Source organism: Acinetobacter sp. Ac_5812 (assembly GCF_013072695.1).
GTDB lineage: Bacteria > Pseudomonadota > Gammaproteobacteria > Pseudomonadales > Moraxellaceae > Acinetobacter.
This window is the reverse complement of sequence record NZ_LXUK01000027.1, coordinates 226701-457386: the sequence shown is the minus strand read 5'-3', so window position 1 is coordinate 457386 and position 230686 is coordinate 226701. Positions and strand designations below refer to the sequence as shown.

General features: G+C 41.8%; 201 protein-coding genes, 2 tRNA genes, 2 other RNA genes and 1 pseudogene (2 of these 206 only partly in view). 143 read left to right on the top strand and 63 right to left on the bottom strand.

The genetic code is table 11. The annotated features are described in order from the left end of the window. From A7P55_RS22380 to A7P55_RS22235, 30 genes are all read left to right on the top strand, one after another. Positions 1 to 1265: the 3' portion of a phage minor head protein gene (locus A7P55_RS22380; protein ID WP_171553870.1), read on the top strand. The gene continues 4 nt to the left of window position 1, outside the view; the window shows 1265 of its 1269 coding nt (coding positions 5-1269); its start codon lies beyond the left edge, outside the window; it ends in the stop codon at positions 1263 to 1265. A gap of 57 nt (positions 1266 to 1322) precedes the next feature. Continuing rightward, positions 1323 to 2282: a hypothetical protein gene (locus tag A7P55_RS22375; protein WP_354667328.1), complete on the top strand. Its 960-nt coding sequence runs from the start codon at positions 1323 to 1325 to the stop codon at positions 2280 to 2282. Between the two features lie 11 nt (positions 2283 to 2293). After that, complete coding sequence (locus A7P55_RS22370) at positions 2294 to 2677, top strand: hypothetical protein (protein ID WP_171553869.1); 384 nt, start codon at positions 2294 to 2296, stop codon at positions 2675 to 2677. 3 nt (positions 2678 to 2680) lie between these two features. Further along, complete coding sequence (locus tag A7P55_RS22365; protein WP_171553868.1) at positions 2681 to 3754, top strand: major capsid protein; 1074 nt, start codon at positions 2681 to 2683, stop codon at positions 3752 to 3754. A 10-nt stretch (positions 3755 to 3764) separates the two neighbouring features. Next, complete coding sequence (locus tag A7P55_RS22360) at positions 3765 to 4121, top strand: hypothetical protein (RefSeq protein ID WP_171553867.1); 357 nt, start codon at positions 3765 to 3767, stop codon at positions 4119 to 4121. A gap of 8 nt (positions 4122 to 4129) precedes the next feature. Next, on the top strand, positions 4130 to 4567 hold the full coding sequence (locus tag A7P55_RS22355) for a DUF1320 domain-containing protein (protein ID WP_171553866.1): 438 nt from the start codon (positions 4130 to 4132) through the stop codon (positions 4565 to 4567). A 7-nt stretch (positions 4568 to 4574) separates the two neighbouring features. Beyond that, entirely contained in the window at positions 4575 to 5075 is a 501-nt protein-coding gene (locus A7P55_RS22350; protein ID WP_171553865.1) for a phage virion morphogenesis protein, read from the top strand. Continuing rightward, the gene (locus tag A7P55_RS22345) at positions 5068 to 5508 is read left to right on the top strand and encodes a hypothetical protein (protein WP_171553864.1); all 441 of its coding nucleotides are present in this window, start codon (positions 5068 to 5070) and stop codon (positions 5506 to 5508) included. The genes A7P55_RS22350 and A7P55_RS22345 overlap by 8 nt, the downstream gene beginning before the upstream one ends. A 7-nt stretch (positions 5509 to 5515) precedes the next feature. Further along, on the top strand, positions 5516 to 5701 hold the full coding sequence (locus A7P55_RS22340) for a hypothetical protein (RefSeq protein WP_171553863.1): 186 nt from the start codon (positions 5516 to 5518) through the stop codon (positions 5699 to 5701). After that, positions 5694 to 6446: a hypothetical protein gene (locus A7P55_RS22335; RefSeq protein ID WP_171553862.1), complete on the top strand. Its 753-nt coding sequence runs from the start codon at positions 5694 to 5696 to the stop codon at positions 6444 to 6446. The genes A7P55_RS22340 and A7P55_RS22335 overlap by 8 nt, the downstream gene beginning before the upstream one ends. Before the next feature lie 70 nt (positions 6447 to 6516). Beyond that, entirely contained in the window at positions 6517 to 7086 is a 570-nt protein-coding gene (locus A7P55_RS22330) for a hypothetical protein (protein ID WP_171553861.1), read from the top strand. A 77-nt stretch (positions 7087 to 7163) separates the two neighbouring features. Further along, positions 7164 to 7439 (top strand): hypothetical protein, encoded by a 276-nt coding sequence (locus A7P55_RS22325; RefSeq protein ID WP_171553860.1) that lies wholly within the window; start codon positions 7164 to 7166, stop codon positions 7437 to 7439. 124 nt (positions 7440 to 7563) lie between these two features. Next, positions 7564 to 8328 carry a DUF4882 family protein gene (locus tag A7P55_RS22320; RefSeq protein WP_216078134.1) on the top strand — a complete coding sequence of 255 codons (765 nt, stop codon included), beginning with the start codon at positions 7564 to 7566 and terminating at the stop codon, positions 8326 to 8328. 90 nt (positions 8329 to 8418) lie between these two features. Next, positions 8419 to 8700, top strand: a complete 282-nt coding sequence (locus A7P55_RS22315) for a hypothetical protein (protein WP_171553859.1) — start codon at positions 8419 to 8421, stop codon at positions 8698 to 8700. Between the two features lie 158 nt (positions 8701 to 8858). Continuing rightward, on the top strand, positions 8859 to 9671 hold the full coding sequence (locus A7P55_RS22310) for a hypothetical protein (protein WP_171553858.1): 813 nt from the start codon (positions 8859 to 8861) through the stop codon (positions 9669 to 9671). A gap of 11 nt (positions 9672 to 9682) precedes the next feature. Continuing rightward, positions 9683 to 10000: a hypothetical protein gene (locus A7P55_RS22305; RefSeq protein ID WP_171553857.1), complete on the top strand. Its 318-nt coding sequence runs from the start codon at positions 9683 to 9685 to the stop codon at positions 9998 to 10000. 96 nt (positions 10001 to 10096) lie between these two features. After that, the gene (locus tag A7P55_RS22300) at positions 10097 to 13090 is read left to right on the top strand and encodes a tape measure protein (protein WP_171553856.1); all 2994 of its coding nucleotides are present in this window, start codon (positions 10097 to 10099) and stop codon (positions 13088 to 13090) included. Further along, complete coding sequence (locus A7P55_RS22295) at positions 13090 to 13506, top strand: hypothetical protein (protein WP_171553855.1); 417 nt, start codon at positions 13090 to 13092, stop codon at positions 13504 to 13506. Before A7P55_RS22300 ends, A7P55_RS22295 begins: the two co-directional genes overlap by 1 nt. Beyond that, on the top strand, positions 13496 to 15457 hold the full coding sequence (locus A7P55_RS22290; protein ID WP_171553854.1) for a hypothetical protein: 1962 nt from the start codon (positions 13496 to 13498) through the stop codon (positions 15455 to 15457). The genes A7P55_RS22295 and A7P55_RS22290 overlap by 11 nt, the downstream gene beginning before the upstream one ends. A 2-nt stretch (positions 15458 to 15459) precedes the next feature. Then, positions 15460 to 17073 (top strand): hypothetical protein, encoded by a 1614-nt coding sequence (locus A7P55_RS22285; protein ID WP_171553853.1) that lies wholly within the window; start codon positions 15460 to 15462, stop codon positions 17071 to 17073. 54 nt (positions 17074 to 17127) lie between these two features. Next, positions 17128 to 18342 (top strand): hypothetical protein, encoded by a 1215-nt coding sequence (locus A7P55_RS22280; protein WP_171553852.1) that lies wholly within the window; start codon positions 17128 to 17130, stop codon positions 18340 to 18342. After that, positions 18332 to 18703, top strand: coding sequence for a carboxypeptidase regulatory-like domain-containing protein (locus A7P55_RS22275; RefSeq protein ID WP_171553851.1), 372 nt, complete (start codon positions 18332 to 18334; stop codon positions 18701 to 18703). The genes A7P55_RS22280 and A7P55_RS22275 overlap by 11 nt, the downstream gene beginning before the upstream one ends. Continuing rightward, positions 18703 to 19098, top strand: coding sequence for a hypothetical protein (locus A7P55_RS22270; RefSeq protein WP_171553850.1), 396 nt, complete (start codon positions 18703 to 18705; stop codon positions 19096 to 19098). Before A7P55_RS22275 ends, A7P55_RS22270 begins: the two co-directional genes overlap by 1 nt. Before the next feature lie 13 nt (positions 19099 to 19111). Next, positions 19112 to 21136 carry a hypothetical protein gene (locus tag A7P55_RS22265; RefSeq protein ID WP_171553849.1) on the top strand — a complete coding sequence of 675 codons (2025 nt, stop codon included), beginning with the start codon at positions 19112 to 19114 and terminating at the stop codon, positions 21134 to 21136. Beyond that, entirely contained in the window at positions 21129 to 21359 is a 231-nt protein-coding gene (locus A7P55_RS22260) for a hypothetical protein (RefSeq protein ID WP_171553848.1), read from the top strand. The genes A7P55_RS22265 and A7P55_RS22260 overlap by 8 nt, the downstream gene beginning before the upstream one ends. A 57-nt stretch (positions 21360 to 21416) precedes the next feature. After that, positions 21417 to 21701, top strand: a complete 285-nt coding sequence (locus A7P55_RS22255) for a holin (protein ID WP_171553847.1) — start codon at positions 21417 to 21419, stop codon at positions 21699 to 21701. Then, the gene (locus tag A7P55_RS22250) at positions 21685 to 22194 is read left to right on the top strand and encodes a glycoside hydrolase family protein (protein WP_171553846.1); all 510 of its coding nucleotides are present in this window, start codon (positions 21685 to 21687) and stop codon (positions 22192 to 22194) included. Before A7P55_RS22255 ends, A7P55_RS22250 begins: the two co-directional genes overlap by 17 nt. Then, complete coding sequence (locus A7P55_RS22245) at positions 22194 to 22490, top strand: DUF6527 family protein (protein ID WP_171553845.1); 297 nt, start codon at positions 22194 to 22196, stop codon at positions 22488 to 22490. Before A7P55_RS22250 ends, A7P55_RS22245 begins: the two co-directional genes overlap by 1 nt. A gap of 2 nt (positions 22491 to 22492) precedes the next feature. Continuing rightward, positions 22493 to 22861, top strand: coding sequence for a hypothetical protein (locus A7P55_RS22240; RefSeq protein WP_171553844.1), 369 nt, complete (start codon positions 22493 to 22495; stop codon positions 22859 to 22861). A 4-nt stretch (positions 22862 to 22865) separates the two neighbouring features. Continuing rightward, positions 22866 to 23009, top strand: a complete 144-nt coding sequence (locus A7P55_RS22235) for a hypothetical protein (RefSeq protein ID WP_252727922.1) — start codon at positions 22866 to 22868, stop codon at positions 23007 to 23009. Positions 23010 to 23033: 24 nt separating this feature from the next. Here the strand turns inward: A7P55_RS22235 and A7P55_RS22230 are convergent, their stop codons facing one another. The 5 genes from A7P55_RS22230 to A7P55_RS22210 all read right to left on the bottom strand — a co-directional run bounded on the left by A7P55_RS22230 (position 23034) and on the right by A7P55_RS22210 (position 27450). Further along, entirely contained in the window at positions 23034 to 23825 is a 792-nt protein-coding gene (locus A7P55_RS22230; RefSeq protein ID WP_171553842.1) for a hypothetical protein, read from the bottom strand. Beyond that, a complete protein-coding gene (locus A7P55_RS22225) occupies positions 23825 to 24046 on the bottom strand; it encodes a hypothetical protein (protein WP_171553841.1) in 222 nt (73 codons plus the stop codon). Before A7P55_RS22225 ends, A7P55_RS22230 begins: the two co-directional genes overlap by 1 nt. A gap of 4 nt (positions 24047 to 24050) precedes the next feature. Further along, positions 24051 to 25346 (bottom strand): Y-family DNA polymerase, encoded by a 1296-nt coding sequence (locus A7P55_RS22220; protein ID WP_171553840.1) that lies wholly within the window; start codon positions 25344 to 25346, stop codon positions 24051 to 24053. Between the two features lie 14 nt (positions 25347 to 25360). Continuing rightward, positions 25361 to 25987 (bottom strand): S24 family peptidase, encoded by a 627-nt coding sequence (locus tag A7P55_RS22215; protein ID WP_171553839.1) that lies wholly within the window; start codon positions 25985 to 25987, stop codon positions 25361 to 25363. 833 nt (positions 25988 to 26820) lie between these two features. Next, a complete protein-coding gene (locus A7P55_RS22210; RefSeq protein ID WP_171553838.1) occupies positions 26821 to 27450 on the bottom strand; it encodes an SOS response-associated peptidase family protein in 630 nt (209 codons plus the stop codon). A 107-nt stretch (positions 27451 to 27557) separates the two neighbouring features. Between A7P55_RS22210 and A7P55_RS22205 the strand changes: the two genes are divergently transcribed. The 3 genes from A7P55_RS22205 (at position 27558) to A7P55_RS22195 (ending at position 29208) form a co-directional block, all read left to right on the top strand. Further along, positions 27558 to 28307 carry a hypothetical protein gene (locus A7P55_RS22205; RefSeq protein ID WP_171553837.1) on the top strand — a complete coding sequence of 250 codons (750 nt, stop codon included), beginning with the start codon at positions 27558 to 27560 and terminating at the stop codon, positions 28305 to 28307. A 234-nt stretch (positions 28308 to 28541) separates the two neighbouring features. Beyond that, positions 28542 to 28745 carry a hypothetical protein gene (locus tag A7P55_RS22200; RefSeq protein ID WP_171553836.1) on the top strand — a complete coding sequence of 68 codons (204 nt, stop codon included), beginning with the start codon at positions 28542 to 28544 and terminating at the stop codon, positions 28743 to 28745. A gap of 13 nt (positions 28746 to 28758) precedes the next feature. After that, positions 28759 to 29208, top strand: coding sequence for a DUF1870 family protein (locus A7P55_RS22195; RefSeq protein ID WP_171553835.1), 450 nt, complete (start codon positions 28759 to 28761; stop codon positions 29206 to 29208). 180 nt (positions 29209 to 29388) lie between these two features. Here A7P55_RS22195 and A7P55_RS22190 read toward each other — a convergent pair whose 3' ends face one another. Then, positions 29389 to 30603, bottom strand: a complete 1215-nt coding sequence (locus A7P55_RS22190; RefSeq protein WP_171553901.1) for an integrase arm-type DNA-binding domain-containing protein — start codon at positions 30601 to 30603, stop codon at positions 29389 to 29391. 315 nt (positions 30604 to 30918) lie between these two features. Here A7P55_RS22190 and coaD point away from each other — a divergent pair, with 315 nt between their 5' ends. The 5 genes from coaD to A7P55_RS22165 all read left to right on the top strand — a co-directional run bounded on the left by coaD (position 30919) and on the right by A7P55_RS22165 (position 32572). Continuing rightward, complete coding sequence (coaD, locus tag A7P55_RS22185; protein ID WP_004805114.1) at positions 30919 to 31410, top strand: pantetheine-phosphate adenylyltransferase; 492 nt, start codon at positions 30919 to 30921, stop codon at positions 31408 to 31410. Position 31411: 1 nt separating this feature from the next. Beyond that, positions 31412 to 31675, top strand: coding sequence for a YfhL family 4Fe-4S dicluster ferredoxin (locus A7P55_RS22180; protein WP_004805118.1), 264 nt, complete (start codon positions 31412 to 31414; stop codon positions 31673 to 31675). Positions 31676 to 31701: 26 nt separating this feature from the next. Further along, positions 31702 to 32093, top strand: an RNA gene (rnpB, locus tag A7P55_RS22175) — RNase P RNA component class A. Positions 32094 to 32154: 61 nt separating this feature from the next. Next, a tRNA-Met gene (locus tag A7P55_RS22170) sits at positions 32155 to 32231 on the top strand. Between the two features lie 264 nt (positions 32232 to 32495). Further along, positions 32496 to 32572: transfer RNA gene (locus tag A7P55_RS22165), tRNA-Met, on the top strand. Positions 32573 to 32684: 112 nt separating this feature from the next. Here A7P55_RS22165 and A7P55_RS22160 read toward each other — a convergent pair. After that, on the bottom strand, positions 32685 to 33716 hold the full coding sequence (locus A7P55_RS22160) for a hypothetical protein (protein ID WP_171553834.1): 1032 nt from the start codon (positions 33714 to 33716) through the stop codon (positions 32685 to 32687). Then, entirely contained in the window at positions 33709 to 35334 is a 1626-nt protein-coding gene (locus A7P55_RS22155) for an NAD+ synthase (RefSeq protein ID WP_171553833.1), read from the bottom strand. The genes A7P55_RS22160 and A7P55_RS22155 overlap by 8 nt, the downstream gene beginning before the upstream one ends. Before the next feature lie 865 nt (positions 35335 to 36199). Between A7P55_RS22155 and A7P55_RS22150 the strand changes: the two genes are divergently transcribed. Then, the gene (locus A7P55_RS22150) at positions 36200 to 36361 is read left to right on the top strand and encodes a hypothetical protein (RefSeq protein WP_171553832.1); all 162 of its coding nucleotides are present in this window, start codon (positions 36200 to 36202) and stop codon (positions 36359 to 36361) included. 56 nt (positions 36362 to 36417) lie between these two features. Here the strand turns inward: A7P55_RS22150 and A7P55_RS22145 are convergent, their stop codons facing one another. Then, positions 36418 to 36942 (bottom strand): hypothetical protein, encoded by a 525-nt coding sequence (locus tag A7P55_RS22145; protein WP_171553831.1) that lies wholly within the window; start codon positions 36940 to 36942, stop codon positions 36418 to 36420. Between the two features lie 76 nt (positions 36943 to 37018). Between A7P55_RS22145 and A7P55_RS22140 the strand changes: the two genes are divergently transcribed. Then, the gene (locus tag A7P55_RS22140; protein WP_171553900.1) at positions 37019 to 37744 is read left to right on the top strand and encodes a tetratricopeptide repeat protein; all 726 of its coding nucleotides are present in this window, start codon (positions 37019 to 37021) and stop codon (positions 37742 to 37744) included. 51 nt (positions 37745 to 37795) lie between these two features. Next, positions 37796 to 38188, top strand: coding sequence for a hypothetical protein (locus tag A7P55_RS22135; protein WP_171553830.1), 393 nt, complete (start codon positions 37796 to 37798; stop codon positions 38186 to 38188). 57 nt (positions 38189 to 38245) lie between these two features. Here A7P55_RS22135 and hemJ read toward each other — a convergent pair whose 3' ends face one another. Together hemJ and A7P55_RS22125 are read right to left on the bottom strand one after the other, a co-directional pair. Further along, positions 38246 to 38698 carry a protoporphyrinogen oxidase HemJ gene (gene hemJ / locus A7P55_RS22130; RefSeq protein WP_004655209.1) on the bottom strand — a complete coding sequence of 151 codons (453 nt, stop codon included), beginning with the start codon at positions 38696 to 38698 and terminating at the stop codon, positions 38246 to 38248. 306 nt (positions 38699 to 39004) lie between these two features. Next, positions 39005 to 40234: a beta-ketoacyl-ACP synthase II gene (locus tag A7P55_RS22125; RefSeq protein ID WP_171553829.1), complete on the bottom strand. Its 1230-nt coding sequence runs from the start codon at positions 40232 to 40234 to the stop codon at positions 39005 to 39007. 291 nt (positions 40235 to 40525) lie between these two features. Here A7P55_RS22125 and A7P55_RS22120 point away from each other — a divergent pair, with 291 nt between their 5' ends. The 8 genes from A7P55_RS22120 to rimI all read left to right on the top strand — a co-directional run bounded on the left by A7P55_RS22120 (position 40526) and on the right by rimI (position 49477). Then, the gene (locus A7P55_RS22120) at positions 40526 to 41857 is read left to right on the top strand and encodes an EcsC family protein (protein ID WP_171553828.1); all 1332 of its coding nucleotides are present in this window, start codon (positions 40526 to 40528) and stop codon (positions 41855 to 41857) included. Positions 41858 to 42018: 161 nt separating this feature from the next. Further along, positions 42019 to 42393 (top strand): 30S ribosomal protein S12, encoded by a 375-nt coding sequence (rpsL, locus tag A7P55_RS22115; RefSeq protein WP_004648013.1) that lies wholly within the window; start codon positions 42019 to 42021, stop codon positions 42391 to 42393. A gap of 159 nt (positions 42394 to 42552) precedes the next feature. Beyond that, complete coding sequence (rpsG, locus tag A7P55_RS22110; RefSeq protein WP_004638185.1) at positions 42553 to 43023, top strand: 30S ribosomal protein S7; 471 nt, start codon at positions 42553 to 42555, stop codon at positions 43021 to 43023. Between the two features lie 177 nt (positions 43024 to 43200). Next, a complete protein-coding gene (fusA, locus tag A7P55_RS22105; protein WP_004805140.1) occupies positions 43201 to 45339 on the top strand; it encodes an elongation factor G in 2139 nt (712 codons plus the stop codon). A gap of 92 nt (positions 45340 to 45431) precedes the next feature. Beyond that, the gene (gene tuf / locus A7P55_RS22100; protein WP_004802222.1) at positions 45432 to 46622 is read left to right on the top strand and encodes an elongation factor Tu; all 1191 of its coding nucleotides are present in this window, start codon (positions 45432 to 45434) and stop codon (positions 46620 to 46622) included. A gap of 309 nt (positions 46623 to 46931) precedes the next feature. Beyond that, positions 46932 to 47813, top strand: a complete 882-nt coding sequence (locus A7P55_RS22095) for a metal-dependent hydrolase (RefSeq protein WP_159884804.1) — start codon at positions 46932 to 46934, stop codon at positions 47811 to 47813. Positions 47814 to 48037: 224 nt separating this feature from the next. Then, a complete protein-coding gene (locus A7P55_RS22090) occupies positions 48038 to 48922 on the top strand; it encodes a metal-dependent hydrolase (RefSeq protein ID WP_171553827.1) in 885 nt (294 codons plus the stop codon). Positions 48923 to 49015: 93 nt separating this feature from the next. Further along, entirely contained in the window at positions 49016 to 49477 is a 462-nt protein-coding gene (rimI, locus tag A7P55_RS22085) for a ribosomal protein S18-alanine N-acetyltransferase (RefSeq protein ID WP_354667327.1), read from the top strand. Here the strand turns inward: rimI and A7P55_RS22080 are convergent. The 4 genes from A7P55_RS22080 to trxB all read right to left on the bottom strand — a co-directional run bounded on the left by A7P55_RS22080 (position 49463) and on the right by trxB (position 53748). Continuing rightward, the gene (locus tag A7P55_RS22080; RefSeq protein WP_004805148.1) at positions 49463 to 50278 is read right to left on the bottom strand and encodes an arginyltransferase; all 816 of its coding nucleotides are present in this window, start codon (positions 50276 to 50278) and stop codon (positions 49463 to 49465) included. The genes rimI and A7P55_RS22080 overlap by 15 nt on opposite strands. Positions 50279 to 50306: 28 nt before the next feature. Beyond that, complete coding sequence (aat, locus tag A7P55_RS22075) at positions 50307 to 51038, bottom strand: leucyl/phenylalanyl-tRNA--protein transferase (protein ID WP_171553825.1); 732 nt, start codon at positions 51036 to 51038, stop codon at positions 50307 to 50309. A gap of 86 nt (positions 51039 to 51124) precedes the next feature. Next, positions 51125 to 52681: a class I SAM-dependent methyltransferase gene (locus tag A7P55_RS22070; protein ID WP_171553824.1), complete on the bottom strand. Its 1557-nt coding sequence runs from the start codon at positions 52679 to 52681 to the stop codon at positions 51125 to 51127. A gap of 116 nt (positions 52682 to 52797) precedes the next feature. Beyond that, complete coding sequence (trxB, locus tag A7P55_RS22065) at positions 52798 to 53748, bottom strand: thioredoxin-disulfide reductase (protein WP_004805153.1); 951 nt, start codon at positions 53746 to 53748, stop codon at positions 52798 to 52800. Positions 53749 to 54000: 252 nt separating this feature from the next. Between trxB and A7P55_RS22060 the strand changes: the two genes are divergently transcribed. Next, entirely contained in the window at positions 54001 to 57075 is a 3075-nt protein-coding gene (locus tag A7P55_RS22060; RefSeq protein WP_171553823.1) for a DNA translocase FtsK, read from the top strand. 280 nt (positions 57076 to 57355) lie between these two features. Here A7P55_RS22060 and A7P55_RS22055 read toward each other — a convergent pair whose 3' ends face one another. The 7 genes from A7P55_RS22055 to A7P55_RS22025 all read right to left on the bottom strand — a co-directional run bounded on the left by A7P55_RS22055 (position 57356) and on the right by A7P55_RS22025 (position 63986). Then, the gene (locus tag A7P55_RS22055) at positions 57356 to 59272 is read right to left on the bottom strand and encodes a hypothetical protein (RefSeq protein ID WP_171553822.1); all 1917 of its coding nucleotides are present in this window, start codon (positions 59270 to 59272) and stop codon (positions 57356 to 57358) included. A 304-nt stretch (positions 59273 to 59576) separates the two neighbouring features. Beyond that, positions 59577 to 59864 (bottom strand): PA4642 family protein, encoded by a 288-nt coding sequence (locus A7P55_RS22050; protein WP_171553821.1) that lies wholly within the window; start codon positions 59862 to 59864, stop codon positions 59577 to 59579. Between the two features lie 122 nt (positions 59865 to 59986). After that, positions 59987 to 60259 carry a cell division topological specificity factor MinE gene (gene minE, locus A7P55_RS22045; RefSeq protein ID WP_004655180.1) on the bottom strand — a complete coding sequence of 91 codons (273 nt, stop codon included), beginning with the start codon at positions 60257 to 60259 and terminating at the stop codon, positions 59987 to 59989. A 2-nt stretch (positions 60260 to 60261) separates the two neighbouring features. Beyond that, positions 60262 to 61074: a septum site-determining protein MinD gene (gene minD / locus A7P55_RS22040; protein WP_004805162.1), complete on the bottom strand. Its 813-nt coding sequence runs from the start codon at positions 61072 to 61074 to the stop codon at positions 60262 to 60264. A 74-nt stretch (positions 61075 to 61148) separates the two neighbouring features. Then, complete coding sequence (gene minC / locus A7P55_RS22035; protein WP_016164492.1) at positions 61149 to 61868, bottom strand: septum site-determining protein MinC; 720 nt, start codon at positions 61866 to 61868, stop codon at positions 61149 to 61151. Between the two features lie 117 nt (positions 61869 to 61985). After that, on the bottom strand, positions 61986 to 63044 hold the full coding sequence (locus tag A7P55_RS22030; RefSeq protein WP_171553820.1) for a preprotein translocase subunit SecA: 1059 nt from the start codon (positions 63042 to 63044) through the stop codon (positions 61986 to 61988). A gap of 27 nt (positions 63045 to 63071) precedes the next feature. Further along, positions 63072 to 63986 carry an acyltransferase gene (locus A7P55_RS22025; protein ID WP_171553819.1) on the bottom strand — a complete coding sequence of 305 codons (915 nt, stop codon included), beginning with the start codon at positions 63984 to 63986 and terminating at the stop codon, positions 63072 to 63074. A gap of 388 nt (positions 63987 to 64374) precedes the next feature. On the opposite strand from A7P55_RS22025, the gene A7P55_RS22020 reads away from it, so the two are divergent. The 10 genes from A7P55_RS22020 to A7P55_RS21975 all read left to right on the top strand — a co-directional run bounded on the left by A7P55_RS22020 (position 64375) and on the right by A7P55_RS21975 (position 75119). Further along, on the top strand, positions 64375 to 65028 hold the full coding sequence (locus A7P55_RS22020) for an OmpA family protein (RefSeq protein ID WP_004805169.1): 654 nt from the start codon (positions 64375 to 64377) through the stop codon (positions 65026 to 65028). Between the two features lie 197 nt (positions 65029 to 65225). Then, the gene (locus A7P55_RS22015) at positions 65226 to 67265 is read left to right on the top strand and encodes a UvrD-helicase domain-containing protein (RefSeq protein WP_005210963.1); all 2040 of its coding nucleotides are present in this window, start codon (positions 65226 to 65228) and stop codon (positions 67263 to 67265) included. A gap of 23 nt (positions 67266 to 67288) precedes the next feature. After that, positions 67289 to 67741, top strand: coding sequence for a dUTP diphosphatase (gene dut / locus A7P55_RS22010; RefSeq protein WP_005205429.1), 453 nt, complete (start codon positions 67289 to 67291; stop codon positions 67739 to 67741). A gap of 195 nt (positions 67742 to 67936) precedes the next feature. After that, entirely contained in the window at positions 67937 to 69358 is a 1422-nt protein-coding gene (locus A7P55_RS22005; protein WP_171553818.1) for a phosphomannomutase/phosphoglucomutase, read from the top strand. A gap of 12 nt (positions 69359 to 69370) precedes the next feature. Continuing rightward, the gene (gene argB, locus A7P55_RS22000; RefSeq protein ID WP_004655163.1) at positions 69371 to 70270 is read left to right on the top strand and encodes an acetylglutamate kinase; all 900 of its coding nucleotides are present in this window, start codon (positions 69371 to 69373) and stop codon (positions 70268 to 70270) included. A gap of 127 nt (positions 70271 to 70397) precedes the next feature. Then, positions 70398 to 71174: a GNAT family N-acetyltransferase gene (locus A7P55_RS21995; RefSeq protein ID WP_171553817.1), complete on the top strand. Its 777-nt coding sequence runs from the start codon at positions 70398 to 70400 to the stop codon at positions 71172 to 71174. Positions 71175 to 71538: 364 nt separating this feature from the next. Then, complete coding sequence (locus A7P55_RS21990) at positions 71539 to 72387, top strand: class II glutamine amidotransferase (protein WP_171553816.1); 849 nt, start codon at positions 71539 to 71541, stop codon at positions 72385 to 72387. 635 nt (positions 72388 to 73022) lie between these two features. Beyond that, entirely contained in the window at positions 73023 to 73478 is a 456-nt protein-coding gene (locus A7P55_RS21985; RefSeq protein WP_004655155.1) for a bacteriohemerythrin, read from the top strand. A gap of 244 nt (positions 73479 to 73722) precedes the next feature. Then, complete coding sequence (locus A7P55_RS21980; protein ID WP_171553815.1) at positions 73723 to 74805, top strand: hypothetical protein; 1083 nt, start codon at positions 73723 to 73725, stop codon at positions 74803 to 74805. Beyond that, positions 74805 to 75119, top strand: coding sequence for an RnfH family protein (locus tag A7P55_RS21975; protein WP_171553814.1), 315 nt, complete (start codon positions 74805 to 74807; stop codon positions 75117 to 75119). Before A7P55_RS21980 ends, A7P55_RS21975 begins: the two co-directional genes overlap by 1 nt. Before the next feature lie 62 nt (positions 75120 to 75181). Here the strand turns inward: A7P55_RS21975 and bamE are convergent, their stop codons facing one another. Then, on the bottom strand, positions 75182 to 75580 hold the full coding sequence (gene bamE, locus A7P55_RS21970; protein WP_004805189.1) for an outer membrane protein assembly factor BamE: 399 nt from the start codon (positions 75578 to 75580) through the stop codon (positions 75182 to 75184). A 111-nt stretch (positions 75581 to 75691) separates the two neighbouring features. Between bamE and fur the strand changes: the two genes are divergently transcribed. Beyond that, on the top strand, positions 75692 to 76129 hold the full coding sequence (gene fur, locus A7P55_RS21965) for a ferric iron uptake transcriptional regulator (protein WP_171553813.1): 438 nt from the start codon (positions 75692 to 75694) through the stop codon (positions 76127 to 76129). Between the two features lie 96 nt (positions 76130 to 76225). On the opposite strand, the gene A7P55_RS21960 is transcribed toward fur, so the two are convergent. Both A7P55_RS21960 and A7P55_RS21955 read right to left on the bottom strand, forming a co-directional pair. Continuing rightward, entirely contained in the window at positions 76226 to 77344 is a 1119-nt protein-coding gene (locus A7P55_RS21960; protein WP_171553812.1) for a PilT/PilU family type 4a pilus ATPase, read from the bottom strand. Between the two features lie 24 nt (positions 77345 to 77368). Continuing rightward, complete coding sequence (locus tag A7P55_RS21955; RefSeq protein WP_171553811.1) at positions 77369 to 78406, bottom strand: type IV pilus twitching motility protein PilT; 1038 nt, start codon at positions 78404 to 78406, stop codon at positions 77369 to 77371. 125 nt (positions 78407 to 78531) lie between these two features. Here A7P55_RS21955 and A7P55_RS21950 point away from each other — a divergent pair, with 125 nt between their 5' ends. Further along, complete coding sequence (locus tag A7P55_RS21950) at positions 78532 to 79218, top strand: YggS family pyridoxal phosphate-dependent enzyme (protein ID WP_171553810.1); 687 nt, start codon at positions 78532 to 78534, stop codon at positions 79216 to 79218. Positions 79219 to 79449: 231 nt separating this feature from the next. Here the strand turns inward: A7P55_RS21950 and A7P55_RS21945 are convergent, their stop codons facing one another. The 3 genes from A7P55_RS21945 to A7P55_RS21935 all read right to left on the bottom strand — a co-directional run bounded on the left by A7P55_RS21945 (position 79450) and on the right by A7P55_RS21935 (position 86803). After that, positions 79450 to 81711 (bottom strand): YadA-like family protein, encoded by a 2262-nt coding sequence (locus A7P55_RS21945; protein ID WP_171553809.1) that lies wholly within the window; start codon positions 81709 to 81711, stop codon positions 79450 to 79452. 235 nt (positions 81712 to 81946) lie between these two features. After that, complete coding sequence (locus A7P55_RS21940; RefSeq protein ID WP_171553808.1) at positions 81947 to 85543, bottom strand: AAA family ATPase; 3597 nt, start codon at positions 85541 to 85543, stop codon at positions 81947 to 81949. Between the two features lie 9 nt (positions 85544 to 85552). Then, positions 85553 to 86803, bottom strand: coding sequence for an exonuclease SbcCD subunit D (locus A7P55_RS21935; protein ID WP_171553807.1), 1251 nt, complete (start codon positions 86801 to 86803; stop codon positions 85553 to 85555). A gap of 163 nt (positions 86804 to 86966) precedes the next feature. Here A7P55_RS21935 and A7P55_RS21930 point away from each other — a divergent pair, with 163 nt between their 5' ends. Beyond that, positions 86967 to 87749: a crotonase/enoyl-CoA hydratase family protein gene (locus A7P55_RS21930; RefSeq protein WP_171553806.1), complete on the top strand. Its 783-nt coding sequence runs from the start codon at positions 86967 to 86969 to the stop codon at positions 87747 to 87749. A gap of 29 nt (positions 87750 to 87778) precedes the next feature. On the opposite strand, the gene A7P55_RS21925 is transcribed toward A7P55_RS21930, so the two are convergent. Continuing rightward, positions 87779 to 88156, bottom strand: coding sequence for a VOC family protein (locus A7P55_RS21925; protein WP_171553805.1), 378 nt, complete (start codon positions 88154 to 88156; stop codon positions 87779 to 87781). Between the two features lie 157 nt (positions 88157 to 88313). Here A7P55_RS21925 and A7P55_RS21920 point away from each other — a divergent pair, with 157 nt between their 5' ends. From A7P55_RS21920 to A7P55_RS21910, 3 genes are all read left to right on the top strand, one after another. Then, entirely contained in the window at positions 88314 to 88763 is a 450-nt protein-coding gene (locus tag A7P55_RS21920) for a GNAT family N-acetyltransferase (RefSeq protein ID WP_171553804.1), read from the top strand. 289 nt (positions 88764 to 89052) lie between these two features. Further along, entirely contained in the window at positions 89053 to 89499 is a 447-nt protein-coding gene (locus tag A7P55_RS21915; RefSeq protein WP_065342660.1) for an ABZJ_00895 family protein, read from the top strand. An 86-nt stretch (positions 89500 to 89585) separates the two neighbouring features. After that, the gene (locus tag A7P55_RS21910; RefSeq protein WP_171553803.1) at positions 89586 to 90491 is read left to right on the top strand and encodes a TIGR01777 family oxidoreductase; all 906 of its coding nucleotides are present in this window, start codon (positions 89586 to 89588) and stop codon (positions 90489 to 90491) included. On the opposite strand, the gene thiO is transcribed toward A7P55_RS21910, so the two are convergent. After that, a complete protein-coding gene (gene thiO / locus A7P55_RS21905; RefSeq protein ID WP_171553802.1) occupies positions 90477 to 91598 on the bottom strand; it encodes a glycine oxidase ThiO in 1122 nt (373 codons plus the stop codon). The two genes, A7P55_RS21910 and thiO, sit on opposite strands and share 15 nt — an antisense overlap. 340 nt (positions 91599 to 91938) lie before the next feature. Continuing rightward, positions 91939 to 92952 carry a porphobilinogen synthase gene (gene hemB, locus A7P55_RS21900; RefSeq protein WP_171553801.1) on the bottom strand — a complete coding sequence of 338 codons (1014 nt, stop codon included), beginning with the start codon at positions 92950 to 92952 and terminating at the stop codon, positions 91939 to 91941. A 170-nt stretch (positions 92953 to 93122) separates the two neighbouring features. Here hemB and A7P55_RS21895 point away from each other — a divergent pair, with 170 nt between their 5' ends. From A7P55_RS21895 to A7P55_RS21870, 6 genes are all read left to right on the top strand, one after another. Beyond that, the gene (locus A7P55_RS21895) at positions 93123 to 93620 is read left to right on the top strand and encodes a thioesterase family protein (protein WP_171553800.1); all 498 of its coding nucleotides are present in this window, start codon (positions 93123 to 93125) and stop codon (positions 93618 to 93620) included. 130 nt (positions 93621 to 93750) lie between these two features. Next, the gene (locus A7P55_RS21890) at positions 93751 to 94548 is read left to right on the top strand and encodes a methyltransferase domain-containing protein (protein WP_171553799.1); all 798 of its coding nucleotides are present in this window, start codon (positions 93751 to 93753) and stop codon (positions 94546 to 94548) included. A gap of 216 nt (positions 94549 to 94764) precedes the next feature. Beyond that, entirely contained in the window at positions 94765 to 96180 is a 1416-nt protein-coding gene (gene antA, locus A7P55_RS21885) for an anthranilate 1,2-dioxygenase large subunit (RefSeq protein ID WP_171553798.1), read from the top strand. Between the two features lie 3 nt (positions 96181 to 96183). Beyond that, positions 96184 to 96675: an anthranilate 1,2-dioxygenase small subunit gene (antB, locus tag A7P55_RS21880; protein WP_171553797.1), complete on the top strand. Its 492-nt coding sequence runs from the start codon at positions 96184 to 96186 to the stop codon at positions 96673 to 96675. A 6-nt stretch (positions 96676 to 96681) separates the two neighbouring features. Continuing rightward, on the top strand, positions 96682 to 97731 hold the full coding sequence (gene antC, locus A7P55_RS21875) for an anthranilate 1,2-dioxygenase electron transfer component AntC (protein WP_171553899.1): 1050 nt from the start codon (positions 96682 to 96684) through the stop codon (positions 97729 to 97731). A gap of 181 nt (positions 97732 to 97912) precedes the next feature. Continuing rightward, positions 97913 to 99247: an MFS transporter gene (locus A7P55_RS21870; RefSeq protein ID WP_171553796.1), complete on the top strand. Its 1335-nt coding sequence runs from the start codon at positions 97913 to 97915 to the stop codon at positions 99245 to 99247. A gap of 48 nt (positions 99248 to 99295) precedes the next feature. Here A7P55_RS21870 and A7P55_RS21865 read toward each other — a convergent pair whose 3' ends face one another. Next, entirely contained in the window at positions 99296 to 100282 is a 987-nt protein-coding gene (locus tag A7P55_RS21865) for an AraC family transcriptional regulator (RefSeq protein WP_016541933.1), read from the bottom strand. A gap of 474 nt (positions 100283 to 100756) precedes the next feature. Here A7P55_RS21865 and A7P55_RS21860 point away from each other — a divergent pair, with 474 nt between their 5' ends. From A7P55_RS21860 to ssrA, 3 genes are all read left to right on the top strand, one after another. Further along, positions 100757 to 101905 carry an HlyD family efflux transporter periplasmic adaptor subunit gene (locus A7P55_RS21860; protein ID WP_171553795.1) on the top strand — a complete coding sequence of 383 codons (1149 nt, stop codon included), beginning with the start codon at positions 100757 to 100759 and terminating at the stop codon, positions 101903 to 101905. 6 nt (positions 101906 to 101911) lie between these two features. Beyond that, positions 101912 to 103438 carry a DHA2 family efflux MFS transporter permease subunit gene (locus A7P55_RS21855; protein WP_171553794.1) on the top strand — a complete coding sequence of 509 codons (1527 nt, stop codon included), beginning with the start codon at positions 101912 to 101914 and terminating at the stop codon, positions 103436 to 103438. A gap of 124 nt (positions 103439 to 103562) precedes the next feature. Continuing rightward, positions 103563 to 103921: a transfer-messenger RNA gene (ssrA, locus tag A7P55_RS21850) on the top strand. 103 nt (positions 103922 to 104024) lie between these two features. On the opposite strand, the gene A7P55_RS21845 is transcribed toward ssrA, so the two are convergent. The 4 genes from A7P55_RS21845 to A7P55_RS21830 all read right to left on the bottom strand — a co-directional run bounded on the left by A7P55_RS21845 (position 104025) and on the right by A7P55_RS21830 (position 109821). Beyond that, entirely contained in the window at positions 104025 to 105266 is a 1242-nt protein-coding gene (locus A7P55_RS21845; protein ID WP_171553793.1) for a hypothetical protein, read from the bottom strand. A gap of 139 nt (positions 105267 to 105405) precedes the next feature. Continuing rightward, positions 105406 to 106962, bottom strand: coding sequence for a BCCT family transporter (locus A7P55_RS21840; RefSeq protein ID WP_171553792.1), 1557 nt, complete (start codon positions 106960 to 106962; stop codon positions 105406 to 105408). 295 nt (positions 106963 to 107257) lie between these two features. Beyond that, positions 107258 to 108778 carry an aromatic amino acid ammonia-lyase gene (locus tag A7P55_RS21835; RefSeq protein WP_171553791.1) on the bottom strand — a complete coding sequence of 507 codons (1521 nt, stop codon included), beginning with the start codon at positions 108776 to 108778 and terminating at the stop codon, positions 107258 to 107260. 581 nt (positions 108779 to 109359) lie between these two features. After that, a complete protein-coding gene (locus tag A7P55_RS21830) occupies positions 109360 to 109821 on the bottom strand; it encodes a helix-turn-helix domain-containing protein (RefSeq protein ID WP_171553790.1) in 462 nt (153 codons plus the stop codon). A gap of 163 nt (positions 109822 to 109984) precedes the next feature. On the opposite strand from A7P55_RS21830, the gene A7P55_RS21825 reads away from it, so the two are divergent. From A7P55_RS21825 to A7P55_RS21810, 4 genes are all read left to right on the top strand, one after another. Beyond that, positions 109985 to 110851, top strand: coding sequence for a metal-dependent hydrolase (locus A7P55_RS21825; protein WP_016541895.1), 867 nt, complete (start codon positions 109985 to 109987; stop codon positions 110849 to 110851). 128 nt (positions 110852 to 110979) lie between these two features. Next, positions 110980 to 111660, top strand: coding sequence for a glutathione S-transferase family protein (locus A7P55_RS21820; RefSeq protein WP_016541894.1), 681 nt, complete (start codon positions 110980 to 110982; stop codon positions 111658 to 111660). Then, on the top strand, positions 111657 to 112424 hold the full coding sequence (locus A7P55_RS21815) for an SDR family NAD(P)-dependent oxidoreductase (RefSeq protein WP_171553789.1): 768 nt from the start codon (positions 111657 to 111659) through the stop codon (positions 112422 to 112424). The genes A7P55_RS21820 and A7P55_RS21815 overlap by 4 nt, the downstream gene beginning before the upstream one ends. Before the next feature lies 1 nt (position 112425). Then, positions 112426 to 113100 carry an SDR family NAD(P)-dependent oxidoreductase gene (locus A7P55_RS21810; RefSeq protein WP_171553788.1) on the top strand — a complete coding sequence of 225 codons (675 nt, stop codon included), beginning with the start codon at positions 112426 to 112428 and terminating at the stop codon, positions 113098 to 113100. Positions 113101 to 113112: 12 nt separating this feature from the next. Here A7P55_RS21810 and A7P55_RS21805 read toward each other — a convergent pair whose 3' ends face one another. Further along, the gene (locus A7P55_RS21805) at positions 113113 to 114618 is read right to left on the bottom strand and encodes a PLP-dependent aminotransferase family protein (protein ID WP_171553787.1); all 1506 of its coding nucleotides are present in this window, start codon (positions 114616 to 114618) and stop codon (positions 113113 to 113115) included. 38 nt (positions 114619 to 114656) lie between these two features. Here A7P55_RS21805 and A7P55_RS21800 point away from each other — a divergent pair, with 38 nt between their 5' ends. Both A7P55_RS21800 and A7P55_RS21795 read left to right on the top strand, forming a co-directional pair. Continuing rightward, positions 114657 to 115436, top strand: coding sequence for an aldolase (locus A7P55_RS21800; RefSeq protein WP_171553786.1), 780 nt, complete (start codon positions 114657 to 114659; stop codon positions 115434 to 115436). Positions 115437 to 115441: 5 nt separating this feature from the next. Continuing rightward, positions 115442 to 116323, top strand: a complete 882-nt coding sequence (locus A7P55_RS21795) for a dihydrodipicolinate synthase family protein (protein ID WP_171553785.1) — start codon at positions 115442 to 115444, stop codon at positions 116321 to 116323. A gap of 52 nt (positions 116324 to 116375) precedes the next feature. On the opposite strand, the gene A7P55_RS21790 is transcribed toward A7P55_RS21795, so the two are convergent. Beyond that, complete coding sequence (locus A7P55_RS21790) at positions 116376 to 117425, bottom strand: AraC family transcriptional regulator (protein ID WP_171553784.1); 1050 nt, start codon at positions 117423 to 117425, stop codon at positions 116376 to 116378. Between the two features lie 110 nt (positions 117426 to 117535). Between A7P55_RS21790 and A7P55_RS21785 the strand changes: the two genes are divergently transcribed. From A7P55_RS21785 to A7P55_RS21765, 5 genes are all read left to right on the top strand, one after another. Then, on the top strand, positions 117536 to 118339 hold the full coding sequence (locus tag A7P55_RS21785; protein WP_171553783.1) for an SDR family oxidoreductase: 804 nt from the start codon (positions 117536 to 117538) through the stop codon (positions 118337 to 118339). Next, a complete protein-coding gene (locus A7P55_RS21780) occupies positions 118336 to 119082 on the top strand; it encodes an acetoacetate decarboxylase family protein (RefSeq protein WP_171553782.1) in 747 nt (248 codons plus the stop codon). Before A7P55_RS21785 ends, A7P55_RS21780 begins: the two co-directional genes overlap by 4 nt. Before the next feature lie 14 nt (positions 119083 to 119096). Next, positions 119097 to 119957 carry a metal-dependent hydrolase gene (locus tag A7P55_RS21775; RefSeq protein ID WP_171553781.1) on the top strand — a complete coding sequence of 287 codons (861 nt, stop codon included), beginning with the start codon at positions 119097 to 119099 and terminating at the stop codon, positions 119955 to 119957. 74 nt (positions 119958 to 120031) lie between these two features. Continuing rightward, entirely contained in the window at positions 120032 to 121261 is a 1230-nt protein-coding gene (locus tag A7P55_RS21770) for an NADH:flavin oxidoreductase/NADH oxidase family protein (protein ID WP_171553780.1), read from the top strand. A gap of 32 nt (positions 121262 to 121293) precedes the next feature. Further along, entirely contained in the window at positions 121294 to 122169 is an 876-nt protein-coding gene (locus A7P55_RS21765) for a metal-dependent hydrolase (RefSeq protein ID WP_171553779.1), read from the top strand. A gap of 20 nt (positions 122170 to 122189) precedes the next feature. Here the strand turns inward: A7P55_RS21765 and A7P55_RS21760 are convergent, their stop codons facing one another. Next, positions 122190 to 122816 (bottom strand): TetR/AcrR family transcriptional regulator, encoded by a 627-nt coding sequence (locus A7P55_RS21760; protein ID WP_016652807.1) that lies wholly within the window; start codon positions 122814 to 122816, stop codon positions 122190 to 122192. A 127-nt stretch (positions 122817 to 122943) separates the two neighbouring features. Between A7P55_RS21760 and A7P55_RS21755 the strand changes: the two genes are divergently transcribed. From A7P55_RS21755 to A7P55_RS21745, 3 genes are read left to right on the top strand one after another with little or no spacing between them, the layout of a single operon-like run. Next, positions 122944 to 123783 carry an SDR family oxidoreductase gene (locus A7P55_RS21755; protein WP_171553778.1) on the top strand — a complete coding sequence of 280 codons (840 nt, stop codon included), beginning with the start codon at positions 122944 to 122946 and terminating at the stop codon, positions 123781 to 123783. Positions 123784 to 123795: 12 nt separating this feature from the next. Then, positions 123796 to 125283, top strand: coding sequence for an NAD(P)/FAD-dependent oxidoreductase (locus tag A7P55_RS21750; protein ID WP_171553777.1), 1488 nt, complete (start codon positions 123796 to 123798; stop codon positions 125281 to 125283). 36 nt (positions 125284 to 125319) lie between these two features. Then, positions 125320 to 126246: an alpha/beta hydrolase gene (locus A7P55_RS21745; protein ID WP_171553776.1), complete on the top strand. Its 927-nt coding sequence runs from the start codon at positions 125320 to 125322 to the stop codon at positions 126244 to 126246. A gap of 244 nt (positions 126247 to 126490) precedes the next feature. Here A7P55_RS21745 and adeC read toward each other — a convergent pair whose 3' ends face one another. From adeC to A7P55_RS21725, 4 genes are read right to left on the bottom strand one after another with little or no spacing between them, the layout of a single operon-like run. Then, the gene (adeC, locus tag A7P55_RS21740; RefSeq protein ID WP_289847059.1) at positions 126491 to 127927 is read right to left on the bottom strand and encodes an AdeC/AdeK/OprM family multidrug efflux complex outer membrane factor; all 1437 of its coding nucleotides are present in this window, start codon (positions 127925 to 127927) and stop codon (positions 126491 to 126493) included. Beyond that, positions 127924 to 131007: a MexW/MexI family multidrug efflux RND transporter permease subunit gene (locus tag A7P55_RS21735; RefSeq protein WP_171553775.1), complete on the bottom strand. Its 3084-nt coding sequence runs from the start codon at positions 131005 to 131007 to the stop codon at positions 127924 to 127926. Before A7P55_RS21735 ends, adeC begins: the two co-directional genes overlap by 4 nt. A gap of 12 nt (positions 131008 to 131019) precedes the next feature. Next, complete coding sequence (locus A7P55_RS21730) at positions 131020 to 132123, bottom strand: efflux RND transporter periplasmic adaptor subunit (protein WP_171553774.1); 1104 nt, start codon at positions 132121 to 132123, stop codon at positions 131020 to 131022. Next, positions 132120 to 132548, bottom strand: coding sequence for a DoxX family protein (locus A7P55_RS21725; RefSeq protein WP_171553773.1), 429 nt, complete (start codon positions 132546 to 132548; stop codon positions 132120 to 132122). Before A7P55_RS21725 ends, A7P55_RS21730 begins: the two co-directional genes overlap by 4 nt. 320 nt (positions 132549 to 132868) lie before the next feature. On the opposite strand from A7P55_RS21725, the gene soxR reads away from it, so the two are divergent. Together soxR and A7P55_RS21715 are read left to right on the top strand one after the other, a co-directional pair. Beyond that, the gene (gene soxR / locus A7P55_RS21720) at positions 132869 to 133351 is read left to right on the top strand and encodes a redox-sensitive transcriptional activator SoxR (RefSeq protein WP_171553772.1); all 483 of its coding nucleotides are present in this window, start codon (positions 132869 to 132871) and stop codon (positions 133349 to 133351) included. Positions 133352 to 133633: 282 nt separating this feature from the next. Continuing rightward, positions 133634 to 135874 (top strand): TonB-dependent siderophore receptor, encoded by a 2241-nt coding sequence (locus tag A7P55_RS21715; RefSeq protein WP_171553771.1) that lies wholly within the window; start codon positions 133634 to 133636, stop codon positions 135872 to 135874. Positions 135875 to 136033: 159 nt separating this feature from the next. On the opposite strand, the gene A7P55_RS21710 is transcribed toward A7P55_RS21715, so the two are convergent. Then, positions 136034 to 136582 (bottom strand): TetR/AcrR family transcriptional regulator, encoded by a 549-nt coding sequence (locus A7P55_RS21710; RefSeq protein WP_252727920.1) that lies wholly within the window; start codon positions 136580 to 136582, stop codon positions 136034 to 136036. 246 nt (positions 136583 to 136828) lie between these two features. Here A7P55_RS21710 and A7P55_RS21705 point away from each other — a divergent pair, with 246 nt between their 5' ends. From A7P55_RS21705 to A7P55_RS21630, 16 genes are all read left to right on the top strand, one after another. Beyond that, positions 136829 to 138658 carry an ABC transporter ATP-binding protein gene (locus A7P55_RS21705; protein WP_252727918.1) on the top strand — a complete coding sequence of 610 codons (1830 nt, stop codon included), beginning with the start codon at positions 136829 to 136831 and terminating at the stop codon, positions 138656 to 138658. Next, positions 138652 to 140430, top strand: a complete 1779-nt coding sequence (locus A7P55_RS21700; protein WP_171553769.1) for an ABC transporter ATP-binding protein — start codon at positions 138652 to 138654, stop codon at positions 140428 to 140430. The genes A7P55_RS21705 and A7P55_RS21700 overlap by 7 nt, the downstream gene beginning before the upstream one ends. Continuing rightward, positions 140421 to 141365, top strand: coding sequence for an iron chelate uptake ABC transporter family permease subunit (locus A7P55_RS21695; RefSeq protein ID WP_171553768.1), 945 nt, complete (start codon positions 140421 to 140423; stop codon positions 141363 to 141365). The genes A7P55_RS21700 and A7P55_RS21695 overlap by 10 nt, the downstream gene beginning before the upstream one ends. Further along, positions 141362 to 142312: an iron chelate uptake ABC transporter family permease subunit gene (locus A7P55_RS21690; RefSeq protein ID WP_171553767.1), complete on the top strand. Its 951-nt coding sequence runs from the start codon at positions 141362 to 141364 to the stop codon at positions 142310 to 142312. The genes A7P55_RS21695 and A7P55_RS21690 overlap by 4 nt, the downstream gene beginning before the upstream one ends. After that, on the top strand, positions 142309 to 143079 hold the full coding sequence (locus tag A7P55_RS21685; protein WP_171553766.1) for an ATP-binding cassette domain-containing protein: 771 nt from the start codon (positions 142309 to 142311) through the stop codon (positions 143077 to 143079). The genes A7P55_RS21690 and A7P55_RS21685 overlap by 4 nt, the downstream gene beginning before the upstream one ends. Positions 143080 to 143083: 4 nt before the next feature. After that, on the top strand, positions 143084 to 144055 hold the full coding sequence (locus tag A7P55_RS21680; RefSeq protein WP_171553765.1) for a siderophore ABC transporter substrate-binding protein: 972 nt from the start codon (positions 143084 to 143086) through the stop codon (positions 144053 to 144055). Positions 144056 to 144204: 149 nt separating this feature from the next. Then, positions 144205 to 146457 carry a TonB-dependent siderophore receptor gene (locus A7P55_RS21675; RefSeq protein WP_171553764.1) on the top strand — a complete coding sequence of 751 codons (2253 nt, stop codon included), beginning with the start codon at positions 144205 to 144207 and terminating at the stop codon, positions 146455 to 146457. A 298-nt stretch (positions 146458 to 146755) separates the two neighbouring features. Beyond that, complete coding sequence (locus A7P55_RS21670; protein ID WP_171553763.1) at positions 146756 to 149956, top strand: type VI secretion system Vgr family protein; 3201 nt, start codon at positions 146756 to 146758, stop codon at positions 149954 to 149956. Positions 149957 to 149975: 19 nt separating this feature from the next. Then, positions 149976 to 154859 (top strand): RHS repeat-associated core domain-containing protein, encoded by a 4884-nt coding sequence (locus A7P55_RS21665; RefSeq protein WP_171553762.1) that lies wholly within the window; start codon positions 149976 to 149978, stop codon positions 154857 to 154859. Further along, positions 154849 to 155334, top strand: a complete 486-nt coding sequence (locus A7P55_RS21660; RefSeq protein ID WP_171553761.1) for a DUF4265 domain-containing protein — start codon at positions 154849 to 154851, stop codon at positions 155332 to 155334. The genes A7P55_RS21665 and A7P55_RS21660 overlap by 11 nt, the downstream gene beginning before the upstream one ends. A gap of 157 nt (positions 155335 to 155491) precedes the next feature. Continuing rightward, a complete protein-coding gene (locus A7P55_RS22770) occupies positions 155492 to 155875 on the top strand; it encodes a hypothetical protein (RefSeq protein ID WP_252727916.1) in 384 nt (127 codons plus the stop codon). Positions 155876 to 156224: 349 nt separating this feature from the next. Further along, complete coding sequence (locus tag A7P55_RS21650) at positions 156225 to 156827, top strand: hypothetical protein (protein WP_171553760.1); 603 nt, start codon at positions 156225 to 156227, stop codon at positions 156825 to 156827. Positions 156828 to 156861: 34 nt separating this feature from the next. Next, positions 156862 to 157170: a hypothetical protein gene (locus tag A7P55_RS21645; protein WP_216078133.1), complete on the top strand. Its 309-nt coding sequence runs from the start codon at positions 156862 to 156864 to the stop codon at positions 157168 to 157170. A 22-nt stretch (positions 157171 to 157192) separates the two neighbouring features. Continuing rightward, positions 157193 to 157504, top strand: a complete 312-nt coding sequence (locus tag A7P55_RS21640; protein ID WP_101237429.1) for a hypothetical protein — start codon at positions 157193 to 157195, stop codon at positions 157502 to 157504. Then, a complete protein-coding gene (locus A7P55_RS21635) occupies positions 157494 to 157775 on the top strand; it encodes a hypothetical protein (protein ID WP_171553759.1) in 282 nt (93 codons plus the stop codon). Before A7P55_RS21640 ends, A7P55_RS21635 begins: the two co-directional genes overlap by 11 nt. A gap of 45 nt (positions 157776 to 157820) precedes the next feature. Then, positions 157821 to 158330 carry an SMI1/KNR4 family protein gene (locus tag A7P55_RS21630; RefSeq protein ID WP_171553758.1) on the top strand — a complete coding sequence of 170 codons (510 nt, stop codon included), beginning with the start codon at positions 157821 to 157823 and terminating at the stop codon, positions 158328 to 158330. Between the two features lie 109 nt (positions 158331 to 158439). On the opposite strand, the gene A7P55_RS21625 is transcribed toward A7P55_RS21630, so the two are convergent. Genes A7P55_RS21625 through A7P55_RS21615 form a run of 3 tightly spaced genes read right to left on the bottom strand, consistent with a single transcriptional unit; the run spans position 158440 to position 164331 of the window. Continuing rightward, positions 158440 to 159912 carry an efflux transporter outer membrane subunit gene (locus A7P55_RS21625; protein WP_171553757.1) on the bottom strand — a complete coding sequence of 491 codons (1473 nt, stop codon included), beginning with the start codon at positions 159910 to 159912 and terminating at the stop codon, positions 158440 to 158442. A gap of 10 nt (positions 159913 to 159922) precedes the next feature. Further along, positions 159923 to 163102 (bottom strand): multidrug efflux RND transporter permease subunit AdeG, encoded by a 3180-nt coding sequence (gene adeG, locus A7P55_RS21620; protein ID WP_171553756.1) that lies wholly within the window; start codon positions 163100 to 163102, stop codon positions 159923 to 159925. 5 nt (positions 163103 to 163107) lie between these two features. Then, complete coding sequence (locus tag A7P55_RS21615) at positions 163108 to 164331, bottom strand: efflux RND transporter periplasmic adaptor subunit (protein ID WP_171553755.1); 1224 nt, start codon at positions 164329 to 164331, stop codon at positions 163108 to 163110. Between the two features lie 197 nt (positions 164332 to 164528). Here A7P55_RS21615 and A7P55_RS21610 point away from each other — a divergent pair, with 197 nt between their 5' ends. From A7P55_RS21610 to A7P55_RS21600, 3 genes are all read left to right on the top strand, one after another. After that, positions 164529 to 165560 (top strand): LysR substrate-binding domain-containing protein, encoded by a 1032-nt coding sequence (locus A7P55_RS21610; protein ID WP_171553754.1) that lies wholly within the window; start codon positions 164529 to 164531, stop codon positions 165558 to 165560. Between the two features lie 196 nt (positions 165561 to 165756). Further along, positions 165757 to 169263, top strand: coding sequence for a GLUG motif-containing protein (locus tag A7P55_RS21605; RefSeq protein WP_171553753.1), 3507 nt, complete (start codon positions 165757 to 165759; stop codon positions 169261 to 169263). Between the two features lie 171 nt (positions 169264 to 169434). Further along, a complete protein-coding gene (locus tag A7P55_RS21600) occupies positions 169435 to 170790 on the top strand; it encodes a sorbosone dehydrogenase family protein (protein ID WP_171553752.1) in 1356 nt (451 codons plus the stop codon). A gap of 365 nt (positions 170791 to 171155) precedes the next feature. On the opposite strand, the gene A7P55_RS21595 is transcribed toward A7P55_RS21600, so the two are convergent. Together A7P55_RS21595 and A7P55_RS21590 are read right to left on the bottom strand one after the other, a co-directional pair. Continuing rightward, positions 171156 to 171515, bottom strand: a complete 360-nt coding sequence (locus A7P55_RS21595; protein ID WP_004654877.1) for a hypothetical protein — start codon at positions 171513 to 171515, stop codon at positions 171156 to 171158. Between the two features lie 365 nt (positions 171516 to 171880). Continuing rightward, entirely contained in the window at positions 171881 to 172273 is a 393-nt protein-coding gene (locus tag A7P55_RS21590) for a DUF4440 domain-containing protein (protein ID WP_171553751.1), read from the bottom strand. Between the two features lie 362 nt (positions 172274 to 172635). On the opposite strand from A7P55_RS21590, the gene A7P55_RS21585 reads away from it, so the two are divergent. The 4 genes from A7P55_RS21585 (at position 172636) to A7P55_RS21570 (ending at position 177261) form a co-directional block, all read left to right on the top strand. Further along, entirely contained in the window at positions 172636 to 173979 is a 1344-nt protein-coding gene (locus tag A7P55_RS21585; RefSeq protein WP_171553750.1) for an MFS transporter, read from the top strand. Positions 173980 to 174068: 89 nt separating this feature from the next. Beyond that, entirely contained in the window at positions 174069 to 175079 is a 1011-nt protein-coding gene (locus A7P55_RS21580) for an AraC family transcriptional regulator (RefSeq protein ID WP_171553749.1), read from the top strand. A gap of 84 nt (positions 175080 to 175163) precedes the next feature. Next, positions 175164 to 176270, top strand: a complete 1107-nt coding sequence (locus tag A7P55_RS21575; RefSeq protein ID WP_171553748.1) for an NAD/NADP-dependent octopine/nopaline dehydrogenase family protein — start codon at positions 175164 to 175166, stop codon at positions 176268 to 176270. A gap of 1 nt (position 176271) precedes the next feature. After that, on the top strand, positions 176272 to 177261 hold the full coding sequence (locus tag A7P55_RS21570) for a 3-hydroxybutyryl-CoA dehydrogenase (protein ID WP_171553747.1): 990 nt from the start codon (positions 176272 to 176274) through the stop codon (positions 177259 to 177261). Positions 177262 to 177318: 57 nt separating this feature from the next. Here the strand turns inward: A7P55_RS21570 and A7P55_RS21565 are convergent, their stop codons facing one another. Further along, entirely contained in the window at positions 177319 to 177786 is a 468-nt protein-coding gene (locus tag A7P55_RS21565; RefSeq protein WP_171553746.1) for a MarR family transcriptional regulator, read from the bottom strand. 148 nt (positions 177787 to 177934) lie between these two features. Here A7P55_RS21565 and A7P55_RS21560 point away from each other — a divergent pair, with 148 nt between their 5' ends. The 13 genes from A7P55_RS21560 (at position 177935) to A7P55_RS21500 (ending at position 193561) form a co-directional block, all read left to right on the top strand. Continuing rightward, positions 177935 to 179047, top strand: a complete 1113-nt coding sequence (locus A7P55_RS21560) for an amidase (RefSeq protein ID WP_171553745.1) — start codon at positions 177935 to 177937, stop codon at positions 179045 to 179047. A 22-nt stretch (positions 179048 to 179069) separates the two neighbouring features. Then, on the top strand, positions 179070 to 180236 hold the full coding sequence (locus A7P55_RS21555; protein ID WP_171553744.1) for an acyl-CoA dehydrogenase family protein: 1167 nt from the start codon (positions 179070 to 179072) through the stop codon (positions 180234 to 180236). 41 nt (positions 180237 to 180277) lie between these two features. Next, positions 180278 to 180805, top strand: coding sequence for a nuclear transport factor 2 family protein (locus A7P55_RS21550; protein ID WP_171553743.1), 528 nt, complete (start codon positions 180278 to 180280; stop codon positions 180803 to 180805). 30 nt (positions 180806 to 180835) lie between these two features. Beyond that, entirely contained in the window at positions 180836 to 182116 is a 1281-nt protein-coding gene (locus A7P55_RS21545; protein WP_016652772.1) for an aromatic ring-hydroxylating dioxygenase subunit alpha, read from the top strand. Positions 182117 to 182126: 10 nt separating this feature from the next. Beyond that, a complete protein-coding gene (locus A7P55_RS21540; RefSeq protein ID WP_171553742.1) occupies positions 182127 to 182612 on the top strand; it encodes an aromatic-ring-hydroxylating dioxygenase subunit beta in 486 nt (161 codons plus the stop codon). A 9-nt stretch (positions 182613 to 182621) separates the two neighbouring features. Then, complete coding sequence (locus A7P55_RS21535; protein ID WP_171553741.1) at positions 182622 to 183359, top strand: SDR family NAD(P)-dependent oxidoreductase; 738 nt, start codon at positions 182622 to 182624, stop codon at positions 183357 to 183359. A 34-nt stretch (positions 183360 to 183393) separates the two neighbouring features. Beyond that, the gene (locus A7P55_RS21530) at positions 183394 to 184347 is read left to right on the top strand and encodes a PDR/VanB family oxidoreductase (RefSeq protein ID WP_171553740.1); all 954 of its coding nucleotides are present in this window, start codon (positions 183394 to 183396) and stop codon (positions 184345 to 184347) included. A gap of 69 nt (positions 184348 to 184416) precedes the next feature. Next, positions 184417 to 185373 (top strand): p-hydroxyphenylacetate 3-hydroxylase reductase component, encoded by a 957-nt coding sequence (locus A7P55_RS21525; RefSeq protein ID WP_171553739.1) that lies wholly within the window; start codon positions 184417 to 184419, stop codon positions 185371 to 185373. A 197-nt stretch (positions 185374 to 185570) separates the two neighbouring features. Beyond that, positions 185571 to 186485 carry a transcriptional regulator FeaR gene (feaR, locus tag A7P55_RS21520; protein ID WP_171553738.1) on the top strand — a complete coding sequence of 305 codons (915 nt, stop codon included), beginning with the start codon at positions 185571 to 185573 and terminating at the stop codon, positions 186483 to 186485. A gap of 204 nt (positions 186486 to 186689) precedes the next feature. Continuing rightward, complete coding sequence (tynA, locus tag A7P55_RS21515) at positions 186690 to 189005, top strand: primary-amine oxidase (protein WP_171553737.1); 2316 nt, start codon at positions 186690 to 186692, stop codon at positions 189003 to 189005. A gap of 82 nt (positions 189006 to 189087) precedes the next feature. Then, complete coding sequence (locus A7P55_RS21510) at positions 189088 to 190365, top strand: hypothetical protein (RefSeq protein ID WP_252727914.1); 1278 nt, start codon at positions 189088 to 189090, stop codon at positions 190363 to 190365. A 66-nt stretch (positions 190366 to 190431) separates the two neighbouring features. Next, the gene (locus tag A7P55_RS21505; protein ID WP_171553736.1) at positions 190432 to 192039 is read left to right on the top strand and encodes a GMC family oxidoreductase N-terminal domain-containing protein; all 1608 of its coding nucleotides are present in this window, start codon (positions 190432 to 190434) and stop codon (positions 192037 to 192039) included. A 34-nt stretch (positions 192040 to 192073) separates the two neighbouring features. Continuing rightward, on the top strand, positions 192074 to 193561 hold the full coding sequence (locus A7P55_RS21500; RefSeq protein WP_171553735.1) for an aldehyde dehydrogenase family protein: 1488 nt from the start codon (positions 192074 to 192076) through the stop codon (positions 193559 to 193561). Between the two features lie 61 nt (positions 193562 to 193622). On the opposite strand, the gene pcaD is transcribed toward A7P55_RS21500, so the two are convergent. From pcaD to A7P55_RS21465, 7 genes are all read right to left on the bottom strand, one after another. Next, positions 193623 to 194402 carry a 3-oxoadipate enol-lactonase gene (gene pcaD / locus A7P55_RS21495; protein ID WP_171553734.1) on the bottom strand — a complete coding sequence of 260 codons (780 nt, stop codon included), beginning with the start codon at positions 194400 to 194402 and terminating at the stop codon, positions 193623 to 193625. A gap of 10 nt (positions 194403 to 194412) precedes the next feature. Next, positions 194413 to 195627, bottom strand: a complete 1215-nt coding sequence (pcaF, locus tag A7P55_RS21490) for a 3-oxoadipyl-CoA thiolase (protein ID WP_171553733.1) — start codon at positions 195625 to 195627, stop codon at positions 194413 to 194415. A 114-nt stretch (positions 195628 to 195741) separates the two neighbouring features. Then, entirely contained in the window at positions 195742 to 196395 is a 654-nt protein-coding gene (locus A7P55_RS21485) for a 3-oxoacid CoA-transferase subunit B (protein ID WP_171553732.1), read from the bottom strand. A 2-nt stretch (positions 196396 to 196397) separates the two neighbouring features. Beyond that, positions 196398 to 197081 carry a 3-oxoacid CoA-transferase subunit A gene (locus A7P55_RS21480; protein ID WP_171553731.1) on the bottom strand — a complete coding sequence of 228 codons (684 nt, stop codon included), beginning with the start codon at positions 197079 to 197081 and terminating at the stop codon, positions 196398 to 196400. Between the two features lie 119 nt (positions 197082 to 197200). Further along, entirely contained in the window at positions 197201 to 198121 is a 921-nt protein-coding gene (catA, locus tag A7P55_RS21475) for a catechol 1,2-dioxygenase (protein WP_171553730.1), read from the bottom strand. A gap of 119 nt (positions 198122 to 198240) precedes the next feature. Then, positions 198241 to 198531: a muconolactone Delta-isomerase gene (catC, locus tag A7P55_RS21470; RefSeq protein WP_004654828.1), complete on the bottom strand. Its 291-nt coding sequence runs from the start codon at positions 198529 to 198531 to the stop codon at positions 198241 to 198243. A 14-nt stretch (positions 198532 to 198545) separates the two neighbouring features. Then, complete coding sequence (locus tag A7P55_RS21465) at positions 198546 to 199655, bottom strand: muconate/chloromuconate family cycloisomerase (protein WP_171553729.1); 1110 nt, start codon at positions 199653 to 199655, stop codon at positions 198546 to 198548. A gap of 104 nt (positions 199656 to 199759) precedes the next feature. Between A7P55_RS21465 and catM the strand changes: the two genes are divergently transcribed. The 9 genes from catM to A7P55_RS21420 all read left to right on the top strand — a co-directional run bounded on the left by catM (position 199760) and on the right by A7P55_RS21420 (position 209576). Continuing rightward, the gene (gene catM / locus A7P55_RS21460) at positions 199760 to 200677 is read left to right on the top strand and encodes a cis,cis-muconate-binding transcription regulator CatM (protein ID WP_004654826.1); all 918 of its coding nucleotides are present in this window, start codon (positions 199760 to 199762) and stop codon (positions 200675 to 200677) included. 291 nt (positions 200678 to 200968) lie between these two features. Further along, entirely contained in the window at positions 200969 to 202234 is a 1266-nt protein-coding gene (locus tag A7P55_RS21455; RefSeq protein ID WP_171553728.1) for an OprD family outer membrane porin, read from the top strand. Between the two features lie 210 nt (positions 202235 to 202444). After that, the gene (locus A7P55_RS21450; protein WP_171553727.1) at positions 202445 to 202969 is read left to right on the top strand and encodes a hypothetical protein; all 525 of its coding nucleotides are present in this window, start codon (positions 202445 to 202447) and stop codon (positions 202967 to 202969) included. Positions 202970 to 203156: 187 nt separating this feature from the next. Continuing rightward, positions 203157 to 203438, top strand: coding sequence for a hypothetical protein (locus tag A7P55_RS21445; RefSeq protein ID WP_252727913.1), 282 nt, complete (start codon positions 203157 to 203159; stop codon positions 203436 to 203438). 180 nt (positions 203439 to 203618) lie between these two features. After that, positions 203619 to 203915 (top strand): hypothetical protein, encoded by a 297-nt coding sequence (locus tag A7P55_RS21440; RefSeq protein ID WP_171553726.1) that lies wholly within the window; start codon positions 203619 to 203621, stop codon positions 203913 to 203915. Positions 203916 to 204296: 381 nt separating this feature from the next. After that, entirely contained in the window at positions 204297 to 207131 is a 2835-nt protein-coding gene (locus tag A7P55_RS21435; protein WP_171553725.1) for a TonB-dependent receptor, read from the top strand. 60 nt (positions 207132 to 207191) lie between these two features. Next, complete coding sequence (locus A7P55_RS21430) at positions 207192 to 207539, top strand: DUF3649 domain-containing protein (protein ID WP_171553724.1); 348 nt, start codon at positions 207192 to 207194, stop codon at positions 207537 to 207539. Between the two features lie 4 nt (positions 207540 to 207543). Beyond that, entirely contained in the window at positions 207544 to 209241 is a 1698-nt protein-coding gene (locus tag A7P55_RS21425; RefSeq protein ID WP_171553723.1) for a PepSY-associated TM helix domain-containing protein, read from the top strand. Next, positions 209241 to 209576 carry a DUF3325 domain-containing protein gene (locus A7P55_RS21420; RefSeq protein WP_171553722.1) on the top strand — a complete coding sequence of 112 codons (336 nt, stop codon included), beginning with the start codon at positions 209241 to 209243 and terminating at the stop codon, positions 209574 to 209576. Before A7P55_RS21425 ends, A7P55_RS21420 begins: the two co-directional genes overlap by 1 nt. Before the next feature lie 87 nt (positions 209577 to 209663). Here the strand turns inward: A7P55_RS21420 and A7P55_RS22765 are convergent. The 3 genes and pseudogenes from A7P55_RS22765 to A7P55_RS21400 form a co-directional block, all read right to left on the bottom strand. Next, positions 209664 to 212171 (bottom strand): annotated as a pseudogene (locus tag A7P55_RS22765) (TonB-dependent siderophore receptor). Positions 212172 to 212237: 66 nt separating this feature from the next. After that, on the bottom strand, positions 212238 to 213194 hold the full coding sequence (locus A7P55_RS21405; RefSeq protein ID WP_171553720.1) for a FecR domain-containing protein: 957 nt from the start codon (positions 213192 to 213194) through the stop codon (positions 212238 to 212240). Positions 213195 to 213216: 22 nt separating this feature from the next. Then, positions 213217 to 213732 (bottom strand): sigma-70 family RNA polymerase sigma factor, encoded by a 516-nt coding sequence (locus A7P55_RS21400; RefSeq protein WP_171553719.1) that lies wholly within the window; start codon positions 213730 to 213732, stop codon positions 213217 to 213219. A 232-nt stretch (positions 213733 to 213964) separates the two neighbouring features. Between A7P55_RS21400 and A7P55_RS21395 the strand changes: the two genes are divergently transcribed. The 6 genes from A7P55_RS21395 to A7P55_RS21370 all read left to right on the top strand — a co-directional run bounded on the left by A7P55_RS21395 (position 213965) and on the right by A7P55_RS21370 (position 225958). Then, entirely contained in the window at positions 213965 to 215176 is a 1212-nt protein-coding gene (locus tag A7P55_RS21395; protein ID WP_171553718.1) for an efflux RND transporter periplasmic adaptor subunit, read from the top strand. A gap of 4 nt (positions 215177 to 215180) precedes the next feature. Beyond that, entirely contained in the window at positions 215181 to 218270 is a 3090-nt protein-coding gene (locus A7P55_RS21390; RefSeq protein WP_171553717.1) for a multidrug efflux RND transporter permease subunit, read from the top strand. Continuing rightward, positions 218267 to 221374, top strand: coding sequence for an efflux RND transporter permease subunit (locus A7P55_RS21385; RefSeq protein WP_171553716.1), 3108 nt, complete (start codon positions 218267 to 218269; stop codon positions 221372 to 221374). Before A7P55_RS21390 ends, A7P55_RS21385 begins: the two co-directional genes overlap by 4 nt. Before the next feature lie 9 nt (positions 221375 to 221383). Further along, a complete protein-coding gene (locus A7P55_RS21380; RefSeq protein ID WP_171553715.1) occupies positions 221384 to 222787 on the top strand; it encodes an efflux transporter outer membrane subunit in 1404 nt (467 codons plus the stop codon). Positions 222788 to 223164: 377 nt separating this feature from the next. Further along, the gene (locus tag A7P55_RS21375; protein WP_171553714.1) at positions 223165 to 225630 is read left to right on the top strand and encodes an acyl-CoA dehydrogenase; all 2466 of its coding nucleotides are present in this window, start codon (positions 223165 to 223167) and stop codon (positions 225628 to 225630) included. Positions 225631 to 225847: 217 nt separating this feature from the next. Further along, positions 225848 to 225958, top strand: a complete 111-nt coding sequence (locus A7P55_RS21370) for a hypothetical protein (protein WP_171553713.1) — start codon at positions 225848 to 225850, stop codon at positions 225956 to 225958. An 85-nt stretch (positions 225959 to 226043) separates the two neighbouring features. Here A7P55_RS21370 and A7P55_RS21365 read toward each other — a convergent pair whose 3' ends face one another. Next, the gene (locus A7P55_RS21365) at positions 226044 to 226739 is read right to left on the bottom strand and encodes an alpha/beta hydrolase (protein WP_016541808.1); all 696 of its coding nucleotides are present in this window, start codon (positions 226737 to 226739) and stop codon (positions 226044 to 226046) included. A gap of 203 nt (positions 226740 to 226942) precedes the next feature. Here A7P55_RS21365 and A7P55_RS21360 point away from each other — a divergent pair, with 203 nt between their 5' ends. Further along, complete coding sequence (locus A7P55_RS21360) at positions 226943 to 227836, top strand: AraC family transcriptional regulator (RefSeq protein ID WP_171553712.1); 894 nt, start codon at positions 226943 to 226945, stop codon at positions 227834 to 227836. Between the two features lie 82 nt (positions 227837 to 227918). Here A7P55_RS21360 and A7P55_RS21355 read toward each other — a convergent pair whose 3' ends face one another. Both A7P55_RS21355 and A7P55_RS21350 read right to left on the bottom strand, forming a co-directional pair. Further along, positions 227919 to 228602 carry a hypothetical protein gene (locus A7P55_RS21355; RefSeq protein ID WP_171553711.1) on the bottom strand — a complete coding sequence of 228 codons (684 nt, stop codon included), beginning with the start codon at positions 228600 to 228602 and terminating at the stop codon, positions 227919 to 227921. A 48-nt stretch (positions 228603 to 228650) separates the two neighbouring features. Next, a protein-coding gene (locus A7P55_RS21350; protein ID WP_171553710.1) for a TonB-dependent siderophore receptor crosses the window boundary here: on the bottom strand, positions 228651 to 230686 show its 3' portion. It continues 133 nt past the right edge of the window; the window shows 2036 of its 2169 coding nt (coding positions 134-2169); its start codon lies off the right edge, out of view — the gene reads right to left on this strand; its stop codon occupies positions 228651 to 228653.

Sequence of the window (230686 nt, the reverse complement as noted above, 5' to 3'; positions counted from 1 at the left end):
ATAATATGACCCTCTTACAGGCTTTGGTATATGCCAGAGCTCGTAATGTGATTTTGCCTGCTGAGTATTACTTGCTTGATCTAAACTCAAGGCAATATGCATCAACGGTGAGTGGGCTTGCGAGTTTGGATCAGATCAAATCTGTATTAAACGCCGTTTATAAGACGGTTGAAACTGGTGGAACCTTTCAGGATTTTCAGAATCTAGTAGAGGCAGAAGGTATTAGTTTATCTGAGGCACAATTAGATAATGTGTTCAGGACCAATGCCCAAAACGCTTATGCCCACGGTAAATGGCTACATCAGCAACGTAATAAGGAGAAACGGCCTTATCTTGAATATATGGCAATCAATGACAGTCGAGTTAGACCAAGTCATTTAGCTCTGGACGGCGTTATTAGGCATATAGAAGATCCATTCTGGCAAACATATTACCCGCCTAATGGTTATCGATGTCGTTGCACAACAAGAGCTTTAACTGAAAGGCAAGCTCAATCAAAAGGGGTTACGCCAGATGATGAATTGCCGAGTATTCAACCTGATTCAGGATGGTCCTTTCAGCCATCTAATTATGATCAGCATCCTGAAAGCATTCTCAATTCGCGTCTGGCCAGTCAGTCGAACACTCAAGATGAAAAGCGTGTTATTGAAACCTTTAGTCGTGAATCAGCGATAGAGACAGAAGCCATCAAGCAAATCAAGACAAGTCTTTCAGATGTTGACGAAGTAAAGCGCGGCCAGTTGGATGAAATGGTTGATAAAACGATTAATTTAGATCCCAATATCCGCCCTAGTGACTTGCGTATCACCTTGGATCTGGCAGATGAAAATGCTTTGACAACCTTGCTTAAGCAGTCTGAGATTCAGAAAGATCAGCATGGAACAATAGGAAAAAGCATTTGGGACAAGATCATGGGTGCTTTTAACCGGCTTTTCAGTTTCGCCAAGAACACGGCGCACAAGCTCACAGGTAGCTCAATCCGTGGCATTGATGATTTAAACCTAACTGTAGGTAATGTGATAGGAATTAAAACCCCAACATTGTTCCGAGAAGCTGAGAAAGTTGGCAAACAAATCATCATTCTTGATGCGAAGGGTGTAGCAATCGATCTGAGCAAAATTAGCAGTATGGATGGTTCACTATTAGCCCCTGATTTGAGTTTAGAGGTGGTTAGTAACTCAGATGATCAACTCGTACTAAAAAGAACAGATAAGCAAGCTGTGCGCTATTTCATAGCAAATCAGAATGCATTCAGTTTGTATTAGTCATTTACTAATGAATGAAACCGCCGTATTAGGCGGTTTTTTTATGGAGAAAGAAAAGTGGCAGGAATAAATGAAAAGCCAGATCCGCCCATCTCAGCGTACCAGTTTAAGACCAACCTTTTTGATATTGAGAAATCAACAGAGGAAGGAAAGAAGCGAACCTTTACTGGTGTTGCATACAGTGGTGAAGTGATTCAAAGCCATTACTACTGGGGTGATGTGATCTTTGATCTGGACACAATCAAAATGAAAACCCCCTTAGGAGCTTTGATCGATCATGATCCAGGTCGCCGTGCAGGTGTTGTACGAAGTACCACAAATGATCATCAAAACGGTTTAAAAGTCGCAGGGGATTTGCTCTCTAACAAGAATGGACAAGAAGTTGCCCAAGACAGTGATGAGGGTTATCCGTGGGAAATGTCTGTTTATATCGTGCCTGGTTCAATTGAAGTTTTTGAAAAAGGTGAAGTCGTTGTAAATGGTCGGACACTTAAAGGACCAGTCACGATTTTCCGCAACGGCGTTATCCGTGAAGTTTCATTTTGTGCGCTTGGTGCTGATGACAATACGTCTGCAGTAGCGGCAAGCCACACCCCTAAACAATTCAACAAGCAAGAGGACACCGACGTGACAGAGTTAGAACAACTGAAAGCTGATAATCAAAAGCTTACAACCGAACGTGACAATGCTGTAACTGAATTAAAGCAGTTCAAAGAAACGAAACGTACTGAAGATATCGCTGCACTTGAAACTGAGTTGAAAACTCAATTCAGTGCAGAGGATAAAACTGCATATACAGCAATGGACGATTCAACGTTTGCTTTTGCTGCTAAGCAACTTCGCCAATTCTCTGTAGGTGGACAGCAAACACCATCTACAACGCAATCGAATCAAACAAATCCTGTATTAGCACACCTATTTACTCATCAGGCTAATAGTGGGCAAGCAGGCGCTGGTCAAGCACAAGGTTCAACACTCGATCATGCTTTTAACCAGTTTGCAGCAGCACAGAAATAAAGGAACCAATCATGGGAAGCACAATTACACAAACTATCGAAAGTCGCCAACTTGTGGTTGGTGATGGTGTACGAACCGAAAACGTTAAACCAACAACGGCAACAGCTTATAAACGTGGTGACCTTATTGCGGTAAGCGATGCAAATGTTGCCTCGCATCCTACGGTTACAAGCGGAGTGGTGGGCGACTGGCATGCTATTGTCATTGAGGAGATGACGGCGGAGCAGTCCTCTTACCATGCAGCAAATGGGCTTGAAATGCCGATTTATGTGCAGGGAGCTTTTGATATTGCTGTGGTAACAGTTAATGGTAACAAGCTCACTACCAATCAGTTGGATGCAGTCCGAGCACAGGGACTCAAGAACAAAATCGAATTACGCAAAGTCGTGGGGTAAATCATGAGCGTTAGTTTTACATTTCAAAATGCACCAGTAGAGCTGTTGGATATTCCTCAGCTTGTTTTATTAACAGACACCACTAAAAAAGTAGATACATGGTTGATGGATCGTTTCTTTCCTCAACGGGTTTCTTACTCTAAAAAAGAAGTACCTGTAGGTGAGTTGAATACAGCCACACCACTTGCGCCGTTTGTTAGCCCGAATGTTGCAGGTCGCCAAATCAATGTGGCAGAATCAGGCAAAGTTGGTTTTGTTAAACCAGCTTACTTAAAGCCAATGGTGACCATTGTACCTAGTGATGTTCAGGATTCTGCATTAGTAACGCAGTTACGCCGTTATGGTATTGTTGCTACAGGATCGAATCGTTTAAGTGATGCTGAATTGCTGTTAATTGATCAGGCTCAAAAGGCGATTTATTTACGTCAGTCGATTGAAAACCGAAAACTACTAATTGCCCGTGATGTTTTGCTCTATGGCAAAACTACATTCGCATCGGCAGATTTCCCCTCATATACTGTTGACTACAACCGTGATCCTGCATGTAACTTTGCACCGCTAGTGAAGTGGAATCTTGCAAATGCTTCACCAGTACAAGATATGCAAAGCATGATCAATATTTCTGTTGAATATGCTGGTGTTGCACCGAATCTGGCATTGACCTCATCCAAAGTATTTAACGCCTTAATCCAAAATGATGAGTTTAAGGAAAAGTTCATTAAACCTTATGCTTCCATTAGCGTGCCGATTACACCGACATTTGATGATCCATCTAAACCGCAGTTCCGAGGTACGGTTGATAACGTACAAATTTGGACTTATGACGGTACCCACAATATGAATGGGGCTGTAGAGCGTTTCATTCCTGAAGACTTCTTCGGCATGGTGACAGATGCCAACGGTTGGATTGCTCATTGTGCGATTCAGAATATTGAAGCTTTTGGTCAACCCTTAGAATTTTTCTTGAATCAATGGCAGGAAAAGAATCCATCAAGTATCCAAATGCTGGCTGAATCTTCACCACTCGCTGTACCAAACAATAAGAATGGTTTGGTTGGCGGTCGTGGTTTTGTATAAGGAGAATTAAATGCCAAAGTACATTGCAAAACAATCCGTTGGTCATTTCCGACCAGGGCAGGAAATAGAAGGGCTTGAAGATAAACAACTTCAAGCCCTTTTAACATCTGGCGCTATTGAAGAATACAAAGCACTAGAACAAACGCCGTCAGATGATTCATCAGATGAATTGGAAAAACTTAAGGGTGAAGTAGCGGACCTGACTGCCACCAATAAGCAACTGATTGAAGAGAAGGACAAAGCCATAGGCGAAGTTGCGGATCTGAAGTCCAAAGTAACAAAACTTGAAGCTGATTTAGCTGCTGCAGTAGCTAAAACACCTAAGGCTGAGAAAGCAGCGGATAAGGGCGCAACTGATACCAAGTAAGGTGAACTATGTACGCAACACGTGATGACATGGTGAAGCGTTACAGCCTGAATGAAATATCACAGTTAGAGCGTTATTTGATGGGGGATGAGTCTGTTGAAGCTGCCATAGCGGATGCAGGATCAATCATTGACGGTTGGATTGGTGCCAAGTATGCAATCCCGCTTGAATACCCACCTGACAATATAAAAATCTTTGTCTGTGATATCGCCCGTTACTTACTTTGGAAAAGTAAAGCATCTGAAGAAGTCCGCAGACGTTATGAGGATGCGATGAGCTATCTAAAGGGCGTTTCAAAAGGCACAAACGTTTTACTTGTTAAAAATCCAACAACTGAAGAAGTTAAACCTGCTGCTAAATCACCTGCCACTATGCCAATCGGCACAACTTACCGAGGCGGTGTTTTTAGTGACGAGGTTTTAAACCAGATGCCAAGCATCAAGTGAGGCAACCATGGCAGATAAACAGAGTTTTTACTTTCAAGGTCAGGAAAAAATTCAGGATTGGCTGCGCAAGGTAGAGGCGAAAGCTGGAGATCATAAAGATCTCTATGACGAGCTGGGAGATATTTTGCTTGAAGGTGTACACGATCGTTTTAAGCGTGGTGTGGCTCCAGATGGTAGACCTTGGCAGAAGTCATGGCGGGCTATCGCTCAGAAAGGCCAAACATTAAGAGATACGGGACGATTATTAAACTCGATCCGTACTCGACTTAATAAAAACGGCGTTTCAATTCTCACTGATGTTCTATATGCAAAGCTGATGCATTACGGCGGAACCATTAGAGCTAAAAGCAAGCCATATCTCACTTTCAAAACTCCTACAGGTGGCTGGGTAAAACGCAAATCAATCTTTGTTCCAGCACGTCCTATCTTCGGTGTTTCGGAAGATGATGCACAAAACATGCTGATCGCGATTGAGGAATATTTGGAGGAGCTCTTAAAAGATGCCTGATAACTATTTTGCATTAGAGACAATAATCAAAGAGCGACTGCAAGGAATTGACTCAATCCAAGCCATTTACACGCCGTTCTCGGTAGATGACATGCTTGAGTGTTCGGCGGTAGCGCCGTCAATCAGCATCATCTATGTGGATGATCGAGTTGGAGAGTCAGTAGGTAACGGTTCAGCAAGTGTTGTGTATCAACAATGGCTGATTGTTTTGTGTGTTGAGGAAGCAGGTTCACAGTTTGAAGATACAACGCTGATTCGTAGTGCAGCTAGTCCGATGATCATCGAAATTTTAAAACGTATGCAAGGTTTTAACCCTCAAACGGCAGGGTTCAAACAATTCAAGAGAGCAAATGCTGGTGTGCAACACATGTCAGCAGCGGGCAAATTGTGGTTGCCATATTTGTTCGAGTGTCAATTAATTAATAGCTTTTGAGGTCCTTATGTCCAAGCTATATGAAGCAGTAAAACCAATCGGGCGATTCGTACCAGGTGATTTTGTAGCAGGTCTATCTGATTCAGAGATTCTGGAACATTTAGGCAAGGGAAACATTAAAGAACATGTGCCTGAGCCAGTTGAAACACCCAAAGCAAAACCTACTAAAACGGAGGCCAAACTAGATGGCTAAAGACTATATTTCATTACAGGGTATGTTTCATTTAGCCCCGATCGTTAACGGTGTTGTTGGTGCACTTCGAGAGCTGGGCAATATGCCAGAATTTGAAGTTGAAATTACAGCCGATGTTCTTGAGCATCAAGAAAGTACATCGGGGCAGCGAACTACCGATTTCACCATGGTTCAAACAACCGGTGTAACTTTTTCGGGTACCATTGAAGAAGCAAATGCAGAGAATATTAAATACATTCTATCTGGTGAAAACTTTGAAATCCCATCTGAAACCGTGACAGGTAAATCTTTAGGTACGGTTGTGGCCAATCAAATGATTTTGCTTGAAGCCTATAACTTGTCAGATGTTGTTGTTAAAGATTCGACTGCATCATCTGTGACTGTAGATTCGAGCAAATATGTTTTAGATCCCGCATTTGGAACCATTAAATTTGTCGATGTTACTGGTTTAACAATGCCGCTAACAATGGATTTCAAAACGGGTGCCGTAACTCAAACCACAATTGCATCAGATTTAGAGCAGGAATATTTGCTTTATTTTGCAGGGGTGAACACGGCGAATGGCAACAAAGTTGCTATGAAGTTATGGCGAACTAAGAAATCACCAGAAGTGACGTTCCCATTGATTCATGAAGAGCTTGGGCAATACCAGATTCAAGGTCAGGCACTTTCTGATATTTCTAAAGCGAGCGATTCAAAGCTTGGCTTGTATGGCCACTTTGTGAATATCCCGTCAACGCCGTAAACGCAACAACTACAGGCACAGGGGCGCATAAGCGTCTTTTTTTGTGCCTGTACCTTTCAGGATTATTTCTATGAATGACTTTTTTATTGCAAACAATGAATCATTGCCCCACACATTCATTGATCAGAAAATCGAAGTGAAGCAGATTCAAGTTAAAAACTTAGCTCGATTCTCGGTTTATGCAATTAAGATCAAAGATGCTATAGAAAGTTATTCAATAGAAACAATCACGCCGTTAATTGAGCCTCAGATACTCAATATCATGGGTTTAGTTTCAATGGTAACAACGCTAAACCCTAAAACGTTTATCGAGAATACTGCGCAAACCAAGGCCATTGCCGAGCTTGTACTTAAAATCATTGAAGTAAATGAAGCTTTCTTTATAAAAGAGAAAAGACAGAATAGGACAAAAAAAGAAACAAAAGAGGTCACGTGGTTTCATTCATTCGCTTACTTGATAAAGTCTGGCCATAGTCACGATGACATCATGAACATGACATACGGCGCATTCATGCATTACTTGAAAGAAGCCCAAGCTTCAGAACGGCAGCAAATCAAATCGTATGCAATTGCAACTCGTGTGGCCAATAATGCGAAGCAACAGGGATGGGATAAATATATAAAACAGTTGGATGAATAATCAAAATCACTATTTACAGAACTATGAAATAATGTAAGTTTATATGAATTATAAACACAACTAGGAAGCATAGAAGTATGGATAATGAATACAATAAAGAGTTAGAAGTGGATGAGAACGGAAACGATTCGAGTGTTCAAATTGTCTTATCAAACTCCAATGTAATTAGTTTTGAAACCTATATGATGGGTGGATTGAGCACTTTTATGTATGATTATGAAAATTTCTTATTTCAGGGTAAAAAGCAGTCAACTTTTAGATATCAAATGTTTGATAAGAACAGAAACAAAAATAATATGGTAAGTATTCGTTTTGAATCCATTGTAGCTATTTATTGTCAGAAAATTGTTTAAAAATTAGTATTAAATGAAACCCGCCAATCGCGGGTTTTTTTAATGACTGCATTTCATCCGATTTCACACATATTGAAAGTGATTTATTTATACTGTTCATTCAATTATAAAAAAGGTAAATGAAGTGAAAAGACTAATAATTGGTGCGTTAATAAGTACAGTGACAATCGGAACTGCTTTTGCAGAATGTACATATAACTTTGACGCTACTGCTTCGCAAATTGCTCAAATTGATTCCTCCGTAAGTAGATTCCCAAATGTGAGTAACCAGAAAGTTGGCTTTAATATCAAAGCGACTAATGATAAAGAAGCTTATGCTGCATTTAGTTCCGCATATGCAGATAATAAAATTGCTGGGCATGGTGCAGGTGATATCAATGTTCCAACAACAGGAATATTTGCTTTTGAATACAAATTTAAAGTTCCGACATCATTATTGTCAGGCAATGAAGCATTAGCTTTTTTCCCTTTGGCAGCTAGTGGTAATAATAGTCTAGGACAGTTCCAGAGATTAGGTTTAATTTATACAAATAATGCAGCTTCTAATCCAAATAAAAATGAGTTTAGATTCTTTATGAATTTTGTTGGTAGTAGCTATGATTTGCCAGTTGCTGTAACAGCAAGCGGGTATCAAACTCTTGGTTTTTATATAAATGCAAGCACCAAACAGGTCGGTATTATATTTAATGGTGTAAACAAAGGGTATGTAGCATCATTTGACACTAACTTTGATCAGTTGGGATTTACAAATGCTGCAGCACAATATCAATTTGCAAGTAACTCTTCGAACCTTGGTAAAGAAGTTTCCATTGAGCTAATCACAGATCACCTGAAACTACAAAATACTTATCCACTTGGTACTAAAGATATTTGTGGGAATACAATTTAATTAAGTTAAACCCACTACGGTGGGTTTTTTAATGACTTCATTTCAACCTTTTGCTAAATTATGTGCGATAAATAACAACTGGTTGCTTAAATGAAATACTTATTAGTAGGGGCTTTATCTGTTTTATTATCTGTAAGTGCATTTGCTTATGATACAAAGTCTATAAGAACATCGACAGAGGCTGTTTTCTTGGGTGATACAGAGGAAAGCATGCTATCAAAGCTTGGTAAAGCTAAGCCTCGTTACTTTGTATACAATGACGGCGGCTTTGTTTGTGCAGCTACAGAATATAAATATGAGTTAGATATGTCTTTGTATACGGTCGTTATCTGCAATAAGAAAGTTTTTAAAATTGATGTAAGTAGTAAGTGAGTTAATAAAAATGAAAGAATAAATTATTGCTAGATGTTCAATACTTATCAGCAAATAATGAAAATTAATATAAACATCTCAACCGAGATGTTTTTTATTGCTCCATACTTAATGGTTTGTTAAATTGCGTAAGCAAATATTAAATTATCGAGAACAACATGGGGAAGTTTTACATAGGGGCGACGATATTTGCGTTGGTGAGTATTTTTTCTTGTGCAACATCGGCTGAACCAACTCAGGGTTTATCGGCAGCTCTGGAATATACTCATTCTGATATTAAGTTTGATAATAATCTAAAGTTAAAATTTGATGGTGGCGCTGTGGGCTTTAGCTCAGACCCACAACAAAAATATGGTTTATGGGGTAAGCTTGAGTTCTCACAGAATAGCAAATCAGATTCTGAATATTATGAGGGTACATTGGGTATGCATTACAATCTATATAGTCGGGGTGCATTTTATCTCAATGGTTTAGCTGGTATTGGTTATTCCCGCCTAGACTCAGGTATTACAAATAGCAATATGAATTTTATTTCATTACCTATTGGTGTTGAAGCGGGTTATGGGGTTTTCAAGAATTTAGACTTGTTTGCCAGTGTTGGTTACAAGTGGATGTTTGATGTAACGGGAAATAAGGGTTATTTCGGTAATGGTGCGACCTCCCTTGGAAGCAGCAGCAAAAAAAATGATGATAAAACCCTATGCGGTGATGGGTCATGGTTTGATGGAAAAGATTCTACTCAATGTAGCTCTCGTGGTGGCCTAATTAGTAATCCTGAGAATAAAACTTTGTGTAAAAATGGAACATGGAGTGATAGTTCAGGCTCTGGTACATGCTCGTGGAATGATGGAATTTACGAGGAAGAAAAGAGCGGAAGCTTACTTGGATTTCAGGAAAAATATGGTAATTCGGTTAGCTTTGGCGATGCTGAAACTCCGATGTATAAAATTGGCTTTAGGTTTAGGTTTTAAAGGTGTGATTTATGGCTAATGTAGTGGAATGTGTGGCTTGTGGGCATGTTGGGGTAGCAAAAGGCAAATTCAGTATCTTGATTTTTATTATCTTGCTTTTTGTATTTTTCCCTTTGGCAATTATTTATTATTTAGTTGCCCGAAATAATAAAGGGTGTAGTGCTTGTAAAAGTAGTAATGTGAAATTATATATACCACAAACCAGAAATACACATCATCAGCCACAAATCCAACAAGGAAATGTGCAACAAACTCAATGTCCAGATTGTCGTGAATATATTCGCTATGATGCTAGAAAATGTAAACACTGTGGCAGCATGATTGAATAAGTAAGTGCAGAATAAATATACCCGACTCATAGTCGGGTTTTTTTGTTTCAAATACCACCACCCTCGGGTGGTTTTTTTTCGTCCAGAGGAAAGTGTATGGCGACAAATAGTTTAGACTTTTTACTTAATTTGCGTGCAAACACCACTGGCTTTGACCAGGGCATTAATGGTGCAAAATTCGCCGTGAATGCGCTTGTTGGAGCAATGGCGGCGCTAGGTGTTGGCTTGGGTGTAAAGGAGCTTGCAGAGGCTGCTGATAGCTATGCGAATCTTTCAGCACGTATCCAGCTATCAACGAAAGACACAGGTAATTTTACATCGGCAATAGCAGGTGTACACCAAATTGCACTAACTACAAATTCAAGCCTAGATTCGACAGCTGAACTTTTCACAAAGTTAAATACCGTATCTAAAGATATGGGTATGACACAGCAACAGGCATTGGATTTAACTAAAACAGTAACTCAAGCCATTAAATTGGGTGGTGGATCTGTTCAAGGATCTGAAGCAGCGGTTCAGCAATTTATTCAAGCTATGCAGGGCGGGGTTCTGCGCGGTGAAGAATTCAATAGCATGATGGAAAATGGCTATGGTCTTGCTGAAGCACTTGCTAAAGGCTTAGGTGTTACAACTGGTGAACTGCGCAAAATGGCCGAAAACGGCGAACTTGGCGCGGAACGCGTACTTAAGGCCCTTGAAAGCCAAAAGGGTGCAATTGAAGCAGCTTATGCAGAATTGCCAAACACTATTGGGAATGCTTTGCAAAAAATTGCCACCCAATGGCAAATCGTCATTGGATCAATGGATCAAGCAAGCGGAGCTTCCTCAACAGTTGCATCTTGGCTTTCAATGCTTGCAGACAATTTAGATATTGTAGAAGTGCTATTAAATGATATAGGGAACGGTTTTGTATGGTTTGGTGATCAACTTAAAAAGGTTGACCCTGCAACAATTGAAGCACTTAAAACAGCATTATTATCTGCATATGATGTAATTAAATCGGTTGGTTCAATAGTTGGCTCAACTTTTGAAATCACTATTGATGTTCTTAATACTGCACTAGGTTTGATTTTTGATTTTTCAAGCGGTGCGGATACAGCGAAAGATAAAACAAATGGATTTACAAAGGCTCTGCAAGCTGTAAATGTTGTATTTGGATTCTTGAGTGACGGGTTCAAAGCAATAAATATTGGTATCAATTTAATCATTGGTGGGGCTTATGATGCAGCTGCAGCATTTAGCTACTGGAAATCTAAAATTACTTTCGGTGATACATCTGCACAAGCACTAAAAGACTTTGAAGAGATGAGTTCTAAAGCTCAGTCCTACTACAAAAAGTCTGCAGATGGCGCAATGGAGTTTAAATCTGCTGGGGTTGAAGCCATTCGGCAAATTAGTTTGACTCAGGATGAGAAGAATTCAGAATCTATTGCTAACAACCTTAAAACTCTAAATGAACTATCAGCCCAAGAGAAAAAGCATGTATCGGACTATAAGGCTATTAGTGATGAGCGAATTAAATTACAGCAACAGTTACTTGAAGCCAGAAAAGCGGGGGATCAAGGTGCCATAGATGCTGCTTTAAAAGGTTTGGCTGAGCTTGATAAAAAGGAAAAAGATTATCAGGCTGAAAGTAAAAAAATATCTGATGAAAAAATAAAATCGGCTCAAGAATGGGTTGATTCTCAATTAAAAGCTTCAGATGGAACCATTAAGGCCGCTGATGCTGCAACCCAAAAAACATTGCAAACCGCAATCGCTGCACAAGGTTTAGCAATAGAGTTTGACAAAACTGGTAAAGCCACTGTCAAAGCAATGGAGGAATCCGGAAACGCAGTTCAAAGCCTTGATTCACGATTAGCTGAAGGTCGTAAAGGTGCAACTGCATTAGGCATTGATATTGATGTGGCGCTCAACAAGGTCTCCGAAGGATTTAGTGCAAAAGGTAAAGCATTTGAGGACTTTACTAAAAACTTAGAACTGATGGGCGCAACTGGTAAACAAGCTGGAGATTTAACATATCAAGCATGGTCCAAATGGCTAGCAACAGCCAAAAGCCAAGCTGAAATAGATGCAGCAAAAGCCAAATTGTTGGAGTTTGAGAATCAGGGTGTCATTTCCACAAAACAAGTTGAAATGGGTATGTTTGCAATTAAGCAAGCCGCTGCCAAATTACCTGATGATCTGGATGAGGTGGGTAAAGCATTTGAGCGCCTTGGCGTTAAAACCAAGGAACAATTAAAGCTTGCTGCAGATTCAGCAATTGCTGACTTCAACACAATGAAAGCCAGTGGACAAGCTACATCTGATGGACTTAAACAAGCATATGAGCGAGTAATGCAAGCTGCAACTGCATCTGGTGATCAAGCGGTTATTGCAAATGCCAAGGCTCAAGGTGCATCAGTTGGTTTACAAGCTCAGATCGATGCAACGGGCAAATCATCAGTGAAGTCGACTCAAGAGATTGTTGATGCACTTTACAACGTTGGTGATACGGCGCGTGGATCTGCGTCACAAGGTTTCCGGGATCTTGGTCGTGTCGCCCGTGAAGAAGCCAGAAGTACGGCGGATGAGTGGGAAGCGGCAATGAAAAAGGTTGATGCCGAACGTAAAGCACAAGCAGCCTCATCTGCTAAAGGACTTGGTCAAGCCATGGATGATATGAATGCCAAGGCTAAGGACTATGAACAGCGCTTAATTGCTGCAGGGATGAAAGCAGGCGAAGCAAAAAGCAAAGCTGATAAAGCTCTACAAGGTATGTTGTTTGCATATCGCCAAGCTTTAACACCTGGTTCTGTTACAGATCACACCACACCACTTTTAAAAGAAATGGAGGATACACTGAGTTATTGGGAGGGTAAGAAATCCGGATCTGGTGGTAGCTCGGTTTCAGTTCCAAATATCAAAGCACCTGTCATTGAGTCGCCTAAGATGCCAAGTGCATCCGATATCAACCCACCAAACCCTAAAACCCAAGTTTATCGATTTGAGTTCGATGGAAATGTTATTGAGTTGGATGGTGATCCATCACAGCAAGACTTGGTAAATAGCTTCTTTAATCAATTGGAACAAACAAAAAAGAGGATGTGATGAGACTTAAACGTAATTTAACAAATGAAACCGTCCCACTTGAGGACGGTTTTTTATGGTCTGATGAATTTGCTTGGAAGCCAATTGAACAAAATCAAGAGTTCGCCGTGGACGGGACCTTGATCATTCAAGAAGGCAAAAAGAAATCTGGTCGACCAATCTCTTTAACGCCTCCAGATAACCAAGGATGGATTAAGCGCTCAGTTTTATCCGTGCTTCAGGACTGGTCTGCTTTGCAAGATGAGCAGTTTACTTTGGTCTTTGAATATCCACACGACACACGCCAATTCAATGTGATTTTCAATCATACAGAAGGGGCGATAAATGCCGAGCCGGTCAAAGGGATTCCAACAGTTTCAGAGGGTGATTATTACAAAGTCACCCTTAAATTTTTAGAGGTGCCAAATGCCGGTTGAAACGAATAACCTCATTTTATACAAGTCTGAGCGCCAGACTGATACACCGGACGGCGGTGGTAAATATTCTGGCCAAGTTGTAGTAGACGGCGAAAGTAATAACCTTTTTCCTGATGTATCTGAGCTAGACCGTACTATGGGGCGTGTATCGATGCGTAAGATCTATGCAGGTCTTAATAACAATGATACTGAGTCGTTGATGGGTTCAACTGTATTTGTCTCAAAAAATCCCAATGATCCAAACGTGTCGGCGTTATTGTTCAGCACACGTTCACATACAGATACCCGTGATTCAGCACAAAACCGAGTTGAGAGTTATCTTGCTAAAGGTGCACAAGCAGTCGGTTCTTTGCTTGATACAGCATATGCTGCAATGAAAGCAATTCAAGTTGCTATGGCAACAAATGAGGCTGAGAACTCTGTTGGTGACACGATTGTTTTAGTTGTTAGTGAAGGAACGGCTAATGAATTTACTCAATATGTACGTTTAACAAGTGTTGAAACTAGAACGGCTTTTGTCCGTGTAAACAACTCGAATATTGAATATAAGATTGCGACTTATGGCTTTAAAGATCCGTTGGCGCGTGATTTTGTGGGTGTATCTGCTACGCAGTGGTACAACAATGCTAAACCTGCAACAACGATTAGAGACACAGTTGTGGCTGATGCCGGTATCTATTATGCCAGTGTGGATCTAGCGGATGACGTTGGTATTGGTAGTTTTACTATTCCTGCAAAAACGATGTTCTCTCAGTTAATTCCATCTTCCCAAACTGAAACGCCGTTGCTCGATCTAAATGCAGTAAGTGAAAATCCAGCATTGGTTGCAGGTAACTCAGGAATTATCAATGTTCAGTATACGACTAATGTGAACACAGGGCAGGCTTTATATCTTGGCTCAAGTGTTTTACCTGGTTCGATGTTGTTTATATTATTTGGCCAATCTATTTCAGATAACGGCGGAACATTGCGGAATCCGACTGGAACACAGGTTGGTACGATTGATTATCAAACAGGGCGTATTGTGTGGACCAGTGCAATAGGTACAGGCAATGCAATCATCAATGTTGTATTTACACCCGCTTCAGCGCCAGTTCAGCCTTTTGAGTCTTATGCAATTCCCGTAACTGCAGCAAATCAAGGTACCAACTGGACCGGAGTTTTAACGCCAATTCCTGCGCCAGGTGCATTAAGTATTTCGTTTATGTCACAGGGTAAATTCTATGTGCTTAAAGACAATGGAACAGGGCGATTAGTGGCGGCAACAGAATCTATTGGCAGTGGATCTGTAAGCTATACAACGGGGACGTGGTTATTGACCACAGGTGCCTTGCCTGATGTAGGAACGCCAATTCTATTGCAATGGGGTAGTCCGATAACAACTTTTGCCAGAGCTGATTTACCTGTATTACCTGCAGGGTTAGATTTTCAGTTATTTCACAACGGGATTTCTAGCGCGACAGTGACATGGATGTTGGACGGCGTTGAGAAAACTGCAACGACAAATAGTTCAGGCCAATTCACAGGTGATGCCATTGGATCGATGACTTTTAACAATGGTAAAGGTCGAATCATCCCCAAGAAATTACCGCAAAAGAACACGGTTTTTACGATCACGTACAACTACGGCGAAGGTAAATCACAGACTAAGAACTCAGCACCTGATGCCAATAACAAGTTGATGTTTACGATTGGAACTGGTGCTGCAATTCAGCCAAGCTCAGTGGGATTAGAGATCCCTTTAGCTAAAGTAGTCGGTGCTGCAGCTGAAGGGATAGTGAGTTTGCATGATGTGCCAATCAATGGGACCACTGGAAATCTAGTTGATGATTTTGGAACGGTTATGGGTACCATCATTTATGCGACTGGCGCTTGTGAAGTCACACCCACAATGCAAAAAACGATTTACACAACAGTGTATACACCTATCATTTTCTATACTTCGGGGTGATCATGAGCTTTTATCTTCCGCAGACATCAGAAGTTGTGCCATCGCAAATCACATTAAAAGCATTTGATACAACGACAATCCAAGTCAAATTTCGTGACACATCAGGCACGGGAAGCAGCTCAACTACGGTGACTGCAGACAAACTTAAGTTTGATTTGACGCAAGGTTTTGATGAGCAAATCTTATCTAATTCGGTACGGTTCAAGCTTGGTGCGGATACGTTTATTGATCGGACAGGTTTACTGTATCGCAATGTTGATAGTGCCACGGGTAGTGGCACGCAATCGGGCACAATCCAATATGGTACCGGTATTGCCGAGTTTGATTCGTGGACACCGAATGTAGACAACCAACTGACATTGCAAGCCTTAACAACAACGACAGACATGTTGCCAATTCATCATGTGAGCTTTCGTACTCCGACAATCCCAATTCGCCCAGGTTCTTTAACAGTTGTTGTGGCAGCTATGGCGGGTGGTCAATTAACGCTTACAGCCAATGAAGCGGGCATTATCGAAACTGATGAGGCGCATGGATCTATTAACTACGAAACTGGCTTTGTAGATATTTATTTCTACAAGAAAACTAAAAAGTCTGATCATCCTGAAATTGTGAATGAGCCTTGGTACGATCCTTTGCTTGATTATACAGATAGCGGGAACACGGTTTGGGTTAATGCGCCGTATTGGATTGATGCAACGAGCGTACGCTATAACGCGATTGCTTATACATATATCCCGTTAGATTCAGGAATTCTGGGATTATCAGCTACACGCTTACCTGCAGATGGACGTGTTCCTATTTTCCGAGTCGGTGACATTGGGGTAATTGCTTCATCTAAAATGCAGGAATTGCCGAGCCATGTTGCTGGCCAAGCCTATCAATTAGATGATCAGCGTATTTCGTGGTGTGAGCTTGAGGACAGCAACGGCGTAAAAGTACCTTATGACATGTATGTTGTGGATTATGATTTTGGTAAAGTCACTTTAAGTGGGGATTTTGCTTTGAATAGTCTGGTACCGCCGATATCTGCAGCATATCGCTATCAAGATATGGGATTGATCAATGATGTACAGATCAGTGGACAAATCACTTTAACCAAGCCGGTAACTCATAACTATGATGCTGATAATTCAATTGTAGGTTCAGCTTTAGTCGTGGGTGATATGTTTAGCCGCTATACATCAAAGTTTGTTCAAGGGACATGGAATAATGTCTGGGCAGATACACCGAGCGGTGGATCTATATCCGCTAATTACAATGACGCGCTTTACCCATTTGAAGTAACAAACAAGGGATCTATTCAAGAACGATGGGCACTTGTATTTACGGATAATGCGAACTTTAGAATTATTGGTGAAGTTGCTGGTCAAATTGGTACAGGCAACATCAATGATGATTGCATGCCGATTAACCCAGCTACAAACTCCCCATATTTCAAAGTCAAAAAAAATGGTTGGGGTGTGGGATGGGCTTCAAATAATGTTCTACGGTTCAATACGGTAGCATCAATGTATCCGATCTGGTGTATTCGTACCGTGAGGCAATCAGAGCCGACAACATTGAGTGATAACTTTCAAATTATGTTCCGTGGTGACATCGATCGAGACATTTAAATTAAAACCAAATAGGGCTGCATGTGCAGCCTTTTTTATTGCGAGTAAATACCTATGATCAAGCAAACACAAACCAAAATGTTTGATTTTTCTGATACGGGTTTAGATTTTTGTGCGGGTGCGAAAACAAAATTCCAAGAAGTATTTAAGAAGATGCTTTCAACGGGGTACAACCCGCAAACTGTTCTAAGTGTTTCGATTAGCGGCAACCAAGTCACATTAACATATGGCACAAGCCACGGTTATGTTGCTGATCGTGTGTTGCTGCTAACAGCGACAGGGGGATTCGGTGGGGAAGTTTATATAGATAGTGTTACTACAAACACAGTAACGCTTACGTTGAACAATACTTCTGGTCTGACTGGAACCATTACAACAAATGTGGCCGCATTGGGTATGTCGTTAGTTTATGAAGTTGGATACGTCCATCTTTATAAGTTTAAATCGATTGATGAAACGAATTTGTATTTGCGTCTTGTTTTTACATCTGCAACAGGAAATCGAAATACCGTTTCTGTCTGCATTGGAGCAAGTGCAGATGAGGCAACAGGTGTAATAACAGATGTTAATTCATATGAGAATACACGTAGTAATACGCTTGTTAATGACTCGTTGAAATGGGAGTTTCAATATACAAATACAAGTGCACACAACAATTACACATATAGTCAGGGGCTGAATGATTACGGGAAAGGGTGTGTTGTTGGCAGTATTTATCATTTAGCAATACTGAGCAATATGACAAATGTACTGGCAGCTGGAACAGTGAATGGCTTTTTCCCAGTTTACACACAATATGAAGCATTAAAACTCCCTGTAATTATTGGGATGACTTATCAGGCAACAGGGACTGGTTATACAACTAAGGGATTGTCAGCAGTTACATATGCTTATGTTGGAAAGATAGCAGTGGCTTTTGATTCAACGAATGGAAGTACAAATCCGCCGTTCATCTTTTCCACAGCTAAAGCCACTCAATCAGTATTGCCTACAAGCATTGATAGTTTTAATACAACTACAGCTCGTCCGATCGCAATTTACGAACGATTATCTAGACAACATTTAGGCTTTATTATCGGTGGTGTTTATGAACTAATGTATTCATATGATACGAATGTTCCCAGTGTTTCTAATTCTCAAACTCCGTTTCTTGCCGTTGATATCGACTTTAATAATATATGTGTAATTCATCACTTAGCATCAAATACGGGTTCACAAAACTGTCAGTATTTAGCATTTCCAGTAGAGGAAATTAAACATGGCAATTAGAATTTTTCGGACATTTTGGGGCGGTTATACAGCAGATACCACAAAACTGAATGAGAGAAAGTTTAAGATACTAAGACTTGTTAAGCCGATTATCTCAACAATTAATACAAATCAAGGTTTTGGCAAAATCAATGGTACTACTAAGAAGCTTGGTGCTAATTTTTCCCCTGTTCCAGTATGTGTATTCCGCCGTGATAACCGGCAATTGTTATGGGAAACAATCTCTAAAGCAGATGGTACATACTCATTTAGAAACATTGCATTAGGGCTTGAATGCTTCATTGTGGCATTTGATCCAAACAACCAATATAACGCTGTAATTCAAGACAAATTAACCCCGTTTGATGGGAGAGTTGGATAATGAGTGTAATTCCATCTTTAGCGGCTGGCTTGGCTCAATTACAAGCTTTGGCCACATTCTTAGATACAGGTAGCAATAATGCTACCTTTATTTTTTATGACAACACTAAACCTGCATCAGTCAATGTTGCCGTAGATCCAGCGGCTAAGTTAGTCACACTGACTTTTCCAAAGCCTTGTTTCAAACAATTGAATGCTGATGGTATTGAGCTTAAACAAACAGATGCTGCATTAGTCACAAAAGCGGGGACGGCGGTTTGGGCTCGTATTTATAACGGGAATGGTGATGCTGTTGCTGATTTTGCCGTAGGTGCTGAGATTACATTGGCTCAGCCCAATTTAGCTTTAGGCAGCACATTAATGGTCAATTCTTTTGTATTGAAACCGACAACATAATTGAGGTGTGCATGTGCCAAATTACATTCCACCAGATGCACATAATGTCAGCTTAAATTTTAAAGATGAGCTTGGATCGATTGATTCACATAATCTGATTTTAAACTTTGGTGCTGATGAGCAAATAACAGCTTCCGTTAATGTTGTCCTTTCAACGGCATTTATTGCTGAAGTCGTAGCAACTCAATACACCCTTAATACAGTTGATGCGGTTGTAAGCACAGTTATTGATGCTTCCATTGATGTTACTTATGGTGGTTCTGCTCAAGTAAGCTCAATAATAGCCAGCAGCTTTGATGCATCTATCCAAGCTGTAATCGTAAATCAATTTTGTGAAGTGAATGCAGTTATTAGAACTGATTTATTAACCGCAATTAACGCTCGGTCTGATATTAATTTCTTGCTGGGGAAAAACCATCTAAGTATTTTCGAATATCAGGTCACATGCCCAGCACTTATAGAAAATCAAATTAGGTTCGGGAAACCGATATTTAAGGCGCATAACAGCGCCTTTATTTTTGAATCTGGTTTGACGATTTCAAATGCAGTGCTAGATGGGTTTGATAAGACAAATCTTCTGCAGCGTTCGGTGCGTTTGGTGTTTGATGAATGCACTAGGCTTTTAAGTGATTATGAATTGGTTTGGCAGGAAAACGACAAGCGCTTTATTTCAAGATCCATGGTGTTTGAAGAATCTGAAAAACTGTTAATCCATCGTCAATCTGATTGGCAGGTGATGATTCGCAAGCGTAAGAAAATCACGTTTAGCCATGAAGTTGCCGCTGTGTTTGAAAAGCGGTTCATGTTCGTGCATGACAAGGGCTTGGAACTGGTCACAACCGATTCAATCCCATGGGAAGTCGCCAAGTCTGTCTATTACCGCAAATCAAAACTAGATCCAATAGATACTGAACCACTTCCTGAATATGTTGGCACCACAGACCTTAATTTTGTTTGTTTGTGCCATGACATTGATCCCCGTAACGTCATTTTAAATTTTGGTGCTGATGAGTGCTTACCAAACCATGCACCTGTTGATTGGTGGTATATCGTGAATGAAATTAAAGTAACTCGTTTAGACAATGGGCAAGAGATCAAAATTTATAGCGGTGATTACAGCACCGATCGCAGCAGTTGGAGTTGGTCCTATAACCTAACCACTCCATATTTTGAAAAGCCTAAAACTGAGCCGATTGATGGGAAGCCAGTGATTTTAAAAATCATGATCAATGGTAATGAGCACCACATGTTGCTTGAAAACATTTCACGTTCATTCCAATTCGGTAAACATGTTTATAAGTTATCTGGCCGTAGTCCAACAGCGTTACTTGATGCGCCGTATTCACCGACAAGATCGTTTACCCAAGAAAATGAACGTTCGTCAGTTCAACTGGTTCAAGCTGAATTGGATCGAGTGAATAGCGATATTGTTTTGAATTGGGAATTGATAGATGCACTTGGTTGGATCTTGCCACCTGAGAGCCTAAGCTATTCCAACTTAACTCCGATAGCTGCGATTAAGCTTATTGTAGAGGCTGCAGGAGGGTTTATTTACAGTGAGCCTGCAAGTAATACCTTGACGATTAAACCGCGCTATAAAAAGACATGGTGGGATTCAATTGCGATTGATGAATATGACAGGGTAATCCCTGAAAGTATTGTTACGGATCAATCCACCAATTATGAGCCTTACCCCGACTATAACGGCGTATTTCTTACTAATGACCGCAACGGTGATACTGGGCGGATCATTCGTACTGGTACCGCAGGTGATGTGCTGCAAGAATCAATCAATAGCCCATTACTTACATCAACTACAGTCATGCACAGCAAAGGCCGTGAAGTACTGGCCAAAGCAGGGCTTGTTGAAAATCACAGCTTATTGATGCCAGTCACTCAAGAAATAGGTTTGTGTTTACCAGGTGAGCTTGTTGCATTTAACGGAGACTGGTGGGGCATTGTGGATGGTGTTAGTGGTTCATTTACGCATAAGCTTGTGAATCAAACCGTATCAATTGAGAGGGTGAATCGTGAGTAATATTTTTAACCGGTTCTTTGAAATGTTGCCCAAAACACCTGAGTTTATCGGGACCATTCAAAGTGCAGATCATCCAAATTACAAAGTATTAGTGGCTGACGGTACAGGGCTTGTGCTTTGTACCAGTGCCACAGTTTTTAACTTAGGAGCAAAGGTATATATCAGCGGAAATGAAATAAAGAGAAGTGCGCCTGAGGGCGTTATATATCAAATCGAAGTATAGACTTAATGAAATAAAAATAGCCGCTTAATTGCGGTTTTTTCTTTTTGGAGAAAGAAAGTGTCAGAGCAAGCACAAAACATCATAGAGGCTAGCGCAACGGTTACATCCGGCGCGGCTAAGACAGCAGTTGGGGGAAGTGGAGCACTATTCGTGGGGAAAGTTTTTGGGTTAGATCCAATCACAGCAATTGGTTTGTTAATTGGTTTAGGTGGTTTCTTAATCAGTATTTTTAGCTTTTTAGTTGGTTGGTGGTACAAGCGGAAAGACGATAAACGTGCTGAAGAAATTCACCAGTTAGAGAAAAAGGCATGGTTGGAGAAGATTGATGCAAAACAAGACTAAGATATCAGTCCTTTTATTGGCAGCTTCGGCTGCTTTTTTTTCTGCTGTGAAATTAGATGAGGGGTTCACTGCAAAGCCGGTTATCCCAGTGCCTGGTGATCGACCAACACAAGGGCATGGCGCAACCTTCAAGCCTGATGGTACCGCCGTCAAAATGTTAGATCCACCAATTACCCGCGCCACTGCAGATAAGTGGTTACGTCATGATGTGGCCAAGCGTGAGATCCCATTCAAGAATTCATTGAAGGGGGTGAAATTATCCCAAGCTGAATATGATGTGTATTTAGACTTTTCATATCAGTACGGTACAACAGCATTTGCGAATTCTTCAATGCTTCGCAACTTAAAAGCAGGCAATTACAAAGCTGCTTGTGACTCATTGCTGAAATACAAGTATGTGGCTAAGCGTGATTGTTCAATCCGCTCAAATCGATGCTACGGCGTTTGGACACGGCAGTTGGAACGCCATAAGAAATGCTTGGGGGCGCAGTGATGGCTGAATTTACTAAAGTAAGCAAAGTGTTGCTTGAGTCAAATGGCATTTACTTTATTGAATGCGCAGGTTGTAAAACACTGCACCCTTTGCATGTTGGGCCACATCACAAAATTCGATGGGATTTTGATGGGAATTTAGAACAGCCAACTTTCTCGCCGTCTCTTATGGTCAATGGTGGCCATTCTAGCCAATGTCATTCATTTATTCGTAATGGCCAGATTCAATTCTTATCAGATTGTCATCATGCTTTGGCAGGGCAAACAGTAGATTTGCCTGAGGTGGAGGAGCTTTAAAAATGTGGATAGTTGTAGCTGCAAAATTTTGGCGAGAAATCCTAATCGGGTTTCTCGCTTTTTTTCTGGTTATCACATTGGCTTTACTCAATCACAAGATTGGCCAACTTAAAGAAGCTGACCAAAAGTGTAATGAGCAGATCCAAAAAATAGAACGTGCCCAGGTTGAGGCTTTGGCCAAACAACAAGACAAAGTTAATAAAGTGAGCGCTGATTATGAAAAGCTTAGGTCAGAACAACGTACAAAAGTTGAAACCGTTACACGTACAGTGCAAAAGATCGTGGAGCGTCCTATTTATCTCAATCGTTGTATTGATGATGACGGGTTGCAGCAAATCAACAGTCTTATACAAGCCCGTGATTCCAGCTAATTTGATGCAGCCATGTGACAAGTTCAGTACGTTGGATGATGGGGTAGGTAAGGTGATTGCTATTTGGGCGGTTGATACTGTGGGCAAAGGCAATGAATGTGCTGCAAAAGTAGATGCATGGATAAAAATTGGAAAAGCCCTCAATTGAGGGCTTTGCTTTTTTAAGGCTTAACTATTTTCTGAGGTCAATTGAATCTAAAACTTTCTCTTCTAAAGTTATGTATATTTCATTCATCTTATTCGTCATTTCTAAAAGATTTTTAAAAATATAAGTCTGTCCATTTTTCTCAAACTTTATTTGATGAGAAATATGAAGCTCGAGCATTAATTTTTCTTGTGATTTCATTTGTTGTATGGTGTCATAAATAGCTATATGTGTATTATTTAAAATAGCTGCTCTTCCTGCATTACCCATTGTTCTTGTTAGATAATTTAAATAATTTGTATATGATTTTTGTATTACATTAAAATTTTCAACTAAGTATAAAAAGTGAGTTTGATATTTTGAGTAAGAATCAAAAATTTTTGTTTCAGATTTATTTAGCCTATCAAGCATCTTAGCGTTTAACTGTTTACTATAGAATTCATCTCTCAAATCATTCGCTACAAAGTTACTGTATCTTTCCGAAATGACCTTATGTGTTGAAATACGCTGTAAGTTCAACATAATTTCACTAATTTTGTGTAGCTCATCGAAACTAATTGATAATAGATTGCTTAATTGATTAGCATGTTCCTTCTTTAACTCGAAAAGAGCCTGATCCCTCCAATCATTAAATAACCGAATTGCAACGAATGCTGCATAAAAAGTACCTGTCGCGGATAAAATAGATCCGAATGCAGAGATGTTGTCTGCATTTAGATTACCAAAAGCTTTAAAACTCCAATAAATTAATAGCACTAAGGCATATGCAACAAGACCATATAGTAATAGTTCTTTAAGATTGTCTTTTTCAATTTTCATTATTCACCTACTGTGCCAATCACAGGTATTAATTGTGGTCCAGCCAATCTAGCCTTTGCAATTATTTCTAATAGCTCATCATAAGTTAATTCGAATTTATCTTCACTATCAAAAACATACTCGACGTTCTTTCCTTTCAGCTCAGCAGGCATTTCTGGCACAAATCGTTTCGGAATAAGGATCTGTGCAAGTTGTTCGTTTGTTAATTTAAAAATATGCATAGTATTAACCAATCCTAAAAAGTTCGTCCCAATTCGTTAAATAGGAGGGAGAGCGGCGGTTTTGATTCATCTGCCAAATTGCTTTTGTGTCATTGCACAGACCAAGCGAAACATGATCTTTTCCGTATTTCTCTTTGATTGCTTCTATGGTTTTTGACAACTTTTCGCGTTGATTTCGATGTGTATAGTCGGTGAATAGATCAGGTACAAATTTAGACTTCGGAATTAACTCGAGTAGAACAATGCCGGCCTTTTTATATTTAAATCCCTTCTTATATATCTGATCGATTCCTTTCATAGCAGCTCGGGTGATTTCGAGTAAATCATCTGTATGTTCGGGCATTTGCACAATAATGTAAGGCGAGTAACGCTCATCCTTATTGAATTTACCCGTTTGAATAAACACACCAATCATTTTGCAGATAGAACCGTCATGACGCATACGTTCAACACCACGAGTCACGAATAAACGTACTGATGATTTAATATCATCCTTCTCATAAACTGGCTGGCCATAAGAGCGGCTGCTAATAATTTGCTGCTTTGATGGGTTCTCGTTCTCGATATCAATGCATGAGACACCCTGTAATTCACGTACAGTTTTTTCCATAACAATCGAAAAGCTTTTCTTAATCTCCTTCGGATTTGACTCAATCAGATCCAATACAGACTTAATGTTCATTAAGTTTAGTTTCTTGCAATTTTGGCGGCCAACGCCCCAGACTTCACCAACGTCCACGTGTGCGAGTATTTGCTCAGCAGAACAAGGGTCCATTTCCGCCAAATTACACACACCATCAAAATACTTATTTTTCTTCGCAACATGATTTGCAATTTTCGCCTCAGTTTTAGAGCGACCAATTCCAATACAGCAGGGTAGACCAAGCCACTGCTGAGCCTTCATTCTCATGTCTTGAACGTATGCTGTTAAATCATAATTTTTCGCGTAAGTTGTTAATTCTATGAAACATTCATCAATACTATAAATCTCTTGCTCTCCTGGCGCGACATACTGGCCAAGCATCAACATAAAGCGCCGTGACATTTCAGCGTAGAGGGCATAGTTGCTAGATAAAACTTGAATGTTATGCTTTTTGACAATGTCCTCAATTTGAAAAAGGGGAACACCCATTTTTATGCCAAGCGCCTTTGCTTCATTAGATCTGGCAACTGCACAGCCATCGTTATTGGATAAGACTATGCACCCAATATCATTAAGGGATGGATTAAAAACACGTTCGCAAGAGACGTACATGTTATTCACATCCACCAAAGCGAATATGCGAGTATTACTTTTCATGTTTATTCTTCTTATTATGAGCGGTAATGCATACGCTTTAAGTTGAATGTCACCACACCCCACACAACAACAGTTTGGTTATCTGCAGGGATGATGTGCTCATAAGCAGGATTTTCAGCTTTTAGCCAGAGTTTAGGCAGCGGATAATCTTCATCACCAAAGATCTCTTTAATATCTGCTTTAGACATTTTGGCGGTGATCATAAGACGCTTTATCGTTGAGTCTTTATTATCAATTAATGCGACTACGATATCCTGATGTGCAGCCTCTATACTGCGATCGATAATGATGGGGTCGTCAATTTCAAGGCCAGCACCAAGCATCGATTCGCTGTCTACACGTGCCATAAATGATGATATTGGGTTATGAATAAGATATTCATTTAGATCAACAGTAGTGTCTAAATCATCTTTAGTGGCGAAAGCAGGACCTGCAGGTATGCGCTCTAATGACATCGGTATCGATGCTTTAGATTTTGGAAGGATAGGGGTAAGCCCGAGTTTTTCAATCAAATCTGCTTGCATTGAGATCTGTTCAAAAACAGCATTAACGGTGGGGCTTGGTTTCCCATCAGGTCCCATGAGCTCTTGTAAGCTCGACCAGGCACCGTCAGAGAAGTAAATAGGCAACTTCTTAGACATTTTCTAACTCCTACGCTACGAGGCGTGTTGGGAATTTACCTTTTTAGGATAAGATTTTTACCACTATAAATTCAAATTTATTTATCTGTGGATAAACAAGGACAAGTCAAAGGTTGTCGCAGAGCTTTAAATTTTTAAAAAAACAAATAAATAAAAATATAATTATTTAGGAAGATATGTCACTAAGTGTACTTATTTAGACCTCTTCTTGAATTAATAACTATATAATTTTTATTGTAATTATTTATTTTTTGGATAACACCAAGACAAATGGGCGCATTGAAATTATAAGAAATACTTGACATAAAAAAGAATTTAGTAAAATGTCAAGAATTGTGCTAATTCAAAAAATCCCGTAATGTTTAAACATCAAGTAAATTATTTATTTGAAGTCTAGAGAGAATGGAGAAATTCAGGAAACTTTAGAAAAGAACCGCTACCTGCTTCCGAAATTTTCGACGAGGACGAAAGCAAGTAGCTTTGTATAAAACTGCGAAGCTAGACGAAGTCTACCAAAGCTATTTTTTCAATTTGAGCGTTAATTTTAAGCGGCAATTCTTACCGTACAAAATAACGATAAAATTTAAAAGAGAAAAATAAGCTGCGTTTTATAACTTATGGTTTTAATGTACCAAAAGAAGACGACGTTTAGCAACGCTTATTTAACGGAGCGTTGCTATGATGACTATTTTCATCATTATGTTGCGACTATTCAGCATACTTGCTGACATGTTGCAAATAGCTGATTTTGTTATGCGCTGATTCCGACAGCGTACATTCATAGAAATTAAAATCGCTTGTTTCGACAGGCGATTTTTTTATAAATTTTTTTGTTAACGTTGAATGATTTGGTTTTTTGGTGCAGCGGTGAATTCTTCGACTGGCATTTCGACAAAAAATTCTTTTGCTTGATCATAAATGCAGCCTAGCCAATCATTACGCCGTCCCTTTGGAATAACTACGATCGAACGCTTTTCGTCATCCGGCGCGTGAAACTGATTCATGAAAGGATGGTCATCAGCATTGATCGTAAGCATGCTCATAGAGATAAATGGTTTGCCGTTAACTGTGGCATGTTCATAGATGCCAGCTACTGTAAACGGCATGGCATCTTCTCGATAGATACCGTACCAGTGTGATTTATCGTCGATATACTTTGGTTCAAAAATTGTTTCTACTGGTATTAAACAAAATTGATTTTTAGACCATGCATGACGAAAACTTGGCTTAGATGCAACTGTTTCAGAACGTGCGTTATAAGTGTTTTTTACTTTTTTTAAATCATCAGCCCAGTTCGGTATAAGACCAAACCTAGCCGCTCTCCACTCTAACCCCTGATCAGTTGCAATGATGATAGGACCATCGTAGCCAGGGAATATATCTGCTTTATATTCAAATGTAGGCTCATATAAATTTAGTAGTTGAGCACGTCTTTTTGAGATGGGTTCGTAGTTTGCGCACATAATGATAAACCAATGAAATCTACATTAAATATGCAATAAAATTATGTTAATTAATTTTTATATTTTGTGTACGATATGCACACCAAAAAATTAAATGGACTATAGCAATGGAGTTAAAAGAAATAGTTGATATTGTAGATCATTATTTTAGGCCTATAATTATTGTCATTTCAACGTTAATAGCCATATTTCTAGCTTCAAAGAAAATTGGTAATAAAATATCTGCACACTATATGATTGTATCAGATAGGTTTTCTGCCCAACGAATAGATGATATTTTAATTGTTAACTACAAAGATAAACCTGTACCAATTTTTGGTATATATGCTCTATTTAATAATAAAGATATACTTGAACTAGAGTTGTGTGATCCACCTGTAGTGATAGAGCCATATGGCTCAGTGAGCATTAAAACCAAGCCTTTTAGTAAATTAACTACAGAAGTAGGTGAATATAAACCAGATTATTTTAAAGCAACTATATTATTAAATTCAGTAGATAAATTGATTACATGTAAGTCATATGAAAAAAATCTAACAATGAGAAATGGTTACAAATCGGTAAGCAAGAGTACAAAGTCATTTAATGGTGTTGTTCATACAGGCAGTCACCCATACGTTCTTTCTTATATGCTTAATGGCGAACATAAAAAATCTTTTATCAGCTCAACAGGAATTATTGAAAATCAATGGGGTCAATATTATAACGCAATTAAGATTGGGTCTGGTGATACTCTTAATGAAAATATTATTAATAAATTTTTAATTCAGGAAGGTTATGCAGAGCTTTTTTCAAATTACGTGATCTTTAAGCTCGTAAATGGAAACTATTTAGCAGTGTTAGGAAAAAACCAGTAGGTGCAATAAGCTATTAAAAATAATGGCTATGCGGAATAAGTAGTGGAATTTGGATTTTAAGTAAAGTCTCTATTTCGGAATAACGTGTGGAAATTAGCTTTTGTTGGCAGTTTAAAAATAAATCATTTACCCTCTTGTATATTTCGCAATTGCGAAATATACTAAATACCTCAAGACGAGAAAGGCTCTCTTGAAAATTAACTTAAATCGCTACTGAGCGATTGGAGAAATAAAATGTTAAAAATTCAAAATATCCAAAATGTATATTTAAACGGTAAAGCAGTAACTACTTTTTCAGTATATGAATTGCGTGACAATACATGGGTGCATGACTATTCAACCTCTGTGTGTGGGCACTGGAAAAAAGCCAAAACTGTTGCCACTAAACACTGCTTAGAAAATGGTCGAAATATCAATCTTAGCGATTGGGAATTTTAAGTAGGAATACAAAATGAATCACTTAGTTCTAAAAGCGCAACGTCAAAGCCTTGGCTTAACTGTTGCCGAAATTGCGGAAATTTGCAATGTAACAAAGCGTAGTTTTCAGTATTGGGAAGCAGGAAAAGTACCAGTACCTAGCGATGTTGCGCTCACATTGTCAACAATGGTGTCGCACTATGCCTTAGTGCTTGATAAGATGCTCGATGATGTTCAGGAAGCAACGATTTACAATGATAGCGATGATACAAAACCATCTCGCATAAGTCCCAAACTGCCGTTTTATCACAGTTTTGAATCATTTTCGCAAGCAACAGAATGTCCGCATGTTGCGTACTGGCGCATTTATCAAGCCGTCATTGGTCAATTATTATTATTGGGTAAAATTGGTAAATTAGATGATGCTCAGAAAATCCCCGACAATTGGGGGGTGTGGAAATGGCTTAAAGGTTGTTACGAATAAGAACAAAGCCCTTACTAAGTGAGGGCTTTGCATTCTGTATATTCCACCAAATTTTACTTATTTTCGACTTAATCAATATAATTTCCACACGTTATTCCGTAGAGCCAAAATAATTAATAGCTTATATTTTTTATTAAGATGTTGAATTACTATTTTTCATTTAAGGAATAATTTTCTCGATTAGTTTTTCCAACTATCTACAATATCTGCCCAGTCTTGCATCATTTTACGCCTTGGTTTTAAGTGCTTAGAATGATCGTACGAAGCTTTAGTTTTGTTTGATTCAGCATGCGCTAATTGCTTCTCAACCCAAGCCTCCTCATAGCCTTTCTCATATAATAGCGTTGATGCGGTGGCCCTAAAATCATGGGTGGTTACACCTTTTAGACCAATGTATTCCAACATACTATTAAGAGTTTCCTTTGCCAACATGCCATTATTCTTCTGACTGTAAATAGCAGGGAAAACCAGTACTTGATCACCAGAGATATCGTATTGTTGTTTTAAAACATTAAAAACTTGATCTGAGATAGGTAAAACATGAACTCTGGATGCTTTCATTACCTCAATAGGGAAAGTAATTAAACTGGATTCAAAGTCAATCCAAGACCATTCCATCTTTCGGATCTCAACAGCACGAAGCATTGTGTATAAGAGAATAAAACCTGCATTTTTTACAGTCTGAGTGCCGTTGTATTTTGGCAGGCTTGTTCGAGCTTTGTATCTTTCTTCTTTTGTTAATGCTCTTGCATGATTGACGCGAGGTCTTTTAATTACATCACGAACAGCATATGTGGGATCATTCTCGGCACGTAGTGTTGCAATAGCATACCGAATCACAGCCCCAATGAATCTCCTATTCTCAAGAGCAGCAGATGCACCAGTAAACCTGCCATTTGATTCTTTCACAATACGATCGACAGTACTGTTTAAAATTTTCAATACATCAGCGGCAGTCACTTCACCTACATTCTTTTTCCCTATGATTGGCGAGATATCTTTTGCTAAGGCAACGTCAAATTTCTCTTGGTATATTTCTGATTTTGAACCCATTCGTTTTAATTTAAATTCTGCAGCAATTGAATCAAAAGTATTTAAAGTTTCAGCCAGCGCTTGAGCCTTTATATTTTTTCGATCTTCGACTGGATGAATCCCTTTGGCTAATTTAGCACGCATTTCATCTTTCAATGCACGTGCATCGGCCAGACTAATGGACGGGTATTCTCCCAGGCTCATCGATGACTCTTTACCCTGAAAGACGAATTTAAAACGCCACACCTTTGCACCAGTAGGCCGTATCTCTATGTAAAGCCGATCAGCATCAAGGATGCGATAAACCTTGTCTTTAGGCTTTAAAGTTTTAATTTTAACGTCAGAAAGTTTTACAGCGGCCATCATGGGTAATCAAAGGATATGTTACCCGTATTATTACCCGTTTTTATTGTGAATTAAAACAAACTAAAAAGAACTAAAAGGAACATCAATTATTATTAATCAATAAGTTATATTGGAAAAAGGAACTATAAAGAATTGTAAGAAACTTAAACACGTATAATTTTTTACAACTGTTGCTTGCGCCATAATCTAAACTTCCACAATTACAGCTATTGTGCCGTAAAACGCAACCTTTTTCCATTGTTTAGGAATTTCGCGTTTAGGCCGAAGATTTGTTAAAATACGCGTCTTATCTCATTAACTAGAGTACAACGCATGTCTAAAACACGTGTGATTTATCCGGGGACTTTCGATCCAATTACCAATGGACATGTTGATTTGGTTGCAAGAGCATCAAAAATGTTTGATGAAGTTGTGGTTGCAATCGCGATTGGTCATCATAAAAATCCTGTGTTTAGTTTAGAAGAGCGTGTTGAATTAGCCAAAGCATCATTGAGTCATTTGACCAATGTTGAGTTTGTTGGTTTTGATGGTTTACTGGTTAACTTCTTCCGTGAACAGCGTGCAACAGCAGTACTCCGTGGTTTAAGAGCAATTTCTGATTTTGAATATGAGTTTCAATTGGCAAATATGAACCGTCAACTTGACCCACATTTTGAATCAGTATTTTTAACTCCCTCTGAGCAATATTCATTTATCTCATCGACATTGGTAAGAGAAATTGCTCGTTTAAAAGGTGATGTGACCAAATTTGTGCCTGCCATTGTGGTTGAGGCCTTTGAACGTAAACATCAACAAGGTTGGTAGCGTGTCTTTATATATTACAGATGAATGCATTAACTGTGATGTCTGTGAACCTGTTTGTCCCAATGAAGCCATTTATATGGGTGAGCTGATTTATGAGATCGATCCTGCACTCTGTACAGAATGCATCGGTCATCATGATCAGCCACAGTGTCAGTTGTTCTGCCCCGTTGATTGTATTCCGCTCGATCCGCAACATGTCGAATCGCATGATGACTTGATGGCGAAATACAAAAAGTTAACTGGGCAAAAAAATGCGAGCAATTAACTTCGATCTTTGATAAGATGCGCCACGAAGTGGGCTGGACGGTCGCTGCTGTGGAGGTCTCCGTGACTGAAACAGGGGAGGAAAGTCCGGGCTTCATAGGGCAAGGTGCCAGGTAACGCCTGGGCGGCGAAAGTCGACGGCAAGTGCAGCAGAGAGTAGACCGCCAATCCCTCCATTCCTCCCTTTAATAAAGGGAGGCTAGGTAGGATTCGGTAAGGGTGAAAGGGTGCGGTAAGAGCGCACCGCGTGTCTGGTAACAGTTCACGGCAAGGTAAACCCCACCAGAAGCAAGACCAAATAGGAATCCTGAGGCACGGCCCGTGCTGGATTCGGGTAGGTCGCTTGAGCGTATGAGTGATTGTACGCCTAGAGGAATGATCGTCCTCGACAGAACCCGGCTTATAGGCCCACTTCTCAAATTTTTTAAAATTGTGCTTGACGTGTGTATTGAAAGTTAAGATAATGCGCCCACAGTTTTCGGCTATGTAGCTCAGTTGGTTAGAGCACCGCACTCATAATGCGGGGGTCACAAGTTCAAGTCTCGTCATAGCCACCATTTTATAGACCACGCTCCTGCGTGGTCTCTTTTTGTCTGTAGTTTTTGTGATCTTCAAAACAATCTTTTTGACGCTAGGTTTTCTGGTTATTTTTAGTTGAATAAAAGCTCATTCATGACTCAATTTCGTTGTTGAAGCAGAGATCTGTTGAAATTTGATCAATTGATGGCAGATAGCATAAAAACTGTTCATATGTTCTATATTTTCAAGGTCATAGACTTGACCAACTGAATCGAAAACTAGATAATGCGCACACAGTTTACGGCTATGTAGCTCAGTTGGTTAGAGCACCGCACTCATAATGCGGGGGTCACAAGTTCAAGTCTCGTCATAGCCACCATTTTAAAAACCACGCTCCTGCGTGGTTTCTTTTTATCTGCTTATTGCGTAAAAATAATTCATCAGATGTGCAAAAGCCTGTAAATAAGTCATTTATTTACAGGCTTTATTTTTTATAAATGTTTTTCGATGGCTGCCAATGTCTGAGTACTTTCATAAAACGGTTTTAAGATCAGGGTAATAATTGGTTCGAGTACATCATGTTCATCTAAAGCCACAACGACTTTAGGATAAAAACGTACTGCTTCATTAAGTAAATCTGTTTCTTCTATACCAATTGCAGCAAAAACATCTTCCAGACTTTCATCTTTATAGAAGTCATAAAACACCTTAACGCCGTATAAAATCAAATCTTGTATGAACGTGGACTGGCGTAATTCTTTCCAGTACTCGTAAATCATCACAAAGAACTCTTCTACATCCAGTGGTGTCACTTGTTTGGTATATTCGGATAAAGGCTGGGCTTTGTTGTCGTCCCAGATATTGCGTGCAAGGCTCTCAAGGTCATCATTTGAAAGCAAGCTGAGATCAACCAGCTGTTCTTGAATGAATCGACCAATACTTTCTTCAATCTTTTGTTCAATACGCTGCTGTTGGCGATGCGAAAAGGTTTTTAGTTTTTGCTGCCACTCGTATTTGCTTTCAGAAATATGCGCTTCATCCGATTGTGCAAATAATTTGGGTAATTTGTTTTGTAGTGTTGTGGTCGCGATGTATTGGCACAACTGTTGTATCGAAGGGCTTTCTTTTAAAAACTGATTTAAATAATGGCGGATATTTTCCAGCTCTAAAAACTTGGACAGCCACATTTCAAACTGGTGGTCTGAAAATACGTCCTGTAACTGTGCAGATGACTGTAAAGAAAAGACATGTAGTCTTTGTGCAATTTCTCCAATAAATTCTAATAAACCTGCACCGAGTTGCATTTCAAATGCATAGCGTTTTACAACCGCCTGAATTTGTTCTAATTCAACCACTTCCTTGAGCTGAATATTAGGCGCATGTTGGAGAAAAAGTTGAATAAATTGCTGGAAAAAATCAGCAGAAAGTTGAGTGGTGAGTTGATTTTTATAAAATGAAACTTGCTCAAGCATTAAAGCTTGAGCAAGCAATTGTGACTTTTCAGAAACAATTTTTTCAGTCATTCGCGGTCCATCCATTGACGATCGGGTAGCGTCGCTCACGACTGAAGGCACGTGAACTAATACGTGGTCCAATCGCGCCCTGACGACGCTTGTATTCATTACGATCTACCAAGCGAATCACTTTCTCGACCACTTCAGCTTCGTAGCCTTTGGCGATAATATCTGCTTGGCTGAGATCTTCTTCAATATAAGCATATAAGATAGCATCAAGTACATCATAAGCAGGGAGTGAGTCTTGGTCTTTTTGATCTGGACGAAGTTCTGCTGATGGTGGACGAGTAATCACACGTTCAGGAATGACTGGCGTTTCTTCTAGCGTATTACGGTATTTTGCCAGTTCAAATACAATGGTTTTATACACGTCTTTCAACACTGAGAAACCACCGACCATATCCCCATAGAGGGTGCAATAGCCTACCGAGATTTCAGACTTGTTGCCTGTAGAGAGTACAAGATTACCAAATTTATTGGATAAACCCATCAGTAAAGTACCACGAGTACGCGCTTGTAAATTTTCTTCAGTTGCATCAGCAGGGGTATTACCAAAGAATGGGAATAACGTCTGCATGAAGCTATTTACGATTGGGTGAATCTCGGCAATACCAAAGGTAACACCCATACGACGTGCTTGTTCAGTTGCATCCTCTACACTCATTTGTGAGGTGTAGGTATAGGGCATCATCACAGCCTGTACTTTATCGGCACCAATCGCATCGACGGCAATGGCCAATGTTAAAGCCGAATCGATTCCGCCAGATAAGCCAAGAATCACACCTGGGAAGCCAGAGCGTTGCACGTAGTCACGTGTTGCCATCACTAAAGCTTGATAAATCTCGGCAAAAGTTTCTAATGCAGGAATGGCATCAGTTGCTTTGAACTGTTTTTGTTCCGCATCGTATTCAACGTAAGAAAGAGCTTCTTGAAAGCTTGGTACTTGCAGTGCAAGTTGGCCACTATTATTGCTAACAAAGCTTGAACCATCAAAAATAAGGTCGTCTTGTCCACCGACTTGGTTGACATAGACAACATTTAGACTCAATTGTTTTGCAAGTTCATTGAGGGTTTGAATGCGGTGTTGTGGTTTGCCAACTTCATACGGCGAAGCATTTAAGACCAGAACTGTTTCAACATTCAACTGACTGAGTTGTTTAACACTATTCAGTGACCAAACATCTTCACAAATCAGCACACCAAATTTATGGCCTAGATATTCAAAAACAAGATGTTGATGACCTTCTTGGAAATAGCGTTTCTCATCGAACACGCCATAATTTGGCAGGTTTTGTTTGTTATAAACACCTAAAACTTGCCCGTCTTTCATGACAGCAGCAGAGTTATAGCGATGACCATCCTCAGTTTGGTGCACAAAACCGAATACCATCAAGATATCTTTTACTTCGCTGAGTTGAGCAAACGCTTTTTGAGTGCGTTTTTGTAGATTTGGGCGGAGTAATAGGTCTTCAGCAGGGTAACCGAGCGTAGAAAGTTCAGGGAAGATGATCAAATCAGCCTGTTGTTGTTTCGCTAAATTTGCTTGCTCAACCATCTTTTGAGTATTTGCATCAATATTGCCAATGTGCGGAGAGAATTGAGCAAGGGCAACTTTAAAATTTTTCATTCAAACCTAATCCTAAGTCTTAACAAGTTCTGATATACAAGTTTTTGATTTATATGGGTATAGTTATTAAAAACAAGTGTATATCATGGCGCCAAACATTTTATATCTTAAAGAAAAATGACAAGTTTACTAATATATACTAAATGCACATTTTTCTGCGTAAAAATAACAAGTTTTTCTGTATAAAACAGCAACATTTCTCAATGTTTGCGTGATTATGGTGCATGATTATGAATAAATTGAATAGAGTCATATAAAGTTTTTTTCATGTCATTTTCGCATGTAGGTATGACACCCTAATTACAAGATGAACAAACAATAAAAAAAATTGAGAAAAAAGAATAACTTTAGGCTTTTATTTTACATTTAAAAAATATTTAAAACAGTTGTACTTTTTTTAAAAATGTTATTATTCAATAATTTGAAATTATATCGTGTATTTTTTATACCGTTCATCGGGAATATCTTTGCGACGCTTGAGTGTACATTTGTGCACTGCTATTATCTTAATTAATGTGAACAGGCGTACACTTTGATACTCATCAAGTGTACTCAAACACGAAAATGAAGAGGTAACAACAATGTCTGTTTTATTATTTCCTGTGATTGCTTTTGGATTGGCTGTAGTTGTTGGTCGTGTGGGTACAGTAATGTTCCAAGAAAAAGATCAACAAGTTTAATTGATCATTAAATTTTGATTCATTTTTGATGAGGTAACGAACGATGTCAGTTTTATTATTTCCTGTAATTGCTTTTGGTTTAGCTGTGGTTGTTGGTCGTATTGGGACAGTCATGTTTCGCGAACAAGATCAACAAGCCTAACCTGGTTTTTTAATAGTCATTTTAAATAAAGAGGTACGAAATTATGACTTCAACAATTTTATTGCCTGTAATCGCCTTGGTGTTAGCTATTGGTGTTGGGCGTATTGGTACCATTGTTAAGGATGCGATGCGTGTAGATTTTACGACTGATATGGATGATAGTCATGAACTTAATACTGAAACTCAAAAAGGCACTGCTGCATAATTTTTCTTGCACAATGCTTAGTTAAAAAGCCCTGTAGTTAAAACTTACAGGGCTTTTTATTTTTCTAGAATAATGTTGGGGATTTTGTGGAAAAACACATCTCGTGCAATATCACCTTGTTGTTCGATGTTATAACTCGAAAAGGCTTTGTTTTTGATCAATTGATATCGATATGGATTGTATTGCTTAAAGCTGAAGTAATAGCCTGCTTGAAGTATTGCACCTTTAACAACGACATTGGTTCCTTGCTGAAACTGTAGAATATGCGCCAACTCATGAATAAAGATTCCTTGCAGGGATATTGAGCATATTGAATAGTCAGGACGGAAATATTTCTGATGTACAAATAAGTTGCCGTTCGGTGCCATAAAAATATTGGCAGGTTGCCAAGGTAAATAGGGGATATTAAAAATCTTTATTTGTGCATAATCGATAAGATCGCCAAAGACAGGACGTGCCATTTCGATTTCACCAGACGTCAAACCACGGTATTGAAATTGGTTCATTTTGAGGTAAAAAATTAGGCTGGCAATGAATCGAGCTTTCAATCTTGGCAGAGTGTGTTGAAATGGTTTGTTCATCTGAACGATGCATCTGAAAAACGTGAAATTTGGTTTATTCTAGAATAAAAGCGAACTAAACAGGGTGAATTTTGGTATGCGGAGCATTAAATTAATGTTTTTTTCACTCTGCTGGGCAAGCAGTGCAGCTTATGCGGATTTAGACATACAACACTATAAAAATTGTACGGGATCACCATTGAAAGCGTTACAAGCTGATAGCACGCTTTTTTTCTTAACGATTGATGCTTATAAGAATAATCAATACAACTATGCTGCAATTTTGGATGCATCTGAAACTGAAATGACGCAGTGTCTTATTGTGGATAAAAACCGAAACGTGATTTTAGATACCATACCTAGCATGATTTCTAACAGTTGCAGTGGACAATGGGATAAACAAAGTCACACACCAGTATGGATGGCAGATATTGGTGGGGGAAAAGATGGGGTTAACTACTTTCACTACCTAGCTTCGGAACAGCTAAAACAACTCAATAAAAGAGAGGTTTCTGAGATACAGCAAATTGTTGGGAGCATTGATTGTCAATTATCTACCTATAAAAAACACGATGCAGCAGAGCTAAACGATTCTGCGTTTTTCCTCTATCAATTGGGTGATTATGATGCTGCATTAAGATTGTTAAACCATGTCATAAAGTTAGATCCGAATAGAACTGTGGCTTACTTAAATCGAGCGGATGCCTATCTAGCTTTAAAAAATCTAAGCCAAGCCAGAAAAAATTACAGGATGTATGCTGATCAAATGAAAAAGTCAGGCTTATCCAACAAAGTCCCGTTAAGAATAAAGCAATATTTATGATCTGATTGTCGGAACATCTATACAGATCAATCATTGGTTGAGCAAAGAAATATGAAGAAAACTGTTTTATTGTGCCTATTTTTATCTGTGTGCGTACAGGCCTATGCAAGTAATGAATATTACTGTTTTGCGGATGGAAAAAAATCAATTTTATTGGTTTCACCAGAATATTTAAAGACACAGTCGATCAAGTATTATCCCTATCTCAAAGATATCAAGCTTTCTGAGTCAGTCCATATTGAAGAGGTTGAGATGGGCGAAGTCGCTCAGCCTGAAGTTTATAAAACCATGAATGAGCTGATTGATGGCAAAGTGACAGGACAGTGTACCTTTGTGTCACAAGGCTATATTCTTTATGACGTAAGCTATCGAAATCTGAAAACAAAAAAAGAGACCCACTTTGAGCAAGTGTCTTTAAACTTGAAGGGGATACGTTGTTTGTAGTTTGGGTTAATGCTGTAGTCTAAGCTACAGCATTAGAAAAAGAAGCATGCTGTTGAGTTAAAACTGAGGTTTTACTACGACTAAAATCACCACAGCAAATAAGATCAAGGTCGGCATCTCATTAAAGAATCGCCAAAACTTGTGTGATTTATAGTGGGCATTGCCAATCAGTTTTTTACGATAATAACCACAAACAAAATGGTAAATCACCAATAAGCCGACTAGACCGACTTTAAGATAGAACCATAAAGCTTCATGATAATGTCGGGTTGCATCGCCCCAATCAACTAGAAAGTGGGCGGTAATAAGTGTGGCAATCATAGACGGCCACATAATACCGCGATACAACTTACGTTCCATGACTTCAAAGCGTTGATGACTCACAGCATCTTCGCTCATGGCATGGTAAACAAAAAGACGTGGTAAGTAGAATAATGCAGCGAACCAACACACCACAGCAATAATATGTAATGCTTTTACCCACAAGAAAGCATCAGAAGGTGCATCCATCGATAATCCTCAGTGGGGGCGAGGGTGTGTTGATATTTCAACTATGCTTGCGTTATAGACTAAAACGACTTAAACAAGGCATGGAACGTAGGTAATGGTGACTCCATTGCCAAGTTTCATAACGAAGTTTAGGGAAGTTTTAGTCATAACCCTTCGGGACAGGGATATTTTTTGCTGCTACTACGTTATGTTTCACAGCATTAGTCGCTGTTCATCACTTAGAATGACTAAGTTTCATAAGTCATGCCTTGTATTAGCTAAAAAATATCCTCTGTCGCAAGCATCTGTGAAATGTCAACGGACCCTCTACGCATCCCACTTCTTGAAAATGAGGCAAGCGTTTACGCCGCCAAAGCCAAAACTGTTACTCATGACAGTATTCAGTTTTGCATCACGCTTTTCAAGTACAATATCGAAACCTTGTGCGCCTTCATCAAGCTCAGTCACGTTGATATTTGGGGCAATAAAGTCATTTTGCATCATCAACACCGAGTAAATCGCTTCCTGAACGCCCGCAGCACCTAAGCTATGACCCGTCATCGATTTGGTCGAGCTAAGTGGGGGAACTTGTCCTTCACCAAATGCACGTTCCATGGCTTTAAGCTCAGTCACGTCACCGGCTGGTGTTGAAGTACCGTGGGTGTTGACATAGTCAATATTTTCTACGCCGTGTTGTTTTGCTTCATCAAGTGCCATGATGATACAACGTGTCGCACCTTCACCACTTGGGGCAACCATGTCTGCACCATCACTGTTTGCAGCATAACCAATCACTTCAGCTAGAATGTTTGCACCACGTGCTTGTGCATGTTCAAGTGATTCAAGCACCACGAAACCACCACCACCAGCAATGACGAAACCGTCACGGTCTTTTGAGTATGGGCGTGATGCAGTTTCAGGTGTGTCATTGTATTTTGAACACAATGCACCCATCGCATCAAACAATAAGCTTTGTGACCAGTGATCTTCTTCACCACCGCCAGCAAGCATTAAATCTTGTTTACCTAATTGAATGAGGTTGTAGGCATAACCAATCGCATCAGCAGACGTTGCACATGCGCTGGTAATCGAGTGCGCTATACCTTGCAGTTTAAATGCAACGCCAACGTTCGCAGTAATGGTGTTACTCATATTACGAGGTACAAAGAAAGGACCGATTTTACGTGCGCCTTTTTCCTCTAACAGTTTGATCATTTCTGCAACAGATGCAGTTGAGTTACCACCAGAACCGCCAGCAATACCGTAACGTGGATTGTTTGCCAAATCTTCTTGTTTCAGTCCAGCATGTTCAACAGCTGCGACAGCTGCGTTATACGCATACATCGCACAGACGCCCATAAAGCGTTTTAGTTTGCGATCAATACCATCAAAATCCTGTTCAGCTGCTGCGCTGACATGGCTCTTAAAATTCAGTTCTGCATAAGTTGGATTTAAACGTGTGCCTGAGATTCCATTTTTTAAAGAATGAGTGACCTCTTCTAAAGAGTTACCGATACATGAGTTAATGCCCATACCAGTGATTACAACACGTTTCATTTACAGATCCCTTTTATGGTAATACTTAAGCCCTGTGCATCTCGCTATGAATACAAATCAGGAGAAAAATAACGATTAAAATGGCTTATGAGTGAATGACACCATGATAGCAGAAAGGTTTTTTATTTCTTATGGCAAATCTTATGCCTATTTCCAGTTGTGTAAAGATTCGTAAATATTCGCGATGTTGTGACGAAACGTAAAGAAAGAACACAGATAAAAGTTGAGATAAATCTACATTCAACCTAGTATTTACCTAGAAATGCACAGATTACACAACAGAGGTACTTGATGACAAAATCTAAAAACAAGCAATCTTCAGGTTTATTTGCACAAGCCTTTGGAGTGGCTAAAAAGCTCAGTTCTGAACTACAGAAATTTCAAGTTGCCCCAACCACATCGGGTGCAGAACTTGCGAATTCATCCAATATTGTTGAAGGAAAAGCACGTTTCAAAAGTCCATTTGAGGTCGAAAAATATGAAAATCCTCAACAAATGCTACGTCAACAATTTCCAAAATTATCCCATCAATTGTTAGGTCGTCATTATAACCGAGTGAATAATGTGGCTTCGTTTGTTTCACCAGATTTGGGTGATAAAGTCTCAGATTATTTATTCCAATGGTTAAATGAGTTTAGTTCGAATAGTTCCCTGACTGAAAAAATCCTTGAGGAAGCAGGGGTGAAAGATATTATGGAACTGACCACAGATACTGGGCGTTCACAGCGACTAAGTCAGGCATTGATTGAGCAAAATAAATTATTAGCTGCAGCGCAAGGTGCGATTACCGGTGCAACGGGTGTCTGGGGTGCGGCGATTGATATTCCAGCATCTATTGTTTTGACTTTGAGAACGATATATCAAACAGGTCGTTCACACGGTTTTGATTTATCTGAAGATACTGACCAAGAAATCGTTGCCTTCATCTTTAAAGAAATTGATTTGAGTTTGGTTGCGGAGAAACAAACCTTATTAGTTGCATTAAAAGCATTGAAATCCATGTTGGAAACACATGACTTGCAACAGTTTCAACAATTGTTAGGTTCAAATAATGATATTGAGTTGGTGAAAAAATGGTTGGTGGATGAAAGTGGTGAGTTTAAATGGAACTGGCTCAATCGGATTCCTCAAGCATCTGTGCTTAGTAAATTGACACCTGTTGCAGGTGCAGCGCTGGGTGGTTTCTATAGTTGGAGACTATTAGAAGATGTTGGGCACAAATCGCAATCTATTTTTGGTGCAGCTCGCTTCTATATCAATGAACATCCCCATGAAAAAATTTCGCCACTAGATGCATATTTTAAAGCGGAAGCTTTGCTGAAAAAGGCGAGCCCACGTTTATTAAGTGCAGCAGCAGAAGCCAACAAAACCACCGCATCAGATGAACAGAATGATGTGATTACTAAAGTGACGGTGCAAGTGAAAGCAAATAAAGCTTCGACAGTCGCTGTAGATGACGAGGTAGAAGAGGGAATTCAACAGCTTGCAGAACAGCATGTGGTTGAACATCCCCATGCAGAACAACAGCCTGCATTAAAAGCGCAGCAAGATGAAACTTTTGAGGATATTGAGGCTGAGCAAAAATCAATTGATATAGAACCTGCCTCAACAAAACATAGCTAAATCTGGTTGTAATGTTTTAGACATAAAAAACACAACAAACATCAGAAATGGTCGACACTTGAAATGTTGACCATTTTTACTTCTTAGCTTACAATTATGTGCCCTTAAAAAGAGGTTCTTTTCTTTTTTTTAAGGTTGTTTAATAACGGGAGAATTGCCAAATGGCAACAACAAATCAGTTGATCCGTAAGGGTCGTACAACTTTGATTGAAAAATCTAAAGTTCCTGCGTTGAAGGCTTGTCCACAACGTCGTGGTGTATGTACACGTGTTTATACTACTACACCTAAAAAACCTAACTCAGCAATGCGTAAGGTTTGCCGTGTTCGCTTAACTTCAGGTTTTGAAGTATCTAGCTATATCGGTGGTGAAGGTCATAACCTACAAGAGCACAGTGTTGTTCTTATCCGTGGTGGTCGTGTTAAAGACTTACCAGGTGTACGTTACCATACCGTTCGTGGTTCTTTAGACTGTGCTGGCGTTAAAGATCGTAACCAGTCACGTTCTAAATACGGTACTAAGCGTCCTAAGAAGTAATTCTAGGAAACTAGTCCAAACAACCCTTTAGCGTTTCGCTTGTTTGAATTCTTCATAGTTTTGTAATTCAAGCGACGTATAGTAAGGCCAGCGAAAGTACATGACACTCGTACAAACTGCTGGATTATCCTGAAGTGTCATATTATTAGGTGTATTAAAATGCCAAGACGTCGCGTAGTCGCTGCTCGTGAGATCCTTCCAGATCCAAAATTTAGCAGCCAAACAATCGCTAAATTCATGAACCACGTAATGCAAGATGGTAAAAAATCTGTTGCTGAAGGTATCGTTTACGGTGCTTTAGAACGTGTTCAAGAAAAAAACAAAGTAGACCCAGTTGAATTTTTCGAGACTACTCTTGAAAAAGTTCGTCCTATGGTCGAAGTAAAAGCACGCCGTGTTGGTGGTGCTACTTATCAAGTACCTATGGAAGTACGCCCATCCCGTCGTACTGCTTTAGCTATGCGTTGGTTAGTAGATGCTGCTGCTAAGCGTTCTGAAAAAACGATGGCTTTACGTCTTGCTGGTGAGTTGCTTGATGCAGCTGAAGGTAAAGGTGCAGCGATCAAAAAACGTGAAGACGTGCATCGTATGGCTGAAGCCAACAAAGCCTTCTCTCACTACCGTTTCTAAGCGGATAAAACAGTCCCTAATCAGGAGAATATTCATGCGTACCGCAGCTCGATTCAACATCGCTCTTTACCAAAGTGGGGGCTTTGCGGGTATTTAAGTTGCCTGCTTGGATATTTGTGCGCATCAATTTAATTGATGCGTCCTGTTTTAAATATAACATTTAGGAATGTAGACATCATGGCTCGCCAAACCCCAATTAGTAATTACCGTAACATCGGTATTTCTGCGCACATTGACGCAGGTAAAACAACTACAACAGAACGTATTTTGTTCTACACAGGTGTATCTCACAAAATTGGTGAAGTACACGATGGTGCAGCAACAATGGACTGGATGGAACAAGAGCAAGAGCGTGGTATTACAATTACCTCTGCTGCAACGACTTGTTTCTGGTCAGGTATGAGTAGCCAATTCCCACAACACCGTATCAACGTAATCGATACACCGGGACACGTAGACTTCACAATCGAAGTTGAACGTTCTATGCGTGTTCTTGATGGTGCGTGCATGGTTTACTGTGCTGTTGGTGGCGTACAACCTCAGTCTGAAACTGTATGGCGTCAAGCGAACAAATATAAAGTGCCTCGTTTAGCGTTCGTGAACAAGATGGACCGTACTGGTGCAAACTTCTTCCGTGCTGTTGATCAAGTTAAAACTCGTCTAGGCGGTAATCCTGTGCCTATCGTTGTGCCAATTGGTGCAGAAGATACGTTTGCAGGTGTTGTTGACCTCATCGAAATGAAAGCGATTATCTGGGATGAAGCATCTCAAGGTATGAAGTTTGAATACGGTGATATTCCTGCTGACCTCGTTGATACTGCGAACGAATGGCGTACTAAGATGGTTGAAGCTGCGGCTGAAGCATCTGAAGAGTTAATGGACAAGTACCTAGAAGAAGGCGATCTTTCTAAAGAAGAAATCATCGCTGGTTTACGTACTCGTACTTTGGCGTCTGAAATCCAAGTTATGCTTTGTGGTTCAGCGTTCAAGAACAAAGGTGTTCAACGTATGTTGGATGCTGTAATTCAATTCTTGCCTTCTCCAACAGAAGTTAAAGCAATTGAAGGTATTCTTGACGACAAAGATGAAACTAAAGCATCTCGTGAAGCATCTGACGAAGCTCCGTTCTCTGCACTTGCGTTCAAAATCATGAACGATAAGTTCGTAGGTAACTTAACATTCGTACGTGTTTATTCTGGTGTTCTTAAACAAGGTGATCCGGTTTATAACCCAGTTAAATCTAAGCGTGAACGTATCGGTCGTATCGTGCAAATGCATGCGAACGAACGTCAAGATCTTGATGAAATCCGTGCAGGTGATATCGCAGCGTGTGTAGGTCTTAAAGACGTTACGACGGGTGATACATTATGTGATGAGAAAAACATCATTACACTTGAGCGTATGGAATTCCCAGAGCCAGTAATTTCATTGGCTGTTGAACCAAAAACTAAAGCTGACCAAGAAAAAATGTCAATTGCTTTAGGTCGTTTGGCTAAAGAAGATCCATCATTCCGCGTTCGTACAGATGAAGAATCTGGTCAAACCATTATTGCTGGTATGGGTGAGCTTCACCTTGACATCATCGTTGACCGTATGAAGCGTGAATTCGGTGTTGAAGCGAACATTGGTAAACCAATGGTTGCTTACCGTGAAACGATCAAAAAGTCTGTTGAGCAAGAAGGTAAGTTTGTTCGTCAAACAGGTGGTAAAGGTAAATTCGGTCATGTATATGTTCGTTTAGAGCCTATGGATGTTGAAGAAGCTGGTAAAGAATACCAATTCGCTGAAGAAGTTGTCGGCGGTACAGTACCTAAAGAATTCTTTGGTGCGGTTGATAAAGGTATTCAAGAACGTATGAAGAATGGTGTATTGGCTGGTTATCCTGTTGTGGGTATCAAAGCGACATTATTCGATGGTTCTTACCATGATGTCGACTCTGACGAATTGTCGTTCAAAATGGCAGGTTCATACGCTTTCCGTGACGGTTTCATGAAAGCTGATCCTATCCTTCTTGAACCAATCATGAAAGTTGAAGTAGAAACTCCAGAAGACTACATGGGCGATATCATGGGTGACTTAAACCGTCGTCGTGGTATGGTTCAAGGTATGGACGATCTTCCTGGTGGAACAAAAGCAATTAAAGCAGAAGTTCCATTGGCTGAGATGTTTGGTTACGCGACTCAAATGCGTTCTATGTCTCAAGGTCGTGCGACTTATTCTATGGAATTCGCTAAATACGCTGAAACACCACGTAACGTGGCTGAAGGCATCATCGCTAAGTTCCAAGCTGGCGGTAAAAAAGGTGACGACGAGTAATCTTTCGATTACTATATTACCCAACTAAATTTAGTTAAAAAACCAAGTGCTCATGGGCGACCCTCATGAGCAGTTTATAAAGGAAGATCATCATGGCTAAAGCCAAGTTTGAACGTAATAAACCACACGTAAACGTGGGTACAATTGGTCACGTTGACCATGGTAAAACAACTTTAACTGCTGCGATTGCAACTATCTGTGCAAAAACTTACGGCGGTGAAGCGAAAGATTACTCACAAATCGACTCAGCTCCTGAAGAAAAAGCACGTGGTATTACAATTAATACTTCACACGTAGAATACGATTCTCCAATCCGTCACTACGCTCACGTAGACTGCCCGGGCCACGCCGATTATGTTAAAAACATGATTACTGGTGCTGCTCAGATGGACGGCGCGATCCTTGTATGTGCTGCGACTGATGGTCCAATGCCACAAACTCGTGAACACATCCTTCTTTCACGTCAGGTTGGTGTACCTTACATCATCGTATTCTTGAACAAGTGTGACCTTGTTGATGATGAAGAATTACTTGAATTAGTAGAAATGGAAGTTCGTGAACTTCTTTCTACTTATGACTTCCCAGGTGATGACACTCCAATCATCCGTGGTTCAGCGCTTCAAGCATTAAACGGTAACGATGGTCCTTATGGCGAGAAAGCTGTAATCGATTTAGTTGCTGCACTTGACTCTTACATCCCAGAGCCAGAACGTGCTATCGATAAAGCATTCTTGATGCCAATCGAAGACGTATTCTCTATCTCAGGCCGTGGTACAGTTGTAACTGGTCGTGTAGAAGCTGGTATCGTAAAAGTTGGTGAAGAAGTTGAAATCGTAGGTATCAAAGATACGGTTAAGACAACTGTAACTGGCGTAGAAATGTTCCGTAAATTGCTTGACGAAGGTCGTGCAGGCGAGAACTGTGGTGTTCTTCTTCGTGGTACTAAGCGTGAAGACGTACAACGTGGTCAAGTACTTGCTAAGCCAGGTACAATCAAGCCGCACACTAAATTCGATGCAGAAGTATACGTACTTTCTAAAGAAGAAGGTGGTCGTCATACTCCATTCCTTAACGGTTACCGTCCACAGTTCTACTTCCGTACAACTGACGTAACTGGCGCGATCAAATTACAAGATGGCGTAGAAATGGTAATGCCTGGTGACAACGTTGAGATGTCAGTAGAGTTAATCCACCCGATCGCAATGGACCCAGGTCTACGTTTTGCGATCCGTGAAGGTGGTCGTACTGTAGGCGCTGGTGTTGTTGCTAAAGTAACTGCATAATCGCTTAGAGTGATAAAAAAACACCCCTCTGGGGTGTTTTTTTATGTCTGTGGTTTCTTTTCTTATATCTAAAATCCGAATATTCAATTAAATTTTTCTTTTAGGTCTGAAAAGTAGTTGCACTTATCACTTCTTTTCTCTTGCGTCGAAAATTTTAATACTCAATTAAAATTTCCTCCTCATGTCCTAAACTGATAATACGCTGTCCCAAACTGCACTTAATTGATTCGTATAAAACCGTAATATAAAACTCAAGAAAACGAACAAAAGTACTCAGTGGAGATTTTCCACTGAAAAGGAGTAGGCAGCATGAATGCTAAAGTGAATGTTTCAAACCGTGCAGGTGCAAGTTTCCCAGTACGTCGTATGAATTTTGATTTTAATGAAGTTCCTGAATATTGGGTCAGTGGTTCTGCTGGATTAACTCATTTTATGACAGGTTTATCTGCACTATTTCCAGATGGTGAAAAACTATTTATTGATTCAGTGCGTGCTGTACGTTATCACCCAGCCATTAAAGACAATGAAAAATTGCAAAAAGAAATTAGTGCTTTTATTGGTCAAGAGGCAATGCATACCCAAGAGCATGTCAACTTCAATGCTTCAGCTCAGAAGTATGGCCATGATGTTGAGACACTTGAACGAAGAACAGGTGTCGTGATTCAAACAGGCCGTAAACTATTTGCTAAATTGGTTAAGCCATTCGGTATGACACAAGAAATGGTGGATTTGACCGCAACGACAGCACTCGAACATTTTACTGCAACCATTGCGTCAGAATTATTGCGTAATCCGCATATTCAAGAGTTAATGCAAGACAAGACTATGGAATATATGTGGTTATGGCATGCAGTAGAAGAAAATGAGCATAAAGCAGTTGCTTATGATGTGTATGAAGAAATTTTTGGTCGTGGCGTAAAGGCCTACGCATTACGTAATACTGCACTGGTCGTTTCGATGGTTGCAATTTTCTTGACTCAATCTTCATTTGTATTGAAGCTCTTGAAAGATGATGGAAAATTAAATCTCAAAGAGCTCGGTATGATTTATGAATATGCCTATAGTCCGTCGAAAGGAATTATCTCTGGAATGGCGGGTGAAATGTTGGCGTATTTCAAGCCAGGTTTCCATCCTAATGACTTAGATACTGTGCAATTATTGCAAGATTGGAAGGCAAAATTAGGTCTGTAAATTCTCCTTATTCTCGTCTCGAAATTCCTGAAAAGGGGACAATAAATTTTGTTCCCTTTTTTATTTTAATCATTCATTTCATACAGGATTTTGAGCAAGGCGACATGTCCTAAGATGATGCTTTTATGACCTTATCTGCACTTATTGAATGCGCTGAAAAGGGCGTATAAATAAAGTATAGAAAATAATCAATGAAGCGTATTCATCGTATAGGAGAACAGGGTATGAATGCTAAAGTTAATATTTCAAACCGTGCTGGCGCCAGCTTTCCCGTACGCCGAATGGATTTTGAATTTGGTGAGGTTCCACGTTATTGGGCCAATGGTGACGCTGCACTCACACATTTTATGACTGCGCTTTCGGCACTATTTCCTGAAGGTGAGCAATTCTTTGTGAATAGTACCCGTGCAGTACGTAATGATCCTAAATTGGCGGATCAGCGACTGCAGAAAGAAATTAGTGCCTTTATTGGTCAAGAAGCGATGCATTCCAAAGAGCATTTGGCTTTTAATGCTTCAGCTCAAGCTTACGGTTATGATGTTCGTGAGTTAGAGGCTCAAACAGGACGTTTGATTAATCGCACCATAGGCGTTGCTTCTAAATTACTAAAACCATTTGGTTTTAGTAAAGAGATGATTGGGCTTACTGGAACTTGTGCCTTAGAGCACTTTACTTCTACGATTGCCGAAGAGTTGTTGAGTAATCCAGACATCCAAGCCATGTTTATGGATCAAACCATGTACCATTTATGGATGTGGCATGCAGTAGAAGAAAATGAACATAAGGCAGTTGCCTTTGATGTCTATGAAGCTATGTATGGACAAGGCCCTAAAGCGTATTTTATGCGTTCATTGGCTTTGGTCATTGCGATGGGTTTGATCTTTATCACTCAATCTTATTTCACGGCAAAACTTTTGCGAACTGACGGCAAATTAACATGGCGTGATACCAAATACATGATCAAGTTTATGTATGGTTATAAAGGCTTTATGACTCGCCAAATTCCAACCTTATTGGATTTTTTAAGACCGAAATTTCACCCAAACGATCAAGATACTACTGTGTTGTTGAATAAATGGCGTGCTGAATTGGGTTTTAATCTAAGTTAACTTCAATGGGCAGTTAAAACTGCCCATTTTTTTATTCAAATTTTGTTTTAAATTGCTGATAATCTGCAGCAGTATTTTATAGAGTAGCAGATCGTGATTCGATTGATGCAAGAAAAAGATTTAGATCGTGTTTCTGCAATTGAGGCTTTAGTTCAAACACACCCATGGTCGAAGCAACAGTTTCAGGAATCCTTCGCCTCTTATCAATGTACGGTGTATGAGCAAGCCAATCAAGTGGTGGGTTTCTGTATTTTGCAGCCAGTTTTGGATGAAGCGAATTTATTGTTGATGGCGATTCACCCAAGCCAACAGGGCAAAGGACTGGGTTATGAATTATTAGAAAGTTCAATTCAGCAATTAAAAAATAACCCGATCCAGATTTTTCTGGAAGTTCGTGAGAGTAATACAGCCGCAATTCGTTTGTATGAAAAGGCAGGTTTTCACCAAATTGATTTGCGTAAAAATTATTATCCAAATCCCGATGGTTCAAGAGAGCATGCTGTTATTATGGTCAAAACATGCACGGATGATTTTGCAGCGTTATTTAATAATTAAATTATTCCATTCAGAAGGTAGTGTACTCATTAATGAATTTCCAAGCTGATGGATCTCATTTTCAGAGAGTGGGCGATTAAGCCGACGCCATTGCCCATCAAGCAATAATTCAAGTGGCGTATATTGCGATTTATAATTCATTTTGGGTGAATGTGGCACCCAATAACCTAGGTATAAATAGTCGAGGTTCAATGTACGTACATATTCGATTTGTTTAAGGATCGCAAATACACCTAAAGAGCGACGTTGTTCATCTGGATCAAAGAAGGTATAGACTGCTGACAGCCCGTCATCCATTAAATCACAGGTTGAAACACCAATCAGTTTTTGGTCTTTCCAAAGTTCAATAAAGAAACTTTCTGTGCAGCTATGCACCAGAAATTTTTCAAACTGATCCAGACTGGCAGGGTACATATCACCATCTGAGTGACGCTCATTGATATAACGTTCATATAGGTCGTAGTGTTGTTGAGTGGCTTGCGAGGTCGGCAAAATACTCATTTGCAAATCTTGATTGCGTTTCCATGCTTTTTTTTGGCTGCTGTTCATTTTAAATTCTTGAACGGGAACACGGCAAGATAAGCATTGGCGACATAAGTGACATTCAGGACGATAGACAAAATCACCGCTACGACGAAAACCAACGCGAGAAAGTTCTGACAAAGTCACCACATCGATACGGTGAATTGGATCTAGGAACACCATTCGAGCTGATTTGTTATCAAGATAACTGCAGTCGTGCGGTGGCGTAATATAGTACTGTAAGTCATTTAAAAGGGACTTGGGTTGATATGATTTCATTAATCTGTCCCTCCAAGGTGTTAATCCGTTAACCGTCTAATTTTGCAAAAACTGCTATTGTTTTACTTGAAAATACACGTTCTTGATAACTTTTCCAATTGATAGAGGGGGCAATAATTACATCTTGTAACGATTTAAGATAGGCTTGGCGAGAAAGTGTACTAGCACCGAGGCTTAAAAGGTGATCATTGACCAATTGGCAATCAATCCACGGCAACTGATTTTCTTGCCCAATCAACATTAAGGTATAGAAAGCCATTTTAGAAACGTCAGTTTCAGTACTAAACATCGACTCTCCAAAGCAGCCTTTGCCAACACTGACACCATACAGTCCCCCAACCAATTTATCCTGCTGCCAGACTTCAATACTATAAGCATAACCCGCTTGAAATAATGCGCAATAGCCTTCGATGATATCTTCACTAATCCAGGTTTCATTGGCATAGCTACGCGGCATTGAGCATGAGCGAATCACTTGCTCAAAAGCATGATTAATCGTAATTCGATAATCGTACTTTTTCATATTCCGAATTAAAGATTTACTGGGTTTGTAAGTATGTGGCTCGATAACGCAACGAGGTTCAGGACTCCACCAGCAAATTGGCTCGTCTTCATTGAACCAAGGGAACAGCCCATGTGTGTAGGCTTCAAATAAAGTAGAGGGGGACAGGTCTGCACCAATACAAATAAATCCTTGTCCTTCAGGATCGGCTTCGATTGGATTCGGGAAAATATATTGCGAGGGTGGGAGTTGTTGCATAGCATAAAAAATTAATAAGATTAATTCTAAGCTAACTGAAGTTATAGGGAATGGCAATCATTAGCAGAGCCACTCCCTATACGAGATTAATTAAACAAACGTAAATGCTTAGCAATTTCTAATTTTTTACTGTCGAGGAAAAGTTGAGCTTTAGTTTGAATAATTTCAAGACTCTTTTCTTTGTCTGATACTGTTTTACCTTCGCTGTCCAAGACTAACCAATTGAGTTGGCTGATTGCATCCTGTACATATTGTGCAAATTCACTTGTTGATGTTAAACCATCAATGAAATGTGCACGATAGAACAGTTGATGGAAATGCTCAGTTGGAATACCGATTCCTGTAATTGGGCTAATCAGGACATTATAGTTCTGATGAAAACTCGCTTGCTTTAATAAATAGTGATTTAAACGTTGGGATTGCTCTAAAGTTTGTTGCTTCGGGTCTAAGTTTTGGCAAGGTTGAGCTAAACCAAGGTGCGATAGAATGACTAAAGCATTGAGAATTTTTGCATAGTTGAGATCTGGCAGACTTTGTTCCAGTTCAAAAATGGTCAGTGGTTGATAGTTTTCCTTTGCAAATTTATCACCGATGGGCAGATAAATTTCTTCAATTAAATTAAAGGTGCCTAATAGTCCACTGATACTGGTTGGTAGTTGTTCTTTGGCTGTAAGTAACACAAAGGCCGTGTTGCGCAGTCGTTCCTGTGCTTGTAATGGGGTTAAGTTATTTTTACCTCGAATAAACAAGTCTCGTCTAAATTGCGTGTTGGCAAAATAGTCGCGGCATTGTTCTTTAAAAATAGGGTGCTCAATGGCATTCAAAAAAGCTTGGTGCTGTTCTGAAAAATTGATGTTATCGAGATGTGTATTTAAATCGGTTGAACCTGCATAGGATAGTTTGATTTCATCCAGAATACGGACAATTTGCTGGAAGGAAAAACATTGCCAATCTTGATTGAGGTATTCGTGAATCAAATAATTCGGATTTTGCTGTTTTAAATCAGCAACTTTTTGTACGGCATTGGGATTGCGTTGCGCAAAAATTGGATTTTGCTTAAGTAAATCTTCACTGAAGGTCAGGGCTTCATTGACCTTTTGCAGAGGATTGGTACTTTTGCTATTAAACTTAAAATGGCTATGGAACAGTTCGCGAATTGGCATATTGGCAGCCCAACCGGTAACGCAATTATAGCTGATATAGACAATACCATTGGGTTTTAAGAATTTACGAATAAATTTGAGAATAATGTGCTGATTTTCATAGCTGATCCAGCTCCAAATTCCATGTAGGCTGATCGAATCAAACATGGGGAGGTCAGAACGATTAAGCAGCTCTTCAAAACTATCATCATAGAAATAATGTTCAGTTTGGGTTTGTTCGGCCAGTTGATTGGCATGTGCTGCATGTGCCGGATTGAAATCCGTACCGTAGAATGCAGCTTCATTACAGGTTGCATGAATATTAATACTGACACCTTGACCAAAGCCAAGTTCACAATGATTATGATTTTCCTGAAAATCTGGACTATCGATGCCATTTAAAAGTAAGCAAAACTTTTGGAAATTCGGGCTGAGGTCTCGATAATAACCGTAGGTATAATTTACTTCAGTTTGGTAGCCGTTCGTCCAGGTCGTTGTCATTGATATATCCTATAGACTGATTGTTGATATGTTTAAAAAGCCGTCAATTTTTCGATTGTATGGATACTCGCAAAAAAAAACCACCAAAGATTGGTGGTTTTTCAATATTGGCCTAATTAGTTTAGATTATCGAGATATTTCTCTGCATCTAATGCTGCCATACAGCCTGAGCCCGCTGAAGTAATCGCTTGGCGATAGATACTATCCGCCACATCACCTGCAGCAAATACGCCTTCAATAGAGGCAGCAGTTGCATTACCCGCAGTGCCGCTATGCACTTGGATATAGCCATCACGAAGATTTAACTGGCCATCAAACATACCTGTATTCGGTTTATGTCCGATCGCAACAAACAAGCCTTGAACTTGCACATCTTGCGTGCTTGAATCTTGGGTTGATTGAATACGAACAGCCGTTACGCCGGTTTTGTCACCCAAGACTTCATCTACTTGATGGTTCCAGATAATACTGATTTTGCCTTCCTTTTCTTTGGCAAAAAGGTGGTCTTGTAAAATCTTTTCAGAACGTAAGCTGTCACGACGGTGAACAAGGGTGACATGCGCTGCAATATTAGAAAGATAAAGTGCTTCTTCAACTGCTGTGTTACCACCACCCACAACCATGACATTTTGGTTCTTATAGAAGAAACCATCACAGGTTGCACATGCGCTTACACCTTGGCCCATAAACGCAGCTTCAGATTCAAGACCTAGGTATTGTGCAGTTGCACCTGTTGCAATAATCAACGCATCACACGTGTACTCTTCCATATCGCCTTTGAGTACGAATGGACGAGTTTTAAGATCTACTTCATTGATATGATCGTAGACAATTTCTGTACCGAAACGTTCTGCATGAGCTTGCATACGTTCCATAAGTACAGGACCAGTTAATCCTTCTGGGTCACCTGGCCAGTTGTCAACTTCAGTGGTCGTTGTTAATTGACCACCTAATTGCAAACCCGCAATCAGTGTTGGCTTGAGGTTAGCACGTGCAGCATAGACTGCTGCGCTATAGCCTGCAGGACCAGAACCCAAAATAATTAACCGTGAGTGACGAGCGCTCATTAAAGAACATCCTTTTTATATCAAAACTGCTAAAATTATACGTGAATCCAGAGCGGAGTGGTTTAAATCCATCGGGATAATATTGATTAACTCAATCGAATTGAGCTATATCCGAGCAGGATGTTAACAACAACAGTAAACAATCGTGCATCTTTTTTGTAAGAACGAGTGCATAATATAAAACTTATTGATTAAGGCATTTTGGGCCTTGAAAGATACTAACAAATAACGAATTGGGTTACAGGACTGTATATGACTGCGGTGTCAAGTGTTTATGCACAACGCTTTTTAATGACATTATTTTTGATTTCTTTTGGCATTTATTTATTTCTTGCCACAGTAACCTATACACCATTTGATCCGGGCTGGATGCATATTTCCAGTGATACCCAGCAGGTTTCAAACGCCAGCGGTGTAGCAGGTGCTTGGATCGCAGATTTACTGTTTGGTTTTTTGGGATGGGCAAGTTTGCTGATTCCTCTGTTCTTGTTTATTGAAGCCATTCAAGTCTGGTGGCCAAGAAGCTTTTTAAATCGCCCATTTCGTTATGCTGCACAGTTTTTCTTGATCCTCTCCATTTCTAGCTTGTTGTATCTGCATTGGAATACACCTGCAGATACTTTGGATAATGCAGCGGGTGGTATCATTGGTTATGAGTTGGGGCAGAGTTTATCCCAATTATTGACCATCTATGGCGCAACTTTATTCTTATTGGCTTTTAGTATCTTATTACTGACTTTAGCCTTTGGCATTCAGTGGAACAAAACGTGGATCACACTGAAAAATACACCTGCTTATTTACAAGATTTATTCTACAAAAATGTCCCACAGAATGAATCTGCATATGATCTGACTGAGCAATTAGCTGCTGCCGATACACCTGCAATTAAGAATAAAGTACAAACTGAGTCTGATCTTGTAGCAGATACGAGTGACGCTAAAGCGAATCAAGTTCAAGCAAAACTGATTAAAATTGATGATTCACATCATCAGTTGATGGCTGAAAAATTATTTGCCGATGTGCTTGCCAAAGAGCAGCAACAAGGTAGTCAGCCAGTACAAACTGAGCAGATTGAAGATTTTGAACAGACTTTACAACGTGCGCACCAGTTTGAAACCGAAAGCCAACGCTTGGTTCAAACAGGTGAAGTATGGCGTGCTTTACAGCGCGATGATGCGAGCCATAAGCAAGAAATTGATGCATTGTTAAGAGCAGCGGATGACGCTCCTCATGCTCCGGCACAGTATGCAGATGTAGCGATGGCAACACAAAAATCCAATCACAGTAATTTAGATTGGAATGATGATCAAATTTTTGATGAGTTGCTGGCTGCTGTACCAAATAGTAAGACGGCGACAGATTTACATACGCCATTTACCCATGAGCCTCAAGCAAATCCAAACAGTCCTGTTGATGAAGAAGAGTTTGAGGCTGATATTGAAGCACTGATCACTGAATCTGCGAGACCAACAGTTGCACAGTCGCATACAGTTGCTCCTGTCCAAAATATCACGCAAGATGAGATACATCGTGTTGTTGCAGAGGATATGGATGATTTTAGTGATCTTCTGGTTGAAGAAGAGCGTGAACAGGCTTCACCACGAACAACCAGTTATGCGCAATCCTCTGCTTTTGTAAAAGCACCGATTGAAGTTTCAACACCAACACAAAAAGAAACACTGTCTAAAGAAGCCTTTATCGAAGCATGGCAAGAAACCGCAGGTAAAGCTGATCCTGATGCAGATTTGGATATAGAAGATGATTTTGACCTAGATGCACCATTAACAGATGCGTTTGGTCGTCCGATGTCACGCGCCATGCAAGTCGCGCAAAAACGCCGTGATCTACCGACTTTACCAGGTCTGGAATTACTGGATGAAGTTGATCCAAACAAAAAGGTCAATTTTACCGCTGAGCAACTCGCGCGTCTTTCTGAGCTTTTGGAGATCAAACTACAAGAGTTTAATGTAAAGGCTCAGGTGGTCGAAGCCCAGCCGGGACCAGTCGTAACACGCTTTGAACTCGATCTTGCACCGGGTGTAAAAGCCTCTAAAGTGACCAATATTTCACGTGATCTGGCACGTTCAATGTCGATGGCATCTGTTCGTGTGGTTGAAGTGATTGCAGGAAAACCATATATCGGAATTGAAGTGCCGAATAGTAGCCGTGAAATGGTACGGTTGATTGAGTTATTGAAAACGCCAGCTTTTGAAGACCCTGCGGGTTTGCTCTCTATGGCGATGGGTAAAGACATTTCAGGTAATCCTGTCATTACTGACCTTGGCAAAGCACCGCATATGTTGGTTGCGGGGACCACAGGTTCTGGTAAGTCGGTTGCAGTGAACTCGATGATTTTATCGATGTTACTGAAATATACACCAGACCAGTTACGCTTGATTTTGATCGATCCAAAACAGCTTGAATTAGCCAACTATAACGATATTCCGCACTTGTTAACGCCTGTGGTCACTGACATGAAAGATGCAGTCAGTGCTTTAAACTGGTGTGTCAATGAAATGGAACGTCGTTATAAGCTAATGTCCTTCCTGAAAATTCGTAAACTCAGTGACTATAACCGTAAGGTCGAAGAGGCGATTGCCAATGGTGACGATTTAATTGATCCAACCTGGAAAGCCAGTGATTCGGTTGTAGGTGAGCGTGCACCACGTTTAGCACCATTACCATCGATTGTAATTGTTGCCGATGAGTTTGCTGACATGATCATGCAAGTCGGTAAAAAAGCCGAAGAAATGATTACTCGTCTGGCGCAGAAATCGCGTGCAGCAGGAATTCATTTACTGCTCGCAACACAGCGTCCATCGGTCGACGTCATTACAGGTTTAATTAAAGCCAATATTCCAACCCGTGTTGCATTACGTGTAAACAGTAAAATTGACTCACGTACTATTTTGGATGCGGGTGGTGCAGAAGACTTACTGGGTCATGGTGATATGTTGTTCCTTGGGCCGGGTAAAATCGAACCTGAGCGTGTGCATGGCGCCTTTATTAGCGATGATGAAGTCAATCGTATTTGTGATGCTTGGCGTGAACGTGGTGAACCAGACTATGTGGATGAAATCCTGACGCCATTTGATGAAGAACCGACATCACGTGGTTTTGAAGATGGGGATGGTGATCCGAGCCGAGATGCACTGTATGACCAATGTGTTTCCTTTGTGCTCGAAACACGTAAAGCATCAACCTCATCGTTACAGCGTAAATTTAGCTTGGGCTATAACCGTGCAGCACGAATTATCGACCAAATGGAAGAAAACGGAATCGTGAGCTCGATGGGCGCAAATGGTAAGCGAGATATTCTAGTTTAAGCTGAACAAGACATGGTTCAATAAAAAGCCTCAATTTTGAGGCTTTTTTACGTTTATTTCCTTGTTGGCTTTGTGTGTGTGGGGCTGATTTGAGCGCATTGAGATGGTACCTGTAGACTGTTTTTATCTATGGTTGAAGTCCCGCTCAGAATTTTACTCAATGAATTGATGAAGTTGCTGGTGGAGTGTTTATTGTGTGGAGAAGTCTTAAACAAAAGTTCCGATTCAATAAAAAATTAGACCTCTTATTTAAGAGGTCTAAGAAGCGCAGAAGACTGATCTATTTAGAGGTTTGCTGATGATTTAAATAAGACAATATGCGTTGCATGGCATGCATATCTTCAAAAATAATCGTAGTTTGATGCTCATCTTTTTGGATGGTATGGGGTGATTTTAAAGGAATACTAAAGTATTTTCCATTGCCACTGCTGTTCTGAATATATCCATCTAGATAAGTAGTGTTTTGACTGCTGAAAATAATGTCTTTATCTGGTGGCAAAGTGAGTGTCATTGTCCCCGCATTGGAGAGCTGCTTTCTATAGTACGTCCAGTCTTGATCATAACCTCGGAAATAGGCCTGAGCTTGAATCTGCATACTCATGAGCGTCTGTAGGCTGGCAACTTGTCCACGGGAAAGCGCAATATCCATTAGTTTCTGGTAGGCAGTCTGATCGAGTTTAAATTTCGCGTCTGGATCATTTGGATGAGTATACTGAAGAATAGCTTCACGTTGCGTATCCGTTAAAGACTTCATTCCATTGAGCAGCGTACTAATCTCGGCCTTGCTAAAACCTTGAGGGGCTGTTAAGAGAACTTGAGTGGACACAAGGTGAGGTTGTGGCAGGTTGCCAGTCACCTTGATATTGACAGCATCACATGAATGGGCTGGTTTTATTCCTTGACCTACAATTTCCCCTTTTGTGGTTCTTAGGGTAAAAGTGACTTCTTTATCTTGAGGCGTATTATAAAGCCCTGTGAATTCTTGAGAATGACCTAAGTAAAATGTGAGATATCGACCATAACTTGAGAAATCTACGTCTAAATAAATATATGGAGAGACTTGGAACGGTGTGCTGAAACTGATGGGTAAGGAGGAGCATACCTCACTGTAGTGCCAGTCTAAATTCCAGTAAGAGAGATGTTTCACTTTATAGGTCACATCAAAATTACCTGTGGCATTTTGTTTGAAAGTACCTAGCAATTCTTTTTGCCATAAGCCGTTTGCTTCACTATGACTCCAGACAGGGATTTTATCGCCATCTTGAATGGGCTGATTAGTTTCAGGATTAACAAGACCCGCAGGCGCTTGAATGGTCATTTCAGCTTGTGCGTTTTCCAATAGATGGGCTTTACGTCCCTGCTGATCAGAAATATCTACGGCTAACAGACCTGCTGTAACAAAGTAACCAGCCTGCATATCCCATGAGTTGGTTTGATTATTCCATGTCGTGCGAACACGATCCGGATTTAGCCCCCCTGGAAAAACTTCACCAAGGTTTGCAGTTTTGGGGCTGAAGTAACCAATACTGACTTGTAAATCACCCGTTAATGGCTCTCCGTTACGGTCTTTCAGCACGGTACCTGAGGGGAGAATAAAGCTCGCACTCGCGTTTTTGGACAACGCATCTGTAGTTGTGGCTGTCAGATCTAGTGTCGTTGACAGTGTTCCGGTAGAATCAGCCTTGGCATTTTTTTGTATTGCAACAGCAACGCCTACCGGTGGTCCTGCTTTGTTGACTAAGTTGATGCGTTTGGATGTTGGGACTGAACCGTCATAGAGGACATCAATGCTTGAACTAAAATATCCAGCGGCACTGGCGATGAGGCGTAATTTAACAGGATTTGCTAAGCTTGCATTTTTAACTGCATCTGCTTTTAGAAAAATGGTGGTTGAACCAGTGGCATGCTTATTATCAGTGCGACTCAAGTTGGTATTTTCATAAAAATTATCGCCAGTAACATCATCAGAAGCCGTTAATGTAACCTCTTGCGTGATTCGTTTTCCAGTTTTAGCATCTATAAACTCGATCGGAAGGATGACACGTCCTCCCAACAGATCAACATTAACTACATGCGTTGCTGGAGTCGGGGGAGGTGTAGCGTTGGAAGATGGATTTCCATCATTACTTGCACCTCCACAAGCCGTCAAAACCAGCATACAACTCAGTAAGGCTGGAATAGAACATTGTTTTTGCATAGATATTTCCCTTCATTGGAATAATTTCTGGGTTTTATTGATTGAGTATTTCTAATGTATGCAAGCAAGAGACAGATGCCTATTCCTCAAATGAGGAGTGATGGATGAATTTTGATTAAATTTATGATTTAAATTTTGGAGAGTAAAATAGGCGATGCAGAAAAATTATTAAATAAGACAACGTCAGCAGCTATAAAATTGATCAATACATAGAAATGGCTTGGCTGTGATCGAAGGGAATGTGCTCTGGATAATGCTCTGCAACCAAAACACGCAAGATTTTGATTGCAGAAAAAATTGCTGTTTAAGCAAATTTTGCCAAGACTTCCAAGAAACCATCTTTTTGTCGTGGGAACTGTGCAATCACATCATGAATGCGTTGACCTTCTGGATTGGTTGCATTGAGATCACGATCAACAGCTAAAAATTGGATAATTAAGCGTTCATAGTCATTTGGGCGCATATGTTTGAATGCATGATAGAGCACATGAAAGTCAGCATTTACGCCAGTTGGAGGAAGTTGGTTAAGGTAGGCAAACACACGCTCATCTGACCACTCTTCATTGAAAGTTGCTGGCTGTGATAATGCCATGACAATCTCCTCAGTCTTATAAAATAATAAAGGCAAAATACTTGTAGTGGGGAAAGTCATACTTTCCAAATCCACCCGCGTATTCTGCCTTTATTTGCGAAAAATCGCTAATGAAAAAACTTCTATCGATCTTCAGGTAAATTGATATTCATTTCTAACATTTCGATATTTGCTTCTGAGCGAACCTGCATCTGAATATGCTGTTCATCCACACCACGAACATAACGACTCACCACCTGCATGATTTCTTTTTTCATTTGGTCGATTTTGTCTTGGCCTAGGCGACGACCTAAACCTTGTTCAGAGGCAACAATTACCTTTAAACGATCTTTGGCAGTTTGTGCACTTGATGGCTTTTCATCACTGCTAAAAAGTTTACTCCAGAATCCTGCCATAATTACGCTCCAAATAGTCTAGCTAACCAACCTTTTGGCTGTACTGCAATGTGTCGATAAGGACGGTCTTCGCCAAGGAAGCGAGCCACTAAGTCATCATAAGCTTGCCCAGCTTTTTCTTCTGTATACAGAATCACTGGTTTACCTTCATTTGATGCTTGAAGTACGCTCGGACACTCAGGGATGACACCCAAAGTTGGCACACGTAAAATATCTTTCGAAATATCATCGATTGTAAGCATTTCTTGTTTATCAGCACGCTCTGGGTTAAAACGTGTAATACATAAGTGCTTACGGATACGACCTTCGTTTTGTTCAACTTTTTTGGTCTTGCTGTCTAGCATACCAATAATACGATCTGAGTCACGTACGGATGAAATTTCAGGGTTAGTTACAATGATGGCTTCATCAGCATGATACATTGCTAAAATCGCACCACGTTCAATACCCGCAGGAGAGTCGCAGATAATGTAATCAAACTCTTGAGAAAGTTCATCAATGACACGTGCAACACCTTCATCGCTCAAGGCATCTTTATCACGTGTTTGTGATGCAGGGAGAATGTATAAGTTTTCAATCTCTTTATCACGGATCAGTGCTTGCTGTAAACGTGCTTCATTATTAATAACATTAACGAAATCATAAACTACGCGGCGTTCGCAGCCCATGATCAAATCTAGATTACGTAAACCTACATCGAAATCAATCACAACAGTTTTATGACCACGTAGGGCTAAACCTGTTGCAAAAGATGCGCTTGTTGTAGTTTTACCTACACCACCTTTGCCTGACGTTACGACAACAATTTTGGCCACCGAATCCACTCCTATTTATGGTCATACGCCCCTAAAAGGGCTTATTTGGTGCTTTTAAAACTCAATTCAATAAATTAAAACTGCAAGGCTTCAAATTCAAGTTCTTGCTTGTTATTTAAATAAATATGTACAGGCTTTTTGATCATATCTTTGGGAATATCATCTGCTACACAATAAGTCCCTGCAATAGAGATTAATTCTGCTTCGAGCGAATGGCAGAAAATACGTGCCGCAGTTTGCCCACCTGCGCCTGCAATGACTCTACCACGAGCATTGCCATAAATGTGAATATTTCCAGATGCAATCACTTCTGATCCACTATTCATACCCGCATTTAAGATAATATCGCCCTGATCTTGTACCAAACATTGGCCTGTACGCAAAATCTCATCATGATAAGAGGTGATATACGCATTCGATGTATTTTTTTGTGGTGTTTGTATTGCAGCATTATCCACTGTTTTTGCAGGGGCATGATCAACCACCTGTTCTTTGGATGCCTTGATGCGCTGTAATGGCTGGTCGGCAGGGAGAACAGGAAATTGAATCGCACGAGCTTCGTCACCCAAAATGCCATCAATGACGGCCATCGGCTGTAACCCTAAATCAATTAAAAGCTGAATTAAAGCAATCAGCTCTTGTTCAACGGTACTATCAATAATGACGAGTGTTCCGATATAAGAACCTTCATTCAGTGTATCGCTAAGTTGCTGTCGGATTGCATTATGGTCATTTGTGTCGAAAGTCAGTCGACTAAAATTCACCATTCTGCCCGTAATCCGTATATCAGCCATAATTTATCCTTCAGGGCTTTTTAAGCGCTCTATTGTGTTGAAGCGTGTTGTAAATAAAAGCAAATGCTAGAACAAATTACACGAATTCTCTAGCTTGATTGGTAATTTTTCTTGTAATCATTCTGCTTTTTTATCCAATTGATCAGATTCCTGCAAAGTTTGCTGCCATTGTTTGACTTTCACCTGTTTTCGAATCGCTTCGAGGCTTTCAAATACAACAGATTCGACTAATTCCTCCAAGTAGTGATTGTCAATATTCAGCTCACTGACTTGTTGTGCGATGTATTGGTAATTTTCATTTGGTTTTTGTGGTGAACCAGACGTAAATGGCTCAATTAAACCTGCACTGATATTTTCCCCTAATCGTTGTCCAATACTTTGTATTTGTTGTTCGATACGGCCGCCCACAATCGGGATTAGACGCAATAACTGCGTCAGTTCAGGGGTATCTTCAATGGCTTGATTGACAATAACACCTACTTTTTGAGTGATCACGGGTTGTTGTTGTTGTAAGGCGGTGGCCAAGGACTCTTGTAACATTGAGGTCAATGTTACGGTAAAGAGTTGGCGATGATGATCAACCAGATCATGAATAATTTTTTTATGACTGGAGCTGGTTTGCAATTCGTGTCGAATCCCGTCAATCACCGTAATGACGACGCGATCAGACAGCTCTTCCATCACCACGCGATAATAGAATAGAGCTTTGATACGAATGCCATCTGGCACAACCTTATAACCAAGTTCATGGAGTCGGTAGGCGATAATTCCCGCACGAAATAGCCGTAGAAAACGTAAATGCGGAATAATGGCTAAGATTTCATACCAGTGAATAAAGGGGAAAAACCACCAACGGGCATGATGTTTTTGTGCAATTGAGATGATCCAGCGCACAACCAGTTCAACAATCAAAAAGATAATGAACCATGCTTCAGTGGTAATCACCCAAGGGTGTAAATGGGTGCGATAAAAATCCAGCACACTGGAGAGATGGATAAAATTAAAAAACCATGCCCCGATATTACTCATCAGGAAAAAGTTCATGCCTAGACAGAACAAGTTAAAAACAATAATAAACACCATGAAAATGTCATAGACGAGGAACAGTTTGAAAAACACACTGTTCGGATTGACATAGTTATATTTAGAGTTTTGTCCTGAGTCCTGCTGGGTCATGTCTTTACTCAATTCCTGATGAGAATATTAATTATATTTTGCTTTCATTTGTGAAATCAGCTGGTCTTTTTCAGTCCAGATTTGATCAACCCATTTTTGGAAACGTTCACGATAGACAGGGTCATCCTCATAATTACCGCCGAGTACCCAGTCTGGAATTTCTATTTTACGCAAATCGACAGCGATACGTGACACATCTCCCAACCAGAATTCGCCATAACCGGGTGCACCATCAGGATACACAATAGTCATATCGACTAATGCATCAATTTGATCACCCAGAATACTGAGCGCTAAGGCCAAACCACCCGCTTTAGGTTTGAGGAGGTTTTGAAAAGGGGATTGCTGTGCAGCATGTTTTTCAGCAGTAAAGCGAGTACCTTCTAAATAATTTAATAAGGTAAAAGGTTGGCTCAGCAACTGTTCACAAGCTTTACGCGCTTCAAGCATATCTCGTGATTTTAGCTCTGGATTTTTAGCAATCTGCTCTTTACTATGCCGCTTCATCATTGGGAAACCCAATATTTTGAAAGCTTGTCCCACAAAAGGAATAAAAATAAGTTCCCACTTGGTAAAGAAGCGAGTAAGTGGCATACGGGTTAAACCGAAATACTGATTCACAGTGGTATCGACCCAACTTTGATGATTACACATCATCAAGTATCGTCCCTGCAAATTCAGATCAAGTTGTTCATCAATACTGATGTCCCATTGTAAATTTGGCAGAACATTGTCAATTAACCAGTTATTTACCCCTAACCAACTGTTGGTAATTTGAATATTTGTTTCATCTACTTTTGCAGATTGTTTAAATAATTTGGTGAGGCCTAAAGCAAGTACTGGTGGTCCATGAAAGAAGGTACTGCCTGTAATCACAGAACTAACGGTTAATCCTTTACTGACTTTTTGCAATAGGGATGCTTTTTTATTAGCGGTAGCCATAAATCGAACCTTGAGTGCATATGTTTGAAAAAGAGATGTTCCAACTATAAACAACAGATGTTGAAATACAACTGTATATTTTAAGTTATTGACATTTTTTATATATTCAAATGCGTAGATCGGTTTTATTGGTAAAAGGTCGAGATGATCTTGTCAAGTTTGCTCATAAATTGCATGCTTTTATTTTGTGATGAATTCCTCATTCCTGATTTGTTGTGCGATGGATATAACAATGGAGAAATTGTGTTGCTTGAATCAAGTAAAATGCATCAAAATATTACAAAACTACAAATAAAGTGTTTATTATTAACAAAAAATCAATGGTCTAGCACCATTTTCTCATTCATCATTTGTCCAGACAACAAAATACATAGACAGGAGCAACGCAATGCGTGCATTAGTAATTTCAACACTCGTAGGGGCTGGCTTGGTACTTTCTGGTTGCCAAACGACTGGTAATAACATTGGTGGCGTAGAATACGATAAAGCAGCTTTAGGTGCATTAATCGGTGCCGCTGCAGGTTATGGTGTTTCTAAGGGTAACGCAAATACAAGTAAGCAAAACAACCGTGCTGCGGCAATTGGTGCAATTCTTGGTAGTGCTGGTGGTTTGTATCTCGATAATAAAGAGAAAAAATTACGTGAGCAAATGGCGGGTACTGGTGTAGAAGTAGGCCGTAACCCAGATGGTTCTGTACAATTAATCATGCCAGGTAGCATTACGTTTGATACTAACAAATCAAACATCAAACCGAATTTCTACGGTACTTTAAACAAAGTAGCGCAGACTTTAGGTGAAGATAACAAGAGTGCAATCCTTGTAACGGGTTATACAGATAACACAGGTAATGACTCAATCAACATCCCATTATCTCAAGCACGTGCTCAATCAGTGAAGAACTATTTAGCAGGTCAAGGCATTTCTGGTAGCCGTATCGATGCACAAGGTTTAGGTTCAGCTAACCCGATTGCTTCAAACGCGACTGCTGCTGGTAAAGAGCAAAACCGCCGTGTAGAAATCAGCATTTATGCTAAACAGTAATTTTTACTGATTTCAAAAAAGCCACCTTCGGGTGGTTTTTTTATGGCCTTGAGATTAAGACGACAAACTATGGCGTGCTATTTGTGTAAGGCATCATAATTTATACATATCCCTAGATTTACTATTGGGATTCTAAATCAGAGATGTCTATAATTGTGCTCGAAAAATCAGGCTCGGAAACGAGAGAGGTATAACCAATGTCATCTGCCAGTCAACTTAATGACAAGCAACTTGAGGCCATGAAATATGTTCAGGGGCCATTGTTGGTACTTGCAGGGGCAGGTTCAGGTAAAACCTCTGTAATTACCCGAAAAGTTGCTTTCTTAGTACAACAGTGTGGTATTCCTGCCTATCGTATTACTGCAATGACCTTTACCAATAAAGCGGCGCGTGAAATGAAAGAACGTGTCGGAAAATTGCTGTCACGTGAAGAAGCTAAAGGGCTTTCGGTCTCGACCTTCCATACTTTCGGTTTAAATTTACTGCGCCTTGAATTAAAACACTTACCGCTAAAAAATAATTTTTCGATTTTAGATGCTGATGATTGCAAACGAATCTTGATGGATTTGATGCAGCGTGACAATTTATCCGGTGCTGAGAGCAAAGAGCTGCTCGCCAAGGCGATGAAGAAAATTTCAGACTGGAAAAATGATCTGATCGTCCCTGAACAAGCACATTCAACTTGTGAAACGGTAGAAGACGTTCAGTTTGCACATCTATATCAGCTCTATGAGCGTAATTTGCGTGCCTATAATGCCGTAGACTTTGATGACTTGATCGTGATGCCAACACGTTTGCTTCAGGAAAATGCCGAAGTGCGTGACAAATGGCAGAACCGTGTTCGTTATTTATTGGTGGATGAATATCAAGATACCAACACTGCGCAATATACCCTTGTTAAGCTTTTAGTTGGAGTGATGGGGCAATTTACCGCTGTAGGTGACGATGACCAATCCATTTACGCTTGGCGTGGTGCAAAGCCTGAAAATATGGCGTTGTTAAAAGATGATTTCCATAATCTTAAAGTGATTAAGCTGGAGCAGAACTATCGTTCAACCAGTCGTATCCTAAAAGCGGCCAATGCCGTGATTGAAAATAATCCGCATATTTTTGATAAAAAATTGTGGAGTGACAAAGGTCACGGCGAAACCATTCGTGTCATCACTTGTTTAAATGATGACGATGAAGCAGAGCGTGTAGTTAAAGATTTGATTACACATAAACTGATGAATGGTAAAAACTGGAAAGATTATGCAGTGCTGTATCGCGGTAACTTTCAAGCTCGTGTGATTGAAACTCAACTGCGTCAGATGCAAATTCCGTATAAGTTGTCAGGCGGGCAGTCTTTCTTCGCGCGTGCCGAAATTAAGGATGTGATGAGCTATTTACGCTTAATCATTAACCCAGAAGATGACAGCGCCTTTTTGCGTATTATCAATACGCCAAAACGTGCCATTGGTCCAGTGACGCTAGAGAAACTTGGTTTATTTGCTCAAGAAAATACCTTGTCTTTACTAACGGCATCTTCAGACCAACGTTTAAGCATGGTATTACCGAAAAAAGCTGCGACTCAATTACATGAGTTTGCTGATTTTATCGCGACATTTACACGAGAGCTCTTAGATGATGATGCACCAATGCCGAAAGTGCGTCAGATGATCAATGAAGCAGGTTATATCGATTATATACGTGAGCAGGCTGCGACCCCTGCACAAGAGAAGACCAAACTCGACAGTATTGAAAGCTTGTATAGCAGTATTCAAAATCTATTGAATCGTACTGATGATGTGGATGAGAAAAATATTGAAAGCGTGATTCGTAAACTGGTGTTGTTGGATATGCTCGAACAGCAACAGGAAGAAGAAGATACCGATAAAGTGAATTTATTAACTTTGCATGCGGCAAAAGGTTTGGAGTTCCCTTATGTGTATATGATTGGCTTGGAAGAAGAGCTATTACCACATAAAAACTCGATTGCATCGGAAACGGTCGAAGAGGAACGCCGTTTGATGTATGTAGGTATTACTCGTGCCCGTCAAGGTCTAACACTGACCCTTGCTGAGCAGCGTAAGAATGGTGGACAAATGCGTCAAATGACGCCAAGTCGTTTCTTGGACGAGATGCCACAAGATGATTTGGAATGGCATGGCCGTAAAAAGAAACTGGCGCCCAATGTTGATCCAAAAGAACAAGCTCAGCAGTACCTTGCCAACTTAAAAGCATTGTTAAAACGTTAAGAAATTGTAAGTAGGAAATTTTAATGAAAGTTCAAGTTAAAGTATTAGATGCCCGTTTAGGTCAAGAGTGGGCTTTGCCTTCTTATGCAACGACTGGTTCAGCAGGTTTAGATTTACGCGCATGTTTAGATGAAGCGATTGAGATTGCTGCGGGTGAGACGGTTTTAGTGAAAACAGGTTTGGCGATTTATATCGAAGATCCAAACTTTGCAGGTTTAATTCTACCGCGTTCAGGTTTAGGCCATAAACATGGTATTGTGTTAGGTAACTTGGTAGGTTTGATTGATTCTGATTACCAAGGTGAGCTCATGGTATCGGTTTGGAATCGCGGGCAAAACAGCTTCCGTTTAGAACCAGGTGAGCGTTTAGCACAATATGTATTGGTTCCAGTGGTACAAGCAGAGTTCGAACAAGTGAGTGAATTCGTTGCGACTGAGCGTGGCGCAGGTGGTTTTGGTCATACTGGAAAACAATAAGATTTTTCACTAGTTATCACTTTAAATGCAATGTTTTGCTGAAAAACGTTGCATTTTTCATATTGATTGTTGCCTTGATATATATTACAAAGCAGCTGACTAATTATTTTAATTTTTCTGAATAAGGGTTAATTAATTTCTTAATAGTTTCTGCTTTTTTTATGGATCAAATGATTATAAAAATAGGGGCTTACAGTGAATATACAACATACATTTCCGCTGAATATTTTCCGTGCTTATGATATTCGCGGAAAGCTAAGCAATTTAACGCCAAATATTATTAGCCTAATTGCTTATGCTTTGGCTTCGCAATATAAAAATGCTGAACAAACACACGTGGTGATTGGTTATGATGCACGTTTAACCAGTCCAACTTATGCCAACATCATCCAAAATATATTCGAAAAACAAGGTTTACAAGTTACTAATATTGGTTGTTGTTCATCACCGATGATGTATTACATTGCCCGTGATTTTGGTGGTAATGGGATTATGGTGACTGCAAGTCATAATCCGAAATCGGATAATGGCATTAAATGGATTTTAAAAGGTGAACCACCAACACCAGAAACCATTCAACAGGTGGGGCAGTATGCACAGACTTCTTTGAGCAATATTGAGGATTTCTTGCATTCAGAAAATACGGCACACCAAATTGTTGCTCAGTATTGTTTGCAGTATCAGCATTCATTGATTAGTGACATACAGTTAACATACCCATTAAAAATCGTTCTAGATGGATTACATGGTTCTGCAGGGCGCTGTGCCAAACTGGTTTTAGAAAAGCTAGGCTGCGATGTCATTGCTTTACGCTGTGAAGCCAATGGACATTTTCCTGATCATGCGCCAGACCCATCTCATGCTGAACATTTAAAGCAATTACAAGCCGCTATTGTTGCCGAGAAAGCCGATCTCGGTATTGCGTTGGATGGTGATGGGGATCGTGTCGTTTTACTCGACGAGAATGCACATATCATTAGTCCTGATCGCTTATTGTCCTTATTTGCGCAGATCTGCTTAAAGCAGCATCCACATAAAGAAATCGTCTTTGATGTGAAGTGCTCACGTATGGTGGCGGATACCGTACAGGGGCTGGAAGGTCAAGCCAAAATGATTCGTACGGGCAGTAGCTTTTTACGCGCTTATTTATCGCAATCAAAAGGCACGGCTGTTTTTGGGGGTGAATATGCAGGTCACTATGTCTTTAATGATGGACGTGGTTTTGGCTATGACGATGGTTTATACGCAGCTTTGCGTGTGATGGAATATTTAACCCAATCAAAAGCAACAACCCTGTCTGAGTTATTGGCAGCTTACCCAGAACGTTATTGCACAGAAGACACCTATATCAGTACTCATGATGCCAATCCTCAGCAAGTTTTAAATGATATTGAAATTTTAAGTCATCGTTTAGGCGCCCGTTTAAGTAAAATTGATGGTGTAAGACTTGATTTTGACGATGGATTTGGCATTATTCGAGCATCAAATACTGGCGAATATTTTACCGTCCGTTTTGATGCTGATAATCAGAACCGATTAATTGAAATTCGTCAAAAGTTTGTTTCTATGTTGCAAGACCAATATCCAAAGATTGCACAAGAACTCGCACAGGCCTAAAAGGAGAGACGCATGCCACATGAGCATATCGGCATTGATAAAGCAAAAATTTTGATCGAAGCTTTGCCGTATATCCAACGTTTTGCAGGAAAAACGCTGGTTGTAAAATATGGTGGTAATGCGATGACTGATCCTGAATTGGAAAGTTCATTTGCCCGTGACATCGTGTTGTTAAAAACGGTTGGTCTGAATCCAATCGTTGTGCATGGTGGTGGTCCACAAGTGGATTCATTGCTAAAACGCTTAGGACAAGAATCTGACCGTATTGATGGGATGCGCGTGACTGATCAAGCCACCATGGAGGTGGTTGAGATGGTGTTGGGCGGTAGCGTCAATAAATCGATCGTGAATCTGATCAATAAGCATGGTGGCCGCGCCATTGGTTTAACCGGTAAAGATGGCAATTTACTGCGTGCACGTAAATTATTGATGGAAAAGCAGGAAGCTGACGGCTCTATTTCACAAATTGATTTGGGCATGGTCGGTGAAGTGACTGGCGTAAAAACTGATGTACTGGAAATGTTTACCCAAAGTGATTTCATTCCAGTAATTGCACCATTAGGTGTAGATGAAGAAGGCAATACCTATAATATCAATGCGGATCTTGTGGCCGGTAAAGTTGCAGAAGCCTTAGGCGCAGAGAAGTTGATTCTGCTCACCAATATCACAGGGGTGTTGGATGAAAATAAAAACTTATTAACAGGCCTAAGCACACAAGAGGTTGATCGTTTGATCGAAACGGGTGTGATTTACGGTGGCATGATTCCGAAGGTCGGTTGTGCATTAGATGCTGTTAAAGGCGGTGTTGTGAGTGCACATATTGTTGATGGTCGCGTACCGCATGCAAGTTTATTAGAGATCTTCACCGATCATGGTGTTGGTACATTGATTACCAACCGCGCCAAACATTAATTCACCCTATTGATTTAAAAAGAGACCTCAAGTAGGTCTCTTTTTTTGTCATGACCTGTTCATGTTTTAGTCATCGCAATGTCATTTAAGCAATTTAAGGTAGGTCTAGTCATAAGGAGCTTTCATTATGCTAGAAAAATTAAATCAATATCGCCAGACATTGACTTTACCCTTACGCCACAAGCCAGCTCAAAATCAATTCCGTTTTGAATGGGTGGATAATTTAAAAGAATTACAAGAAGTACAACGCTTTAGAGCAACGCAATTTAGCCATCAATTTGGTATGCATTTTGAAGATGGTTTAGATCAAGATCTCTATGATTTTGGCTGTGAGCATGCAGTGTTACGTGAAAAATGGACAGGTGAAATTGTCGCTTATACCCGTCTTAAATTATTCCAAGGATATGAAATCGGGCAGAGTTACAGTGCTCAAGAGTTTGAAATTGTCCCGCATTTATCTCATTTACCCAGTGTCTTAGAAATCGGACGTACTTGTGTACACCCTAAATTTCGCTCTGGTAAAGCACTCTCAATGCTATGGTTGAACTTGACCCCTAAAGTACTGTGGTCAATGCGTGCTAAGTACTTAATGGGCTGTGTCAGTATCCATTTGGATGATAACTTGGCACGTGCCTATTATACGCATCGTCAGATCCAACAGTTGGGCGATCATCAAACCATAGATATCCGCTCAAAACGTAGCTTTGAACCAGAACGTCCGGACTATAGTTTCCCGCAAGATGAACGCATGCCAAAACTGTTTCAGACCTATCTTGGAATGCAATCGAAACTATCAAAACAAGCATTTTATGATGAAGATTTTAAATGCTTGGATTATTTCGTTTTCCTTGAAGTGAATAAGATTGCGACCTCTTTTGTGATGAACAAAATGGTGCAGCGGTAGTAAGGTTTTGTTGATACTACAACCATGCATTACGTTATCGGCTAAAACAACATAATCAATGCATGAAATACCTACTATGATGGCTCTTATCAAGTTTCATACTGACTGTTTAGGGTTGTTTTAGTCATAACCCTATGGGACAGGGAAATTTTTTGCCGCTACGTCGTTATGTCTTGTTCATTTAGAGTCACTAAATTTTACAAGCCCTGCCTCGTATCAGCTAAAAATATCCTCTGTCGCAAGCATCTGTGTAATATCAACAGAACCTCTTATCATTCTTAATCTAATAGTGAGCACATATTGAGATTTACAAGCCATCTCTCCCTCATGCACAATAGGCATAGATGTTTGATAGTTTAAAGATATGTGCCAGCTATTAGGAATGAATTGCGCCACCCCGACAGATATTACTTTTTCTTTTCGTGGGTTTTCACAACGCGCAGGGGTGACCTCTGATCATTGTGATGGTTTTGGGATCGCTTTTTTTGAAGATAAAGCTTGCCGCTTATTTGTTGATAATCAATCTGCGGTCGAATCTCCTATTGCTGACCTGATTCGTAATTATCCAATCAAGTCTCGCAACGTCATTGCACATATTCGTAAAGCCACGCAAGGTAAAATCAACCTCGAAAATTCACATCCTTTTTTACGTGAGTTATGGGGAAGACATTGGATTTTTGCGCATAATGGTGATTTACATGATTTCAAACCTGAGTTAAGTGGCCGTTTCGAGCCGGTAGGTAATACCGATAGTGAACTTGCATTTTGTTATTTACTGGATCAATTTGTTGAAGCCTTTGGCTACACCGAACCCAGCTTAGAAGAAATCTTTGCACTGTTACAGCAGATTGCTCCGCAGATTGCAGAGCATGGTACATTTAATTTCTGTTTATCAAATGGCAAGGCGTTATTTAGTTATGCCACAACCAAACTGCATTGGTTAGTCCGCGAATATCCATTTCAACCTGCCCATTTAATTGATCTTGATGTGGAAGTCGATTTTAGTCAGGTCACCACGCCAGAAGATCGCGTTGCAGTGATCACGACAGAGCCGTTAACACATAATGAAGCATGGACAGCCTATCAAGCAGGGGAAATGATTTTATTTCAGCATGGTAAACCGATTCTGCATGCCTTAACACGGGTTGAGCGTTTAATCCGCGAGGCAGAAAATCCAGCCTTAAAACGCGTGACCAAAGCAGACCAGTATTGAAGTCGTTCAATCGATAAAAATGAACTTATCGCTCAGCTCATTGCTTTAGATTTATAGTATGTGGAACCGCACATCATATCCGTGATACAGCTGATATTGATCTTGTCGTAAGCCCAGATTTGTTTTGTCATTTACAAGCGACTTGGAACCAGAAAATTTGCCCAAATGGGAAAATTGGACTTTATTAGGGCTGTTTTGAAGCTTATTTAGATGTGAACTGTGGTGACAGACAGGAAAGTTTTCAAACCCTATTGGCAAGTTCTGAGCTGATTGCCGGAATAGATTTTATGCATTTATCTACACTCGCTGAATTTAAACGAAATTATGGGCGGAATAAGGATTTATCCGATTTAAATTTAATAGCAGCATTTCAAAACAATAAATAAGACTATTTTGCTTGGGTTTTTTAATTTTAAAGTTATTTTTTATAAAAATTAGATAGATATTTTTTCTTGTTGGTTAAAAAATACTTGAGTGTTTTGATCGGTTTAAATATTTAAATAAATATAAAACAAGGGTTTAATTTGTTTTCTTTATCAATAGTTAAAATCTGACAAAAACGCTGTGTTTTTATTTAATTGCTTTGCCGATATTATATCCTTATTCAATAAATCAAATATGGTTTGGGGTTCGATATGGGTATGAAATGGTCTGTCGAATATAATACAGGAATCGAGGTGATCGATGATCAGCATCGTCGTATTCTAGATTATATTAATGAAATTGATGAATTAAATGAGGGTGATGATCGGGCAAAATTAAAAGGTATTTTGGATAATATCATTGATTATACCCAGTCTCATTTTACCTTCGAAGAAAGCCTACAAGAAGAGGCAAACTATAAATATCGTGTACCACATAAGCGTGTACATGACTTATTTATCAAAAAGATAGAGACTTATCGTCAACGTTTTGAGTTGGGGCAAGAAATTGATAGTGAACTGCATGAAGCGCTATCAAAATGGTTGATCAACCATATCCGTCATGATGATGCAGATTATGTCGGTGCTGTAAAAGAAAATATGATCGGAATCATTAAAGAAAATGAAAAGAAAAAAGGGAAAAACTGGTTTTCTCGATTCTTCTCATAATAATAAGACAATAATAAAAGACCCCTTATGATAAAAAATAATAAGGTGTGGTATGAGTGAACATAAGGGGTCTACTTAATAATATAATAATTCGTGCGCAGCAAATCATCGTAAGGTGATTTGCTTCTTTCTTTCGAGATCTTTTGTTTTGATTTTCAGGCGTGAGGAAGGCAAAATAGATTGAATATTTCATTGCAAGCTCCATAAAGTGCAATGAGTTCAAAGATTTTTCAAGGAATGCATTATGCAGGACACAACTCTGTCACGCTGGTTTGCGCCAGTGATGGCGTTTTGCCTATCTTTTGTCATGATTACCACATTGGCACCTACTGTTGGAATCCAGATCGATCGTCAATTCGATTTCTGGCTACTGTGGTTAGGCACCATGATTTTATTGGCATTACCCATCGGTTATCTTGAAATTGCTTTAGCAAAGCGTTCGCAGACTACAGCATTACAAGCACTTTCAAGCTTAACACGTGATGCAGATGCTTCACCGAGATGGCGTATTGTAGGCTGGTTGGCTGTTATATTCGTTCCATTCTTTGCAGGTAGTGTATTGACTGCTGCAACACATGTCGTGAGCCAACAGCTAACGCTTGCTGTATCAGGTCAGATTCTTTTTGCAGCCCTTGCCATTGTTGCACTTGGATTATCTTTTATCCCTCGCCAATTTTTAATTGCTTTGACAACGATTGGTGTGATTGCCGCATTTATTCTTGCCAATGTAATGGGAACACATCTAACGGCTTGGCATTGGACAGGAATCGAGTTTAAAGAGTGGGGCAATGCAACAGTTCTTGCTTTGGTTGCAAGTGGTTTAGGGCTGGGCTTGTACTGGCAAAGTAGTTTAGTCGCAGTGAAAAAACAGGAAGCCGCAACAACTACAGCCTTGCCAATTTGGCTGGCGCAATTACTTGCTGTGATTGCCTTTGGCTTCTTCTCTGTGCAAGCACAGTTACCTGCATTGGCATGGGTGTTTGCTGCCATCATGTCAGCAGCACTCTTAATTCAATTTGCAAAAGAACAGTTAGCACAGCGTCAGCTTGCGATCATGATTCAATGGGCGATTTTGCTTGCAGCTATTGCTGTTTGGGCTGTACCGCAAGTGGAACAAATCTTTAATAGCCTGCTCATGCTTTGGGGATTATTGATTTGCCTGATTTACGCTGTATTTGCTGGCTGGATTATGAAGATTAGTCATCTGCGTAAAGCAATGGGCTTTAGCAATGAGTTGTTTTATAACATTTGGCGTATTGCCATCCGTATCGTGCTACCACTTTCAATTGTCGTGGCAATCATTGCTGTGATTGGACAAGTACTGTAATGGAGCAGGCTAAACAAGTATGGGTCGCTTTTTCAAGTCCTGAACAGCAATTCCATATTGCTGTCAGCTTTAGTGAGGGAATGACGGCCCAACAGGCAATTGATGCCAGTGGCTTAACAGCACAGGCGATACTACCAGAAGTTTTACAGTTGGGTGTATTTGGTAGCAGAATTGACGCGGATACAGTCCTGCAAGCAGGTGACCGTGTTGAAATCTATCGGGCACTTACCATTAATCCGAATGATATTCGGCGTAAGCGGGCAGCAAAGAACCCAGTTGGGCGATTTATCAAAGGTAATCGCTTTAAGGCATAAAGTTGATAAGTAAAACCCCTCATGATTGACTCGATGAGGGGTTTCTTTTTACTGGAAAGCCGTTATAGTGGTGGCGCAGTCAAAATAGCTTCTTTTGATGCCGGTAAACCAGGTTGTGATTCTGGAATCGTATCTAAACCTTCTAAACGTTCTACGTTACCATTCGCATCAAAATAAACTTTTAAATGTTGACCGTGTGCCGCAGGTATTTTTGCTTTTTTCGCATAAGTGCCTGGGATATAGTTGTAGATGTAGTCCCAACGTTGTGGGTTCAGTGGATCTGTCACTGTTGGACTACCAAGCAAGAAACGGACTTGCTGAAAGCTCATACCCACTTGTACTTGAGAAGCTTGTGCTTTGGTTAATGGTGTTCCTTGTGGAATATCAACTTTATAAACACCAAAGACTGAACAACCGCTAAGTACTGTAGTGACGAACAACGCCAGCATGATTTTTTGCATTTTGCTACACTATCCTGATAAATGATGATGCATTTGAGTCAAGGATAGATCATACTGCATCTAAACTCTATTGCCTATTCCAACTTAAGATTTGTTGAGAGACCTTTTTTTATGCCGATTTCTAATCAAGACTTACGCAAAGCTGGACTTAAAGTTACCCTTCCTCGTATTAAGATTTTGGAATTATTAGAAAATTCAAAACAACATCATTTAAGTGCTGAAGATATTTATAAAACCTTGCTTGAACAAGGTGAAGATGTTGGCTTAGCGACAGTTTACCGTGTGTTAACACAATTCGAAGCTGCGGGTATTATTCAGCGTCATCATTTTGAAAACAATCATTCCGTTTTCGAAATTATGCAGGAAGATCATCATGATCACCTTGTTTGCTTAAACTGTAATAAAGTTATTGAATTTACAAATGATATTATCGAGAAAGAGCAACATGCAGTTGCAGACCAACATGGTTTTGCCTTAACTGGACACTCTTTAAACTTATATGGTTACTGTAGTGATGCAGAATGCCAAGAGGCTTATCGTAAAAAATAAGTGGGATTGCGTTAAAACCGAAAAGTTCACGAAAATTGAACAAATAAAAAAGGGAAGGTTACAAAAACCTTCCCTTTTTTAATGGCTTAGTTTGAATTATTGACCATCAAAGGTAATATTTCGGCTGGCACTCAGTAACTGGTCTGCACCTTCTTCTGACAGTTTGATGGTGAGACGTAAGTCATTTGGCGAATCCGCATGCTTTAAGGCATCTTTGTAGGTGATTTGACCTGCCTTATAAAGATCAAATAAGGCTTGGTCAAAGGTTTGCATACCCAACTCACGTGAACGCTTCATCAGATCTTTAATCTCATGAATTTCACCCTTACGGATATAGTCAGCCAAAAGCGGTGTATTGATTAAAATCTCAATCGCAGCACGACGTGAATTACCATCTGGTGTTGGAATCAATTGCTGTGCGACGAGTGCTTTTAAGTTCAGCGACAAGTCCATATACAATTGACTATGACGGTCTGCTTCAAAGAAGTGAATGATACGATCCAGTGCTTGGTTGGCATTGTTGGCATGCAGGGTGGCAAGTACCAAGTGACCTGTTTCAGCGAAAGCGATGGCATAGTCCATGGTTTCACGTGAACGAATCTCACCAATCAAGATCACATCTGGCGCCTGACGTAGTGTATTCTTTAGCGCAATTTCAAATGAATCGGTATCAATCCCAACTTCGCGCTGTGTCACGATACAGCCACCATGCTGATGTACAAACTCGATTGGGTCTTCAATGGTGATGATATGACCTTTGGAGTTTTGGTTACGGAAACCAATCATCGAAGCGAGGGAGGTTGATTTACCAGTCCCTGTTGCGCCTACAAAAATGATGATGCCGCGTTTGGTCATCGCCAATTCTTTCAGCACTTCAGGTAGTTTTAGATCATCCATCGAAGGAATCACCGTTTCAATACGACGTAACACCATGCCAGGCATATCACGTTGTTGGAAGGCACTAACACGGAAACGTGCTGTTTTTTCACGGTTCATGATCGCGAAGTTACATTCACGGGTTTCTACAAACTCTTTACGCTGTTTGTCGGTCATAATGGATTGAACCAGTTGACCCACAATTTCCCCTGAAAGTTTTGATTTGGAAACAGGCACGATCTGCCCGTTAATTTTCATTGAAGGTTCAACATCTGCAGTGACAAATAAGTCAGATGCATTTTGCTGAATCATCAAATTGAGTAAATCATTAAAGTCCATGATATTTCTCTAATCCATTTATTTTTATAGGAATGACTCAGGTTGTTTTGCAGCAGTACGTGCTGTTTGCGGGCTAATAATACCTTTAGACACCAGCGTTTTCAGACTTTGATCCAGTGTAGTCATACCGTAGTTTGCACCTGTTTGGATCGCAGAATACATTTGTGCGACTTTGTTTTCACGTACAAGGTTACGAATCGCAGGAATCCCGATCATGATTTCATGTGCAGCAACACGACCACCACCATTCTTTTTCAGTAGTGTTTGAGAAATGACGGCCTGTAGAGATTCAGACAGCATGGCACGAACCATGTCTTTTTCTTCTGCAGGGAAGACGTCGATGACACGGTCAATGGTTTTTGCTGCAGAAGTGGTATGCAGTGTACCAAACACCAAGTGACCCGTTTCCGCAGCGGTCAACGCCAAGCGGATGGTTTCTAAGTCACGCATCTCACCGACTAGGATAATGTCAGGGTCTTCACGCAGTGCTGAGCGTAGTGCTGCATTAAAGCCGTGGGTATCACGATGCACTTCACGTTGGTTAATCAAACATTTTTTCGATTGGTGTACAAATTCAATTGGATCTTCGACGGTTAAAATATGGTCATAACGGTTTTCGTTAATATAGTCGATCATCGCTGCAAGGGTGGTTGATTTACCCGAACCTGTTGGACCTGTAACCAGTACGATTCCACGTGGATAATCACAGATTTCTTTGAAAATTGAACCTAAGCCCAAATCTTCCATGGTCAACACTTTAGATGGAATGGTACGGAACACTGCACCTGCACCACGGTTCTGGTTAAATGCATTGACACGGAAACGAGCAATATTCGGCACTTCAAATGAGAAGTCCGTTTCTAAATCTTCTTCAAAGTCACGACGTTGTTTATCATTCATAATGTCGTACACCAAGCGATGTACATCTTTATGTTCAAGTGCTGGTAAGTTAATACGGCGAACTTCACCATCCACACGAATCATAGGAGGCATACCCGCTGAAAGGTGTAAATCTGAAGCACCGTTTTTGACCGAAAAGGCGAGTAGTTCTGTAATATCCATAATTTCCCCGAAACAAACTAAAATGTCTCATTATTTTGTAGAATAATATAAGGCTTTCATTCGGGCTTACCAACACCTTAAAGAATGGAAAGCAAAAAAAGATTTCGTAAATGAGAACTGTGTCAATGAATCAATCGCAACAATCCCGCCAATCTGTTTTAAATCAAATAGAACTAGCTTGTCAGCGTGTTCAACGTGATCCTGCAACAGTGCAGTTGTTAGCTGTTTCCAAGACACATCCCAGTGCCAGCATTCGCGAAATGTATGCAGTTGGGCAGCGCTGTTTTGGTGAAAACTATTTGCAAGAAGCACTAGAAAAAATTGAAGAACTACAAGACTTAGAAATTGAATGGCATTTTATTGGTCATGTACAACGTAATAAAACCAAGCATCTGGCGGAAAAATTTGACTGGGTGCATGGAGTTGATCGTTTGATCATCGCTGAGCGTTTATCCAGTCAGCGTTTAGATACTCTACAACCCTTGAATATTTGTCTGCAAGTGAATATTGATGGGCAGGATTCTAAAGATGGTTGCCAACCAACTGAGGTTGCTGAGCTGGTTCAGCACATCAGCCAGCTTCCAAATATCCGCTTACGTGGTTTGATGGTGATTCCTGCACCCGAAAATCATGCTGCATTTGCTGATGCTAAAGTGCTATTTGAGCAAGTGAAAGCTCAACATGCGCAACCGCAACACTGGGATACCTTGAGTATGGGCATGTCCGCTGATCTGGACGCTGCGATTGCGGCAGGTTCAACCATGGTCAGGGTAGGAACTGCATTATTCGGAGCACGTGATTATTCAGTCTAGCTTAATAATATTTAACGATTTTTTTGTTTATATAAAGAATAAATTTTAATTGTTTAAAAATTTATTCTTTCCGGAAATTGCATGATTGTTAATTAATTGTTTGGTGTTTTTTACAATGTAAAGTTTTGATTTTTAAATATATGTTATAAGTAATTTAGATCAATAGTTTTGTAGAAAATAATGTAATTAATATTGGCTTATAATGGTGGAATAAATACTATTGTCAATTGTTTATTTCCATTGCCAACCAATAGCCATTCCTCCTCCAACACTACCTTGTGTATTCGCTGTTCCTGCAGCTTTGAATATAAATTTATTATTTTCGGTAATACCGCTAAGACCCAATGCATATCCTTGCTGACCTTCCCAAGTTCCGACTCCCATACTCATCATACTATAACCAGCTTGAGTGGGTTGAGGTAAAGATGCAATTGCAAGAGCTGATGCAAGGGCTGCTTGTGAATCTTGCTTGAACTCAGAAAAATTATGATTTAATGACGTTAAACGCTGATTTGTATATTCTTTTGCTTGTTTTAGCATATATTGATCACCTTGTTCAGCATATGTTTTAGCATCTTGTAAGCTTTTTGCATTTGTATCTTTCATTTGTCTTAGATTAACCGCATCGGATTCAGCTATTCCAGCAGCAACATGAATGATTTGGCGTTCCTGAGTTGGAGAACCTATTGAAACCGTATTATCCCGTTCAGAGCTAGACCCATTGCCTAAGATGACAGCATTGTTTGCTGTAGTTGAAACATCATGTCCGAGAACAATAGTGTCATTACCTATAATAATATTGTTATTACCAATAGCATAATTTGAATGACCTGATACTAGGTTGAGGTCACCAATAGAACCTGAGTAATTACCTGTAACTTTGTTTTTAGAACCTATACTAATAGACTGCTCGCCATGGGCATTTGTATTAGTACCAATGGCAATTGCATTTTTACCCAAAGCTTGAGCGGGGAGTTCTGTTTCAGTTGTATTGGATTGGATTTGGAAATATAGGTTTTTCTGCTGACTAAGTGCAGAAATCCATTCTTTTTCAGTACCTGTATATCCATTTTCAACAGCAAGATCGAAAGCATTTTTACCTGTTTCTCCTCGAAGCGAAGCTAGCCATTCTATTTGTGTTCCATTGAAGCCCTCATCTTTAGCAATTAGATAAGCGCTTTTACCAGCTGCCCCATTAGAGGGAAGGCTATTTATTTGAGTTTGTAAATTAGTAAGTTTGCTATCAACCGCCGTAAAGGCATTACCAACATTATTATAGTTGGAATCTTGGATAATATATGTTGGAGTGTTAAATTGATTAGTTGTAAAATTTGCGCCACCACCTAAAGCATTGGTTAAATTTATTCCAGCATTCTTTAGCTGGCTATAATTTACTGCATCGGTATCTTTAACGGCTGCTGCAATATTTGTGATACGTTTTTCTGCACCTAAACGGCCCACTGAAATAGTATTTTCTTCATCAGCTAATGAGTTATAACCAATGGCAGTAGAATTATTTGCAATAGCTTGACTATAACTTCCTAAAACATGGCTGTTTTCAGCAAGTGATTTATTATAAAATCCAATGGTAGTACTTCCAGCTCCAGATGATTGATTCATAATACCAACTGAACTGCTTACCATGCCTGATGCATTATTCTTCATTCCAGAGTTTTTGAAATAATCAAGAAAAATTTTCTTTTCAGTATTTGTTAATGATGTGTTCCCATTAATTGATACAATATTATCTGGAAACACATTTGAAAGATTTAAGTTAATATTATCTATACTAGTTACTAACTCAATAACACCATCTATAATTATTGTGTTTGCATTTATCTTATCTCTACGAATTGCTTGATAGCCATTACCTAATGCCAGACTTCCAAAGTTTGAGGCATTGTTATTATTACCTAGGGCACTGCTAAAAATCATAGAAGCAGTGTTTATATTTCCCATGGCTGCAGTTGTTAACCCACTGGCAATATTTTCGAAACCTAAAGTAGAGCTTCTTTCAGCTAAAGATTGGTTATAAAAACCAATAGAAGTACTTTGAGAACCTGATGCAATATTCTTATATCCTAAAGCGTTGCTAGTCCATCCAGATGCTTTGTTAAAAGAACCGAATGCAATACTAGAGTATCCAGAAGCTTGATTGACTAAACCAAATGCAGAACTAGCCTCGCCACTAGCAATATTTTGTTGACCAAATGCTTGTGATCCTAAAAAAAATGATTCATTATTCACATTTGTTTCAAGATTATTCCCACTTGCAATATTATTATTTCCGATAGCAATACTATTGTCTTTTTGTGCATGACTAAATAAGCCACAGGCCATAGAATCCATGCCATTAGATGTCGTATAAAGACTATTTTGACAAATAACTCCAGCTCTGGTTTGCTTATATGGGGTAATAATAGGTACTACTAGAAGAGTTATTAATATACTAATTTTTACTTTTTTTATCTGAATTGGAATATTTTTTTTCATGGTAATTTCCAGTATAAGTATATATCTATCTTGGTTAATATTTTTGTGGAAGATCAACTTATTTTAATTCAAAATTTAATTTTTAAATAATGAATTTATTACTGCAAAGAAAGAAATTGTGTCGAAATATTAATCAATTATTGTGTTTGCAAGAAATAATTCTCCAATTTAATTGTAAGTTAGTGATATCTATTGGGAGTGATTTTTGCAAAATTATGAAGCCATTGAATATTAATCACCCCACCACTTCAATTCGACTCGAACCTGAGCCAATCGGTTGCACCTGAATCTGCACAGGAATACGCTCATGCATTTCTTGAATATGTGAGATCAATACGACTTTACGACCTTGGCTTTGTAATTGATCTAGAGCATTCATCACCATATGCAACGAAGAAGCATCCAGCGTCCCAAAGCCTTCATCAATAAACAGTGATTCGATTTTCATAGAACCTGAAGCCATATTGGCAATTGCCAAGGAAATCGCAAGGGCAGTCAGGAAAGACTCACCACCAGACAGTGAAGCCACTGAACGGGTTTCTCCATCCATATCATGGTCAATAATGGCAAGACTGAGGGAGTTCTCTAAACGCTTTAAGGTATAACGCTGTGACAACATGCTGAGTTGTTGATTGGCATATTCAAGCAGAATATCCAAATTATATTGCTGGGCCAAATCACGGAAATCTTTACCTTTAGAATCACCAATCAAACTGGAAATTTTATTCCAGCGATGTTCCTGTTGCTGAATCTGCTGGATTTGATCTGCAAATTGTTTTTGCTTGGCAACATTTTGTTGATGGAGTTCCAATTTTAGTTTGAACTGATCGCGTTGTTCAGCTTGCTGCTGTAAGTTCTCATGATTGAGATGGATGTGCTCAAGCAACTGAGTCTGTTCAATTGGCGGCTGTTGTTGCTGATGAGCATCTAATTGCTGTTGCAGTGTTTTTAGTGCGGAGGCGGCTTCATTAAGTGAGCGCTCTGCATTGTGTAGCGATGTTCGAATCTGCTGTTCTTGCTCAGCACGAATGGCAAGTAAATCTGCGAATAGATGTTCTTCAAACTCAGGATGCTGGCTGAGCCATGCTCGAGTTTCGGTTTTGGATTGGGCAAGGCTAGCTAGCTGCTGCTGTTGTTGAGCCTTGAGCTGTTGCAGTTCATTTTTTTGCTGTTCAAAGCTTAGACGAGCCTGTTCAAAACCTTGCTTGATCTGCTGATATTGATTTTGGAGTTGCTGACGCTGTTGATCATGCTGATTTAACCATTCATTGGCTTTAAGTTCGGTTAAACCTGTCATCGCTACAATCAATTGATGTGCTGACTCGGTATTGTGTTTGCCTTTAATCTCGATGTCTTTGAGTTGTTGGTTAAACTCGGTATGTTGAGTCAGTAAACCAACTAAATTGGACTTTAATAAATTCAGTTGCTGTTCGAGTTGGTCTTGTTGTTTGCTGAGTGTTTCAGCTTGTTCAAGCTGTTGGGCACGTTGTTGTAAACGCTGCTCAAGCTGTTGTGAGTAGGCTAAGGTCTGTTGCTGCCATAGGTTTTGTTCATCGCTACTCAGGCAATCTATAATATGCTGAATCTGTTGTTGTGACTGCTGTACGCTTTCCAGTTGATAGCGGATATTTTGAATGGTTTGGTTCAGGTGATAGTGGTCTTTATTGGCCTGATGCAATTGCTGTAACTCAAGTTCGATCTGCTGTTTGAACTGGGTTGTCTCATTGATGCATTGCTGTTGAGCTTTAGCCATTTCCACATGCGGCTGAGTTAAATCTAAGGAGACGTCGAACTGTGCTGCATGTTTGACTAACTCCAGATGTTGCAGTTTGAATTTATCATCCGCTTGTTGCATGGCAGATTGCAATTGAGTCAGTTCGGTACGAATTTGGGTAAATTGCTGCTGTGTGTTTTGCCAATGCTGAAAGCATAGTTGCTCTTGTTGAATAGCCTGTTGCTCTTGCTGTTGTTGTAGCTCATACAAGGCTTTGGAGAGCTGACCGGCATCATCACGATAAGGGTGTTCGGTGCTGCCACAGACCAGACAAGCTTCACCATGTTTGAGTTCAGCACGCAGATGTTCGATATTTTCAGCATGCAATAAACGTTGTTGTTGCAATATTTGCTGTAATTTTTCCCGTTCAGTTTTGGCAGACTGGAATTCACCTTGGCTGGTTTGTAGTTGTTGTTCAAGCTGCTGGTGTTGTAGCTGTGTGCTACTGAGCTGATGACTTAGTTCATCACATTCTTTTTTAAGTTCAAAATAATGCTGCAATTTTTGTTGAATGATATCCAGTTGATTTAGTCGAGCCTGTTGTTGCTCTCTGAGTTTTTGTTTCTGCTCAATTTGGTTTTCAATCTGTTGTGGTGTGCCAAATTTTTGAATGAGCTCATTCAATACGATCTGATCTTGTTCAAGCTTGGACTGAGCCTGTTGAATCGAACCTAAATTCTGTTCGACTTTTTGGTATTGCTGAATAAATTGCTTGAGTTGCTGCAGATGTGCATTCAAGCCTTTATCTAAAGCGGAGAATTGTGCGCTCTGTTGCAGCTGTTCAGAGCAACTTTGTTGTTGTATGGATAGGCTATGGCGACTTTGTTCAAATTGCTGCTGTTGCTCAAGCAATGGTTGCTGTTGCGCTTCGTTTTGGTTTAAGCGGACTTTGGTTTTCTTATATTCATCAGCAATATATTCACGTTCCTGTACATATTTACGCACTTGAGTGAGTTCATGCTGATGGTTTTGTTCAAAGCTTTGAAATTGCTGTAAGGCCGTTTCAGCCTGCGTATAAGCTGCTTTTTCTTGCTCAAATTGGGTGCTTACAGCTGTAAATCGCTGCTGCTTGTATTGAATCTGCGGTTCAAGCTGTTGCAGCGCTTTTTCCAGCTGTTGTTGCTGGAATACAACAGGACGAATGCCTGAGAAGGTTTCGAGTTGGCTGAGCCGACTGCGATCTGCTGCTAAAGCCTGATGTGCTTGAATTTGAATGTCATGCTGTTGTTGTTTCAGTGTGATTTCAGTTTGAAGTTTCTGTCGCTGCTCAAACCATTGTTGCTGTTGATTAAGCTGAACTTTGTCGGCTTCCAACTGCTGAACCTGTTGCTGTACCTGCTGGAATTGAGCCTGTAATTCGGCAATTTCTTCATCTGAACGAATTTCAATATGACCGAGCACATTTTCGAGTTGCTTGCGCTGGTTACTGATTTCACGGGTCTTTTCAAAAGCCAGTTGTCCAATTTTGGCAAAAATACTGGAGTTGGTCAGATATTCAAGTAATTCTCCACGTTCATTATCGCGTGCCTTTAAAAATGCGGTCACTTCGGACTGCGCCAACAGTACCGCACGAGTAAATTGCTCAAAACTCAGTTGGGTAATTTGTTGAATATGCGCTTCAACTGCTTTGGTTTTATCTGCAATCACCACGCCATCGGTCAGACATTTGAGTGAACGTTGTACACTTTGTAGTTTGCCACTGGCATTTTCACGGGCACGTTTAATTTCCCAACGTGCGAGGTAATGTTTCTGGTCTTGCGCCACAAAACACAGTTCGGCAAAACCATGGCCTGTGCCGCGACGTAGAACCGTTAAAGGGGAGTTGGTCAGCAGTTCAGAACCATCGACATCTAACAGTTTGCCATCACTTTCTTTGAGACGGGGAATTTTATTAAATAAGGCCAGACACATGGCATCTAAAATGGTGGATTTACCTGCGCCGGTTTTTCCAACAATGGCGATCAGTCCCGCACTGGCCAAAGGCTCAGTTTCAAAATCAATAAAATGCTCATCTGCCAGAGATGCCAAATTTTTCAGTCGAATTGATAAAATTTTCATGGCAGGTCCTTAAACAGTCTGATCATCTTCAAGTTGCTTTTGTGCTTCTGCGACCAAACTCATAAAGTCTTGAGTGACTTCATCATCGGCGTGATAGCCTTTTTTCTCCCAAATTTGCTGAAATAGTTTTTCGGGTGTCGGTGGTTCTAAACTAATACTTTGCTTGCACTCTGCATTGCTTTCATTGGAGAGATATTGTCTGGAAATGCGCACCAGTCGATAACGATCTTTGGGCAAGGCATCTTCAAATTGTTGTCGTAAATTGAGTTGTGGGGGCGTCGTGGTGTGATATTCGATATCGACATATTCACGGTGCTCGATATTTTCGATCGGTTCATTTGGTAGATTGCGCAGAAGTTGCATGACTACACTGAGTTCATCTTTAATTTTATGTAGTTGAATACTTCGGGGTATTGGCAACGTTTCAAAGCTAAACGCATCTTCATTTTTTTTAGGATCAATGCTGACTTCAACCACTTGATGTTTATAGTTGATTTCACTAAATGATAGGGGAATTGGTGAACCACTATAACGAATATGCGGATGCTGTACCTTTTGTGGTTTATGTAAATGCCCCAGTGCCACATAATCAATGCTGTCATCGAACAGTGCTGTAGACAGTGCTTCTTCATTGCCAATAATAATCGGTCGTTCTGAGTCCGAGGTTTCTCCGCCTTGCATATGCGCATGTGACATTAGAATTAAGGCTTGATCATCGGTTTTACGGCGTTTGGCTTCTTCGATTAACTGTTGATGTAAATAAGCAATCGCATTTTGACTGTTGGTGGTGTGTTCATTAAAGCCTGTAATTTCGGCTGATCGTAAGAATGGCAGGGCAATACACCACGCCACAATCTGTTTTTGCTCATCATAAATCGGCAAAATTAAACGTTCTAAATCGAGGCTTTTATCTTGATTCCAGCGAATCACCCCAACGGTTTTGGCATTATATTTTTCTAATAATGGCTCTACTTGTTCAATGCGATAACCCGAGTCGTGATTGCCTGCAATCATCAAGGTTTGCATCTGTGGGGCAAGCTTATGTGCATCGGCAAGGAATTGATACAGTTGTTTTTGTGCCTGTGAGCTGGGGTTGATCACATCAAAAATATCGCCTGCAATCAATAAGGCATGCGGTTGTTTTGCTTTGATTTGCTCAAGTAACCATGCCAGAAATTGTTCATGTTCGTAGTGGCGGGAATGATTATAAAAAAACTGCCCCAAATGCCAGTCAGACGTATGAAAAAAACGCACAGTCATAAATGAATCTAAAAATAAAATAAACCAGAATAAGGTAGCACGTATTCAGAGGGAAGGGAGAGTCTTACTCAGCAGAAAAGCACTACAAGATGCTGCTTGATCATTTTTAAGCGATGCTCTAGTTTGATCTCAATGCCATTATTTTAACAATGAGGAATATAAAATGAGCTTAGGTCAAGTAAGCCGCGAAATTATTGATCACATCATGTTGATTGGCTTGGATCGAGTCGCAAAGCGCAATGCTTTTGATAGCCATATGATTCAGGATTTATCCCTTGCTTTAACCGAATATGAAAACAATGCTGAATTACGCTGTGCTGTGATATTTGCGCATGGTGATCATTTTACTGCGGGTTTAGATTTGGTTGAATTACAGTCTAAAATTTCACAAGGCATTTTTAATTTTGCAGCGGATCAATTGAATCCGTGGGGAACAGGCGGTCGACATCGGACTAAACCTGTGGTGGTGGCTGTACAAGGGATCTGCTATACCGCTGGGGTAGAGTTAATGCTGAATGCCGATGTGGTGATTGCCAGCGAAAATACGGTCTTTGGTCAGCTTGAAGTGCAACGTGGGATTATGCCTTTTGGCGGTGCAACGGTGCGTTTCGTGCAGGCTGCAGGTTGGCAAAAGGCCATGCCTTATTTATTGACGGGGAAGACCTTTAATAGCAAAACGGCATATGAGCTGAATCTCGTCTCGGAGGTGGTGGCGTCAGGGCAACAACTTGAACGGGCCTTGGAAATTGCCAAAGAAATCTGTGTTTCTGCACCATTGGCTGTACAGGCGTTATTGGCTTCTGCAACTGATGCAGTCGTGGAAGGGCAAACAGTTGCATTTGAAAAAATGAACAATTATTTAATGCCGCTGTTTGTATCTGAAGATGCTCAAGAAGGCGTTCGAGCCATGATGGAAAAACGCCCACCGCAGTTTAAGGGGCGGTAATCATTTAAATTTAACTTGAATTTAGCAAGTTATTGCGCCTGTTCATCGATTTCACAAATCCCAAAGGTATTATGATCGAGGTCGATGAAATAGCCTTGCCAGCAGCGGTTCGGTATCGCAAATTTTTCCATGGCGATAAGCCCACCTAAACTTAAAATTTTAGCTGCAGTTTCATCGAAATTTGCCACCTCTACACTACAGGTAAAGGCATTGGTTCCACACCCTGTTGCTGGTGCTGCTACAGGACGTTGTAATAAACCGCCATGAATTCCTGTTGTTGCGATACGATAATATTCAATGGGCAGGCCTTCTACTTTTTCAAATTTCCAGCCAAATACGGATTGGTAAAAGTGAATATCACGTTGAGGAGCTGATGACTGAATTTCAAAATAAATAATGTTGTTCATTCCATCTGTCCTTAATTTTTATAGTCGTAGAATTATTCTAAAGAGATATGGAATTGAAGATCGAGAGATTTATGTAAGCAGATGCGCGTTTTGCGGTTTGATCATAAAATCGCATTGAATACATTTGAGTAAAGTATAAGAGGTTAATCCTGTATTGATGAAGATTATTAAATTAGCGAATCATCCTGAATTGCGAGAACAGGCTGCCATATGGTTTTCGAATCAATGGGGGATTCCGATTGAGGCCTATCGAGACAGCATACAAACTTCGATAGAGCAGCCAGAAGGAATTCCACAATGGTATGTAATTCTGAATGAACATCAGCACATCATTGCTGGCACTGGGGTGATCGATAATGACTTCCATGAGCGCAAAGACCTGAGCCCAAACCTGTGTGCTTTATTTGTTGATGAGGCTTATCGAAAGCAAAATATCGCCAGACAGTTGTTGGATTTTGCCCGAATGGAGATGAAAACATTAGGCATTGAAAAGCTCTATCTAGTGACGGACTTAGATGATTTCTATGAAAAGTGTGGTTGGACATTTTTAACCACGGTGACAGAAGATGAGGGTGGGCTGATCAAAATGTATGTAGCCAATACCTGACCAACCCCAAATTTCAGGCAAATAAAAACCGACGATTCGAGTGATGATAAATCGTCGGTCAAAATCTTTTTCAATGGTTCTGGCTGCTAACACAACCACTGTTAAAGATGGAGAGTCATAATGAAAGGTCACCGAAAACATCGCGGATGCCGTGCAATGTCCAATCGGTTGCTGCGACCTTATACCTTATATAACGACACTGGTTGAGGATTGGTTGACATAAAAATGAAAAAAAAGTGAAAAAAATTTATAATTATTTTCTAAAGCCAGTCTAATTAGGTTTATCTTTATGATTTCATTGCGTTTGTACTATATCTGGTTTTTTATAATTTGTTTTACTGCGACCTTGTTGGTCGGTGTACTGGCAGCTATTTTACCCAATAGTATTGGGGGCGTGTTGACTGCGATTCCTTATTTAATTGCGATCATTGTTATTTTATTCAAATTTTTGAAGAAACAGCGCCGTGCACCGACGCCACAGGAAAGGAAACGTTTAAGCATTGGATTTAGTCTGATCTTTTGGGGATACAATGTCTGTGGCTTATTGTTAGGGCTGTTTATTTTTGCACGTAAAGATCCCGAAGTTTGGCAAAACTTCTTGTTATATCTAAAACAACCTGCATTTCTGCTTAGTATTTTAGCAATGTGGTTTGTGATCGCCGTGCCGCTCTTCTTAATTACCTATTGGTTCTATGGGCCGCAAGCACAAAGAATGGCCAATAAAATGTTTAGCTAGTCGAATAAAGTTCACTTGTAATCTACTTTTATTCTGCTAAGACTTAGATATGGAGCTGGATCAATATCAAGCGGGATGAGAGTGGGATGCAAAAACAGACAGTTTTAATCACAGGCGCAAGTGGCTTTATTGGCTCTCATTTGTTGCCTTTTTTATTGGAACGACAATTTCAAATCATTGCACTGACCCGACAACAGAATTTAGTTTCTCAGCATTCAGACCTGCGTTGGGTGAATGATCTTGATCAAATAGAAACGCAACAGATTGATTATGTAATTAATCTGGCGGGTGAAAATATTGGCGCAAAACGCTGGACTGAACAGCGTAAGCAGCAATTAATACACAGCCGTGTTGCAATGACCGAACAACTGTATCAATGGTTGGAACAACGGCAAATTTTTCCGAAATGCATTATTTCTGGGTCTGCGATTGGTTATTATGGTATTGATCCACAAGAACAGTGGAAGTTGGTTTGTGATGAAAATACAGCACCGCAAGCGATTTTTATGTCTGAACTTTGCCAAAAGTGGGAGCAAGCCACTTTAAAATTTAGCCAACAAAATACCAAGATCATTCGTTTGGGTGTGGTTTTTGGGCAGGGTGGGATTTTACCACAAATGTTGTTACCGATTCGATTGAATGCGGTTGCAAAAATTGGTTCGGGACAACAACCTGTGGTGTGGATTCATATCCAAGATGTACTGAATGCCATGGTTTTTTTGCTGCAATCCCATCACAGTCAAAAGGTGTATAACCTAGTTGCACCTGAACAAATCAATCAACAACAATTTGCTCAAACGGCTGCTCACATTTTAAAGCGCAAACCTTTTATGCGAATGCCTAAGTGTGTATTTACATCGATGCTTGGCGAGCAAGCACAACTTATTTTAAATGGTCAATATGTGATTCCGAAGGCTCTGTTGGAACAGGGCTTTCAATTCCAATATCCTGATTTAAATGTGGCTTTAACTGCAATTCTAGCAAGAAATTAAATCCTGTCGCTTTAAGCGCAGAGGAGAATAAGCATTTGGATCGACCAGTGTCTCTTGTCCTAAAATGAGTTGGCGCAGCAAACGTGCTGAACCTGAGCCCATGCATAGGCCATTGCGGAAATGTCCAAAATTGGCCCAGAGATTTTCTAACTCAGGCATTGTGCCGATATAGGGAATACCTTGTGGAGAACTCGGGCGTAAACCCGCCCAGTGTTTTACAATCGGGAATTGCGCTAATTCAGGCACCATCTCTAAACAAGCGTTGAGAATATCCTGTTGGGTGTTTGCATCCACCGCGGTGCTAAAGCCTGTATCTGCCATGCTTGAACCACAGACGATATGACCATCTTGGCGTGGAATCAGATACATCACTTGATTCATGCACATGGTTGGTAGCCAGTTTTCAGGGGTTTTAAATAACAGCATTTGCCCTTGTACAGGATGTACAGGGATATTGCATTGGATTTGTTGCTGCCATTGTTGACTCCAAGCACCCGAGGTAATCACGACATGATCTGCGCTAAATTTCTGACCCTCTTCAGTTTCAATTCCGAGTACTTTCTTATTTTGAATCATTAACTTTTCTACAGGGCAATGCTCAAAGAAACGAACAGCGGGATGTTGTTTTAAATAGCAAATTAATGATTGTAATAAACGTGGATTACGAACATTGGACAGGTGTGGGAAATAAATAGCTTGTTGGAATTGTTGGGAAATATAGGGATTAATCTTTTCGAGTTTGGGGCGATTGAGCAGTTCACAGTGTTGCATCGGCTCTTGATGTCGCGTGGCATAATTCAAACCAATTTCAAAATCTTCCTGATCGAAAATCAGCATGCCCGTATCGTGGATTTGAAAATCAATGCCAGTGACGGGAAGGAGCTTCTCATTCCATGTCTGATAGAGTGACTTTCCGTATTGCGCCAGCTGATTGACTTCGGGCGCATAACGCCAAGGATACATGGGGGAAAGGATACCTCCACCCGCCCATGAGGCTGCTTGACCTGCAAGTTGTTGGTCAAAAATATCGACAGAGCAGCCTTGTTCAGCAAGTTCCAATGCTGACATTAAGCCGCTAATACCCGCACCAATGATGGCAATATGCATAACTTTAATTTAAGTGGTTTCTAAGATAAAACGTATCTTGAAATTTGCTACACGGAAGACGTCATTCGCAACCTGAGCAAGCTAAAGCGGTTATAGCTTTAGCGTAGTGCAAGACAAACGGAGTGCGTAGTTTATGCTAAAGCCTAGCTTTTGCCTTGCGGTACGGCAGAGATTATTAATCTCTGCGATTCGTACCTCAGGTTTTGCGAATGACAATGGTTTTGCCTACTTTTCCCGAAAGAAAAGTAGGTCGAGCCGAAGGCTAATCCAGAAAAGGGATGAGAGCTCAACAAGACTCTGGAGTAGATACTATCATTTTCGGATAGATGAAATATAACTTCTATTTCATCTCTTTTAATTTACGTGCTGCATCTTCTGCAAAATAGGTCCAGATCCCATCTGCACCTGCACGACGGCAACACATCAATGATTCTAGAATCACGTTGTCAGAGAGCCAACCGTTTTGAATCGCACCTGCAAGCATGGCGTATTCACCACTGACTTGATAAATAAACGTTGGGACACCGAAGGTATCTTTAACTTCACGAACCACATCTAGATAAGGCATACCTGGTTTAACAATCACCATATCCGCACCTTCTTGCAGATCCAGCGCAATTTCATGCAGGGCTTCAGCACGGTTGCCAATATCCATTTGGTAATTGTATTTATTGCCGCCTTTTAGATTGCTAGCAGAACCGACTGCATCACGGAAAGGGCCGTAAAAGCTAGAGGCATATTTTGCAGAGTACGCCATGATGTTGGTGTAGATAAAATCGTTTTGCTCAAGTGCTTGGCGAATCGCACCGATACGACCATCCATCATGTCACTTGGCGCAATTACGTCTGCACCAGCCGCAGCATGACTGAGTGCCTGTTTCACTAGGCATTCCACGGTTTCATCATTCAGTACATAACCCGTGTCATCAATAATACCATCTTGACCATGTGTGGTATAAGGGTCCAATGCACCATCGGTAATCAGTACCATTTCTGGTAATTCTTTTTTGAGCAGACGGCAGGTGGCTTGAACTAGGCCATTGTCATCCCAAGCGGCTTCTGCCGTTAAGCTTTTATCGTGTTGTGGTGTGACAGGGAATAAAGCAAGTTTCGAAACCCCGAGTTCAAGCAGGGTTTCTGCTTTTTTAAGTAATAAATCAGCCGACAAACGTTGCACATTGGGCATGCTTGGAATGTCTTGGGTTTGTTGTTGTCCTGGTAGTACAAACACTGGATAAATCAAGTGATCTGCCGTTAAATGAGTTTCGCTGACCATGGCACGAAGTTGGTCATTTTTACGGATACGGCGCATGCGAGTCGCAGGAAAAGCTGGACGATTGAACGTATAAGTCATAACAATCTCGATGTTCAGTATTACACTATAGGAATAATTGAGGTATTAAGTCACGCTAGGGAGAGCTTAGCTGTGTTGCTCAATTACAGAACCCCGCTATTGTAGCCCCATATTTTTAGATTTGTGCAAAATAATGGAAAGTTCTTCTTTCCATTGAGTGTAGGCCGCGTATGAATGATGTAAAGAGAAACTGGACTGGCAATATTCAGCTAGGTACAAAAGCAGATCACCAAGTGGTGTTGAAACAGCTGTGTAAGGCATTCAATGCCTGTCCATTTTTTAACTACAGTGGCATGGTCATGCGAGTGGTCGATGATCAGATAGAAGCCTATGTGGAGATGCAGCCAGAATTGGTCGGGAATGTGGCATTCCAGATTCTACATGGTGGTGTGGCGGCCACGATTCTGGACAGTATTGGTGGTGTCGTTGCGATGGAACAGCTTTATCGCCGTGCCACACCAGAAGATTTACCCGATACCATTAAGAAAGTATCGCGTTTAGCGACGGTGGATATGCGGGTGGATTACCTTGCACCTGGGCGGGGAAAATTCTTTATTGCTCGTGCGGAAACCTTACGTCTAGGTCGTAAAGGTTGCACCATGCGGATGACCATGGTTAATGATGAAGAGAAAGCGATTGCAACCGCAATTGCCTCATATGCCTATTAATTTAGATGGCACAAGCTCAACTGTCTTTTAGGCAGCAGCTTCTGTCCTGAACACCGCTTCCTTTTTTCGTGTTGATATCGTATTTCTATCCTAACGAATACATGTGATTCAGCAATAAAAAGGAGTTGTTGTGCCTCATTCAACGCAGCATTTTGATTTTCTCGAGCATAACCGAGCAGCTTGGGATAAGCAGGCGCAAGAACAGCTACCGTGGTCACGTCCTGTCAGTCATGAACTGATTACCGCAGCACGTCATGGTGATTGGGATGTACATCTCACACCCCAACCCGTTCCAAAGGCATGGTTGGGCGATATTGTTGGGAAAAATATTCTTTGTTTAGCTTCTGCTGGTGGGCAGCAAGCGCCTGTGTTAGCTGCGGCAGGAGCCAACGTCACGGTGTTTGATCTGTCCGATCAACAGTTACAGCAAGACCGAATGGTGGCTGAGCGAGAAGGGCTAACGCTCAACACGGTACAGGGTGATATGTCTGATTTACAGATATTTCGAGCAGCTGAATTTGATCTGGTATTTCACCCTATCTCAAATCTATATGTCTCTGATGTTAATGCCGTGTGGAAAGAATGCTTTCGGATATTAAAACCTCAAGGTGCACTGCTTGCTAGTTTTTATAACCCTGCAGTTTTTATTGGAGACCGTGACCCTGAATACGCCAAACAAGGATTGATTCGGCCTATTTATAAATTGCCATATTCTGATCTTAAGGATCTGAGTACAGATGCGCTCAATGCTAAGCTACAACGTGGTGAAGCAGTGGTGTTTGGACATAGCCTAACGGATTTAATTCAAGGGCAACTGGCCGTAGGCTTTCTGCTTCAGAGCTTTTTTGAAGATGATCAACCAAATCCTCGCTTTCTACTTGATCAATTTATGCCAACTTTTCTAGCCACTCGCGCCATTAAGAATTAATTGTGCATACTCGATTAATCTTCGCTCGATGATTCTCATTTATCCTGCACTTCACTCTTAGATTGGCTTTTAAACGTTATTCTCAAATAAGCGTTGCTCGGCAGTGTCACTAAAATTATTCAGAAACTGGATAGAGATCTGGAAAAAGTGGATAGAGCCAAGAACTAAATCACGCTTCAATCAAGAAAAGATTTTTATTGATTGGAGGATATAAAAATGACAACACGTAATATTGCAGAATGGCAAGATTTCATCACAGGATGTTTGGATTTTCGCCCGAACGATGGCGTATTCCGTATTACACGCGAGATGTTCACAGAGGCTGAACTTTTCGATTTGGAAATGGAATTGATCTTTGAAAAAGTTTGGATCTACGCCTGTCACGAAAGTGAAATTCGCAACAATCATGATTTTTTAACGGTTCAGATTGGACGCCAACCGCTGATTATTAGCCGTGATGGTCAAGGTCAATTACATGCCATGGTCAATGCCTGTGAACATCGTGGTGCGACCTTAACCCGTGTGGCCAAAGGCAATCAATCTACCTTTACCTGTCCGTTCCATGCGTGGTGCTATAAATCAGATGGTCGTCTGGTCAAGGTCAAAGCACCTGCTGAATATTGTGAAGATTTTGATAAATCGAGTCGTGGTCTCAAACAAGGACGAATTGCTAGTTATCGTGGCTTTGTTTTTGTCAGTCTGGACACACAAGCAACAGATACCCTTGAAGACTTTTTGGGGGATGCCAAAGTATTCCTCGATTTAATGGTGGAACAGTCGCCAACTGGTGAGTTGGAAGTCCTGCAAGGCAAGTCTGCTTATACCTTTGCAGGAAACTGGAAGCTGCAAAATGAAAATGGTCTGGATGGCTATCACGTCAGTACCGTGCACTATAACTATGTCTCAACCGTACAACATCGCCAACAGGTCAATGCAGCCAAGGGCGATGATCTGGATACCTTGGATTACAGCAAATTAGGTGCGGGTGATAACCAAACCGATGATGGCTGGTTCAGTTTTAAAAACGGTCATAGTGTTCTATTCAGTGAGATGCCAAATCCAGCCGTGCGTCCTGGCTATGACACGGTGATGCCTTATCTGCTGGAAAAATATGGTGCCAAGCGTGCGGAATGGGCGATGCATCGTCTCAGAAACCTAAACCTCTACCCAAGCTTGTTCTTTATGGATCAGATCAGTTCTCAACTACGGATTGTCCGTCCTGTGGCATGGAATAAAACTGAAGTGATTAGCCAATGTCTGGCAGTAAAAGGCGAGTCGACCGAGGCACGTCGTAACCGCATTCGCCAGTTTGAAGACTTCTTCAATGTCTCTGGCTTAGGTACGCCTGATGATCTGGTGGAGTTCCGTGAACAGCAAAAAGGTTTCCAAGCACGTTTGGAACGCTGGAGTGATATTTCTCGTGGACAGCATAAATGGTGCTATGAGTTGACGCAAAATGCACAGGATCTGGGGATTCAACCTGTGATCACGGGCAGTGAACTGACGCATGAAGGCCTATATGTCAATCAACATGGTCAATGGCAACGCTTAATGCTGGATGGCTTAAATCGCAAAGCCTTAAAAATGCAGGATATTACCTACCAGTTAGATACTGTGACAGAGGAGGTCTAAGCCATGACTGCTGAATTACATTTTGCCGTTTCACAATTTTTATATCAGAAGTCTGAACTGTGTGATCGTTATGATTGGGATGCCTATCTGGAATTGTATGATGAAGATAGCGAATATCACATTCCGCAATGGATTGATGATCATCGTTATGTCGAAGATCCGAATCAGGGCTTGTCTTATATTTATTATGCCGATCGCTCAGGTCTGGAAGACCGCGTATTCCGTATTCGTACGGGCAAAGCAGCATCAGCCACGCCATTACCTCGTACGCAGCACAGCATTCAAAATGTACAGGTTAAAACCCTACCAGAGGGTTTGATTGAAGCCAGAGTCGGTTGGAGCACTTTATATAACCGTCAAGGACTGGAAGGTTGTTTCTATGGACATGCCACTTATCTGTTAAGACCTACGGCGGAAGGATTCCGTATCCGCCGTCAGCACACGATTTTGCTAAATGACAAAATTGATTCGGTCTTAGATTTTTATCATGTTTAAGGGAGCATCATGATGGGACATTCAGTTGCGCTTAATTTTGCCGATGGAAAAACCTTTTTTATTTCAGTCCAAGAGGATGAGTTACTGCTGAATGCAGCCATTCGTCAGGGTATCAATTTACCCTTGGATTGCCGTGAGGGCGTGTGCGGAACCTGTCAGGGCCAATGTGAAACTGGCATTTATGAACAGGAATATGTCGATGAAGATGCGCTGAGTGAACGTGATTTGGCTGAGCGTAAAATGCTGGCTTGCCAAACGCGGGTCAAATCCAATGCTGCCTTTTATTTTGATCATAACTCCGAGATGTGCCATGCAGGTGAAACTTTAAAAATTGCCAGCAAAGTGACCAAGCTTGAACTGGTGTCAGAGAGCACCGCCATCCTGCATGTCGATGCCAGTTCATCTGCCAAGCAACTTGAGTTTCTACCCGGTCAATATGCCCGTTTGCAAATCCCTGAGACAGAAGATTGGCGTTCTTATTCCTTTGCCAATCGACCCAATCCTGACAATCAACTGCAATTTTTAATTCGCTTATTGCCTGATGGGATCATGAGTAATTATTTACGTGAACGTTGCCAAGTGGGGCAAACCATCATGATGGAAGCACCTTTGGGCAGTTTCTATTTACGTGAAGTAGAGCGACCGCTGGTGTTTATTGCAGGCGGCACAGGTCTATCTGCTTTTTTAGGTATGCTGGACAATATTGCCGAGCAAGTCGATGCACCCGCAATTCAGTTGTATTACGGGGTCAATCAGGCAGCCGACTTATGCGAGCAATCGCGGTTACAGGCCTATGCAGAACGGATGCCGCATTTTAACTATCAACCTATCGTCACCCAATCTTCAGAGACGTGGACAGGCAAAACAGGTTATATCCATCAGCACCTGAATCGTGATCAACTCGCGGAACAAGCTTTTGATATGTATTTATGCGGGCCACCGCCGATGATCGAAGCGGTCAAATGCTGGCTGGATGAGCAAGCATTAAGTAATTACCGTCTCTATAGCGAGAAGTTTTTACAAAGCAACAGTGCACGTATTGCACTCGATGCTTAATCGAAGAGGGGTGGAACATCGTAATGACCATCCCTTTTTTCATTCATCAAAAACATCATCCTCAACATTAAAAATATCGGATGTATGCAATCAGACGACTCTGAAGGAGAGATTTATTCAAGCTTTTTTATTTATCTAACCAACAGAAGTTTTAACAGAATTTGCTTTTAAGGGAATAAAGATGAAGACAGTTGATGTTAATACCGTAATCAATCGTGACCGCTTATCGCCACTACAATGGCTGGTCTTTGCACTAGGTTTCTTGGTGTTTTTTTGTGATGGTTTAGATACTGGAATTATTGGTTTTATCGCACCTGCCTTACTGGATGATTGGGGCATCAGTAAACCTGAATTGGCACCCGTACTCAGTGCAGCGCTGGTGGGGATGTCGATCGGTGCAATTATTTCAGGACCATTGGCAGATCGGTTTGGGCGTAAAGGGGTGATCGTGTTCACCACTTTATTATTTTCCATATTTACCATCTTATGTGGTTTTGCTTCTTCCACGCAGGACTTGATGATTTACCGCTTTATTACCGGCGTGGGTTTGGGTGCGGCGATGCCAAATATCAGTACGATTGTTTCAGAATATATGCCTGCGAAACGTAAAGCCTTTCTGACTGGTTTGGCGGGTTGTGGATTTATGTTGGGAATTTCCTGTGGCGGTCTGTTGTCTGCTTATTTACTGGAAAATCTGGGTTGGGCCAAAGTGGTGATTTTAGGTGGCATTATTCCCTTGTTCCTCGTGGTGGCTTTATTGCTGAAATTACCTGAATCAGTGCCTTATCTGATCAAACGAGAGCAGCAAGCCAAAGCACAACAGATTCTGGCAAAGATTCAAGGTCATGCTTTTGCTGATACGGTCAAAATCGAGTTGCCGCACCTTGATGTAGACCACAGTGAAAGCCCGGTCAAAACAGTTTTAGGTAAATATCTATGGGGTTCAGTGATGTTATGGCTGTGCTGTTTTATGAGTCTCTTGGTGTTCTATTTGCTAACCAGCTGGATGCCGACTATTTTAAAAACCGCAGGCTTTAGCACACAACAGTTTAGTTTAATTGCTGCAATATTCCCTTTTGGTGGGGTGATCGGGGCCATTATCATGGGCTGGTATATGGATAAACTGAATCCAACTCTGGTGATTAAATATGCTTACCTGACTGCATTTATCATGTTTATCGTTGCGGGCTTCGTTAGTTCCAGTATCTTACTGCTTGGCATCAGTATTTTCCTGATAGGGGCATTGCTGACAGGGGCGCAATCGTCTCTATTGCCTTTGGCCGCTTTATTTTATCCATCGCAGTGTCGTGCGGTAGGCGTGTCATGGATGCATGGTATTGGTCGCGTCGGCGCCATCTTTGGGGCATTCTTCGGTTCTTATATTTTTACTTATGAGATCAGTCTTGGCGGAATTTTCTATCTGTTGGCTTTGCCGACCTTGATTGCTTTCATTACCTTGAGTTTAAAAGCCATGCGTCAGAACAATAAAGCTAATCCAGTGTTAAGCACCAGTTAATGGAAAAAGCCCAGTATGTTGACTGGGCTTTTTTATATTTAAGAGTGTTCACTCATGTTTATTTCGGGTTTCACTTGGTTTTTCCCCAAATTCATCCTTATATTCCTGCGCGAAACGGCTGAGATGATTAAAGCCCCAATCATAGGCCAGTTTAGAGATGGAAATTTTTTGATGCTTGGCGGCATTGCTCAATATTTTATAGATTTGCTGTAGGCGATATTTACGCAGATAGGCCATTGGACTCAGACCATAATGCTGCTGAAATTCTTCATAGAGTTTGGATTTAGACACACCTGCCAAGGTGTGTAAGCTTTCGGCATTGAGGGCTTCATGGGCATGCTGAATGATAAAGTTTTTTACTTTACGCAGATAGGCAGGTTCAGCTCGGTTACAGCGTTCATGTAGCGCAGCAGAATAATTATTCTCCTGAGACAGCAGCAGGGCTTTAATCACAAAATTTTCGTAGTCTTCGGAAAACATGGGCAAGCCAGAAAAGTCGGCATAATGCGATTTTAACTGCAAGAAATTTTCAATATTGTGCCACCATGCTTGCATCAAGCCAGTCATCGACAAGGAAATTTCAGGGTTAAATACGATGGCTTCTTCAATTGGTTGATTGAGAAGTTCGGACAGCACCAGTTGCAAGCTATTTTCAGGAATGACCACCTGAAATTTTTGACAGTCCTGATTGATGACCAAGTCTTGTAAGTCCTGATTGGAGACAATCAAACCAGTTTGTGCATCGGATTGGTATTTTGCACCACGGATACTGAGTGTTTGTTTGCCGTGAAAGGGCAGGCTGATGCTATAGGCCTTTAGGTTGGCAATATTGATGGCGACATTTGCGCCATAACTGATGGTTCCGATCGCCATTTTTTTATGTGGTAAACGAATCCCGTCATAATGAAAATCGAGTGTTTCTCGACACAGGGTATCTAAGCGGTGCTCACCACAGATCATTGACATCAGGTCTTGAGCAAAGTCGGCCTGATGGGAATGATGGATAAGATCCATATTTTGGCTGAGTGATGTCATCGTCCTTTCACCTAGCTAAGTGTTTGTTGTTTTAGCAGCAAGAAAAATGCCATTCTGATCCATAAATGACCGCGTTTTTCTCGCATGGAAAAATGAATTGATGTGCAAAAATCAATATTCCACCTGAGTTCATTAGAACAAATCCAGCCAAATACACAAGCCTATTCCACATATATCTTCATGCTTTATAGGTATGTTAAGCATTGTGGTGTCTGAGGAGATGACGAAGATCACTTGCTTAGAACCCAAACTTTAAGTTTCTTATTATCATTAAAATATCAATTTATAAGAATTGAACGCATCAGTTATTTTTTTTAATCTCGTCATATGATTTTTTATCGTTAAAATGCGAAATGGTTTTTGTTCTTATTTTTCATTTTGGGTTTTTTTAACATTCAGTTAAGTTTTTAAACTTAAACTGATCGGCTGATTAAACCAAAAGTTAAAAATCTCTTTAATTTTCAGGAATAACTTATGACTGACGCTCAAGCCAACCAGCAGGATGCTGCTTCAGATTCGGCATCAGATGATGCAATGAAAGCAAAACGTAAAAAATTCCTTGGATTTTTCGCACTCATTCTCATTCTCGCTGCAATTCTGTATGGTATTTGGGCGTTATTCTTTAATCATTCGGTTAGTACAGACAATGCTTATGTGGGTGCAGAAACTGCACAAATCACCTCAATGGTCAGTGGGCAAGTGGCTGAGGTATTGGTTAAAGAGACCCAACAGGTCAAACAAGGCGATGTGTTGGTGCGTATTGATGAACGTGATGCCAAGATTCAATTGGCACAGGCGCAGGCAGAACTTGCTAAAGCACAACGCCAATATAAACAAAGCCAAGCCAATAGCAGCTCATTAAACTCACAAGTGGTGGTGCGGAATGATGAAATCACCAGTGCGCAGGCGCAAGTGACCAAGGCACAAGCCGATTATGATCGTGCTGCACTGGAGTTGAATCGTCGTAATGAACTGGCTGCATCGGGTGCAATTTCTAAAGAAGAATTAAGCAAGGCACAAAGTGCGGTTTCGACAGCAAAAGCCAGTCTGGATTTAGCTCAAGCAGGCTTGGCACAAGCGACCTCAAGCCGTAAAGCGGCTGAAAGTACGTTGGCTGCCAATGAAGCCTTGATTCAAGGTGTCAATGAAGCATCTACCCCAGATGTTTTAGTCGCAAAAGCACATGTGGAGCAGGCCGTACTGGATTTAGAACGTACAGTGATTCGTGCGCCTGTCGATGGTGTAATCGCACGCCGTAATATTCAGATCGGACAGCGGGTTGCACCAGGAACCGTGATGATGTCGGTGGTTCCTGTCTCTGCACTGTATGTCGATGCCAACTACAAAGAAAGCCAATTGGCAAAAGTTAAAACAGGGCAGAAAGTCACTTTACGCTCTGACTTATATGGTGATGACGTGGTTTACCACGGTACGGTACAAGGTTTCTCAGGCGGTACAGGAGCAGCATTTGCCTTGATTCCTGCGCAAAATGCCACAGGTAACTGGATTAAAGTGGTACAGCGTCTACCCGTCCGTATCAGCCTTGATCCTAAAGAACTTGCAGAGTATCCATTGCGCGTCGGTTTGTCGATGCAAGCAGATATTGATCTTGCATCGAAGTAACTAGCCATGAAAACGCAAAATCCATTTGCAGAACTTAGTGGCGGGCGCTTACTACTTGCCGCGTTTGTGATCGCCCTTTCCAATTTTATGGTGGTCCTAGATACCACCATTGCCAATGTCTCAGTCCCACACATTACTGGGAACCTTGCGGTTTCCAGTTCACAAGGGACATGGGTCATTACTTCTTACGCCGTTGCGGAAGCAATTTGTGTACCTTTAACGGGGTGGTTAGCAGGTCGCTTTGGTGCCGTACGTGTGTTTGTCTTTGGATTGATTGGCTTTACCATCTTTTCATTCCTGTGTGGTTTAGCGACCTCATTGGAAATGTTGGTGTTCTTCCGTATAGGCCAAGGTCTCTGTGGTGGCCCATTGATGCCACTCAGCCAAACCTTATTAATGCGAATTTTCCCACCTGAAAAACATGCACAGGCGATGGGTCTCTGGGCGATGACCACGGTGATTGGGCCGATTTTAGGACCAATTCTTGGTGGACTCATCAGTGACAATTTGTCTTGGCACTGGATTTTCTTTATCAATATTCCTGTCGGTATTTTCTGTGTTTTAGCCGCGATACGTTTATTGTCTGTGGCTGAAACCAAAACCGAAAAACTGCGGATTGATGCGATCGGACTAGGCCTGTTAGTCCTCTGGATTGGCGCACTGCAATTAATGCTCGATCTCGGACATGAACGTGACTGGTTTAATAGCAGCAGTATTATCATGCTAGCCTTGATTGCGGTGGTTGGCTTTATCGTGTTTATGATTTGGGAACTGACTGAAAAGCATCCTGTGGTCAATCTGTATGTGTTCCGACATAGGGGCTTCGCCGTGTCCGTATTGGCGTTGGCCTTTGGCTTTGGTTCCTTCTTTGGCAGTATCGTGCTGATACCGCAGTGGCTACAGATTAATTTGGGTTATACCGCCACATGGGCTGGTTATCTCACCGCCACCATGGGCTTTGGCAGTCTGACCATGTCGCCAATTGTGGCCAAGTTGTCGACCAAATATGACCCGCGTGCATTAGCAAGTTTTGGTTTGGCGCTCTTAGGTGTGGTTACTTTAATGCGAGCTTTCTGGGTCACAGATGCAGACTTTCTGTCTTTGGCATGGCCACAAATCTTGCAGGGCTTTGCAGTGCCATTCTTCTTTATTCCATTGTCAAATATTGCAATGGGTTCAGTGTTGCCACAAGAAATGGCATCGGCCGCAGGTTTGATGAACTTCTTGAGAACCATGGCAGGAGCGATTGGTGCTTCGATTGCCGTGACGATCTGGGACGATCATGCCAAAGTGGCGCGCAGTGAAATGGTGAATAACTTACATCCGCAGGAAGTACAAAATACTTTATTGCAGAAAGGATTCTCCTCTGATGCGACTTTAGCAACGATTGCTAATTTAGTAGATAAAGAGGCGATTACCATGTCCGCCAATCATGTGTTTATGTTGTTGGCGATTGTGTTTGTGTTTGCCAGTGCCCTGATCTGGATGAGTCCAAAGCCTAAACCTGTGGCTGGTGGACCTGCGCCGCATTAACCTGAATTGGAACTTGAAAAAACAAGTTGAGACACAATATTGAAGAATAAGCGTATATTTTGCTGATTGGTTAGAAATTGAGATTTAAATTCTGACTATCTATGCTATGATTGCGCTGTACTTTGGGGATGTTCCTGGCTTCGACGCTGGTGATGAAACTCATAGATGCATGCCGAGAGCGCATTTCCTCTCGTAAATCAAATTTGCATTTTTTAGTCGCAAACGACGAATCATACGCTCTAGCTGCCTAAGGGCAGCTTGTCCGCCTCTCTGAATACTTGTGGTTAGAGAGTCCGACTGAAGCGCACGCACACAAGTCCGTATAAAGCCAAGCCTCGGGGCTTTGTACTAAACTTAGAGGATCGCGATTTGTACCCTGTTCGTCGGGTCACAAAGAGTTAAAATAGTAGACGATATCTAAGCATGTAGTATTCTCGGGCGTAGTGCTGGCGGACGCGGGTTCGACTCCCGCCATCTCCACCAAAATTCGAAAGAGCCCTGAAATGAAAGTTTCGGGGCTTTTTTATACTGAAATTTAAGTATATAAAATTCAAAGAAAATATTATTTATTTCAATCAGCTAGAGCTTAAAAATAATAGCCGATATTAACGTTGACTTGATTCTCCCATTGATTGCTTCCACCTGCAGCAAGACTCTCTCCATAACTACTACCACCGATATAAGGATTATTTTTTCCAAATAACCATTCAGCGGCAATATACACATTCTTCTTGTAGGTAAATGCGGAACCCAGTACCAACTGCTCTGAGTCTAGAAATACTTTTTTTGTTTTATCGTATCGGCTGTAATGCAGATACACATTGAAATCATTGATCTCCTTTACATTAAATTCCGGAATCTTATAGTTGAGATCTAAGCTGTAGAGCATGCCTTTATTGGCGACATTAAAAGTTCCATCGTAGGAGCCAAAAGTCGTCTGATCATAGGGAGTATCAATCTGATTAAATATGCTGATAACTTTAAGCCCTAGACGATCTTTATTTAGCCCATAATGCAATGCGTAGACGCCACGATGACCTGCTTTATCCTCTGTTTGTTTTGACTTTAGCTGAGCATAGTATGCAGAGATCCCATAGTTGGCTGACCAATTGTCATCGTTTTGAGTATAGTTGTATTGTAAGGCAACGGCATCTTGTTCTTTATAGTGGGTGCCATTCTCTAGATTTTCATCGGCAGGAATAAGCTGATTAGAATAATATGCACCTTGGCTTGTTCCTTTACCTTTCCAAGGATTGGCAGCATAATAAGCCGCATAGATTTCATGATTGTCTTTTTTATAATTATATTTTGCACCTAAGCGATATAAGTCCTCAATCCCTGCGATATAAGCCATCGACTCAATAACGGTACTGGTATAATAGGGCTGAAAACCAATCGGAACTTGATTTAAACCGACTTGAATTGATTGCTGAGGATCTACCGCATATTCAAGATAAGCTTTTTTAGTGAAGTTCACATCACCAATATGATTGGTATAATCATAAGGATATGCGCCGCCTAAAAAACGATGCTCGATATGGCCAGAGAGTTGATCATCATAAAAATCGAGCGTCACGATCGCTGTATCAAAACTTAATTTACGGATATCTCGGTCAGGATCGTAATCCAAGCGCATACGTACAGCTCCACCGAGGTCTACACGATTTTGGGAGGCTTGCACGGTATTGATTGTTTCATCGGCAGAACTTACAGCACTAAAAAGCGTGCCTGCGCTAAACAAAATAATGGCTGAAATGTGCTGTGATTGAAATGTTTGGGTCGATACAGTACATCTCATCAAGGATGAGATAGTTGAAAAATGTTGCATATTTTGTCCTTAAATTAGTTTGATCTGCCTTCCAACGGCAAGACTTATTCCCTCGAGAAATCGAGTGTTTTAAATTAGTTTTTGAAGATAAAGAAAGTTGTCCCGATCAAATCCTGTTTAATCGGGAGGAAATGACAACTTATTCGACAGGTTTGTCGTAGAAAAAGGTTTTAATAATTGAGAGCAGTTGCAGCATAAAAATAAACAGAACACAGAAGCCGCCACAAACGGCTAAATATTTAATCCCATCAATCCCTTGGCCACCGCCACCAAAGGCACTCATGATGATGGCAATTGAACCAATTAAAACACCCCAGATAATACGTTGGTACGATGGCGCTTCTTCACCAATCGGGACATTTTTGCTACACATACCTGCGATTGTGGTCGTAATACTATTTGCAGCAACGGCGGAAGAAAACAGGGTCAAAACTAAAATTAGCGGGACGATGACAATCCCTAATTTAAATGGAAGGTGTTGTAAGAATGCCCATAAACCAGACACTGCACCATTATCTTTAATGATTTGGACTAAATCCAATACACCGCTTTGCTGTAAATAAAGCGATGTGCCACCCCACACTGAAAACCATACTAGGGCAAAGCAAGAAGGCATAATCCAGTTTACGATAATGAATTCTTTTAAAGTACGTCCATATGCAATCAGTGCCAAGAACATTCCCATCAAGGGGGCATAAGCGACCCAAACCGCCCAGTCAAACAGCGTCCACCATTGAGTTAAAGCTGGTCCACCAATATCAATTGGATCTAGCCCCCAAAGGAAGAAGTTATCTAACCAAATTGCCATACCCGCAGTAGAGGATCTGAGGATGTAAAAGGTTGGGCCAGTAAGGAATAATAAAATCAGCAAGAAGTATAAAACTTTCGATTTAATACTCGCTAATATCTTAAAGCCTTTGTCTAAGCCTAAATAAGAAGAAAAGGTAAATAAGAAGGTGGTTAATGCGCCCAAGACGACCCATAAAACTGTAGTGGCATGGTAGCCATAAGCAACTTTCAAACCTGTCACGACCACCGTTAAACCCGTACCAAGACCTGATGCTAAGCTTAATACGATTGCCATGGTGGCAAGCACATCAATGATATCTGCAATAATTCGATTCTGTGCGTATTTTCCCAATAAAGGCTCTAAGGTTGCCGCTACTGACAAGCCTTTTTTCTTGTTGTAATACATATAAGCGGCGATTAAACCCGAGAGGGTATACATGGAGTAAGGGATAAAGCCCCAATTGTAAAAGACACGACCCAGACTCCAAATCGCAGCACTATGTGTCAATGGTTCTACCCCAACTTGGTTCAGCTCTCCGTAGACATTACCAAAATAGATAATCGGTTCGTTCACCCCATAGGTAATTAAACCAGTTGCAACGCCACTGCTGAGTGCCATGGCAAACCATCGACCAAAGCTGGTGCTGGCTTTGGCATCTTTTCCCCCGATACGAATATGCCCATAGCGAGATACCAATAAGATTCCGACCAAGATGAGCGAAATCATGGAGACCCATTGATATAACCAACCAAAGTTTTGTAGTGACCAGTTAAAAAAATCTTTGGTCAGGTTAATTAACGCTTCGCTATGCGAAATACCTAAAACAACAGCGGAAGACATTAATAAAAATAAGGGAACGAAGACACCCCAGCGTACGGTTTTTACCTGTTTTGAAACACCTTCCATATACTCATCCTTATGTATTCGGTGGGAATAGGCTCATGACTTGCCACGGGGATATCCATGTGGCGATTGTTTTTTGTACAAGATAAACATTACATGCTTTATCATGTATATACAACTAAAGTTTTAATTTTAACCCTATGTTTTTTAATGGGATTAAATAATTTAAGCGAACAAGTTTCTATCCAAGTGAATTGAATAAATGGATGTGGATTAACGAGGCTTTGATTTTAAAACTCAGTTTGAAAATAGAATAAAAACGACTTTTAAGTTTATAGAGCTTAAAAGTGCTGTTGATTTAATCTAATTTTTCAATTTTATCTTCAATGATGTTTAAAAGCGTACCATCGTGAATCATTCCTTTGATTTCATTGATAAAACTGTAGAGATAAGTATCTTGGTCTGAGATTTTGATACGTTGCTCTAATGCGTCGATCATTGCCTGCATCGCAGGACTTCGTTTCTTATCTTTTGACAGAAATTGATGAGCGTAATATCCCGATAACAGCTCAATGGCCAGAATGTATTCTAGCTTGTCGGCAATGGAGATTGCTTTTTTTGCGGCATTATAACCCATTGCCACATAGTCTTCTTGATTGCCACACGTCGGGGTGTTATCAATGGTTGCAGGGTGGGATAACATGCGCATGTCATTCAAAAGCGCAGCTTGTGTATATTGTGGAATCATCAATCCTGAATTTAATCCAGGTTGTTGAATCAGGAAATATGGAAACCCTGACAAACTGCCATCAATCAGACGGTTATTTCTGCGTTCAGACATTTTGGCTAAATTTGTAGCCGCAATTGCTGCCGTGTCCATCGCCATGCCCACATAAGATGAGTCTGGATTACAGGCCGAAATGATTTCTTGCTGATTTTGATCATGCCAAACGATTGGATTATCGCAACATGCATTCATTTCAATTTCAATTGTGATTAGTGCATCATTTAAAACTTTCTTGGCAGCGCCATGCAGTTGTGGAATACATCTGAGGGAGAGTGCATCTTGTAATTTGGTTGGATGTTTGAGTAGCGCCAGTTCAGAATCTTTTAGTAAACGTCGAATATTCGATGCCGTTTTTGCTTGCTCAGGATGCGGGCGAACCGTCATCACGCGTTCATCAAAGGCAATGAGGATGCCTTCGAGTGATTCGAGACTGAGAGCTGCGATAATATCCGCAGACTTGGCCGCATTTTGCAGATCATATAAAGCTAAACTGGCAAGGGCGGTAGTCGAGGTAGTGCCCGAGATTAAGGCTAAGCCTTCTTTGGCTTGTAATTGTAATGGTGGGATATTTTCTGCAGCCAATACTTCTTGGGTTGCACGTAACTGCCCATGGTGGTAAAGCTGACCACGTCCCGTGAGCGTCAGTGCTAAATGTGCCTCAGGCGCCAAATAGCCAACAGAACCTTCTTTGGGCATCCAAGGAATTAAATTCAGGTTTAAAAATTGGCGAATTCTTTCCAGTACTTCAAAACGTACACCGCTATATCCCTGACCTAGATTTTGTAGAATCATCAGCATACAGGCGCGTGCTTGCTCTTCGTTGAATGGTTCACCAACGGAAACGGCATGAGATAAAATTAAATTTTCTTGTAATTCTGCGGTTTGTTGTTGAGAGATTTTTTCTGAACACAAGGCACCAAAGCCAGTAGTAATCCCGTACATCGGTTCATCACGAGACATCATGTCTTCTAGAACGGCTCGTGATTTTTTGACACGTACAACGTAGTCTTCGGAGAATTCAAGTGGGGCTTTAAAGCGTGCAATTTGAATAAAGGTGTTTATATCAATTTTGTCGCCTAATTGAATGGTCATCGTTTCATCCTGATACGTTGCTTTCATGTTTGCAAACAGATGCATTTCTTTTTGATATTGCCTAAGAAAAGCATTTCCCTCGCTCTTCACTGTAGGAAGGTTTTATTTCCTACGCTTGTGCATAAAACACAGTTTTTTATACAATTTTTTGTATACCTACTTTGATCTCGGCATTGTAGGTCTACAGCACATACACTTTTTCCATAAAAACTCAGAAAAGAATCATTATGAAAGATTGATATGTGTTTACTTGTATATACATATGTATACTAAATTGAGCCTGAGTTGAAAACTTATTTTTAAAATTATTTTATATCTTTTTGATTTTATAAGTTAAATTTTATAACTAAGCTTTGTTTATGGTACTTGGTAAAGTGGAAGTGATTATTTGGATGGATTGTTCGCATGGTTGTTGTGCTTAGAACGCAAGAAGAGGTATTGAAATAAAGGGACTCGATTTGGACTTTTTAAGTTAGCCCGTTTAAGGAAATCTCTAATAAAGGGCTTTGCAGAAATTATATATTTGATTGAGCTGAGAACTGATTAGAGCCGAGTTTCAATATAAGGTGAAGGGGAATATGTTATTCCCCATCCTCACCCGAAACATAAACAGGTGACATCTGTCTGGCATCAAGAGGCTGCTTGCAACAATCACAAGTTAGACTTGGGCTGGTCACATGCCCACAGCTTTTATGCAAATAACGCAATTCAGGAAATTGTTTATTTTCATTTTGCCAAATATTGCCCCATGTACTCATGGTGACAATAATCGGATACAGGGCTAAGCCTTTTTCAGTCAGCTTGTATTCATAACGTTTTGGTGCTTCATGGTACAGCACCTTTTCAAAAATCTTGTGTTCCACCAAACGGTTAATACGCTCGGTCAACAAATGACGGGTGATACCCAACTGCTTTTGAAAATCATCAAAACGACGGGTTTTCATAAAGGCATTACGAATAATCAGCAGGGTCCAACGGTCGCCAAAAATCGATAAAGTCCGTGCAATTGGACAATTCATTTCACCGAGTTCATGCCATTTCATCGCAATACCATCTATATGTCTTTACAGGAAGCAGGCTGTCATTTTAGGACAACTTGAACGATTAAGATATCCGCTTTATTGACAACTTATCATAGCAGTTATATTTTTCAATTAAGTTCTTTTTTGGAACTTAAGATTTTGAGATCTATTCTTGAGGTGAGTTATGTCTGCGTCAGCGTTAAAAGAAAAATCAAAGCAAAAGATACCTGCATCATTTCCAGTCCGCCGTATGGATTATGAATTTCAGGATATGCCTAAATATTGGTGTAATAATGAACCAACCTTTACCCATTATTTCACAGGACTGTCCACCCTATTTCCAGAAGGAGAGTCTTACTTTGTCCGTTCAGTCAGGGCTTTACGAGATCAAGTCAAAAGCAACCCGCAACTGGATCGTGATATTGGCGCATTTATTGGTCAGGAGGCAATGCATTCCAAAGAGCATCATGCCTTTCATGTCAGTGCACAACAATATGGCCTAGACCCTGAATCACTGGAAAAGGTGACAGGCATCATCCTTAAAGCGATTGAACGTACCTTTCCGAAAAAATGGAATCTCTTGGTCACAGTTGGGCTGGAACATTACACCGCAGTACTGGTGGTGGAGATGATGAAAAACGTCAATGAATTAATGACTGATACCACCATTCGGAATTTATGGCTGTGGCACAGTGTCGAAGAAACCGAACACAAGGCAGTTGCCTATGATATGTATGAATATCTCTATGGCAAAGGGCTTGATGCCTATATCCCACGGGTTGCGATTTTTAGCCTGAGTTTGGTCCTCATCACAACTTTTTCAAATGTTTACCAAGTGGTATTGATGTCCAGAGATAAGCAATTACTCAATCTGAAATCGTGGGCTAAATTTGCAGGCTTTACCGTGCAAGCCTACCGAAAACTAGTGCCACAATTTTTCTCTTATTATCGTCGTGACTTCCATCCCAATGATACCGATGAGTCGGATATTGTGGCAAAAACCAAAATCAAAATTGGTTTATCGCCAGAACAATCGACTTTTATTCATTAATCGGCGCGAAAAAAATCACCCGCGCTTACACATCACCAAAGGGATAAATATCTGTAAGATAAGTTGAGCTCGCTTTGCGTTGCTGGCTTATCATCCAGATCAATTCAATAAAAGATGGAAATATAACAATGAGTACAGTGGTCTTACATCAATGGGAAATTTCACCGTTCTGCAAGAAAGTTGCACGGATGTTGCAGTTTAAAGGCATTGCATTTGAAACTGTAAATTATAACGGCGTATTGGGGGCTAAAGTCCCAGGACTCAGCAAAGTCGGCAAAGTCCCTGTGCTGGATATCAACGGACAACGTATTCAGGACAGTACTAAAATTGCTCGTTATCTAGATGATGCTTATCCAGAGTTGCCCCGTTTATATCCTACGGATCCGCTGCAAAAAGCCTATGTGGAATTGTGGGAAGACTGGTCTGACGAATTGTTATATTTCTATGAAGTATATTTTCGGGTCAGTGATGCCGATGCCCTGAATCATGCGGTGGCGATTAGTGCGGAAGGTCGTCCCAAGCATGAGATTGTATTGATGAAACCTTTGCTTAAAGCCGCGTTGAATCTGCAAGTGAAGATGCAAGGTACAGGACGAATGGCGAAGGCGGATATCGAGGCAGAATTTACTCGGCATTTAGAACGCATCGAGTTGGTATTGGGTCAAACGGGCTGGCTCGTCGGTGAGAGCAAAACCATTGCCGATATTGCAGTGGGTTCTCAACTGTTAGAGGTAGTACGTACCAGTAAAATCTGGGGACCTAAAATTAACAGTTATCCGCATATTCAGCATTGGATACAACAATTATGAATCGGTCGAAGCAAGAGATAACGCAGCCAACTGCGATTGTTGCGGTGGTTGGCGTGGGTGCCGAGCGAGGCATTGGTGCGGCAGTCTGTCGCCGTTTTGCTCAGGAAAAATTCAAAGTTTATGTGGTGGGGCGAAGCTTAAATAAGGTCGAAAAGGTCGCTGCAGCGATTAATCATCAAGGTGGACAGGCGGTGGCTTATGCGCTAGATGCTGAAAATGAGCAGCAGCTGCAGGCCTTGTTTGATCATTTGAACGATCAGCCAGAAGCACTGGCAGCGGTGATTTATAATGTGGGTGGTAATATTCCTTCGATCTTTTTACAGAGTAGCCTGAAGTTTTTTAGCCAAATGTGGCGTTCCACCTTTTTATCTGCGGTGTTGGTGGCGCAGCGTAGTCTGATCATTTTTCAAAAACAGCAGCAGGGCACGCTGATTTTTACTGGTGCCAGTGCCTCATTGCGGGGGAAACCATTTTTTGCGGCATTTACCATGGGCAAGTCTGCGCTGCGAAGCTACGCCTTAAATTTGGCTGAGCTCTACCGCCCGCAAAATATCCATGTGGCGCATGTGGTGGTGGACGGCATGGTCGATGGTGATCGTGTCAATAAAGCCTTATGGGGCTTGGGACGGCTGGCACGTTTAACTCGTGGTACGGGTGGTTTAAATATTGAGGCAATTGCTGAAAATTACTGGATGCTCTATCAGCAAAATGTTGATTTATGGACGCATGAACTAGATTTACGTCCTTATCAGGAGAAATTCTAAGATGAGTAAGTTGCTGCCACACTGGTTGAAAGCCCAACAAAAAATGCAGGGCTGTGCGGTGATCGTGGGTAATGATGTGCAGGCGTTAAGCCCGCTTTTTAGCCCTGAGATGCCTGTTTATCAACTTCAACATGATGTGACCCAAACACAGCCACAGCTTGAGGTTCAAGCTCAGAGATTGATCCGTGTACGACTGAATTTACTGGATGCGAGTGCGCTAAAAAAATGTATGCAACAGATTCAAACAGCAGGGAATTTTGTCGATTTATGCATCTTTCAACCTGACTTTGTGCTGCCTGAAAATAGCCATGCATTGTCCGCTGAACAGCTTGAGTCCTATTGGCAAAACACGGGCTTAACCGCGGTGAGTATTGCTCAAGCTGTGATTCGACAGATGCTGTCCAAACAACAAGGGACTTTGATTTTTTTAGGGCAACAGCAGCCTGTTCAATCTGAGCAAGATTTATTCAGTCAAAGCCTGTCTGCCAGTATTCGAGCCTTGGCTCAGTCATTGGCGCGAGAGTTTCAGCCGAAGGGAATTCACGTGGTCTATTGTGCGCTGGCACATTGGCAAAGTGCTAACCATGCGTTGATGCAATCGCTGCAACAGACCTGTTGGCATCTGTATCAACAACCCAAATCGACATGGAGTCAGGAACTGCGCTTAGGATTATAAAATCATGCGCATTCAATCGTTGAGCTGAAATGCATCATAGAGCATGCGGATGATGTTTGAAATTTCTGTTTCATTGATGGCGGCATAGCCAAAACGGATATGAAAATGCTGATTTGATGCTTGGCTTTCAGCCGCAAAATGCGCTTCGGCATCAATATGCAGCTGATTCAAAAGTTCGTCATATTCAGCACGATAGGGAAATTTAAATTTGACCCATAAGGCCATGCCCCCCAGCGGTGAGTTTATTTCGACCTGATCTTTAAATACCGTTTGGAAGCTATTCAGTGCAAAGTCGCGCCGTTGTTGATAGATCTTGCGCATCTTGCGGATATGCCGTTTGATTTCTCCTTGTTGCATCAGTTCCGCCATCGCCAGTTCAGTGATGATATTGCCTTGTTTATCGATCAATAAAATATCCTGATTCATGGCGTGGATGATGTCTCGATTGGCGACCACATAGCCAATTCTTAGGCTTGGGGCAAACACCTTGGACAGTGAACCAATATGAATCACCTTTTCTGCATGCGGTAGGCTGATCAGCGGTGGAATCGGGCGACTGTCATAATGAAATTCGTGATCATAGTCATCTTCAATAATATAAAAATCAAACGCTTTCGACAGTTCCAACAGTTTCAGGCGTCGATCCATCGCCATGGTTACGGTGCTGGGATATTGATGATGCGGGGTGGTATAGATTGCAGCTACAGCATACTTTTCTAATATTTCCTCCAGATGCTGAATATCAAGACCGTGTTGATCTAGTCGAACCCGAACGATGTGATAATGATGCGATAAAAAGGTTTCAACTGCAGGCGGATAAGACCATTGTTCCACCACAATCACTTTACGTGATGAGCTTTGTTTAGCTAGCACACGAGCCGCTAAAAAAATCCCCATTTGGCTGCCACGAACCACACAAATATTCTCGATGCTGGTTTTAATAAAACGTTCCATCGACAGCATTTGCAGCAATGCCTGACGTAACTCAATACTGCCTTGTGGATCGCCATAGCCCATGATTTGAGAACGGGTCACTTGAATCAGGGCATGTCGATAAGCACGGGAAAATAATTCATAAGGGATTAGGCGGGTATCTGGAATGCCATCATTCTTAATTGCTACTGGACTGATTGTATTGGATGAAGGATTGGGTTTTGCTGCTGCATTGATCTTTTTATGTTTTAACTCAGGCAAATTCTCCGCCACAAAAGTGCCTTGTCGTGGTTTTGAGATCAGCCAGCCTTGTGCTTCTAAATCTTCATAAACCGACTGTACGGTTTTACGATTAATTTTTAATTCATCGGCGAGCGAGCGGGAGCCAGACAGGCGCGAACCTGAACTGAGCCGCCCAGACAGAATCTCTTCAATAATCTGATTGGCCAACTTGAGAAAGATGGTTTTTTCTTCTCGCTCTTCAAGATGAAGACGAATCTTCCATGGCTGCTGCATGCTGATCTGGACCATATAAGTTTTAAAAACTGGATATTTTAACTCATCCACTGACTTCGTATTCTGCATCTGTCCCATCCACAAATCAACCGTAGCGAGGTGGTCTTATGCAAACCGCATTACTCAGCAAACAGCAATTGATGCAAACGGCGCAGCAGAATATGAATTTGATCCAAGAGGTCAATTACAGTGATCGACAGAAGCTAGCTTTGACCTGTCGTATTTTATTTGATCATGGTCATGATGCAGGCTTGGCAGGGCAAATTACCTGTCGTGCCGAGCAAGAAAATAGCTTTATTACGCAACGTTTTGGTTTGGGTTTTGATGAAATTACCGCCGCCAATTTGTTGGTCGTGGATCAAGACCTCAAACCTTTAGATCAGCAAGGCATGGCCAACCCAGCCAACCGTTTTCATACTTGGATTTATCAGCAACATCCAGAAGTGAATTGCATTATCCATACCCATCCCACTCATATTGCAGCCTTGTCGATGCTACGTGTACCACTGGCCATTTCGCAAATGGATACCTGTGCCTTGTATGAAGATTGCTCTTTTGTCGGTGAATGGCCGGGGGTGCCAGTCGGCAATGAAGAAGGCATTTTTATTTCTGAAGCGCTAGGAAAAAATCGGGCGGTGTTGTTGTCTCATCATGGTCAGTTGGTGGCCGGCAAGAGCATTGAAGAAGCCTGTAATTTAGCGTTGTTGATTGAACGTGCTGCACGTTTGCAACTATTAGCGATGTCGGCAGGTCAAATCCAGCCGATTCCACATGAACTGGCAAAAGAAGCACATGACTGGTTGTCTACTGATAAGCGCAACAAAGTCAATTTTGCCTATTACGCACGTAAGGCATTGAAAAACCATCAAGATTGTATTGAGGAATAAATCACATGAAAATTGAAGGCATTATTGCTTATCCCGTCACGCCATTTAAAGCGGGCGGGCAACAACTTGATCTTGAGGCCCTAACGATCAGTCTAAATGCATTGCTTGAATCACAGTGTGATGCGATTGCACCTTTAGGCAGTGCAGGGGAAAGTGCTTATTTAACTTGGCAAGAATGGCAGCAGGTGGCACAAACCACCATTGAGGTGGTGAATCAACGTGTTCCTGTGATTGTTGGAATTTCTGAACTGACCACTGCGATGGCGATTCAAAAAGCCAAGAAAGCAGAAGAATTAGGCGCAGATGTGATTATGGTGATTCCAGTGTCGTATTGGAAACTCACCGATCAGGAAATTTATGATTATTATCAACAGATTGCTGAATCAGTGAAGTTGCCAATTATGGTCTATAACAATCCAGCCACCAGCGGGATTGATATGTCACCTGAATTGATCGTGAAAATGTTTAACCAGATCGACAATATTTGCATGGTCAAAGACAGCACCGGTGATATTCAGCGCATGCATAAATTTCATGCTTTAACGCAGGGGCAGTTGCCATTTTATAATGGTTCTAATCCATTGGCGCTAGAAGCCTTTTGTGCTGGGGCGACAGGATGGTGTACGGCAGCACCGAATTTGCTCGGTGACTTGCCAAAGCAATTATATCAAGCGATTCAACAGGGTGATCTGTCAAAGGCGCAGGCGATATTTTATCAGCAATTACCTGTGCTGAGCTTCATTGTCAAAGGTGGCTTACCGAAAACAGTGAAATCAGGGCTCAATCTATTGGGCTTTTCAGTCGGGGTGCCAAGACCGCCTTTGCAAAGTGCAACAGGGGCTGAAATTGAGCAATTAAAAGGCTTGATACAAGCGGCTGTAAAATAACTATGTTCAAGTCAGGTCGAGATTGATCGGCCTGATGTCACTTGTTGGTGTTCTATAGTTGGGTTTGACGAAATTGGCTCGGTGTTACGCCACTCCATTTTTTAAAGGCACGGGAAAAGTTGGCAGGTTGTAGATAGCCTAAGTACAGTGCAATATCCTGTATTTCCATATGATTGTTATGCAGAAGTTTTCGTGCTTCTTGATATCTCATTTCATCTAATAGACCCAGATAAGAATAACCAGCTTCATCCAGATGTCGTCGTAAGGTGCGACTCGACATATGCAGACGTTCCGCAACTTGATCTAGACTTGGATAACCTTTTTGCGGCGTGAGAACTAATTCGGCTTTAACACGTAAGCCAATATCTTGGATGGTTTCAGAAAAACGAATTTGTTCAGCTTCACATTGCGCCAAAGCCTGTTGAAAAGCAGTGGGATCTGCCATTTTGGTGGCATGGTTGAGGATGGATGCTGGGTAGCAAATTTGGTTTTGGACCTGTTCAAAATGGATCTGAGGAAGCTGAGCTTGAAACTGTTGATGGTAAGGTGGTTCAGACCAATCCACCTGAAGTTGGACCTCAGCAAAATCACGCTCGGTTAATGAGCGTCCCGTTTGTACAATGCCAATCATCAGGCATTCATAGAAAAAGCGTCTTAAAATTTCCGCCTGTTCAGCATGCTGACTGACGACGGGGTGGGTTTGCTTGATTTCAATAATGGAATGTTGATGGTGTTCAAAAAAATCAATTCGATAATCTTTGAGCCGCATATTGAAAAATTGCGTTGCAAGTTCAATCGATTGTCGCAAAGAAGGGCTACTCATTAGCGCATAGCCCATTGGACCATGGGCGGTGAGACGCAGTTTTAGCCCATATTCGTAGCCTAAACCAGCATCTTTGGCCAAACTTAAACAGATCCAAGCCAATTTTGACCATTGTTTGGGACTGATACGCGCATCTAATTGATGCAGCAATGCCGAAGCTATTTTACTTTGCTGTAGAATCTCGGAAGCAGAGAAGCCTTTTTCAACCATAATTTCCAAGAGTAAATGCACATAAGAAATCGGAATACTGGCTTTGGATAAGCCATAGGGATCTTTCATTTCTTGTTTTAATTTGGCCGAAAATGATTAGCAGTATGGCTGAATTACCGCTCACGCTCAAGTTTTAGCTCTTAGATACTAGGATTATTCTATTGATCTGAGTATGGATGATGAGTTTAGCACCCCCTTTAAAAGATTCCCCAGTTGTAATTACTGGTGCTTCTTCGGGTATTGGAGAAGCACTGGCACAACAATTTGCAGCACTGGGCTATTCACTTATTTTGGTTGCCCGACGTGTCGATAAATTAGAAGCACTTGCCAGTCATCTACGTGAAAAATACCAAGTCGAGGTTAGTTTACGTCCTTGTGATCTTGCGGATCGCCAAGATAGAACCACTTTCCGTAAAGAGCTAGAACAGATCAATGTCGCTGTGTTATGCAATAACGCAGGCTTTGCTACCTTTGGACGTTTGCACGAATTGGATGCAAATCGGGAACGTGAACAAACCGAAGTGAATACGGTGGCGGTGCAGGATCTGACTTTAGCGGTATTGCCAAGAATGATTCAGCGTCGAACAGGTGCGATTCTGATTGTGGGTTCGACCTCGGGTCATCAACCGACACCAGCCAATGCAACCTATGCCGCAAGCAAAGCCTTTGCCAATTCTTTTGCCGAATCACTGCACAGTGAGCTGAGCGGCACGGGCGTGAGCTGTACCTTATTGGCACCGGGTCCAACCAAAACAGGCTTCAATGAAGTGGCAGGCATCAGCAAAATTGACGGCATTGGGGGCAATCTGGTCTGGGTGTCGGCAGAACGTGTTGCCAAAGAAGCGATTCAAGGCATGGCTTGCAATCGTCGGATTGTGATTCCTGGATGGCTTGCCCAAGCCCAGACTCTTGGAGGACGTTATACCCCGCGTGTCATTTTATTACCGATATTAAAGCAGGTCTTTTCGAGGTTAAAAGCATGAGACAGTTGATAAATGACCTACGCACACCTATTGGTCTCGCCAATTTAGGCAATAAGCTCTATCACAATGCGCAATATTTAACTGCGGTGGTCGAGGTGAATGAAAAGGCGATGGCCCGTTGGTTACCTGCTGGAATGAAGCTGGCGAAACCCGCTAGAGCGGATTTGTTTTGTGCCTATTTCCCAGAAAATGTCTATACGGGGGCGTACCACGAGGCAGGTTTATTTGTGCATATTCAGATCGGCAATAAAACAGGCATCTTTTGCCCGTGGATGATTTTGGATGATGATCGCGCCATGATTATCGGCCGTGAATTGCTGGGCTATCCCAAAAAAATCGGGGAAATCAGTTGGGACAATGATGGTTCACGGATTATCAGCCAAGCATCACGCCGTGGAACGGTCTTGATTGAAATGGAAGCCAAACTGGGTGAGCTAATAAGGGACGCACCCCCCATTTTAGGTTTACCGCATCGCAATATTACAGGCGGTTTAGGCTTAGGTTTACCTCGAGAAGTGCGATTTACCCCAAAAGAACATCCTGTTGAAGTGCGCCGTGTTGAAATGAAACTATACTTTAGGGGGACGGTGAATGATCCTTTGCATGAAATGGGCTTAGGCACGGTGGTGGATGCACGCTTACATCGGGTGGATTTATCGGGTGGCTTGATTCCGCCCATTCAGATTCCACGGTTACGCACCCCATTATTTTTACTGCGCCAATTTAATCCGCGTGTTTTATAACTGAGGGTCACCTGATGAATCTTGTTGCTGTTTCTTCAAAGCCGACGGTTGCTGACTATCGTCAAGTTTCTGCTTCGATTGAGATCCAAGTACGTAACATGGATTTTTCTTTTCCAGATGACATTCCAGAATTTTGGTTTCACCAGAATCCTTTACTGAGCATGTTACTGACTGCCTTATCCAGTGCATTTCCTGATGGAGAGCGGCAGTTTATTCATAGTGTGCGCCTTTATCAATCACAGATTAAAGATCCTGTTTTACTGAAACAGGTACGTGCCTTTATTGGTCAAGAAGCACACCACGGTAAAGAACATGATGGATTGAATGCCATGATGTTGAAAAAAGGTTATCCAGTCGATCGAATTTATAAGCGATTTAAAAAGATGAATCGTTTGATGCAGACACAATTTTCTCCTGCGCATCAACTGGCCTGTACGGTATGCATGGAGCATCTAACGGCAATTCTTGCGGATTATTTTATTGCGACTGCACCTGAAGATTTGGCTTTATTTCATGCGCAGGTGAGAAAAATCTGGGCATGGCATGCCATTGAAGAAACCGAACACAAAGCAGTGGCCTTTGATGTGTATCAGAGTTTGGTTAATCGACCTTATTTCCTAAGGTTGGTCATGCTGGAAACAACACTTTCTTTTGTGATGATCACCACCCGCGGAACCATCGAGTTGTTGCAGCATTCAGGCAAACAAGGCGATTTAAAAGGGTTGTATCAAGGGTTCAGTTATTTGTTTGGACGAAAAGGCTTAATCAAAAGGATTAGCAGGCCGTATCGCGACTTTTTCTCAGCGGATTTTCATCCTTGGCAGCATGACAACCGTGATCAAGTGAATCGGCTTAAACAGCAATATTTAGCATGAGCTTCTGGCAGCGCACTGGGTCAGATCAGCATCGCACTGCTTAGCTATAGATTAATAATTTAGGAAGAATGAAAATGACAGCATCAGTATCCTCAAATTCTGCTTTACAACAACCATTGCAGTTGGCATGTGGCATCAGCATCCCAAACCGAATTGCAAAATCAGCCATGAGTGAACAATTGGCAGATCGACATGGCTCGCCCACCACGGATTTACAGCAGCTTTATGCCACATGGGCCAGAGGTGGAACAGGTCTGTTAATCACCGGCAATGTGATGATTGATCATCGTGCCTTTGTTGAGCCAAGAAATGTGGTGTTGGAAGACGAGCAATTCTTGCAAGCGCATAAACTCTGGGCACAAGCAGCACAGGCCAATGGCAGCAAAATTATTATGCAAATCAACCACCCAGGTCGTGTTGCGGTTTTACCCTTATTGAAAAAGCCGATTGCACCCTCAGCGGTGGGGCTGGATTTGCCTGCCATGAATCTGATTCGTGTGCCACGTGCCATGTCAGAAACAGAAATCTTAGAACAAATCCAGCGTTTTGCAACGACGGCAGCACTTGCTGTGAAAGCAGGTTTTGATGGGGTGCAAGTCCATGCCGCCCATGGCTATTTGCTGTCGCAATTCTTATCACCATTGGCCAATACCCGTACTGATCAATGGGGGGGAAGCCCAGAAAATCGCCGCCGTTTCTTGATTGAAACGGTTCGAGCTGTGCGTCAGGCCATTGGCAAAGATAAAATTCTCAGTGTCAAACTGAATTCTGCCGATTTTCAAAATGGGGGCTTGAGTCAGGAAGAATCGGTGCAGATTGCCTTGGCCTTAGAAGCTGAAGGGATTGATTTACTGGAAGTGTCAGGTGGGAATTATGAGTCACCGGCGCAACTGGGATATGCGCCTGAGCGTCAGGCTCAGCGTGATGCCTACTTTCTTGATTATGCCACCGCTTTGCGCCAACACAGCAGATTACCCTTGATGCTCACGGGTGGGCTACGCAATGCCGAGCTGATGAATCGTATTGTGGCTGATGGCACTGTAGATTTGGTGGGACTTGCTCGACCATTTGCTTTACATCCTGATCTAGCCAAACAGCTCTTGGCAGGAAAATCAGTTACAGAAGCTGCAAAAATTCCAGCTATTGGCTATAAGCCCGTCGATGCCTATCTACAACTGGCTTGGCATGCCGCTCAATTCCGCCGTATCAGCAGTGGCCAGAAACCAAAGGCGATTAAGGGTCTCGTCCGTACTTTGCTGGCATTTGGACCACGGATGGGATTCAATATTTTGACACAAGAATAGTCGTCACGGTTATTTAGATAAGGAGTTGTCTTATGCGTGGATTAATGAAAGAAACTCATTCAATTATTCCTCGACGCCCCATATTTGATTTTGCAGCAACACCGAGCCACTGGATCTATGATGATCCAATGGCATCGCAGATGCTCAATGTGATTAATCCGATTACACCTGCACCAGAACGCTGGTTTTGTCAGACTTTTCGGGATGCGCTGCCTTTCGTTCAAGATGAACAATTAAAAGCAGCTGTGATGGCTTTCATTAAACAGGAAGGGACGCATAGTTATGGACATACCTTGGGCACGCGGCATATCGAAGCATTAGGGATTGATTTAAGCCAGTATAGCAAAATGATGAGCTGGATCTTTAATGACCTACTTGGCCCAAAACCCTTGGGTTATGAATTAAAGCATGCTCGATTAAAATCCATGTGGCTAAAAACACGCCTTGCCATGGTCGCAGCGGCAGAGCATTTAACCGGTGTACTGGGGCATTGGGTACTCAATGCAGAGGGACTACAGCAAGCACCTGTTGATCAACAAATGTTGCGTTTATTGCAATGGCATGGTGCAGAAGAAGTCGAACATCGTGAAGTGGCCGATGCGATGTTTCGGCATTTGAGTAATAATCTTGTATTAAGAACAGGCGCGGCGGTTTTTACTTTTCCTTTATTTATTGTCTTGGCCTATATAGCTGTGGAAACTCTCGTCGCAAAAGATCCTCAATTACCGCAGCGTTTTCGCTATAAAGATTATTTCCGTGCGGCGAGACAGGATCGTGTACCTCGAGCAAGCTATATTACGCGTGCCTGTTTACGTTACTTTAACCCGAAGCATAGTCCATTATATGAAGGCTCAACAGCTCAAGCTTTGGCTTATTTAAACAATATGCCTGAGTTTAAGCTGACTTAGCCGATAAATCTTATTTCAATTTAGGCGATGCCTGCCATCATCATTTGAATTGCAGCATCGCTATATTTTTTGAGCACATCAGAATCAGCAGGCGCGGATAAGAACTTAAATGCACCCGCAATAATCATCCCGACAATAGCATGTCCGGTCATTTCGGTATCCAGATCCGCTTTTAAATAGCCGCATTTCACCCCATTTTTTAAATAGTCTGCGGTAAGTAAGCCACCGAGGTGCAGTAGGTTATGCACCTGTGCTGTCATTTCTTTATCAATTGAAGTGGCTTCGAGCAGAATTAAGCGCACAGCGCGTGGATTATCTTTGGCAAATTCCTGAAATTTACTGGAAATCCTTTCGCATTGCGTTCGATAGGCGTCTAAGGTCGATACTGCATCTGGCGCATTTTCATCGGCCAATAAGGCGGTAATTTTAAACATGGTATCGACAATGACTTTATCCAGAATGTCTCGCTTATTCTCAAAATGACGATAGAAAGTGCCATGACCAATCCCCAGTCTTTTGGCAATGTCAGAGATCGCAGTTTGATGATAACCGCGTTCAGAAAATTCCAAAAAAGCAGCTTCAATAATTTCTGCTTGTAATTGAATACGTTGGCGTTCAGCACGCGAGAGAGTTGTTTGATCATTCATGGCAAAAATTTTATCAGAACTTTATCGGAAATACGATAAAACAAAATCAATCAAAATTGACACATCATTCCGTAAATGACATTATGTTCCGAATTGGTGATTTTTTGACTAATAAAAGGAACTGCACATGGGAAAAAAATACAGTTTTTTAAACAAAGTAGTGTTGATTACAGGTGGAGGGCGAGGGATTGGCTTAGCCACCGCCGTTGCTTTTAGAAAACTCGGCGCCAAAGTGGCAATTGGCGATATTGATCTGGAGCTGGCGCAACAAGCCGCCATCAAAGTGCAAGGCTTTGGCGGCTATTTGGATGTACGTTCACAGAACTCATTTCATGAATTGATTGTGCAGATTGAAAAGCAATTGGGTCCCGTAGATATCTTGGTCAATAACGCAGGCATTATGCCAATGGGGGCGATGATCGAGGAAAGCCAAGCCATCACCGATGCGCAAATTGATATTAATTTACGTGGGGTGATTCATGGCATGAAAGCGGTATTGCCCAAAATGCTGGAGCGACAAACAGGCCATATCGTCAATGTTGCTTCTCTGGCAGGTAAATATCCGATTCCGGGTGCCAGTATTTATTGTGCAACGAAATTTGCAGTGGTTGGGCTGACCGCTTCTATGCAACAGGAACTTAGAGATACGCCGATTGGGGTATCCGCTGTTTTACCTTCTAAGGTCTTAACTGAATTGTCCTCTGGAACAGGAGACAGTTTGCCGATTCCGACCGTAGAACCGCAAGATGTAGCGAATGTGATTATCAAAGCAGTAGCGCATAATCTGGCTGAAATTGCGGTGCCGAATTATTTAACCCATAGCCCGAAAGCGTATGGATTGGTACCGCATTGGTTGAATACAGGGTTTCGTAAATTCATCGGGGATGATCGAATTTTAAAAGGTCTCGATCAGAATGATCGTAAAGCATATAGCCAACGTTTAAGCCAACTGGCACAGACAAAATAAGGATTACAACTCATGGCAAAGATTGAAAAATTTCATGTGGTGATTATTGGGGCTGGTTTTGCAGGGATTGGCGCAGCGATTAAATTACAGCAAGCGGGTTTTACAGATATCGTAATCTTGGAAAAAGCTGATGAAATTGGTGGTGTCTGGCGTGCCAACACCTACCCAGGTTGTGCTTGCGATGTCCCATCAGCGTTGTATTCCTATTCTTTTGCACCAAATCCACAATGGAGTCGGGTGTTTGCACAGCAGCAAGAAATTAAGACCTATATACAACATGTTGCACAGCAATTCGATGTGAAAAAGTATGTCCGCTTTGGCTATGAAATGCTGGAAAGTGCTTGGGATGATCAGGCCAAGCATTGGGTGGTGAAAACCAATCAAGGTCTCATCCATGCCCGTTTTGCGATTATGGCAGGTGGACCAATGCATCAACCTGTATTGCCGAAAATTAAAGGTTTGGAGACCTTTAAAGGGGCCCAGTTCCACTCGGCAGAATGGAACCATGCTTTTGACTTAAACGGTAAAAAGGTTGCTGTTGTTGGGGCAGGCGCTTCGGCAATTCAATTTGTACCTGAGATTCAAGCCCAAGTCGCAAAACTGACGTTGCTACAGCGTACCCCACAATGGGTATTGCCAAAAATGGATCAAAGCCTACCAAAACTTGCTCAGGCGCTGTTTAAAGTGCTTCCAGTCACTCAGCGTTTGACCCGTTATGGTGTCTATGGTGTATTCGAATCGTTAAATTCTAGTATGCATCATCCAAAATTGGTCAGCCAGATTGAACGCTTAGCCCAATTGAATATTCGTTTAGGGGTGAAAGACCCAGCATTAAGAGCAAAACTTCTGCCTGATTTTACCATTGGCTGTAAACGCGTCTTACAATCGAATCAATGGTATCCCGCATTGGCAAAGCCGAATGTCGAGGTGTTGCGCTGTGGAGTCGAAGAAGTACGTGGTAATACGCTAATCGCCAGTGATGGATCAGAACATGAGGTCGATGCGATTATTTTTGGTACAGGTTTTGAAGTGAGTAATCCACCGATTGCCAAACAGATCCGTAATAAACATGGCAAAAGCATGGATGAAGTCTGGCAGGGCAGTGCTAAAGGTTATCTCGGTACTGTGGTTGAAGGTTGTCCGAATGCCTTTGTGATGTTTGGTCCTAATATTGCGGTCAGCTCATCCGCACTGATCATCATTGAGGCGCAATTGGCGTATATCTTGGACATGCTGAAAAAAGTACAGGCACAACAGATTGAAACTATTGAAATTCGTGCTGAGGTATTGGAACAGTACAATGATGAAATCCAAGCCGCATTAAAAAATACAGTCTGGAATACGGGCGGATGCAGCAGCTATTTTATCGATCGCAATGGACGTAATAGTACCTTATGGCCGTGGACGACTTTTGAAATGCGATCTCGCTTAGCGCATTGTGATCTTAACGATTATGTCCTTGGTTTTACTGAGTCTGAAACTGATAAAAAAGCCAGTTAAAGGATGACTCGGTGATGTCATGAATAGGAGCACATGATGCAGCAAAAGATAATTGAAACAGGTCTGAAAATAGGTTTGCGACTGAGTTTTAAACTGGCCAGTGGTATGGCTTTACCATTTCCAGTGTTGCGTACTGCCATGGAAGTCGGCTCAACTATTTTTAAACCTAGAGCCGATGTTTGGGTCAAACAGATTAAATTGAGAGATGCACGGGATCAACGTATTGTTTTCGCCGAAGTGGCAACACCTGAAAATGAAGCGCAAGGGGTACTCTTACACTGTCATGGTGGGGCATTCTTTGCAGGTTCGTCTCGGACGCATCGCGCTTTATCGACCGAGTTCGCTGCACGGGGCAAGCTCATCGTATATATGCTGGATTATCGTCGCGCACCAGAACACCCATATCCTGCCGCATTGAATGATGTGAAGTCGGTCTATCAACATTTATTGAATGATGGTTGGAAGCCTGAACAGATTATTTTGGGGGGAGATTCCGGTGGTTGTGCTTTGGCCTTAGCTTTAGCCGTTGAACTGAGATCGGCAGGAGATGCTTTACCTGCTGGAATGGTGATGATCTCGCCTTATGTCGATATCAGCTTAAGTTCGGCTTCTGTTTATAACAATGCCAAACGAGATCCAATGATTCGCGCCTATGCCTTAAAACGTGGTGGGGATGGATATCGTGGGCAACTACAATCCAAGGATCCACGCATTTCACCTATTTTTGCTGATTTAAGCGGTCTTCCACCGATGTTGATCCAAGCAGGCAGCGAGGAAATTTTGGTCGATGATGCGACCCATTTAGCTGAACGTGCCCAGCAATCGGGTGTGCAGGTTCATCTGCATGTTTATGAAAATATGTGGCATAACTTTCAGATGTTTAATCGCTTTATTCACAAGTCTGAACAGGCCTTAGATGAAATTGGAAGCTTTATGCAGAAGGTTTTAAGCAAGGAGAAATAATGGTTTAGCTTTTTAACTTAAATTTTTAACAACGGTTCATTTTAATTTTAAAGTCTATATTTTTGATTGAGATTAAAGCCAACATAATTTCAAAAATAAAAAACAAGCATGCAACTCGAACAGATTTAAAACGCATCACTTTACTGCACATTTTTATTCAGGCCAACGCTTAAACATGTTGCTTATTTGAGAACATATATAGTGTTTCAAGAATAGCCTAAGCTATCCTTGAAACATCCTATCGTTATTGTTGTGCGAGACCCCCACCCAAGACTTTATAGAGTTCAATCTGATTGTTGAGCCGTGCCTGTTCTAGCATAAGTAAACTTTGCTCAGCCGCATAATGAGCGCGTTGCGCATCCAAGACACTTAAATAGCTATCAATCCCTGCACGAAAACGGGTGTTTGAGAGCCGATAGGTGGTTTGTGTCGCATCAACTAAACGCCGCTGTGCTGAAATCCGTTCATCCATATAGGCACGCGTAGCAAGGCTGTCATTGACTTCTCTAAAGGCTAATTGAATGGATTTTTCATAATTCGACAGCGCAATTTGCTGCTCGATTTTTGAAATTTTGAGATTGGCCTGACGGGTGCCCCAGTCAAAGATTGGCAGATCCAGACTAGGGCCAATCGACCAAACAGCATGACCTGATTTAAACAAATCACTAAGTTGAGTCGACGCATAACCTGCTGTGCCCGTTAAACGAATGCTGGGAAATAAGGCTGCTTTGGCAACCGCAATATTGGCACCCGTTTCGTGCAATTGATACTCAGCCAGTTTGAGGTCTGGACGATTATTCAGTAAATCACTGCTTAAACCGGTACTTAACACTGTGGTGCTGCTGATGTTTTTAACGGGTTGTTGTGGTAATAGATGTACTGGAAGCGGCTGCCCCACCAACAGATTGAGTAAATTCTGCGCCTGTGCAAGCTGAGTTTGAAAGTTGGCCGCATCATGACGTGCAGTTTCGACCGAGATCTGTGCCTGACGCAAGGGAATTTCACTGTCCGTGCCAGCATTGAAACGCTTTTGATTGAGTTGGTAAGCATTCAATTGTGCCGCAAGGGTTTGTTGAGCAAGTTTGAGTTGCGCATTGCTAAAGGCATAATCTAACCATGCTTGGCTGACTTGACTGACCAAACTGATTTGCATGGCATCACGCGCACTTTGGGTCGCCAGATAACGATCCAATGCTGCTTCTTTCAGATTGCGAACCCGTCCCCAAAAATCCAGCTCATAAGCGGTAAGGCCTAAGCCGACTTGCAAGCTTGAACTTGGATTGTGGGGATCAAGTGTCGGGGAGACTTGGCGAAGCAGATCGGCACGACCAGCAATCATCGGAAACTGATCATTTTTTCTGATCTGATAATATTGCTGTGCGCGCTGAATATTCAGACTTGCGCTGCGTAAATCACGATTATGACTGAGGGCTAGTTCAATCACTTGTACTAAACGTGGATCGGCAAGAAACTGTTGATAGCCTTGACTAGCAATGGAGTTGCCTTGAATTGAATGATCATAACTGTTTGGAATATCAGCACTGACGATGGGTAGTGGTGGCTGAAGGTTTTGGCAACCACTCAGTGACAGAGCCAAAGCCGCCATGATGAGTCCAGTGCTTATTATCGGCTTAGATGAATGATGCTGAGAGGTTCTGGTGAAGGCGTGGGTGTTATTCATGCTTGAGACTCCATCGCATCAATTTTCTGTAGTTCCTGTACACGAGCCGAACTTTGATTATGTTGACGTGCCAGCAGACTATAAATGGTGGGCAATACAAACAGGGTAAAGAAGGTACCAATCAACATGCCGCACACGATCACGACACCAAGACCAAAATGGCTATGTGCACCTGCACCGGTGGCAAACAGCAGTGGAATAAGACCAAATACCATTGCTGCTGTGGTCATCAGAATCGGGCGTAAGCGAATTTGTGCTGCTTTGAGAATGGCGGCCCGTTTATCCAACCCTTCATGCAGTTGCAATTCATTGGCAAATTCAACCATGAGAATGCCATGTTTACTAATCAGACCAATCAGGGTGACCAGTCCAATTTGGGTGTAGATATTGACAGTGGCATAACCTAAAGCCAAAGGAATCAAAGCACCGCAAATCGATAGAGGCACGGTAATTAAGATAATGAACGGGTCGACCAGACTTTCATATTGCGCGGCCAAGACCAGATAAATCACCACCAAGGCAGCCAAAAATGCAAATAACAAGGTATTGCCTTCCTGCATATATTGACGGGCATCGGCTTGCCAGTCATGGCTAAACCCTGTGGGCAACTCGGCTGTGACTTGTTCAAGGAAGGCCAAGGCTTGACCAAGTGAAACCCCTGGTGCAGGAATAGCTTGGAAGGTTGCCGCATTTTGTTGGTTAAACTGGGTCAGCTTATTCGGTTCAACGGTTTCGTTTAAATGCACAACAGTAGACAGGGGAATCAGTGTTCCTTGATCGGTGCGTACAAATTGCTGGGTCAATGCTTGCGCAGTCAGACGCTGGTTTTTGATACTTTGCGGAATGACATCATAAGCACGGCCCAACATACTGAAACGGTTGACATAGCTTTCACCCACGAGCGTGGCGAGCGCCTCGCCAATATCCTGCATCCGAATGCCCAAGCTATTGGCCTTGGCACGATCGACTTCAATTTTCAGCATCGGATTATTGAAATCAAGATCACTGTCTACCACCACAAACAGACCACTTTCACGGGCTTTTTGTTTGATATTTTCCATGGTTTGATAAATGGTGGCATAGTCTTGCGCACTACGCAGCACCATCTGAATAGGCAGTCCACCTGTTGAACCAGGCAAGGCTGGATTTTGGAATACAAAAATACTGCTTCCTTCTACAGCGCCCACTTTGCTTTGTAATTCTTGTTGAATCTCATCTGCAGAACGGCTACGTTCAGCCCAAGTGGATAAGGTGGTACCGCCAAAACTGGCTGCTGGGCCATCGGTTCCATTAATAATCCAAGTGGTACTGGTTTCAGGTAGCGTCCAAAATACTTTATCCAATTCAGCGTTGAAATGTTCGGCGTAGGTCAGGTTGGCATGCTGAGGTGCTTTAATTGCAGTGAGGACACTGGCTTGATCTTCCAGTGGTGCCAACTCTTTCTGTGGCAGTTGGTAGAGCAGAGGCAGGCTGGCAAAAACAGCAATGGCAAAGACCACGGTAATCCAGCGATGCTGCAATGAAAATTGCAATACCTGATGGTAAATGTGGGTCAAGCGTTCAAAAAACCATTCTGCAGCTTTAGCCATGCGGCCTTCGTCCTGCTTGGATTGCAACAGATAGGAACTCATTACTGGGGAGAGCGTCAGGGCAATAAGTCCAGAAACCAGAACAGCACCTGCGAGTGTTAAGGCAAACTCCTTAAATAATGAACCCGTTAATCCGCCCATCAGACCAATCGGTGCATAAACGGCAGCAAGAGTAATGGTCATGGCGATCACGGGACCTGCCACTTCGCGTGCACCCACCAGTGCGGCAGCAATAGGTGACAAGCCTTCTTCAATATGACGGTGTACATTCTCCACCACCACAATCGCATCATCCACCACCAGTCCAATTGCCAGTACCATCGCCAGTAAGGTCAGTAAGTTAATACTAAAACCAAAAATCAGCATCAAGCCTAAAGCGCCCAGCATTGACAGTGGAATCGTCACCACAGGAATCAAGACACTACGCAGCGAACCAAGACAGAGATAGATCACAGCAATGACAATAATCAGGGCTTCGATAAAGGTATGCAGCACTTCATTAATCGAAGCATCAATAAAACGTGCCGTTTCATAAGCCAGATTGGCTTTGACACTAGGGGGTAAGGTTTTTTGGATCTCAGGTAATTTATCTTTGATGCCTTGTACAATCACCAGTGGATTGCCTGTTGGAGTGGCCTGTAAACCAATGAAAATTGCAGCTTGACCATCCATCGAGGCACTGGTTTCGGTGGATGCTGCACCAAGTTCAACCGTTGCGACATCCTGCAAACGAATCAGGTTCTGACCATCATTGCGGATGACCAGATTTTTAAAATCCTGAATACTGGTCAGCTCAGTTGATACATTGACATTGGAAACCACCAATTCACCTTTGATTTGACCGGGCGCGGCTTGGTAGTTATTTTGACGAATGGCATTGGCGACATCGGCCGCAGTGACACCCCGACTGGCCAAGCGGTCTGCATCCAGCCAGATCCGCATTGCCAGACGCTGGCTGCCGTAGGTTTGTACTTTTGCCACACCTTCAATGGTGGATAGCATCGGTTCAACCACTCGGGACAGATAGTCAGTCAGCTCGGGCATAGACAGCTGTTCACTGGAAAAGCCGATATAGGCCACATCGGTCGATTCGCCAGAGGAGCGTTCAATCACGGGGTCGAATGCCTGTTCGGGCAATTTGTAGCGGACTTGATTGACCTTGGCCATAACTTCGGTCAGGGCCTGAGTAGAATCTCGATTGAGTTGCATACGCAAGGTAATCACGCTGCGACCTTGCACCGAGGATGAACTGAGGTAATCAATCCCTTCAACTGAAGAGACGGCTTGGGCAATCGGTTGTGTGACAAAACCTTGCATTAGCTCAGCCGAAGCGCCCGGATATTCGGTGCTGATGCTGATGGTTGAACTTTCTAATAAGGGATACTGGCGAATCGGCAGTTTATTCAGGGAGAATAGACCCGCCAATAAAATCAGGGTACTGACCACCAGAGCCAATACAGGGCGTTTTACAAAAAGATCGGTAAATTTCATCTGTACGTCCCCTTACACTTTGGCTTTGCTTGGGGAGGAGGGCGACTGCTGCAAGGTATTTTCTGTGGGTTCAATTTGCATACCATCACTAAGTCGAACTTGACCTGAAACCACCACTTGGTCACCTGCTTTCACACCAGATTGCACTTCAACCCAACCTTGATGGCGTTCACCGAGTTCGACCGCAACACGTTGAACTGTCAAAGTATTATGGTCTTTTTTGACCAGAAACACGGTATTGCCATAGGCGGTATAGGTAATCGCTGTTTCAGGGATCACCAAACTTGGCAGATTGGCTTCCTGTATTTCTATTTTTGCGTACATGCCTGGTTTTAACTGTTGATGCTGATTATTGAGCAGTGCCTGTCCCATCATGGTTCTGGATTTACTCACCATCGGATCAATCGCACTCACCACCGCAGAAAAACTTTGTTCAGGAAAGGCATCTATTTTCAGTTGAACGGCTTGGCCAGTTTTTAAGCGTGCAGCCAGTTGTTCATCCAGTGTGAAATTGGCAAGCAGTTGCTGTGTATCGACCAGATTGGCAATACTGTTGCCTGCTTCCAGATATTGCCCTTGATGCACTTGGCGAATCCCGATTACACCAGAGAAGGGCGCACGGATGGATTTCTGTTCGATCAGGGCTTGTAGTTGCTGGATTTCAGCACGGGTCATATCTCGATCCGCCAATGCCGTATCCATTTCAGCGCGTGAAATGGCATTGCTATCAATCAGTTGTTTGGTGCGGTGATAGGCCATTTCGGCCTGTTTGAGTTTGGCTTGTAGCCGCCCTAAATTGCCTTGCTCGACATTGGTTTTTAGTTGAATCAGTAATTGTCCCTTTTTGACGTATTGTCCTGATTGAAAATAAATCTGTTCAATCACGCCTGTGGTTTCCGCAGACACTTGCACTTGCCGTACTGCTTCTAACTCGCCAATACTGGACAGAATACGGGGCGTGACTTGTTGCTTGACAGTGGTCAGCGCGACCTTGACCGGTGGATAACGATAGCTGGAAGCATTCTCTGCTGTGCGGGATTTAAAATAAAAATAAGCAGCTACAGCAATAACGATTAAAATGCTGATGATCAGCACAATACGCAGTTTGGTTCTCATGCGATCACTCCAACACCTTGAAGCTGTTGACGAAAATGGCTGGCAATCGCAATACCGATTAAGCCTCCAATCACCGAAATATGTTCAAGTGCAAAATACAGCGAGATGTTTGCCTGTACCCCTGACATATTCCAAAACGTATGCACAATCACGATGGTCAGTGCTAAAAAGATAGACAGTAGTGCTGCGCCTAACCAAAGATGGCGATCAAACAAAATACTATAAGCGCCCACCAGTAAAATCAGTGCTGAGGCATAATTAAACAGCCATGCAGGTTCTAAACCTGCCGCTTGCATTTCCTGAAAACCTGCATTGACATCCAGCACTTTGCTAAGCCCTGAGCTAAAAAATAACAGTGCCACACAACACCGACTAATGATCCATAACCATTGGCTTTCCAAACTTAATTTAATGAAGTATGGCATGAGAGTATTTCCCGAATAGAATCAGACTGACTGCTGAAAAACATTAAAAATGAATTGCTTAATTGCATTTGATAATGCAGTGCCAAGCAGTCTAAAACCTCAAGTTATATTGAGGTCAATGGGTTGCTTAGAAAATTAAAGTGCGGAAAAGGACATTTTTAGTAGGATTGTGAGCATAATTTCTGTCGATGTTTTAGTGTCTTTTTATGAAGCCGATCTTAAGCAAATGGCCTGTTTTTGATTCTTGATGTGAGGCTTTAAATTGACAAGTTACTTTGCCCTGAATTATAAAACCTAAAGTAATCTTGAGATATTGAGTCATGACACTCGAACGAAAAATTGATATCAATCGGATGCTGACGGTTGGGGAAGTGGCCAAACGGAGTGGTGTCGCTGTTTCCACCCTACATTTTTATGAAGCCAAAGGACTGATTAAAAGTATTCGAACCAATGGTAATCAACGTCGTTATCCTTTGGCTGTGCTGCGCTATATCGGAATTATTAAAGTCGCGCAAAAAGTTGGGATTTCATTGGAGGAGATTAAAAAAGCGTTGAGTGTTTACCCAATAGGTAGCAAGTTAACGGCGGAGCAGTGGGCAGAATTATCCACTTGTTGGCGTAAGGACTTGGATGAGCGGATTCAAAAGCTCACTCGTTTAAGGGATGAGATGGACTGGTGCATTGGCTGTGGTTGTTTGTCTTTGGAACAATGCCGTTTACGTAATCCAGAAGATATTCTGGCTGAGCTGGGCTCAGGTCCGCGTATTTTAGAACGCGAGGATGATTCAATAATAGAGATTTAACTAATTGAAAAATAATAATTAAAATTTTCAGGTTGGAAAAATATACTTTATATCGACTACAGAAAGTATAAGTGGAAAATTTTTAACTGAGCTCCTGTTCTGAATCGAAGTACATTGGTGCTTCGACGCGTTTAATTATCATCTTGATCTATGGATGATTCTTTTTTCTTTTTTTGGCCCAAAAGATCAAATAAATATTAAGCAATTGTGAATTCAGCATTTATTTTTGTATTAATATTGATAATAATAATGATTCTCATTAATTTTATTAATTGCGGCATTATGAACAATCAGCTTAAACAATCTGCTTTAAATATTGCAATAAAATCGATTCTGATTTTCGGGGCATTTTCACATCACGCTTGGGCGCAAGAACAAAGCGCAAGCGTACTCCCAACCATTAAAGTTGCAGCCGAAGATGAAAAAACGGAAGGTAGCGAAAGCTACCAAGCGAAATCATCTCGCACCTCGTCCAAGTTAAAACTTTCCTTAAAAGAAACACCACAATCCGTCAGTGTGATTACCCGTGAACAGATTGAGCAACGTAATCTCAATATTATTGATGATGTACTTGCCGCCACCCCAGGGGTCACGGTCACTAAAAACGATAGTGAGCGCTCAAACTATTCTGCGCGAGGCTATGCAATCACTAATCGCCAAATTGATGGCATGCCAATTGGCGAGAATAGCCCTCGTGTCGATAGTTTTTTCTTTGATCGTATTGAGGTGATCAAAGGGGCAACTGGTTTAACAGGTTCTACAGGAAACCCTTCTGCCACCATTAATATGATTCGTAAACGTCCTGCAAAAGAATTGACTGGATCAGTTGCCACCTCATTTAGTCGCTGGAATACCATTCGCAATGAAGCGGATGTTTCTATCCCTTTGACGGCTGATGGTAGTGTGCGCAGCCGTGTAATGGCGGCACGTCGAGAGGGGGAATCCTATATGGATTATTACTCTCTGGAAACTTTGGCTGCGATGGCCATGGTTGAAGCGGATATCACGGATAAATTAACAGGCAGTATTGGTTTTCAATACCAAGATAACCAGCCACGTGGTTCAACGTGGGGAACAGTTCCCTATTGGAATCAGGATGGTTCGCTGGCCAATTTACCGCGCAATTTCAGCTTGGCCAATCGTTGGAATACCATTAGCCAAAGTGACAAAACCGTATTTGCTGATTTGACCTATAAATTTGAGAATAATTGGATGATCAAGGCGGCTGCCTCGCATTCATTATCAAAAAGTTTTTGGCTAATGTCTTATGGTGGTTCTGGTTTTCCTAATCAACATGATGGAACAGGGGTTGGGGTTTGGTCAACGGTCTATCCAACATCTGAATCTAAAAAGACCAGTTTAGAACTGTTCGCGAGTGGGCCGTTTAAATTATTTAATCGTGAGCATGAATTGGTGATTGGTGGAAATGGCTTTGATCGTTCTACAGATAGTCCGGGTGGATTCATTGATGGTATTGCCAGTAATCAATTGACTTGTACCAAGAAAGTGGACGGGGTAACGCTACCTTCTAATAATATTGGTGATACCTGTGTGATTAATGATTGGCGTACATGGAATGGTAATGCAACGCCTAAACCAGGCTACACGGTTATTCCTTCGACTAAAGATGCAAAACAACGTAATTATGGTGCATACAGTACCTTAAAGCTAAACCTAACAGATGATTTAAAATTAATCGTGGGTGGGCGCTATAGTGATTATTCCGCCACCAATGGCACCAAAAGTGATGTCAAGACCGATGCTTTTACCCCTTACTTTGGTACCACTTACGCGATTAACGATATTGTCACTGCCTATGCCAGTTATACCGATATGTTTAATCCAAGTAGCCAAAAAGATCGCAATAACAGTTTCCTCGATCCTGAAACAGGTAAAAGTTATGAGGCGGGTTTAAAAGCCAGTTTATTGGATGACCAACTTTTGGCAACCGCTGCTGCATTCTGGTCGAAAAAGGAAAATGTTGCAGTTCGTGATGAAGAGGCGATCGCAGCAGGTATTAAAACCGATGATGGCGGTGATCCAATGAAAGCCTCAGGTGAAGGCTTAAAAATTGAAGGTTTTGAGCTAGAAGCCATCGGACGGATTACACCGATTTGGAACATTACTGCGGGCTATACCTATGTGAACAGTATCAGTTCAGAGACGGTGAAGGCCTCCACGACATTGCCTCAGAATCAAGTCAAAATCTACACCAATTTCAAACTGCCTGAACAGCTCTGGGATGGTGCCAATAAATTCAATATTGGCTTTGGTGTGAATTGGCAAAGTGAGGTAGTGAGTAAGTCGACTAGTGCACCTAAAAACTCAGATGGTTATGTGCGACAAGATGCTTACTTCTTGGCGAGTGCCAATATGGGCTATACCTTCAACGAGTCATTTAGCGCAAATCTGCAAGTGAATAACTTATTTGATGAAAAATATTATCAACAGGTCGGTTTCTATAATGGCGTTTATTGGGGTGAGCCACGTAATCTGACGTTATCACTACGTGCAAGATTCTAAGCCATAAAACAATAAGAATTTGTCCAAATAAAAATCAAGGCATATCGAGCAGGATATGCCTTGATTAGAATAATAAAAATGAATTGAGCAGAATTCTCGTCTTTGTACAGGTGACATTAACTTGATTGGGAATTCATCGTTAAATTAAAACAAGCGCTATTATTTTTTTGTTTCAAGCAACGCTAATGTCCCAATAATTAAAGCCTGCATACTGTCCATAAATTCGACCTCCATTTCAGCCTCTTCACTGGCACGGTCTGGTGCTTGAGTGGGTGCTTTCCCTGCCACCGTATAGATCGTATCCGCCACAGCAATACAGTGAAAGGCGATGGTGGAATTGAGCCAACGGGCTTGATCAAGCGACAACGAGTAGGCTTGAGCAACGACTTGGTGATGCGTACCAATTTTAGCCACCATCGATGGGGTGGAAGCCATTCTACGAATTAAGTAAGGCGTCAGTCCCGGGTTTGACTTTACCAGTTCACGAATAGAGTGCATGAATTCAAGCAGATAATCTTTGAGTGGCACAGCATGGGGTGCAGATGGTAACGGTATTTGCCATCGGGTGAAAATCTCTTCAGCAATCATGTATTTGAGTTCTTCAAGACTGGAAATGTGTTTGTACAAAGCCATATGGCTGATCCCCAAAGCCGCAGCAACGCCGACAAAGGTGATGTTGAGTAAACCGATCTCAATACCTGCATTCATGATGCGCTCATGTGTAATTGTCCTTGGGCGTCCGCGTGCGGGAGATCTGCTGAGAGAGGTCATCTGTATTCCATAAAATTCAATTTTTTCATGTTGCCATGACAATGTTAGAGGGTCAAATCGTTTACTTTATTTAATTAGTTTACTACAATGCAATTAAATCTATTGATATTAATTCTCATTTGTATTTGTGGGAGATTGCTGCTTGTTGGTATGAAGGATGAGTGGCAAAACTTGAATGAAAAAATGAGCAAACACAGGATTGATGCTGCTATGTGTGCAAGTCGTGTAGAACAAGTTCGGCCCCAAGATTCCAATCCTTTAAATTTCATATTGAAGCCAATACGTGGGTATTTAGTTTTAGCCTCATTGACTGCGGCACTGGGGGCGATGTTAAGTTTGGTTCCTGTGATCGGTGTTGTTTATCTGGTCAAAGCACTTTCAGTCGATATCAGCATTCTAGAGACCGGACAAATCACTGCCGATACCATCACATGGATTGTGCTGGGAATATGCTGTTTGCTGATCGGTATGTTGTTGATCACGCTCAGTGAGTTCATTGCGCACTTGGCTGACCATAAAATTACAGGTTTATTGACCCAGAAAATTACCCAACGTTTGACTCAAGTTCCGTTGGGTTGGTTTACCAGTCGAAACTCTGGCGAAGTGAAACAGCTGATGCAGGATGATATTGGTTTACTGCATAGTTTAACGGCACATTTTTTTCCAGCATTTGGTCGAGCCATCGGGACGATTTCAATCGCTGCGATTTTTCTATTCATGATGGATTGGCGTATGGCAATTTTAGCCTTATTGCCATTTGTGGGCTTTTTCTTTTTCTTAGGCAAGGCTTTACATGCCAGTGAAAGCAATATTCAGGAGTTTGCTACACAGCTCGGTCGTATTAATAGTGCTGCGATTGAGTTTATTCATGCAATTCCAATTGTAAAAACTTTTGGTCAGACGGGACAGGCCTCTGCTTCTTATCAACAAGCTGTGTATTCATTTGCTCAGGCCTTTAAATCCTTTACTCGTCCACTAATAAAGTCTATGGCACATGCGCACGCGCTCATTTCACCGATTACTATTTTGGGTGTCGTGTTGATCTGTGCTGCTTTATTTACTTATTTAGGTTGGTTACATCCGCTTGATGTACTGCCTTTTGTGCTGGTTGCGCCAGCGATTTCTGCGCCTGTGCTACTGCTGCATACCTTGTTGCACGATGTGCATGCCAGTCAGGGGGCGGCACAGAGGGTATTAGCACTATTAAAAACACCCATATTAGATGTTGTTTCACCACAGCAATCCTCGCCAATTCAGGACAGCCAGATTTGTTTTAATCAGGTGAGTTATGCCTATGATGCAAAGCATCCTGTGGTTTCTCAGCTGAATTTTTCGCTTGAGCCTAACACTGTTACCGCAATTGTTGGATCTTCTGGGGCTGGAAAGTCAACCATTGCCCAATTGTTATTACGATTTTTTGATCCAACTGAAGGGCATATCACATTGGGTGGTGTTGATCTTCGGGAAATTGCGCCATCTGTGCTGTATCAGCATATTGGCTTTGTGTTGCAGGACACACGACTGATTCATGCCAGTATTGCGGAGAATATTGCACTCGGGCGTTCGGCTGCGACTCAGGCAGAAATTGAGCAGGCTGCAAAAGCTGCAAATATACATCAACGTATTATGGCCGAAGCCAAACAATATGCTGCGATTGTGGGTGACGATATTCAGCTATCGGGTGGTGAACGGCAAAGAATCGCGATTGCCCGTGCAATTTTGTTGAATTCACCAGTACTGGTTTTAGATGAAGCAACAGCAGCAGCAGATGTCGAAAATGAAATTGCCATTCAAGAGGCACTTGCAGTTCTGGCACAAGGGCGAACGGTTTTAGTGATTGCACATCGTTTGAATACGATTATGCATGCAGATCAGATCATTGTGCTTGATCAAGGCAAGGTGATTGAACAAGGGACACATACCACACTGTTAAACAACCGAGCCTTGTATGCCCAATTATGGACGCATACAGAAAAACATGCCTCACGCTTACAGGGAGTGGAGACATGCTAAAAACTTTTTCTCGATTACTGGGCGATGACATAGCTATTTTTTATCGTTACATCGGCATCACTGTATTCTATGGCGTGATTTGTGGCGTGAGCATTCTGCTATTGGCCTCTATCTTGTCACAATTATTGCTCGGACAGTTTGATCAAATCATGCTGTGGCTGAGTGTATTGGTGATCATTGTTATTCTCTGTTGGTTGCTCCGACGGATTGTAGAGCAGATGGGCATACAGGTGGGGATTGCCGTTTTAGAGCGCGCGCGTTTGGGCCTTGGCAACCATGTCGCTGGCTTAGCGGTGGGCTGGTTTAATCCGCAAAATACGGCAAGTTTTAATCATCTGGTGACGCAGGGCATGATGTCTGTGGCGCAACTGCCTGCACACGTTTTTACCCCCTTAATTACAGGTATAGTTACGCCACTGATTATTGTCATTGCTTTATTGGTGACCCATAGCCTGCTTGGATTGATCGCACTCATTGCAATTCCTGTTATGGTCGTGGTGTTCTGGTTAAGTTCAAAAATTGCGCATCATAGCGATCAGGTTTATCAACAAAGATTTGCTGAAACAAGTCAACGGATGGTGGAGTTTGCACAGGCTCAATCGGTTTTTCGTGCCTTTAATGGAGAAGGCGATAGCCAGCGATTTTTAGACGATGCAATCAAGCAGCAACGTCGCTCAGGTCTCAAACTCATCATATTGTCATCTTGTGCAGCCGTTTTAAATATCTGGGTGATTCAAGCTATTTTCATCTTGATGTTGATGACGGTAGTATTCTGGTTGCCGTTTCAAGCCGTTGATACCACCACCGTGGCTGCATTTGCCAGTCTGGGTATTTCTTTATTATTGATTTGCCGATTTGTTGATGCCTTGCTTGAGCTTGCTGGTTACAGCGAGATTTTACGTCATGCCAAGAGCCAACTTGAGGCAATACAAGCTATTTTAAATGAACAACCCTTGCACGAATCCCATGCTGTTCAATCCTTGTGTGATCACTCGATTGAATTTAAGGATGTCTATTTCCGCTATCAAGATGATCAGCCTTATGTATTACAAGGCGTAGATATACAAGTTGCCTCTGGCGGTATGACCGCACTGATCGGGGCATCAGGTTCAGGTAAAACCAGCTTAACTAAACTGGTTGCCCGTTTCTTTGATGCAAACCGAGGGCAGGTTCTGATCGGCGGTGTCGATGTAAAGCAATTGCCTTATACGCAACTGATGGGGCAGATCAGTCAGATCTTCCAAGAAAATTATCTGTTTGCAGGCAGTATCGGAGAGAACATTCGCATGGGTAACCCGAATGCAACAGATGATCAAGTGATGCAGGTGGTTCAGCAGGCGGGAATCGCAGAAATGCTGGCCCGTTTGCCTGAGGGGCTCAACACGCTGGTTGGTGAAGCAGGTGTGCGCTTATCTGGCGGTGAAAGACAACGGATCGCAATCGCCCGTGCTTTGATTAAAGATGCGCCGATTCTTTTGGTCGACGAAGCAACAGCGGCTTTAGATGCCGAAAATCAGGCCATCATCTGTGAATTGTTGAATCAGCTACGCGGTCAAAAAACTATTTTGGTGATTGCACATCAGTTGGCCACGGTCGCTGCCGCAGATCAGATTATTGTGTTGGATCAGGGGCAGGTCGTTGAGCAGGGAACCCCTCAACAATTACGTTTGACGCATGGGCATTATTCACGTTATTTGCAGCAGAGCCAGATGATTAAAGGGTGGCAGATTGGACAAGCCCCTCAAGTTGCGGGACAACAGCAATGCCCTTGATTTTGGTAATCAGCTTTTGTCTGCTGTGTATCCTTTCACTGTTGATTGGTGCTCAGCAGCTAGAGTGGTCTGCATTGTTTAGCCAGTCCAGTGATGCTTGGCTGACCTTGAAGGCGAGTCGAATCCCTCGCTTGCTTGCCATTATTTTGACTGGGGTTGGTCTATCGATCTGCGGTGTAATTTTGCAGCATCTTGTGCGAAATCGCTTTGTTGAACCTGGTACAACTGGAGGGTTAGATGCAGCAAAGCTTGGCATTCTGATCTCCTTAACACTAATTCCGACAGCAACGGTCATTATGAAAATGATTTTTGCAATGTTGTTTTGCTTGTTGGCCAGTGTGCTTTTTATTGCAATCATCCGTGGTATTCGATTTCGAAACACCGTATTGATTCCAGTTATTGGCTTGATCTATGGCAGTGTTCTGAGTGCATTGGCTGAATTCTATGCCTATCAAAATAACATTCTACAAAGTATGCAAGCTTGGCTACTCGGTGATTTTTCCCGTGTAGTACAAGGCCATTATGAAATCATTTTCATTATTTTTCCGGTGGTCGTATTGACCTATGTCTTTGCACATCGTTTGACAGTGCTTGGTATGGGTGAGGACATGGCAACGAGTCTTGGTCTTGGCTATGCAAGCACGGTGACCATCGGTTTGTTTTTGGTGGCAATTACCATTTCAGTTACGGTCATTACCGTCGGTGCCATTCCTTTTGTTGGCTTGGTGATTCCAAATTTGGTGGCATTAAAATATGGAGAGAATCTCGCCAAAACATTGCCGATCGTGGCACTGAGTGGCGCTTGCTTACTGCTCTTTTGCGACATTATTGGACGCAGCATGCTCTATCCCTTTGAAGTCCCGATTGGGCTGACCGCTGGTGGTGTCGGTGGTCTGGTCTTTCTCATGCTGATTTTGAAAGGGCTTCGCACATGAACAACAATAAAAAGTTGAGTTTGATTATTGTCGTGGCGACTGGGTTGGCGATTGCATTTGTGTTTATGGATTCAGGCTTTGATTTTGACCATGTTATTCCTAAACGTCTGTTGCGGCTGGCTACGATCATATTAGGCGGCATCTGCGTGGCATTTTCCTCGATTATATTTCAGACCCTAGTCGGCAACCGTATTTTAACGCCCTCCATTATGGGCTATGAAGCGGTTTACTTGCTGTGGCAGGTCATGCTGCTGTTTCTGATGGGAACGCAAACATTGTCTTGGTTTGGAGTAGAGGGGCATTTTTTTGTCTCGATCTTGGTCATGCTGCTTTATTCATGGCTGATACATCGGTGTTTACTGACACATGAGCAGATGGATGTGTTTCAACTGTTGCTGATTGGTTTGGTATTGACCATGGTGATAGGCACTGCAACACAGTTTGTTCAGCTCAAAATCAGCCCTGGGGAATTCTCTGTTTTTCAGGCTTTGAGTTATGCCTCATTCAATCGTGTACAGCCTATAACACTGATTTATGCCACCCTGATTGTATTGGCGATCTTTTTGTTATTACGCAAGAGGTTAGCCACTTTAGATGTCTTGGTTTTAGGGCGTGAACAAGCGATTTCTTTAGGGATTGATCATCATCGAGCCATGCAATTTTATCTGGCATTGATTGCGTTGTTGGTTGCAATTTCGACCAGTTTAATTGGCCCTACCGCATTTATGGGCGTATTTATTGCCAACACAGCCTATGCGCTTGTAGGCGCGTTAAAGCATAAATTTAGCTTGGCGGTGGGATGCGTCATCGCAATTAGCATCTTTCTTGTTGCTCAGATCTTGGTTGAGCATGTTTTTAATTACAAAACCACGGTCAGTATTTTGGTCAATCTGGTCTGCGGTATTTATTTCCTAACACTGATGCTTCGTGCCAGAGATTTGACATGATTAAAATTCACAACCTGCATAAATCGTATGGCAAAAAGCCTGTCATAAGGAATTTCAGTCTTGAATTTCCAGCACAACAAATCACCTCGCTGATCGGTCCGAATGGTGCAGGTAAATCAACCTTACTGATGATGATGGCTCGGTTATCTAGACCTGATCAGGGTGAGATCCTGTTTAAGCAGAAAAATATTACTGAGATCAAGATTGCAGAATATGCCAAGCACGTTGCCACGCTGCGCCAATCACCTGATTTTAAGCTACGAATGACGGTTGAAGAATTAGTGGCATATGGCCGATTTCCATATAGCCACGGCAAGCTGACAACAACAGATCAAGATCAGATTGATGAGGCGCTTCAATTTTTAAACTTGGAAACACTACGCAGAGCTTATCTGGATGAATTGAGTGGTGGGCAGCGACAGATGGCTTTTTTAGCCATGACCATCGCACAGCAAACCGATGTACTGCTCTTGGATGAACCTTTAAACAATTTAGATATGAAGCATGCGGTTCAGATCATGCAAGCCTTGCGACGTTTGTGTGACGAGCAAGGGCGTACGATTATTTTAGTGATACATGACATCAATTTTGCAGCCAATTATTCAGATCATATTGTCGCATTAAAGCACGGCAATCTTCGTTTTAGCGGTCCAACTCAACAAGTGATGACAGAACAGCGCTTAAGTGATCTGTATGAACTTGATTTTGAAATTAGCAACAGCACACGCGGCTATATGTGCAATTACTTCAACTCAGCTGGAGTTTGAAAATATGAAAAGAAATATCAAATTATGGGGGCTGGCAGGTGCAGTGAGTGCTGCAATTTTACTGTCAGCATGTCATCCACCACCGACGGCATCGACGCAGACTGAACAAAAACGGGAAGTCCCGCTTAATGTCAAACACCAATTAGGTACAACGCTGATTGAGTATTATCCGCAGCGTGTTGCGGTGCTGGATATGAACGAAGCCGATTTTCTCGATCAACTTGCTGTTCCGATCGCAGGCATGCCTAAAGATTTTATCCCGCACTTCCTGCAAAAGTATCGGGATCAACACAATGTGCAAGACTTAGGGTCAATTGTACAGCCCAATATGGAGCGGATTTATACGCTTAAACCCGACCTTATACTGATGACGCCATTGCAAGCAGATAAGTATATAGAACTGAGTGAAATTGCGCCGACACTGCACTATGACATTAATTTTAATAATAGCCAGCAACATCATATTGAAATGATTAAAGCTCATTTACAGACGTTGGGGCAGATTTTTAATAAACAGAAATTGGCGGCTGAAAAAGTCGCTGAGTTAGAGGCTAAAGTTGCGCAGGTACGCACAATAATCGCAGATCGACCTGAAAAAGCCTTGGTGGTTTTACATAACAATGGGGCATTTAGTCATTTTGGAGTGCAGTCACGTTATGGCTTTGTCTTTAATGCTTTGGGGGTAAAACCTGCCAGTACTGCGGCTGATACCAGTTTACATGGACAGCCGATTTCCAGCGAGTTTATTAAACAGGCCGATCCCGACATTCTATTTATTGTAGATCGAACTGCGGTGATGGAACACCGAGCCACGATCAATGCAGACAATGTCAGTAACCCCTTATTACGTCAAACCAAAGCATGGAAAACGGGAAAAGTCATTTTTGTAGATGCCGATGCTTGGTACACCACGGCTGCGAGTCCAACCGCGATGCATATCTTGATCGATGATGTGATCAAAGGATATCAACCATGAGGCAATAATTTAACGCATCCCATTGCGAGGCTTGCTTCAGTCTAAAGCCTAAACCACCGATTGAAATCTTCTTGATGAACATACTTTTTAATCAAAAAAAGTGTGTGGTCTAAAGTCATGCTCAAAAAAAGCCAAAGGAGCTTAAAACCATGAAAAATTCAATGCCTTACCCAAGTATCCGTATATCTAAACAACGTAGAAATGATCATCCCCAATTTAAATTAAAACATTTGGTTGTCAGTCAAATCATGCTGGGTTTGGGACTTTTTCCATTGAACTCACTGCATGCTGAGGATTTAGAAAAAATAGCACAGACAGATCAAAACATCGCGACCTTAGCCACCATTCAGGTTCAGGCCGATAAAGAAAACCAGAACGATTTAGGCGGGCAAATTGCATCGCAAGGCCAGATTGGTTTTTTAGGCGATAAAAGCTTGCGGGACACTCCGTTTAGTGTCATCAGCTATACCGAGAAATATATTGCTGATCGGCAAGCACGGGATATTACTGATGTGATTGTTGCGACTGATCCCTCTGTCTATTCAACGGGTGCTTTTGGGGTCATCGCGGAAAGCTACACCATCCGAGGTTTTAACTCCAGCAGTACGCCCGCAGGTAAAGATACTGCTTTTGGAGGTCTATATGGTATTGCTCCACTTTACCGTGCATCGCCAGAAATGTTTGAACGGATTGATGTATTAAAAGGACCTTCGGCGATGTTAAATGGTATGCCACCTGGCGGGACATTGGGGGGCAATGTCAATCTTGTGCCTAAGCGGGCAACGGATACACCAATCAATCGATTGACCACAAGCTATATGTCTAATGCTCAATTTGGTGGGCATCTGGATATCGGTAGGCGCTTTGGCCAAGATCAGGCCTTTGGTGTTCGATTCAATGGTGTTTATCGGGATGGTGAAGGTGCAATAGATGATCAAGATAAAAAGACGCAATTAATGTCTTTGGGACTGGATTGGCGAGGTGAGCAAGCGCGAATTTCAGCAGATCTATATACCAGTCAAGATCAGAATGACGGTATCAATCGTGGGGTCACACTGAAAACTGGGGTGAAGGTTCCCAAGCCACCCAATCCTAAAACCTTATTAAATCCAACCTGGACTTTTTTTGACACCAAAGATAAGGGAATCATGTTACGAGGGGAATATGATTTCAACCCTGAATGGATGGGATATGCCGCCGCAGGCATGAGTAAGACCGAATACAGTACTTTAGGTGCAGCAAAAGGTGAAATCCAGAATGAAGCCGGAGATATCCTGTTTAATATTGCGCACTTAGGTTTTGAATACGAACGCAAGTCAGCAGAAGTGGGGCTACGTGGGAAGTTCAATACAGGTAATATTGGGCATGCTCTATCCCTCAATGCAACACACTATCGAGAGCTTGATGATGAGTTCGGGATTCGTCAAGGCTTTAAAACCGACCGCTTAACCAATATCTATCACCCCAATTGGGGTGTAAAGCCAGATCGAGCTGCCATTACTCCGATCTTTAGCAACAAAGAACGTTTAACCAGTTATGGTCTAGCCGATACCCTATCTTTTGCCCAAGACCAGCTCCAGCTGACTTTAGGTATACGTCATCAAAATATCGTTACGGAAAGTTTGAACGCAAATGGCATACGGAACCTAAATGGTCTATATGATAAAAGTGCATGGACACCCGCTGCAGCGATATTGATCAAAGCCAATCCTCATCTTTCTTTTTACGCCAACTATATTGAAGGTCTAAGTTCAGGTGGTGTTGCATCTTCAAATTTTGAAAATTATGGTGAAATTTTTTCACCCTATAAAACCAAACAAAAAGAAGTCGGACTTAAATTTGATGTCGAAAGCTTTAGCAGTAGCTTGAGTGTGTATGAAATTACAACACCGAGTGGTTATTCGACTCCAAATCAGGACAGCAGTAAAAAGCCGATTTACTCTATTGATGGTGAGCAGAGAAATCGTGGGATTGAATGGGGATTTTGGGGAGCACCTTTACAAGGGCTACGTGTGATGGGGGGCGTAACTTATATCCAGCCTAAACTGACCAAAACACAAAAACCAGATGAGCTTGGTAATATGGCAACAGGTGTACCTAGGCTACAAGCAAAATTAGGTTTAGAAGGGGATATTGACTATGTACCAGGTCTGACTTTAACCGCAAATGCAACTGCTGCCTCTAAACAATATATCAATCGTATCAATACGATTTCAGTTCCTGGCCGAGAGGTGTATAGCATTGGGGCACGGTATTCAACTCAGATTGCTCAGTTTCCTGTGACATTTCGTGGAAGTGTAGAAAACCTGACCAATCAGGCCTATTGGTCGATGCCTCAATTTACCAGTTTAATGCTAGGCGCACCTCGCACCTACTTATTCTCGGCATCTTTTGACTTTTAGTTATTGAAAGCTCAAAGACAACATAATTGAGCGATGTATATATTGTCGGTTGATACTGATTTTCATTGAGTTCGACTTAATCAGCTGTTTAACTTGTTTTAGAGAGCTGATTAATTATTTAAAACAATGAATCAATCAAATTCTGATTCTGACTATTCATATTGCAAGGTTTGAAGTTTTAAAATAAAACAAACAAAAAAGTGACGCAAATTGTCATAAATAGACGGTTCTGTATGGACATTAAAACGATATTTTGAGTAAAATGCGCTAAATTTAAGTAGATAATCTATAAAAAAAGATGGCGAATAATATCTTTCAAGCTTTAGAAAGCTTGGGCCTGACAGCACAAAAACGTGCGATTCACGCCCAATTTTCCAACACATCTTTAAATAATCAAGTTTTCTTACAACGTATTGATGGTCTGCATCAGCTCAATCATGGCATTGATCTACAATTACTCTGTCTTTCAACCAATGCGGTTATTCCTTTAAAAAGTTTTATTGGCAGTCAGGTGGCCATTGATATCGTGACCGATAAAGCGGAACTGACACGTATCTCAGGTATTATTACCCAAGCTGATATTGGGGCCAGTGATGGTTCGCTGACCATTTATCGTTTAGGTGTACAAGACCCGACCGCCTTGTGGAAGCATCGTCGTAACAGCCGTGTTTTTATGGCGAAATCTGTCGTGGATGTTGTGCAGACCATTTTTTCTGAATGGCAGCAACGCAGTCCCTTATTTGCTTCCAGCCTGACTCTCGATAAAAGCGGACTCACTAAGGACTACGATGTCAGGCCGTTCATCATGCAACATAATGAACGAGATTTTGACTTTATTCAAAGGCTTTTGGCTTCGGAAGGCATTAGTACTTTAATTGATGAAGCACAGCTGAAAGTATCTAGTTCAAGTGAACAGATTCAGCCGCAGAAACTCAGACTCATTGATGACAATAATCAATATAAGGCCCTAGAGCGCCGTAATATTCGTTTTCATCGTAGTAGTGCGACTGAAATACAAGATAGCATCACGGCATTTGTGGCACAGCGTTCCCTGCAACCAAGTGCGGTACATGTACAGCGTTGGCAAGCGGATGCCTTAGAACAAGAAGAAGGGGCAGGCAGTGTTCAGATTAAACATTATCAGAGTGATCAACACGATAATCAGCAGCTTGCTTTAGAACAAGCATGGCATTTTTCACCTGCTTGGATTCAGGATTTAAAGGGGGAGGATGGCAGCACTAAATCGGGCAATGCTCAAATTGAAAAACTGAATCAGAACCTGAGCCAGTTTTATGATTCACAGGCCAAGCAGTTTGTTGCGACATCAACCGTTCGCGATACCCCAGTGGGCTATTGGTTTGAGCTCAATGAACATCCTGAAATTGATCAGCATCAGGGTGCAGATAAAGAGTTTCTGATCAGTTCAAAAACGTTCTATAACCAAAATAACCTGCCTAAAGATTTAACGGATCAAGTCGCAGCTTTGCTTCAACAAAGCAATTGGCAAAGCAGCCCTTTTCAGCATGCGGTTTCGGATGAACGCCAAGCCAATCAATTGATATTACAACGACGCAATATTGGTCTGGTTCCTGAGTATAACCCGTTACAACATCGGCCTGCGACCCATCCACAACGTGCCAAAGTGGTGGGGCCAAGCGGTGACGAAATTTATGTGGATGAATGGGGACGGATTAAAGTTCGCTTCCTGTTTACCCGAGCAGATGACCACAGTCATGATAGCGGCGCTGGTGCCAATGACAACGATACTGACTCTGCATGGGTCGATGTATTAACGCCGTGGGCTGGTGAAGGCTACGGCGCACGATTCTTGCCTAGGATTGGTGAAATCGTAGTGATTGATTTCTTTGATGGCGATATTGATCGGCCCTTTGTGGTTGGGCGGATTCATGAAGCACAGCGTAGCCCGACTAAGTTTGACCATGCCGGTAAACTACCTGATACCAAAAAACTGGCAGGGATCAAATCCAAAGAGTATCAAGGTGAAGGGTTTAACCAGTTGCGTTTTGATGACACCACAGGACAAATCAGTGCGCAACTGCAAAGCAGCCATGCCGCCACTCAACTGAATCTGGGTAAACTCAGCCATCCAAAAGATAAGGCTGAAAGTGAAGATCGGGGTGAGGGTTTTGAGCTACGGACCGATCAATGGGGGGCAGTGCGTGCAGGCAATGGTTTACTGCTCAGTACCCAAAAGCAGGATCAGGCGCAAGGAGAGCATCTCGATGCCGAACCCGCCAAGCAACAGCTAGAAGGCAACCAGAACAATGCCAAGGCTTTAAGTGAAGTCGCCAAAAATCAGCAAACCGATGAAATTGAGTCTTTAGAACAGTTAAAAGAGTTTGCAGAACAGATTGAAGCAAAGATTGCCAAATTTAATAAAGCATTGTTGTTGCTTCATTCGCCAGCAGGCATTGGCCTAAGCAGCAATGAAGATATTCATGTGTCTGCAGATGGGCAAATCAATCAGATTGCAGGCGATAGTATTAACCTGAGTACGCAGAAGAATCTGATTGGCCATGCTCAAAATCGAATTAGCCTGTTTGCAGCACAGAATGGGATTAAGCAGGTGGCTGCCAAAGGCAAGTTTGAGGTTCAGGCTCAGTCAGATGGACTAGATTTGCTCGCCAAACAAGGCATTCAGATCATTTCCACTGAAAGTCAGATTCAGATTAGCAGTCCGAAAGAAATTGTGATTACCGCAGGCGGTTCTCAAATCAAGCTGAATGGCTCAGGTATTTTTCCTGTGACGGGTGGCAAGTTTGAGGTGAAGGCGGGGCAGCATTTGTTTATGAGCGGCTCAAGCGTCAGCGCTCAATCCAGTTTGCCACCACCACCAAAACGCGGGCAAGGGGTACTGGAATTGCTGCACGATTACAAACATGGTGAGTTTGTGAAACAGGGCGGCTATCAGGTTATTGATTCACTGGGGCAGCAGTTTTCTGGTCAGTTGGATGATAAAGGCTTTGTACGGGTTTCTGGACTGGCAACGGGTGCTGCAAAAGTTGTATTTGAAGATGATAAACGTGATCCGTGGGCGGAATCCAGTGACTTTAAACGCCCGCCAATGTGGCCAAATGAAAATGACCCTGATGCACAAACCTTATTCGGCAAAGCAGAAACAGGTCTAAAAAATGCGGTTAGCAGCGCCAAGAATGCTTTAGGTCAATCCTTTACTAGTCCTTCTTCAGTGTTAAAAACACTTGAGACTGCAAAGCAGTTGAAGGAGGGTGGAGCAAAGGCTTTATTGCCAATGCTACAGCAGGGGGTTCAGTCGAACCTGACGGAACAAGCAAATAAGCTATTGGCTGATCAGGTCAAGGACAACCCATTGGCGCAAAAAGTGATGAAAAATATGGGCAGTCCTTTGGACAGTCTAGCCCAGTTAAAAAATCCATTGCGTGCGCAACAGAACCTAATGGCAAGCGATAAAAAGACCAAAGATCCGTTCGATCTAACGCGTTTTGATTTTAAAAATTAAGCTTTGAGAATGATGAAAGATGGCGACACCACCTAAGAAGACCAACAATCAGCAAAATAAACAGAGTGTAAGAACCAATACTGGACAAGTTGCGGTTGTGCCTTTAAACAAAATGTATGCTGCTGATGTCAAAGCAGGTATGAATAAAATCAATTCATGGTTGAAGAAGAACACCAAGGACTATGTCGACTTAAATACCATTAAAAGTGTAGCAGGCTCGCTTCCAGTGATTGGTAATGCGATTGCTTTGGTGGATGCCGTTTATGATGTTATCGATATCAGTAAAAAACCAAACCCGGGTTTTGGGGATTGGCTGAATCTTGGTTTAGATGTGATTGGTATTATTCCTGTACCGCCAACCATGGCAACAATGCGCATGAGCTTGAGACCGACTTTGAATCTGGTTCGTCAAAAAGCAGGTGGGGTCATTTCCGATACCATTTTGGTGATTTTAAGTGATCACTTAAATGAACGTATTGCAGGTGAACTCGATCAGTTTGCGGCAAAAGCTCAACCGCTTGTCAAAGATATGATGCAGCACTGTGGAACAAAAATCACCAGCATCAGTAATGATTTTGCCAACGGCATACAAAAAATATTAAATGGTCACGTCTTTAGTTCAGCAGGTAATGTCAAACAAGCACAGAAACAACTTAATAAAGTCAATCTAGATAATTTACAGCGTAATCCGAAAGCTACTTTCAACAATGCTGTAGATGGTTTAACGAACTTATGGAAAGCGAGCGTTAAGGAAAATATTAACACGGTTGCCAAAGGTGTTTCATCGGTTGTGCCAGCAAGTGCGAAACAGCCGATTCAACTGGTTATTACAGGGATTCGTGGTTTTGGTAAAAAAGCGCCGCAGTTCTTGATGACTTTAGCCGATCCAGGCAAAGCAATGAGTATTGCTTGGTTATTGAATGTCTTATTAAAAGCTGTACAAAAATTCAAATTAAAGAAAAAAGCCACAGCCAATATTACTCAGAAACAGGTCGCTAAAAAAGAGAAGAGTCGACCGAGTGGGGAACTGGAAAAAACTAATCACCAAGCCAAAGCTAAAAACAATCCAAATGAAGTGTCATGTCCACTGAATTTAGGTGGTGGAAAGACCAAAACAGGTACTAAAAAACATATTACTTATGCATTGGGAACTGAGTTTTTAACTCATCAGGATGCGTATGTGTCTGCGATTGAAAGTTTTATTTTAAATCGAACCTATGCATCGAACTTGTATCAATTAGATCAAGCAGAGTTCGGGGCAAGATGGTTGACCTCTTTTACCACCCGAATTGTGCCGCAAAGTGAATATATTGAGGAAACGGAACAACAGGCCGCATATATCAAACCGTTGGCAGGGCTGGAATATATTGGTCCAGACGCACGCCCTGTCAAATTACCTCAATTAAAAGTGGGCGAAAGCTTTCACAATCAAACAGAAGATTTTTACTATAGCGTGATCTCTGAACATATTCAGATGATTTCCTATCAAAAAGAAGAAAAGCATATTTTTGAAAAATATCAAGATTATTATCGCTTATCTGCGATTGAATATAAAAATGGGGTGACCTTAGCGGTTCGTTATGACCATCAATCGGGTGATCATTCATTTATTTCGGATGTATTGATTAAAGAGAAGCAGAAATTATTGGCGCATGTTGCTTTCCAAGTCGATGCACAAGGCCGTATTGACGATGCATGGTTGGTGGAAAATGGGCAATTGCTTCGTCCGCTTGCGAGTTATAACTATAACCATAAAGGCGACTTAATCGAGGCCATTACTGAAAATGGCGCAAGCTATCATTATCAATATGAGCATCATTTATTAAGCCGTTATACCGATCTGACTGGTCGTGGTATTAATCTGGAATATGACGGGATTGAGCCCACATCGAAGGCCTTTCACGAATGGGCTGATGATGGCAGCTCTGAGAGCAGGCTGGCATGGGATGAAAATATCCGTTTAACCTATGTAACGGATGCCTATGGGGCAGAAACTTGGTATTACTATGATATTGATGGCTATACCTATCGCATCATTTATCCTGATGGATTGGAAGAATGGTTCTTCCGTGATGATTTTGCCCGTGTTACCAAGCATGTTGATCGTGACGCCGCGGTAACCATTTATGAATATGATGAAAGTGGCAATATTGTCAGTGTTACCCAACCTGACGGTTCAAATTTATATTATGCCTATGATGACAAACGTCAATTAACAGGTATGGTCGATGCTGAACAAGGGCGTTGGTTTAAGGAGTATGATGCTCAGGGCAATATCAGTAAGGAAATCGATCCGCTAAAACGTGTAACAGAATACAGTTACAATGGTCTAGGTTTACTCACTTCGATTAAAGATGCCAAAGGGGGTTCCAAGCAGTTAAAGTATGATGATCAGGGTAATCTGATCAGTTATACCGACTGTTCGGGCAAAACCACCACATGGCAGTATGATGAACGTGGGCGAGTAAAATCAGTTGAAAATGCCTTAAAACAAAAGGTTGAATACTTCTATAGTGATCTAAGCACAGAACAACGTGAACCGATCATTCAAGGTTTGCCACTGAATGCTTTTGGTCAGCTTGAAAAAATCAAACATGCCGATGCCACGGAAGAACATTTTGTCCATGATGCTGAAGGGCGTTTATTGGCGCATGTCGATGCCAAAGGACAACTCACGCAATATCAATATGACGCGGCAGGACTGATTTCATCTCGTACGGATGCCTTGAAGCATACGTTGAAATATCAATGGGACAAGCTGAATCGTCTGAAACGTTTGACCAATGAAAATGGGGCAAGCTACGAATTTTTCTATGATGTTGCCAGTCGCCTGATTAAAGAAATTGATTTTGATGGTAAAGAAACCCTGTACAAATATGATGAAACAGATGGTAATTTGTCCAGCAGTATTGAGGTGGCCTCTGCATTTGGGCAGGACTTAAAAGATCGGGCTGCACCGAAAGATCGTATTCAACAATTCCTATTTGACAGCATGGGACGACTGGAACAGCGTCAGGCAGGCTATGGCTATACCGAGCAGGAATTAGAACAAAAACAGGTTGAAGAATTTGCCTTTAACAATAATGGCCAATTGATTCAGGCTAAAAATAATGAGAGCAATCTCCAGTGGTATTACGATGTCGTCGGTAATCTGGTGAGAGAGCATCATCAAGATCATCAAACGCATAAAACTGCGGTGTGGAAACACAGTTATGATGAAATTAATGATCGAATTAAAACCACACGTCCAGACGGGCAGCAGGTCGACTGGTTAACCTATGGCAGTGGGCATGTTCATGGTTTGCTCCTGAATGGTGAAGATACTGTCAGTTTTGAACGAGACGATTTACATCGTGAGATTGTTCGCCACTATGCCAACGGGATTAGCCAAGAGCAGCATTATGATGAGCTGGGGCGTCTGACTCAGCAGCGCGTGCTGAATGGGCATGAATTTGCATATACCTCGCCGCAGCAGGCAATACAGAACAATGCCATTCAAGAAACTGAACAGTTGATTCAGCGTTTATATCAGTACGATAAAACGGGGCAATTGCTCAATATTGCAGATACTCGCCGTGGCAATATTCAGTATAAATACGATCCGGTCGGTCGTTTACTTGAAGCCAATAGTAAGTTGGGCAAAGAAACCTTTAGTTTTGACCCTGCAAGTAACATTATTGACCGAAATCTTCATCAAGAACCGAATGCAGCCGCAACAGAAAGTCATGCTTATGGTTATAACCGTTTGGTGAATAATGTTGTTAAAGCATATTTAGATCAGCAATATCAGTACGATGCTTATGGTCAATTGGTGCGCCAAAAGTCATCTAAAGGGGACTTGTACCTTGAGTGGGATGCTTGTGGGCGGTTAATCAAGAGTCGTAATACAGAATACACTGCGGAGTATCGTTATGATGCTTTAGGACGACGTATTCAAAAGCGCAGTAAACACCATCATACAGGTGAAGAGCAGAATGTGATTTATGGCTGGGATGGCAATACTTTGGCCTTTGAATCCAATGATCAGATCACCAAGCATTATGTGTATGAGAAGGATAGTTTTGTCCCTCTATTGCAAGCAATCTATCGTGAACCGATTGAGCTTGTACAAACACCTGATTGGACAGATCAGCCTTATCATATTGCCAAAGATCCTTTATGGCGTAAGACTGCTCCAGCAAAATCTTTAGATGATATTTGTTTCTATCATTGCGATCATTTAGGTACGCCTCAGGAGATGAGTGATGCTCAAGGTCAAATGGTCTGGAAAGCTGAATATAAGGCGTGGGGTGAGCGCGTATCAGCAAAGTCCGCATCTAACTTTTTTGAAAATTCAGAAATCGTCACCAATAATATCCGCTTCCAAGGGCAGTATTTTGATGAAGAAACAGGTTTACATTACAATCGTTATCGATATTATTCGCCTTATGTAGGACGTTTTATCTCTAAAGATCCGATTGGGTTATTGGGCGGTAATAACGTTTATGCTTACGCGCCAAATCCTGTAAGTTGGATTGATCCATTAGGTTTGGTGAAGAAAAAACCATCTAAATATGCTTTGAAAGATAGTCATAATGCCACTGCTCAAGAAGTAGCAGATAGTAAAATTGGCGGAGGTTCTCGAAGTGGGCAACCTAAAGTCCGACAAAAGTTGTTAGATGAAGATAATTCTAACAATAATGGTGTTTATACTTGTTGGCGTTGTGGTCAAACTTCAACTAACCCAGATGATATGCATTTAGGTCATACGAAAGTTCCAACATCTAAGGGAGGAAATTTAAGTGATGGAAATACAGCGCTAGAAGGCGCAGCGTGTAATTTAAGTGCTGGAAATAGTGGTTATGTAAAAGAAGGTATGTCTTGTAAAGAGAGAGGTAGTTGTGGAGCACCATATGGAAGATGATTTTAAAACTTTAAATATTTATGCAGGAAAAACTAGCTCTGGTAATACTAAAGCAGAGGAAGTTCTTGTAGAAGATATAGATGTAAACACTTATAAGCTACTATCTGCCCCAGGCTTAGCTCTAAATTTAGCAAAAGGTGATATTTTTAAATTTTTTAATAGCGAAGAACCCGTAAAGGTTATACATCGAGGTGGGAATTTTAATATACATATTTATGAGGCGAATTTAACTCTTGAGGATTATGAAGATTTTAAGAATGAACTTTTAGACTATTTAGAAGGAACTATAGATGGTTTGAGTGGGAATAATATGGCTATTACTGTTTCCTCAACTCAAGGTATCCAAAGAGTAAATAGTTTTTTTATAAACTTCAGTGAAATATCAGGTAATAACTGGGCTTTTACTAATATTTATAAGAATTATGAAGATTTTGATGATGAAACATTACTGGATTGGTGGGATAAAAAGTGTTAGTTATAAATTTTTAATCAGTGAATTTTTGAATAATTAGGTTTTTGTAATTTAATGGTAAGTGATGAGCAGCTGTAACTTAAGTTTTATAAACTGGCTTGGAGTATTTTTAAAAATAAATAACTTTATAGTGTTGGATTGATTTTTGAGATGAATGTGGATGTTAAAGTTTTATTTTTATACTGTTCCGGATTTTATCGATATACCCGATAATTTTAGAAGTAACTCTGGAGTTATTGTTATTGGTGAGAAGGATAATTTTTTTGATTTAGAAATTAATAAATATTTTTTGAAAGAAAATTTTTTAGTTAATTATTCTGTAAAAATTAATGATTTTGATTTTTTGGAAAAAATTTTGGATTTTAAAGGTGTTTTTGGTCAAAATAAATATTTGAATTACAATAAAAGTAAATTTTACAGTGAAAAGTTTTATATTGGTAAGAGTCTTTATTATTATGATGTTTCAAAGTATAAGGATTTTTTTTATGAAAACCTAAATTTATTCAGAAGTGGTTTTTCTGGTTTTTGTTTTTTTTTCAGATAAAATGGTTGGTGATAAGGTTAAATATGTTTTTCCTTTGGATTTTGTAAATAATTATTACGGAAATATATATCTTAATTTCCCTGAGAATTTCTTGGATAATTGTAACCTAGTTAAAAGGGTTGATGAGTTCCTAATTAAAAAGGAATATTTGAATGGAACAGGAAAGGTGCTAGGGATTGATTTTTATGCAAGGTATTTGATGGTCGATCGGAATGAGGTGATGGTGGTTAAAATTTTAAGTTGATTGTTTAAATATTTTTATTGGTTTTTAGCAAATTTTTATAAATACGGCTATTTAATTGTTGATTAATTAAAAAATAAATTCTTTGTAATTTTAAGGTGGATTGTAGTGGAGGTTGACGAGAATGGAGTTCTGTATTTAATTAATCAAAATATATGTGAATACAGTGAGCTTCAATATGCAATTGTAAATGGTGATGGTAATGTTCTTTCTGAAGGTTATTCTATATTTTCGCATAGAATAGGAAAGTATTATGAAAATTCTAAAATATTAGCGAATAGATTAACTTGTGATAATTATCTTTCTCTTTTAAATGATAAAAGTAAAGACGTAAGGTGTTCTGTTTTGACCATTATTAGGGATAGCTTTACATTGTATGATTCTAATGTAAGTTTGATGGAGTGTGTTTTAAATATTTCTGTTGATGGTAGTGATGAGGAAAGAGTGATAGTTAATACGATACTAACTAAAGAAGTAGTGAGTTTTTATAAAAAAGAAGTTGATCGTATTTTGGTTGGCTTTGTTGAAAACTCTGGAGGTAAATGTTTTTTTGACTACTACACATTTAATTATTTGTATGAATTGTTGGTTAGATTTGAGAGGAAGGATTTAATAGATAGACTGCTCATGATAGGGAAGGATAGTAATATAAGTAGTATCAAAGAAGCATACGAAGAAATAATTGAGGGTTTAATAACAAAAAATATATGAAAATGATGTTTTTTAATTTTAAAGGTTTTTATTTATGATTGATTTTTTTGAAATGAATGCTAATAACCTGAAGTTGGTCGTTTTTAAAAGCTTTTTAGGTGCTATTGCAAATAATGTAAGAGCAGTAGCATTCGACTTTAATGATGAAACTATATTTATTTATGGGTATTTAGATGTAGAACCCAAAGATGAAGATTATGAAATAATTGATATTGCTGTTACAGAAATAATGGCAGCTTATCCACGGTTTTTAAAACAAAAAATTTCTTTAGAAAAGTCAGAAAAACCAATAGGAAAGTTGCTTTCATACAAAGGTTGGGTTTTTTGTCGATATGAAGGGTAGAGCTTTCTTTAAAGGAGGTATTATGTTGGAAGTTAATAAAACCTTAACTTATTCAGGTGATGAAATGGTAGAGGTCTTAAAAGAGGTAGAGTATATACTAATTTCATTGCATAAGATGGGGTCCCATTATGCTGAAACCTTACCTGACTCTTATGTTGAGTATGCAAATGAAACTACTAAATTTATAGATGATAATAATATTTGTGAAAGACTAGCAGGTATTAGAAAAACTTTGTCTAGCAAATTTGATACTAGTTTAGGAGAAGATGATATGGATGATTTAGAAAGAGCTTGTGAAGATATAGAGTATTGGATTCCGAAGAATGAACTTTAAGATTAAAAAATATATAGAAAGTTATTTGAAAAGTTTGAACGAATACGAAGATATAACGCTTTTTTTTATTTTTTTAATAGAAGTAAAAGATAATAATTTTTTAGATAAAAATGGTTTGTACAATATTCTTTTAGGATTATCTAAAGAGATAGAGCAAGAATCCATTTTTTATGCAATATTAACAGATACGATGGACTATTTTGTTGATTTTCATCCAGAATTGTTGGAGGGTAGTGATGAATATTGCTTTATTAAAAGTTTAAACACTTAAAAAAATTGATAAGCTATGTTGAAAGGTGAAGCAAGGCTATTGACGATGAGTTTAGGTCAAGCGATTGAAGAAAATTTGGAAAAAAGAAATCAAATCATAAAAAGAATGAATCATGTCTTAACGCTCGATAAAGACTATATTGAGTTTTTGGAGAAGTTTAAAAACAATGAAATTATTCCCGATATTATCATTTGGGGATATGAAGAATCTTTAAAAGAGAATCACCATCTCCAAGAAAAATATCCAAAAATTGCCCAACAGCTGTGGGGGATAGGTTGCACTGGTCAAGGCGACAAGTGGTTCTTAGATCAAGAAGAAAGTCCATCAGTATTGTTTTATGATCACAATCAAGGGGAGTATCAGAGTATTGATCAATTTTTAAGTTTGAATATCAACTTTAAAGACTTTTTGACAATGGCATTTCACTATCAAGCACTTGAACAAGCACTAGATAAAAATGAAAATTTAAGCAAAGATCAACAAGAAAAATTTAAGCAAACAATGAGTACGATATCTAAAGATTTATATGAATTGTATCCTTTCAAATATTTCTAACAGATCATTTTCTTGAATGTGTGAGGATTGAGGAAGGCTGAGATAAAATTTAAATTACTCAATATAACCGAGAAAATCTACATCCATGTATATTTTCCCAATTTAAGCCTTATTGCCGTACCAGCTCCACTTGGCCAGTATGCCAACCACCACCTAAAGCTCGAATAAGATCTACACTAGCAATCATTTGACTGCCATGAAGCTGTGCAGCGAGTTGCTCTTGCTGCAAGATACTCCGATCCGAATCAATCACATCCAGATAACTAATGCTGCCTTCACGATAACGTAAATGTGAAAGCTGATTGGCATGTCGGGATGATGCAAGTGCTTGACCCTGAGCCTGTATTTGCTGATCCAGAATACGCTGATCAGACAAACCATTTTCAACTTCACGGAAAGCATTTAGTACGGTCTGCCGATAATTGGCGACACTCTGTTCATAGCCTGCACGTGCCTGAGCAACGCCTGCCTTACGTTGTCCACCATCAAATAATGGTAAAGACAAAATTGTGCCCGCAACAGGGCCGAGTAAAAAAGTTCGACTCGACCATTTTCCCAAATCTCCTAAACTTGCTGATTCATAACCCAGCGCACCAGTGAGATCTAGTTTGGGGAAAAAGGCAGCACGGGCAATACCAATCCGTGCATTATCGGCGGCCATGGCACGTTCTGCGGCAGCGATATCGGGACGACGTTCAAGCAAGCTCGAAGGTAAACCCGCAGGTAGACGAATCGCTGCAGCAGACAAGGGTTGAGTCGCTAAGCTAAATTCGGCAGGTGGTTTGCCGAGTAATACTGCCAATGCATGTTCGGTACTGGCGCGATTCCGTGTAATGCTGAGTGCAGTGCTTTGGGCGGTTGAGAGTTCCGTTTGCGCACGAGAAACATCCAGATTACTGACCAATCCATTGCGATAACGTGCTTGAATCAAATTTTGATTCTCTGTCAGTAACTTGATGTTTTGCGTATAGATGGCTTGTTCAGCATCGAATTGACGAATCAGAAAGTACGCCTGTGCCACATCTGCTTGCAAGGCTAACAGTGCAGAATGATACAAGGCTTCCTGTTGCTGTACATCTGCGGTCGCTGCATTGATACTGCTGGCAACCCGTCCAAATAGATCCAGTTCATAGGAGACATTGGCTTGCGCCCGCCATAAGGTACGTGCAGATGTGGATGCATCCGAATCAAGTCCTAAAGATGCAGGTGAGGGCTTCTGACGGGTGGGTCCAAAACCTGCGCCAATACTAGGTAAGCGTTCAGCTTGTGCAGCAGACCTTAAAGCACGTGAGGCCTGAATATTGGCCGCTGCGGCTTTTAAATTCTGGTTCCCCGCAATGGCCTGTTGCTCCAGATCATTCAATTGCGGATCATTAAAAATACGCCACCATTCACCGCGAGACTGCGCATCGGCAGGTTGCGCGACGGTCCAGTTGGGATCATTCAATTGGGCATCCGCTTCCTTGAATTGCAGTGGAATAACCAGCTTGGCAGGTTGATATTCTGGTGCCAATGAGCAGCCTGCAAGTAGCAGGCTTCCCATTAGTGAGGAGAGTATCCAGTGTGGTTTGAATCCTGTCATATTCTGCTCCTTAGTGATCGTGTGAACTGTGCAGAGGTGCTTCATGCACAGCGGCTGAATGCAGTTTATGTTTGCTATTCAGGGTACGAATCAATACATAGAAGGCAGGGGTCAGGAACAAACCAAAGAAGGTAACCCCAATCATGCCAAAGAATACTGCAACGCCCATGGCATGGCGCATTTCAGCACCTGCGCCTGTTGATGTGACCAGTGGAACTACACCCATAATGAAGGCGATTGAAGTCATTAGAATCGGACGCAGACGTAAACGGCTGGCTTCAACTGCAGCATTGAATGCAGTCGCGCCTTGCATTTCCAGTTCTCGGGCAAATTCCACGATCAAGATGGCATTCTTACAGGCCAGTCCGACCAGTACCATCAAGCCAATCTGGGTAAAGATGTTGTTATCACCGCCTGTGAGCCAAACCCCGGTCAGTGCAGCCAAGATACCCATCGGTACAATTAAAATCACAGCCAATGGCAAGGTCAGACTTTCATATTGCGCTGCCAAAACCAAGAACACTAGCAATACACTGATCGGGAACACCCACAATCCGGCATTACCTGCCAAGATCTTTTGATAGGTCAGATCGGTCCATTCAAATTTCACCCCACGCGGTAAGGTTTCAGCGGCAATCCGCTCAACTGCTGCTTCGGCTTGGCTGGATGAATAACCCGGTGCAGGTCCACCGTTAATATCGGCTGCGGTATAGCCGTTATAGCGCACCACCATTTCTGGGCCATAGGTTTGAGTGACATTGACCAGAGACGACAGCGGTACCATTTGCCCTGCATTGTTACGGGTTTTAAGCTGTAAAATATCTTCAGGATTGGCACGGAACGGCGCATCGGCTTGGGCACGTACCTGATAGACACGACCAAAGCGGTTAAAGTCATTCACATATTGTGAACCCAGATAAATCTGCATGGTATTAAATACATCAGTCACGGCAACGCCTTGTTGCTTGGCTTTGACCCGATCCAGATCAACATTCAATTGCGGCACATTGATTTGATAACTGGAGAACATTGGCCCCAATTCAGGTGCAGATTGTGCTGCCTTCATAAAGGATTGCGCGGCGTTATTCAATTCGGCATAGCCTAAAGCACCGCGATCTTCCAGCTGCAGTTTAAAGCCGCCCATGGTGCCGAGACCCATCACTGGTGGTGGTGGAAATACTGCAATATAAGCATCTTGAATCGCGGCGTATTTCTGATTCAAAGCACCTGCTATGGCATTGGCAGAAAGATCAGCCGCTTTACGTTCTGCAAATGGTTTTAAGGTCACAAACACAATCCCTGCACTGGAACTGTTGGTAAAACCATTAATCGATAAACCTGGGAAAGCCACCGCACTTTCGACACCGGGCTGTTTCAGTGCCGCATCACTCATTTTACGGATCACGGTTTCGGTTCGATCTAGTGAGGCACCATTCGGTAATTGGGCAAAGCTAATCAGATATTGCTTATCTTGTGCGGGCACAAAGCCACCCGGAACGATATAAGAAATCCCGATGGTCAGTCCAAGTAAAGCTGCATAAACACCCATCGCTGAGGCTTTATGGGAAATCACCCGGCTAACGCCACGACCATATTGATCCGATGCGCGTGAGAATACGCGGTTAAACAAGGCAAAGAAGCGTCCGAAGACACGGTTCATCACACGAGTCAGGAAGTCTGGTTTGGCATCATGACCTTTCAGCAACATGGCGGCCAACGCAGGAGACAAGGTGAGGGAGTTGAATGCTGAAATCACGGTGGAGATGGCAATGGTCATGGCGAACTGTTTATAGAATTGCCCTGTTAAACCCGTCATAAAGGCCAGCGGGACGAACACCGCAACCAAGGTTAATGCGATGGCAATGATCGGTCCACTGACTTCACGCATGGCACGGTAAGTCGCATCTCTTGGACTGAGTCCTGCTTCAATATTCCGCTCGACATTCTCCACCACCACGATGGCATCATCGACCACGATCCCGATGGCGAGTACCATCCCGAACAGTGACAGGGCATTGATGGAATAACCAAAGGCCAGCATCAAGGCGAAAGTACCAATGATGGAAACAGGCACTGCCAGTAACGGAATAATTGAGGCGCGCCATGTTTGTAAGAACAGGATCACCACCACAACCACCAGTGCAATCGCTTCAAGCAGGGTATGAATCACCGCTTTAATACTTGAGCGTACAAATTGGGTGGGGTCGTAAACAATGTCGTATTTAATCGAAGATGGAAAATCTTTGGACAGTTCCGCCATGGTGCTACGCACTTGGTCAGAGACCTGTAAGGCATTGGCACCCGGTGCTTGGAAAATTGGAATCGCCACCGCCTGTTTATTGTCCAGTAATGAACGCAAGCCATATTGTGAAGCGGCAAGTTCAACACGCGCGACATCACCCAAACGCGTCACTGCACCATCTGCTGCCGTTTTTAAAATAATATCGGCAAATTCCTGTTCGGTACTTAAACGACCTTGTGCATTCACCGAGAGCTGTAAAGGTGAATTGTTCGGCGCTGCACCAATGGTTCCTGCAGCCACTTGAATATTCTGTTCACGAATGGCATTCACAATTTCAGTGGCGGTGAGGTTACGTTGCGCCACCTTTTGTGGATCTAACCACACCCGCATGGCGTAATCACCCGAACCAAACAGACCGACTTCACCCACACCTTGTAGGCGTGCCAGACGGTCTTTGACATTGAGTACGGCATAGTTACGCAAGTAGGTCATGTCATAGCGATTGTCTGGTGAGGTCAGATGCACCACCATGGTTAAGGTTGGCGAGCTTTTCAGCGTAGTCACACCGAGACGTTGTACATCTTCCGGCAAACGTGGCAGGGCTTGAGAAACCCGATTCTGGACCAGTTGCTGGGCTTTATCGGGATCAATCCCGAGCTTGAAATTGACGGTAATGGTCAGGTTGCCATCGCTATTGGCCTGAGACTGCATATACAGCATGTTCTCTACACCATTGATGGATTCTTCCAATGGAGAGGCAACGGTTTCAGCGATCACTTTAGGGTTAGCACCCGGATATTGGGCACGCACTACGACAGAGGGGGGCACCACTTCTGGATATTCAGAAATAGGCAGTTGGAACAGCGAGAGTAAGCCCGCCAGTAGAATCAGGACGGACAGCACCCCAGCAAAGATCGGGCGATCAATAAAAAATTTAGAAATATTCATGCGGATTAACCTTTTGCCGAAGTTGAGGTTTTATCTGTAGGCTGAGGTTGTTGTGCTGTGTTATCGGTAATGATTTGAGGATTCGGCATAGGGACCAGATGTGGACTGACAGGATCACCCGGACGGATACGTTGTAAACCATTCACGACAATGCGATCACCCACTTGCAGGCCGCTATTGATGATTTGCAAGCCATCTTGTTGCGCACCCAATTTAACTTCACGATATGCGGTTTGGTTTTTCGCATCGACTACGACCACAAAACGTTTGTCTTGATCGACACCAATCGCCGTTGGGCTAATCAGAATCGCTGCACGAGGTTGCCCACCGCCCAGACGAATACGGGCATACAGCCCAGGAAGCATCACACCTTTGGGATTATCAAAGGTGGCGCGGACACGGATGGTGCCTGAGGTGGTATTTAAATTATTGTCGATCGAACTGATATAACCTTCACGGCTAAAACCAGACTCATTGGCGAGACCTAAATAGACAGGAACTTGCGCTGAATTGCGTTGATTGCTGATGTATTTTAGATAAGTTTGTTCATCGACATCGAAAGAAGCATACAGACGTGACACCGAAACCAAACTGGTCAGTACCTGTGCGCCATTGCCTGCGGAAACCACATTACCCACCGTCACTTCGGCACGGGAAATACGTCCACTGACAGGGGCGGTAATACGAGTATATTCCAGATTTAAACGTGCAGTTTCGACAGCGGCTTTAGCGGCTTGCAAGTTGGCATTGGCTGAACGTGCTTCATTTTCCGCTTGATCAAGCTCTTGATGGGCAATCGCGTTACTTTGAATTAAGCGCTGGTTACGGCCCAAATTTGCTGAAGAGTAAGTGACTTGTGCTTCCGCAGAAGCCAGTTGCGCTTTAGCCCGATTCAGCTCTGCCTCAAAAGGACGCGGGTCAATGGTGAATAATAAATCTCCTTTGTTGACCAAGCTACCATCTTTGAAGTGAACGGCAATCAATTTACCGGAAACTTGGGGTCGAACATCGACTTGATCAATGGCTTCAAGCCGCCCTGAATATTCTTGCCAGTCGGTGATGGTCTGACTGACCACAGTGGCGACATCAACGGTTGCAGCAGGCGGTGCAGCTGCTGTTGGGGTGGCTTTCGCATCTGCATTTTCTTGGAAGAGAATAAAACTGCCACCCGTTGCAAAAATAGCAAGAATGATGGCAGACAGCGTCAGCTGTTTGCGAGAAAGTGACATGGGATGCTCCTGGTTATTTGAATCCCTGTTTTCAGACTTTTTGTTTTGGTCTGTATGGGAGAAACAGGTTTATGGAATGAAAGGAGCATAAGAGTTTGTCAATTACGAATAAATATACTAAATTCGATAACACTATTCGTATTTTTATAATAATTGTTGTGTGAAACTGAAAAAATGCAGCAATGAGGAGTGGGCGTGTGGATCTATTTCATGCAATGAGAGTCTTTAATAAAGTGGTTGAAACCAACAGCTTTAGTTTGGCTGCCGATAGTCTGGGACTACCGCGTGCTTCGGTGACCACCACCATTCAGGCTTTAGAAAAACATTTACAAGTTCGCTTACTCAATCGCACCACGCGTAAGCTCAGTTTAACCCCCGATGGTGCAGTCTATTATGACCGTAGTCTGAGAATTCTGGCGGATGTTGAAGATATTGAGGCGTCCTTTCATGATGAGGAACGAGGGCCACGAGGACGATTACGTATTGATGTGCCAGTGTCGATTGGTCGTTTGATTCTAATTCCACGATTAAGAGAGTTTCATAACCGCTATCCCGATATTGATCTGGTCATAGGCATGAATGATCGTCCTGTAGACTTGGTCGGTGAGGCGGTGGATTGCGCGATTCGGGTGGGAGAGCTACAGGACTCGAGCTTGATTGCCCGCCGTATTGGTACGTTTCAGTGTGCTACGGCAGCATCGGCATGTTATTTAGAAAAATATGGTGAACCGAAGACACTTGAAGATTTACAAAAAAATCATCAAGCCATTCATTTCTTCTCTAGCCGTACAGGGCGCAATTTTGACTGGGATTTTGTGGTTGATGACCTGATTCAAAGTGTCAGTGTTAATGGACAGGTTTCAGTCAATGATGGCGATGCCTATATCGATTTGGCCTTGCAAGGCTTTGGTCTGATTCAAGGTCCACGCTATATGTTGACCAATCATTTTGAGGTGGGAACTTTAAAGGAAGTATTACCCAAATGGACACCTGCACCGATGCCAATATCGGTGGTTTATTTGCAAAGTCGGCATTTATCCCACAAAGTCAGAGTCTTTGTTGATTGGGTAGCGGAGCTGTTTGCTGGTTGTCCATTATTAGGCGGTAGTGCTTTGCCACTGGATCAGAAATGTGAATTTGCTTGTGACCAGAAAACCAATCATGAATATACCATCCGGACTTTGGTCGAGCAGCATAATATTGCTGAGGCACGTGCCTTAAAGACTTAAAGATCAGTGATGGAGTTACGAGCTTAGTCATCACTGGATCTATAAAAATGCCTAAAAAGGAGATCAAAACGCTACGATCTTCTGCATGCGCTTTGTCCGAAAAATGATAAAAAATGATCAAAAAAATAAAATGTATGGTAAAAAAAATGCTCAACAAAAAGTTGAAATAATATTAAAAATCAAAGGGGAAGTATAAGTGAATAAAATTTATCGAATTGTCTGGAATGCAACGCATCTTTGCTGGCAAGCCGTGAGTGAAAAGGCTAAAGGGGGCGTGGTTGCAACGCAATCAACAACAAAAATCAAATCTAAAACCGCAGTTGCTGATACAGCAAAACGAGCAGCATTCTTTGCAGTGAATATCTTAACTGCAAGCATTGCATTTGCAGGACCAACAGGTGGGGTGGTGAGTTCAGGAACAGCGAGCATTTCAACCGCAGGAACCACCACCACCATTAACCAGTCCACCGCAAAAGCCGCGATTGACTGGAGTAGCTTTTCGACCAATAGCAATGAAATTGTGAATTTCGTGCAACCGAATAGCAGCTCGATTACCTTAAACCGCGTCACAGGTACGAGTGCATCCAACTTAAACGGTCAGTTAAATGCCAATGGGCAAGTATTTATTATTAACCCGAACGGCGTGTTATTTGGCAGCACCTCACAGGTGAATACCGCGGGTCTGGTGGCATCGACCTTAAACCTGAGTAATGCTGATTTTAATAATAATCTCTTTAATTTTAATAACGCTACTAATAACAAAACGGTTGAGAACCGCGGCAAAATCACTGTGCCCACAGGTGGTACAGTGGCTTTGATTGCTCCGACAGTAAAACAAACAGGAACGATTAAAGCACCACAAGGCAATGTTTTATTGGCAGCAGGCGGTGATATTACCCTGAATTTAAATAATGGCAGCCTATTGGGTTACACCATTAATCAGGGTAAGGCACAGGCCTTGATTAACTCAGGCGGAATGATTCAGGCGGATGGCGGTAAAGTGATCCTGACCGCAAAAGGAATTGATGAATTAAGCAATGCCGTAGTCAACAGTGTTGGGGTGATTCAAGCGCAAACAGTGAATAATGTCCGTGGTGTGATTGAGCTTGGCAGTGATTTAAGCAGCGGTAAGGTAAATGTGAGCGGTACCTTAGATGCATCAGCCCCGAACGGTGGCAATGGTGGACAAATCAAAACCTCCGCGGCAGAGGTAAACATCAATTCTGGTACCAATATCACGACCCAGCGTAATAGCATAAGCAGCTTACCGCCGACCACCAGTGGCTGGGAACTGAAATCCAAAAATGTTGATGTTGATTTCTTTGGTGGCAGTGTCAGTAGTACCACCTTGGGTGATGCTTTAAATAAAGGCAACGTCACTTTGAATGCGATGGGTACAGCAGAAGGCCAAGGCAATATTAATATCAATGATGCCACCAGTTGGAATGCCAATACTGCACTGACATTGACCGCAAACAAAGATATTAACTTTAATAGTGATTTAGATTTAAGTGGAGATAAGGCCAAACTTGCCATGAACTATGGCGCAGGCTCGGATTACAACTTAAATAATGGCGCCAAGATTAATATCAGTGGTGCATCCCCGACCTTATTGATTAATGGAACGTCCTACATTGTGATCAATGACTTAGGCGAAGAAGGGGATGCCAATATCAATACCCTGCAAGGGATGAATAATAATCTGACTGGGAATTATGCCTTGGGCAGTAATATTGATGCATCAGATACGGTCAATTGGAATAATGGGAAAGGTTTTGAGCCAGTTGGTGATGTTGGCGCAATACTCACGATATTGAATGACCCAAATAATCCAGGTGGAATTACTGCAACACAAACAATGATTGATAAACCTTTCACCGGCGAATTTCATGGTCTTGGGCATACAGTTGCGGGACTATATATAAACAGAGAAAATCCGTTGCCTTATCCAATTCCGACAGAGCTGCCAGCAATTTTTGATTTTCATTCAATTGGGCTCTTTGGGGCGACAACCAATACGGTGAGAGATGTTGGAACGATTGGAGGTGTTATAAAAGGAACCAGTAACGTTGGTGGCTTAATTGGGTTTCAGAAATCAGGTGTTATTAAAAATACATTTAGTTCCAATTCAATTTATGGCTTGTCGCAAGTTGGAGGGCTAATTGGTACAAGTGGTTATCGTGATGAAAATCATAATCAAAGTTCTGGAACTATTTTGAACTCCTATGCTTCAGGTGATATTACAGTTTTGTATATTTCAGAGCCTTTACTTGGCAGTTCTATTGGTGGATTAATTGGTCAAAGTTTTAGTTTAATTAAAGATAGTTATGCAACAGGCCATATCAACTCAGAAATGACAAATTCATATGGTGTTGGTGGGTTGGTTGGCGAACAAATGAATAACGATATAATCAGAAGTTATGCGACAGGAAATATTTCAGGCAACATCGAACATTTAGGTGGTTTGGTTGGCTCACTCAGATTTTCTCAAGGAAATACCAAAATTTATCAAAGTTATGCAACGGGAAATTTGGACGGTAAAGCTAAAGTAGGTGGATTAATCGGATTTGTTGGACTTGAGGCCTCTTATAATAATCCAAGCCGTGATATAGATTCGATTGCAACCGTTGAGCAGAGTTACGCCACTGGTAAAGTAAGTGCTTACGATAATACTTATCTTGCATCTACAGGTGGTCTTATTGCTTCAATTAATGGGGCTGTCAAAGTTAAAAATAGTTACTCAACTGGAGAGGTGATTGGGACATCTGAAACTGGAGGTCTCGTTGGTTCAATCAGTAATAGTTTCCCAAGTTTGCAGAATAAGACTGAAATTGAAAATAGCTACGCAACTGGTAAAGTCACTGGAACCGAGTATACCGGTGGCTTAGTTGGTTATAACTTATCTGAAAGTATTATCAAAAATAGCTCTGCTCAAGGTGATGTTCAAGGAACAAACAGTGTAGGTGGTCTAGTTGGATTTAATGCCACTGAAATTTCGAATAGCTCAGCTCAGGGTCATGTCACTGGGGAAAAAGATGTCGGTGGTTTAGTAGGGAAAAATGTAGAAGGCGTAAGTCATAGTTTTGCGACAGGAAATGTGACGGGAACAGAGAATGTTGGTGGCCTCGTCGGTTTTAATCAAAAATGGACGAGTGCTGAAGAGGGTGAGATTCATTATAGCTATGCAACTGGTTCGATTAACGGAAGTACCAGCGTCGGTGGTTTAATTGGCTTGAATCATCTTGGAAATGTGTCTTCTAGTTATGCAACAGGTGATGTGAAGGGCTATCAATATACGGGTGGCTTAGTTGGAAATACGCAAGGAGGGTATCTTCTCAATACCTATGCTTTGGGTAATGTTATAGGGCAAAATTCTACTGGTGGATTACTTGGAGGTAGAACAACGAATTACTTGCCAAAAGTTGAAAATAGCTTTTCTTCTGGTTCTGTGAGTGGCGTAACGAATACAGGTGGACTGATTGGCAATACCAATGGAATCACGATTACTGTAAATAGCTATTGGAATAAAGAGACCTCTGGACAAAGCCAAAGTGCTGGAGGGTATGGAAAAACCACGGTTGAATTGCAACAAATTCAGACCTTCGCAGACTGGGATATCGCAGATGCTTCAGATCCAAATTCAACCTCGACATGGGTAATTGATGAGAATAATAGCACCCCGTGGTTGCGTTATAATCACTAATATTCAAAACAAGAATGCTTAGATAAAACAAGAGGTTTCGGCCTCTTGTTTTGATGAATTGTTGCTTTAAATGATGATTTCACCTGAATACTCATCTATTAAACACGTTGTATTTCAATGCTGCATCGGATTATGCTTTTGAGAATGAAAAAATAAAACATAAGGTAAGCGATGTCGACTCAACTAAAATGGTTCATGTTCGGAACCAGTATTGTTCTCGTACTTTCAGGCTGCAGTGCCACATCTAAATATCCCATTTCAGCAAGTTATGGCCCTCAACCCGTATTACCCAAACCTCAATCGAGTTTAGCGCCTACTGTTAATATTGCCCCTGCTAAAGGCTGGCCGAAGGGTGTGATGCCGACGCCAGCAGAAGGTTTAAAAGTTCAGCCGTTTGCCCAAGGACTTGATCATCCAAGATGGCTCTATGTATTACCGAATGGTGATGTGTTGGTGGCTGAAACCGATGCACCACCTAAGCCTGATGATAGCAAAGGGATTCGTGGAAAAATTGCGAAAAAGGTGATGCAACGTGCAGGGGCATCTTTTCCAAGTGCCAATCGTATTCGTTTACTGCGTGATACCAATGGCGATGGGATTGCAGATAAAAATACGGTTTTCCTCGAAAATTTAAATTCGCCGTTTGGTATGACTTTGGTGGGGAATACACTTTATGTCGCCAATACCGATGCCTTGATGCGTTTTCCTTATCAGGAGGGCGCGACAAAAATTACGGCGCAGGGAATGAAAGTCTTGGATCTCCCTGCGGGAAAACTCAATCATCATTGGACAAAAAATGTGATTGCAAACCCAGCAGGGACAAAGCTATACATTACGGTGGGCTCCAACAGCAATGCGGCTGAGAATGGGTTGGATCAAGAAGTAGGGCGAGCGCAGATTTTAGAGTTTGATATTGCCTCAGGCAAAGCAAGATCTTTTGCTACAGGACTCAGAAACCCGAATGGAATGGGATGGCAACCACAAGGTGGTCAGCTCTGGACCGTGGTGAATGAGCGTGATGAGTTAGGCAGTGATTTAGTACCTGACTATATGACTTCAGTCAAAGAAGAGGGCTTTTATGGTTGGCCCTATAGTTATTTTGGACAGCATGTCGATACACGAGTAAAACCACAAAATCCAGATATGGTCGCTCGTGCGCTTAAACCTGATTATGCGCTGGGAAATCATACTGCATCTTTAGGTTTGGCCTTTTATGCCACTGAATTAATGCCGCAATACCGAGGAGGAGCATTCATCGGTCAGCATGGTTCATGGAATCGTAAACCGCATAGTGGTTATAAAGTGATTTTTGTCCCGTTTAGAAGTGGTCAGCCGTATGGAGAACCACAAGATGTGTTGACGGGCTTTTTAAGTGATAAAGGACAGGCCTATGGACGACCTGTCGGTGTGGCAATTGATTTTTCAGGTGCACTTTTGGTTGCAGATGATGTTGGGAATATCATTTGGCGTGTATCACCGATTGCTCAAACCACTTATGAAAGCCCCATGCAGGAACCTAGAAAATAGCGGTAATCACTTCACTGGTATTCGTCGAATAATATGTGTTGGGTGACAATGATATAAGCCCTTATTTATAAATATGTCCAAACATAAGCTAAGCTTGGTGAATAAAATGCATATGGGTAGACGTTTGTGTATTGTTTTTGTGATTTGAGTATGTTTTAAAATTAATTTTGTGATATAAATAACACTATTAGCGATAGTAATATCGTAGTCCCATTCTCTTCCCCAAGAGTCTGGGATTTTTTTTACCTGAGAAATCATTGCTGCCTATTTTGGACGTTTTGATGGGGAGTCAATCTGATTTAGATGGTTTTTGGTGGAAGATCTGAAAAAATATTTTTCAGATCTGATTTTGAAAAGGGCTGTGTTTATTTCTTTTGTTTAAAACGATATTTGCATTTCAGACAGCGATAGTCCTGAAAAATATTTTTGTCGACCATGATGCCTGCTTTTTTCCCAAATATATTTCCAACCACACCACCCGTAATTCCTGCACTGATTGCACCAACAAAAGTGCCTACCGTACCACCGACAATCACACCTAAGGGGCCAGCAACTGTACCAATTGCTGCACCGATGGATGCACCACCTGCAGCACCACCGACCGTACCTGCAGTCGTACCTGCGGCCGTCAGTAATACACCGCCCGTAGTTCTCAATAATTTGTCATGATTACGTGTTTCAATTTCTGTTGAACCACATTTAGGGCATTCGATAGGTTTTTCCATAAAACGATTTATCCTGTCTTTCTTTATTGAGTCACCCAGTTGACTGTGCTCAAGCAGAACTGTGAGCCAAGGTCATACTTTGGAAGCGGCGCTGTTTTCGGGTCGATAAACCAGAGACATCACTTTTTCAGTTTTGATTTTAGCGGAACAATGCCATAAGTATTTATAGTTCATGTAAATCATCTGAGCGTATACCCGTCTGCGTTCTGTAGGAGTGAAATGAGAGCGCTGGCTGTGTGATACAACGGGATATTCAGTTGAAATTTTGGAGATTAAAAAAGGAGTGATCGTTGCTGAATGAGATGACTCGAATCAGCAATAAAGCTCCTGTTGTAACAAGAGCTTTGATGTGACTTGCTCACCCTTTAGGGTAAAAATGTTTCTTGCAAATAACTCCAGAGCATTTTTCCGTTAATTTCTTCAATTAAAGCGCATGAGCGTCGAATCAAGATACCCGTATCTTTGGTATGTTTTTCAGTATAAGTTAGAACAATTGCATCTTCTTTTTGCATCAAGATTTGCTCGTCATAGATTTCAATCTGGATATCAGGCATTTTGCCTTGATTATTGGCAAATAGACCTTTCACTTGTTCGAGTGAAATACGTTTTCCAGCCGCACCGACCATTTCAAAATGATCTGCAAAATAATCAATTAGCAGGGCAAGGTCTTGTTCTGCATGTTTGCCACTAAAAATGTTTTCAATCAAGACATGCATGCTATGAATGCTTTCGATTGCTTGTTCTTTAATGAGTGCCATATTCATTTCCATTGAAAATTGAGTATCTTGTTTTATTTTAAACTAAAAATTAATGTAAAATTCAATATAATTTTAAATTAATTTAAACCTGAATTTTTTATAATTGTTCATTTTTATCATAAAAACATGCATTTTATCATTTGTTTATATTGAATTTAGGGATATTTTATGCAGCACAGGTTTTCCATCATGGCAAAAAAGGTATAACTTTATACCTGAAATATCATGGAAAATTCCATGTAAAAATAATAAATATAGAGAAGGATGATTTACCTTGTTGAAGACAGAGCAGAAACGGATTCTGGTCATGTTGTCTCCAATAAGAAGACGCATTAGAAAAATGGCATGGACAAGGAAGCAAAATGGATACGCAATCTACTGAGCCGAAACAAGCTCAATCAAATCTCTATGCATGGTATGTGGTACTACTGTGCATGTTGGCTTATATCTTTTCATTTATTGATCGGCAAATATTGGCGCTGATGATCGAACCGATTAAAGCTGATCTCGGGCTTTCAGACACGCAGTTTAGTTTATTACATGGTTTAGCCTTTTCCCTGTTTTATGCCTTTATGGGCTTACCATTGGCATATCTGGCAGATCGTTTCTCCCGTCCAAAAATTATTGCCATCGGGGTGGTATTTTGGAGTATTGCAACGGCATTTTGTGGTCTGAGTAAGAACTTTGTTCAGCTATTTTTCAGTCGTATGGGAGTGGGTGTCGGTGAGGCTGCTTTGTCTCCAGCAGCCTATTCAATGTTTAGCGATATGTTTAGCAAGGATAAGCTTGGGCGTGCTGTCGCAGTTTATTCAATTGGTTCTTTTGTCGGCGGCGGGATTGCTTTTCTGGTCGGTGGCTATGTGATTGGCTTACTGAAAAATATGGATACCATCATGGTTCCAGTTTTTGGTGCGCTTAAGGCATGGCAAGCGGCCTTTATTATTGTGGGGTTGCCTGGTGTCTTTATTGGTCTATTGGTTTTACTTACCGTGAGAGAGCCACAACGTAAAGGTCAGCGTCTCAATGCAGCGGGACAAGTCGAAAAGACCAGTATGAAGGATGCCTTCAAGTTTATTAAAAAGCATGGACGTACCTTCAAATGTCACTATTTAGGTTTCACTTTTTACGCAATGGCGTTGTATTGCCTGATCAGTTGGTCGCCTGCATTCTATATGCGCAAGTTTGGTCTCACGCCAACTGAAGCAGGCTATATGCTCGGGAGTGTATTACTGGTGGCGAATATTCTAGGCGTATTTTGTGCGGGCTGGCTCAATGATTGGTTTATTCAAAAGGGCCGTAAAGATGCGCCGATGATTACAGGCGTGATTGGGATTGTGGGCTTAATTATTCCGATGATGCTGTTTACGCAAGTGAATGAGTTATGGCTATCAGTGGTATTTTTAGTCCCTGCCATGTTCTTTGCTTCATTCCCGATGCCGATTTCAACCACAGCCATGCAAATGTTGGCACCGAACCAGTTACGTGCACAAATCTCAGCGGTATTCTTGTTGATCAGTAATCTGGTTGCGGTTGGAATTGGCACCACATTGGTGGCTTTGATTACCGATAAGGTGTTTGAAAATCCACTCATGGTCGGTATGTCACTGTCAATTGTGGGTACGATTTCTTGTGTGCTTGCCTTTATCCTATTGAAAAAAGGCTGTCAGGCATTTAGTGACAGTATGCAGCAGGAACATGCATCTTGATTGGATGCCGCACTGAGTAGATCACTGGCCCATTCATTGTAATGGGCTTTGTGCTTTGCCAGTGGAATCCATCGCAAAGGAGTGAAATGATGCAAACAACTTTGAAATTGGATCATCTGCATTATCTGGATGAGTTGTTATTATTTAAATCTAATGATTATCAAACGATTAAAGATCGAATCAGTCACTACTTATGCCCACATCGCTTTGATGTCGAGACACATGAGCCCTTGAATACTCGATTAAACGGTTTTAGTTTTGGTCGTGGTGCTTTGTATGACCTGAAATATAGTGCGCCAGTCATGATCAACATTGAGGATAGCGCCGACTTTTATTTATTTCGAATCACACTGGAAGGACAATGCCAGATTGGATTTGATCAGCGCAAAATCCTGCAATCGGTTGGGGTGATGTCAGTGACTCATCCGCATACGCGACAGCAGATCGTCACCAACCATCATTGTCGTAATATTATTTTAAAACTGGCGCAACAGGATATCGAAACCCAATTGTTTAACATGTTGGGATATCGCAGCCAGCAACCCCTGCATTTTGATCCTTCTTTATCATGTAGTGCTGAAGGGATGGATGCGATCATTGAAACACTGAATTATCTGTGTCATGCCTATTATCATATTAAAAACTGGAGCTTTATTTCAGCCAGTTTTAGCCAGTATTTGATTGAGCTCATTTTGTTGAAAATTCCGAATAATTATACCGAACGCTTGAATGCTCAACGGCAACAGCTGCTACCAAGTTATATGAAAAGAGCACAGCAATATATTCAGGAACATCTGCAACAGGCCATTTCATTAGCTGATTTAAGTCAGTATTGCGATGTGTCGGTACGAACTTTGCAAAAAGGCTTTAGTCAGTATTTACAGCAAACCCCAGTGGAATATATCCGTGAGCAGCGCTTGGAACGGGTACATTTGGCTTTGCAGCATGCACAGACAGATGAAACCGTCACCGATATTTTATTGGAGCATGGCATCCAAAGTTTTGGGCATTTCTCGACGCTGTATAAAAAGCGTTTTGGTTGCTTGCCATCGTACACCCTAAAAAAAGATGCTGTGCCAGTCAGTCAAATGCGTGCGTAAATGGAATATTCACTGCGCATTTGGATAAGCCTGTTTGCTGTGACTGTCCTATGCTGAATTGAAAATCAATCAGCAGGAACGCACATGAAAATTACAGTACTCGGTGGTGGACACGGATGTTATGCCGCAGCGGTAGAGATGGCAGAAAAAGGTCATCACGTGGTGTTATGGCGTCGTGATCGTGAAGCCTTACAGCAGCTTGCCGCAACTGGCGAGCTTAAGATCAAAGATTATCAGGGTGAGCGCTCAGTGAGTGTTGGCTTTGAAAACAGCCAGATCAAGCTATCAGATCATTTAGAAAAAGCCATTCAGCATGCGGAGCTGGTCATTATTCCTTTGCCTGCCACCACCCATCAGGACTTGGCCAAGCAGGCTGCGCCGTTTTTTCAAGCAGGACAAGTGGTGTATTTACCACCTGCAACCTTTGGCAGCTTCATCTTTGCTAGAGCCATGCGCGAGGCATGTAACAATGCCAAAGTGGCTTTTGCCGAAACTGGAACCTTACCTTATTTGGTGCGTAAGCATGGGGTCAATCAGATTGTGGTCAGTGGTTATGCGGCCCGTTTACCGACAGGGGTTTTTCCAAGTGCCTTGTCTGAACATGCATTTCAAGTTCTCAAACAGGCTTATCCAAGTGTAGAACCGATTGAAGACAGCCTCAGCGGTGCTTTGATGAATGCAGGGCCAATTATTCATCCACCGTTGATTCTAATGAATGCTGGACCGCTGGAACATTTTGAAGCTTGGGATATTCATCATGAAGGTACACAGCCCTCAATCCGCCGTGTCACCAATCAGTTGGATGAAGAACGTATGCAAGTACGAGAAGCACTTGGCTATGCGGCACCGCATTTCCCTTTAGCCGATCACTACAACAAAGAAGGTGAAGGTGAAGAATGGATGTATGGACGCGGTGCACATGGCAAATTAACCGATAGCGGTGATTGGCGTGAGGACATCGACCTGCAGTCACATCGCTATATGCTGGAAGATACGCGATTAGGATTATCGTTTCTAGTGTCTGTAGGTCGTTGGGCGGGGGTGGCTACACCTGTAGCGGAAGGATTGTTGAATATTGCTTCTGCGGTGACTGGCAAAGACCTATATCAGCAGGGTCGGACTTTTGAGAGCCTAGGATTGGCAGAGAAAAGCAAAGCCGAGTTGCACGTGATTTTGCAGCAAGGGGTCTAGGATGAGCACAATTAAACAGGTTGCGGTATTGGGTGCTGGGCGAATGGGCAAAGCGATTGCGATAGCCTTTGCCTATGCAGGACTGAAAGTTGATTTGATTGATGCCAGAGAGCGTAGTGAAGTTGAGTTCGGGCAATATCAGAGCCAGACTCAAGCTGATTTGCAGCAGGAGTTAGGGTTACTTGAACAGATTCAATTTATTCAGCCTGAACAACAGCAATTTATTCTAGATCAGATTGCGATTCTGAGTCGAGCTGGCTCAGTACAACGCTTAGCAGGCTGTGATCTTGTAATGGAAGCCGTGCCAGAAGTGAAACCGGTCAAACAGGAAATTTTTGCTTGGTTAGATCAATTTATTTCACCCCACTGCATTGTGGCATCGACCACCTCCACTTTTTTGGTCACTGATATTGCAGAGATGATTTCACAGCCTGAACGGGTGTTGAATGCACATTGGCTGAATCCTGCCTATCTGATTCCACTGGTGGAATTAAGTCGTTCAGAGCAAACTTCTGAGCGCGTGGTTGCGCAAATGAAAAGCTTTTTACAGTTGATTGGGAAAGTTCCTGTGGTGTGTCATGCCAAAGCTGGCTATATCGTGCCACGGATTCAGGCCTTAGCAATGAACGAAGCGGCGCGGATGGTGGAAGAAGGTGTGGCCTCGGCGGAGGATATTGATATCGCGATTCGGACAGGTTTTGGTTTGCGCTTTTCGGTATTGGGCTTACTAGAATTTATTGATTGGGGTGGCGGCGATATCCTGTACTATGCCTCGCAATATTTACAAAAGGAGTTAGGCGAACGTTATCGAACGCCTGAAATTATTGCCGAGAATATGCGACAGCAACGCAATGGTTTACGAGAACAGCAGGGCTTTTATGACTATCAGCAGGTCGATATTCCTGCCTATAAGCAACAGGTTTTGCATACTTTTTCAGATCGGATTGCCGCAAATCAGCTGAAGCCGCCGTTTAATATTTTAAATCAGTAACAGGCTTAATCCGAAGTTTTGCCCATCTCTGTATAGACATGGGCTTTTGCCGTTGCTTTAGCTTGAGGGCATTAAGTCAAATAGCTTTTTCAATTGACCATTAAGCTGATGCAGTTCAGTATCGTCAAAGGCATTTAGAATCCCTGATAAGGTCACCTGACTGATCTGGTTAATTTGCTCAACCATCTCTTTACCTTTGTCAGTGAGTTTCACCATTGAGATACGTTCATCTGACTCTGAGGAGAACACCTGCACGATATCATCTTCAACCAGACGATAAATGGCTTTGGTCGCCGTGGTCAGCTTAAGGGTAGAAAGGTTGGCAATCTCGGTAATACTGGCTTGTTCAAGCGCATTGGTACTTAAAATAATTTTACGACGGGTATTGTCAATTCCTAATTTTTTAATTGATTTTTCAATAAGTTGTGTGTATTTACCATTCACCTGCGAGATCCAGAAAAAGGGATAGCTCTGTAAGCTGCTCGGTTCATTGTTGGGTAGAAATTGTTCTAAATGAGTAAGCATAGCCAAGTCATTACTTTTATAAAAATGGACATTCAGCATTATACAAAAATTAGAAACATTTTCTTGATTCTTCGTATCTAAAAATACTTGACAATTACATTACTTTTTCCGATATTTGTATTAAGGATAAAAATACATGGAAAAGTGAATGAATATTATTGTACAAGAGGTACAAAAAGGCACAGGCACTTTGAAAGTCATGGTCAAGGATTCCATCGATATTCAAGGTATGAAAACCATGGCAGGCAGCAAAGCCTTAATGCAAAGCCAACCTGCAAGCATAAACGCGGACGTGGTTGATCGTATTTTGGCCGCAGATTGTCAAATTACCGCAAAGACCAATTTGCACGAACTGGCTTTTGGCATCACAGGGATTAACCATGTGTTTGGTACGGCCACGAATCCGAAATATCCTGAACTGATTCCCGGCGGTTCTTCAAGTGGTTCAGCAGCGGCAGTTGCTGCAGGTCTGGCTGATTTCACCTTAGGTACCGATACGGGTGGTTCCATTCGTATGCCTGCGGCATGCTGTGGTGTTTATGGTTTAAAACCGACCTTCGGCCGTGTCAGCCGTGCAGGCGTACATCCAGCAACCAGTTCACTTGACTGTGTTGGTCCTTTTGCAAACTCAATCGACATGATTGAAACCGCAATGCAGATTATTGATCCCACTTTCCAGCAACATGCTGCATTAACTCAGGTACCGAAACTGGCTTGGCTGAATGTACAAGCGGATTCTACTGTGGCTGAGTGTATCCAAAACTATCTTACTCAGGCTGATTTACAACCCATCCATGTGACGGTTAAAGGTTTTGACGCTGCGTTTGATGCAGGCATGCAGATCATCAATTACGAAAATTGGCAGGCCTATGGCGAGTTAACGGAAACAGGCTTACTTGGCACAGATGTTAATGCCCGTTTACTCAAGGCTGCCGCTACCACTTTGGCGCAAGTCGAGCAGGCTGAGCAAGTAAAAGCAAGTTTCACTGCTGAGATTGATGCCTTGCTCGATCAATACGACGCTTTGATTTTACCGACTTTACCGCAGTTACCGCCTAAGGTCGCAGAGGCTGAAAATACGGTGGCTTTTTTAAATCTAACGGGTTTGGTTCGGCCTTTTAACCTGTCTGGACACCCTGCAATTTCAATCCCGCTGCAAACTGAACACGGTCAACCTGTGGGTTTACAAATCGTGGCGAAACACAATGCCGATGAATATCTGTGTGCTGTTGCGACATATATCGTGAGTGCAGCGCAATAAATAAATGACAAGGAATTAGGGAATGAATCATTTAGCGATAAAGGAATGTGTAATGGACAGCAACACAATCGACTTAGAGAGCTTATGTCAGGAAATTCGTGAACGTGCCTGCACAGGGGAGTTCGATAATCAGGCCTATGTCAGTCAGGACATCATCGACAAACTCAAACAGATTGGCGTTTACCGTGCTTTGGTTCCAAAACGTTTTGGCGGCAATGAATGGTCACCGAAACAGTTTTGCGAATTGATCGAGCAACTCTCCAAAGCTGATGGCTCAGTTGGTTGGGTGGCAAGTTTTGGTATGAGTCCAGCCTATTTGGGCAGTTTGCCAGAGGCAACGCTTGAGCAACTGTATAAAGACAGTCCAGACATCGTGTTTGCAGGTGGCATTTTCCCTCCACAACCCGCTGAAATTACCGATGATGGCGTGGTGGTGAGTGGACGTTGGAAGTTTTCCAGTGGTTGTATGGGCGCAGATATTGTTGGTGTCGGTATTTCGCCACAAAAAGACAACGAAGCCCAAGGTCTACCGCGCATGGCGGTGATGCCAGCCAATAAAGCACAAATCGATATGACCTGGGACACTGTCGGCTTGAAGGGCACAGGTAGCCATGATCTGGTGGTGAAAGATGTGTTGGTGGCAAAGGAATGGACCTTTGTCCGCGGTGAACCATCCAAGTTACCTGAGCCATTTTTTAAATATCCATCGCTGTCTTTAGCCACTCAGGTCTTAACCGTGGTCGGGATTGGCGTTGCAGCCGCAGCGATCGAAGAATTTCAAAAACTGGCGCCGGGCAAGTCTTCAATTACTGGTGGGGCTGAAATTGCCAGCCGACCTGTAACCCAATATGAATTTGCCCAAGTCGAAGCAGAGTTTAAGGCTGCACGCGTGTGGTTCTACGACACCATGCAGATCGTCTGGAATGAAGTGCTTGCAGGGCGTACGCCAACTGCAGAACAGATCAGTGACATGCGTTTGTCTTGTACCCATGTGGCACGAGTTTGTGCCCGTGTCACCCGCAAAATCCAGATGTTGGCAGGCATGACCGCGATTTATACCCATAACCCGTTTAGCCGCTTTGTCAATGATACCAATGTGGTGACGCAGCATGCCTTTATGGGCGATGCCACTTTACAAAATGCAGGCTTGGTCAGCTTCGGGATGAAGCCAGCACCCGGTTATTTATAAATCTAATTTTATTAAACCGCATAGCAACAAGGATGAATGACATGAATGCGCCAATGGATTTAACGGTTTTGTTACAACGCCTGCAACGGCTTGAAGCCCAAAATGCGATCCGTAACTGCATTAACCGTTATATGGAAATTTGTGATGCCTTGAATGCCGATACCGACCTGAATGAATTGATGGATTTATTTGATCCGAACAGCATTTGGGAAGGTATTGGCGAGAAATATGCCCAGTCTTTTGGCCGTTATGCGTCTTGGCAAGCCATTTATGACATGTTCAAAAGTTATACCCAACAGCAATCACATTTTGTCATGAATGCGCATTTTGTCAGTTCCGAACAATTGTATATCGAAGCCGATCAAGCCAATGCCAGTTGGATGATGTTGCAGACCTCAACTTTCCGTGATGGTCGTAGCCATTTAAATGCCGCCAAACTCACGGTGCAGTTTAAACAGCAACAGGATGGACGTTGGAAGATCAAACATTTTCAGACTGAAAATATTTTTAGTCGCCCCGTATCTCACTGGGACAGCACAGCCGTATTGCCAGTGCCGTCTCAGCAATAACCAATGGATAGACCGAAAAGGATCGTGGATATGAATAGCAGTATTATTCCAATGCAGAATATTGAGATGGATTACAGTAGCTTAGTGCAAAGTGATCGTGCCCATACCTCACTGTATAAAGATGAAAAAATCTTTGAAGATGAGATGGAAAAGATTTATTACAGCACATGGGTGTGGGTGGCGCATGCCAGTGAAATCCCAGATGCAGGCAGCTATAAAACCATCAATATTGGTAAACAACCTGTGGTGGTGGTACGTGATCGTAAGAAGAAAGTGCATGTCTTGCTGAATCGTTGTCGCCATCGTGCGGCAACAGTGTGTGAACATAAAAAAGGTAAAACCAACAGTTTTGTCTGTCCATACCATGGTTGGAGCTATGCACTGGATGGTTCATTACGTGGTGTGCCATCACCTGAAAGCTATGGCGAATGTCTGGATAAATCAGAGTTTCCATTGATTAGCCTACGGGTGGAAGAATACAACGGCATGATTTTCGCCACCTTTAAACAAGATATTGAACCTTTAGATGATTTCTTGGGTGCTGCGAAAAAATGGATCGACTTGTTTATGAAACAAGGGGCTGGTTATCCAATCAAGGTGTTGGGTGAACATCGTTTCCGTTTTCCGGGTAACTGGAAAATCCAATTGGAAAATACCACCGATGCTTACCACTTCCCATTGGTACACAAGTCATTCTTAAGTTCAGTCGATGAAAAAACCGAAGAATTGTTTAACTTTGAAAATCAGCCAGGTTATGTCGAAGACCTCGGCAATGGTCACAGTGTCATGGTGATGATTCCTGAACTGGTTGATCTGGATGAAGAATTAATGGAGCGTCCGATTCAGGAACGTTTTGAAGACTTGGCGCAAGCTTTACGTGATGAAGGACATGAAGAACTGGAAGTGCGCCGTATAGTCCGTGCGGTGGGTGGTTCTGGTTTCAACTTGAACTTGTTCCCGAACATAGCCTGTTCAATGGCATTCTTCCGCGTGATGCAGCCGATTTCCGTCAACGAAACAGAGATTCACCATTCCGTCATTACCATGGATGGCGGTCCACAAATTGCCAACCAATATCGCTTACGCCTGCATGAACATTTCCAAGGCCCATTTGGTTTTGGTACCCCAGATGATTCGGAAGCATGGGAGCGTGTGCAACACGGTGCCAATGCGGGCAATGACCTGTGGATCATGCTCAATCGTGGCCTGCCTGGTGAAGTTAAAACTGAAGATGGCTTAAAAAGCGATGTCAGTGCTGAAACAGGGATGCGCGCTGCCTATCAGCAGTGGAAAAAGATGATGACGGCTTAAGGAGAGCGCCATGAAAATCGATTTAAATTTACTGAATGAAGTGACCGCTTTTATCTGGGCTGAAGCCGATATGCTGGATCATTCTGAGCATGATACTTGGCTAGATCTGTGGAATGAGAAAGGGGTGTATATCATCCCGATTGATCCAAAACTGACGGATTATGAAAATAATTTGAATTATGCTTATGACGATCATCATATGCGTAAGTTACGGGTACAGCGTTTGGACAATGGTGAGGCGATTTCAACTGCACCTAAAGCCAATACGGTACGCAGTGTTTCACGTATCCGTATCGTTAAAGATCAAGATGGTGAAATCATTTTACGATGTGCACAAAACCTGCGTGAATTCCGTAAAGAAAACCTCAAACATTATACTGCTGATGTGACTTTCCATTTGGTTCGTGATGCGCAACAAGGTTTTAAGATCAATCGTAAAATTATCAATTTAGTTAACTCAACCGATACCTTGGCGGGTATCAGCTACATTCTCTAGGAGCAAAAAATGAAACAGGTTGTTTTAGTCACAGGTGCCGCTTCAGGTTTAGGGAATGTCATTGCCGAATATTTTGCAGCACAAGGGCATCAGGTGATCTTGTCTGCCAGTACTTTAGAGAAAGCAGAGCAAGCCAAAGCAAGCAGTGCATATGCAGACAATCTATTTCCACTGAAACTGGATATCTCGGTTGAGGCTGATTTTCATGCCGCTGTGCAGTGGATTCAGCAGACATTCTCAAAACTGGATGTGTTAATAAACAATGCCACCATGACCAAAGCAACGCCTGTCTTAGAGATTAGCGCCGCGGATTTTGACATGATCACGCAAGTGAATCAGCGTGGTACGTTCCAGTCTTGCCAGATCATTGGTAAATATATGGCCGATCAAGGTTATGGCCGTATCGTCAATATGGCATCTTTAGCGGGACAAAATGGCGGTACTGCAACGGGTGCGCATTATGCCTCTACTAAAGGTGCAATTATTACCCTGACTAAAATCTTTGCCAAAGAATTTGCAGCCAAAGGGGTGACGGTGAATGCGATTGCGCCTGGGCCAATGGAATCACCGATTGTACATAGCGTGGTGTCTGACGAAAAAATGGCGCAGTTTATTCAAAATATCCCCGTCAAAGCCTTAGGCAGCATGGAATTTATTGCTGAAACCTGTGCGCTATTGGCCAGTCCAAGTGCTGCTTTCGTAACAGGGGCGACATGGGATATTAACGGTGGATTATTTATGCGTTAAGCCTCAGGCGAGATGCATATCAGGGAGAGAAATCATGACGATACTGTATAACGTGGTGGTAAAAAACCGTCATGTCGAAGGTGGGAATGTTGCAGTCATGGAGTTTGAATCTGCAAATTCGACCGTATTACCCAAAATTGAAGCCGGTGCGCATATTGATGTGCACTTGCCGAATGGCATGGTGCGTCAGTACTCATTATGCCAAAACCCGAATGATGTCGGTAAGTTCCGACTTGGGATTTTACGCGATCCCGAATCACGTGGTGGTTCAGTCTCGGCCTTTGATGATTTAAAAGATGGCATGCAGATTCAGGTCAGTGCACCGAAGAACCTGTTTCCTTTAGTGAAATCTAAACATGCGGTACTGGTGGGTGGGGGGATCGGGATTACCCCACTGATTACGATGGCCTATCAGTTGGCACAGGAAGGCACTTCTTTTGAACTGCATTACTGTGGTGCAAGCCCTGAACGTTGTGCTTTTGTCGATGAAATTAAACATGGCATCTTGGCGCCTTTCACCACTTTTCATTTTAAATCGGAAGGGGCGAGTCACCGAGAGTTTTTCCAATCCGCCATTCAAGACATTGATCAAGATAGTCATATCTATACCTGTGGCCCGAATGGATTTATGGATTGGGTCATCAATTTAGCCCTGACACAAAACTTTCCTGAACAGCAGATTCATAAGGAATATTTTCAGGTTGAAGTTGAAACAGGTGGTGATGCATTTGAAGTGGTGGCACAGCAAAGCGGCAAGATCATTATGGTCAATGCAGAAGAAACTATTTTGCAGGCCTTGGCGCGTGAAGGTATTGAGATTGAAATGTCGTGCGAACAAGGCGTTTGCGGGACCTGTATGTGCGATGTGATCGAAGGCGAACCTGATCATCTCGACGTGTATTTTACCGATGAAGAAAAGGCCAGTAATGAGCAGATATTGGTGTGCTGTTCACGTTCTAAATCAGCACGATTGGTACTGGATATTTAAGCGATTTAATCAGGATAAATCGCTATCCAATATCGGCTAGAAACAGGATAAAAGATTCAGGAGAGAAGAATGAATTCACTAAAATCAATGGATGAAATCACAATAGATCCAATGCAGTTCAGACGTGCTTTGGGAAATTTTGCCACAGGTGTCACCATTGTGACTGCACAAAATGAACAGGGTGAAAAGGTAGGCGTGACTGCCAATAGTTTTAATTCAGTGTCCTTAGATCCACCGCTGATTTTATGGAGTATTGATAAAAACTCATCTAGTTTCCCTGTATTTGAACAGGCTTCACATTTTGCAGTGAATATTCTATCGGGCTCGCAGATCGAATTATCGAATAAATTTTCACGCCGTAATATCGATAAATATGAAGGTACAAGTTATCAGATTGGGTCGGGTCAAGCCCCCATTTTAGATCACTGTTCTGCGGTGTTTGAATGTGAACGCCATGAGATTATTGAAGGTGGGGATCACTGGATTATTATTGGTAAAGTGGTCCGTTTTCGGGATGAAGGACGCAGTCCGCTGGTGTATCACCAAGGGGCCTATTCGGGCGTGATTCCACATCCGTTATTGCAGTTAAAAGACACAGTAGAAGCTGAAGATATTGGTGAAATGCATCAAGGGCATTTATATAGCAATGTCTGCTATTTGATGAGTCGGGCTTTTAAGTTCTATCAGACTGATTACATTCCTAAGCAGTTGGTGACGGGTTTCCGTACCAGTGAAGCGCGTTTATTACTGGTACTGGGGAGTGGTACTGCGTCCAATAAAGCAGATTTGCCGCGTGATATTGCCATGCCGATGCGCGAAGTGGAGCAGGCAGCATCGATCCTAAAGAAAGATGGTTTGCTGATCGAAACTGATGGCTTTTTCAAACTCACTGAAAAGGGCAAGAAAACCGCACATTATCTATTTGATATTGCCGATAGCCATCAAAATGAGGTGTTTGAAAAATATTCGGATGAGCAAAAGGAGACCTTTATCACCATGCTAAGAGACTTTGCTGGTGTAGCATAAGCTGGGTGAAGCTGATAAATTGAATTGATTTATCAGCTTTTGATCGAGCTGACTCTAATCAAAAAAGAATTCCAAGGATGAGGAATTTTTGGCACGCAATTTGTTTATTGACCAAACATGATTGCAAACAAGCCAAAACAGAGCACCAGTGCTAAAGAACAACCTTTAGCAATTGTGCAGCACAGGGGAGCGAAGGGATGAACCAATATGTGAGTGATGCACTGTTAACGTGGACGCATCATATCAAGAATGTGTGCGGCAATTTTGAAACAGATTTTGATGGCACACGGAATTTATTTATTGGCGAAGTGCAATGTTTTTTACTGGGTGATACCGAGATTGCCTTTATTAAAAATAATGCCAATAAAATTGTCCGAAAGGCCGATGAAATCGATCGGGTCAATAATCGTTTCTGTTTTTTAATTTTGCAGAATTCAGGCAAGATGCTGCTGCAATATAAAAATGAAACTTTAAGCTTGAATGAAGGTGATATCGTTTTGGTAGATCCCGTTGAAACCATTTCAATGTTTCCACAAGGTTTAGTCAGTCAAATTTCAGTGCATCTGTCGCGGGAAAAATTGCTGAAAGAGAATATTAGTTCTGAATATTTTGGTAAGTTGATCACCCAAAACATGAGTGGTTTTCTGCTTAAGAATATTCTAAAAAATATGTCGCCCGAAAATATCAAGCTCTGGTATGCATCGGAAGACGGTAATGCCTTTGAAGATGCGTTGATTGCCTTAATCAAACCGACCATTAATTATAAAAATATCAGCCATCAGGATAATCTTTTGGAGAAAGCCGAACGCTATATTATTGAAAATCTGACAAAACCTGATCTCTCTCCCAAGTTGATTGCTGCGCATATCGGGGTGTCGTTAAGACATCTGTATCGTTTATTCGTACAAGAAAATTTATCCATTAATAAATATATACAGCTCAAACGCTTAGAGAAGGTCAAAACAGATTTACTGGATAAAAAAAACAAGCACAGCTCGATTACCCAGCTTGCGCTGAAATGGGGCTTTTGGGATGGTGCCCATTTTTCAAAAATCTTTAAAAAAACCTACGGCATTTCCCCGAAAGAGTTTAGAGAAACGACGTTGGCTTAAAACCTTTTCGATGTCATTTTTAGACAAGTTCCGCGTCATTCTTGGACAAGCTAGTCCCATGCAACTGTGTTGAAATTAAACCAATAAGGAAAGCTAAGAGCGCTTCAATTGACTTGAAATATGAGGTTGATTTTAGTCGCTGCACACAGAGCAAAGAGCATTTTATCGATCTGATACAGATCGCTCAGGGATAGATGAAAAAGGATGAACATGATGCGTAAACAAAGATTATTTAAAGAGATACAAAAAATACTGGCGTTTAACCTATCAATCGCTGCGAGTTTGTGCGGTGTTCATAGCACCGCTTATGCACATGGTGAGGCTGCCGAATTGGTGCCACTGTATCAAAACATGAGTGAGCAGGGTGCCAAAGTCGTCAAAGATGATTTCACCAATAGCTATACCATCTCCAAAGGCTCTATTGTGGTCAGAGCCAAACCCAATTCAGATCAGGTTTTGGTCAATGGAAAACCATTAAAGCTGAGCGTACCTGTACTGATTAAAGAAGGTAAACCGGTTATTGGAAAAGATTTTTTTAATGAGGTGTTTCAGTCAGGTTTAGATCAAACCTTTAAAATTGAAAATACTTTTCACCCACTGAATAGTTTAAATACAGACGAAATTAAGAAGACTTTTGACGCGATTAACCGCTCAAAATATGCCTATAAAAATATGCGTTTTGCCGAGTTAAAACTAAAAGAACCTGAAAAAGCAAAGGTCTGGGATTTCTTTATCAATCATAAAGAATATAAAGATGATCGGGTGGCATCGTTCATTTTATTGAAAGGCAATCAGGCGATTGAAGGTGAAGTGAACCTGACGACGCAACAAGTTAGCAAATGGAATATATTGAAAGATACCCACGGCATGGTGTTACTGGATAACTTTGAGACGGTTCAGCGTGTGATTGAGGCCAGCAAAGAATATCAGGATGCTTTACGTAAACGTGGTATTACCGATGTGAAGAAGGTGATTACCAATCCATTAACGGTAGGCTATTTTGGTGGTAAAGATGGCTTAGATAAACAACTCAATGTTTTAAAAGTAGTGTCTTATCTGGATACTGGAGACGGTAACTATTGGGCCCATCCGATTGAAAATCTGGTCGCAGTGGTGGATTTAGACAAAGAAAAAATTATTAAAATTGAAGAAGGGGCAATGATTCCTGTTCCAATGGTAGACCGTCCTTATGCCACAAAGAATACCCAGCCACCGAAAATTAAGCCGCTGAATATCAGTGAACCTGAAGGCAAGAACTTTACCATTACAGGACAAACCGTACATTGGGGAAATTGGTGTTTCCATGTGGCGCTAGACTCACGTGTCGGCCTGCAGCTTTCAACCGTGACCTATAAAGATAAAGGGGTGAAACGTAAGGTCATGTATGAAGGGAATCTGGGCGGCATGGTGGTTCCTTATGGTGACCCAGATATGGGATGGTACTTCAAATCTTATCTGGATTCTGGTGAGTATGGCATGGGAACACTCACATCAGCCATTCAACTGGGTACCGATGCACCAGAAAATGCGGTGTTACTGGATGCGGTCATTGCTGACTATAAAGGCCAACCACAAGTGATTCCAAATGCCATCGCCATCTTTGAGCGTTATGCAGGACCTGAATATAAACACCAAGAAATTTTTGGTGATCAGGATGCCAGTGAAGCACGCCGTGAACTTGTGGTGCGCTGGATTAGTACGGTGGGTAATTACGATTACATGTTTGACTGGGTCTTTGCCCAAAATGGTGTGATTGGCATTAATGCGGGTGCGACAGGAATTGAAGCGGTGAAAGGGGTTAAAGCCCGTACCATGCATGACAGCACTGCCAAGGAAGACACCAAATATGGCACTTTAATTGACCATAATATTGTCGGAACCACGCATCAGCATATCTATAACTTCCGCTTAGATCTGGATGTAGATGGAGAAAACAACAGCTTTATGCATATGGACCCTGTGGTGAAGGCCAATGATCGAGGTGGTGTGCGTACCAGTTCGATGCAAATTGACAGTAAAGTAATTAGCAATGAGCAAAATGCGGCTGAAAAGTTTGATCCATCTACGATTCGTTTACTGACCAATTTCAATAAGGAAAATAAATTAGGCAATCCTGTTTCTTACCAATTGATTCCGTTTGCGGGCGGCACTCATCCAGTCGCGAAGGGTGCTAATTTTGCCCCGGATGAATGGCTATTCAAACGCCTTAACTTTATGGATAAACAAATTTGGGTGACACAATACAATCCAGATGAACGTTATCCTGAAGGGAAATATTCGAATCGCTCAACCCATGATACAGGTTTAGGTCAGTTTATTCAGAACAATGAAAATATTGAAAATAAAGACTTAGTGGTCTGGATGACCACAGGAACCACCCATGTGGCACGTGCGGAGGAATGGCCAATCATGCCAACAGAATGGGTCTACACCTTGATCAAACCGTGGAATTTCTTTGATAACACCCCGACGTTGAATTTGGGTGATGAACAGCAACATGCCCAGCACGAGCATCACTAAAACGCAGATCAAATTACATGGGTAATCCAAGATTACCCAAAACTGAGCGTTGAGTAGATCGCTGACAAAAAAGGAATTTTGTATGAAAACTTTACTTTCTCAAGTCGTGAGAGGGACGCTGTTTGTCTCATGTTTTTCAACTGCATACGCAGGTGAGCTTGAAATTAAACCGATTTTTGAAGCCACTTTTGGTGCTTTTAGTAGTGCTAAAAGTTATAACGGTGAAAACATCGATGACCAGCGGATCAATTGGCAAGAAGGCCATCTTAAATATGGTGCCAAAGGGCAGCAAACATTTCAAAATCATCAGCTCTATGCCAGTTTAAGCGGGATTAGCTCAGCAACATGGGGCGATGGTGATGCAGGCCAGAATAGTAATGGCAAAGAACGTAAAACCGATGTGAATGAATGGGTGATTGGCTTTAAAGATGGTACCCATAAAGATGAATTGACGACCTATAATTTCAGTATCGGTCGACAAAATATCATGATAGGTGATGGTTTTTTCATTGCGGGAGATGCATTAAATCTAGGTAAAGCACCTGCGGATGGGGCACTGGATCGAGGTGGGGCTTATTATTTGGCAGCACGACGCAGCTTTGATTTTAGCAGTCTACTTCAATATAAACCGCAACAGGATACAACGCTAAAACTGGCGTATTTAAAGTCGAATAACAAAGCACAATTTTCATCAAAACTGTTTGTGACGGATCTGATCTATCAACTCAAAGATAAAGGCATTGGTTTTACTTATTTAAATGTCCTAGATATTGATGATGTCGAACACATTTCAGGACGTCAGGATCTTAAGAATTATGCCTTACGCTTGAACTATCAAGCCTTACCTGAACTGCAACTGAAGTCTGAATGGGTGGTTCAGGATAAACAGGACAGCACGGAAAATGCAGGCTATCTGGGACTGAACTATAACTTCTTATCTACAAAATATACGCCGTCCCTAGGTTATCGTTTCAGCCATTTTTCAGATCAGTACGACTCCATGTTTTACGGCAATACGGTTGGATTTGGCACATGGTTTCAGGGAGAAGTCGCTGGAAACTATGCAGGGCCCTTCAATAAAAATGCCGATATTCACCAAGTTTCTTACAGTATTAATTTAAAAGAAAATTTCATGCTGGGTGCATTGGCTTATAAGTTTCAAACCGTAAATAAGTCATTGGTAAATGTGGATGGGCATGAGCTGGATGTGTTTTCAGTCTGGTCAGTCAATAACAATCTCACCGTTATTCCGCTGATCGGACTATATAAGCCAAAGCATGATATCCACAGTGGTGGCACTCAAAATTATGATGACAAAACCAATTTATATGCCCAGTTGATTCTGCAATACATCTATTAAATCAGTGCGAAGCAGACCGTATTTATTGGCGGTGCATTCATAGAAATAAAATGAGGGTGAAATTAGATGAATACACAATATGACTATATCGTGATTGGTGCAGGTTCAGCGGGCTGTGTGGTTGCTGCACGCTTGTTACAAGCCAATGCAGGCCGGGTACTGGTTTTAGAAGCAGGAAGCAAAGACAGCAGTTTGTTTCATACCATTCCTGCAACAGTGATCAAAGTATTCCAACAAAAATCCTGGCCGTATATGACCGTTCCGCAAAAACACTGCAATCAACGAGAAATGATTCTGGCACAAGGTAAAGTCTTAGGTGGTGGCAGTTCAGTCAATGGCATGATTTATTGTCGGGGGCAGCGTCAGGACTATGATTTATGGGCCTCTGAATGGGGCTGTGAGCAATGGTCTTATCAAGATGTGCTGCCATTCTTTAAAAAAGCAGAAAAAAATGAAAGTCTTGCTGATGAATATCACGGACAAGATGGCATTTTAGCTGTCAGTGAAAACCGCTATCGCCATCCCTTAACTCTTGCTTGCATTCAAGCAGGTCAGCAAATGGGAATGAACTACGTCAATGATATCAATGGTTGGGATCAGGCTGGCGTAGGGTTTTATCAGACCACCACACAGAATGGCGAAAGAGCCAGTACCTCAAAAACCTATTTAAAATCCGTTGAGCACCATCCAGATCTTACCGTGATTACCGATGCGCTGGTGCATAAAATTGAAACTCACGAGGATCAAGTCACTGGTGTGACCTTTAGCATCGCGAGCAAAGCCCCAGTGACGGTAAATGCAGCGAAAGAAGTGATTGTCAGTGCTGGGGCCATTGGCAGCCCTAAAGTTTTATTACTGTCAGGCATTGGCCCTAAGCAACATTTAGATGAACTCGGAATTGAATGCATCCAAGACTTACCAGTCGGCGAAAATTTTCATGATCATTTACATATGTCGGTCAATGCTACGGTCACCACACAGAATAGTTTACTTGGAGAAGATCAGGGTTTAAAAGCGGTTGGGCATTTTCTGCAATGGCATTTTACCCGTTCTGGGGTATTGACCTCCAATATTCTAGAAGGAGGTGCTTTTATTGATACCCATGACAATGGTCGACCAGATGTACAGTTTCATTTTCTGCCTGTACTGGATAATTTTGATAATACCCCTGGGGAGAAGGCAGCCGCACACGCACATGGACTGACCATTAAAGTCGGACATGTACAACCGAAAGCACGTGGAACACTACGTTTAAGCAGTAAAGATCCAAATGCCTTACCGGTGATTGATCCGAACTATTTAGGTCATCCAGAGGATGTTGATGCCAATATTCGTGCGGTACAGGCTGGGCTGCGCTTATTACAACAACCTGCCTTAAAAGCCATTGTCCAAGACATCATTGAACCTGCAAATACCGATCCTGAAAATATTGAAGCGATTGAGGTCTGGATGCGCCAGAACATTAAAACCGTTTACCACCCAGCAGGCAGCTGCAAAATGGGCAATAGCTCTCAAGATTCTGTTACTGATCAGACCCTTAAAGTACATGGATTTCAGAATTTGCGTGTTATTGACTGTTCAATCTGTCCGCAGGTGCCAAGTGGGAATACCAATGCCATTGCCATCATGATTGGTGAGCGTGGTGCCGATTTTATTTTAAATCAAGTTGCTTAATTGCTGTCTGTAGACATGAAAAGAGGAATATAAAATGAGCGAAGTAAAAATTCTAACCAGCGTACAGCAATTTATGGCACGCCAACATGGCCATTTTATTGGTGGTGAAATGATTGCCGCAGAAACAGCTGAACGGATTGAGTTGGTCAATCCAGCCACTGAAAAAGTTGTATCAAGCATTGCGATGGCGACTCAAAATGAAGTTGCGAAGGCCGTTCAGAGTGCCGATGATGCTTTTCGAAATGCATGGGCCAATACATCACCCTATGAACGTGGTCTGAAACTGAATAAATTAGCCGATTTAGTGGAATTACATGCAGAAGAATTAGCGCAACTGGAAACCTTGACTACGGGCAAATTGATTTATCTAGCTCGACATTTGGAAGTGACACAAACAGTTGTGTTTTTAAGGTATTTCGCTGGTTGGGCGACTAAGATCAATGGTCAGACTATGCAACCGTCAATTCCCTCCATGCAGGGTGAAAAATATACCGCTTATACCATGCGCCAACCTGTTGGTGTGGTGGCAGGGATTGTGCCATGGAATTTTTCTCTGATGATTGGATGCTGGAAAATTGGTTCAGCATTAACCACGGGTTGTACTATTGTATTAAAACCAAGTGAATTTACGACCTTGTCATTATTGCGTTTGGCTGAACTTGCAATTGAGGCAGGCATTCCAGCAGGGGTGATTAATGTGGTCACAGGTAAAGGGGCGACTGGACAACACTTAATAAATTCGCCTTTAGTAAAAAAAGTCTCGTTTACGGGTTCAGTTCCTACAGGCATTGCGATTGGGCAACAAGCAATGAAGAATGACCTCACTCGAGTCAGTCTGGAGCTCGGTGGAAAAAATGCCGCAGCAATTCTTGCGGATGCTAATCTGGATGAAATCCTACCAACTTTGTTACAGGCAACCTTCGTACATCAGGGGCAAGTCTGTGCAGCCCCTGAGCGTTTCTTTATACATCAGTCCAAATATGATGAATTTGTAGAAAAGCTGACAGGAGCAATTCAACAGATAAAAATTGGTTCGCCACTGGATGAATCGAGCATGTTTGGACCACTGTCTAATAAGCCACACTTTGACAAGGTCAAACATTATCTCGACCTTGCCAATCAAAATGATCAAGTGATTTGTGGTGGTAAGGCTTTGCAAGGAACGGGTTATTTTGTTGAGCCGACATTATTAAAGGTACATGGTGTGGATGATCCTTTATTTATTGAAGAAACTTTTGGTCCTGTGGTGGATGTGATTGCTTTTGAAAATGATGACGAGTTAATTCAGATGATGAATCACTCACGCTTTGGTTTAACTGCAAGTGTCTGGACCAATGATTTGGCCAAAGCATTGCGTTTGATCCCGCAAATTGAAGCAGGCTCAATTTGGGTCAATATGCATACCTTCCTAGATCCTGCTGTTCCTTTTGGCGGAGTGAAGGCATCAGGACTAGGTCGTGAATTTTCTGATGCTTTTATTGATGATTATACTGAACTTAAATCGGTGATGATTCGATACTAACTTTATACCAGATCTAAAAAATGGCCTGAAATGGCCATTTTTTAATGCTTCAATTTATCAGCTAGCCAGTCAGAAAGTCTTTTAAAATATGATTGAAGCTTTCTGCTTGCTCAATATTTGAAATATGTGAGGCATTGATTTCGACCAGTTTCGATTGCGGTATCTGTTGTTGCATAAACTGTCCATCGGCAACGGTAGTCACAGGGTCTTGTGCACCAGCGATGACCAAAACAGGAATGTGGATGTCTTTGAGTTGATCACGGACATCCGCCTTAGCCAAAGCCTCACAACAATTGGCATAACCGTCCGCGCTGCCAGCACTTAAGTCGTTACACAGGTTATTGACAATTGCAGGATGGCTTTGGATAAAGGGATCTGTAAACCAGCGTGAAGCTGCTGTTGTAGCGATTGGAACCAAACCTTGATTTCGAACCAGTTGGGCACGATCCAGCCATGCTTGTTCCTGTCCAATTTTTGCAGCGGTATTACTCACAACTACACGCTGAAAACGTTCTGGATAATGGATCGCTAGCCATTGACCCGTTATTCCACCCATGGAGATACCACAGAAATTGGCTTTTTCAATCTTTAAATGATCGAGTAGACCAATCACATCTTCACCGAGTTGTTGCAGGGTATATGGGCCTGTTGGCGTCGAAGATGAACCATGACCGCGCGTGTCATAACAAATAACGTAGAATCGTTCTTTAAAATCATTGAACTGCTTTTGCCACATGCCATAGTTGGTGCCCAAAGAGTTGGAAAACAGCAGTGCAGGGGAGCTGGGATCGCCAAAAGTTTGATAGTTGATCTGTGCATCGGCGGATTGAAAAACTGACATTCACTATTCCTTAATTTTGTTCGATACGTTGAATAATCAGCGCAATGCCTTGACCAACGCCGATACACATTGAACATAAGGCATACTGACCTTTGATCTGTTCAAGCTGATTCAAGGCCGTTGTCACCAAACGCGCACCTGAGGCACCTAAAGGATGGCCCAAAGCAATCGCACCACCATTCGGATTAATTCGTGCATCATCATCCGCCAAACCTAAATCACGAGTCACTGCTAAAGCTTGTGCTGCAAAAGCTTCGTTTAGTTCAATCACGTCCATTTGTTCTAGCGTGAGATTGGCTTGTTTCAGTAATTTCTTAATGGCAGGCGCAGGTGCAAAACCCATAATCCGTGGTTCAACGCCGACTGTGGTAGCAGCAATGATTTTGGCACGTGCTTTGAGCTGGTATTTCTCCACCGCTTCATCCGAAGCAATCAGCAAGGCAGCAGCGCCATCGTTAATTCCAGAGGCATTGCCCGCCGTGACGGTACCTTCGGCTTTAACCACACCTTTAAGTTTGGTTAGGGCTTCCAAAGTGGTTGATGCACGTGGATGCTCATCCGCATCTACCACAATCGCATCACCTTTACGCTGTGGAATCGTCACAGGCACAATTTCATTGCTGAAGAAACCTTTGGCTTGCGCCGTTGCAGTACGTTGTTGGCTGTTGAGCGCAAACTGGTCTTGATCGGCACGATTGATATTGAACTGTTCCGCCACGTTTTCCGCGGTTTGCGGCATGCTATCCACACCATACAGTTCTTTCAGTTTTGGATTGATAAAACGCCAGCCCATGGTGGTGTCTTCAATCTTTTGACTACGGCCAAAGGCACTATCCGATTTGCCCATCACATAGGGTGCACGACTCATACTTTCCACACCACCAGCAATAATCAGGTCTGCTTCATTGGCTTTAATCGCACGGGCAGCCATGGCAATGGCATCCAGTGATGAACCGCATAAACGGTTCACTGTGGTGGCAGGTACTTGATAAGGCAAACCTGCCAATAGTGCTGACATACGTCCAACGTTACGGTTGTCTTCACCCGCTTGGTTGGCACAGCCATAGATCACATCATCGACTTGCTGCCAATCGACACTTGGGTTGCGTTGCATCAAAGCCTGAATTGGAATCGCTCCCAAGTCATCAGCACGTACAGGTGCAAGACCGCCAGCATAACGACCGAATGGGGTCCGGATAGCATCGATGATATAAGCATTTTTCATGTGTTTTTTCCTTTAATCCTCCCTTAATCCCTCCTTTAAAAAGGAGGGAGACCTCACTCTATTGTTTAGAGGAAGTCCCCCTTAACAAAGGGGGATTTAGGGGGATTTCAATCCTTAAGCTAGTGTCGCATCAATCAGTTTTGCACCCGTCAAAGCTTGCAATTCCTCAAAGCTCAAACCGTCTACTTTCTCAATCACTTTTAAACCGTCAACAGTCACATCAATCACACACAGGTCGGTATAAATTCGATCGACACATTTCAATCCTGTTGCAGGATATGAAAGCGCTTCAACAATCTTGGGTTCACCTTGTTTGGTATTGTGGTCGGTGGTGATAAATACTTTCTTAGCACCCACTGCTAAATCCATGGCACCACCGACTGCAGGAATCGCATCTGCTGCACCAGTATGCCAGTTGGCCAGATCACCATTGGCTGCCACTTGGAAAGCACCCAATACCGCGATATCCAGATGACCACCACGCATCATGGCAAAGGAATCGCCATGATGGAAAAAGCTGCCACCAGTGAGCATAGTGACGTATTCTTTACCTGCATTGATTAACTCAGGATCTTCTTCACCTTTGGCAGGCGGTGGACCAAATGCCAGTAAGCCATTTTCCGAATGCAGGAATACATCTTTGTCTGCAGGAAGATAATTGGAAATCTTGGTTGGTAGGCCGATGCCTAAATTGACATAAGCGCCATCAGGAATATCTTGCGCCACACGTTCAGCAATTTGGTCACGACTTAGTTTTTGATAGCTCATGTTTATGCTCCTGCGCCATTGGCTGCATCGACAGCGACCACATGCTGGACAAAAATCCCTGTGGTAATGATATGTTCAGGATCAAGTTGACCGAGTTCGACCAGTTCAGAAACTTGTGCAATGGTGACATCTGCCGCCATCGCCATGATCGGGCCAAAGTTACGTGCAGATTTGTTGTAGACCAGATTGCCCCAGCGGTCGCCCTGATGAGCTTTGATCAAGGCAAAATCGGCTTTGATCGGATATTCCAGTACATAGTCTTTGCCCTCGATATGACGGGTTTCTTTGCCTTCTGCCAATAAAGTACCGAAGCCTGTTGGGGTAAACACAGCACCGAGTCCCATACCTGCCGCTTGAATACGACAAGCGAGGTTGCCTTGTGGCACCAGTTCCAATTCAATCTTGCCCGCACGGTACAGTTCATCGAAGACCCATGAATCAGATTGACGCGGGAAGGAACAGATGATTTTACGTACTGCCCCTGTTTTAAGCAGTTTAGCCAAACCATAATCGCCATTACCGGCATTGTTATTGACGATGACAAGGTCTTTAATACCAAGTTCGATTAATCCATCAATCAATTCAGCGGGTTGTCCTGCGGTGCCGAAACCACCAATCATGATGGTTGCGCCATCCTTGATCTGTGACAGTGCCTCAGTCAATGTGAGCGTACTTTTATCAATCATAAGGTCAACCTTTTATCCATGTTTTCAAATTTCTATACATACGAATTACTGTATAAACGGGTATGCATAGAAATTTAAAAACTGTGAGCTAAGGTCTAGCTCACAGTGATTTTGGGAAGTTAAGCACCGACACGACGACGGTCAACTTCAGTGCTTGGCGCACCTGTTTTTTCTGTCACCAATTCCACATTAAACGTAATGTGTTTGAATGGCTTATTCACCCCACGACGAGCAAGTTCAGCTTCATCAGTCACATCAACAGCAGTAGCGACCAAGCCTTCACGTGTTGCAAATGCAAAGTCATCCCATAGATATTGATCACCTTCGATATTGAACTGCGTGGTTAATTTGCGATAGCCCGGTGCAGACACAAAATAATGTACATGAGAAGGGCGGTTACCATGACGGCCGAGCAAGTTCAGCACGGCTTGAGTAGTCCCTTCAGGCGGGCAGCCATAACCTACAGGCATGGTGGTTTGAGCCACATAGTGACCATCGGCATCAGACAAAATGGTACGGCGTAAGTTAAAGTCAGATTGTGACTTATCAAAGAATGAATAGTTACCGAGGCTGTTGGCATGCCAAACTTCGACTTTAGCACCTTCGATAATATTACCTTCAGGATCAGTCACTGTACCTTCGATGAATAAGGTATCGACTTTGTCTGATTCAGAACCGTCATCCATACGAGCAAAACCGACAGATTCCGGGGCACCAGCCACATAGAGTGGACCTTCAATGGTACGGGGTGTTCCACCCGTAATGCCTGCTTTGGCATCAGCTTCATCAGCACGCAAATCTAGATAATGCTCAAGACCTAAGCCTGCTGCCAATAAACCGAGTTCATTGGCTTGACCTGCATCGGTAAAGTATTCCAGACCTTTCCATAGTTCGCTTTGCGAGATGTCTAAATCTTCAATCGCCTGAAACAGATCACCGAGCAGACGAACTACGATTTGTTGTACACGTGGATTGACTTCACCTGTCGCGGTATCCACATTCATTTTTTTAACCAGTGCATCGATTTCTTGACGGTTCATACATAATCTCCTGAAGTATGATAATTTTTGGTGGCTCGCGGACTTGCTGTTTTGCTGGTTCCTTGGCTTGCCACATTCCTTGTTCAAATTCTGTTGTGATCCTGATGCCACGATGGGCTTTAGCTATCGTCTTCGCGGATAGCTGATGGGTGACGATTCATCGCCATCACTTCAATATTCATGTAGGGATACAACGGCAGACCCTGTAAAATATTGTGCAGTTCTTCATTGCTGTCGACATCAAAGATACTGATGTTTGAATATTGTCCGGTGATGCGCCAGATATGACGCCATTTACCTTGACGCTGTAAATCTTGTGAATAGGCCTTTTCAACAGCTTTAATTTGATTGGCCTGTTCAACTGGCATATCGAGCGGGATATTTACATCCATTCGTACATGAAAAAGCATGGCAACTCCTTGAATTATTGACGACGCAGCTGGTCGATTTTGTCTTCATCCAGTTCAATACCGAGACCAGGGCCAGTTGGAATTTTGAGTTCAAAATTGCCATATTGAAGCGGTGTTTTTAAAATTTCTTCCGTAAGCAACAGTGGACCAAACAGTTCCGTACCTGCGGCTAAATTGCTAAATGTAGAAAAGGCATGTGCGGAAGCGATGGTGCCAACTGGACCTTCTAACATGGTGCCACCGTAAAGATCGATCCCTGCCAGATTGGCAATTTTTCCGACTTCACAGGCTTCAATCAGACCGCCTGATTGGGCAATTTTTACTGCAAACACTGAGGCTGCATTGCTTTTTGCCAGTTGATACGCACTTTGCGGACCGGTTAAAGATTCATCCGCCATAATGGCAATATCGAACTTGCGCGTCAGACGTTGCATGGCATCAATATTGTGAATTGCACACGGTTGCTCAATCAGATCGACCCCACCATCCTGAAGCATTTGAATCCCTTTAATCGCATTCAACTCAGACCATGCACGGTTGACATCAACACGGATCGAAATGTCTGAGCCTAAGGCTTGTTTAATTGCCAGTACATGTTCAACATCTTGCTCAACGGGGCGAGAGCCGATCTTGAGCTTGAACACATTGTGGCGTTTTAACGCAACCATTTTTTCTGCTTCAGCAATGTCTTTTTCAGTATTGCCTGAGGCCAAAACCCAAAGTACAGGAACGCTATCACGTAGGCGCCCACCTAACACTTCACTGAGCGGTAGACCTAAACGTTGTGCCTGAATATCCAATAGTGCTGTTTGAATGGCACATTTGGCAAAACGATTCCCATTGATGCTGTGTTGAATGGCCTGTAGTGTCTGAGCCACATTAAAACTGTCCAAAGTTTTTAACAATGGCGAAAAGTAATGCTCGATATTGGTTTTCACACTTTCAGGACTTTCATCTCCATAACCTAAGCCGCCAATGGTCGTTGCTTCACCCCAACCAATCAAACCATCCTCTGTTGTCACTTTGATGAGGACTAAGGTTTGGGTTTGCATGGTTGCAACCGCCATCTTGTGTGGGCGGATAGTTGGGATCTCGACAAGTAGGGTTTCTATGGATTTATACATCTTGGGTATTTCTTTCGTCCTGAGCTATTTACATACCCTAAATTAATGTAATATCTATAACTAGGCTGAATTTGGTATTTTTAGATACTTAAAAGGTATATTAAATGGAATTAAGACATCTTCGTTATTTCGTGACAGTGGTCGAGGAACAGAGCATTACCAAAGCCGCAGAAAAGTTATGCATTGCGCAACCACCATTAAGCCGGCAGATCCAAAAGCTAGAAGAGGAACTCGGAATCCTGTTATTTGAACGTGGTTCGCGACCTGTGAAAACCACAGAAGCGGGGCAGTTCTTTTATCAGCATGCGGTGCAGATTTTGACCCATACCGCCCAAGCGGCTTCCATGGCAAAACGCATTAGCACGGTGAATAAGATTGTGCGTATTGGCTATGTCAGCTCACTACTTTATGCACTGTTACCGCAAGTGATTTATTTATTCCGTCAAAATCATCCTGATATTCAGGTGGAGTTGATTGAACATGGTACCAAGGATCAGATCGAAGCGTTAAAGCTGGGTAAAATCGATTTAGGCTTTGGACGTTTAAGAATTAGTGATCCTGCGATTAAACGGATTTTATTGCGCAAAGAAAAACTCAAATTAGCCATTCATAAAAACCATCATTTAACCCGCTTTATCGATCAGGGGATTTATCTGTCCCAGATTATTGATGAACCTATCTTTTCTTATCCTGCCACGCAAAAGCCAAACTTTTCCACCTTGATTCAGTCGATTTTTACCGACTTGGGTCTGGTGCCTAAAGACATGGTCGAGGTACGTGAAATTCATATGGCGCTTGGTTTGGTGTCATCAGGTGAGGGGATTTGCCTAATTCCAGAAAGTGCCAGTGATATCGGCATGAAAAATTTGGTGTATATCCCCATTCTGGATTTAGAAGCCTATACCCCAATTTCATTGGCGGTGCGCAATATGGATCAGAGTCCATACCTACCGCAGATTTTAGAATGCATTAAGCAGGTATTTGAAGAGGAAGGTATTCCGATCCAACTAGAGGGTGATTAAGCCATTCTAGGCACCAAGTTTATTTATCAGCGGTCATCATGATCGCTTTTTTAATTGTGGTGAAAATGACCTAAAACTAGACTTAAAAGGTATAACTATATACTTCATTATCTATGGAAAATTACATTAATAATTCAAATAATAAGGCATGACCAATATTTGATCCAAATATATCTTTCTGAATTTATGTCAGTTTTAAAGCAATCGGAAAGTTTGGTCTCAGTTGTGAGGGCGGTCTTAACGCTCAGCGTGAATAAATAAGAATTTCAAATACTCAGGAAAGGATTTCCCATGTTAAAACCAGATACGCTGTATAAAGCACAGCGCGTAGCACTGTACACACTGTTTGGCTGTTTAAATATCAATGTGGCTTATGCCGATTTTTTAGAAGACAGCGAAAAAAGCATTTATCTGCGTAATTTTTATTTAGAACGCGATTTTGAAAACACCAATAAAGATCTGGGCAGTTGGTCTCAGGCGATGACAGGACGTTTTGAATCTGGCTATACCGATACACCGATTCAAGTCGGTTTGGATCTGGGGTTTCAATATGCACTGCGTTTAACGGATCGCTATGATGAACGTCTGGATACCGTATTTAAATATGATCAGCATGAAGGTCGTCAGGAGCGTGATTATTTAAAATTAGGTGCAACTTTAAAATTTAAATATCACAATACCGAACTGAAAGTTGGTGAGCTTTTCCCAAAAACACCAGTACTGTTTATTGATGATTCTCGGCAATTGGTCACCACTTATGCAGGTGCAATGCTAGAAAGCAAAGACATCAAAAATTTAAAAGTGTCAGCAGGGCGTTTTACCCATGTGAATGCTCGAGATGATGATGAATATCGCAAATTCACCTTAGGCAACTCGACAGACCCAAACAAAAGAAGTGATGGGCTAAATTTTCTGGGTCTCGATTATAATTTTACCCCGCAATTGACAGGTTCTTATTGGTTCGGGCAGCTTGAAGATATTTACCAACAACAATATTTGAGTGCGGCTTTTACGGAAACGGTCAACAAGAGCAAGCTTAAAGTGGACGCCCGCTATTTTAACTATAAAGAAGATGGCGATGCTTATTTTGGCGATATTGATGTCCAGTCGATTGGCTTACAGGCCAGTGTACAAAATGGACCGCATACCATTTTGACCGGTCTGCAAAAGCATATGGGTGAGGACAATATTCCTTTGTTAAACGGTTATGTACCACAAGCTTATTTACAGAGTTGGTCTGCAATTGCTTTCTACAAAGCTAAAGAGTTTACTTGGCATGTTTTATATAGTTATGACTTTAAAGAGCAGGGTATCCCCGGGCTAAAACTGACATTACGCTATTTAAATGGCAGTGAAATCTATCGCGAAGGCTTTAAGGATAATAAAGAAACCGAGAAGAATGTGATTGTCAATTACACCGTACCTGAAGGTAAACTGAAAGGTTTAGGCTTTGAATGGCGGCATATTCGAGCCGATATTAAATATGGTGCAGGCAATAATCCAGGCACAGATTTTGTCGAAAATCGAATTATGACGACGTATACACATAAGTTTTAGTCGAATTTTAAAAGTAAGCTTACTTTTATAAAATAACTCGGTTTTTAGTTTTTTACCAAGGCTTATTGTTAATGAGCCTTATTTTATATTGAGGTGATTTATTTTTCTGATTGTTTTTTGTTCGAATATTTGTTAATTATAACTTTACTTAGCTGTAAAGGTTTTGTGCTCATGAGTGCGTGTGTGAATTTTTTTGATTGAAAATAAATAATGAGTGAGATTGCTGTGAGGGAGGGAATGATAAAGTATATTAATTTTGTTTTTATATTATTCCTTTCAAATTTTTTGATCGCATGTGACTTTAACGATGAAAAAGGATTTGACACTCGGGATGCGATATACAGTGAAAGAAAAATTGACGAGTTATTGGCTAAGTCATTAAGAAATGGTGATTGTGAGGCTTTTCAGAATGCTGTTGTGAATAGGCATTTGGCAGATGATGGCTATTCTATATTTTACTATACCCAAATTATGGCAAATAAATATAATTGTCCAATTGCCTATTATTATTTGGGTGTGGATATGAATGCTGATGAAGGAACATATATAGGGGGTATTCCCGTTTGGAGTGATGATGAACTAACAAGAAATATGGCAATATACAATCTTTTAAAAGCATATGAATTGGGTTATGAACCATCAAAGTATGAATTAGAAGTCTTTTTGGGTGATGATCCTAAAAAATTTCCAAAATCATCAGATTTTATTGTGTTCTTAAAAGTAAAAAATAAATGAATAAATTAAAACTATATAAAAATTTAAATTCAATCTGGTGATTTTTGTGAGATGGAGGTAGGGGGAATAAATTTACCTGATAGTTTGTAATCTTAACTTGTAATCTAATTTAAGCTTTAATTTGGTGATTCTATGTTTCTGAAGTTATAAATATTTTAAGATCATTTACAGGAGAGGGTTATCTTAAGTGAATATTAAAAGAGCATTTTGTTTTTTTGTTAAAATTCTAAAATGGTTTTTCATTGTGCAATTAGCTTTTATTTTATTTCTCTGGGCTGCTGTCTATATTGCAGATATATATTTTGATAATGCAGCTAAAAAAGATAGTTGTGCAGATTCAGGTGGAGCATGGGACTATAAGCGAGATATTTGTACTTTTGGACCAAACGATCCTAGAACAAAAAGAGAAGAGTGTGAAAAGTTAGATGGAATTTGGAATTTTAATAAAAAACAATGTATTTATAAATAAAATGCATATGGTGGTCGAGAAGAGTAATTGAAACATACTCTCTTGCTCTACTTGTTATGATATGAGTTTTACTCACTGTTGATATAATTTTTATTGAGCGTGGTGTTGTCTCTAAATTTAGTAATAAATAAGTGTAGATTGTATTTGAAATTTTATCTTTGAATTTATCAGGAGAAGCTAATGTCGAGTTCTTCAAGATTGATTTTAATGGTTTCTGGTATTGTTGTGATGATGATTTTTTTTACATCTTCATTTGTGTATGAAGATTATGTTAAAAAAGGGAAACGTGAGCTTCAATATCCATACGTAGAAAAAATTAATGATCATGGTGTGGATATTTATGTTACAAAGGAACAAAATAATATCATTAATACTTGTAATTTTATTAGTTTTTTTGTGATAGGTTTGTGGTTGATTCTATTTTATTTCTTAAAAAATAGAAATGAAATTGAGAATAAAAAGGAAATAGAAGAATAAATATTAAATCGATAAGTCGTGAGCGTATGTTCCGAGTAATACCGCAGTAGCAACACTTTTAAGCTTAGCTATTAATTGCGCTATTAGATCTGTATACCTACAAAGTGTGAAGTTACTCACAAACTTTAGAGTATTTCTTCACATGACTACTGAGAGCATATAGCTCCTAATCTTGTCTAAAGTTGAGCGCTTTATCAATTGTTAAGATTCATCGATGACCTCTTATTCCTCGTAATCTTTTGTTGTTATTGAAGACTTTAAAAATTCAGAAGAAGATTTGTAGCAAATGTTACTATTGATAATAATTATCATTATTATTGTCATTTTTGTTTGTTTTGTGTATTATTCACGAAATTTTTAATAATGAATTAAGGTTCTTACGTGTTAGAACAAAATAACTCTCTCAAATCATCTCAATTTATTAGAACAACACTCTGCATTTCTGTTTTATTGGTGTTGTCATCTCCACAGGTATTTGCACAGGACAGTGTAGATAAAGCCTCGACGCTGCCGACCATTGCAGTGACGGCAAGTAAGGCCGATGTTGCCTATAAATCGGGCAATATGGATATTCCACGTAGCGAAGATGATGTCCAAGCCTACACCATGATCGAGCGGGAAGAGATTGAGCGCTCAGGTACCACCACAGTCACCGAGTTATTGTCTAAAGTATTACCGATGGCGACCTCAACCAATAATTCCAGCTATTTCTCAGGTACATCGAGTCAAATTAATTTACGTGGACTTGGTGCCAGTCAAACTTTGGTGTTAATTAATGGCCGCCGTAGTGCGGGAACAGGCAGTCGTGGTACTTCTGAATCCACCGATCAACCCAATTTAAATAATATTCCTTTGGCTGCAATTGAACGGATTGAAGTATTACCGACATCCGCTGCTGCGATTTATGGCAGTGGTGCGATTGGTGGTGTGATTAATGTGATTTTGCGTAAAGACTATGTCGGCACCGAAGTGAACGTGCGCTATAGCGATACTGTGGATAATCAACAACCCGCCAAATCTTTTAATTTGGTTTCAGGTTTTTCTCTGGAAGATGGCCGTACCCATGTGATGTTGACGGCTTCCAAAAAAGACCAAGATAGCTTGTTGGCCAGTGAACGTGACTGGAAAAATAAATCTCGCCAAAATATTTTAAAAAATAATCCGAATAGTCTTATTGGGGACAAGGTCAACCCGCCTGCAGGCAATTTAACCAATATTCGTAGTAAAGATGGTTCTGAATTAGTACCAGGGTGGGGCTCATCTATGGCACATCTTCCCAAAGGTTGGAATGGCGATCTGAGCAAACTGGGTCAAGGCTATGCATTAGGTTTGTCAGATGGAGTGAGTGGCTGGTCGGGGAAAGAGGGATTACTTTACGATACCAAGACTGAGGCGTTTGGGCTTTCTTTAAATCGTGATTTTACTGATCGTCTGAATGTGTTTCTTGAGGTGGGCTATGAAAAAGAAGAGGGTTGGTCATTTAATACCTCACCGCACGGTTATAACGTGGTAACAGTGAGTAAAGATAGTCTGCATAATCCTTTTGGCAAGGATATTTTAGTGAATTATCCAATGCGTTTGGATAGCCTAGGTGGGTTTGCCAAGGACACCTTTGAAACCACCCAGAAGAAAGTTGCGACGGGCTTTACGTTTGACCTTACACCAGAATGGATACTCTCGGCAGATTATGCATGGAGTAAATCGGATATCCGTCAACGTTATACGCGTCAGGGTAGCAGGAATCCGAAAGCCAGTGCATGGAACCAAGATACCGCTAATAATGCAATTGATTTTTTGCAAGATTTCACCACGACACCAACCGACCTAATTTCAAAATACTGGAACTATCCAAAAAATAATACACAGCAGACCTTAAATGATTTCTCGATTCGAGCCACAGGTCCAATTGCAAAATGGTATGCAGGTGATATTCGATTGGCAACGGGGATTGAGCATCGCCGTTATGAAAGTGAAGGCTTTGCGGAACATCAACATGTCGACAATCCTTGGGTGAAGCCGACTGAACGTAAGAGCAATGCATCCAGTGTTTACACGGAATTTAATATTCCAGTGATTTCACCTGAGCTGAATTTACCTTTCGCCAAATTACTGGATGTGCAATTGGCTGCACGCTATGAAGATTTCAATGTCCAAGCCAAGATACCGCAATATGACAGTAAAATTGATCCTGCTACGGGCTATCGTTCCAAGTTCTTAAATTATAGTGATTCTGGTAAATCAAAATTTGATGCGATCACGCCAACAGTAGGTTTCCGCTTCGCACCGAATGACCAATTGATGTTCCGTGCGTCTTATAGTGAAGGCTTTGTGACCCCATCAGTCTCTCAGATTTCTCAAGCGACGTCGACCCAAGTGACGGGAGCGACATTAACTGATCCAGCAACGGGTAAAATCATTAGCACGTATGAAAGCATTTCTGGCGGTAATCCAGATCTGACCCCAGAAAGCTCAAAAAGTATTAATGCTGGGATTGTATTAACCCCTGAGGCGATTCCAGATTTACGCTTATCCATTGATTATTACAACATCAAAAAAACCAATAATATCAGTTCGATCAGTGCGCAATATATTTTAGACAATCAAAGCAAATATGGTAGCCGCATTCAACGCAATCAAGCTGGCGATGTGGTTTCAATTGATATCACGCCATTCAACGCTTTAAACCTTAAAACCAGTGGGATCGATACCAATTTGAATTATCGTTTTGATAGTGTGATTGGAGAAACCACGTTTAATCTAGGTTATACCCATGTTAATGAATATCGCCAACAACATAATTTGATTGACCCAGAGAAGAATTTTGTCAGTGTGGTGGGTGGCGCGGTATCCGATGCACCGCTAAAACATCGCGCCAATGCCTCTATTTATCTACAAGCCAATGACAATTGGGGCTTTGGTTGGGCAAGCCAATATTATGGTTCTTATGACATGGTTAATGCGACTGCGATTTTGAATCAAACGGGTCGTGCCGATCAAAAATTGAAAATCGAAGATCAAATCTACCATGACATTTTTGCCAAAGTGAAATTGCCGAGCAGTAAGTTGCTAAAACACAGCGCTAGCGAATTGAGTTTCGGTATTCAAAATCTATTTAACGATTACACGGTCGACATGTCTGGAACTCAGTATTACCTCAGTAAATACAGTGATGTCCGTGGTCGCCAATATTATCTAAACCTTAAGTTTTCTTTCTAATCTTCCTGAAATGCAGGTGGCGATTATTTTGCATTATCGTCACCTGACTGGGTGTCTTTTATGAATATTGAAGCGTCTGTGCCCTTGGCCTCCGCCAAAAGGGTCACAAAAAAGAAGGTGGAACAATCATCATTGATTAAATATCGATTGATGATTTTTTCACGTTTTGTCTTGGCTATTTTTGGTGGTTACTACTTTGCTGCGATTGCAGCAATGTTGTTGGGGGCTTTGTTTACCACCGAGCCTTTAAAAGCCAATGCCGTGTTTGGGGCGACCATGCTGGCATTTGTGATTCATTGTGCCGTGTTTATTTGGGTATTCCTGGTCAACTCGACCTTGAAAGTCTGGTTGGGCGTTATTGTTCCCAGTGTATTGATGACGTTGATTTATTGGTTTTTAAAAGGGTAAAGTCATGCGTGTTGATGGTAAAAATGAAGGCCCTCGCCAGTCGATGTCATGGTTACATACATGGACAAGTCTGCTCTTGGGATGGTTGCTTTATGCAGTTTTTCTGACGGGTACGCTCAGTTTTTTCCAAAATGAAATTACGGTGTGGATGAAACCTGAATTGCATCAGTCTGTGAATAATACTTCACAGCAGCAACAATTGGGTTATGCATTACAGTATTTGCAGCAAAACGGGCAGCCTGCCGAAAGCTGGAATATCCGTTTTGCCAATGAACGACAGCCTGCCATTATGCTGAATGTTCGTAAGCCGGGTGAAGGTCGCCGTCGGGGTGGTGAAATCTATTTAGATGCACAAACTGGACAGGAAATTAAAGCGCGAGAAACGCGCGGTGGTGGTTTCTTGTATCGCTTCCATTTTGAACTCTATGGCATGCCACGTATTTGGGGGCGTTGGATTGTTGGTATTGCAACCTTATTCATGTTTGTTGCGATCATCAGCGGTATTATCACCCATAAAAAGATTTTCAAAGATTTCTTTACCTTCCGTCCAGCCAAAGGTCAGCGTTCGTGGCTCGATGCACATAATGCAACAGCGGTATTTGCCTTACCTTTTCATATCATGATCACCTTTAGCGGCTTGTTGCTGTTGATGTTCATGTTTATGCCTTGGGCGATGAACAGCCATTATGGAAGTGGGCAAAATTTCTATCAAATGCTGAATGAACCTGTTGCTAAAACTCCTGAGCAAGCACGTTTATTGGCAGAGCAAAAACAAAAAGAAGCTGCCGAAGAAGGGCGTGACAATCGAGGTGGTGGCCGTCGTGGTGAAGCCGAACCAGCAGCGCCCGTGCTTGCAGCAGCACCGATGGTGAATTTGCTGACATTGAGTCAATACGTTCAACAAAGTTGGGAGGATAACCCGATTGCTTCAATTCGAGTAAATAAACCGAATACCGTTGAAGCTGATGTTGAATTTAATGCAACCCGTACCACCACATTGCTTGATCGAGAAAGTATTCCTTCAATGAAGTTTAATGCGGTGACAGGACAACTGATTGATGAAGCCAAGCCTGTGAATTCAACTTCAAAAGCCATTTATACCTTAGTGACATGGTTACATATGGCGCAAGGTGTGGATTCTGTCTTACGGTGGTTATTATTTTTATCGGGTATCTTGGGTACCATGATGGTGGCTTCTGGTCTGATCTTGTGGGTGGTGAAACGTATTCCAGACGTGCAGAAACTGGGATATAAGCCGTTTGGTCATCGTCTGGTTGAAGTCTTGAATATTACTGCAATTACAGGTTTACCGATTGCCTGTGCGGCTTATTTCATTGCCAATCGTTTTATCCCAGCTCAGTTGGCAGAACGTTCTCCGCTAGAGATTAATGTGTTCTTTATCGTATGGCTGCTGTGTTTAATTCATGCGACTATTCGGGCGCATCGTCCCGCATGGTTGGAACAACTGGCTTTAGCAGCGGTACTGTTCTTGTTTATGCCGATTCTGAATTTCCTTACAGGCGGGCAGGCGCTGTGGATGAGTATTTATCATGGACAATGGATGATCGCCAGTTTTGATTTGGTTTGTATTATTTTAGGTCTAATTTTTATCTATTCGTATTACAAGTTAAAGCGTTACCAAGGCCTGCCACTGAAGCAGAAAAAACAGCCTAAGGTTCAATCTGTGCAGGAGCAAGCATAATGGCAGCATGGATGTTGTGGTGTGTTGCAGTAGTGGCCTTGTCGAGTTTGGCTTGTGGAATGAGTAAGCATCAGCGTGATATTTTTAGTTCTCAGATTTCAGCACAAAACAGCCGAAGTTTTGAAATTATAGGCTGGGTGGTTTTACTCATCTCTGCGCTGGTCATGATTTATTTGAAAGGCGCTTCGGTCGGTTTATCTGAGTGGTTGGGTTGTATCACCTTTGCTGCTTTGGCAGTGGGGTTATTATTGACTTATCACCCTAAAAAACTGTTGCAAGCCAATGTGATTGTCACTGTTGTATTTGGGCTGCTGCTGATTGTGACTTTGATTTAAGCTTTCGTTGTATCGAAGTGAAATAAAAAGAGGAAACGAAAGTTTCCTCTTTTTTATGACTGGATGGAAAGCTAGGGCTAGCTTGGCTTACCAGTCATATTTCAAACCCACGCGGAAATTGGTTGGCGCACCATAATAACTATTGGTGGTCGCCAAATGATATTTTTCATTAAACAGGTTATTTAGGTTGAAATTTACCAACAGATTTTCGTTGATTTTATAACGTGCCATTAAGTCGACTAAAGCATAGCTGTCTTGAGTGAAGCGAACGCCATTTGGTCCACCATCTTGATAAATTTCACTTTGCCAACGAACGCCACCACCAATTGTTAGTGCTTCATCGAGATAAGGCAGAGTATAAGTGGTAAATAGTTTAGCCGTGTTGTTTGGAATGCTCGTATTTAAGTTTTTGCCATTTTTGTCCTGAGATAGATTTCGAGCAAAACTGGCAGAGAGCTGCCAAGTATCCGTGAGTTTACCTGTGGTTTCTAACTCAAAGCCGCGGCTTTTTGTACCAGATTCGGTACGGTATGCTTGAGAGCCATTTGGTGTCGTTGCTCCTTCTATCGCAATGTCTTTATTATCTTCTTGAGTTTGGTATATTTCAGCACCAAAGTTTAGTTGGTTATCAAAGAACTCACCTTTAATCCCCAGTTCTGTGCTATTTCCGATCAGTGGATCGATATAGCTACCTGTGGTGGTTTGCTTATCTTGTGGTAAGAAAATATTGGTATAGCTTGCATAACCTGTCCATTGCTCTGTTAATTCATAGGTAATGCCAACATAAGGAATGAATTTATTTTTTTCTTCACGTTTTGAAGGAACGAGTTCTTGATTAGAGTTGGTGTAGTCCTTATCTATGCGTTGCCAATTTTCTAAACGTGTTCCTAAAATCACTGCCAGTGGATCTGCAAGTTTTAGACGTATCGCACCAAATACAGATTGGCTCTTTTCATCATTGCTGTACCAGCCACCAATTGGCATTTCAGGACGCGTAGGTGTATTTCCATCCCATTCGAAAATATTATCTAAAGTGTTCACACTCCAACCCGAATAGGTTGGGCGTTTATTTTTACTTTTGGTGTAGGTGGTACCTAAAACCAGATCATGACTTTGGTTAAATAAGTCAAATGAACCATTTAAGGTTAAGTTAAATAAGTCCTGAGTTGGTTCGTAGTCCCAATGAGATCCATAAAGTAAAGTACCAGCCCCAGTTTCTTTATTAATTCCTGAACGTGAGTAACCATAACCGACAATTTCATCAGAGGCTGTGATCGTACGAGATATGATACCTTTGAGTTTCCAGCGTTCGTTAAACTGATGTTCCACATCTGCAAAATAAGCTGTTGTTGTTCGATCAGACTTACTCCAACTTGCAGCGTTTGAGTCCGAACGTGACCAATTAATTAAAGTACCATCGGTATAAAATGAAGGTAAACCGCCGCGGGCAATACCTGAAATATCCATCTGTTGATAGCTAATTCCTAAACTGGCTTTGGTTCTTTCTGTAAGGTCTGCCTCAACGACACCGTAGGCAATTTTACGTTTTTCACTATAGCGGTCGATATAAGAGTCACCTGTTTGATAGGCTAAAACGGTACGTCCGCGGATTGTTCCAGCTTGGTTTAATGGGGCTGAAACATCGACATCGGTACGATATGTGTCCCATGAACCTGCACTAGTGCTGACAGAAGCTTTAAAATCTTGTAGAGGTTTCTTTCGTACCATATTAATACTGGCACTGGCAGAGCCTGCACCAGTCATTAAACCATTTGCACCACGTACGACTTCAACACGGTCAAATAAAGCGGTGTCCTGACTTTGGAAAATACTACTATATGAACTCATCAGTTTTACGCCATCGAGCAAATAGTTATCAACCGTTTGACCACGTGCATAAATAGGCGAATTATCACTGCCAATGTTACCGCTTTGGTTAATGCTTAATCCTGCGGCCTATGAAACAACATCGGTCAGTTGCGTCAGGTTTTGATCTTCCATTTGTTGGCGGGTAATGACACTCACCAATTGTGGCGTTTCTTTGAGTGAAAGAGCCAACCCTGTCGATGCTGTTGTTGCTTTGGCTGTATAGGAACCAGAACCTTCTGTGGTGAGATTTTTGCCTTTATCGGCACTCAAATGAATCGTTGCTAATTGTGCGACGCCAGTTTCGCTATTTTGATTTAATTCAGTTGTATTTGCCTTGGTGTGAATTGCTTCTAATTGAACCACTTTAGGTTCAATAGCAGCCACAGTTGCTTTGGCTTGAATGCTATATCCAGCATTGGCAACTTTGACTGCTTCAAATGCATGTGGTTTGAGCAAAGTCTCTAAAGCAGTTTCTACTGAATAATTCCCTTTCAGTGAAACGCTTTTTATTTTTGCAAGCGCAGTCGAGTCATAACTGATGGTCGTTCCAGTTTGAATGGCGAGTTGCTTCAATGCTTGGTCGAGTGTGGTTGAGCTAATTGAAATCTGATAAACATTAGCAGCATAAGCAGACGTTGTTGCGATGCTGACAATGCTGAGTGGCATGCCCCATAAAATGGCGCGTACAGCCAGCGCTAAGGTCATTTTCGCCTGATAATCCTTCATGTGGTCTTCTCAACTGGGAGGGTATTTCTCTATAAGTCGGATCAGATTAAAAAAAGGATCATTTTTTTATCTTTTTTTTATTTTTAATATATATGGAGTGTAGTAGCTCAGCTCAAGTTGATGCGTATAGGCCAGTGTCTCTAAGCTTTGTTGAGGATTCTTTAATGAAAACACGCCTGAAACGCGAAGGTCTTTTAATGCTGGCTCGATGAAATAAGTGCCTTTTTTATAACGATACAGTTCACCAATGACCTTTTCTAGTGGCCATTGTTCTACCACCAGTAATTGTTGAGTCCAGTAAGGTTGCTCATTATTCAATGGCAACGGTTTAGAGATCTGTTGGCTGTCGAAATATGCACGTTGACCTTGCTGTAAAATCTGCCGTTGCCCAGAATCCTGCGGCTGTAAAGCGACTGCATGTTGATAGACTTTGACCCGAGTTTGATCATCTTGTTCTTGGCGCACCGTAAATTGAGTGCCTAAAGCTTCAATCGCACCATCTTTGGTGTTGACCATAAAGGGGCGGTATTGTGGATCTTTGGCGGTTTGGATATAAATTTCGCCTTCGATCAGTTGAATTTTTCGTATCTGCTTGGAGAAATCCACCTTGATATAACTATCACTGGCCAAGATCAAGGTTGAACCATCTTGCAATACAATGGTTTTAATTTCACCGACCTTGGTATGATCATCAGACTGCCATTTTGCCCAAGGCAATAGATATATGCCGCAACCGATAACCATCAATCCTGACAGGCTGAGCAGCATATTTCGTTTCCTGCTCAGATTAAATTTTTGCTTGGACTGGACTAAGGATTCTGAGGGAAAATGGTTGGATAAACCTGATAAGCCGTGTGTAAATTTATTGATGTGCTGAATGGCGAAGGCATGTTCTTGTTTTTCTGCCTGCCATTGTTCAAATTGTTGTTGCTGTAACTCAGTCATTTCACCTGAATGTAAGAGCACCAGCCAATCGGCAGCTTGATCCAATACATGATCAGGGATTTTCGGGGTTTGAGACATAGCAACAAAGAAAACTCAGCAATTAATCAGTCTGATTATAAAGACTTATGCAGGCCAAGAAAGCCTGTTTCATCTCTCTTTTGACTGTTGCTTCAGAAATATCCAGTTTTTGACTAATGGTACGATAAGTCAGTCCATCCAGTTGCGATAACAGAAACACTTGAGCGGTACGCCGAGGTAGCTTTTCCAGCATCAAATGCACTTGATAAAGCGTTTCACGAATACAGACTTCGTATTCAGCTGAGGGATAGTATTCTTCTGGCAGTTGTGCAAGTGCATCTAAATATAAATGTTCAATATGTTGGCGACGCCAATGGTCAATGATCACATGTTTGGCGATGCCCATCAGCCAAGCTTGGGGTTCTTTAATCTTTTCAAAGCAATAATCACTTTTTAAGGCACGGTAGAACACCTCCTGACTCAAATCTTCAGATTGGTGATGATGTTGCAGTTTATGCTTAAACCATGACAACAGCGTGCTTTGCTGGGCTTGATAAACTTGGCTAAACCATAACTGTTTTTCTACATTTAGGTTCATGACGGGGAGTCCAGATATTGGCGGGGAGAAGCCAATCACAAGAGGATGAAAAAATATTTTCAAATAGTAATGATAATTGTTATTAATATCAATAAAATTGTATACATACTTTTACAGAAAAAATTGAGCTGATTTTGATTTTCGTTCGACTAAACCAATGTAAGGGAACTTTTATTGTTCTCCACCTCTCCCATCTTTTTAATGCCTTTCGTTTGATTAAGTAGAGTATGTCATGAGTGAACAACAGATTGATTTAAAACCACAACAGCATTCTCGATCTAATAAAATCAAATGGTTGATTACATTATTGGTGCTTCTCTTGCTGATTGCATGGGGATGGAATTATTGGAAGAAGTCGCAAGCAAATAAACAAGAGTCGTTTAGCCAATGGAGTAAACCTGTACCTGTGCGTGTGGTCGGGGTACAACGGGGCGACTTACAATTACAAATTAAAGCCATTGGTACAGTGGTTCCAGCCAATACCGTGAATGTGCAGAGTCAGGTATCAGGGGTGTTGCAAAAATTGTATTTCCAAGAAGGGCAATACATTCAGAAAGGACAGTTATTGGCACAAATTGACCCAACCCCATTTCAGGTGGCATTGGCGCAGGCACAAGGCACACAGCAACAAAATTTAGCGCAGTTGCAAAATGCACAAACCGAATTGAATCGTTATCAGCTGCTATATAAACAAGACTCGATTGCCAAGCAGCAGGTCGATCAACAACAAGCCTTGGTCAATCAGCTCAAGGGACAGATGCAAGCCAATCAAGCACAGGTCGATGCGGCAAAGTTACAACTGTCTTATACCAAAATATATGCACCGATAGAGGGGCGTGTTGGTTTTCGTCTCAAGGATGCAGGTAATTTAATCCAAGCCAATGAAGCAACAGGTTTACTGAGCATTACCCAAATCCATCCTGTATATATTCAGTTTGCGATTGCAGAAAATTATTTAGACACAGTGCGCCAAGCCACAAAAAATAAGCAAAGCATTCAAGTCAGTGCTTGGGATCGTGCAGAACAAAAACAATTGGCCACAGGCTCAGTTCAAGCACTGGATAACCAGATTGATCTGAATACCGGCACACTCAAAGTTAAAGCTGTGTTTGCCAATCTCGATGATGCTTTATTTCCGAATCAATTTGTTAATGTTCGTTTAAATGCCAAGACTTTGCAAAACGCGGTGCATTTACCGAGTGATGCCATTCAACATGGGGCAAAGGGCACCTATGTTTATATTGTGAATAAAGAAGGTAAAGCCGAAGTACGGATGTTAAAACTAGGGGCGGTTTCACAAGGCCAGACCGAGATTGTTGAGGGTTTACAAGGCAATGAACGGGTGGTGTTAGAGGGGATTGATCGGCTTTCCGAAGGGCAAGAAGTACAAGTCATTCAAGATGATGTGTCTAAGCCACTCCCAGCAAAAACGGTCGCTGGATAAGCGCATGAATATTTCCAGATTTTTTATTTTACGACCCGTCGCCACCACGTTATTGATGTTGGCGCTATTTTTCAGTGGTCTACTGGTTTGGCGCATGTTACCTGTGTCGGCATTGCCACAAGTCGATTATCCGATTATTCAGATTTACACTTTTCAGCCAGGTGCAAATCCAGATACGGTGCAACGAACCATCAGCTCACCTTTGGAAAGGGAGATGGGCAAGATTGCAGGCTTGAAGCAAATGTCTTCAAATAGCTCGGTTGGTGCTTCGGTGATCACCCTGCAATTTGAGTTGTCTGCTGAACTGGGCATTGTCGAGCAAGAAGTACAATCGGCCTTAAGTACCGCGAGCAGTAAATTGCCCAATGATTTACCGACGCCACCGATTTATCGCAAAGTGAATCCTGCCGATGTGCCTGTGATTACCCTTGCGATCAGTTCTGACAGTTTGCCATTGACCACGGTCTACGACATGGTTGATACCCGAGTGGCGCAAAAACTGTCGCAGCTTTCAGGCGTGGGGATGGTCAGCCTTGCAGGTGGACAACGTCCTGCGATCCGGGTGCAGATGAATCCAACTGCGCTTGCAGCATTTAAGCTCAGTGCTGAAGATGTGCGTGCGGCGATTGCTGCTGCCAATGCCAATCAACCGAAAGGGAGTTTTGATGGGCCTTTTCGCTCGACCATGTTGGATGCCAATGATCAGATGCGTTCGATTGCGGATTATGAAAACCTGATTTTACGTTGGAACAATGGCGCACCGATTCGTCTAAAAGATGTCGCGCAAGTGCTGGAGGGCAGTGAAGATCGCTATATGGCAGCGTGGGCGGACAGCCAATCGGCTATTTTGGTAAATATCCAGCGACAACCCAATGCCAATGTGATTGAGGTGGCCGATCAGATCAAAAAAATCCTACCTGAATTACAACAAAATCTACCTGAAAATGTTCACATTCGCGTACTCACTGATCGAACCGAAAGTATTCGGAGTTCGATTAAAGATGTACAAAAAGAATTGGTCTTCGCCGTGTGTCTGGTGGTGTTGGTCACCTTCCTGTTTCTACGTAATTTTGCTGCGACCCTGATTCCAAGTATTGCTGTACCGCTGTCGATTATTGGTACGTTTGTACTGATGTATTTCCTTGGTTTCTCGGTCAATAACCTGACTTTAATGGCATTAACCATTGCCACAGGCTTTGTGGTGGATGATGCCATCGTGATGCTTGAAAATATTGCACGACACCGCGAGTCAGGTGAAAGCATGTTGCAGGCAGCCCTGAAAGGATCAAAAGAAATTGGCTTTACCTTAATTTCTTTGACGATTTCTCTGATTGCCGTTTTGATTCCTTTGCTCTTTATGGGCGATGTAGTCGGACGCTTGTTCCATGAGTTTGCCGTGACACTGGCAGCCGCGATTGCACTGTCTTTGCTGGTGTCTCTGACCTTAACCCCAATGATGTGTGCCTATTTACTCAAAGATGCGCCAAAGCATACAGAGCAACCGAGTCGATGGAGTTTGGATCGCGTCATTCAGCATTATGCCAAGTTGTTGCAATGGGTACTTCGACACCAAGTACTGACCTTGATGGTGATGTTGGCAACAGTGCTATTAGCAGGACTGTTGTATTGGTCGATTCCAAAAGGCTTTTTCCCAGTACAGGACAATGGCGTGATTCAGGTGGTCACTGAAGCGCCTGATCAGATCTCGTTTCAAGCCATGAGTGAACGTCAACAGGCCTTGGCAGCAGTGATTGTGAAAGATCCTGCGGTTGCCAGCTTATCTTCTTTTATTGGTGTGGATGCCAATAATCCAAAGTTAAGCAATGGACGTATTCTGGTCAATTTAAAACCCCATGCCGAACGTGAACCCGCAACGGATGTGATGGCGCGGCTGAGTGAAAACTTTGCACAGGTACATGGGATTAAAGGTTGGATGCAACCCGTACAAGAACTCAGTATTGAAGACAAAATTAGCCGTACCCAATATCAACTGAGTGTAACTGCACCGAAAAATCAAGTGGTTGAGGAGTGGACACCCAAATTGGTTCAGGCCTTGCGCCAGCAGCCTGCATTTGCGGCAGTGACCAGTGAAGATGCAGGGCAGGGTCTACAAGCCTATATTGAGGTTAATCGTGATGCGGCTGCACGTTTAGGATTGACCCTAGAAGACATTAGTTTGGCGCTGCAAAATCTATTTGCGCAGCGGCAAATTGCAACTCTGTATACGCAGTCTAATCAGTACCGCATCGTTTTAGAATTAGACCCAAAACTCACCCAAGGCATTGAGGCTTTAAAGCAAACCTATATTCATAATAATCAGGGACAGCCGATTTTATTAAGCTCTGTCGCCACCATTGTCGAAAAACATGCACCGATTCTTTTACAGCAGCAGTCACAATTTCCTGCCGTTGGCATTTCCTTTAATTTAGCTAAGGATGTGTCTTTAGGCGAAGCGATTGCTGCGATTGAGCAAGTGAAGCAAAGCCTCGAGCTACCGCCAGAGCTACAGGTTCAACTGCAAGGCGCAGCCGCCGCTTTTGAAAATTCACAGCAGCATACCTTTTGGTTGGTGATTGCAGCGATTGTGACCATGTATATAGTGCTGGGCATACTGTATGAGAGCTTTATTCATCCCGTGACTATTCTTTCAACCTTACCGTCTGCTGCAATTGGGGCTTTACTGGCCTTGTTCATGGTGGGTCAGCCGTTGGACATGATTGCACTGATCGGGATTATTTTATTGATCGGTTTGGTCAAGAAAAACGGCATCATGATGGTCGATTTTGCGCTAGCAGCGCAACGTCATCAGGGCTTATCGGCTGAGCAAGCCATTTATCAGGCTGCTTTATTACGCTTCCGCCCGATTCTAATGACCACACTGGCCGCAGTCGTCGGTGCCATTCCCCTCATGTTGGCTTCAGGTTCAGGGGCTGAACTTCGTCAACCATTAGGCTTAGTGATGGTGGGTGGTCTATTGGTGAGTCAGGTGCTGACCTTGTTTACCACGCCTGTGGTGTATCTTTTTTTTGATCGTCTACAAGCAACCCGAACTGATGCAAGTCAGTTTTCAGAGCAAACAGGAGCCTCGCAATGACGCTGCTGTCGGTGTTTGTGCAACGACCTGTTGCCAGTGTGCTATTGGGGATTGCGATTGTTCTACTCGGTATATTGGCTTATTTACGTTTGCCTGTTGCGGCATTACCACAAGCGGATATTCCGACCATTGTGGTGCGTGCCAATCTACCCGGTGCCAGTCCAGAAAGTATGTCTGCAACGGTGGCAACACCTTTAGAACGTGCCATGATGGGGGTTTCTGGGGTTAAAGCGATCAATTCATCTAGTAATCAAAGTTCAACACAGGTGGTTTTGCACTTTGATTTAAATACCGATATCAATGAAGCGGCACGTGAGGTTCAGGCTGCCATCAATGCGGCGATGTCGCAGTTACCCGCAGGCATGCCGAGTCCACCTGAATATTTCAAAATTAACCCGAGTCAAAGCCCGATTTTCTATTTGGCGCTGAGCTCCAAACAGCTTTCAGCGGCCAAGCTATATGAAATTGCATCCAATCAATTACAACCGAATTTGGCCCAGATCAGTGGAGTCGGTGAAGTGTCGATTGATGGGGCTTCTATGCCTGCCGTACGTATCACCATCAATCCAAGTGCTTTGGTTTCAACGGGGATGTCACTAGAGCAAGTTCGGCAGGTGGTCGCGAAAAGTAATGTAGTACAGGCATTGGGTGTGGTGGAACAACAGCAATTACGTTGGCAAGTGGCGCTTTCTACAGAATTAAAGACCGCCCAAGATTTTGCCGACCTGATCATCCGACACACCGATCAAGGGGTAATTCGCTTAAAAGATATTGCCGAAGTGCGTGATTCGGTTGAAAACCGCTATGTCAGTGGTTTTCACAATGGACAGCCTGCGGTGATATTAAAAATTAGCCGACAGCCCAATGCCAATACCGTGGCGACGATTGACCTGATCAAAGCCAAATTGCCTGCTTTACGTGAATTGATGCCACGCGATGCGCAGTTAACGGTGGTAATGGATGGTTCAAATATCGTCCGTAATAGTCTTGAAGAAGCAAGAGATACTCTGTTTCTATCCATGCTGTTGGTCGTGATCGTTGTTGTACTGATGCTAGGGCGATTGCAGAGTGCAGTGATTCCCACAATGGCATTACTGGTCACTTTAATTGGGGTTTGTAGTCTGATTTATTTGGCTGGTTTTTCGCTGAATAACCTGTCGATTATGGCGATCATCGTGGCGATTGGTTTGGTGGTGGATGATGCCATTGTGGTACTCGAAAATATTGAACGCTATATTGAGCAAGGTGATTCTCCTGCACAAGCGGCGGTAAAAGGCATTCAAGAAGTTGGCTTTACCTTGATTGCCATGAATCTGGCATTGATGGTGATTTTCCTCTCGGTCTTGTTTATGGGCGGTGTGATAGAACGCTTATTCAGAGAGTTTTCGCTCACGCTGGTTTTTGTGGTGCTGCTATCGGTCTTTGTTTCCTTGATTTTAACCCCCAGCTTATCAGCACGCTGTTTAAAACCTCTATCTCTTAATCACCCTCCACGACTGTATCGTTATAGCCATGATCTGATTCAGGGATTGACCCAATCTTATATTCGCTCTCTGAATTGGGTGCTGAAACATGCTTATCTGATTGTGGTGTTGTGGCTGGCCGCAATCATGGCGTCAGTTTATCTCTATAATTTATTACCAAAACGGGTATTACCTGAACAAGACACGGGGCGAGTCGGCGCTTTTATTCGTGGCGATGATGGTTTTTCTTTTCAAATCATGCAACCAAAGATTGCTGCATTTAACCAAGCCTTACTCAAAGATCCTGCAGTACAAGATGTAGTCGGTACTTCCGGTGGCGGTGGTGGTATGACCAACTCATTTTTGATGGTCAGTCTCAAGCCAAAAGCTGAACGGGACGGATTAACCTCCAAACAAGTAGTCGAGCGTTTAAAGAAAAATGCACCTTGGCAAGCAGGGGCAGTGTTCTCTGCGGATGTCGAACAAGATTTGGAATTGGACGATCCTTTTTCCAGTGGCAATGCTCAAGAATATTTATTGTTATTGCAATCTGACAATGTGAGCTTATTACGTGAATGGGCACCTAAAGTAGCCGAGGCCATGCGCAAATTGCCTGAGTTTGAAGAGGTCGAAACACAAGGAGATGAAGGCGCTCAACACGTCACTTTAGATATTGACCGTGAAGCCGCAAAACGATTGGGCATTGATATTGAAAATATTTCCAGCGTTTTAAATAACTCCTTTTCACAACGGCAGATTTCTACGATTTATGACCGTAATGACCAGTTTTATGTGGTGATGGAAGTAGACCAACGTTTTACTGAACATCCTGAAGCCTTGGCGGATATCAAAGTGCCAAATCAACAAGGCATCTATGTGCCCTTAAGCAATTTTGCTACGTGGAGTTATGGCATTAGCAATGATCGGGTTTATCGCCGTAATCAATATGCGGCGATGGGGGTGGGGTACGTGGTGAAGAAAGGCTATAACTATGAACAGGCCGATGCTGCAATTCGCAAGGTTTTGCCTGAGATTATGCTGCCCAAAGAAATCTTTGTGATGACCGATCGTGATGTCGAAACTGAAAGTCTACAGGCGGGACTGAGCACACCTGCTTTGATTGCGGCGGTGATCATGCTGATTTTTATTGTCTTGGGGATCACGTATGAAAGTATTGTGCATCCTTTTACCATTTTATCGACCATTCCGACAGCGGCTTTGGGAGCTTTGCTCAGTTTATGGCTGTTCAAAATTCCATTTAGCCTGATTGCCCTGTTAGGTATCTTTTTACTGATCGGGATTGTGGTGAAAAATGCGATCTTGCTGATTGATTTTACTTTGCAGCAACGGTGTCAAGGTCACAGCGATTTAGACAGCATTATCGCTGCGGCAACATTGCGTTTTAGACCGATTTTAATGACCAATACTGCTGCTTTATTAGGTGCGATTCCTTTGGCACTGGGTTGGGGAGAAGGCTCGGAAATGCGTCAGCCTTTGGGGATTGCCATTGTTGGTGGATTGGCACTAGGGCAATTATTAACCCTCTATACCACCCCTGTGATGTATCTCATATTTGAAAAAATCGCTCAATTCCTGAATCGCTTCAAACTGCGATTGAATATCTTGCGTTGGAGTAAATAGGAAGTCGCTATGAAAAAAACAGTTTTTACACTTTCTATAGAGATTGTCTCAGCCATGCTACTTACGGCATGTCAGTCGAATACATTTAAGCCCACAGCCTATCAGCAGCCCGTTATTCCGAGTGCAGCACAGTATAAATATGCTGAGCTGCAATGGATTGATGTTTCTCAGGTAGAAGCAAGTTCTTCGCAATGGTGGGAGATATATCAAGATCCTATTTTATCCAAACTGTTACAACAATTGGATCAGGACAACCTGAGCATCCAACAGGCACAAGCCAAGTATCGTCATGCCATGGCATTGTTAGATGGGCAACGCGCCAATGCGCTTCCAAGCATCACCATGGGCGGTAATGCCAATCAGACCGAGACTAAAAACGCTGCTAAGAATCGGCAATTTGGTGCCAATGTGGCGGTGAGCTGGATTCCTGATCTTTGGGGGAGAGTTGCAAAAGCGGTTGAAGGTCAAGAGGCCAACCTACAAGCTTCAGCTGCAGATTTAGCTGCCATTCAACTGAGTCAGCAACTGCTCGCCGCAGAGGCCTATTGGAGCATTCGCTTATTCGATGCCAAACAAGATGTATTAAATCAAACCCAGCAAAGTTATCAACGATCTGTGCGTATTTTACAGCAGCAATACCAAGCAGGCATGATTGCTCGTGCGGATGTGATTCAGGCTGAAACCCAACTGAAACAAGTTGCTGTGCAATTGTTAGAACTGCAACGCAGTCGAGATTTGCAAGAAAATGTTTTGGCTGTTTTAGTTGGACAGCATGTTGCTGCTTTTAATTTAAACAAAAGTCCTTATCGATTTAGTACACCAACGATCCCGAACCAAATTCCAAGCCGCCTTTTAGCACAACGTCCCGATGTGATTCGCACAGAGCGAGAGCTAGCGATGACGCATGCGCAATTAGGCTTAGCACAAACGGCATGGTTACCTGACTTGACCATCAGCTTGGAGAGCAGTGCCAATAGTCAGGTGTTTCATACGCTGTTGCAATCACCCAATACCGCATGGACAGTTGGGGCAAAAGTCCTAGGTACAGTGTTTGATGGTGGAAAGCGGCGCGCTGATATTCAACAGGCACAGGCCAGTTATGATGAAAAACTTGCCGCCTATAAGCATTCAGTTTTGACGGGTTGGAAAGAAGTGGAAGATGGTTTATTGCAAGCGTCACTGTTTCAAAAACAGATGATAGAGCAACAACAACTTCTTAAATTATCTACTGAAAATGAACGGGTTGCCATACAGCGTTATCAAGCCGGATTGGTGAGCTATCTTGAGGTTGCCACAGCGCAAAATCTACGTTTAAGTGCAGAAGAACGGTTATTGGAATTACAGCAATTGCATCTTAAAAACTCGGCACAGTTGGTGGCTGCATTGGGTGGTGGGATGACATCTTTATCTTAAATTAAGCGACTATCCATAATGACAGCGTTCCATGTTCAATCTGAATAGTGCTTGGATCGCTGTTATCACTAGATGGTTTGAATTCTTATTTTGTTCTATGGCTGAAAAAGGAACAGTGATTGATGATTTTATTTTTGGATCGTTGAGGGGAAGGATTCCAGTTTGTTAGCGCGGTATTCTATCCAGATCACAATTTTCATTTTTCAGTGTCATCTGAATGCCTTTGTGTAAATTTTAGTAGTTAATCAAGCAAATAGCACTTCGATATGTAGAATAAAAAATAGCCATTTTGTTTGTCGAAGAATGACTTTAAATCATAAATTAATTTAGATCTTTCTCATTTCATCTTCATCCCAATCTGAGATAAAGGAGCAAATATGATTGTATTATTGATATTGCTTGGCCTATTGATTCAGTTAGTTGTGGTATGGGCTGTTTTTTATTTTGAAGCCAATCGAATAGTTGGCTGTCTTGTTTCCATTGTCGCCGCCATTCTGTGTAGTGTGTTGATCACACCATGGAGCTTGTTACTGGGTGTGCCGATCATTCTCGCCAGTATTATTCTTCTAATCACACCGCTACGCGATGCATTGATTAGTCGCCCTGCATTTAAGTTGCTTTCCAATGCGATGCCAAGCATGAGTATCACTGAAAGAGAAGCTCTAGAGGCGGGTACCAGTTGGTGGGAAAAAGAACTGTTTATGGGCGCACCAGATTGGGAAAAATTTGATCAATATCCTTATCCGACTTTATCAACAGAAGAACAGGCATTTTTAGATCATGAAGTACAACAACTCTGTTCAATGTTAGATGAATGGCAGATTCATCATCAAGAAAAAGACCTACCGCCAGAGGTTTGGCAATTTATTAAAGATAACGGCTTTTTAGGTTTGATCATTCCAAAATCATTTGGCGGTAAGCAATTTACGCCCTTTGCACAAAGTCGAATTATGAGCAAAATTGCGTCTCGCTCCTTAACTGCTGCCGTCAGTTGTATGGTGCCGAATTCGCTTGGGCCAGGTGAATTACTGCTGCACTATGGTACAGAAGAGCAAAAACAACGTTATTTGCCCGGTCTAGCAAAAGGGACAGAAGTTCCTTGTTTTGGTTTGACCAGTCCAGAAGCTGGGTCAGATGCAGGGGCGATTCCTGACACGGGTGTGGTGTGTTATGGGCAGTATCAAGGTCAAGAGGTACTGGGCTTAAAAATGAATTTCTCCAAGCGCTGGATTACGTTAGCACCGATTGCCACCGTGATTGGTTTGGCTTTTAAGTTATACGATCCAGAAGGTTTGCTTGGCGATAAAAATAAAGTGGAATATGGCATTACCTGTGCCTTGATTCCTGCTGAACATGAAGGTATTCAGATTGGTCCACGACATAATCCGGGTGCGCCGTTTATGAATGGTACGGTTGAGGGCAGTAATGTCTTTATTCCATTGGACTGGATTATTGGCGGACAGCAAAATGCAGGTAAAGGCTGGCGTATGCTGATGGAGTGTCTCGGTGTGGGACGGGGTATTTCGTTGCCTGCTTTAGCAACCGCGGCAGGGGAAATGAGTTATCTACTGGTCGGTGCATTTGCTAGTGTGCGTCAACAATTCAAAATCTCGGTTGGGCATTTTGAAGGCGTACAAGAAGCGACCAGTGATATTGCCAGTGATGCCTATATGTTGGAGTCATTCCGTTATTTAGTGACTTGTGGTTTAAACCAAGGTGGAACGCCTGCAGTGATGACTGCGATGGCCAAATACTACGCCACGGAAACCATGCGCAAAGTGGTGAATCATGGTATGGATGTCGTGGGAGGGCGCGCAATTCAGTTGGGCCCAAGGAACTTCCTTGCACTGACGTATCAATCGATTCCTGTGGCAATTACGGTAGAAGGCGCCAATATTCTGACCCGTTCTTTGATGATTTTTGGTCAAGGTTCAATGCGTTGTCATCCTTATTTGTTTGAAGAATTGCAGCTGTTGCAATCGGAAGATAAAGCTGCTGCTTTTAAGGCGTTTGCGCCATTATTATTTAAACATCTGGCTTATACCTTTAATCGTGCAGCCAAAGCGCTTGCATATTCGATTAGCGGTGGTTCTGATGATGGTTCCAAACACGCCGATGATTTTTCCAAAGCGTATTACAGTAAGATCAATCGTTTCAGCGCCGATTTTGCCTTGACTGCAGATATGGCACTTGGGATTTTAGCCGGTGATTTAAAACGTAAAGAAATGCTATCTGGACGTTTGGCCGATATCCATGCGAATTTATTTATTGCCACGGCAATCTTGAAATACTATGAACAAGGTCAAAGAACTGAGGCTGAACAGAAACATGCAGCATTAGCCCTCAATAAAGCCTTATATCAAGTGCAAGAAGCCTTTTTTAGCTTCTATGCTAATTTCCCAATGAAACTTGCTGCCTGCATGGTGAAATTGATCTGTTTTCCATTTGGACGCCCAATTGCAGCACCATCGGATCAGTTGAAACAAGAGGTGGCGCAATTGATCATGCAAGAACATGCGTTCCGAGATCAGTTGAAACAACATGTCTATTACAGCACAGATAGCAACGATGTGATGGGGCGAATGGAGTCCACTTTCCAGAGTCTATTAAAGCTGCAACCGTTGTGGAATAAATTTAAAAAAGCAGAGTCGAAAGATCAGTTTAGTGGTTTGACCTTTGAGGCGCATATTGCCAATGCGATTGAAATTGGATTTATTACGGCAGCAGAGGCTGAATCCCTTTTACATTACAATGCGCAGCGCTATGACAGTATGCTGACAGATATTTTTGATGCGCATTTAGAGCATGATTTACCGCTTGAAAATCCACATCTTAAAACGTGATGATTTTTAATCAATTAAGATTGTAATGGTACTTTCCTGAGGCGATTGGTGCATGGTGAGATCCATGCACCAATTATATTTGGGACTGTTTTTCATAACAGTTGTGGTTTGTATCGATAGATCTGTTATATTTTTTTTAGAAAACTCTGTGTCTTTTTTTATTCTGTATCTTATTGCACTATAACTACATGAATTGAGCAAAGCCAAAGGTGCTGATATGAGTTTTTTGAACAAAAAGAATAATGCCAGTTTTGTATTCTTCATTATTACTTTGTATGCATTCCTCGGATTCGGTCTAGGCTACATTATCTGGGAATACTTACTATAAACTGGGTTTTCTTGGTTTTGTTGAAGTTGAGTGGAATGAAAAGAGGATATAGGGAATCAAATTATTCCCTATATCACAGTCTGTTTTACTTACTTAGAAATGTCACAGCTTCAGTAATTAAGGCAGTCACTTCTTTTGGCTGTGAAGCTAAGGAAGCATGGCTGGCGTTTAAGGAAATTACTTTTTTGGCATTTAAACGATCAGACATCACCGCTTGGTTTTCTGGGCTGATCATGCGGTCTTGGGTTGAGATTTGATACCAAGAGGGTTTGGTTTTCCAAGCTGGGTTGCTAATGTTATCGCCAAAGGTACTGGCTAAAGGCGCCTTTTGAGTGACACCCATGGCAAAGCCTTCATCTTGGGTGAGATCCTGACAGAAACTTTCGTGAAATTTATCGACTTTAAGCCAAAGATAACCATCACTATCTGGTTCTAGATTCGGCGCTGCAACAGGTAAATGTTGTTGGGTAATTGCCCCTGGGCTTTCATTGCTGTCTGGTGCAAAGGCGGCAATATAAACCAAACCCACAACATTCGGATGGTTGCCTGCTTCGGTAATCACTGCGCCGCCGTAAGAGTGACCCACCAAAAGCACATCACCATCAACTTGGGCAATCATTTTTTGAGTTCGTTCAACGTCATCTGCAAGAGAGGTTAATGGAAGTTCCACGGCACGTAAGGCCTTATAACCTTGATGGGACAATTCAGTAATCACTTTGGTCCAATGGGCGGCACCGCCCCAAAAACCGTGTACGAGAATAATGGTTGGTTGAGTACTCATATTTATCTCCTAGCTATATGCTATGGTATTGAATTTATGATGTTTAATAATGAAATCTGTACGGTATAAAGATCTGAGTGAAGGCGGGTGTTTTTTATACTAACGAAATCTTCTGAGAAAGATTATTGGTGATTTGTTCGGTCGCTACAATAACTGAAACGCCAATTTTTTTGCAGAAACACTTTTAAGGACAAAAGCACGCAATGATTGATGAGCATGATAATCAGGCTTTAACCGATATTTTCTTTGATATTTATCGTTTCGCTAATATTTCAGGTGAAATCTATGGCGTAGAACATCTCTCAGCACAAAAAAAGCTGTCTTTTCCCGCCCAATCTGCCTATATCCATATTATTCAGCAGGCCAGCTGTCGCTTGAGTATCAAACGGATGCAGCTTGATTTGATTTTGCAGCCAGGTGATATTCTGGTATTGCCTAGCAAGCTGGAACATTCTATCGAAGCGTGTAAGGAACAAAATTCATTTGCGACTGTGATGAGTTGCATTTTTCAGTTGAATGGTATTTATGCTGAGGCGATGGCAGAAGGATTGCCGAATTACATTCATGTACCATCATATCATGATGCCAAAAAAGTCGCAGAATGGGTGCCGATGACGGTGGCAGCCATTCAGCTCGAACTTGAATATCCAACATTGGGTAGCCGAGTCATGTTGTCTCGGATTATTGATTTACTGCTGGTTTGGTCGATACGCTTTTGGTTGGCTAATGACAAGATTGAGCATAAAGGCTGGATTTCTGCATTACGTGATCCGATGGTGAGTAAGGTGTTGTCTTTGATGCATACTCAACCTAGGTATGAATGGGATGTAAATTCGCTTGCCCAACTCACTCAACAGTCCAGATCTAGTTTTTCCAAAAAATTTGTTGAATTGGTTGGTGTACCACCGATGTTGTATTTAAAAAATTGGCGGATGAAATTAGCCAGCCAATTGCTCAAAGAAACAGATAAAAATATTGCACAAGTTGCTGAATGCGTCGGCTATTCCTCTCAAGCCGCCTTTAGTCGTGCTTTCGCACAGCGCTTTGGTTGTGCACCTAAAAACTTTAGGGCAGCGATAAGTCAGGAAGTATTTTAGAGCATTCGAGCAAATGCCTTGGTGAGCATTTAAACTGACGCATCATGGAATGCATCAGTTCATTGAAATCTAAGTTTGGATTTTATTGGTTCAGAGACCATTGAATCGCGGCATCAAACAGTTTTAGGCCGCCCTCAGACAGATTCGTAAAGGTCTCATTATTGAGAAAAAACATCAGTCGTTTTGCCGGTGCTAGAGACTCATAATCCATCGTTGCGCCTTTTTCATAGCCCCAGATTGCGACTTTTTCAGGTTGTCCATAAATGGTCGCAATAGTGGTGGCACCGAGTCCAGGTTTGCCCCAACTCATGGGTGCTTGTGCTTTATAGACGTTTTGTGTCCCCGCAGAAAGATGCGCCGATAGAGGGTGCGGTGCATTGACCAGCCACAAGTAACGTTCTTTCTCGACTTCACCAAAATCAGTATCAATCCGTTTGCCAGTCATGGCCAGATCATCCAGATAATCATTTTCCCAAGTCATCAATGGAATTGGCAGTTGGCGCCAACCCGATTGAAGATTTTTGGATGCTACTGTTGAAGAGATGATTACCAGTTCTGTATTTTTTAGACTGTTGGGGGAAACCGATTGATCGAATAGCTCAACCTGATAACCTTTGCTTTGCAGGTGTTTTTGGATGGCTAGATCTGAGGCATAGGATACACCATTGATTTGCGAAATCAGTGCAATTCGTGTTTGGGCATAAATAGAGGATGTCCATATACCGAATGCAAGGGTCATCACAATGGTAGTAAGCAGTTTCTTCATATTGATTTTAATAGCGCAGTGATCAATTCACTGCGCTGATCCTATGTTTTAGAATTTAAAAGTTGCACGTAATACCGCTTGGCGAGAATCTCCTTGAGACACTGCCAAATTATTGACACTAGCAGTGTAATAGGTCTTGTCAAAGATATTATTTAAATTAAATTGAAAGTTCACCGCTTGTTTGGCAATGCTGGTGTCATAACTGATAAAGGCATTTGCAAGCGTATATTCAGGCAGGTCAAATTGATTTTTCGAATCTCCTGCACGTTTCCCTACATAATTGCCACTCAGACCTAAACGTAATTTACCATTGTAAAGTTCCCCATAATTATAGGCCAAGGCCAGAGACGCTGTATCTCGTGCCACATTATTCAAGCGGTTGCCTTGCAGACCAAGTTCATCCTCAGTAACTTTGGCATCGGTATAGGCGTAGGTGAGGGTCGCATCGAGTTGATCGGTTAGACGGCCTGTGAGGTCGAGTTCAGCCCCTTTAGAGCGAACCGCACCTGTGGTATGTAATTCTGTGTCCTGTCCCGATTTAGTGATTGCCACTAAAACATTACGCTTTTTAATATCGTAGAGTGCAAAGTTAGCCTTAATACGATCATTAAATTCATATTTTGCGCCGATTTCATAGGATTTTGCCTGTTCTGGTCGGACATCCGAGTCAATAACAGCGTTATTTCCTAGCGGAGCAATTGTAGAGTTCGGTTTGAGTGATTCGGTATAGCTCCCATACAATGAAAGCTGGTCATTCCATTGATAGACTAAACCTGCATGTGGGAGCCAAGCATCATCATTGGTATTGGTATTTTCTTTAAATGGTCTGCTACGCCCAGCAGTCTGTTGATAATGTAAGTAACGCCCACCGAGTACTGCAATCCATTTTTCATTTAAATGAATCGCATCTTGCAGATAAAAACCATAAGTATGCAATTTATCGGTTTGGTCACTATCGTCATTGCTGATCTGACGAGATGGTTTCACGATCCCAAAATCGGGATTTAAATAATCTAGGGTAGAAATATCTCCACGAACCATATCGGGACGGAAATATTTACGGTATTCGATATCCGAACCGATCTGAATATCATGCTTTAAACCGAGTAAATTGACCGAGCCATTGAGATAGGCTTGGGCATTACTATCTATGCTTTCTGCATTCAAGGTGGCATCGGTACGACGCTTCACAGTATGATTCTTGGTATCTAACGAGGTGACGCGTAACTGGTGGGCGTCATAGGTTTCATAGTTATAGGTATAGCCGAAGTGAGCTGACCAAGCATCATTAATTTGATGATCAACTAATAGTTGTGCTAAATGAGCTTCACCTTTCATTTGGTTAAAGGCTTCATCTAAGCGTTGATATTTCGAGATCGGCAAGGCTTGTTTCGTTTTAGGGTCAAAAATGGTGGAACGATCAAAAGGGACGTCAAAGTCACGATATTGATAACTTAAATTGACTTTGGTTTGGCCATTATCCCAAGCTAAGGATGGTGCAATTAAAGTCTGTTTGAGATTACCGAAATTACGCCAATAGTCTGCATCGGAATGATCGACAATAAAACGATAGGCAAAGTTACTATCGTTAATTGCACCTGTGGTATCCAGACTGGCACCTAAACCATTTTTACCCGCAGCAAAACTTGATCCATAAACTGAAAATTCAGTTTTTTGTGAGCGCTCAGGTTTTTTTGTAATGACATTGACCACGCCACCTGGGTCCATGATGCCATAAAGTAAAGAAGCTGGGCCTTTTAACACTTCAACTTGTTCAACGGCGGCATTCATGGTACGACCTTGTACAATCGGCATGCCATTCATGGTGATCGAACCATCACGATTGTCACCAAAGCCCCGTTTCATTACGGTATCTTGAGTACCACCCAAGGTATTACCCTGTGTAATACCACTGACTTGGGTCAGTGCATTATCCAAGTTTGCTGGCAAATAATCTTTCATATATTGTTTAGACACCACATTTACAGTTTGTGGGCTTTCTAGATTGTTTTGATTACCACGTAAGGTTGATGTTGTTGGTGCGGTGATATAACTGGAGGACTGTTCAGCTTGAACATTAATGG

Coding starts and splice junctions, on each gene's coding strand:
- A7P55_RS21725 (WP_171553773.1), bottom strand. CDS start 132,548: ATGCCATACTTCATTAAATTAAGTTTGGAAAGCCAATGGTTATGGATC.
- A7P55_RS22155 (WP_171553833.1), bottom strand. CDS start 35,334: ATGAAAAATTTTAAAGTTGCCCTTGCTCAATTCTCTCCGCACATTGGC.
- A7P55_RS21915 (WP_065342660.1), top strand. CDS start 89,053: ATGATTTCATTGCGTTTGTACTATATCTGGTTTTTTATAATTTGTTTT.
- A7P55_RS21715 (WP_171553771.1), top strand. CDS start 133,634: ATGAACAATCAGCTTAAACAATCTGCTTTAAATATTGCAATAAAATCG.
- A7P55_RS21700 (WP_171553769.1), top strand. CDS start 138,652: ATGCTAAAAACTTTTTCTCGATTACTGGGCGATGACATAGCTATTTTT.
- A7P55_RS22060 (WP_171553823.1), top strand. CDS start 54,001: ATGACTGCGGTGTCAAGTGTTTATGCACAACGCTTTTTAATGACATTA.
- A7P55_RS21420 (WP_171553722.1), top strand. CDS start 209,241: ATGGCAGCATGGATGTTGTGGTGTGTTGCAGTAGTGGCCTTGTCGAGT.
- A7P55_RS21805 (WP_171553787.1), bottom strand. CDS start 114,618: ATGCAGAATACGAAGTCAGTGGATGAGTTAAAATATCCAGTTTTTAAA.
- tynA (WP_171553737.1), top strand. CDS start 186,690: ATGAACATGATGCGTAAACAAAGATTATTTAAAGAGATACAAAAAATA.
- A7P55_RS21595 (WP_004654877.1), bottom strand. CDS start 171,515: ATGGAAAAACCTATCGAATGCCCTAAATGTGGTTCAACAGAAATTGAA.
- A7P55_RS22205 (WP_171553837.1), top strand. CDS start 27,558: ATGGAGTTAAAAGAAATAGTTGATATTGTAGATCATTATTTTAGGCCT.
- A7P55_RS22340 (WP_171553863.1), top strand. CDS start 5,516: ATGTCCAAGCTATATGAAGCAGTAAAACCAATCGGGCGATTCGTACCA.
- A7P55_RS21455 (WP_171553728.1), top strand. CDS start 200,969: ATGTTAAAACCAGATACGCTGTATAAAGCACAGCGCGTAGCACTGTAC.
- A7P55_RS21400 (WP_171553719.1), bottom strand. CDS start 213,732: ATGAACCTAAATGTAGAAAAACAGTTATGGTTTAGCCAAGTTTATCAA.
- A7P55_RS22210 (WP_171553838.1), bottom strand. CDS start 27,450: ATGTGCGCAAACTACGAACCCATCTCAAAAAGACGTGCTCAACTACTA.
- A7P55_RS22015 (WP_005210963.1), top strand. CDS start 65,226: ATGTCATCTGCCAGTCAACTTAATGACAAGCAACTTGAGGCCATGAAA.
- A7P55_RS22090 (WP_171553827.1), top strand. CDS start 48,038: ATGAATGCTAAAGTTAATATTTCAAACCGTGCTGGCGCCAGCTTTCCC.
- A7P55_RS21800 (WP_171553786.1), top strand. CDS start 114,657: ATGCAAACCGCATTACTCAGCAAACAGCAATTGATGCAAACGGCGCAG.
- thiO (WP_171553802.1), bottom strand. CDS start 91,598: ATGCATATTGCCATCATTGGTGCGGGTATTAGCGGCTTAATGTCAGCA.
- A7P55_RS22280 (WP_171553852.1), top strand. CDS start 17,128: ATGATCAAGCAAACACAAACCAAAATGTTTGATTTTTCTGATACGGGT.
- dut (WP_005205429.1), top strand. CDS start 67,289: ATGAAAGTTCAAGTTAAAGTATTAGATGCCCGTTTAGGTCAAGAGTGG.
- A7P55_RS21675 (WP_171553764.1), top strand. CDS start 144,205: ATGAAAAATTCAATGCCTTACCCAAGTATCCGTATATCTAAACAACGT.
- antA (WP_171553798.1), top strand. CDS start 94,765: ATGACAACACGTAATATTGCAGAATGGCAAGATTTCATCACAGGATGT.
- A7P55_RS21640 (WP_101237429.1), top strand. CDS start 157,193: ATGTTGGAAGTTAATAAAACCTTAACTTATTCAGGTGATGAAATGGTA.
- A7P55_RS21940 (WP_171553808.1), bottom strand. CDS start 85,543: ATGAAAATTTTATCAATTCGACTGAAAAATTTGGCATCTCTGGCAGAT.
- A7P55_RS22370 (WP_171553869.1), top strand. CDS start 2,294: ATGGGAAGCACAATTACACAAACTATCGAAAGTCGCCAACTTGTGGTT.
- A7P55_RS21980 (WP_171553815.1), top strand. CDS start 73,723: ATGCAGGACACAACTCTGTCACGCTGGTTTGCGCCAGTGATGGCGTTT.
- A7P55_RS21360 (WP_171553712.1), top strand. CDS start 226,943: ATGATTGATGAGCATGATAATCAGGCTTTAACCGATATTTTCTTTGAT.
- A7P55_RS21630 (WP_171553758.1), top strand. CDS start 157,821: ATGAGTTTAGGTCAAGCGATTGAAGAAAATTTGGAAAAAAGAAATCAA.
- A7P55_RS22125 (WP_171553829.1), bottom strand. CDS start 40,234: ATGAAACGTGTTGTAATCACTGGTATGGGCATTAACTCATGTATCGGT.
- minE (WP_004655180.1), bottom strand. CDS start 60,259: ATGGCAGGATTCTGGAGTAAACTTTTTAGCAGTGATGAAAAGCCATCA.
- A7P55_RS22345 (WP_171553864.1), top strand. CDS start 5,068: ATGCCTGATAACTATTTTGCATTAGAGACAATAATCAAAGAGCGACTG.
- A7P55_RS21370 (WP_171553713.1), top strand. CDS start 225,848: ATGAGTTTTTTGAACAAAAAGAATAATGCCAGTTTTGTATTCTTCATT.
- A7P55_RS21855 (WP_171553794.1), top strand. CDS start 101,912: ATGAAAACGCAAAATCCATTTGCAGAACTTAGTGGCGGGCGCTTACTA.
- A7P55_RS21510 (WP_252727914.1), top strand. CDS start 189,088: ATGAAAACTTTACTTTCTCAAGTCGTGAGAGGGACGCTGTTTGTCTCA.
- A7P55_RS21815 (WP_171553789.1), top strand. CDS start 111,657: ATGAATCGGTCGAAGCAAGAGATAACGCAGCCAACTGCGATTGTTGCG.
- hemB (WP_171553801.1), bottom strand. CDS start 92,952: ATGACTTATACGTTCAATCGTCCAGCTTTTCCTGCGACTCGCATGCGC.
- A7P55_RS21615 (WP_171553755.1), bottom strand. CDS start 164,331: ATGTCACTTTCTCGCAAACAGCTGACGCTGTCTGCCATCATTCTTGCT.
- A7P55_RS21685 (WP_171553766.1), top strand. CDS start 142,309: ATGATTAAAATTCACAACCTGCATAAATCGTATGGCAAAAAGCCTGTC.
- A7P55_RS21430 (WP_171553724.1), top strand. CDS start 207,192: ATGAATATTGAAGCGTCTGTGCCCTTGGCCTCCGCCAAAAGGGTCACA.
- A7P55_RS21555 (WP_171553744.1), top strand. CDS start 179,070: ATGAATCATTTAGCGATAAAGGAATGTGTAATGGACAGCAACACAATC.
- A7P55_RS21830 (WP_171553790.1), bottom strand. CDS start 109,821: ATGAAATGGCATGAACTCGGTGAAATGAATTGTCCAATTGCACGGACT.
- A7P55_RS22070 (WP_171553824.1), bottom strand. CDS start 52,681: ATGACAACGACCTGGACGAACGGCTACCAAACTGAAGTAAATTATACC.
- A7P55_RS21440 (WP_171553726.1), top strand. CDS start 203,619: ATGTCGAGTTCTTCAAGATTGATTTTAATGGTTTCTGGTATTGTTGTG.
- A7P55_RS21405 (WP_171553720.1), bottom strand. CDS start 213,194: ATGTCTCAAACCCCGAAAATCCCTGATCATGTATTGGATCAAGCTGCC.
- A7P55_RS22770 (WP_252727916.1), top strand. CDS start 155,492: ATGTTAAAGTTTTATTTTTATACTGTTCCGGATTTTATCGATATACCC.
- A7P55_RS21545 (WP_016652772.1), top strand. CDS start 180,836: ATGAATAGCAGTATTATTCCAATGCAGAATATTGAGATGGATTACAGT.
- A7P55_RS21690 (WP_171553767.1), top strand. CDS start 141,362: ATGAACAACAATAAAAAGTTGAGTTTGATTATTGTCGTGGCGACTGGG.
- A7P55_RS22295 (WP_171553855.1), top strand. CDS start 13,090: ATGAGACTTAAACGTAATTTAACAAATGAAACCGTCCCACTTGAGGAC.
- A7P55_RS21465 (WP_171553729.1), bottom strand. CDS start 199,655: ATGTATAAATCCATAGAAACCCTACTTGTCGAGATCCCAACTATCCGC.
- A7P55_RS21635 (WP_171553759.1), top strand. CDS start 157,494: ATGAACTTTAAGATTAAAAAATATATAGAAAGTTATTTGAAAAGTTTG.
- A7P55_RS21695 (WP_171553768.1), top strand. CDS start 140,421: ATGCCCTTGATTTTGGTAATCAGCTTTTGTCTGCTGTGTATCCTTTCA.
- A7P55_RS21765 (WP_171553779.1), top strand. CDS start 121,294: ATGCGTGGATTAATGAAAGAAACTCATTCAATTATTCCTCGACGCCCC.
- A7P55_RS22240 (WP_171553844.1), top strand. CDS start 22,493: ATGTGGATAGTTGTAGCTGCAAAATTTTGGCGAGAAATCCTAATCGGG.
- A7P55_RS22355 (WP_171553866.1), top strand. CDS start 4,130: ATGTACGCAACACGTGATGACATGGTGAAGCGTTACAGCCTGAATGAA.
- bamE (WP_004805189.1), bottom strand. CDS start 75,580: ATGCAAAAAATCATGCTGGCGTTGTTCGTCACTACAGTACTTAGCGGT.
- A7P55_RS21825 (WP_016541895.1), top strand. CDS start 109,985: ATGTCTGCGTCAGCGTTAAAAGAAAAATCAAAGCAAAAGATACCTGCA.
- A7P55_RS21560 (WP_171553745.1), top strand. CDS start 177,935: ATGAATATTATTGTACAAGAGGTACAAAAAGGCACAGGCACTTTGAAA.
- A7P55_RS22285 (WP_171553853.1), top strand. CDS start 15,460: ATGAGCTTTTATCTTCCGCAGACATCAGAAGTTGTGCCATCGCAAATC.
- A7P55_RS21945 (WP_171553809.1), bottom strand. CDS start 81,711: ATGAAAAAAAATATTCCAATTCAGATAAAAAAAGTAAAAATTAGTATA.
- A7P55_RS21485 (WP_171553732.1), bottom strand. CDS start 196,395: ATGAGCTATCAAAAACTAAGTCGTGACCAAATTGCTGAACGTGTGGCG.
- adeC (WP_289847059.1), bottom strand. CDS start 127,927: ATGAATAACACCCACGCCTTCACCAGAACCTCTCAGCATCATTCATCT.
- A7P55_RS22195 (WP_171553835.1), top strand. CDS start 28,759: ATGAATCACTTAGTTCTAAAAGCGCAACGTCAAAGCCTTGGCTTAACT.
- A7P55_RS21390 (WP_171553717.1), top strand. CDS start 215,181: ATGAATATTTCCAGATTTTTTATTTTACGACCCGTCGCCACCACGTTA.
- A7P55_RS21565 (WP_171553746.1), bottom strand. CDS start 177,786: ATGCTTACTCATTTAGAACAATTTCTACCCAACAATGAACCGAGCAGC.
- A7P55_RS21505 (WP_171553736.1), top strand. CDS start 190,432: ATGAATACACAATATGACTATATCGTGATTGGTGCAGGTTCAGCGGGC.
- A7P55_RS21755 (WP_171553778.1), top strand. CDS start 122,944: ATGGGAAAAAAATACAGTTTTTTAAACAAAGTAGTGTTGATTACAGGT.
- A7P55_RS22200 (WP_171553836.1), top strand. CDS start 28,542: ATGTTAAAAATTCAAAATATCCAAAATGTATATTTAAACGGTAAAGCA.
- A7P55_RS21645 (WP_216078133.1), top strand. CDS start 156,862: ATGATTGATTTTTTTGAAATGAATGCTAATAACCTGAAGTTGGTCGTT.
- A7P55_RS21810 (WP_171553788.1), top strand. CDS start 112,426: ATGAGTAAGTTGCTGCCACACTGGTTGAAAGCCCAACAAAAAATGCAG.
- A7P55_RS21955 (WP_171553811.1), bottom strand. CDS start 78,406: ATGGATATTACAGAACTACTCGCCTTTTCGGTCAAAAACGGTGCTTCA.
- A7P55_RS21530 (WP_171553740.1), top strand. CDS start 183,394: ATGACGATACTGTATAACGTGGTGGTAAAAAACCGTCATGTCGAAGGT.
- A7P55_RS21865 (WP_016541933.1), bottom strand. CDS start 100,282: ATGACATCACTCAGCCAAAATATGGATCTTATCCATCATTCCCATCAG.
- A7P55_RS21735 (WP_171553775.1), bottom strand. CDS start 131,007: ATGAAATTTACCGATCTTTTTGTAAAACGCCCTGTATTGGCTCTGGTG.
- A7P55_RS21990 (WP_171553816.1), top strand. CDS start 71,539: ATGTGCCAGCTATTAGGAATGAATTGCGCCACCCCGACAGATATTACT.
- A7P55_RS22135 (WP_171553830.1), top strand. CDS start 37,796: ATGAAGAAAACTGTTTTATTGTGCCTATTTTTATCTGTGTGCGTACAG.
- rpsL (WP_004648013.1), top strand. CDS start 42,019: ATGGCAACAACAAATCAGTTGATCCGTAAGGGTCGTACAACTTTGATT.
- A7P55_RS21535 (WP_171553741.1), top strand. CDS start 182,622: ATGAAACAGGTTGTTTTAGTCACAGGTGCCGCTTCAGGTTTAGGGAAT.
- A7P55_RS21930 (WP_171553806.1), top strand. CDS start 86,967: ATGAGCTTAGGTCAAGTAAGCCGCGAAATTATTGATCACATCATGTTG.
- feaR (WP_171553738.1), top strand. CDS start 185,571: ATGAACCAATATGTGAGTGATGCACTGTTAACGTGGACGCATCATATC.
- A7P55_RS21660 (WP_171553761.1), top strand. CDS start 154,849: ATGGAAGATGATTTTAAAACTTTAAATATTTATGCAGGAAAAACTAGC.
- A7P55_RS22360 (WP_171553867.1), top strand. CDS start 3,765: ATGCCAAAGTACATTGCAAAACAATCCGTTGGTCATTTCCGACCAGGG.
- tuf (WP_004802222.1), top strand. CDS start 45,432: ATGGCTAAAGCCAAGTTTGAACGTAATAAACCACACGTAAACGTGGGT.
- A7P55_RS22330 (WP_171553861.1), top strand. CDS start 6,517: ATGAATGACTTTTTTATTGCAAACAATGAATCATTGCCCCACACATTC.
- A7P55_RS22235 (WP_252727922.1), top strand. CDS start 22,866: ATGCAGCCATGTGACAAGTTCAGTACGTTGGATGATGGGGTAGGTAAG.
- A7P55_RS21925 (WP_171553805.1), bottom strand. CDS start 88,156: ATGAACAACATTATTTATTTTGAAATTCAGTCATCAGCTCCTCAACGT.
- catA (WP_171553730.1), bottom strand. CDS start 198,121: ATGAACCGTCAAGAAATCGATGCACTGGTTAAAAAAATGAATGTGGAT.
- A7P55_RS21845 (WP_171553793.1), bottom strand. CDS start 105,266: ATGCAACATTTTTCAACTATCTCATCCTTGATGAGATGTACTGTATCG.
- trxB (WP_004805153.1), bottom strand. CDS start 53,748: ATGAGCGCTCGTCACTCACGGTTAATTATTTTGGGTTCTGGTCCTGCA.
- A7P55_RS21500 (WP_171553735.1), top strand. CDS start 192,074: ATGAGCGAAGTAAAAATTCTAACCAGCGTACAGCAATTTATGGCACGC.
- A7P55_RS22270 (WP_171553850.1), top strand. CDS start 18,703: ATGAGTGTAATTCCATCTTTAGCGGCTGGCTTGGCTCAATTACAAGCT.
- A7P55_RS22250 (WP_171553846.1), top strand. CDS start 21,685: ATGCAAAACAAGACTAAGATATCAGTCCTTTTATTGGCAGCTTCGGCT.
- A7P55_RS21780 (WP_171553782.1), top strand. CDS start 118,336: ATGAGACAGTTGATAAATGACCTACGCACACCTATTGGTCTCGCCAAT.
- coaD (WP_004805114.1), top strand. CDS start 30,919: ATGTCTAAAACACGTGTGATTTATCCGGGGACTTTCGATCCAATTACC.
- A7P55_RS21540 (WP_171553742.1), top strand. CDS start 182,127: ATGAAAATCGATTTAAATTTACTGAATGAAGTGACCGCTTTTATCTGG.
- A7P55_RS21590 (WP_171553751.1), bottom strand. CDS start 172,273: ATGGCACTCATTAAAGAACAAGCAATCGAAAGCATTCATAGCATGCAT.
- A7P55_RS21395 (WP_171553718.1), top strand. CDS start 213,965: ATGAGTGAACAACAGATTGATTTAAAACCACAACAGCATTCTCGATCT.
- argB (WP_004655163.1), top strand. CDS start 69,371: ATGCCACATGAGCATATCGGCATTGATAAAGCAAAAATTTTGATCGAA.
- A7P55_RS21665 (WP_171553762.1), top strand. CDS start 149,976: ATGGCGACACCACCTAAGAAGACCAACAATCAGCAAAATAAACAGAGT.
- A7P55_RS21425 (WP_171553723.1), top strand. CDS start 207,544: ATGCGTGTTGATGGTAAAAATGAAGGCCCTCGCCAGTCGATGTCATGG.
- A7P55_RS21710 (WP_252727920.1), bottom strand. CDS start 136,582: ATGAATGCAGGTATTGAGATCGGTTTACTCAACATCACCTTTGTCGGC.
- A7P55_RS21570 (WP_171553747.1), top strand. CDS start 176,272: ATGAGCACAATTAAACAGGTTGCGGTATTGGGTGCTGGGCGAATGGGC.
- A7P55_RS22310 (WP_171553858.1), top strand. CDS start 8,859: ATGGGGAAGTTTTACATAGGGGCGACGATATTTGCGTTGGTGAGTATT.
- A7P55_RS21950 (WP_171553810.1), top strand. CDS start 78,532: ATGAATCAATCGCAACAATCCCGCCAATCTGTTTTAAATCAAATAGAA.
- catM (WP_004654826.1), top strand. CDS start 199,760: ATGGAATTAAGACATCTTCGTTATTTCGTGACAGTGGTCGAGGAACAG.
- minC (WP_016164492.1), bottom strand. CDS start 61,868: ATGGCTGATATACGGATTACGGGCAGAATGGTGAATTTTAGTCGACTG.
- A7P55_RS21790 (WP_171553784.1), bottom strand. CDS start 117,425: ATGAAAGATCCCTATGGCTTATCCAAAGCCAGTATTCCGATTTCTTAT.
- A7P55_RS21860 (WP_171553795.1), top strand. CDS start 100,757: ATGACTGACGCTCAAGCCAACCAGCAGGATGCTGCTTCAGATTCGGCA.
- A7P55_RS22145 (WP_171553831.1), bottom strand. CDS start 36,942: ATGAACAAACCATTTCAACACACTCTGCCAAGATTGAAAGCTCGATTC.
- A7P55_RS22275 (WP_171553851.1), top strand. CDS start 18,332: ATGGCAATTAGAATTTTTCGGACATTTTGGGGCGGTTATACAGCAGAT.
- catC (WP_004654828.1), bottom strand. CDS start 198,531: ATGCTTTTTCATGTACGAATGGATGTAAATATCCCGCTCGATATGCCA.
- antB (WP_171553797.1), top strand. CDS start 96,184: ATGACTGCTGAATTACATTTTGCCGTTTCACAATTTTTATATCAGAAG.
- A7P55_RS21600 (WP_171553752.1), top strand. CDS start 169,435: ATGTCGACTCAACTAAAATGGTTCATGTTCGGAACCAGTATTGTTCTC.
- A7P55_RS21820 (WP_016541894.1), top strand. CDS start 110,980: ATGAGTACAGTGGTCTTACATCAATGGGAAATTTCACCGTTCTGCAAG.
- A7P55_RS22290 (WP_171553854.1), top strand. CDS start 13,496: ATGCCGGTTGAAACGAATAACCTCATTTTATACAAGTCTGAGCGCCAG.
- A7P55_RS21795 (WP_171553785.1), top strand. CDS start 115,442: ATGAAAATTGAAGGCATTATTGCTTATCCCGTCACGCCATTTAAAGCG.
- hemJ (WP_004655209.1), bottom strand. CDS start 38,698: ATGGATGCACCTTCTGATGCTTTCTTGTGGGTAAAAGCATTACATATT.
- fur (WP_171553813.1), top strand. CDS start 75,692: ATGCCGATTTCTAATCAAGACTTACGCAAAGCTGGACTTAAAGTTACC.
- A7P55_RS21995 (WP_171553817.1), top strand. CDS start 70,398: ATGCTAGAAAAATTAAATCAATATCGCCAGACATTGACTTTACCCTTA.
- A7P55_RS21380 (WP_171553715.1), top strand. CDS start 221,384: ATGAAAAAAACAGTTTTTACACTTTCTATAGAGATTGTCTCAGCCATG.
- A7P55_RS21450 (WP_171553727.1), top strand. CDS start 202,445: ATGAGTGAGATTGCTGTGAGGGAGGGAATGATAAAGTATATTAATTTT.
- A7P55_RS22215 (WP_171553839.1), bottom strand. CDS start 25,987: ATGTCTAAGAAGTTGCCTATTTACTTCTCTGACGGTGCCTGGTCGAGC.
- A7P55_RS22025 (WP_171553819.1), bottom strand. CDS start 63,986: ATGGCTACCGCTAATAAAAAAGCATCCCTATTGCAAAAAGTCAGTAAA.
- A7P55_RS22350 (WP_171553865.1), top strand. CDS start 4,575: ATGGCAGATAAACAGAGTTTTTACTTTCAAGGTCAGGAAAAAATTCAG.
- A7P55_RS22300 (WP_171553856.1), top strand. CDS start 10,097: ATGGCGACAAATAGTTTAGACTTTTTACTTAATTTGCGTGCAAACACC.
- A7P55_RS22220 (WP_171553840.1), bottom strand. CDS start 25,346: ATGAAAAGTAATACTCGCATATTCGCTTTGGTGGATGTGAATAACATG.
- A7P55_RS22230 (WP_171553842.1), bottom strand. CDS start 23,825: ATGAAAATTGAAAAAGACAATCTTAAAGAACTATTACTATATGGTCTT.
- fusA (WP_004805140.1), top strand. CDS start 43,201: ATGGCTCGCCAAACCCCAATTAGTAATTACCGTAACATCGGTATTTCT.
- A7P55_RS21375 (WP_171553714.1), top strand. CDS start 223,165: ATGATTGTATTATTGATATTGCTTGGCCTATTGATTCAGTTAGTTGTG.
- A7P55_RS21480 (WP_171553731.1), bottom strand. CDS start 197,081: ATGATTGATAAAAGTACGCTCACATTGACTGAGGCACTGTCACAGATC.
- A7P55_RS21525 (WP_171553739.1), top strand. CDS start 184,417: ATGAATTCACTAAAATCAATGGATGAAATCACAATAGATCCAATGCAG.
- A7P55_RS21920 (WP_171553804.1), top strand. CDS start 88,314: ATGAAGATTATTAAATTAGCGAATCATCCTGAATTGCGAGAACAGGCT.
- A7P55_RS21835 (WP_171553791.1), bottom strand. CDS start 108,778: ATGACCATTCAATTAGGCGACAAAATTGATATAAACACCTTTATTCAA.
- A7P55_RS22305 (WP_171553857.1), top strand. CDS start 9,683: ATGGCTAATGTAGTGGAATGTGTGGCTTGTGGGCATGTTGGGGTAGCA.
- A7P55_RS22150 (WP_171553832.1), top strand. CDS start 36,200: ATGACTTCAACAATTTTATTGCCTGTAATCGCCTTGGTGTTAGCTATT.
- A7P55_RS22315 (WP_171553859.1), top strand. CDS start 8,419: ATGAAATACTTATTAGTAGGGGCTTTATCTGTTTTATTATCTGTAAGT.
- A7P55_RS21960 (WP_171553812.1), bottom strand. CDS start 77,344: ATGGACTTTAATGATTTACTCAATTTGATGATTCAGCAAAATGCATCT.
- A7P55_RS22365 (WP_171553868.1), top strand. CDS start 2,681: ATGAGCGTTAGTTTTACATTTCAAAATGCACCAGTAGAGCTGTTGGAT.
- A7P55_RS21910 (WP_171553803.1), top strand. CDS start 89,586: ATGCAAAAACAGACAGTTTTAATCACAGGCGCAAGTGGCTTTATTGGC.
- A7P55_RS21935 (WP_171553807.1), bottom strand. CDS start 86,803: ATGACTGTGCGTTTTTTTCATACGTCTGACTGGCATTTGGGGCAGTTT.
- A7P55_RS21385 (WP_171553716.1), top strand. CDS start 218,267: ATGACGCTGCTGTCGGTGTTTGTGCAACGACCTGTTGCCAGTGTGCTA.
- A7P55_RS21750 (WP_171553777.1), top strand. CDS start 123,796: ATGGCAAAGATTGAAAAATTTCATGTGGTGATTATTGGGGCTGGTTTT.
- A7P55_RS22050 (WP_171553821.1), bottom strand. CDS start 59,864: ATGGCATTATCACAGCCAGCAACTTTCAATGAAGAGTGGTCAGATGAG.
- A7P55_RS22055 (WP_171553822.1), bottom strand. CDS start 59,272: ATGCAAAAACAATGTTCTATTCCAGCCTTACTGAGTTGTATGCTGGTT.
- A7P55_RS21355 (WP_171553711.1), bottom strand. CDS start 228,602: ATGAAGAAACTGCTTACTACCATTGTGATGACCCTTGCATTCGGTATA.
- A7P55_RS22030 (WP_171553820.1), bottom strand. CDS start 63,044: ATGACCCAGCAGGACTCAGGACAAAACTCTAAATATAACTATGTCAAT.
- A7P55_RS22335 (WP_171553862.1), top strand. CDS start 5,694: ATGGCTAAAGACTATATTTCATTACAGGGTATGTTTCATTTAGCCCCG.
- A7P55_RS21745 (WP_171553776.1), top strand. CDS start 125,320: ATGCAGCAAAAGATAATTGAAACAGGTCTGAAAATAGGTTTGCGACTG.
- rpsG (WP_004638185.1), top strand. CDS start 42,553: ATGCCAAGACGTCGCGTAGTCGCTGCTCGTGAGATCCTTCCAGATCCA.
- soxR (WP_171553772.1), top strand. CDS start 132,869: ATGACACTCGAACGAAAAATTGATATCAATCGGATGCTGACGGTTGGG.
- A7P55_RS22080 (WP_004805148.1), bottom strand. CDS start 50,278: ATGAAATCATATCAACCCAAGTCCCTTTTAAATGACTTACAGTACTAT.
- A7P55_RS21680 (WP_171553765.1), top strand. CDS start 143,084: ATGAAAAGAAATATCAAATTATGGGGGCTGGCAGGTGCAGTGAGTGCT.
- A7P55_RS22245 (WP_171553845.1), top strand. CDS start 22,194: ATGGCTGAATTTACTAAAGTAAGCAAAGTGTTGCTTGAGTCAAATGGC.
- A7P55_RS21895 (WP_171553800.1), top strand. CDS start 93,123: ATGAATGATGTAAAGAGAAACTGGACTGGCAATATTCAGCTAGGTACA.
- A7P55_RS21840 (WP_171553792.1), bottom strand. CDS start 106,962: ATGGAAGGTGTTTCAAAACAGGTAAAAACCGTACGCTGGGGTGTCTTC.
- A7P55_RS22225 (WP_171553841.1), bottom strand. CDS start 24,046: ATGCATATTTTTAAATTAACAAACGAACAACTTGCACAGATCCTTATT.
- A7P55_RS22095 (WP_159884804.1), top strand. CDS start 46,932: ATGAATGCTAAAGTGAATGTTTCAAACCGTGCAGGTGCAAGTTTCCCA.
- A7P55_RS21975 (WP_171553814.1), top strand. CDS start 74,805: ATGGAGCAGGCTAAACAAGTATGGGTCGCTTTTTCAAGTCCTGAACAG.
- A7P55_RS21550 (WP_171553743.1), top strand. CDS start 180,278: ATGAATGCGCCAATGGATTTAACGGTTTTGTTACAACGCCTGCAACGG.
- A7P55_RS21760 (WP_016652807.1), bottom strand. CDS start 122,816: ATGAATGATCAAACAACTCTCTCGCGTGCTGAACGCCAACGTATTCAA.
- A7P55_RS21575 (WP_171553748.1), top strand. CDS start 175,164: ATGAAAATTACAGTACTCGGTGGTGGACACGGATGTTATGCCGCAGCG.
- A7P55_RS22020 (WP_004805169.1), top strand. CDS start 64,375: ATGCGTGCATTAGTAATTTCAACACTCGTAGGGGCTGGCTTGGTACTT.
- A7P55_RS22140 (WP_171553900.1), top strand. CDS start 37,019: ATGCGGAGCATTAAATTAATGTTTTTTTCACTCTGCTGGGCAAGCAGT.
- A7P55_RS21770 (WP_171553780.1), top strand. CDS start 120,032: ATGACAGCATCAGTATCCTCAAATTCTGCTTTACAACAACCATTGCAG.
- A7P55_RS22120 (WP_171553828.1), top strand. CDS start 40,526: ATGACAAAATCTAAAAACAAGCAATCTTCAGGTTTATTTGCACAAGCC.
- pcaF (WP_171553733.1), bottom strand. CDS start 195,627: ATGAAAAATGCTTATATCATCGATGCTATCCGGACCCCATTCGGTCGT.
- aat (WP_171553825.1), bottom strand. CDS start 51,038: ATGCAACAACTCCCACCCTCGCAATATATTTTCCCGAATCCAATCGAA.
- A7P55_RS21625 (WP_171553757.1), bottom strand. CDS start 159,912: ATGACAGGATTCAAACCACACTGGATACTCTCCTCACTAATGGGAAGC.
- A7P55_RS21785 (WP_171553783.1), top strand. CDS start 117,536: ATGAGTTTAGCACCCCCTTTAAAAGATTCCCCAGTTGTAATTACTGGT.
- adeG (WP_171553756.1), bottom strand. CDS start 163,102: ATGAATATTTCTAAATTTTTTATTGATCGCCCGATCTTTGCTGGGGTG.
- A7P55_RS22325 (WP_171553860.1), top strand. CDS start 7,164: ATGGATAATGAATACAATAAAGAGTTAGAAGTGGATGAGAACGGAAAC.
- A7P55_RS21705 (WP_252727918.1), top strand. CDS start 136,829: ATGAGCAAACACAGGATTGATGCTGCTATGTGTGCAAGTCGTGTAGAA.
- A7P55_RS21670 (WP_171553763.1), top strand. CDS start 146,756: ATGGCGAATAATATCTTTCAAGCTTTAGAAAGCTTGGGCCTGACAGCA.
- A7P55_RS21870 (WP_171553796.1), top strand. CDS start 97,913: ATGAAGACAGTTGATGTTAATACCGTAATCAATCGTGACCGCTTATCG.
- A7P55_RS21730 (WP_171553774.1), bottom strand. CDS start 132,123: ATGAGAACCAAACTGCGTATTGTGCTGATCATCAGCATTTTAATCGTT.
- A7P55_RS21775 (WP_171553781.1), top strand. CDS start 119,097: ATGAATCTTGTTGCTGTTTCTTCAAAGCCGACGGTTGCTGACTATCGT.
- A7P55_RS21585 (WP_171553750.1), top strand. CDS start 172,636: ATGGATACGCAATCTACTGAGCCGAAACAAGCTCAATCAAATCTCTAT.
- A7P55_RS22160 (WP_171553834.1), bottom strand. CDS start 33,716: ATGACTGAAAAAATTGTTTCTGAAAAGTCACAATTGCTTGCTCAAGCT.
- A7P55_RS21365 (WP_016541808.1), bottom strand. CDS start 226,739: ATGAGTACTCAACCAACCATTATTCTCGTACACGGTTTTTGGGGCGGT.
- A7P55_RS21580 (WP_171553749.1), top strand. CDS start 174,069: ATGCAAACAACTTTGAAATTGGATCATCTGCATTATCTGGATGAGTTG.
- A7P55_RS22190 (WP_171553901.1), bottom strand. CDS start 30,603: ATGGCCGCTGTAAAACTTTCTGACGTTAAAATTAAAACTTTAAAGCCT.
- A7P55_RS21985 (WP_004655155.1), top strand. CDS start 73,023: ATGGGTATGAAATGGTCTGTCGAATATAATACAGGAATCGAGGTGATC.
- pcaD (WP_171553734.1), bottom strand. CDS start 194,402: ATGTCAGTTTTTCAATCCGCCGATGCACAGATCAACTATCAAACTTTT.